Origin of the sequence: Clavibacter zhangzhiyongii (genome assembly GCF_014775655.1) — a bacterium.
Lineage (GTDB): Bacteria > Actinomycetota > Actinomycetes > Actinomycetales > Microbacteriaceae > Clavibacter > Clavibacter zhangzhiyongii.
On sequence record NZ_CP061274.1, the window covers coordinates 722,752 to 953,437 of the forward strand.

Sequence of the window (230,686 nt, forward strand, 5' to 3'; positions counted from 1 at the left end):
TCCCGCGCATCGACGCCGCCTACGAGCACCTGACGACGGGATCCGCCTCATGAGCCCCCACGACGCCCGCCCCGACGGCCCGGCCGCGCCCGCCGCGACCGCGCCCGAGCCCTTCCTCTCCGCGCGCGACCTCGTCAAGGAGTACGCGACCCGCAGCGGCCGCGGGCTCCGGCCGACCGTGCGGCGCTTCCGGGCGGTCGACGGCGTGAGCCTCGACGTGCCGACCGGGCAGACGCTCTCCATCGTGGGGGAGTCGGGATCCGGCAAATCGACGACCGCGCGCATCATCGCGCACCTGCTCGACCCCACCTCCGGCACGTTCGCGCTGCGGGGCGAGGACATGACGCACGCGAAGGGGGCGGCCCTCCGCGAGTTCCGGCGCCAGGTGCAGGTGGTGTTCCAGGATCCCGCGTCGTCGCTGAACCCGCGGCACACGGTGGAGCAGATCATCAGCGCGCCGCTGCGGTACCAGGGCATCACCACGCCGGGCGGCCACGGGCGGCTCGTGCGCGACCTGCTCGACCGCGTGGGGCTGAACCCGGACCACGCGCAGCGCTACCCGGCGCAGTTCTCGGGCGGGCAGTGCCAGCGCATCGGGATCGCGCGGGCGCTCGCCGTGGGGCCGGGCCTCATCGTGTGCGACGAGGCGGTCTCCGCGCTCGACGTGACGGTGCAGGCGCGAGTGATCGCGCTGCTGCGCGACCTCCAGCGCGAGCGCGGGCTCAGCTACGTCTTCATCGCGCACGACCTCGCCGTGGTGCGCCAGCTCTCCGACCGCGTGGCCGTGATGAGCTCCGGGGAGGTCGTGGAGGAGGGGACGCGCGACGACGTGTTCGAGCGGCCGCAGCACCCGTACACGCGGTCGCTGCTCGACGCCGTGCCGCGGATCGACCCCGAGTGGGACCGGCGGCGCTCCGCCGCGCGCGCGGCCGCGGGGCTCGCGCCCGGATCCCTCGGCACGGGCGCGGTCCGCACGTCGGACGGGTCAGCGGCATGATCGTGGGGACCGCGACCGCGACCGTGCCCGGCGTCCACGTCACCGACCACGAGATCCGCGTCCCGCTCGACTGGGCCGCGGCGCACGACGGCGAGCCGACCCCCACGATCACCGTCTTCGCCCGCGAGCTCGTCGCACCCGACCGCCGCGGCGACGACCTGCCCGCGCTCCTCTACCTCCAGGGCGGGCCGGGCGGGAGGTCGCCGCGCGTGATGGACGACGGCGGCTGGATCGGCCACGCCCTCCGCACCCACCGCGTCGTGCTCCTCGACCAGCGCGGCACCGGGCGGAGCACGCCGATCACGGCGCGCACGATGGCGCGGTTCGGCGACGACCACCCGGCCGCCGCCCGGCACCTGGCGCTGTTCCGGGCCGACTCGATCGTGCGGGACGCCGAGGCGCTCCGGCACCACCTCGAGGGCGGCCGGCGCTGGTCGACCCTCGGCCAGAGCTACGGCGGGTTCCTCACGCTCACCTACCTGTCGCTCGCGCCCGAGGCGCTCTCGGCCTGCTACGTGACGGGCGGCCTCGCGTCCCTCGACCCCGACGCGGACGAGGTCTACCGCCGCACCTACCCGCGGACGGCCGCGAAGAACGCCGGCCACCACGCGCGCTACCCGGGCGACGCGGCGATCCTGTCGCGCCTCGCCGACCGGCTCGCCGCGGGCGACGTGCGGCTGCCCGACGGCGACGTCCTCACGGTCGAGCGGCTGCAGACCGTCGGCATCGACCTCGGCATGGGGCCCGGGCGGGAGCGGATCCACGCCATGCTCGACGAGGCGCTCGACGACCGCGGCGAGCCGACCGACGTGCTCCTCGCCGAGCTGCAGCGCCTCACCTCGTACGCGGCGAACCCGCTGTTCGCGGTGATGCAGGAGAGCATCTACGCGTCCGGCACCCGGCCCGCCACCGCGTGGGCCGCCGAGCGGCTGCGCGCCGCGCACCCGGAGTTCGCGCCCGGCGCCCGGCCTCTGCTGCTCACGGGCGAGATGATGTACCCCTGGATGTTCGAGCAGATCCGGCTGCTGCGCCCGTTCCGCGGCGCGGTCGAGGAGACGGCGCGGCGCGACGACTGGCCGGAGCTGTACGACACCGCCCGCCTCGCCGCCAACGAGGTGCCGCTGGCGGCCGCGATCTACCACGACGACATGTTCGTGGACGCGGGCCTCCAGCAGGAGACGGCCGCGCGCGTCGGGAACGCCCGCGCGTGGATCACGAACGAGCACGAGCACGACGGCCTGGGGGCGCCCGGCGTCCTCGGCCGGCTGATGGACACGATCGCCCGCGATGGAGGAGGGATCCCCCGATGACCGACACGACCCACGACGCGACGCCCGCGGCCCCGGCCCCGGCGGCGGAGGCCCCGGCTGCCGCCGCCGCCGCCCGACGCCCGCCCCGCCTCGCCCAGGTGCCCGCGTTCCGCGACCTCATGGCCACGGGCTGGATCACGCCCGACCGCACGCCGTCGACCGTGCCCGGCGCCGTCGAGGCGGCCGCCGCGCACCGCGACCGGCTGAGCGCCGCGATGCCCGGCGTCACGATGGCCGTCGTCAGCGGGTACGCGCCCACGCGCAACGACGACTGCCGCTACGCCTTCCGCGCCGACAGCGACTTCGTCTGGCTCACGGGCGTGCAGATCGAGGGGGCCGTGCTCGTGATGCACGCGGTGCCCGGCGGGCACGACGCCGTCCTGCACGTGCCCGCCCCCGCGCACCCGGGCGACCCGCGCTTCTTCTCCGACGCCGACCACGGCGAGCTCTGGGTGGGCCCGGCGCCCGCGCACGCCGACTGGCAGCGGGCGCTCGGGATCCCGGTGCGCGACCCCGACCGGATCGCCCGCGACCTCGCCGGCGTGCGCGACGTGCGTCGCGCCGGCGCCGTCACGGGCGTCCCGTCCGCGCTCGCCGACGTGCCGCGCGACCCGGCGCTCGTGGCGGCGCTCGGCGGGCTGCGCGTGATCAAGGACGCGTGGGAGGTCGAGGAGCTGCGCCGCGCGGTCGACGACACGGTCGAGGGCTTCGCCGAGGTCGTGCGGGCGATCCCGCGGGCACGGGCCCACGGCGGCGAGCGCTGGCTGCAGGGCACCTTCGACCGGCACGCCCGCACGGTCGGCAACGGGCCCGGCTACGCCACCATCGTGGGCGGGGGCGCGCACGCGACGATCCTGCACTGGGTGCGCTGCGACGGCCCGCTCCGGGACGGCGAGCTCGTGCTGCTCGACATGGGCGTGGAGGCCCGGAGCCTGTACACGGCCGACGTCACCCGCACGATCCCCGTCGACGGCGCCTTCACGCCCGAGCAGCGCCTCGTGCACGACATCGTCGAGCGCAGCCACCGCGCGGGCCTCGACGCCGTCGCGCCCGGCCGGCCGCTCGTCGACTTCCACCACGCGTCCATGGAGGTGGTGGCCCAGGGGCTGCACGACCTCGGGATCCTGCCGGTCTCGGTCGACGAGGCCCTCTCGCCCGCCGGGCAGCACCACCGCCGCTGGCTCGTGTGCGGCATCGGCCACCACCTGGGCCTCGACGTGCACGACTGCTCGGGCGCCGGCACCGCCGGGTACGACCGCGCGGTCGAGCCGGGCATGGTGCTGACGGTGGAGCCCGGCCTCTACTTCCCGCCGGACGACGCGACCGTGCCCCCCGAGCTGAGGGGCATCGGCGTGCGGATCGAAGACGATATCGTGGTGACGCAGACGGGGTCCGACGTGCTGTCGGACGCGCTGCCGATCGATGCCCGGGGCCTGGAGTCCTGGATGCGGGAACAGCGGTCCCCGTCCTGACCCAGGAGGAGGACCGCGTGAGCCTCTCCGCTCTGCGACCCGCACCACCGCGCGCGAGCCTGCGCGAGCACGTGCACCAGGCCCTGTCCGCGGCCATCGTCTCCGGCGAGCTCGAGCCGGGCACGCTGATCACCGTCCCCACGCTCGCCGTGCGCTTCGACGTGTCGGCGACGCCGGTGCGCGAGGCCGTGCTCGAGCTCGAGAAGCGCGGCTTCGTCGAGACCGTCCGCAACAAGGGCTTCCGGGTCACCGCGGTGAGCGACGAGGAGCTCGGCCACCTCGTGCAGGTGCGCCAGCTCCTCGAGGCGCCCGCCATGGAGCGGCTCGCGGGCCGGCTCCCGGACGGCGCGCTGTCCGGCCTCGAGGCCCTCGCCGACCGGATCGAGCAGGGCGCGCGCGAGGGCGACCTCCGGGCGTACCTCGAGGCCGACCAGGAGTTCCACCTCTCGCTCACGCGCATGCTCGGCAACCCGGTGCTCACGGCGTCCATCGCCGACCTGCGCTCGCGCACGCGCCTCGTCGGCCTCGCGTCGATGAAGGAGAGCGCCATGCTCGACGCGTCGGCGGCCGAGCACCACGAGCTGCTGCGGGCGCTGGTCGCGGGCGACGGCGCCGCCGCGCACGAGCTCATGGTGCGGCACATCCGGCACGCCACCGGCTGGTGGGCGGGGCGCGGCGAGGGCGACGACGCGGCCGACGGGGTCGCGGATCCCGCCTCCCCGAGCGCCTGATCCGACCTCTCCGGCGCCCGTGCTTCCCCTCCGCCACGATGTGTGACATATTACTGTCATCACCGACCACCGCCGCCTGATCGAGGCGCTCCGACCCGTGAGACGAGGGACCGCATGACGCGTCACGTGGTGGTCGTCGGGGGCGGCATCGTCGGCGCCGCGTGCGCCCGCTCGCTGGCCCGGGCCGGGATCCGCGTCACCGTCGTCGAGCGGGCCGCCGTCGCGTCCGGCACGAGCGCGCAGGGCGAGGGCAACATCCTCGTCAGCGACAAGGGGCCGGGCGCCGAGCTGGAGCTCGCGCAGCTGGCCGCCCGCCGCTGGCCCGAGGTCGCCGCCGAGCTCGCGGACGAGCTGGGCGACGCGCTCCCGTCCATCGAGTACGAGCCCAAGGGCGGGCTCGTCGTCACGACCACCGACGAGGGCGCGGATCCGCTCCTCTCCTTCGCCGCCGGGCAGCGCGCCGCCGGGGTCGACGCGATCCCGGTCGACGTGCGCCGCGCGCTCGAGCTGGAGCCCTGGCTGAACCCCGGGATCACCGCCGCCGTGCACTACCCCGAGGACGCGCAGGTGCAGCCCGCCATCGCGACCGAGGCGCTCGCGGCGTCCGCCCGGCGCGCGGGGGCGGACGTCCGCACCGGCGTCGAGGTCATCGGCCCGCTCCTCGACGCGGACGGCGCGCTCCGCGGCGTGCGGACGAGCGCGGGCGACATCCCCGCCGACGACGTGCTCGTCGCCGCCGGTCCCTGGTCCGGCGAGGTGGCGCGCACCCTCGGGGTGGAGCTGCCGGTGCTGCCGCGGCGCGGGGTCGTGCTCGTCACCACGCGCATGCCGCACCGGATCCTGCACAAGGTCTACGACGGCGACTACGTGGGTGCGGTCGGATCCGGCGACGGCGCCCTGCAGACCTCGGGCGTCGTGGAGTCGACGCCGTCGGGGACCGTGCTCATCGGATCCAGCCGCGAGCGCGTGGGCTTCGACGCCTCGCTGCGCGTGGCCGTGCTCGAGGAGCTCGCCGCGAAGGCCGTGCGGCTGTTCCCCTTCCTCGCCGAGGCGAGCGCCATGCGCTCCTACGGCGGCTTCCGGCCGTACCTGCCCGACCACCTCCCGGTGATCGGCCCCGACCCGCGGCTGCCCGGCCTCTGGCACGCGAGCGGGCACGAGGGCGCCGGGATCGGGCTCTCCGTCGCGACCGCCGACCTCGTCGCCGCGCAGATGGGCGGGGCCGCGACCGCGCTCGACGTGCGGCCGTTCTCGGTCGCCCGGGCGTCGCTCGGGCTCCTCCTGCCGGGTGCCGCGGAGCCCGCCGACGCAGGACGGGTGCGGGCGTGACGCCGCGGCGCGTGGATGCGGCCCGCGACCCGATCCGCCCGGAGCCCGCGGAGGCCGTGCGCTTCACCGTGGACGGGGATCCCGTCGCGGGCGTCCGCGGCCAGACCATCGCCGGCGCGCTGCTCGCCTCCGGCACGCTCGCCTGGCGGACGACCGCGAGCGCCGGGCGCCCGCGCGGCGTCTTCTGCGGCATCGGCGTGTGCTTCGACTGCACCGTCACCGTCAACGGGCTGCCCGACGTGCGCGCCTGCCAGCGCCGCGCGGTCGAGGGCGACGTGGTGGAGACGGGGCCGGGGGCCACGGTGCCGGACGCCGCTGCCGCCGCCGACGCCGACCGCGCGCAGCCCGGCCACGACGGGAGCGCCTCGTGAGCGGCGCGGACCACGGGCGGCACGTCGTCGTCATCGGCGCCGGACCCGCGGGGCTGGCCGCCGCGGTCGCCGCCCGCGGGCGCGGGGCGCGGGTCACGCTGCTCGACGCGTCCGACGAGCTGGGCGGCCAGTACTGGCGGCACCTGCCGGCGTCGCGCCCGGCCGCGCGCGAGCGGATCCTCCACCACGGCTGGGACGCGTTCACCGCGCTCCGGGCCCGCCTCGCCGCGGACGAGGGCTGCGAGATCGTGACGGGCGCACAGGTGTGGGCGATCGAGCGGCCCGCGGACGGCGCGGACGGCGCGGCCGACGCCCCCGCCGCCGTCGTGCACGCGCTCGTCGGGCAGGTCGACGGATCCCGCCGGGAGCCCCTGTCCCTCCGCCCCGACGCGCTCGTGCTCGCGACCGGCGCGCACGACCGCACGCTGCCGTTCCCCGGCTGGGACCTGCCGGGCGTCTTCACCGCGGGCGCCGCCCAGGCCCTCGCGAAGGGCGAGCGCGTGGCGATCGGCGACCGCGTCGTCGTCGCGGGCGCCGGCCCCTTCCTCCTCCCCGTCGCCGTCTCGCTCGTGCAGGCCGGGGCGCGCGTCGTCGGGATCCACGAGGCCGCCCGCGTGCCGGCGCTCGCCCGCGGCTGGCTCCGACGTCCGGCGGGGCTCGCCCGCGCGCCGCACAAGGCCGCCGAGCTGGCGGGCTACGTGTCCGTGCTGGCGCGCGAGCGGATCGGCTACTCCACCGGCAGCGCGGTCGTCGCCGCGCATGGCGTCGACCGCGTCGAGGCCGTCACCGTGCAGCGCCTCGACGCGTCGTGGGCGCCGATCCCGGGCACCGAGCGGCGGATCCCCGTGGACGCCGTGTGCGTCGGCCACGGGTTCACGCCCCGGCTCGAGCTGCCGATCGCGGCGGGCTGCCGCATCGGGGCCGACCGGTTCGTCGAGGTCGACGCGGCGCAGGGCGCCGGGCCGCGCGGCGTCTTCGCCGCGGGCGAGATCACGGGCATCGGGGGAGTGGACCAGGCGCTCGCGGAGGGCGAGGTCGCGGGGCACTGCGCCGCGGGTGGATCCCCGGCGGACGCGGCCGTCGCGCCCGCCGTCCGCCGCCGGACCGTCGCGCACGACGTGGCCGGCCGCATCGAGGCCGCGCACGGCATCCGCCCCGGCTGGACCGGCTGGCTCCGCGACGACACGCTCGCGTGCCGCTGCGAGGAGGTGCCCGTCGGGCGGATCCGCGCCACCGCTCGCGCCGCGCGCTCCACCGACCTGCGCTCCATGAAGCTCGCCACGCGCGCCGGCCTCGGCATCTGCCAGGGCCGGGTCTGCGGACGCACCGTCGAGGAGCTGCTCGCGGGGGAGGCGCCGTCCGCCGGATGCGCGCACGTCGGGTCCGCGTCCGCGTCCGCCGCGCCCGCAGGCCCCGGCTCCGACCGCCGCCCCATCGCGTCGCCCGTGCGCCTCGGCGAGCTCGCCGCCGCCTACGACCTGCGCGACGCCGGACCCCCGTCCCTCGCCGCGGCCGCCCCCGGCGTCGACGACCCGCCGGGCGATCCCGCGCCCGTGCCCGTGCCCGTGCCGCGCACCGCGCCCCCGACCACCCCCGCACCGCCCCGCACCACCGACCGGAAGGACCTGCCATGACCGCACCCGCCCTGGACCTCGGAGGCGTCGTCGTCGCCACCACGCTGCCGTTCCGCGAGGACGCCTCCGCGCCCGCCGGCCTCGCCGTCGACTACGACGCGTACGCCGCGCACTGCGACTGGCTCATCTCGAACGGCTGCCGCGGCGTCGGACCGAACGGGTCCCTCGGCGAGTACTCCTCGCTCACCGACGAGGAGCGCCGCAAGGTCGTGCAGGTCGCGGTCGAGGCGGTCGGCGGGCGCGGGATCGTCGTGGCCGGCGTGCACGGCGTCGGCTGGCACCAGGCCAGGAAGTGGGCCGAGATCGCGGCCGAGGACGGCGCCGACGGCGTGCTCCTGCTGCCGCCCACCATCTACCGGGCGAGCGACGACGAGGTCGTCGAGCACTACGCGCGCGTCGACGAGGTGGGCCTGCCGATCATGGCCTACAACAACCCGTTCGACACGAAGGTCGACCTGACGCCGGACCTCCTCGTCCGCATCGACGCGCTCGAGAACGTCGTCGCCGTCAAGGAGTTCTCGGGCGACATCCGCCGGGTGCTGGAGATCCAGGACAAGACGGGCCTCGACGTCATCGCGGGCGCCGACGACCTGCTGCTCGAGTCGCTCGTGATGGGCGCCGTCGGCTGGTTCGCGGGCTACCCGAACGCGTTCCCGCGCGAGGCCGTCGAGCTGTACGGGCTCGCGACCACGGGCCGCATCGAGGAGGCGAAGGAGCTGTACCGCCACCTCGTCCCCGTGTTCCGATGGGACTCGCGCACCGAGTTCGTGCAGGCCATCAAGCTGTCGATCGACGTGGCCGGCGAGAGCACGGGCGGCCCGACGCGTCCGCCGCGCGCCCCGCTGCCCGCCGCCGTCGCCGAGCAGGTGACGCGCGACACGCGCCGCGCGCTCGACCACCTCGCCGGGCGGTGATCGACGGATGAGGTCCTCCCGCGTCTTCCACGCCGTCGACTCGCACACCGAGGGCATGCCGACCCGCGTCGTCACGAGCGGGTTCGGCGTGATCCCCGGCGCGACCATGAACGAGCGCCGCCTGCACCTGATCGAGCACCTCGACCACCTGCGGCTCCTGCTCATGACCGAGCCGCGCGGGCACGCGGCCATGAGCGGCGCGATCCTGCAGCCGCCCACGCGCGACGACTGCGACTGGGGCGTCCTCTACATCGAGGTGTCCGGCTGCCTGCCCATGTGCGGCCACGGCACCATCGGCGTCGCGACCGTGCTGGTGGAGACCGGGCTCGTGGAGGTGCAGGAGCCGGTCACGACCATCCGGCTCGACACCCCGGCCGGGCTCGTGATCGCGCGGGTCGACGTGGAGGACGGCCGCGCCGCGTCCGTGACGATCGAGAACGTGCCCTCCTACGTCGAGCGGCTCGACGCGGAGATCGAGGTGCCCGGCTACGGCACCGTGCCGTACAGCCTCGCGTTCGGCGGCAACTTCTACGCGGTCGTCGAGCTCGACGCGCTGGGGCTGCCGTTCGACCGGGAGCGGCAGCAGGAGATCCTCGCGGCCGGGCTCGCGATCATGGGGGCGGTCAACGAGCAGGCGCCGCCCGCGCACCCGGAGATCGCGGGCGTCGACCACTGCCACCACGTGGAGTTCCTCGCGCCCGGATCCGACGCCCGGCTCTCTCGGCACGCCATGGCCATCCACCCCGGCTGGTTCGACCGGTCGCCGTGCGGCACCGGCACGTCCGCGCGCATGGCGGAGCTGTGGGCGCGCGGCGAGCTGGCGGTCGGCGACGAGTTCGTCAACGAGTCCTTCATCGGCAGCCGCTTCACCGGGCGGATCCTCCGGGAGACGACCGTCGCCGGCCGGCCGGCGATCGTCCCCGCCATCACGGGCCGCGCCTGGATCACCGGCATGGGCCAGTACCTGCTCGACCCCACCGACCCGTTCCCGAGCGGCTTCCGGTTCTGAGCCGGCCGCCGCCACCGAAGAGGAGAGACATGACCCCGCAGGACACCGCCCCGACCGACCCGGCCGTCGCCGCCCGGGTGGACGCCGTCGCCTCGCGCGCCGCCGCGGCCGCCGCGCCGCTCGCCGCCCTCGCCCCGGCCGCGCGCGCCGACGCGCTCGAGGCGGTGGCCGACGCCCTGGAGGCGATCCGGCCCGAGCTGCTGCCCGTCGCCGAGCGGGAGACCGCGCTCGCCCCCGGCCGCCTCGCCGGCGAGCTGACGCGCACGACCGTGCAGCTGCGGATCCTCGCGGCGGCCGTGCGCGACGGCGGGCACCTCGACGTGCGCATCGACCTGGCGGATCCCGGCGCCGCCCCCGCGCCGCGGCCGGACATCCGGCGCCACCTGGTGCCCGTCGGGCCCGTGCTCAACTTCGCGGCGTCGAACTTCCCGTTCGCGTTCTCGGTCGCGGGCGGCGACACGGCGTCGGCCCTCGCGGTCGGCTGCCCGGTGGTCGTGAAGGCGCACCCGGGCCACCCCGAGCTGTCGCGCCGCGTGGCGGAGGCCGCGTCCGCCGCGCTCGTCGCCGCGGGCCTGCCCGAGGGGACGCTCCAGCTCGTCGAGGGCGAGGAGGCCGGGCTCGCGATGCTGCGCGACCCGCGGATCCGCGCCGCCACCTTCACGGGCTCCCTGCGCGCCGGCCGGTTCCTCGCCGACGTCGCCGCGGCCCGCCCCGACCCGATCCCGTTCTTCGGCGAGCTCGGCAGCGTGAACCCCGTCGTCATCACGGAGCGCGCGGCCGCCGAGCGGGGCGAGGCCATCGCGCGAGCCCTCGTGGCGAGCGCCGCCGGATCCGCCGGGCAGCTCTGCACCGCGCCCGGGATCGTGCTGCTCCCCGCCGGCCACGGCCTCGACGCTGTGCTCGCGGAGGAGGCCGGCGCCGTCGCCCCGCACGGGATGCTCAACGCCAAGATCGCGGAGGGCTACGCCGACGGACGCGCCGCCGCGATCGCGGTCGACGGCGTGCGCCTCGTCGCGGAGGGCCGCGCGGCCGCCGGCTCCGACGGATCCGTCACCCCCACGATCGCCGCCGTGCCCCTCGCGGCGTTCGAGGCCGCGGGCGACGCCCTCCGCCACGAGGTCTTCGGCCCGTTCGCGCTGCTCGTCGAGTACCCCGCGGGCACCGACCTCGCCGCGCTCGCCGCCCGCACCCTCACCGGCGAGCTGACCGCGAGCGTCCACCTCGGCGACGGCGAGGCCGACGGGGCGATCGCGGAGCTCGTCCGCGTGCTCGCCGCGCGCGCCGGCCGCGTGCTCGTCGACGCCTGGCCCACCGGCGTCTCCGTCACCGACGCCCAGCAGCACGGCGGGCCCTGGCCCGCCACCACGCTCGACCGCGGCACGAGCGTCGGCACCGCGTCGCTCGACCGGCTGCTGCGGGGCGTCGCGTTCCAGGGCGTGCCCGAGGCCCTGCTGCCCGAGCCGCTCCGCACCGCCAACCCGTGGGGCGTGCCGCAGCGGATCAGCGCGCGCGGCGCCCGGGCATAGGGCGCGCGCGGTCCGTCCGGCGGTCGCCGACGGCCCGCGCGACGATCCGCGACGCCCGCGGCTGAGGGTTCCCACAAGCCGCGGGTGCGCTCCGCGGGAGGGCGTTGGAGGCCCCGCCAGTGATATTCGGCGGGTGGAGGATCCGTCCGTAGCGTGGCCGGTGCCGGCAGGGACGCCGGCGCAGGCGAACTGGCGGAGGATCCATGGTCGACACGGCGGCACGACGCACCACCCGCGGCACGAGGGGACGAGGCCCCGTCGCGGGAGCGCTCCGGGGGACGCCCGTGCCGGTCGCGGACGCCGTCGACGCCGAGGTCGCGCAGGACCTCGACCGCACGGACGGCCGGGCCGACGCGACGGGGACGGGTCCCCGTGTCGACGTCGCGTCGCTCGGGCGGATCCTGCTCGGCCGCTGGGCCGACGTCCGCACCTCGTCGCGCGAGCTGACGAGCCGTCCCGAGCTCCACCGCGTCGAGGGGCTCGACATGCACCAGCACCGGGCGCGCGTGACCGAGCAGCTCCAGGTGCTCGTCGAGCACGGCGGCGTGCACCGCGCGTTCCCGCGGATCGTCGGCGGGCTCGAGGACCACGGCGGCAACATCGCCGGGTTCGAGGAGCTCGTGGCGGCGGATCCGTCGCTCCAGATCAAGGCCGGCGTGCAGTGGGGCCTGTTCGGCTCCGCGGTGATGCACCTCGGCACCGAGCGCCACCACCGCGAGTTCCTCCCCGGGATCATGTCGCTCGAGACGCCCGGCGCGTTCGCGATGACCGAGACGGGGCACGGCTCCGACGTCGCGAGCATCGGCACGACGGCCACCTACGACCCCGAGACCGGCGAGTTCGACCTGCACACCCCGTTCCGCGCCGCGTGGAAGGACTACCTCGGCAACGCGGCGGTCGACGGCCGCGCCGCCACGGTGTTCGCGCAGCTCGTGACCCGGGGCGTCAACCACGGCGTGCACTGCTTCTTCGTGCCGCTCCGCGACGAGACCGGTGCGTTCCTGCCCGGCGTCGGCGGCGAGGACGACGGCCTGAAGGGCGGGCTCAACGGCATCGACAACGGCCGGCTGCACTTCGACCACGTGCGCGTGCCGCGCGCGAACCTGCTCAACCGCTACGGCGACGTGGCCGAGGACGGCACCTACACGTCCGAGATCATGAGCCCCGGCCGCCGCTTCTTCACGATGCTCGGCACGCTCGTGCAGGGCCGCGTCTCGCTCGACGGGGCGGCGACGAGCGCCGCGAAGATCGCGCTGCAGATCGCCGTCACCTACGGCAACGAGCGCCGCCAGTTCGTGGCGGGCGGCACCGACGAGGAGGTGCTGCTCGACTACCAGCGGCACCAGCGCCGGCTGATCCCGCGCATCGCCACCACCTACGCCGCGTCGTTCGCGCACGAGGAGCTCCTCGGCCAGTTCGACTCGGTGTTCTCGGGCGCCACCGACACCGACGAGGACCGGCAGGACCTCGAGACCCTCGCCGCCGCGCTCAAGCCGCTCAGCACCTGGCACGCGCTCGACACCATCCAGGAGGCGCGCGAGGCGTGCGGCGGCCAGGGCTTCCTCGCCGAGAACCGCCTCGTGGGCCTCCGCGCCGACCTCGACGTCTACGCGACCTTCGAGGGCGACAACACCGTGCTCCTGCAGCTCGTCGCCAAGCGCCTGCTGACCGACGTCAACCGCCGGTTCGCGAAGGCCGACTTCGGGGTGCTGGCGCGCTACGTCGTCGAGCAGGCGACCGACCGGACGCTCCGCTCGACCGGCCTCCGCACGCTCGGGCAGGCGCTCGCGGACCGCGGATCCACCGCCCGCTCCGTGGGCCAGCTCCGCGACCCGGACACCCAGCGCGCGCTGCTCACCGGCCGCGTCGAGACGATGGTCGGCGAGATCGCGACCGCGCTCCGCGGCACGCGGAAGATGCCGGCGGGCGAGGCCGCGGCCCTGTTCAACCGGCACCAGCACGCGCTCATCGAGGCGGCCCGCGCGCACGCGCAGCTGCTGCAGTGGGAGGCGTTCACCGAGGCGCTCGACCCCGCGTCGGAGACCGGCCGGGCCATGGACGACGGCACCCGCCGCATCCTCACCTGGACCCGCGACCTCTTCGGCCTCCGCCTCATCGAGGAGGACCTCGCCTGGTTCCTGATCCACGGCCGCATCAGCGCGACGCGCGCCCGCGCCGTCACCGCGTACATCGACCGGCTCGTCGCGCGCCTGCGCCCGCACGCGCAGGACCTCGTGGACTCCTTCGGCTACACGCCGGCGCACGTCCGCGCGGCCGTCGCGTCCGGCGAGGAGCGCGACCGGCAGGACGAGGCGCGCGCGCACCGCGACGCGCGGATCGCCGACGGCACGGCGCCGCGAATGGAGAAGGGCGAGAAGAAGAGGTAGCGCGGGCCGTGCGCCGCCGCCGCGGCGCCGCGGATGGAGAAGGGCGAGAAGAAGAGGTAGCGCGGGCCGTGCGCCGCCGCCGCGGGCGCCGGACGACGCCCCCGTAGGCTCGGGGGATGCGCAGCCTCTTCCCCGAGATCGACCCGCACGACACCGGCATGCTCGACGTGGGGGACGGCCAGCTCCTCTACTGGGAGACCTCGGGGAACCCCGACGGCATCCCGGTCGTATTCCTGCACGGCGGCCCCGGTGGCGGCACGAGCCCCACCCACCGGCGCCTGTTCGACCCGGCGCGCTACCGCATCGTCCTCGTCGACCAGCGCGGCTGCGGTCGGAGCGCCCCGCACGTCTCCTCGCCCGACGCCGACCTCTCGGTCAACACCACGTGGCACCTCGTCGCCGACCTCGAGCGGCTGCGCGAGCACCTGGGCGTCGAGCGCTGGCTCGTGTTCGGCGGGTCCTGGGGCTCGACCCTCGCGCTGGCCTACGCCGAGACGCACCCGAGCCGCGTCACCGGCCTGATCCTCCGCGGCATCTTCACGCTGCGCGCGTCCGAGCTCGACTGGTTCTACGAGGGCCCGGCGGGCATGGTCTACCCGGACGGGTGGGAGGCCTTCACGGCGCCCGTGCCCGGCGTCGCGCGCGGCGGGATCATCGCGGCGTACGCGGCGCTGCTCGCGGATCCCGACCCCGCGGTGCACGGGCCGGCCGCGGTCGCGTGGTCCACGTGGGAGGCGTCGGGGATCACGCTGCTGCCGCGACCCGAGCTCGTCGCGCGCTTCGCCGAGCCGACCTACGCGCTCGCGTTCGCCCGCATCGAGAACCACTACTTCATGCACGGCGGGTGGATGGAGGACGGCCAGCTGATCCGCGACGCGCACCTGCTCCGCGGCATCCCCACCGAGATCGTGCAGGGCCGCTACGACATGTGCACGCCGCCCGCGACCGCGTGGGACCTGCACCGCGCGCTGCCGGAGGCGCGCTTCACGATGGTGCCGGACGCGGGGCACGCGTTCGACGAGCCCGGGATCCTCGACGCGCTCGTCGAGGCGACCGAGCGCGCGGCGGAGCGGCTGGGGGCCTGACGGCGGTCAGCGCGCGGTGAGCGCGACGGCCGGGTCCGGCGGATCCCGCTAGCGGCTGACCAGCGTCTGGGTCGCGTGGCCCGCGGGCTGCGGCAGCGTCGCGAGCGGGGACGCGGCCGCGCCGACGCCGCTGAGGACGTCGAGCGCGCGACGCAGCCGCGTGCTGGAGGTGTGCATCGTGTACGGGAAGTACACGACCTCCACGCCGACCGCGGCGAACTCGGCCTCGAGGCGCTCGCCCTTCGGGGTGCCGCGCCAGTCGTCGCCCTTGAAGAAGACGTCGAAGCGCACGTCGCGCCAGGTGTCGAGCTTGTCCGGCAGCGTCTCCGCGCGGGCCTCGTCGACGTAGCTGATGTGGCTCACGATCTCGAGGCGCTCGGCGAGCGGCACCACGGGCGTGATGCCCTTGTTGCGCTCGAGCATCTCGTCGGAGACGACCCCCGCGATGAGGAAGTCGCACCGGCTCTTGGCGTGCTTGAGGATGTTGAGGTGGCCGACGTGGAACAGGTCGAATGCTCCAGCGGCGTAGCCGATTCGGGTCATGGCTCGTCGTTCTTCCGGGTGGACCGCGTCCGGGCGCGGGTACGCCGTGGAGCGGGATCGGGTGCAGCCCGGTGCGGGTACGCCGGGCGGGATCCTCCTGCTCGGGCGACGCGGGTACGTCGGCCGCCTGGGTGGGGCGGCGTCGAGCGGCGGATCTGCTGAGGATCCTACGGTGCCGGACCCCGCCGACGGTAGGCGCGCACCCGAACGGGGGTGGCGCCTCCGCGGGACGAAGTCATGACGTGTCCTCCGTTCGGGGGACACGGAGCCCCCTTTCTGGGTTATCTTCGACGAACCCACCCGTACGGGGGGCATCGCGCCCCGCCTGCCCGAGGCCTGCCCGACGGAACCCACCCGAGCAAGGACCCGCCCGAATGACGCCCTCATCCCCGCCTGCCCGCTCTCGACATCTCGTCGCCCTCGCCGTCGCGATCGGCCTCGCCGTGCCCGCCGCCCTCGTCGTCCCGGAGGCCGCGCACGCGGCCGGCGGGCAGGGCCTGGTCGCCGGCGCCCCCGTCTTCACCGACTCCTTCACCCGCAGCACGAGCGGCGGATGGGGGTCCTCGTCCGGAGCCGCCCCGTACGCGCACGACGTGTCGTCCGCGTTCCGCGTCAACGGCGCGCGCGGCGTCATCGACCTCGGCCGCGCCGGCACCGCCGCCGCCGCGACCATCCCCGCCGCGGTCCCCGCGGACAGCGAGTCGACGGTGCGCATCACCATGCCGCGGGTGCCCGCCGCGGGCAACGGCGTCTCGGCCGGGCTGCAGCAGCGCGTCTCCGGGTCGTCGTACTACCAGTCGACCGTCCGGGTCGACAGCACCGGCACGGCCTTCCTGTCGATCATCCGCGTCACCGGGTCGACGGCCGCGCAGACCACCCTCGTGCCCGGCGCCGTGGTCGCCCGCGGCGTCCAGCCGGGCCAGGCCATCACGCTCCAGTCCCGCGTCTCCGGCACCGGCACGGTCTCCGTCGACGCCCGCGCGTGGCTCGACGGCCAGGCGACCCCGGCCTGGCAGGCGGCGACGGCCGACACGAGCGGCGCCCGCCTCACGTCGGGATCCGGCGCGCGCGTCTGGTCGTACCTCTCGGCCTCCTCCAGCGCCCAGGCCGTCTCGTTCGACGACTTCGCCGTGCGGCCGCTGACGGCGTCGACCGCGCCCGTGACGCCGACCCCCGCGCCGACGACGCCGGCCCCCGCACCGGCGCCCGCCCCCGCCCCCGCTCCGGCGCCCGCCCCCGCGACGGGGACGGGCGACGCCGAGCAGGCCGTCCCGATGGCCGACGCGCGTCCCGGGTCCGGCTCCGCGCCGGTCGGCTCGACGCGCTACGCCGTGCCGTCGAACGCGCTGTTCGTCGCGACGACCGGCTCCGACGGCGCGTCCGGCTCGCAGTCCGCGCCCTTCCGCACCATCCAGCGGGCCGTCGACGTGGCGGCCTCCGGGCGCACCGTCGTCGTCCGCGGCGGCACCTATCACGAGTCCGTCGTGATGCCGAAGGGCGAGGCGCTGACGCTGCAGTCGTACCCCGGCGAGAAGGTCTGGCTCGACGGCAGCCGGAAGCTCTCCGAATGGGTCGCGTCCGGATCCGGCTGGTACGCGCCGGGATGGAACCTGTCCTTCGACACCAGCCCCACCTACACGCGCGGCGCGCCCGACGGCACCTCGGCCAGCTGGTCGTTCGTCAACCCCGCCTTCCCGCTCGCGGCGCACCCCGACCAGGTCTGGTTCGGCGGCACCGCCCAGAAGCAGGTCGCGACCCGGGCGCAGGTCGTGCCGGGCACGTTCTTCGTCGACCGCGCGGCCGACCGCCTGTACGTCGGATCCGACCCGCGCTCGTCCAGCGTCCGCTCCAGCGACCTCATCAGCGCGCTCCAGGTGCGCGGCGACGGCAGCACCGTGCGGGGCATCGGCATCCGCCGCTACGCCCCCTCCGTCCCGGACCAGGGCGCGGTGCAGATCCACGGCACGCGCGTGGCGTTCGAGAACGTCGCCATCACGGACATCGCCACCATCGGCCTCTCGGTCATGGCGACCGACGCCCGGCTGACCGCGGTCACCTCGGCCCGCAACGGCATGCTCGGCATGCGCGCGGTCTACGCGGACCGCCTCGTCGCGACCCGTCTGCTCGTCGCCGACAACAACCTCGAGCGCTTCAACCGGGCCCCGGTGTCGGGCGGCTTCAAGATCGGCCGGTCGCGCGACATCCAGGTGCTCGACAGCGACTTCCAGCGCAACGCCGGCAACGGCCTGTGGTTCGACGAGTCCGTCTACGACATCACGCTCACGGGCAACGACGTCCTCGACAACACCGGCGCCGGCATCGTCCTCGAGCTCTCCGCCACGGCGACGGTGGCGGACAACGTCATCGCCCGCAGCGGCGAGGAGGGGCTCTGGATCGAGAACTCCGGGCACATCGGCGTCTGGAACAACACCTTCGCCGCCAACGACCGGGACATCGACATCTCGCAGGGCGACCGGATCGCGACGAACCTGTCGACCGCCGGCCACGACCCGCGCCAGAAGCTGCCGGACCCCACGGTGACCTGGGTCGTGACCGACATCACGATCTCGAACAACGTGCTCCAGGGCAGCACCGGCAACGCGCTGCTCGCCGTCGAGGACCACACGCACAAGCGCTCCGCCGCGCAGATGGGCATCCGCACGTCGGGCAACGTCTACCAGCGCGACCAGGCCGGCAGCCCCGGCTGGGCCGTCATCTGGAGCCGCGGCGTCGGCAACCCGGCCGTGTACGGGACGCTCGCCGCGTTCCGCGACGCGACGGGCAACGACCGCACGAGCGTCGAGGTGATCGGCCGGCGGGTCCTCGGGTCCGACCTGCGCATCACGGGCGAGATCGCGTCGCTGCAGTCGAGCATCGCCGTGGGCGTCCCGTCGCTCATCGGCTCGCTCACGGGCATCGTCACGGGCTCGCGGACGGTCGGGGCGACCGCCGGCTGACCCGCGCACCCCGACGACGGGCCGATCCCACCCGGGGTCGGCCCGTCGTCGCGTCCGCGGTCGTCCGTCCCCCGAAGGGGGAGGGGCCCGGAGGCCCGGCGAGCGCTTAGCATTGCCACCGTCACCACACGGTGTTCACCCGTCGTACCCGCGACGGTCACTCCCCGGACGAGGCCCACCCAGCCGCATCCGACACGGAGCCATGCACCCGACGAGGTCCACCCCGGCCGCGTCGCACCCCGCACCACCCACCTGTAACCCGAAACGCAGGCACACACCCGATGAACCCGTCATCGGCGCACGACCGTACCCGCGGTCCGCGCCTCCCCGCGCCCACCCGACCCCACGACACCCCGCGACCGCTCCGCGCGCTGCCCGGCACGCGATGAGCACCACGAGGAACCGCCCCGCGACCCGGGGCGAGCGCAGCCGCGTGCGCCCGGAGCGCCGCTCCGCGCACCGCCCGATCATCGGATCCGGCGTCGCGCCCGCCGTCCCCGTCGTCCCCTCGGGGCGCCGCTGGGCCCGCGACTACCGCACGCGGCTCATCGCGACCGACTGGGCGATCATCATCGTCACCGTCCTCGCCGCGCAGCTCACCCGCTTCGGCACGGGCGACGCGGCGGTCGACGCCGGCTCGGTGCAGCTGGACTACGGCATCGTCTCGGTGGTCGTCGTCGCCGCGTGGATCGCCGTCCTGGGCGCCTTCCGCACCCGCGACGCCCGCATCGTCGGGGTCGGCGTCGGCGAGTACAAGCGCGTCGTCAACGCCTCGGCCATCACGTTCGGCGCGCTCGCGATCGCGTTCCTCCTCCTGAAGGTCGACATCGCCCGCGGCTACGTCGTGCTCGCGTTCCCGCTCGGCGTCGTCGCGCTGCTCCTGGCCCGGTGGAGCTGGCGGCAGTGGCTCATCCGCCGCCGGATGCAGGGCGCGCACCTCTCCCGCGTCGTCGTGGTCGGCACCCGCGCGGACGTCGAGGACGTCGCCGAGCAGATCCTGCTGCGCCCCGCCTCCGGCTACACGGTCGTGGGCGTCGCGATCGACGAGCACCTCGACGGCCTCGAGGTCGCCGGGCGCACGATCCCCGTCGTCTCCGACCTGGGATCCGTCGCCGCGGCCGCCTCCCGCACCGCCGCCGACGCCGTCATCGTCGCCAGCCAGCCGCGCGCCGGCAGCAACGCCGTCCGCACGCTCGGCTGGGAGCTCGAGGGCTCGTCGATCGAGCTGGTGCTCGCGTCGCGGCTCACGGACGTCGCCGGCCCGCGGATCCACTTCCGCCCGGTCGAGGGCCTGCCGCTCATCCACGTCGAGATCCCGCAGTTCGAGGGCGGCAAGCACGTCATGAAGCGGGCCCTCGACATCGCGGTCGCCGGCCTCGCGCTGGTGGTCCTCTCGCCCGTGATGCTCCTCGTCGCGCTCGTGGTGCGCCTCGACAGCCCGGGCGGCGCCATCTTCCGCCAGGAGCGCGTCGGCAAGGCCGGCCAGGAGTTCCACATGCTCAAGTTCCGCTCGATGCGGGTCACCGCCGAGGCGGAGCTTGCGGCGCTGACGGCGGCCAACGAGGGATCCGGCCCGCTGTTCAAGATGCGGAAGGACCCGCGCGTCACCCGCGTGGGCGCCGTGCTCCGCCGCTACTCGCTCGACGAGCTGCCGCAGCTGTGGAACATCCTCGTCGGCGACATGAGCCTGGTGGGCCCGCGTCCGCCGCTGCGCCGCGAGGTGCAGGGCTACGAGAGCCACGTGCACCGCCGTCTGTTCATCAAGCCGGGCCTCACCGGCATGTGGCAGGTGAACGGCCGGAGCGACCTGAGCTGGGACGAGAGCGTCCGGCTCGACCTGTACTACGTCGAGAACTGGTCACTGACCGGCGACGTCATGATCATGTGGCGCACCTTCCGGGTGCTCACCCGACCCGTAGGGGCTTACTGAAATGTCTGTCATCGAACCGCGTCGTCTCCGCATCGCCATGGTCGGCACCCGAGGGGTCCCCGCCGCGTACGGCGGATTCGAGACCGCCATCGAGGAGATCGGGCAGCGCCTCGCCGCCCGCGGCCACGACGTCACCGTCTACTGCCGCTCCGCGAACCGCTCGCGTCCCCGCACCCACCTCGGCATGACGCTCGTGCACCTGCCGGCGCTCAAGACCAAGTCGATCGAGACGCTCAGCCACACCGCGCTGTCCGCGATCCACCTGGCCCTCGGCAAGCGCCAGGACGCGGCCTTCGTGTTCAACGCCGCCAACGCGCCGTTCGTCCCGCTCATCCGCTCGCGCGGCACGGCCACCGCCGTGCACGTGGACGGCCTCGAGTGGAAGCGCGGCAAGTGGGGCCGCATGGGCAAGAAGTACTACCGCGTCGCCGAGCAGATGGCCGTCAAGGACGCCGACGCGCTCATCTCCGACGCGCAGGGCATCGCCGACTACTACGACCACGAGTTCGGGATCCCCACGGAGCTCCTCACCTACGGCGCCAACATCCTGCGCGACCCCGCGTCGGACCGCCTGGCGGAGCTCGGCCTCGAGCCCGGCCAGTACCACCTCGTCGTCGCGCGCTTCGAGCCGGAGAACCACGTCGACGTCATCGTCGACGGCTACACCGCCTCGGGCGCGACCCTGCCGCTCGTCGTCGTCGGATCCGCGCCGTACTCGGCCGCGTACACCGACCGCATCGAGCAGGTCGCCACCGCCGACCCGCGCATCCAGCGCCTCGGCGGGGTGTGGGACCAGGAGCAGCTCGACCAGCTCTACGCCCACGCGCTCACCTACCTGCACGGCCACTCGGTCGGCGGCACCAACCCGTCGCTGCTACGCGCCATGGGCGCCGCGACCGCGACGCTCGCGAACGACAACGTCTTCAACCGCGACGTGCTCGGCGAGGACGGCCGCTTCTGGTCGGACGCCGCCGGCGTCGCCGCGCTCGTCGAGGGCGCGGAGGCCGCGGCCGACGAGGCCGTCGCGATCGGCCGCCGACTGCAGGAGCGCGCCGAGGAGACCTACGACTGGGACGCCATCGCCGACGGCTACGAGGAGCTCGCCGCCCGCCTGACGCGCGGCTACTCCACGCGCGGCATGAGCCGCGGCGTCCGCTCGGCCACCCGCTGGGAGCCGGAGCTGCGCGCCAGCGACGCCGGCCGCACCTCCTTCCTCCTCGAGGAGAGCCGATGACCGCCACCGCCGACCCGCGCGCGGAGTCGTACCTCGACGTCGTGCGCCGCCTGGCGTCCGCGCAGAAGAAGGCGGCCCGGGGCGCGCCCGCGTACTCGATCCGCGTCAACCGCCCGGCCGGCCGCCTCCTCGCCGCGTGGGCCTACCGCGCGGGGCTGACCCCGAACCAGGTCACCGCGATCAGCGCCGCCTTCACGTTCACGGGCATCGCGCTCGTGGCGCTCGTGGAGCCCGCCGCCTGGCTCGGCATCGCTGTGTGGCTGCTGCTCGCCGTGGGCTACGCGTTCGACTCGGCCGACGGCCAGGTCGCGCGCCTCCGCGGCGGCGGATCGCTGTCGGGCGAGTGGCTCGACCACGTCGTCGACTGCATCAAGATCTCGTCGCTGCACCTCGCGGTGCTCGTGTCGATGTACCGCTGGCCCGCCACGGACTCCGACGCGTGGCTGCTCGTGCCCGTCGTCTACGCGATCGTGGCCGCCGCGAGCTTCTTCGCGATGATCCTCAACGACCAGCTGAAGCGCGTCCACCAGGTCGCCGGCGGCCCCGCCCCCGAGGCCGGCCGCTCGACCCTGCTGCGCTCGCTGCTCGTGATCCCCACCGACTACGGCTTCCTCTGCATCGTGTTCGCGCTGCTCGGCGCGCCCGTCGTGTTCCTCGCGGTCTACGCGCTGATGATGCTCGCCAACGCCGGGCACCTCGCCCTCGCGTCGGTCAAGTGGTTCCGCGACATGGGCGCGCTCGACGCGCGCCGTGCCGAGGCCGCGTCCGTCGGATCCGCGCAGGTGCCCGCGTGACCGCGTACGCCGACACCGAGCGCGCGCTCGCGCAGGCCGAGGACGAGGGCGCGGACCTCCGCGGCCGCACGATCCTCGTCGCGCACCCGAGCGCGGAGCTCTACGGATCCGACCGGGTGCTCCTCGAGAGCGTCGCCGGCCTCGTCGCCGCGGGCGCCCGCACGGTGGTCACCCTGCCGGCGGACGGCCCGCTCGTCGACGCCCTCACCGGCGTCGGCGCAGTCGTGCACCACGCGCCCACGCCCGTGCTCCGGAAGGCGATGCTGCGCCCGCGCGGCTTCGCGGCCCTCGTCGGCCAGTCGGCCCGCGGCCTGTCCGCGGGCCTCGGCCTCGTGCGGCGCACGCGCCCGGACGCCGTCTACGTCAACACCGTCACGATCCCGCTCTGGATCCTCGTCGGCCGCCTCACCGGCCGCCCCGTCCTCTGCCACGTGCACGAGGCGGAGGGATCCGCGTCGCGCGCGGTCGGCACGGCGCTCGCCCTGCCGCTCGCCCTGGCGACGCGCGTGGTCGCGAACAGCCGCTACAGCGTCGAGGTCCTCGGCCGCGCCCTCCCGCGGGTCGCGCGCCGGGCCGTGGTCGTGCACAACGGCGTGCCCGGCCCCGCGGATCCCGCCCCCGCGCGCCCCGCGCTCGAGGGCGGGCTGCGGGTGCTCTACGTCGGCCGGCTCTCCGACCGCAAGGGCGTGGACGTCGCCGTCGAGGCGATCGTCGAGCTCCGCGACCGCGGCGTGCCGGCGACGCTCGACATCGTGGGCGCCGTGTTCCCCGGCTACGAGTGGTACGAGGAGCAGCTGCGCACGACGATCCGGGTCCTCGACCTCGAGGCGCTCGTGACCCTGCACGGCTTCCACGCCGAGGTGACCCCCTACCTCGCCGCCGCGGATGCGTGCGTCGTCCCCTCCCGGGTGGACGAGCCGTTCGGCAACACCGCCGTGGAGGCACTGCTCGCCGCACGGCCCGTGGTGGTCAGCGACACCTCCGGCCTCCGCGAGGCCGCGGGCGGGTACGAGTCGGCGCAGCTGGTGCCGCCCTCGGATCCGGCCGCCCTCGCGGACGCCCTCCATCTCGTCGCGACGGACTGGGACGCCTACCGCGCCCGCGCCGCCCGCGACCGCTTCCGCGCCGAGCACCGGCACGGACCCGAGCTCTACCGGCAGCGCATCGCGCGGTCGGTGGGCACGATGCTCAGCGCTGCGAAGCGCGTCGGCAGCCCCCGACCGGCCAGCTCCCGCTGACCACCGGCGCCCTCCCTCACCCGCACCACCCACCCCAAGCAAGGACGAAATGAGCATCCTCTCCTCCGCGGGACGTCGCCTGGCCGCGATGACCGCGGCCGCCGCGGTCATCCTGTCCGCGGTCGTGATCGCGCAGCCCGCGATGGCCGACTCCGCCCCCGTCGACCCGACGGATCCGCGGACGCCCGCCACCGTGACCGCCGATCCGCTGCCCACGACCCAGATCGACGGCGTCGCCTGGTCGCAGGTCGTCGTCGGCGACACCGTCTACGTCGCCGGCAAGTTCCAGAACGCGCGCCCCGCCGGCGCCGCGCCCGGGACGAACCTCACCCCGCGCAGCAACCTGCTCGCGTACGACGTCCGCACGGGCGCGCTCATCACCTCGTTCGCGCCGAAGCTGAACGCGCAGGCGCTCTCGGTGACGGCGTCGCCCGACGGCTCGCGCATCTACGTGGTCGGGGACTTCACCGACATCGACGGCCAGGGCTACTACCGCGCCGCGGCGTTCAGCACCGCGACCGGCAAGATCATCCCGACCTTCCGCCCGATCATGGGCAGCCAGACCCGCACGGTGAGCGCCTCGAACGACACCGTGTACCTCGGCGGCACGTTCCGCAGCGTCAACGGCGCCGCGCGGAACTACCTCGCCGCGGTGTCCGCCTCCACCGGCGCCACGCTGCCGTTCGTCGCCGACACCGACACCGTGGTCGATGCGCTCACGCTCACGAAGGACGCGTCCAAGCTGGTCGTCGGCGGCCGCTTCACGCAGCTGAGCGGCGTCCCCACCTACGGGCTCGGCGCGGTCGACCCGGCCTCGGGCGCCTCGCTCCCGTGGGCCGCGAACCAGCAGGTGCGCAACGCCGGCGTGGAGTCCTCGATCACGAGCCTCTACGCCACGGGCGACCGGGTGTACGGATCCGGCTACACGTTCGGCGACGGCGGCAACCTCGAGGGCGCGTTCTCGGCGGACCCGAACACCGGCGTCGTGAACTGGGTCGAGGACTGCCACGGCGACAGCTACTCCGTCTTCGCGACCGAGACCGTCGCGTACGTGGCGGGCCACCCGCACTACTGCGGCAACATCGGCGGCTTCCCGCAGACGGAGCCGTGGACCTTCCAGCACAGCATCGCCTTCAGCAAGCAGGCGACCGGCACGGCCACGGCCGACCCGTACGGCTACCACAACTGGGCCGGCACGCCGTCCCCGACGCTGCTCAACTGGTTCCCGAAGTACGTCACGGGCTCCTTCACGGGCCAGGGCCAGGCGGCCTGGAGCGTCAACGGCAACCAGGACTACATCGTCGTCGGCGGCGAGTTCCCGTACGTGAACACCACCGCGCAGCAGGGCCTCGTGCGCTACGCGACGGCCAAGGACGCGCCGAACAGGATCGGCCCGAACGGCAACGACCAGCTCGTGCCGAAGACGGTCTCGTACACGAAGGGCGAGGCGCGCGTCGCCTGGCAGGCCACGTTCGACCGCGACTCGACCCGCCTCACCTACAAGGTGATCCGCGACGGGAAGACGGCGACCCCCGTCTACCAGGTGACCCAGGACTCCACGTTCTGGCAGCGTCCCTCGATGGGCTTCGTCGACAAGGGCCTCGTGCCCGGCAGCTCGCACACCTACAAGGTCGTCGTCACCGACGGCAACGGCAACGCGGTCGACCGCAACAGCGCGCCCGTCGTGATCGCCGACCAGTCCGGCAGCGACGCCTACGCCACGAGCGTGAAGGACGACGGCGCGACCGCGTACTACCCGCTCGACGAGAGGGACGGCACCGCCGGACTCGACCACGTCGCGTTCGAGGACCTCCGGGTCGACGCCGCCACGCGCGGCGCCGCGGGCCCGATCGACGGATCCACCGCCACCACCTTCTCCGGCAAGGACGGGTCCTTCGCGGTCACGCCCCAGGCGGCGAAGTCGCCGAACACCTTCAGCGTGGAGTCGTGGGTCAAGACGACCTCGACCTCGGGCGGCAAGGTCGTCGGCTACGGCAACAACAGCACCGGCACCTCGGGCAACTACGACCGCATGGTCTACCTCGACAACGACGGCCGGATCTTCTTCGGCGTCTACACCGGGGCCACCCAGACGATCAGCTCGGCTCCCGGCTTCAACGACGGGAAGTGGCACCAGATCGTCGCGACCATGAGCGACGCGGGCATGAAGCTGTTCGTGGACGGCAAGGTCGTCGGCCAGCGCGCCGACGTCACGGCCGGCCAGGACTTCACCGGCTTCTGGCGCATCGGCGGCGACAACCTCGGCGGCTGGCCCAACCAGCCCGCGAGCTACTACCTGGCCGGCGACATCGCCCAGGTGTCGATCTACCCGACCGCCCTCACGCGCGCCGACGTCGTCGACCACCTGGTCGCCTCGGGCCGCACCTCGCCCATCCCGCCGGCGCCCTCGGACGCCTACGGCAAGGCGGTCTACGCCGCCGACCCGTCGTTCTTCTGGCGCCTCGACGACGCGCAGGGCGCGACGACCGTGAAGGACGCCGGCCAGAACGACGTCCCCGGCAACGTGGGACGCAACGTGTCCTTCGGCCAGGCGGGCGCCCTCGCGGGCACCGCCGGCACGTCGGCGTCGTTCGACGACAGCATCACGGTGAGCTCGCAGCGGGTCCAGAACCCGCAGCGGTACACCGTCGAGACGTGGTTCCAGACGACCACGAACCGCGGCGGGAAGCTGATCGGGTTCGGCGACAACGCGGATCCGTTCAACTTCTCCGGCAGCTACGACCGCCACGTCTACATGCAGGACGACGGACGCCTGCAGTTCGGGATCTGGACCGGCCAGACCAACCTGGCCACGTCGCCCAAGGCGTACAACGACGGCCAGTGGCACCACATGGCGGCCTCGCAGGGCGTCGACGGCCTGAAGCTCTACGTGGACGGCGAGCTCGTCGGCCAGAACGGGGCCACCCAGGCCCAGGGCTACGACGGCTACTGGCGCATCGGCGGGGACAACACCTGGGGCTCGGCGAGCGGCACCTTCCAGGGCCGCCTCGACGAGGTCGCGGTGTACCCCACGGCCCTCGCGGCCGACACGATCGCGACGCACCACGCGCTCGGGACCACGGGCCGGGTGCCGAACCAGGCCCCGAAGGCCGCGTTCACGCAGCAGGCCGACTTCCTGGCCGCGTCGTTCGACGCGACCGGATCCACGGACGCCGACGGCACGATCACGGGCTACGACTGGGACTTCGGCGACGACGTCCGGGCGTCCGGCGCGCAGCAGTCGCACACCTACGCCGCGGCCGGCACCTACACGGTGACGCTCACGGTGACGGACGACCGCGGCACGACGAACCGCACGCAGCAGGAGATCACCGTGAAGGCGGCGCCGGCGAACATCGCGCCGACGGCCGTGGTGACCGCCACCGCGACGGACCTCACGGCGAAGCTCGACGGATCCGCCTCCACGGACGCCGACGGCCAGGTCGCCTCCTACGCGTGGGACTTCGGCGACGGCAGCACGGGCACCGGCCCGACGCCGACGCACGCCTACGCCGCGGGCGGCGCCTACACGGTGACCCTCACGGTCACGGACGACAAGGGCCTCACGGGCTCCGCGTCCACGCAGGTGACGGTCGTGGCGCCCCCGGTCAACCGGGAGCCCACGGCGGTGATCGCGTCGACCACGACCGACCTGGTCGCGAACCTCGACGGCCGCGCCTCCTCCGACCCGGACGGCGCCATCGCGTCCTGGGCGTGGGAGTTCGGCGACGGGACGACCGGCACCGGCCCCTCCATCGCCCACCCCTACGCGAAGGCCGGCACGTACCAGGTCGCGCTGACGGTGACGGACGACGAGGGCGCGACGGGTCGCACGACCGCGAGCGTCACGGTCACCGCCCCGCCCGTGAACCAGGCGCCCGTCGCCGCGTTCACGTCCACCACGGCGGGCCTCGTCGCCTCGCTCGACGCCTCCACGTCGAGCGATCCCGACGGCACCGTGGCCTCCTGGTCCTGGGCCTTCGGCGACGGGACCACCGGCGCGGGCCGCACCACGACCCACGCCTACGCCCAGGCCGGCACCTACCCGGTGTCGCTCACGGTGACGGACGACAAGGGCCTCACGACGACGACCACCTCCCCGGTGACCGTCGAGGCCCCCGCGTCGAGCGTCCTCGCGCAGGACTCGTTCGGCCGCACGGTCGCGCAGGGCTGGGGCACGGCCGAGGTCGGCGGCGCCTGGCGCGTCACCGGCAGCACGAGCATCGTCAAGGTGCAGGACGGACAGGGCCAGGTCGCCTCGCCGAAGGGCGAGACGCGCACGATGAGCCTCGACGCGGTGTCCACCACGTCGTCGGACGTCAGCGCGACCTTCTCGCTCGACTCCGTCCCCACCGGCGGCGGCTCCTACACGCGGGTCACCTCGCGCCAGGTCGGCTCGTCGTTCTACCAGACGCAGGTCTGGGTCAAGGCGACCGGGCAGATCCAGCTGGTGCAGTCGGAGGGATCGTCGAACCCGGCGTCCTACGTGCTCCCCGGCACGACCTACAAGGCCGGCCAGCAGCTCCGCGTCCGCGTCCTGACGACCGGCACCTCGCCGACCACCGTCAAGGCCAAGGTGTGGGTCGCCGGCCAGGCCGAGCCCGCCGCATGGCAGACGAGCATCACCAGCTCGACCGCCGCGCTGCAGGCCGCCGGCTCCGTCGCGATCCAGACCTACCTCTCGGGGTCGGCGACGGCGCCCGTCACCACGCGGATCGACGACGTGGTCGTCGCCCGCGACGGCCAGGCGCCCGCCCCGGCGAACCAGGCCCCGACGGCGGCGTTCACGTCGACGGCGAAGGACCTGACGGCCTCGTTCGACGGATCCACGTCGACGGACGCCGACGGCACGGTCGCCTCCTACGCCTGGGCGTTCGGCGACGGCACGACGGGCACGGGCCGCACGGTCGACCACGCCTACGCGAAGGCCGGCACGTACGCGGTGTCGCTCACGGTGACGGACGACAAGGGCCTCGTCTCGGCGAAGAAGGACGGCACCGTGACGGTGACCGCTCCCGCGGCGGCGAACCAGGCCCCGGCGGCGGCGTTCACGTCCGCCGCGAAGGACCTGACGGCCTCGTTCGACGGATCCACGTCGACGGACGCCGACGGCACCGTCGCCTCGTACGCCTGGACCTTCGGGGACGGCGCCACGGGCACCGGTCGCACGGTCGACCACGCCTACGCCGCGGCCGGCACCTACCAGGTGTCGCTCACGGTGACGGACGACAAGGGCCTCGTCTCGGCGAAGAAGGACGGCACGGTCACGGTGACCGCGCCTGTCGGCACGCCGGCGAACCAGGCCCCGACGGCGGCGTTCACGTCGACGGCGAAGGACCTGACGGCCTCGTTCGACGGATCCACGTCGACGGACGCCGACGGCACGGTCGCCTCGTACGCCTGGGCGTTCGGCGACGGGACGACCGGCACCGGTCGCACGGTCGACCACGCCTACGCGAAGGCCGGCACGTACGCGGTGTCGGTCACGGTGACGGACGACAAGGGCCTCGTCTCGACGAAGAAGGACGGGTCGGTCACGGTGACCGCCCCGGTCGTCACGCCGCCGGCCGCGGGGATCCTCGCGCAGGACTCCTTCGCCCGCACCACCGCCAACGGCTGGGGCACGGCGGAGACCGGCGGCGCCTGGCGCATCACCGGCAACGCGTCGATCCTCAAGGTGCAGGACGGGCAGGCGCAGGTCACCAGCCCCGCCGGCGAGACCCGCACCGCGAGCCTCGACGCCGTCCGCGGCACCGCCTCGGACGCCCAGGTCAGCTTCTCGCTGGACCGGGTGCCCACGGGCGGCGGCGCGTACGTGCGGATCAACTCGCGCCAGGTCGGCACGGCCGTGTACCAGACGCAGGTCTGGGTGCGGTCGACCGGCCAGGTGATGATCGTGCAGTCGGAGAACGGGACCAATCTCAAGTCGGTCGTCGTCCCGAACCTCACGTACACGGCCGGGCAGCAGCTCCGCGTCCGCGTGCAGGTCACGGGCACGTCGCCCACCACGATGAACGCGAAGGTGTGGCCCGTCGGCCAGGCCGAGCCGACGGCGTGGCAGTCGACGACGACCGGGTCCCTGGCCGCCCTGCAGACCGCGGGCACGTTCGGGATCCAGACGTACCTGTCGAGCTCGGCGGCCGGCCCGGTCGCGTTCACGCTCGACGACCTGCTGGTCACGGACGGCACCGTCCGCTGATCCGGCCGGTAGCTCGCAGCGGGCGGGTCCTCCTCGGAGGGCCCGCCCGCACGGTCGTGCGGGCGACCGCACGACGGCACCACCGCACCACCGCATGACCCGGACGGGGGCCCTGGACGGGAGGCCCCGGCGGTCTGCACCGGGGATAATCGACGAGGGCGACGCGCCCGGGATGCACACGAGGGGACACGCGATGCCGCACGCGATGCCACGCCCGCACGCCCGCGTCCGCCCCCTCCGTCCCCGCCCCCGGTGCCGCGCATGACCGCGCTCCTCGCGGGCGACGGCGTCGAGCGGCTGCTCCTCGCCGGCGTCGCGCTCCTCGCCGGGATCCTCCTGCTGCTCCTGCTGCGTCGGACCCCGCGGCTCGCCGTGGCCCTCTGGCTCGCCGCCCTCTGCCTCGCGCCCATCTGGGCCGGCGTCTCCGTGGCCGGCTACTACCTGCCGCCGGCGACGCTGATGGCGCTCGTGGCCATCGTCGCCGCCCTGCCCGTGCCGGGCTTCCGCGTCTCGGCCCTCGACCTCGTCGTCGTCCTGACGGCGGCCGCCGGCGTCGCCGGGGTGCTGGTGGGAGGCGGCGCGGGCGTCGCCGTGCCGGCCCTCGTCACGTTCCTCACCTACGGCCTCGGCGGCTACCTCCTCGGCCGGCTCGTCGTGCACCGCGTGGGGACGGCGCACCTGCACGCGGCGGCCGCGGTCGCGTTCACGGTCGTCGCGGCGCTCGCGATCGTCGAGTTCGCGCTCACCTGGAACCCCTTCGTGCTGATCCCGGGCAGCGGCAGCCTCCGCGAGACGTGGGCGTCCCTGCAGATCCGCGGCGGCGTCGTCCGGGCCGAGGGCGCGTTCGGCCACTCCATCGCGCTCGGCTGCAGCCTCGCCGTCGCGATCCCGCTCACGCTCGCCGCGCGCTTCCCCCTCCCGGTGCGGCTCGCGATGACCACGGTGCTCCTCCTCGGCACGGTCGTCACCTTCAGCCGCGTCGGCATGCTCACGGCGCTCCTCGGCCTCGTGCTGTCGATCGTCTTCCTCCGCGACGCGATCGCGCTCCGCGTCCGCGTCGCCGTCTCCGTCGGGGTCGTCGCCGTGGTGGCGGCCGTCGCGCCCTTCGTGCAGACCGTCTTCGAGGACGCCGGCACGGAGGCCACCAACAGCTCCGACTACCGCGGCGACCTCTACACGCTCATCCCGGGCATGCGGTTCATCGGCCCCGCGACCTCCGCGCAGCGCCTCACGGACGGGCGCGTGTTCTACGGCGACTTCCGCTCCATCGACAGCCAGCTGATCCTCACGGGCCTCACCTCCGGCCTGCTGGTCGCCGGCGCCGCCCTCGCGGCCCTCGCGGTCGGCGTGGGGCTGGTGCTCCGGGGACGCGCGACCCCGGCCACCATCGCGCTCGTCGCGCAGATCCCGGCCTTCGCGTCCGTCGCGCTCATCACGCAGTACGCGACGCTCGTGTGGTTCCTCGCCGGGGTCGCGGCGACCAGCCAGATCCTCCGCCGCGAGGCCGTCCCCGCGCCGCCGCCCGACCCCGACCCCGACGGCGCCGCCGCGGACCCCGACGACCGCCCCGATCCCGCCCGCACCGCCGCCCTGCCGCCTCTACCCGAGAGAACCCCCTCACGATGACGCTCCACGAGTTCACCGCCCTGCTCCGCCGCCACTGGTACGTCGTGGTCGCCGCCACGCTCGCCGGGGGCGTGGTCGCGTTCGGGCTCTCGCAGCTCGCGACGCCCGTCTACACCGCGCAGTCCCGGCTCTACTTCTCGCTCAGCAGCGGATCCAGCGCGAGCGACCTCAACCAGGGCGCCACGTACACGCAGAGCCAGATGCTGTCGTTCGGCGAGCTGGCGGAGTCGCCCGCGGTGCTCGAGCCCGTGATCACGCGGCTCGGGCTCGACCGCACGGCGCAGGAGCTCGCGCGCGCCGTCACCGTGACGACGCCGCAGAACACCGTGGTCATGGAGATCAGCGTCACGGAGCCCTCGCCCGCGGACGCCGCGGAGATCGCCAACGCGGTCGCCCGGAGCCTCCGCGACACCGCCGAGGCGTACGCCCCGAAGGGCGCCGAGGGCTCGCCCACCGTCTCCGTCCGCGTGATCCAGGAGGCGCCCGAGCCCCTGTCCCCGTCGGCGCCGAACGGCCGCACGAACACGCTCGCCGGTCTCCTCCTCGGGCTGCTCGCGGGCCTCCTCGGGATCGCGCTGGTGCGCCTGCTCGACACGCGCGTCCGCTCCGCCGAGACCGTCGCGCACCTCACGAGGGCGCCGCTGCTCGGATCCCTGGAGCGCGAGCGCGGGGTCACCGGCCTCGCGATGGCGGTGCGCCCCCTGTCGACCGCGGCCGAGGGGTTCCGCCAGCTGAAGGCGAACCTCCGCTTCGTGCTCCTCGGCGACAGCTCGTCGAGCATCGTCGTGACCTCGTCGATCCCCGGCGAGGGCAAGTCCACGGTCGCGGCGAACCTCGCCCTGTCGCTCAGCGAGGGCGGGCGCCGCGTGCTCCTCGTCGACGCCGACCTCCGCCGCCCCGTGGTCGCGCAGTACCTCGGCCTCGAGGGCGACGCGGGCCTCACGACCGTGCTCGTCGGGCAGGCCCTGCTCGAGGACGTCGTGCAGCCGTGGGGCGACGGCACGCTGCACGTGCTCACGTCCGGCGAGATACCGCCGAACCCGAGCGAGCTGCTCGCGTCGGCGCGCATGGAGGAGCTCGTCACCGGGGCCCGGGCGACCTACGACGTCATCGTGATCGACACGGCCCCGCTCATCGCGGTCGCCGACGCCGCGTTCGTCGCGCGCATGACGGACGGCGCCATCGTCGTCGCCGACCAGACCCGCGTGCACCGCGGGCAGCTGTCGGAGGCGCTCGACGCGGTCGAGAAGTCCGGCGGATCCGTGCTCGGCGTCGTGCTCAACAAGGTGCGGCCCACGAAGGACAAGCGCGCGTACTACCGCGCGGCCGAGCCGGAGGCCACGGGCCGCGCCGCGCGCCGGGAGGCCCGGGCGTCGCGGGCGGGCACGCCGCGCGGCTGACCCGCGGGCGGGACGACGAGGGGCGCGGCCGGGGGTCCCGGGCCGCGCCCCTCGTCGTGCTGCCGGGCCGCGCCCGGACGCGTGCGCGCTACTGGAAGACGACCACCGGCGAGCCGGCGTCGCGCGCCACGACCACGCTGATCGCGTCGGCGGACGCGGCGGGGACGCTGAACACGTAGTCGCCGGTCGCGGAGGCGCCGGGCTCGAGCGTGCCGCGGATCACGGCGTCGGAGTCGGCGGGCGTCGCGGGCGTGCGGTCGGCGCCGTAGAAGACGTTGACCGTCACGGCGTCGACCGGGACGGCCTCGCCGGTGACGTTGACGAGCTCCAGCCGCACGTCGACGGCGTCGCCGCTCAGCTCGCCGACGCGGCCGCCGTCGGTGCTGGTCGGGGTGACCGACGCGATGCGCGCCTGGATGGAGCCGGGGAAGGTCGCGGTCTCGTCCATGCCGACGGTCGTCGAGACCTCCTGGCCGAGCGACGTGTCGCCCTCGGGCAGCGGGGCCGGGGCCTCGGTCGCGCCCGCGGTGGGGGCGACGTCGGACCAGTCCTTCGTGTCCGCGGCGGCCGCGGGGGAGTCGGAGCCGGACCCGTTCACGACGACCGTGCCGACGACGGCGGCGGTGACGAGGACGGACGCGGCGCCGATGACGGCGGCGGTGGTGCGGCGGCTGCGCGCGCGTCGCTCACGGCGGGGACGCAGGTCGGACGGGGTGCTCTCGGGTACGGGCATGGCCTTCTTCGCTCTTCGGGTACGGCGAAGACGAGCCCGACGACCAGGGCGGGTCGGCGGCGCGGTGCGGGCGGGCGATGGGTGGTCGCCTGACGCAGGATTCCGGGTCTTCTGCCCTCGCATCGTACGTCGGCGAGCGCGCCGCGACGAGCCCCCCGTCCAGGGGAGGGCGCGGGCCGGTCAGTCGCGGCGGGCGTACTCCTGGTAGGACCAGCCGAACGCGCCGGCGACCATGCCGGCGCCGCGCGCGAGCGTGCGCGTGCCCTTCGCGCGGTGGGCGAGGCTGCCGGTCGCCGTGCCCACGGCGATCCGCGCCGTGCCGCCGAGCGCGCGCACGAGGCCGCGGGCGGTGGCGTCGGCGCGGATCCGCGTGCGGGCGACGGGCGATCCGGACGCGAGCGCGACGGAGGTCAGGCTCCACGAGTTCCCGCTGCTGAAGGCGCGGAGCACGACCCAGCGGCGCGTGGTGCGGGCGCGCGGCACGACGTCCACCACGCCCGCCTCGGCGCACCAGGTGAGGATCCCGCCGGACGCGACGAGCTGCCGCGTGAAGAGGGTGTCCTCGCCGCCCTGCGTGCCGAGGTCCACGTTGAAGCGCAGCCCGGCGGCGCGCACCGCGCGGAGGTCGAGCAGGAGGTTGTTGGTCGCCGCGACCTCGAGGCGCGCGCCCGTCGCGGGACGGCGGCGCACGAAGAAGCCGCCCGCGCGCACCCACGCGTCGGGCTCGACCTCGTACTCGCTGCGGACGGGCCCGGCGACGCCCGCGCTGCGCGTGGCCGCGCGGGCGCGGACGAGGGCGGCGAGCCAGCCCGGATCCGGCCGCTCGTCGTCGTCGAGGAACACGAGCAGGTCGTCGCCGCGGGCCGCGTCGAGCGCGCGGTTGCGGGCGGCGGAGATGCCCGGCGTCGGCTCGTGCACGTACGCGAGGGGGACGGGGGACTCCGCGGCGGCGTCCTCCACGGCTTCGCCCGCGCCGCCCGCGGGGTCGTTGTCGACCACGACGATCCGCACGGCGCGGGGGAGCGCGGGGTCGTCCTCCGCGGCCTCCCGCAGCTCCGCGGCCTGCGCGGCCACGAGGGGGAGCACGGCCCGGATGTCGTCGGGCCGGCGGTAGGTGAGGATCGCGACGACGAGCGAGGACGCGGGCGCGGCCGCGGGACCGGAGGCGGCGGGGGCCGCGGTCGGCGCCGGCGACGGCACCGCGCGCCAGCCGCCCGAGAGGCGGTACCCGTCGAGGATCCCGCGCACGGCCGCCGAGACCGGCGCCACCGGGTGCGCGAACTGCCGCCGACCGCCCTGCAGCAGCACCTCGTACGCGACAACGGGCGTGAGCAGCCGCCAGCGCCGGAGCGCCGCGGCGTCGAGGTGGCGGGCCCCGTAGAGGAGCCGGTTGCGGACGTTGTGGTAGTAGTACGTGCCCGACTTGGCCTGGCCGGCGCTCGCGTGTCCGGCGCTCTGCGTGCCGCCCTCGGCGTGCACGGCCACGGCGTCCTCCACGACGCGCAGGGATCCGCCCGCCTCCACGACCTTGCGCGACAGGTCCACGTCCTCCCAGTACAGGAAGTAGTCGTCCGAGAAGCCGCCCACGCGGGCCCACAGCTCGTCGGTCACGAGGAGGCACGCGCCCGTGAGCCACGGCTCGACCGCGAGGCCGGGGTGCTGCGCGCGGCGGGCGGCGGAGCGGATGCGGCCGTCGGCGAGGTACAGGTCCGAGCCGCGGAACCACGTGCTGCCGTCCGGCCGGAGGATGAGCGGCGCCACGAGCGCGAGGGGGTCCGCCGCGATGGCGCCGCGGAGCACGGCCAGCTGGTCGGGCTCGATCGTCGCGTCGGGGTTGAGCAGCAGGAACTCGCGCGCGCCGAGGTCGCGGGCCGCCGCGACGCCGATGTTCATGCCCGACCCGAAGCCCGTGTTCGCGTCCGGGTAGACGCCGTGCACGCGCGTCGACGGGTGCACGGCGAGCTCGCGCACGCGCTCCCGCTCGGCGTCGGTGGTGCGGTTGTCGACGATCACGAGCAGCGCGTCGTCGAGGCGTTCGACGAGCGGCAGCACGTTCTCGCGCACGAGGTCGGCGGATCCGTAGTTGACGACCACGACGGCGAGGAGGGCGGGGCGGGGCATGGGGGTCCCATCGATCGGGTGCGCGCGGCGGGCGTCGCCGGGCGGGGCCCGCCATCGGGTGCGGGCGGGTGGTGGCATAGTCTATTTCCTCGACCGATGACCCCGTGGGCGCGCCCGACGACCCGCCGCCGGTCTCCCGCTGAGGAGCGCCATGACCGTCCCCTCCCGCCCGCCCGGCCGCGACCTCGTCGTCCTGCAGTCGTCCCCGGCGCCGCGTCCCACGACGAACCCGTACATCGTGATGCTCGGGCGCGCGCTCGCCGCGACCCCGGGCCTCAGCCCCCTGCACTTCAGCTGGCGCACCGCGCTCCTCGGCCGCTACGACGTGCTCCACGTGCACTGGCCCGAGATCCTCGTCGACGGGCGCAGCCCGCTGAAGAAGGCCGTGCGCCAGGCGCTCACGGTCGCGCTCCTCGCGCGCCTGACGCTGCGGCGGATCCCGATCGTCCGCACCGTGCACAACCTCGAGCGGCCGCAGGGCATCAGCCGCCGCGAGTCGCTCCTGCTCGCGCTCATGGAGCGGATGACGACGCTGCGCCTGCGCGTGAACCCCGTCACCGAGATCCCGGCGGACCAGCCGCACGCGACGATCCTGCACGGCCACTACCGCGACTGGTTCCGCGACGAGCGGCGCGAGGACCACGTGCCCGGCCGGCTCGGCTACGTGGGCCTCGTCCGCCGGTACAAGGGCGTCGAGCAGCTCGTCGCGGCGTTCCGCGGCGCGGGGGAGGCGGGCGCCGACCTGTCCCTGCGCATCGGCGGCAACCCGTCCACCGAGGAGCTGGCCGACACGGTCCGCGCGCTCGCCGCGGGCGACGACCGGATCCGCCTCGACCTCCGCTTCCTGTCCGACGCCGAGCTGGTGGAGGTCGTGACGTCGTCCGAGCTCGTCGTGCTGCCGTACCGGTTCATGCACAACTCCGGCGGCGCGCTCGCGGCCCTCTCGCTCGACCGGCCCGTGCTCGTGCCGGACAACGCCGTCAACCGCGCGCTCGAGGAGGAGGTCGGCCCGGGCTGGATCCACCGGTTCGACGGCGACCTGACCCCCGAGGAGCTCCTCCGCGCCACCGAGGCCGTCCGCACGGGCGCGCGGTCCGCGTCGCCCGACCTGTCCGGCCGCGACTGGGACCGGGCGGGGACCGCGCACGCGTCCGCGTACCGGCGCGCGCTCCGCATCCGCCGCGGGGTCGAGCGGGGCTGAGCCCCCACCCGTTCTGGGGCTGGATCCGCGCGCCCCCGCGGATACCATCGGACGGGGCCCGCATACCCGGCGGTCCCGCCACCCGACACCCGAGCCCGCGGTGATCCGGCCGTCACCCGCGGCCGACCCGATCGCCACCCCTCCTCGACCCGACGACGGAGCCACATGCCATCCGCCCTACCCGGCGACCCCTCCTCCGCGCCCGTCGGCGCCTCCGCGCCCGCCCCCGCGCCCGAGACGCCGCCCGCCGCCACCCAGGGCCTCGGCGCCCGCGCGGCCCGCGGCGCGATCGTCACCATCGGCGCGCAGCTCGTCCGCATCCTCATCCAGGTCGCATCCGTCGTCGTCCTCGCGCGCCTGCTCACGCCCACCGACTACGGCCTGCTGGCGATGGTGCTCGCGATCATCGGCGTGGGCGAGATCTTCCGCGACTTCGGCCTCTCCAACGCCGCGATCCAGGCCCGCGACCTCAGCCGCGGCCAGCGCGACAACCTCTGGTGGATCAACGCCGGCATCGGCCTCGTGCTCGCGGCCCTCGTCTTCTGCGCGGCCTGGCCGCTCGCCGCGGTCTTCGGCCACGACGAGCTGATCCCCATCGCCCACGCCCTGAGCCTCACGTTCGTCTTCAACGGCCTCGCCACGCAGTACCGCGCGAGCCTCACCCGCAGCCTCCGGTTCCGCGCGCTCGCGACCGCGGACGTCACCGCGCCCGCGGTCGCCCTCCTCGTCGCGGTCGGCGGGGCGCTCCTCGGCTGGGGCTACTGGGCGCTCGTCGCGCAGCAGCTGACGCAGACGCTCGTGCTCCTCGGCCTCGCGGTCGGCTTCGCCCGGTGGATCCCGCGCCTCCCGAGCCGTGGCGAGCCCATGGGCCCGCTCCTCCGCTTCGGCTGGAACATGGTCTCCAGCCAGATGGTCGGCTACGTCAGCAACAACATCGACACGTTCCTCGTCGGCCTCCGCTTCGGCGCCGGCTCCCTCGGCATCTACAACCGCGCGTTCCAGCTGCTGATGACGCCGCTCGCGCAGATCCGCAGCCCCCTCACCACGGTCGCGATCCCCGTGCTCTCCCGCCTGGCGGACGAGCAGCGCCGCTTCGCCGACTACGTCGCGCGCGGCCAGCTCGCCCTCGGCTACACGCTCGGCGCGGGCCTCGGCCTCGTCGCGGCGACGGCCGTGCCCATCACCGCCGTGTTCCTCGGCCCGCAGTGGGACAGCGTCGCCCCGATCCTCCGCCTGCTCGCCATCGCCGGGATCTTCGACACCCTCGCCTTCGTCGGCTACTGGGTCTACGTGTCCCGCGGCCTCACCGGCGACCTCTTCCGCTTCTCGCTGCTGAGCGCCGCGATCAAGGTCACCTGCATCCTCGTCGGGTCCGCCTTCGGCATAGTCGGCATCGCGGCCGGGTACGCGGCCGCCCCCGCCATCTGCTGGCCCATCTCGCTGTGGTGGCTGTCGCGCAAGGCACCGATCCCCACGCGCCGCCTGTACATGGGCGCGCTGCGGATCATCGGGGTCGTCGGCGCGGTGAGCGTCGCGACGGGCGCGCTCCTGGCCCTGGTCGACACCGGATCCGACGTGCTCCAGCTCCTCGCGGGCGTCGGCACGACCGCGGTGCTCTACGCGCTCGCCGTCGCGCTCGTGCCCGCGGTGCGCCGCGACGTGCGCGGCGTGCTCGACCTCGCGCGGGTCCTGCCGAAGGCGCGACGGGGGAGCGCCCCGGCGGCTCCGTCGGCTCCGGCGGCCGACGCCCCGGACGATGCGCCCGCCGACGGCGCTGCCGCCGACGGCGCTGCCGCCGACGGCGCTGCCGCCGACGATCCCGCGTCCGCGTCCGCCTCCGCGGAGGATCCCGCGCCGGCCGGCGGCGTGCCCGCCCGCTCCTGACCCGTCACCCGCGCGCGCCCGCACCCCGCTGCGCCGGGAGCGCGATCCGGAACGTCGTGCCCTCGCCGAGGACGGAGGAGACGGTGACCTCCCCGCCGTGCGCCTGCACGATCTCCCGCACGATCGCGAGGCCGAGGCCCGTGCCCGGCACCACCTCGCTCAGCGCGTTCGCCGCGCGGAAGAACCGGTCGAAGACCTGCGGGAGCGCGTCCGCGGGGATCCCCATGCCGGTGTCGGCGACCACGACCATCACCGCCGGGCGCCCCGTGGGACCGGTCGCCGCATGCAGCTCGACGGACACCGTGCCGCCGGCCGGCGTGAACTTCACGGCGTTCTCGATCACGTTGGTGAGGACCCGCTCCAGCTGCCCCGCGTCGCCCTCCACGGTCGCGGGGCCGGCGTCGCCCACGGCCAGGTCCACGCGGCGCGCGTCGGCGAACGGGCGGAGGGACTCCGCGGCCCGGCGGACCAGCGTCGCGACGTCGAGCGGCGCCATGGCCGGGCGCTCGCCCGCGTCCAGGCGCGTCATGGTCAGCATGTCGGCCACGAGCGACTGGAGCCGCCGGGCGTTCCGGTCGACGACCCGCAGCATGTCCTTGGCATCGTCGGGGACGTCGCCCCCCTCGCCGTCGAGGACCAGCTCCACGTAGCCCGAGATGGAGGTGAGCGGCGTGCGCATCTCGTGGCTGACGGTGCCGATGATGTCGCTCTTGGACCGGTCGAGCGCCTCCAGCCGTGCGACGACCCGCTCCTGGCCGTCGAGCATGCGCGTGAGCATGGCCTGGCGGAACATGACCGGCAGCGCCGACAGCGCGACGGCGCTCGCGGCGAGGACCAGCGCGAGCGGCGGCACGGGCGTCGTGGTCGCGACGAGGAGCACGCCGAGGCCGGCGAGCACGGCCATCGCGGGGACCGGCAGCAGGCGGGCGGTGGGCCGGTACGGCTCCGGGGCGTCCGCGGGCGCGCGGTCGACGCCCTCCACCCACAGGGCGAGGCACGCGATCCCGGCGGTCCAGGCGACGTCGAGCGGGGTCCCGTCGCCGTAGCCGCCCTCCCGGATCAGCAGCGCGTAGGCGATGTCCGCGCCCGTGATGGCGAGCAGCCCGAGCACGAGGAACTGCCAGCGGGGACCCATGCGCAGGACCGGGGAGGCGGCGATCCCCACGACCACGGCCACGAGGACGATGTCGAAGGCGGGGTAGAGGGCGTCGATGGCGCCGGCGACGACGGTGCGGCCGCTCGTCGCGTCGGAGAGGACCGGGTCGAGGATCACGGCGAGCACGGCCGCGGAGCCGAGCACGGCGAGGCCCGCGTCGAGGAAGACGGCCTTCGTGGTGCGACGCGAGCGGCGCCGCACGAGCACGACGAGGGCGAGGAGCATCAGCGGGTAGAAGAGGAGGTAGGCCACGTCCGCGGCGGAGGGCGAGGGCAGCATGCCGGACGCGTCCATGCCGATCACGTAGATCGTGTCGCCCGCCGCGTTCGCGGTCACCGCGGCGGCCGCGAGCACCACCTCCGCCCGACGGGAGCCGGTCCGCGCGGCGACGAGCCAGAACACGACGACGGGGATCCACTGGAGGGCGAGCGACAGCCCGACGTCGACGAGCACGATGCCGGGGTCGCCGGGCAGGAGCAGGGCCGCGAGGTAGACGATGTTCGCGATCACGACGACGCCGAGGAGGCCCCGGATCACGCGGTCCAGGCGGGGGCGCGCGACGGCGTCCCCCTCGACGGCACGCGCCATGATCTCCCCCGTACCCGACGTGCCGGTCGCGACCACCCGGTCGCACCGCCCGCACGCCTCCGCCGATCCTAGGAGTCAGGGGGCCTCCGGCGGCCGCCCGGACGGTGCGGGGACGAGACCGGCGCCGCCCGTCGCTCCCTGGGCCGGCGTCACGTCCGCCTCGGACGCGCCGACCGCGACCGCCGCCAGCGCCTCGCGCCCGGCGTGCGCCACCCGCACGTCGCCCGCGAAGGCCGTCACGCGCACGCGGCCCTCCGCGTCCGTGCGCAGGGTCGTGGGCGCGAGCCGCCACTCCTCGCGGATGAGCCGGCGGAGCGCCTCGTACGACGGCTTCGGCGTGCCGTCCGCGCGCACCAGGCCGCCGGGCGCGCCCAGCCACATGCCGTCGTCGGTGAGGCCCCAGTACGTGATCGCCTGCACCGCCGGGTGCCCGACGAGCGACCGGTAGTGCCGCTCGATCTCGTCGGCCTGCCGCTCCTCGCCCGCGGGTGTGGACGGCCAGCTCGTGACGCGGAAGTCGTTGAGGTCGGTGATCTCCGGCGGCATGAGGTCGCCCGAGAGCAGCGTCGTCTCGGTCATGTGGATCGGCAGCCCGAACCGCGCGAACCGGTCGACGATGCCGAGCACCTGCTCCTCCCCGCGGTAGCCCTGGTGCATGTGGGTCTGGAGCCCGATGGCGTCGACCTCGATGCCCGCGCCGAGCACCTCCTCGATGAGCTCCTCGTAGGCGGGGGACAGGTCGAAGTCGTTGAGCACGAGCGTGGCGGCCGGGTTCGCGGCCCGCGCCTCCTCGAAGGCCATGCGCACCATCGCCAGCCGCCCCCGCGCCGCGGTGAGCCGGGTGATCCCGTTGTCCTCGCGGTCGAACACGGGCATGATCACGGCCTCGTTGATGGCGTCCCACGTGTCGATGAGCCCCGCGAAGTCGCCCACGTCGCGCCGGATCCGCTCCCGCTGCACGCGCTCCACCTCGTCGAGCGGCAGGTCGAGCAGCCACGGCGCCGTGACCGTGTGCCAGACGAGCGGGTGCCCCTTCACGGCGATCCCGCGCTCGCGCAGCCAGCGCGCGGTCGTGAGCAGGCGCTCGGTGTCCGGCTCGCCGCGCACGGGCTCGAACCTGCCCCAGTAGAAGGGGAGCGTCGCGGTGTTGAACACGGCCGCCCACTGCTCGGCCAGCCGCTCCAGGCCCTCGAGCCGCGCGCCGCCGAAGGTCTCGATGCCGGCCTCCTCGGGATCCGTCTCGCCGTTCGCGAGCGGGATGAGGTCGAAGCCGATGTTGCCGAACGCGAAGTCCTGGCCGGCCTGCTCGACCACGACGTCCGCGTCGGCGAGCGGCCGGCCCCCGGGGTCGCGGACGGTGATCACCGCCTCGGCGCGGCGGGCGTCGGGGATCGCCGTCGGGCGGCGGGAGGCGGATGGCGTGGCGGGCATGGGTCCCTCTCGGGGTCGGCGCGTCGGCGCGTCGGTGCGGTCGTCCGGAACCTACGCGGGCCGCGGGACGGGCGTCCACCGCGGCCCGGATGTCCGCAAGCTTTCCCCCGCCGAGGCGGGTGGGGAGGGCGCGGCGCGGGCGTAGCGTGCACGCAGGGCGCGGATCCGACCGGCGCCCCCGCTTCGATGACGAGGACCCGATGACCCCAGGCGCCGCCACCCTGTCCGTGCTCTACCTCGGGGGGACGGGCACGATCAGCGCCGCCTGCGTCCGGGCCTCCGTCGCCGCGGGGATGGACGTGACCGTCGTCAACCGCGGCGCCGACTCGAAGGGCCGCGGGGTCCCCGCGGGCGTCACGAGCCTCGTCGCCGACGTCACGGATCCCGACGCCCTCCGCGCCGTGCTCGGTGACCGGTCCTTCGACGCGGTCGTCGACTTCCTCTGCTTCGACGCCGCGGGCGCCGACCGCCGCGTGGACGTGCTCCAGGGCCGCACCCGGCAGTTCGTCGCCATCAGCTCGGCGTCGATCTACCGCAAGCCCGCGCTCCAGACGCCCATCACCGAGTCGACGCTGCGCGCCAACCCGTTCCTCTCCTACGCGCGCGACAAGATCGCGATGGAGGACGCGTTCCTCCGCCACCACGCGCAGAGCGGCTTCCCGGTCGTCATCGTCCGCCCGTCGCACACGTACGACGAGGCCAGCCCGCCGCTCGCGGGCGACTGGACGGTCGTCGACCGCATCGCGCGCGGCGAGGAGGTCGTGGTCCCGGGCGACGGCACCTCGCTCTGGACGCTCACGCACGCCGACGACTTCGCGGTCGGGCTGGTGGGGATCCTCGGCGACGAGCGCGCGACCGGCGAGGCGCTGCACATCACGAGCGACGACGTCATGACGTGGGACCGGATCCACCACCTCGTCGCCGACGCCCTCGGGGTCGAGGCGCGGCTCGTGCACGTGCCCGCCGAGCAGTTCCCCGTGGTCGAGCCGGAGTGGGGCTGGTCGGAGCTCGTCGTCGGTGACCTGTCGCACAGCGCGGTCTTCGACACCACGAGGATCCGGCGGCTCGTGCCGGCGTTCCAGCCGCGGAACCCGTTCCACCTGGCCGTCCGCGGCATCGTCGCGTGGCGCGCCGCGCACCCGGAGCTCACCCGCCCGGACGCGGACACCGACCGCCGCATCGCCCGCCTGGTCGCGGCGAAGCACGCGGCCGACGCGGCGTACCGGGACGCGGCCGCGGGCTGATCCGCGGTCCGGGCGTCCGGGCGGGCGTCCGGGCGTCCGGGATGCCCGGGCGCCTCAGCGCGCCGCCGCCTCCCGCGGCGCCACGCGCCCGGTCCAGCCGACGCGGGCGCGCACGACGAGCGTCACGACCACCGCGAGCGCGGCCGCGACGAGCGCCGCGACGGCCGCCGGCGTCGACATCAGCTCGCCCGTCAGCCGCCCGACGGCGATCCAGGCGAGTCCCCACGCGATGGCCGCGGTGGGCGCGAGCCGTCCGCCGTCGCGCACGGCCAGCAGCGCGCCGAGCGCGCCGACCACCAGGAGCACCACGACGGCCGTGGCGTCGCGCCCCGCCTCGCCGGGTCGGACGCCCGCGGCGGTGAGGATCGCCGCGACGTTCGCGACCGTCGCCACGCTCACCCAGCCGAGGTAGAGGCCCATGGTCCCGTCGAGCACGACCGCCTCCACGGCGTTCCGCGGCCGCGTCGCGAGGAGCGCCAGGAAGGTCCACACGAGCGTCGCGAGCAGCGCCGCGATGACCACGCCGCTCAGCGCGAGGAGGCCGGCCTGCGCCGTGAGGATCCACGCGGCGTTGAGCACGAGGGTCACGGCCACGGGGTAGCCGACCCGGCGCTGGCGAGCGTCGGCGCGCTGGGCGGGGAGCGCCTGCCACACCGTGGCCGCCAGGAGGCCCAGGTAGACGACGCCCCAGATCGAGAAGGCGGGGCCGGCGGGCGCGACGGGCGTGAAGCTCGCGCTGAGCGCGCCGCTCGACGCCGTCTGGATGCTGCGGTCGCTGAACGCGCCCGAGCCGAAGGCGGAGCCGACGAGCGCGAAGGCCATGCTCGCGACGACGACGATCTGGCGGACGATGTCCTTCACGGTGCCCATGCGGCCTGCTCCTCTACGATGGATCATCAGCAGGCGGATAGTAAGTCTGCTGACGATCACTGTAGCAGGAGGGGCGACCATGGCCGGAGGGGCCCCGCAGGACGAGCTCGCCAGCTGGCCCACCGGCCGGCTGCTGTCGACGGCCGCGCGCGCCGTCGAGCACGCGTGGGCGGAGGCGCTCCAGACCCTCGGGGTCACGCACGCGGGCCTCATCGCGCTGCACCTGCTGCGCGACGGGCCGCTCAGCCAGATCCAGCTCGCCCGCTCCGCGCACGTCGAGACGCAGACCATGTCGCGCACGCTCGAGCGGCTGGAGCGCGAGGGCCTCGTCTCGCGCGCGCCGGATCCCCACGACCGCCGCCGTCACGTCGTCGCGCGCACGGAGGCCGGCGCGGAGGCCTGGGCCCGTGCGCAGACGCTCGAGCGCGACGTCGTCCCGGAGCTCACCCGCTCCGAGGAGATGCGCCGCGGCCTCATCGACGTGATCCGCGCGGCCGGCCGCCCGTCCGCTCCCGCCACCCCGGACGACGCTCCCGCCGCGACGCCCGCCGACGCCCCCGCTCCCGCGAACGCCCCCGCCCCCCGGAAGCGCACCCGATGACCCGCCCCGCGGACCCCGACCCGATCTCCGCCCACGCCCCCGACCTCCCCGGCCGCGCCGTCATCCGCCAGCTCTGGAGCGACCTCGCCTTCGTGCACTGGCGCGTGGATCCCGCCCTCGTCGCCCCGCTCCTCCCGCCGGGCACGCGCCCCGACGTGCACGACGGATCCAGCTGGGTCGGCCTCATCCCGTTCGTCCTGTCGCGCAGCGCCTTCCCGCCGCTGCCCGCCGTGCCGTGGGCCGGCACCTTCGCCGAGCTCAACGTGCGCCTCTACAGCGTCGGCGACGACGGCCGCCGCGGCGTGGTCTTCCGCTCGCTCGAGGCCGCCAAGCTCCTGCCCGTGATCGGCGCGCGCGTCGGCCTCGGCCTGCCCTACATGTGGGCGTCGATGACGCACGCGGAGCACGACGGCGTCGTCACCTACACGTCGCGCCGGCGCACCGGCACGCGGCCGACCTCCCGCCTCTCCGTGCGCCCGCTCGGCGAGGAGGTCGCGGGCGATCCGCTCGCCGACTTCCTCACCGCGCGCTGGGGCATGCACGTGGCCCGCGGCGGCGTCACGCGCTACTGGCCGAACACCCACGACGCGTGGACCCTGGAGCGCGCCGAGCTCGTGGACCTCGACGACGAGCTGGTGGCGGCCGCCGGCCTCCCGGGCATCGTCGGCCGCGCGCCGGACTCGGTGCTGTTCTCCCGCGGCGTCCGCACGGAGTTCGCCGGCCCGCTGCGGCCGCGCGCCTGACGCGCGGGCGCCGCGCTCGACCGGGCCCTCGACCTCGCCCTACCGCTCGGCGCGCGGCGTCCGCGTCGAGCGCGCCTCCCCGCCCGACAGCTCGTCGATGGTCAGCGCCGCGCTGACGAGCGCGAGGTGGCTAAGCCCCTGCGGCAGGTTGCCGAGGAACGAGTGGTCGTCGGCGTCGATCATCTCCGAGTAGATCCCGACGTCGTTGCCGAGCGCGACGAGCTGGTCCATGAGCTCGCGCGCCTCGTCCATCCGCCCGACGCACGCGTACGCGGCCGCCAGCCAGAACGCGCACGCCGTGAACGTGCCCTCCTCCTCGGGCATGCCCGTGTAGCGGTAGAGGAGCGGCCCGCGGCCGAGCTCGGAGCGGAGCGCGTCGAGCGTCCGCGACATGCGCTCGCCGCGGTCGAAGCCGGAGATCGAGTGCAGGAGGATGCTCGCGTCGAGCCGCTGGCTGCCCGGGTGCATCACGTAGGCGCCGCGGCCCTCGTCCCAGCACTCCTCCTCGACCCAGGCGCGGATCCGGTCGCGCTCGGCGCGCCAGCGGTCCGGCACCCCGGGGATCTGCCCGACCTCGGCCAGCTCGACGGCGCAGTCGAGCGCCTGCCAGCAGCCGAGCTTCGAGGTCGTGTAGTGCTGCTCGTCCTCGAGCTCCCACATGCCGGCGTCGCGCTTCTGCCACATGTCGCAGGCGCGGTCGGCGAAGCCCGCGAGGAGGCGGCCGGTGTCGGCGTCGAGCACGTTGCCGTCGCGGACGTACGTGCGCACCACGTCGAAGAGGTCGCCGAAGACGCCGAGCTGCAGCTGGGCCTGCGCGTCGTTGCCGTCGACGACGGGGCCGACGCCGCGCCAGCCCGGAACCTCCGGGTTCGAGCTGCCCTCGGGCACGGCGCCCTCGAGCGAGTAGAAGACGTGCAGGTCCGGGCCGTTGTCGCGGATCGTGCGGAGCATCCACGACACCGCCGCGTGCGTCTCCTCGCGGAGGCCGAACTTCACGAGCGCGTTCACCGTGTACGCGAGGTCGCGCACCCAGGCGAAGCGGTAGTCCCAGTTCTTGCCGCCGCCCATGCGCTCGGGCAGCGAGGTGGTGGCGGCCGCGGCGATGGAGCCGGTGGGCGCGTGCACGAGCAGCTTGAGCGCGAGCGCGCTGCGCTGCACGGCCTCGGCCCACTCGCCCTCGTAGCGGAACTCGGCGCTCCAGCCCTCCCAGTTGCGGATGGTGCGGTCGATGCCCTCGTCCACGATCTCCGGGTTCGGGATCCGCACGGGCTCGCGCTCCGTGCCCACCAGGGTGATGACGTGCCGCGACCCCTTCGTCGCGGTGAATGCGCCGGACACCGACTGCGTGCCGGGCTCCGCGGGACCGTGGTCGAGCCCGACGACCGCGAGCGTGACGCCGTCGACGCGGATCACCGGCCCGTTGTGGGTGGACTGCACCCACGGCGACGACGTGGCGAGCGCGGTGCCGGGCGCCACGAGCCAGCTCATCGCGACCTCGCCCGTGAGCCCCTCGATCCGCCGCCCGAGCTCCGACCACGGCAGCCGCCCCGCGACCCCGGTGATGAGCGCGTCGGTGACCCGGACGCTGCCGGAGGCCGTCGTGAAGGTCGTGGTCAGCACGTTGGTGCCGGGCACGTACGCCCGCGTGACCTCGAAGTCCTCGTCGGGCCGCAGGGTGATCCGTCCGCCGTGCGGCGCGTCGATCAGCGCCGCGAAGGCCGGCGGCGTGTGCAGGTCGGGCATCGGCAGCCAGTCGATGTCGCCGTCCTCGGCGATGAGCGCGACGGTGCGCCCGTCCCCGATGGCGGCGTAGCTGCGGAGCGCGATGTAGCCGTCGATGCGCTCGGGTGCGGGGCGGGAAGCGGGCTGTGCCATGGGACTCCTGTCGACGCCGGCAGGAGGATCACCGACCCCTCCAGTATCCCCGCGCCGCCTCCGCGGGAGCCGCGCGCGGGTCCCGGCGGACAGGACGGGCGACCGGGAGGAGCGACCCGACCCGTGGTCCCGGCAGGAGGGCCAATCCATTCTTCCCCGGGTACCGAATAGGGCTGATGTGCCCGGAGCCAACCCGAACGGTTCCGGTCGCCGCCCGCCGGACAGCGTCGTCCGCGCGGGATCCGGGCCCCGTGCCCCGCTCGGGGGGACGCGCGTCGGCGCCCCCGGCGATACGATCTCCTGACCCGAGCACCGCGCCGCACGCAGGAGCTACCCGACTCCTCGCCGGCGCATCAGAGAAGAGCCATGGCCCTCCCACCCATGAGGTCGCGCGCCCGCGCGCGCACGCACGCCGCCGTCCGCCCCGCCGCGGAACCCGCCGCCCCGGCAGCAGGCCGCCCCCGCTTCGAGTGGATCGACGCGGGCAAGGGCGCCTGCATGGTCCTCGTCGTCCTCCTGCACCTCTCCCTCATGTACGAGAACGAGGTGAACGAGGGCGCCGCCGCGCTGTGGTGGGACGTCAGCTCCGCGTTCGCGCCCCTGCGCATGCCCCTGTTCTTCTTCATCTCCGGCTTCCTCGCGACGCGCGCGGTCCAGCGGCCGCTCGGGATGACCCGCGGCCGGACCCTCGGCATCTACTCCGTCTACGCCCTCTGGACCCTGCTCTTCCTCGCGCGGCTGTTCGTGCCGCAGGCGCGCGGCGGCGGCGCGGCGCCGATGCCGGGCGAGCTCGCGCTCAGCCTCGTGCTGCCGACCTCCTACTGGTACCTGTGGGCGCTGCCCGTGTTCTTCCTCGTCGCCTGGGCCTGCACCCGGCTCCTCGGCGCGCACCGGGCGTGGGCGCTGATCCCGTTCGCGGTGCTCGCCGGCGCCGCCCCGCTCCTGAAGCCCCTCACGGCGGGCCTCCTCACGGAGCCGATGGACGCGGTCAAGCTCAGCTCCATCGCGGCGAACCTCGTGTGGTTCTACGCGGGCGTCGTCGGGCGCGACGCCTGGCTGTCGCTCATGCGCCGGGCGACGCCCTTCACGGCGGTCCTCGCGGTGGTCGCCTACGCGGCCGTCTTCGCCGCGCTCCGCGCCACCGGGAACGGCCTGATCCTGACCTTCGCCATCGCCGCCGTCGCGCTGGTCGCCAGCAACCAGGTGCTCGCCGTCGTCGGCATGGCGAACCCGCTGTCCCGGGCCCTGCGCTGGGTCGGACGGCAGACGCTGCCCGTGTACGTCTTCCACATCTTCCTGGTCTCCGCCCTGAGCGCCGCCCTGAAGCTGACGGGCCTCGTGCCCGTCCTCCAGCAGCACACGCAGGTGTGGGGCGCGATCCTGCCCATCGCGCTGCTGGTGCCCGTCGTGGTCGCGAGCCGGATCATCGGCGCCGCCGTCCTGGGCGGCCCGCTGCGCTGGACGCTCGAGGGCCCGCGCTGGCTCACGGCGAGCCGCACCCCCGTCCCCGCGGACGCGCGGCGCGACTGACCCGCGACGCGCGGACGCGCGAGCGCCGCCGGGCCAGGCTGGGTCCATGACGCGACTCGAGGCCGTCCGCGGCGACATCTCCCGGCAGGACGTCGACGCGATCGTCAACGCCGCGAACTCGTCGCTCCTCGGCGGCGGGGGAGTGGACGGCGCGATCCACCGCGCGGCCGGCCCCGAGCTCCTCGCCGCGTGCCGCCGGCTCCGCGCCGAGCAGCTGCCCGACGGCCTGCCCGCGGGCGACGCCGTCGCGACGCCCGGCTTCCGCCTGCCCGCGCGGCACGTGATCCACACGGTCGGCCCCGTCTGGTCGGCCTCCCACGACCGCACGCCCGTGCTCCGCAGCGCCTACCGCCGGTGCGTCGAGGTGGCGGCGGGCATCGGGATCCGCAGCATGGCGTTCCCCGCGGTCTCGGCCGGCGTCTACGGATGGCCGGTGGACGATGCGGCGCGGGTCGCGGTGGCCGCCGTGCGCGAGGCGCTCGCCGACGGCGCGGGCGACGGGATCGAGCTGGTGCGCTTCGTCCTGTACTCGGACCCGGTGCTCGCGGAGTTCGAGGCGGCGCTCGCCGCGGGCGCCTGACGCGGCACCCGGACGACGACGCGGGCGAGGGCACCGGCGACGGCCCGGCCCGGGAAGCAGGAAGCCGGCCCTGCCGTCGAGAACGGGGACCGGCTGTGGTGCCTGGACGCGGCGTCGATCCGCGGACCTTTCGATTTTCAGTCGAACGCTCTACCAACTGAGCTACCCAGGCGAGCGGGCGACTTCGAGAAGACGCCCACATCGGACAGAAGCCCTCTCGTGTGAGAGGGCTTCCCATCCGTGGCGACCCTGACGGGACTTGAACCCGCGACCTCCGCCGTGACAGGGCGGCACGCTAACCAGCTGCGCTACAGGGCCTTGCGTGTCGACTGCTGAATGGTGACCCCAACGGGATTCGAACCCGTGTTAGCGCCGTGAAAGGGCGCCGTCCTAGGCCGCTAAACGATGGGGCCGCTCGCCCTGGTCTCCCAGGCCTCGCAGCAACCGACACGTCAGCATAACCGCACTCCGGGCGAGGACTCAAATCGGCCGCGCGGGCGGATGCGCGAACCCCGCGGTGATGCGGATCGCGCGGCGTGTCGGCCCTCCCGCTCCGCTGCCGCGCGGGCTCCGCACGGGCTCCGCACGGCTGCGGAGCGGCCGACCTGCCGAGCCCCTGCGAGCTCCGCGACACGGGCCGCGCCCTGCCCCGTCGATCCCCGTCCGCCGGGTTAGCCTTCGCTCGACCCTCCTGGGGGACGGGGAACCCGCGCGGATCCCCGCGTCCGCGCGCTGTGCGCCGCGGATCCCCGTTGTTACTGTGAGAGCCGGCGACGGTGCGGCGGATGCGATCCGCCCTCCCCGACGGCCCCGCGGGGAGGCGAAGCCGGCCCGCCGCCGGGCGACACGATGATCGGGAGCACATGAACCACCACCTCGTCCGCAGCGCACGCCGCTCCGGCGCCCCGCGATCAGGACCCCGCACCCGGCGCGGGCTGCAGGCGATCGTGGCGGTGGTCGCGGTGCTCCTCACCGGGTCGATCGCCGCTCCCGCCCACGCCGAGACGTTCGCCTCCTGGGACGACGTCCAGAGGGCGCGCGGCGACGAGCAGGCGCAGCAGGAGCTCGTGAAGCGGATCGACGACGAGATCGCCTCCCTCCAGCAGCGCGTGACCGACGCGCAGGCCCTCGTGGTCCAGCGCGGCGACGAGCACGACAAGGCGCAGCAGGCGGCCGACGACAAGCACGAGGACACCGTCCAGCTCCAGCAGAAGGTGGACGACGCCGACGCGAAGGCCACGAGGTCGCAGGAGCAGGCGGCGGGCCTCGCCAAGCAGCTCATGCGCTCCGGCGGCCAGAACCTCTCCGGGACGCTCCTGCTCAGCGAGGGCGACGGCACCGACGACCTCCTCGACAAGCTCGGCACCATGAGCAAGGTCGCCGAGAAGAGCGACCAGATCTACGCGATCGCGCTCCAGGACCGCAACGCCGCGAAGTCCCTCAGCGACCAGGCGCAGGTCGCCCTCACCGAGCTCGACGCGCTGAAGGCCAAGGCCGAGCAGCTGCTCCAGGACGCGGCGCAGGCGCAGGCCGACCTCGAGCAGGCGCTCGAGGACCAGAACGTGCAGAAGGCCGACGCCGACGCGAAGCTCGCGGTGATGGCGGAGGACCGCGAGGCCACGGAGGACGACTACCAGGCCGGCGTCCGCAAGCGCCAGGCCGACGCCGACGCGCTCGCGGCCAGCCAGGGCGGCGCGGGCGGCGACGTCTCGCCCGGCGCGATCAGCGCCTCCGGCTACACGGCGCCCCTCCCCGGCGCGAACACGAGCGGCTACTTCGGTCCGCGCTTCCACCCCATCCAGCACCGCATGATCTTCCACGCCGGCGAGGACCTCGTCCGCGGCGCCACCTGCGGCGCGACCCAGTATGCGGCCCACTCCGGCACCGTCACGTTCGCGGGCTGGAACGGCGGCTACGGCAACTACGTCCGCATCGACCACGGCGGCGGCGTCTCCTCCGCGTACGGCCACATCATGAACGGCGGCACCCTGGTGCGGAACGGCCAGCAGGTCGTCGCGGGCCAGCCCATCGCCCGCACAGGCACCACCGGCGGCTCCACCGGCTGCCACCTCCACTTCGAGATCCGCATCAACGGGAACGCCGTCGACCCGGTGGCGTTCATGCACGGCCAGGGCGTCTCCATCACGAGCACGCATTGACATGAGGAACGACATGACCCACCTCCGCCCGACCACGGTCGTCATCTCCACGCTCGCCGTGGGCGTGATCGCGGTCTCCAGCGGCGTCGCCGCCCAGACGGCGTTCGCCGCCACCGACTACCCCTCCTGGGCCGACGTGCAGGCCGCGAAGGCGAACCAGGCCGACACGCAGGCCGCCATCGACCGCGTGACGGAGCTCGTCACCGGGCTCCAGGAGTCGGCCGACCAGGCCAACACGGCCGCGATGGTCGCGGGCGAGGGGTACGCCGAGGCGCAGGCCGCGCACGACGCGCAGGCCCAGAAGCTCGCGCGCCTGGAGAAGAAGGCGGAGGAGGCGCAGGCCACCGCCCTCACGAGCCGGATGCGCGCCGGGCTCCTCGCGAGCCACCTCGCGCGCGCCGGCGGCCAGGACATCACCGCGAGCCTGTTCACCTCCGACGGCGAGGACGCGGACGAGCTGCTGCGCTCGCTCGGCACCATGTCCAAGCTCTCCGAGAGCACGCAGACCGTGTACCAGCAGGCCCTCGCGGACCGCAACAGCGCGGCGTCGCTCAGCGACCAGGCGCAGGTCGCCAAGGACGAGCTCGGCCGTCTCGCGGACGAGGCGAAGGAGTCGCTCGCCGCCGCGGAGTCGGCCGCCGCGACGGCCGCGTCCGCCGTGGCCGAGCAGACGCGCAACAGCGAGCAGCTCATCGCGCAGCTGGCGCTCCTCAAGGACTCGACCGCCGAGGTCGAGGCGGCGTACATCCAGAGCATCACGCAGCCGCCCATCCCGGCGGCGCCCACGGGCGGCGGCTCGTCGAACGGCGGCGGCGGCGGTTCCTCGAACGGCGGGGGCTCGTCCTCCGGCGGCGGGTCCTCCAGCGGCGGCGGCGGATCCACGTCGGGCGGCGGATCCAGCGCCCCGGCCCAGCCCGCCCCGTCGCGCCCCCAGCCGGCGCCCGCGCAGCCCGCCCCGGCCCCCGCGCCGCAGCAGCCGCAGCCCTCGCGGCCCGCCCCGGCGCCGGCCCCCGCCCCGGCCCCGGCGCCCGCGCCCTCGGGCAACGCCGCGCAGGTCGCCATCGCGTTCGCCAAGGCCCAGCTCGGCGAGGCGTACGTCTTCGGCGGCGAGGGCAACGGCTGGGACTGCTCCGGGCTCGTGATGATGTCGTACCGCGCGGCCGGCATCAACGTGGGCGGCCACTCGGTCAGCTCGCAGTACAACCAGATGCAGGCGCAGGGCCGGCTCGTCCCGTTCTCGCAGCGGCAGGCGGGCGACATCGTCTTCTGGCGCAACGGCGGCGGCTTCTACCACAACGCCATCTCGCTGGGCGGCGACACCATCATCGCGGCGCCCAAGCCCGGCGACGTCGTGAAGATCCAGGGCCTCTGGGGCGGCAGCGACCTCATGCCCTACGTCGGCCGACCCGGCTGATCCGCCGAACACCCCGGACGCGACGACGCCCGCCTCACCGCATCGGATGCGGGGCGGGCGTCGTGGCGTCAGGGGGTGACGGGGATCAGGCGTCCTCGTCCGGCTCGCCGGCGTGGCCGTCGTGGCCGCCCTCGGCCTGCAGCTTCTCGAAGCCCGCCTGCACGATGCGCTCGGCCTCGGCCGCGTCGCCCCAGCCCTCGGTCTTGACCCACTTGCCGGGCTCGAGGTCCTTGTAGTGCTCGAAGAAGTGCTCGATCTCCTTGCGGGTCTGCTCGGGCACGTCCGTGAGGTCCTGGATGTGGGCCCAGCGCGGGTCCTTCGCGGGGACGCCGATGACCTTGGAGTCGATGCCGGCCTCGTCGCTCATGTTGAACACGCCCACGGGGCGGATGGAGACGCCCACGCCCGGGAAGACCGGGTACTCGAGCAGCACGAGCACGTCGACGGGGTCGCCGTCGAGGCCGAGCGTGTTCTCGAAGTAGCCGTAGTCGGTGGGGTAGACGAACGACGTGAAGAGCACGCGGTCGAGGTACACGCGGCCCGTCTCGTGGTCGACCTCGTACTTGTTGCGGGACCCCTTGGGGATTTCGACGACGACGTCGTAGCTGGCCATGCGCGTGCTCCTCGTGGTTCTGACGTGGGCGGGATGCTGCCATAACGTTAGTGGATGCCCTCCGAGCGCCCCCGTCTCACGCCCGCCGTCGCGGACCTCCGGCGGGCGGTGCGGGAGGCGCTCGCGACGCTCGACGCGTCCTCGTCCGGCCCCGTCCTCGTCGCGCTCTCGGGCGGCGCCGACTCGCTCGCGCTGGCCGCGGCCACGGCCTTCGAGGCGCCGCGGGCGGGCGTCGCGGCGGGCGCCGTCGTCGTCGACCACGGGCTGCAGGACGGATCCGCCGAGGTGGCCGCGCGCGCCGCCGACGCCGCGCGGGCCCTCGGCCTCGACCCCGTCGTCGTCACGCGCGTGCGGGTCGAGCCCGCCGCCCGGGGGCCCGAGGCGGCCGCCCGCGCGGCGCGCTACGCGGCCCTCGAGGACGCGCTCCTCCGGACGGGATCCCGCGCCCTGCTCCTCGCGCACACCCTCGACGACCAGGCCGAGACCGTGCTGCTCGGCCTCGCCCGCGGATCCGGCGCGACCAGCCTCCACGGCATGGCCCGCTCCGCGCCCGCGCAGACGGCCGGCGCCGTCCACCTCCGGCCGCTGCTCGGGATCCGCGCGGCCGTCACGCGCGCCGCCTGCGCCGACCAGGGCCTCGAGCCGTGGCAGGACCCGCACAACGCCGACCCCGCCTACGCCCGCGTCCGCGTGCGCCACGACGTGCTGCCCGTGCTCGAGCGCGAGCTCGGCCCCGGCATCGCGGAGGCCCTCGCCCGCACCGCCGACCAGCTCCGCGAGGACGACGACGCGCTCGAGCACTTCGCCGCCGAGATGGTGGAGGAGATCGCCGACCACGCCGAGGCCGGCATCTCGCTGGAGGTGGCCTCGCTCCGCGCCGCGCCGCCCGCGCTCCGGCACCGCCTGATCCGCCTCGCCGCCCGCGAGGAGTTCGCCGCGCACCTGTCCCGCACGCACGTGCTGGAGGTCGCGCGGCTCGTCACCGACTGGCGCGGGCAGGGACCGGTCGACCTGCCGGGCGTTAGGGTCGTACGGGAGGGCGGACTGCTCGTCCTCCGCGCCCGGACGACGGAAGAGTGACATGAGATCCACCGAGATCGCCCAGGACCTGACCGAGGTCCTCCACACCGAGGAGGAGATCCACGGCCGCATCGCCGAGATGTGCCGCGACATCGAGCGGGACTACGCGGGGGAGGAGCTCCTGCTCGTCGGCGTCCTCAAGGGCGCGGTGATGGTCATGGCCGACCTCGCGCGCGAGCTGGAGCTGCCGATCCACATGGACTGGATGGCCGTGAGCTCCTACGGCTCCGGCACCAAGTCGAGCGGCGTCGTCCGCATCCTCAAGGACCTCGACGCCGACCTCTCGGGTCGCCGCGTGCTCATCGTCGAGGACATCATCGACTCCGGCCTCACGCTCTCCTGGCTGCTGGCGAACCTCCGCTCCCGCGGCGCCGCCAGCGTCGAGGTGTGCGCCCTGCTGCGCAAGCCCGAGGCCGCGAAGATCGCGGTCGACGTCAAGTACGTGGGCTTCGAGATCCCGGACGACTTCGTCATCGGCTACGGCCTCGACTACGCGGAGCGCTACCGGAACCTGCGCGACGTGGCGATCCTCGCGCCGCACGTCTACAGCTGACGCGCCCCGCTCCTCGCACGCCGCTGACGGCCGCCGCACGTTCGGCTGGCGGCGAACACCACGGCGTCGCCCAGACTGCCGCTTGTATCCTCGGAACATCTCGTCGCCGTACGGCGCGGCACGGGCAGAAAGGTGTCGGGCCCGCGCCCCTACGCTCATGAACTTCAAGAAACTCCTCCGCAGCCCGATCCTCATCGTCGTCCTCGCCATCGTCGTGGTGACGGTGGGCTTCAGCCTCATCACGGGATCCGGCTACCGCACCATCACCACGCAGCACGGCCTCGAGCTGATCCAGGACGGCAAGGTCGCCTCCGCCAAGATCATCGACGGCGAGCAGCGGGTCGACCTCACGCTCGCGAGCCCCGACGGCGAGAACGGCACCATGGTGCAGTTCAACTACGTCGCGCAGCGCGGCGGCGAGATCGTCACCGCCATCACCGAGGCGAACCCCGCGAAGGGCTTCGACGACCAGGTGCCGCAGCCGAGCTGGCTCCTGTCGGCGTTCAGCATCCTGCTGCCGCTCCTGCTCATCGGCTTCTTCATCTGGATCATGTTCTCCGGCATGCAGGGCGGCGGGAACCGCGTCATGCAGTTCGGCAAGTCGAAGGCGAAGCTCGCCTCGAAGGACTCCCCGAAGGTCACGTTCGCCGACGTCGCCGGGTCGGACGAGGCCATCGAGGAGCTCGAGGAGATCAAGGACTTCCTCAAGGAGCCCGCGAAGTTCCAGGCCGTCGGCGCCCGCATCCCCAAGGGCGTGCTGCTGTACGGCCCTCCCGGCACCGGCAAGACCCTGCTCGCGCGCGCCGTCGCGGGTGAGGCGGGCGTGCCCTTCTACTCCATCAGCGGATCCGACTTCGTCGAGATGTTCGTGGGCGTCGGCGCGAGCCGCGTGCGCGACCTCTTCGAGCAGGCCAAGCAGAACGCGCCGGCCATCATCTTCGTCGACGAGATCGACGCGGTCGGCCGCCACCGCGGCGCCGGCGTCGGCGGCGGCAACGACGAGCGCGAGCAGACCCTCAACCAGCTCCTGGTGGAGATGGACGGCTTCGACGTCAAGACCAACGTCATCCTCATCGCGGCCACCAACCGGCCCGACGTGCTCGACCCGGCGCTCCTGCGCCCGGGCCGCTTCGACCGCCAGATCGGCGTCGACGCCCCCGACCTGCAGGGCCGCAAGCAGATCCTCGAGGTGCACGGGCGCGGGAAGCCGCTCGCCGCGGGCGTCGACCTCGAGGTCCTCGCGCGGAAGACCCCCGGCTTCACGGGCGCCGACCTCGCGAACGTCCTCAACGAGGCCGCGCTCCTCACGGCGCGCTCGGACGCGCAGCTCATCGACGACCGCGCGCTCGACGAGGCCGTCGACCGCGTCATGGCCGGGCCCCAGCGCCGCAGCCGCATCATGCGCGACCACGAGAAGCTCATCACCGCGTACCACGAGGGCGGCCACGCGCTCGCGGCGGCGGCGATGAACAACACGGATCCCGTCACCAAGGTCACGATCCTGCCGCGCGGCCGCGCCCTCGGCTACACGATGGTGCTGCCGCTGGAGGACAAGTACTCCGTCACGCGCAACGAGCTGCTCGACCAGCTGGCGTACGCCATGGGCGGCCGGGTCGCGGAGGAGATCGTCTTCCACGACCCCACCACGGGCGCCTCGAACGACATCGAGAAGGCCACGTCCACGGCCCGGCGCATGGTCACCGAGTACGGCATGAGCGCCAAGGTCGGATCCGTCAAGCTCGGCTCCAGCTCCGGCGAGCCGTTCCTCGGGCGCGAGCTCGGCGGCGGCCGCGACTACTCGGAGGACATGGCCCTCACGGTCGACGCCGAGGTGCGCGCGCTCCTCGACGGCGCGCACGACGAGGCGTGGCAGGTCATCAACGACAACCGCGACGTGCTCGACCACCTCGCCACCGAGCTCCTCGAGAAGGAGACGCTCGACCACGACCAGCTCGCGGCGATCTTCGCGGACGTCAAGAAGCTGCCGCCGCGCCCCCAGTGGCTCTCGAGCGACAAGCGCCCGCTGTCCGACCTGCCGCCCGTGGCGATGCCGCAGAAGGCGCCCATCGACCAGGGCGTCGTCGACGGCGCGGTCGACTCGGAGCCGCCGGCCGGCAAGCCGAAGCGCTCGCCCTTCCCGCGCCCCGCGACGGCCTGATCCGGTGGGCGTCGATCGGGCGCGCATCGAGGCGGCCGTCACCGAGCTGATCCACGCGATCGGCGAGGACCCGGGCCGGGAGGGCCTCGCGACCACCCCGGCGCGGGTAGCCGAGGCGTACGCGGAGTTCTTCGCGGGTGTCGGCGCGGACCCGCTCCGGCACCTGCGCGAGACCTTCCCGCTGCCGGAGACGGACGCGGCGCCGCAGCCCGTCATCGTCACCGGCATCGCGTTCCGCTCCATCTGCGAGCACCACCTGCTGCCGTTCACCGGTGTCGCCCACCTGGCCTACGTGCCGGGCGAGCGGATCGTCGGCCTCGGCCGCCTGCCGCGCGTGGTCGACGACCTCGCCTCGCGCCCGCAGATGCAGGAGCGGCTGGGCGAGCAGATCGCCGAGGCCCTCGAGGAGGGGCTCGGCGCGCGCGGCGTCGCCGTGATCCTCGACGCGACGCACGGCTGCGTCACCGCGCGCGGCACCCGTCAGGCCGGGAGCACGACCATCACGATCGCGGCGCGCGGCTCCCTCGCCGAGCCGTCGGCCCGCGCCGAGGTGCTCGCGCTGCTGCCCGCCGCCGCCGGTCGGGGCTGACCGTGGCCGCGACGGCGCGCCGGACGCTCGTGATGGGGATCCTCAACGCCACCCCCGACTCGTTCAGCGACGGCGGCCGCCACCTCGTGCTCGACGACGCGCTCGCGCACGCGCGCGGGATGGTCCGCGCGGGCGCCGACATCGTCGACGTGGGCGGCGAGTCCACCCGGCCGGGCGCCGCGCGCGTCGACGCCGACGAGGAGCTGGCGCGCGTGCTGCCGGTCGTCCGCGGCCTCGCGGCCGAGGGGATCCTCGTGAGCGTCGACACCATGCGCGCCGCGACCGCCGAGGCGTGCGTCCAGGCCGGCGCGCGGATCGTCAACGACGTGTCGGGCGGGCTCGCGGACGAGGCGATGGCGCGCGTGGTCGCCGACGCCGGCGTCGACTACGTCGCCATGCACTGGCGCGGCCACAGCGCCACCATGGCCGCCCGCGCGACGTACGCCGACGCGGTCGGCGAGGTGCGCGCCGAGCTGCGGGCGCGCATCGACGCGCTGCGCGAGGCCGGCATCGACCCCGCGCGCCTCGTGCTCGACCCGGGCCTCGGCTTCGCCAAGGACGCGGCGCACGACTGGCAGCTCCTCGGATCCCTCGACGCCGTCACGGACCTCGGCCACCGCGTGCTCGTGGGCGCCTCCCGCAAGCGCTTCCTCGGGCGGCTGCTGCCGGAGGGCGCCCCCGTCGCCGACCGCGACGTGCCGACCGCCGTCGTCAGCGCGCTGTCCGCGCGCGCCGGGGCATGGGCGGTGCGCGTGCACGACGTCGCGTCCACGCGCGCCGCGCTCGCGGTCGAGGAGGCCTGGGCGCGCGGCCGGGCCGAGGCGCAGGCCGCCGCCGCCGGTCTGTCAGAGTAGGAGCATGAGCGCCGTGAGCCAGGACCGTGTCGTCGTCTCCCCGCAGGCGGTGCTCGTGCGCATCGCGATCGCCGCGCTCATCGCGTCCGCGATCCTCGGCGTCGGCCTCACGTTCCCGACCGACCTGGCCGCCGGCGCGGGCGCGCTCGTCGTGGTCGCAAAGGTCGTCGCCGTGGTCGTGGGGCTCCTCGGATCGCTCGGCGCCGCCTACGCGTCCGTCGTGCTGCTGTCGCCCGTGCTGACCACCGCCGGCGCCGTGCTCTGGCCCACCGCCGTCGTGCTGCTCGGCACGGCCCTCGGCCTCGTGGCGGCGCTGCCCTTCTCCTCCGACGCGGTCGAGGGGGATCCCTCGCACGGCGTCCTCGGCGTCGTGGCCGCGTCGCTCGCCGTGCTCGGGATCGCCGCCGCCGTCGCCTGGGCCGTCGTCCAGCGCCGCGTCGCCCGCCTCGCCGCCACCGCCCGGCGCGTCACCGAGACCGGCCGCCGCACCGCCGCGATCGTCACCGCCGTGCAGCGCCTCGACGGATCCGGCGACGCCGTCCGCGCGCGCCTCACCGTGGCGTTCACCGACGCCGACGGCCGCGACCACCATGTGACGCGCACCGTCACCACCGCCGACGCGCTGCTCCCGGCCGTCGGCGGCAAGCTGCCGCTCTGGTACGACCCGGCCGACCCGGGCGACCTCCCCTCCATCGTCGTGGGCCGCTCATGGTGACGCCCCTGCCGGTCGACCGCATCCTCCTCACCGGCCTCCGCGTGCAGGCCCACCACGGCGTCCTCGCCCAGGAGCGCCGCGACGGCCAGCCGTTCGTCATCGACCTGGAGGTCGCGCTCGACCTGGCGCCCGCCGGCGGCAGCGACGAGCTCGGCCGCACCCTCCACTACGGCGAGCTGGCCGAGGAGGTCGCGGCGGCCGCCGAGCGGGATCCCGTCGACCTCATCGAGACCCTCGCCGAGCGCATCGCGGACGTCGTGCTCGCCCACCCCGTCGCCCGGTCGGTGCGCGTGACGGTGCACAAGCCGGACGCGCCCATCGCCGTGCCGTTCGACGACGTCGCCGTCGTGATCGAGCGCCGGTCGACCCTGCCCGCGCCGGGGGAGGCCGTGCGCGCGGTCGTGGCCGTGGGATCCAACCTCGGCGACCGGCGCGCGACCATCGCGAGCGCCGTCGCCCGCATCGACGACGTGCCCGGCCTCCGCGTCGTCCGCTCCTCCGAGCTCGTGGAGTCCGTCGCCGTGACGCCCGCGGGGGAGGACCCGACGAAGCCCGGCTACCTCAACGGCGTCGTGCTCGTCGACGCGCGCGTCGGCCCGCACGCGCTCCTCGACGCGCTGGCCGGCATCGAGCGCGACCTCGGCCGCGTGCGCGCCGAGCGCTGGGGCGACCGCATCATCGACCTCGACGTCGTCGCGTTCGGCGACGCGCGCATCCACGACGACCGCCTCACGCTCCCGCACCCGCGCGCGGCCGAGCGCGCCTTCGTCCTCGGGCCGTGGCTGCAGGCGGATCCCGACGCCGAGCTGCCGGGCCGCGGCCGCGTCGACGCGCTGCTCGCCGCGCTCGAGCGGCACGACCGGTCCGACCGGCCGGAGGCGACGCCGTGACCCGCACGCGCTCCACGACCCTCATCGCCCTCCTCATCGCGGGCGCGGCCGTCGGCTGGTTCCTCGAGAACGCGCTCGTCATGAGCGGCCGGGCGCTCCTCATCCCGCCGCTCACGCTCGGCGCGACCCTGCTCATCGTGGGGATCGTGCTGCTCGCGCTGGCCCGCCCCATCCGCCGGTCGACGCTCGGCCGCACGCCCGGCCGCATCGACCCGTTCCGCGCCACGCGCGTCGTGCTCCTCGCCAAGGCCTCGGCCCTCGCGGGCGCCCTGCTCGCGGGCGTCACCGGGGGAGTGCTGGCCTTCGTGCTGGCCCGTCCCGTGCTGCCCGGCGCGTCCTCCGTCGGCCTGGCGGTGGCCGGTACGGTGGGAGCCGTCGTCCTCCTCGTCGCCGGGCTGGTCGCCGAGCACTGGTGCACGGTCCCGCCCGACGACCCGGACGACCCGCGCCCCGGCGACCCGGCGCGCGAGCTCTCGTAGGATCCCGCGGCGCCACCGCTCGCGGGATCGGCAGCACCCACCGCAGCACCATCGGAGGAGCACCGTGACCGCGAACGTCGACCCGCACGGCGTCCAGTGGCGCCGCGTCTCCCCGCGCCTCGTCGGCGTCGAGCTGGTGGGCGGCGTGATCACCGCCCTCGTCCTCGGCGGCGTCGCGGCCTTCCTCCTCTCCGTCGACGCGCCCGGCTGGCTGCCGATCGTGCTCGGCGCCGCCGCGCTCGTCGAGCTCGCGGTGACCCTGGTGATCGTCCCGCGCCGCGTCCGCGCCATGGGCTACCAGCTGCGCGAGGACGACCTCGTGTTCCGCCGCGGCATCATGTGGACGCGCATCGTCGCCGTGCCGTACGGGCGGATGCAGCTCGTCGACATCACGCGCGGCCCCGTCGGCCGGGTCCTCGGCCTCGCGGACCTGAAGCTCGTGACCGCGGCGGCCTCGGCCGCCATCCAGATCCCGGGCCTCGCGAACGCCGACGCGGAGGAGCTCCGCGACCGGCTCGTGGCCCTCGCCGAGACGCGCCGGGCCGGGCTGTGACGGCGACGCCCGAGGGGCCCTCGGCGGGCGACCCGGTCGCCGCCGCGCCCGCCGTCCCCGCCGCCGAGGCGCGCATCGCGGAGGAGCTGACCGACGGCGGCTGGCACCGCCTCCACCCCGCCACGCCCCTGCTGCGCGGCGGCGTGGTGTTCCTCATCGCCATCGGCTTCCTCGTGTCGTCCCTGCGCGAGCAGATCGTCGAGCGCTTCGTCCCCGGCCAGGACGAGTCGGGCGGCGAGGGCGACCTCATCCCGTGGCTCGTCGAGTCGGGCGGCCTCCTCTGGGCGGTCCTCGGCCTCCTCGCCTTCACGCTGCTCGCGGTCGGCGTCTCCTACCTCTCGTGGCGGATGCACACGTTCCGCGTGACGGAGGAGACCGTCGAGGTGCGCAGCGGCATCCTCTCGCGCACGAACCGGCGCGCCCGGCTCGACCGGATCCAGGGCGTCAACATCACGCGCCCCCTCGTCGCGCGGCTCATCGGCGCGGCCAAGCTCGAGATCCAGGTGGCCGGCAACGACGCCAACCTGCCGCTGCACTACCTCCGCTCCCGCGACGCCGACGCGTTCCGGCTCCGCGTGCTGCGGCTCGCGTCGGGCGCGCGGGCGGAGGCGGCCGGATCCGCCCCCGCGGCCGCCCCCGGCGCTCCCGCCCGCGGGTTCGTCGGCTCCCGCGTCGACGACTTCCTCGCCCCCGAGCTCGACCCGGACGCCGCCCCGCCGCAGTCCGTCGTGCGCATCCCGATCCCGCGGCTGATCGGCGCCGTGCTGCTCTCCGGCCCCACCGTGGTGCTCGTGCTGTTCGTGGCCGTCGGGATCCCGCTCATCGTCCGCTTCGAGGCCTGGTACCTGCTCGTGCCGCTGCTGCCGACGCTCCTCGGATCCGCCGGCTTCTTCGTCCGGCGCATCACGCGCTCGCTCCGCTACAGCGTCGCCGGCACGCCCGACGGCGTGCGCGTCGGCTTCGGCCTGCTCTCCACGAGCAACGACACCATCCCGCCCGGCCGGATCCACGCGGTCGAGGTCGTGCAGCCGCTGCTCTGGCGGAAGGCCGGCTGGTGGGAGATCCGCATCACGCGCGCCTCGCACTCCTCGGCCCCCGGGGCCGCCGGCCAGCAGAACACGTCGATCCTCCCGGTGGGCGACCGCGGCGACGTCGACCGCGTGCTCGGCCTCGTCCTCCCGCACCTCGTGGGCGAGGACGCGCTCGCGCTCATCGGCACGGGCATGACGGGCCGCGGCGGCGCCGACGACGGCTTCACGACGTCGCCCCGACGCGCGTGGATCCTCAAGCCGTTCTCCTGGCGCCGCACCGGCTTCGCGGTCGACGACTCCGCCTTCCTCGTGCGCCGCGGCGTGATCTGGCGCCGCCTGGTCGTCGTGCCGCACGCGCGCACGCAGGGCGTCGACCTCACCCAGGGCCCCATCGACCGCCGGCTCGACCTCGTCTCCGTCCGCGCCGCCACCGTCGCCGGACCCGTCGACACCCGCCTCGGCGCCATCGACCGCGCCACGGGCGTCGAGCTGTCGGCCCGGCTGGTGCGCGCGGCGGTGGCGTCCGCGGGATCCGACACCTCCGACCGCTGGGGCGCGGAGGCCGCGAGCTGGCCGGCGCCGGGGTCCGCGGCAGCAGACCCGTCGTGGGCGCCGCCCGTCGCCGAGCCCGCCCTGCCCGTCGCCGAGACCGCGCCGCCCGCGGCAGAGCCGGCGCCGCCCGCGGCCGAGCCCGCGCCGCCCGCGGCCGAGCCCGCATCGCCCGCCCCGCGTCACCGATCCACCCCCGAGGACCCCGCATGACCGACCCGTCCCAGCGTTCCGGCCGCCTCGGCGTCGGCATCATCGGCGCGGGCCGCGTCGGCCCCGTCCTCGGCCTCGCGCTCGCGGGCGCCGGCCACGCCATCACGGGCATCTCCGCGCTGTCGGAGGCGAGCCTCGAGCGCGCCGAGACGATGCTCCCCGAGGTCCCCGTGCTCGACATCCCCGAGATCGTCGAGCGCAGCGAGCTCGTGATCCTCGCGGTCCCCGACGCCGAGCTGCCCGGCCTCGTCTCCGGGCTCGCGGCGCTCGGCGCGTGGCAGCCCGGCCAGCTGGTGATGCACACGTCGGCCGCGCACGGGATCCAGGTGCTCGCGCCCGCGTTCGCCGCCGGCATCATCCCGCTCGCCATCCACCCGGCGATGTCGTTCACCGGCACGAGCATGGACCTCAGCCGCATGCTCGACAGCTGGTTCGCCGTGACGGCCCCCGCGCCCGTGCTCCCCATCGCGCAGGTGCTCGTGGTGGAGATGGGCGGCGAGCCCGTGGTCGTGGAGGAGCGGGACCGCGCCGCGTACGCCGAGGCGATCGCCACCGCGACCGCGTTCTCCTCCGCGATCGTCGACCAGGCGACGGGCCTCCTCGCGGGCATCGGCGTGGAGGAGCCCGGCCGCGTGCTCGGCCCGCTCATCCGCTCGGCCGTCGACGACGCCCTCCGCCGCTCCTCCCCGGCCGGCGGCCAGCGCCTCACCACGGGCGACGTCCCGCGTCCGACGGACGACGGGCCCGACGCGGACTAACCTGTCCTGTCGCCCGTCCCCACCCGCAAGGAGCACCACGGCATGACGATCCCCGCGCCCACCGTCGTCACCGGCATCGCCGAGCTGCGCGCCCGCGTCCGCGAGCACCGCGCCGCCCGCGCCGCCGCCGGCGAGGAGGCCGTCGTCGTCCTCGTCCCCACCATGGGCGCGCTGCACGAGGGCCACCTCGCGCACGCCCGCCGCGCCCGCGAGCTGGGCTCCCTCGTCGTCGTGTCGATCTTCGTGAACCCGCTGCAGTTCGGCGCCGGCGAGGACCTCGACGCGTACCCGCGCACGCTCGACGCCGACGTCGAGGCGCTCGCCGCCACCGGCGTCGACCTCGTGTTCGCGCCCTCCGCGGCGGAGATGTACCCGGACGGCCCGGCGCGCATCCGCGTCACGGGGGGATCCGTCGCCCTCGCGCTCGAGGGCCGCTCCCGCCCCGGCCACTTCGACGGCATGCTCACCGTCGTCGCGAAGCTGCTCCACGTCTGCTCGCCCGACGTCGCCACGTTCGGCCGCAAGGACGCGCAGCAGCTCCACCTCGTGCGCCGCATGGTCCGCGACCTCGACCTGCCCGTCCGCATCGAGGAGCTGCCCACGGTGCGCGAGCCCGACGGCCTCGCCCTCTCCAGCCGCAACCGCTACCTCGACGACCGCGAGCGCCGCGCCGCCCGCGTCATCCCGGCCGCGCTCGAGGCGGCCCAGAGCGCCGGATCCCGCGGCATCGACGCCGTCATCGCCGCCGCGCAGTCCGTCGTGATGGGGGAGCCGGCCGTCGCGCTCGACTACTTCCAGGTGGTGGATCCCGCCACCTTCGAGTCCGTCGACGACGGCTTCACGGGCGTGGCGCTCGCCGTCATCGCGGCCCGCGTCGGCACCACGCGCCTCATCGACAACGAGACCGTCGTCATCGCCTGACCCGCGGCCCGCGTCGCCGCGCCCCTGCCGGGCGCGGGCGCGGACCCGCCCGCCGTCGCGCCCGTGCCCGCGCCCCCTCCGCACCTGCGAGAATCGACGGGAGGCCGTCCGGCCGAGACGCCCCTTCGACCCGCGAGGATCCGCCCGCACATGACCGACAGCCCGTCAACGCCCGCGACCACCCCGACGCCCGCCGCCGTGGAGGAGTCCGTCGAGGACATCGCCGAGCAGAAGGCCGTGCGCCTCGCCAAGCGCGCCCGCCTCGAGGCCGCTGGCGGTCCCGGCGGCGGCGCGTACCCCGTGCAGGTCCCGGTCACGACCACCATCCCCGCGGTCCGCGCGGAGTTCAGCCACCTCGAGCCCGGCCAGGAGACCGACCACGTCGTGGGGCTGGCGGGCCGCGTCGTCCACTTCCGCAACACCGGCAAGCTCTGCTTCGCCACGCTGCAGGCGGGCGACGGCACGCGCATCCAGGCCATGATCTCGCTCGCCGAGGTCGGCGAGGAGGCGCTCGCGGCCTGGAAGGAGCTCGTCGACCTGGGCGACCACGTCTTCGTCGCCGGCCGCGTCATCGCGAGCCGCAAGGGCGAGCTGTCGATCATGGCCACCGAGTGGCGCATCGCGTCGAAGGCCCTGCTGCCCCTGCCGAACCTGCACTCGGAGCTGTCCGACGAGACCCGCGTCCGCAGCCGCTACCTCGACCTCATCGTCCGAGACCAGGCGCGCAAGAACGTCCTCGACCGCGCGAAGGTCAACGCCTCCATGCGCGAGACCTTCCGCCAGCGCGGCTACGTCGAGGTCGAGACGCCCATGCTGCAGGTGATGCACGGGGGCGCCTCGGCTCGCCCCTTCGTCACGCACTCCAACGCCTTCGACACCGAGATGTACCTCCGCATCGCGCCCGAGCTCTACCTCAAGCGCGCGGTCGTCGGCGGCATCGACCGCGTCTTCGAGATCAACCGCAACTTCCGCAACGAGGGCGCCGACAGCACCCACAGCCCCGAGTTCGCGATGCTCGAGGCGTACGAGGCCTACGGCGACTACACCTCCATCGCCGAGCTCACGCAGACCCTCGTGCAGGACGCGGCGATGGCCGTGGCCGGCAGCCACGTCGTCACGTGGGCCGACGGCACCGAGTACGACCTCGGCGGCGAATGGGACCGCATCTCCATGTACGGCTCGCTGAGCGAGGCCGCCGGCGTCGAGGTCACGCCGGCCACCACGGTCGACGAGCTGCAGGCCATCGCCGACCGCGAGGGCGTCGTCGTGCCGCTGAGCACGCACGGCAAGCTCGTCGAGGAGCTATGGGAGCACTTCGTGAAGGGCGGCCTCGAGCGCCCCACCTTCGTGCTCGACTTCCCCGTGGAGACGTCGCCGCTCACGCGCGCGCACCGTTCCATCGAGGGCGTCGTCGAGAAGTGGGACCTCTACATCCGCGGCTTCGAGCTGGCCACCGGCTACTCCGAGCTCGTGGATCCCGTCGTGCAGCGCGAGCGCTTCGTCGACCAGGCCCGCCAGTCGGCGCGCGGCGACGACGAGGCCATGCCGCTCGACGAGGAGTTCCTCCGCGCGCTCGAGCACGGCATGCCGCCGTCGGGCGGCATGGGCATGGGGGTCGACCGGCTCCTCATGGCCATCACCGGCCTCGGCATCCGCGAGACCATCCTGTTCCCCCTAGTGAAGTAGGCACAGCAATGCCCCTCGGCCCCAACGGCACCGACCCCAAGAAGCCCACCACCGCGCGCTACGCCCTCTGGATCATCGTGGGCGGCATCGCCGTCGCGTTCATCGTGCAGGGCCTCGTCGGCATCCTCACGTAGATCGCGGCGTATCCTTCTCGCATGGATGCTTTCTGGGCGAGCGCGATCTGGTCGATCCTCCCCACCCTCGGCGTGGGGCTGATCTTCTGGTTCATCATGCGCGCCGTCATCCAGGCGGACAAGCACGAGCGGAAGGCCTACGCCGCCATCGAGGCGAAGGAGCGCGCCCGGATGGGCGTGCCCGCGCCCGACGCCGACCGCTAGGAGCGCATCGCGCGGGGTCCGCCCGCACCCGATCCGCCGCTCGACGCATCGCGTCACGCCCACGGCGAACAGGGGCATGCACTGCTCGAACCCGTCGTTACTCTCTACATATCGGCGCCGGCCCCCTGCCCCGGTGCCCAGGGAGATACAGATGTTCGAGAGATTCACCGACCGCGCTCGTCGCGTCGTCGTCCTGGCCCAAGAAGAGGCCAAGATGCTCAACCACAACTACATCGGGACCGAGCACATCCTGCTCGGCCTCATCCACGAGGGCGAAGGCGTGGCCGCCAAGGCCCTGGAGTCGCTCGGCATCTCCCTCGATGCCGTCCGCGAACAGGTCCAGGACATCATCGGCCAGGGCCAGCAGCAGCCCACGGGTCACATCCCGTTCACGCCGCGCGCGAAGAAGGTCCTGGAGCTGTCGCTCCGCGAGGCCCTCCAGCTCGGCCACAACTACATCGGCACCGAGCACATCCTGCTCGGCCTGATCCGCGAGGGCGAGGGCGTCGCCGCGCAGGTCCTCGTCAAGCTCGGCGCCGACCTCAACCGCGTGCGCCAGCAGGTCATCCAGCTCCTGTCCGGATACCAGGGCAAGGAGGCCGTCGCCGTCGGCGGCGAGCAGCAGCAGAGCCAGCAGGCGGGCTCCACGGTCCTCGACCAGTTCGGGCGCAACCTCACGCAGGCCGCGCGCGACGGCAAGCTCGACCCCGTCATCGGGCGCGAGAAGGAGATCGAGCGCGTGATGCAGATCCTGTCGCGCCGCTCCAAGAACAACCCCGTCCTCATCGGCGAGCCCGGCGTCGGCAAGACCGCCGTCGTCGAGGGCCTGGCGCAGGCCATCGTCAAGGGCGACGTCCCGGAGACGCTGAAGGACAAGCAGCTCTACACGCTCGACCTCGGCTCGCTCATCGCCGGGTCCCGCTACCGCGGCGACTTCGAGGAGCGCCTCAAGAAGGTCACCAAGGAGATCCGCACCCGCGGCGACATCATCACCTTCATCGACGAGATCCACACCCTCGTCGGCGCGGGTGCCGCCGAGGGCGCGATCGACGCGGCCAGCATCCTCAAGCCGCTCCTCGCGCGCGGCGAGCTGCAGACCATCGGCGCCACGACGCTCGACGAGTACCGCAAGCACTTCGAGAAGGACGCAGCCCTCGAGCGCCGCTTCCAGCCGATCCAGGTGCACGAGCCCTCGCTGCCCCACACGATCAACATCCTCAAGGGGCTGCGCGACAAGTACGAGGCGTTCCACAAGGTGTCCATCACCGACGGCGCCATCGTCTCGGCGGCGAACCTCGCCGACCGCTACATCGCCGACCGCTTCCTGCCCGACAAGGCCATCGACCTGATCGACGAGGCCGGCGCCCGCCTGCGCCTCTCGATCCTGTCGGCCCCGCCGGAGCTGCGCGAGTTCGACGAGCGCATCTCCACGGTCCGCGTGGCCAAGGAGACCGCCATCGAGGACCAGGACTTCGAGAAGGCCGCGAGCCTGCGCGACGAGGAGAAGAACCTCCTTGGCGAGCGCCTCCGCCTCGAGAAGCAGTGGCGCTCGGGCGACGTCCGCACCACCGCCGAGGTCGACGAGGGCCTGATCGCCGAGGTTCTGGCGCAGGCCACGGGCATCCCGGTGTTCAAGCTCACGGAGGAGGAGTCCTCGCGGCTCGTCTTCATGGAGAAGGCCCTGCACCAGCGCGTCATCGGCCAGGAGGAGGCCATCTCGGCCCTCTCGAAGACCATCCGACGCACCCGCGCCGGCCTCAAGGACCCGCGTCGTCCCTCGGGATCGTTCATCTTCGCCGGCCCCACGGGCGTCGGCAAGACGGAGCTCGCGAAGGCCCTGGCGGAGTTCCTCTTCGACGACGAGGACGCCCTCATCTCGCTCGACATGAGCGAGTACGGCGAGAAGCACACCGTGAGCCGCCTCTTCGGCGCCCCTCCCGGATTCGTCGGCTTCGAGGAGGGCGGCCAGCTCACCGAGAAGGTGCGCCGCAAGCCGTTCTCCGTGGTGCTCTTCGACGAGATCGAGAAGGCCCACCCGGACATCTTCAACTCGCTGCTCCAGATCCTGGAGGAGGGACGCCTGACGGATGGCCAGGGCCGCGTGGTCGACTTCAAGAACACGGTCATCATCATGACCACCAACCTCGGCACCAAGGACATCACGGGTGCCCCGGTCGGGTTCCAGGTCGAGAACAACGCCGCGAACTCCTACGAGCGCATGAAGGGCAAGGTCAGCGAGGAGCTGAAGAAGAACTTCAAGCCCGAGTTCCTCAACCGCGTGGACGACACCATCGTCTTCCCGCAGCTGTCGAAGCCCGAGCTGCTCCAGATCGTCGACCTGTTCGTGAAGCGCCTGTCGGACCGCATGATGGACCGCGACCTCACGATCACGCTCGAGACCGCCGCGAAGGAGCGCCTCATCGAGGTCGGCTTCGACCCGTCGCTCGGCGCCCGGCCCCTGCGCCGTGCGGTGCAGCACGAGGTGGAGGACCGCCTGTCGGAGAAGATCCTGCAGGGCGAGCTCAACGCGGGCGACCACGTGCACGTGGACTACGTGGACGGCGAGTTCACGTTCGTCACCACGCAGCGCGAGGGGCTCACGGTCGGCGCCGGCATCGGCACCGGATCCGGCACCCCCGACCTCGCGATCACCAGCGACTAGCACGACGCACCACCACGACGGCCCGTCGTCCCCGAGAGGGGGCGGCGGGCCGTCGCCGTGTCCCCGGGCTGCGGGTGTGCTCCATCCCGCTGTCGTCCCCCGCGGCCGCGGGCCAGGATGGACGGGGGCGGAACCGCCCCACGAAGGAGATGCTCGCTGATGAGAATTGCCGTCACCGGAGGCTCGGGGAAGCTCGGCCGCCACGTCGTCGCCGACCTGCGCGCCCATGGACACGAAGTCACCAACATCGACCAGGCGGGGGAGCGCGGATCCGGCTACGTCCGCGTCGACACCACCGACTACGGCCAGGTGGTCGACGCCCTGTTCGGCGTGCAGGACCTGCACGACGGGTTCGACGCCCTCGTGCACCTGGCCGCGATCCCGGCCCCCGCGATCCGGAGCGACGTGGAGACGTTCCACAACAACATGCTCACGAGCTTCAACGTCTTCCAGGCCGCGCGCCGGGCCGGCATCACGAAGGTCGTCTACGCCTCCAGCGAGACGGTGCTCGGCCTGCCGTTCGACGTGCCGCCGCCCTACATCCCCGTCGACGAGGAGTACCCGGCCCAGCCGAACAGCACCTACTCGCTCGTGAAGCACCTCGAGGAGCAGATGGCGATCGAGCTGTGCCGCTGGGATCCGGAGCTCCAGGTCACCGCGCTCCGCTTCTCCAACGTCATGGACGTCGAGGACTACGAGCGGTTCCCGGGCTACGACGACGACGCGCTCGCGCGCAAGTGGAACCTGTGGGGCTACATCGACGGCCGCGACGGCGCGCAGGCGGTCCGCAAGGCGCTCGAGCACGACGGGACCGGCTTCGACCGCTTCATCGTCGCGAACGCCGACACCGTGATGAGCCGCTCCTCCGCCGAGCTCGCCGCCGAGGTCTTCCCCGGCGTCGAGGTCCGGAAGGAGCTGGACGAGCACGAGACGCTGCTCTCCATCGACAAGGCCCGCCGGATCCTCGGCTACGAGCCCGAGCACACCTGGCGCGACCACGCGCCGGCCACCGCGGGCGACGACCCGGTCGCGGGACACCCGTCGTGAGGTACGTCCGCCTGGGCAGCACCGGCACGGAGGTATCGGCCATCGCCCTCGGCTGCATGAGCTACGGCGAGCCGACGCGCGGCAACCACGCGTGGACGCTCTCCGAGGAGGACTCGCTGCCGCTCATCCGGCGCGCGGTCGAGCTCGGGATCACGTTCTTCGACACCGCCAACGTGTACTCCGACGGGTCGAGCGAGGAGATCACCGGGCTCGCCCTGAAGGCGCACACGCGGCGCGAGGAGGTCGTGATCGCCACGAAGGTGCACGGCGCCATGGGGGAGGGGCCCAACTCGCGCGGGCTGTCGCGGAAGCACATCATGTGGCAGATCGACGAGAGCCTGCGCCGCCTCGGGACCGACTACGTGGACCTCTACCAGATCCACCGGTTCGACCCCGCGACGCCGCTCGAGGAGACCCTCGAGGCGCTCGACGACCTGGTGCGCGCCGGCAAGGTGCGCTACCTGGGCGCGTCGTCGATGGACGCGTGGCGGTTCTCGAAGGCGCTGCACCTGCAGCGCGAGCACGGCTGGGCGCGCTTCGTCACGATGCAGGACCACTACAACCTCGTGAACCGCGAGGAGGAGCGCGAGATGCTGCCCCTCTGCGCGGACGAGGGCGTGGGATCGCTGCCGTGGAGCCCGCTCGCCCGCGGCCGCCTCACCCGCGACTGGGACGCGACGACCGACCGCAGCGAGACGGACGAGTTCGGCAAGACGCTCTACGCCGCGCAGGAGGACTCCGACCGCCGGGTCGCCGCCGCCGTCGCCTCCGTCGCCGAGGCGCGCGGGGTGCCGCGCGCCCAGGTCGCGCTCGCGTGGGTGTCGCGGAACCCCGTCGTCACCGCGCCCATCGTGGGCGCCACGAAGGTGTCGCACATCGAGGACGCGGTCGCGTCGCTCGACCTCGAGCTCACGGACGACGAGGTCGCCCTGCTCGAGGAGCACTACGTGCCGCACGCGGTCGTCGGCTACTAGTCGCGCCGCCGGGGCCGCCCGCGCCCGCCGAGTTGCGCGGGCGGTCCCCGTCCCCTACTCTGAACGGAGCCACAGACCGCTGGTCGTCGGCGTGCCCCCGCGAGGGGATGCGCCGGACGAAGGTTCACTCATGTGAAGGCCCGCGCAGGTGATCGAAGCACGATGCAGCGCATGCCCCGAGGGCCTGCGCCACACTCCCGCTCCGGCCTCCTGTGCCGGAGCGTTTCTCATGTGCGGAGCCGGGGGCTGCCAGCACCTCGCACCGCTTCCGCGGTGTCGGGGAACCACGTGATAAGGAGTGCCATGGCGAACAAGGAAGCCTCGGTCGCCGAGCTCGCGGACAAGTTCCGCAGCTCGAACGCCGTTCTGCTCACCGAGTACCGCGGTCTCACCGTTGCCCAGCTCAAGCAGCTGCGGAAGACCATCAGTGCGGACGCGACCTACGCCGTGGTGAAGAACACGCTGACCAAGATCGCGGCGAACCAGGCGGGGATCTCGTCGTTCGACGACGAGCTCGTCGGCCCGTCCGCGATCGCCTTCGTGCACGGCGACACCGTCGCCGTCGCGAAGGCGCTGCGTGCCTTCACCAAGGCCAACCCTCTTCTCGTCGTGAAGGGCGGTTACTTCGACGGCAACCCCCTGACGGCGGACGAGGTGAACAAGCTCGCCGACCTCGAGTCGCGGGAGGTGCTGCTCGGCAAGCTGGCCGGCGCCTTCAAGGCCTCGCTCTTCGGCGCGGCGTACCTGTTCAACGCACCGCTCTCGCAGGCCGTCCGCACCGTCGAGGCGCTGCGCGAGAAGCAGGAATCGGCTCAGTAGCACCCCTCGGGTCCCATCCCCGGGGCGCGATGCACTGATCCAACGAGACACCACACCAACCCAAGGAGAATCATCATGGCAAAGCTCTCTAACGACGAGCTCATCGAGGCCTTCAAGGAGCTCACGCTCATCGAGCTCAGCGACTTCGTCAAGAAGTTCGAGGAGGTCTTCGAGGTCACCGCCGCGGCCCCCGTCGCCGCTGCCGCCGCCCCCGGCGCCGCTGCCCCCGCCGAGGAGGTCGAGGAGAAGACCGCGTTCGACGTCATCCTCGAGGCCGCCGGCGACAAGAAGATCCAGGTCATCAAGGAGGTGCGCGCCCTCACCAGCCTCGGCCTCGGTGAGGCGAAGGCCCTCGTCGACGGAGCCCCCAAGGCCGTCCTGGAGGGCGCCAACAAGGAGGCCGCCGACAAGGCGAAGGCCCAGCTCGAGGCCGCGGGCGCGACGGTCACCGTCAAGTAGCTCGCACCACCGCACAGCGCTCAGGGCGCCGATCCCCCCGGGGGTCGGCGCCCTGCGTCGTCCCCGGGGTCGTGCGGGAGGGCGAAGCGCAGCGGGTCAGTCGGATCCCGGCCGCAGGTCGTGCCCGAGCGCCCGCGCCCGGTCCACCGCCTCGGCGCGGGTGGAGGCGTCGAGCTTCCGGTAGGCGCTCCGCACGTGCGACTTCACGGTGTTGGGCGAGATGAACAGCCGGGCCGCGATGCCCGCCACGGTCAGCCCCTCCGCGAGGCACGCGACGATGGCGCGCTCGCGCTCGCTCAGCGGATCGACCGGGACGGCGTCCACCGGCACGCGGTCGGCGCGGATGCGCTCGAGCATCCGGCGCACGTCGGGCAGCTGGTCCCGTTCCAGCGCCCGGTCGAGCAGCTCCGTCGTGGCGGTGGCCGGGAACACCGCGAACGGCCGCAGGATCCCGGTGGTCGTCGCCTGCCGCGCCGCCCGGTCGAGCGCGTGGTCGCTGCGCGCGTGGTCGCCGAGCCCGCGGTGCGCCGCGGCGACCACCAGGAGGACGTCGACGAGGGTCCGCCCCGAGTGGCCGTCGCCGAGCGCCAGGCAGCCCGCGACCTCCGCGAGGGCACCCGCGTGGTCGTCGGCGAGCACGCGCAGCCGGCCCGCGACCATGGCGGGGCAGGTGGAGTGGTGCTCGGTGGGCGCGACCGTGCGGAGGAGGTCCCACGCGGCCGCCGTCTGGCCGAGGTGCGCGAGCAGGGACGCGCGCAGCACGTCGCGCATCACGGGCAGCGGCCCGTGCTCCTGCCAGGCCGTGCCGAGGTTGTGCAGGCGGCGGAGGTGGTCGAGCGCGTCGAGCCGGAGGCCGCGGATCGCGTCGACGGTCGCCTCGGCGTAGCAGCCGAGCAGCTCCCAGTCCGTGCCGGCGCAGGCCGGCCGGAGGTCGTCGAGGAGCGCGCGGGCCTCGTCGCGTCGGGTCGCGTCGACGGCGAGGAGCGCGGCCGCGATCTCGGCGGGCGCCCGGAAGCCGCTCCGCGCGAGCGCCGCCCCGGCCTCGTCGTCCGAGAGGAGCTCCCGCGCCTGCCGCACGAGGTCCTCCGCCTCCGCGACCTCGCCGAGGCAGTAGGCGACGTAGGCGAGCGCGCCCCGGCACTCGAGGCGGTCGGACCGCACCAGGTGGCGCTCGGACAGCGCCTCCGCCGTGCGCAGCTAGTCGCGCGCCGCCGTGAACGCCCCGAGGTGGGCGAGCACCAGCCCCTGCTGGAGCGCGGCGGACGCCTGCAGCGAGATGCGGGTGCCGAGGGGGATGCCGCGCTCCGTGTCGAGGATCCGCCGCGCCTCGGCGACGGACGCGCGCGCCTCCGCGAGCTGGCCCACCCGGCGGTCGCCCGCGGCGCGGTGCACGAGGACGGCGGCGCGGACGACCGGCGGGGGCGGCGGGTCGGCGGTGAGCAGCAGGTCGACGGCGGAGCGGTAGGGGAGCGACGCCCGGCGGTCGGCCTCGGAGGAGCCGCGGTGCGTCGCTGCCATGCCGGCGACGAGCCAGGCGTCGTCCTCCCATGCTCCGGGGGCGATGCGGTCGTAGAGGTCGCGGATCCGGCGCGGGTGCAGGTCGACGTGCTGCGGCCAGGACCCGGCGAGCGCGTGCGCGGCGGCGGCCGGATCCCCGCGCTCGAGCGCCTCGTCGACGGCGCGCTCCAGGACCTCGACGGGTTCGACGTCGGCCATGGCACCTCCTGCGGCCCGCGGCGCGCTTCCACCGGTGGTCCCACGTTAGGACGGTCGGACCGCGACGACCGCGGCGGGCACGATCGCTGTCCGCTCGCGGGACCCCCAGCTCGGGGCGACCGCGACCGCGACCGGCTCGACATATGCATAGCCTGGCTATACGATGGATCCATGACCTCGACCGAGCCCGACCTCCGCGCGCTCCTCGGCGACCTCGTCACGGCGGGCCACCGCCTCACGCGCCTCGCGGCGCACGAGGTCGGCGGCGCGAGCTCGCCCGCCATCTGGCGCACGCTCTCCGTGCTCGCGACCTGGCCGGGCGGCATGCGCCTCGGCGTCCTCGCCGAGCGCAGCCGCGTCTCGCAGCCCACGACCACCAAGATCGTGCGCTCGCTCGTCAGCCAGGGCTGGATCGCGCAGGTGACGGACCCGTCCGACGCCCGCGCGACCCTGCTCGAGATCACGACGGCCGGCCGCGCCGCGCTCGACGACTGGCGCGACCGCCTGGCGACCGCGCTCGTGCCGCGCTTCGCCGACCTGCCGGCCGACGACGTGGCCGTGCTCGCGCGCGCCGTCGAGGTCGTCATGGCGCGCATCGACGACGCACCTGCGTCGCCGCCGGCCCCAGCGCCGGCCTCCGCGCCTACCGGCGGCTGAGCCCCTCGGCGGCGCCGTCCGCACGACCATCCCCACCCGCACCGATCCCAGGAGGCGACACCGCACCCGTGTCCACCCAGCAGCACGCGTCGTTCCGCGACGTCTTCCACCAGCCCCGCTCCGTCTTCGCCGTCGCCTTCGCGTGCGTCATCGCGTTCATGGGCATCGGGCTCGTCGACCCGATCCTCCCCGCCATCGCCGAGAGCCTCGACGCCACCGCCACCGAGGCCGAGCTCCTGTTCACGAGCTACCTGCTCGTGACCGGCCTCGCGATGCTCGTCACCAGCTGGATCTCCAGCCGCATCGGCGCCAAGCGCACGCTCCTCATCGGCCTCGCGATCATCGTGGTCTTCGCGGCCGCGGCGGGCCTCTCGCAGGACGTGGAGTCCGTGATCGGCTTCCGTGCCGGCTGGGGCCTCGGCAACGCGCTCTTCATCTCCACGGCGCTCGCCACCATCGTGGGCTCCGCGTCCGGCGGCACGGCGTCGGCCATCATGCTCTACGAGGCCGCGCTCGGCCTCGGCATCGCGATCGGCCCGCTGCTCGGCGGCCTCCTCGGCAGCTGGAGCTGGCGCGGCCCGTTCTTCGGCACGGCGACCCTCATGGCGCTCGGCTTCATCGCGATCCTCGCCCTCCTCGGCAGGGACGACGCGCCCCGCGCGCCCATGCGCCTGTCGGCCCCGCTGCGGGCGCTCCGCACCCCGGCCCTCGCCGTCCTCGCGGCCGCCGCGCTCTTCTACAACATCGGGTTCTTCGTGCTGCTCGCCTACACGCCGTTCCCGCTGGGCTTCGACGCCATCGGCCTCGGCCTGACCTTCTTCGGCTGGGGCGTCGGCCTCGCGATCACGTCGGTGCTCGTCGCGCCGCTGCTCACCCGGCGCATGGCCCGCACGTCGGTCCTCCGGCTCGTGCTCCCGCTGCTCGCCGCCGACCTCGCCGCCGCGGGCCTCGTGGTCCGGTCGGCGACCGGGCTCGTGGTCTGCGTCATCGTCGGCGGGCTCCTGCTCGGCGTGCTCAACACCGTGCTGACCGAGTGCGTGATGGAGGCGACGGACCACCCGCGGAGCGTCGCGTCGTCCGCCTACTCGTCGGTGCGCTTCCTCGGCGGCGCCATCGCCCCGCCCGCGGCCACCGAGCTCGCGAACCTCTTCTCGGACGCGACGCCCTACTACGCGGCGGCCGGATCCGTGCTCGTCGCCCTCGTGATCGTCGTCGCCGGGCACCGCTGGCTCCGCCGCGTCGACGCCGGGCCGGTCGACGCGCTCGAGGAGGCGCAGGCGGTCACCGCCGGCGGCAGCTGACCCGGATCCCGCTCCCCGCGCCCCCGGTCCTGCCCGCCCTCACGGCGCGGGCGGGGCCGGGGGCGCCGTCGTGCTCGTCCGGGCGGCGAAGTCGACGGGCATCGTCACGGTGCGCTCCGCGGCCCCGCCCGGCGCGAGCCCTGCGAGCACCATCGCCACGGCCGCCGCGCCCTGCGCGCGCGGGTGCTGCTCGATCGTCGTCAGGCCGAACAGCGGCGCGAGCGCGTGCCCGTCGATCCCCGCCACGGACAGCTCGGCCGGAACGGCGATCCCCAGCTGCCGCGCCGCGAGGATCGTGCCGATGGCGATCTCGTCGCTGGCCGCGAACACCGCAGTCGGCCGGGTGCGCGGGTCGGCGAGCAGGAGCATCGCCGAGCGGAAGCCGCCGTCGATGGTGAAGTCGGCCGTGGCGAAGCGCGCCTCGAGGCCGCGCGGATCCGCGTCCATCGCCGCCCGGTACCCCGCCAGCCGCTTCGCGTGCACGAAGAACGCCATCTGCGCGTGCAGGTCCCCGCCGAGGTGCACGACGCGCGCGTGCCCGAGGCTCAGGAGGTGCTCGGTCGCGAGGCGCGCGGCGGCCTCGTCGTCGATGCTCAGCGTGCTCATGCCCTCGACCGGCCCGCCGACGCCCACCAGCGGCTTGTCGAGCGAGCGCAGCCGCACCACCTCGGACGCGGTGAGCGCGACGCTCACGGCGATGACGGCGTCGACCCGCTTCCGCACCAGGAAGTACTCGAAGACCTTGCGGCGCTGCTCCGGGTCGTCCGTGAGGCGGTAGAGCGTGAGGTCGTAGTCGGCCTCGATGAGCGCCTCCTCGATCCCCTCGAGCAGCTCCGCGAAGAACCACCGGTTGATGAACGGCAGCACGACGCCCACGTTCTTCGACTGGCCGGTCACGAGGCTCGACGCGTTCGAGGAGACCACGTACCCGATCTCGGCGGCCGCCTCGGCGACGCGCGCACGGGTGCCGGGGGAGACGTAGCCCCGCCCGCTCAGCGCGCGGGACGCGGTGGCCTTGGAGACCCCGGCCAGCCGGGCGACGTCGGCGATGGCGCTCATCGCCCTCCCTCCCTCGGGTCCCCGGGCGCGTCGTCGCGCCGATCACGCCGACTGGAAGCGGTTCCAGGATGCGCGGGGGTCGAGTCCGATGATGGCCCATCCCCGACGCGAGCGCACACGCGGCCGCCGGCAGGGAGACCGTTTCGTTATCGGATCCGCCTTGCCGTCCCCTGCGAGCTCCCCTACATTGACCTGTGGAACCGGTTCCCTACGGGGAGGAAACACCGGTCCGGGCGACGGCGCCTCACCCGCCGACGCGCGCACCACAGGACGGCGGGTCAGCCCCGCATCCACTCGATGAAGAGGAGACGCACATGGGCCACGCCCCATTCCGACGTCGCTTCGCGGCACCCCTCGCAGCGGTCGGCATCGCCGGCCTCGCGCTCACGGGATGCACGGGCGACATCGCGGCCGAGGACGCCGCGGACACCGACTGCACGCCGTACTCGTCGTACGGCACGTTCGACGGGGCCGAGGTCAGCATCGGCGGCACGATCCAGGACGACGAGGCCGACCGCCTCGTGGAGTCCTGGAAGGACTTCCAGACCTGCACGGGCATCACCGTCAACTACCAGGGCACCAAGGAGTTCGAGGCGCAGATCGCGGTCCTCGCCGAGGGCGACTCGGCTCCGGACATCGGCATCATCCCGCAGCCGGGCCTGTTCAACGTGCTCGCGTCGAAGGGCTACCTGCAGGCCGCGCCCGCCGCGGTCGAGGAGAACGTCGACACGGGCTGGTCCACCGACTGGAAGGGCTACGGCACCGTCGACGGCACCTTCTACGGCGCGCCGCTCATGGCGAGCGTCAAGGGCTACGTCTGGTACTCGCCGAGCGAGTTCGAGGAGAAGGGCTACGAGATCCCGAAGTCCACCTCCGAGCTCATGGACCTCACCGCGAAGATCGCGGCGGACTCCGGCGGCGACGCCGACAAGAAGCCGTGGTGCGTCGGCATCGGCTCCGGCGACGCCACCGGCTGGCCGGGCACCGACTGGATCGAGGACTACGTGCTCCGCGAGGCCGGACCGGAGACCTACGACAAGTGGGTGTCGCACGAGATCCCGTTCAACGACGCCGCGATCGCGAAGGCCTTCGACAGCGTCGGCGAGATCATCAAGGACCCGGACTACGTCAACGGCGGCCTGGGCGACGTCTCGTCGATCATCTCCACGGAGTTCGGCGACGCCGGCCTCCCGATCCTCGACGGCACGTGCTCGCTGCACCACCAGGCCTCGTTCTACGAGGGCTTCTGGAAGAAGGCCGACGGCACCGACGCGAAGGTCTCGCCCGACGGCGACGTCTACGCGTTCCTGCTGCCGCCCGCGAACGAGGGCGACGCGACGGCCGTGACCGGCGGCGGCGAGCTCGTCGGCGCGTTCAAGTCGAGCGACGAGATCACCGCGGTGCTCTCCTACCTCTCGAGCGACACCTGGGCGAACAACCGCGTGAAGCTGGGCGGCGTCATCAGCGCGAACAAGGGGCTCGACCCCGAGAACGCGTCGAGCGACATCCTCAAGCAGAGCATCACGATCCTGCAGGACCCGAACGCGACGTTCCGGTTCGACGGCTCGGACCTCATGCCCGGCGCGGTCGGCACCGACTCCTTCTGGAAGGGGATCGTCGGCTGGCTGAGCGGCGACTCGACCCAGAAGACGGTCGACGCCATCGAGTCGAGCTGGCCCGCGTCCTGATCGACCGCCGGCCCTGAGGGGTCGGCACCATCCAGCTGACCGCTGGACCCGACGGGGCCGCCGCGCACGTGCGGCGGCCCCGCTCCCGCATCCCCCGACCCGAAGGGCGAGACGTCCATGACGACCGCTGATCTGATCGGCAAGATCCTCCAGGTGGTGGCCGCGCTGGCCGTCTTCGCCGTGGTGATCGGGCTGATCCTCTTCCTCATCGACAAGGCGCCGAAGCGCGGCCGCGACTGGGTGCAGCTCGGCGCGTTCGTGCTCCCCGCGCTGATCCTCCTGGCCGTCGGCCTCGTCTACCCGGCCTTCCGCACGACGCTGCTGGCCTTCCGCGACAACAGCGGCGAGTGGGCGGGCCTCGACAACTTCGTCTGGATGTTCACCCAGCCGTCCGCGCTGCGGACGCTGCTCAACACCGTCATCTGGGTGGTCTTCGTGCCGCTGCTGTCGACGGCCATCGGCCTCGCCTACGCGGTCTTCATCGACAAGTCCCGCGGCGAGAAGTACTTCAAGGCCCTCGTGTTCATGCCGATGGCCATCTCCTTCGTCGGCGCCGGCATCATCTGGCGCTTCGTCTACGACTACAAGTCGGGGGACAACGAGCAGATCGGCCTCCTCAACCAGATCCTCGTCTGGCTCGGGCAGGAGCCCGTGCAGTGGCTGCAGACCTCGCCCATCAACACGGCGCTGCTCATCATCGTGATGATCTGGATCCAGACCGGCTTCGCCATGGTCGTGCTCTCCGCGAGCATCAAGGGCGTGCCCACCGAGCAGATCGAGGCCGCGCAGCTCGACGGGACGAACGCGTGGGAGCGGTTCGTGAACGTCACGCTGCCGGGCATCCGCGGATCGCTCGTCGTGGTCGTCACCACCATCTCGATCGCGACGCTCAAGGTGTTCGACATCGTCCGCACCATGACCGCCGGCAACTTCGAGACGAGCGTCATCGCCAACGAGATGTACACGCAGGCGTTCCGCGCCGGCGAGCAGGGCCGCGGCTCCGCGCTCGCGATCGTGCTGTTCCTCATGGTGCTGCCGATCGTCATCTACAACGTCCGCGTCATGAGCAAGCAGAGGGAGATCCGATGAGCGTCGCACCCGCCGACCTGCCCGTCGCCGACCGGGGGACCCGCCGCGGCGCCATCGAGCAGGCGGCCTCCGTCGGCGCGAAGAGCCGCCGCGTCAAGAACCGCCTCACCTCCCGGCGCGCCACGGTCGCGGCGCTCATCATCGCCGTGCTCTGGACCCTGCCGACGTTCGGCCTGTTCATCTCGTCGTTCCGCCCCGCCGGTCTGATCCAGACCACGGGCTGGTGGACGATCTTCCAGAACCCGGGCTTCACGCTCGACAACTACCAGGACGTGCTGCTGTCGACGTCCCAGTCGTCGCCGCAGCTGGGCTCGTACTTCGTCAACTCGCTCGCCATCGCGATCCCCGCGACGCTGTTCCCGCTCGTGATCGCGTCGATGGCCGCGTACGCCTTCGCGTGGATCAAGTTCAAGGGCTCGAACTTCCTGTTCGTGCTGATCTTCGCGCTGCAGATCGTGCCGCTGCAGATGGCGCTCATCCCGCTGCTGCAGATGTTCACGCGGACGCTCCGCCCGCTGCAGGAGGCCGTGCACGGCGTGATCCCGCTCATCCCCGAGCAGGGCTACCTGCCGGTGTGGGTGGCGCACACGATCTTCGCCCTGCCGCTCGCGATCTTCCTGCTGCACAACTTCATCTCGGAGATCCCGGGCGAGGTCATCGAGGCGGCCCGGGTCGACGGCGCCAGCCACGGCCAGGTGTTCTTCCGCATCGTGCTGCCGCTGGCGCTGCCGGCCATCGCGTCCTTCGCGATCTTCCAGTTCCTCTGGGTCTGGAACGACCTGCTGGTGGCGCTCATCTTCTCGGGCGGCACGGCCGACGTCGCGCCGCTCACGCAGCGCCTGGCGGAGCTCACGGGGACGCGCGGGCAGGACTGGCAGCGGCTCACAGCGGCGGCGTTCGTGTCGCTCATCGTCCCGCTCATCGTGTTCTTCAGCCTCCAGCGCTACTTCGTGCGCGGCCTCCTGGCGGGCTCCACGAAGGGCTGATCCGACCCGACGCCACCGGCCCGGTCGTCCGCTCGCGCGGGTGGCCGGGCCGTCGTCGTCCGCCCCGCGCCGGGTGGTCGGGGGAGATCCCCCACGGGCGTAAAATCGCCGGAATGACGAGGATGGGCGACATCGCCGCGGGCGGCGGGATGCGCGGGGGCGGCGGACGCCGCGGACGGGTGAGCGCGGCCGACGCGGAGGCGCAGCGGAAGGCCAACGCCGAGGCGCCGCGCGTCGAGAACCTGCTGGGCCGGATCGCGGAGCTGTTCCAGCCGCACCGCCGGGCGCTGATCCTCACGATCGTGCTCGTGCTGGTCGGCGCGGGCCTCACCGTGGTGCCGCCGCTGCTCACGCAGCAGGCGTTCGACCGTGGGCTCTTCCCGCCCACCGGCGGCCCCGACATCCCGGTGCTCGTCGAGCTCGTCGCGATCATGATCGCCATCTGGGTCGTGGGCGCGGGGCTCGGCGTCTGGCAGACCTACCTCACCGCCACCGTCGGCAACCGGGTCATGGGATCCATGCGCGTCGACCTCTTCCGCCACCTGCAGAGCATGGAGCTCGGCTTCTTCACGCGCACCAAGACGGGCGTGATCCAGTCCCGCCTCCAGAACGACGTCGGCGGCGTGGCGGCGGTCCTCACCAACACGGTCTCGAGCGTGCTCGGCAACACCGTGACGGTCATCGCGGCGCTCGTCGCGATGCTCGTGCTCAACTGGCAGCTGACCCTCGTCGCCGTCGTGCTCATGCCCGTGCTCGTGATCGCGCAGCGCCGCGTCGGCCAGGTGCGGGCGCGGATCGCGTCGAGGACGCAGGAGTCGCTCTCCGACATGACCGCCATCACGCAGGAGACGCTGTCGGTCTCCGGCATCCTGCTGTCGAAGAGCTTCAACCGGCAGGGCGCGGAGACCGCGCGCTACGAGGCCGAGAACCGCACGCAGATCCGGCTGCAGGTGAGCCAGCAGATGAGCGGGCAGTGGTTCTTCGCGCTCGTGCAGATATTCCTCTCCATCATCCCGGCCATCGTCTACGTGGTCGCGGGCTTCCTCATCACGGGCGGCGTCGAGGTGACGGCGGGCACGATCGTCGCCTTCACGACCGTGCAGGCCCGCCTCATGTGGCCGCTCATCGGCCTGATGCGCGTGGCCCTCGACCTGCAGACCTCCGGCGCCCTCTTCGCCCGCATCTTCGAGTACCTCGACCTCGAGCCCGCGATCCGCGACCGGCACGACGCGCGTCCCGTGCCGGACGGGCCCGCGCTCGGCCGCGTCGCGTTCGACGGCGTGCGCTTCTCCTACCCGGACACGCGGCCCGGCGAGCGGCCGACGCTCGACGGCATGTCGTTCGAGATCCAGCCGGGGCAGTTCGCGGCGTTCGTCGGCCCCTCGGGTGCGGGCAAGACCACCGTCTCCTACCTGATCCCGCGCTTCCACGACGTGACGGGCGGCCGCGTGCTGTTCGCCGGCGCCGACGTGCGGGAGCTCGAGCAGGAGTCGCTGCTGGAGAGCATCGGCATCGTGAGCCAGGAGACCTACCTCTTCCACGCGACCATCGGCGACAACCTCCGGTACGCCCGGCCGGACGCCACGCAGGAGCAGATCGAGCGGGCGGCGGAGGCGGCGAACATCCACCGCACCATCGAGTCCTTCCCCGACGGCTACGACACGCTCGTGGGGGAGCGCGGCTACCGGCTCTCCGGCGGCGAGAAGCAGCGCATCGCCATCGCGCGCGTGCTGCTCAAGGACCCGGCCGTGCTGATCCTCGACGAGGCCACGAGCGCGCTCGACGCCGTCTCCGAGCGCGTCGTGCAGCAGGCCCTCGACACGGCGTCGCGCGGGCGCACGACCATCGCCATCGCCCACCGGCTCTCGACCGTGGTCGACGCCGACGTGATCTTCGTCGTGGTGGCCGGCCGCATCGTGGAGCAGGGCACGCACGCCGAGCTGCTCGCCCGCCGCGGCGAGTACGCGCGCCTCTACAGCGACCAGCGCACCGAGGCGGCCTGAGCCCGGATCCGGGCGGGTCGGGTCAGGACCGCGCGTCCAGCAGCTGCTGCATGTAGAGGATCTCCTTGTCCTGCACCATGACCATGCCGGTGGCGAGGTCGGCGACGAGGGGGTTCCGCGACCGGTCGAGGAGGGCCTGCGCCATCTCCACGCCGCCGCGGTGGTGGGCGATCATGAGCGTGAGGTACTTCCGCTCCGCCTCGACGCCCGTCAGGCCCTGCAGCTCGTCGAGGTCGGCCTGCGACGCGAGGCCCGGCATGGTGGCGCCGGGCGTCATGTCCATGGCCGAGTGGTCGGCCTCGCCGTCGAGCGTCGGCAGCGTCATCCACGTCATGCGCGGCTGCGACGGCGCCTGGTCGAGGCCCCACGAGGTGAGGAAGGCGTACATCTGCCCGGCCTGCTGGGCCTGCGCCTGCGCGATGTCCTGCGCGATGAGCTTGACCTCGGGGTCGTCCGTGCGGTCGATGATCATGAGCGACATCTGCACGGCCTGCTCGTGGTGCACCTGCATGTCGCGGGAGAACCCCGCCTCGGCGCTGTTCGTGCTCGGGGTGAGCGCCGACACGGGCGCCGTGACGCGACCCACGAGGAGCCCGGCGACCACGAGCGCGACCGCGACGATGCCGGCGGCGAGGCCGATGCGGATCCGGCGGCCGCGGGCGCGCGACTCCTCGCCGTGCGCGACGAGGCCCTGGAGCTCCTCCTCGCGGATGTCGTCGTCCGGGACGTGGTCGACGACCACGTCGCCGTCCGGCCGGTCGACGGCGTCGGACCCGCGGTCGGCCACGATCAGCTGACCCGGCCCTCGCCCTCGAGGGCGCCGGTGCACGCGGCACCGGCCTCGGGGGCGTTCGGGCTCTTCCAGTACTTGGCCATGAAGTCCTTGATGCGCTGGTCGTCGACCGAGTCGACCTTGACCTGCGCGCCCCACGCCGACAGCGCGATGGGGGTGTCGAGGCCCTCGTACGGCGACATGGTGACGTAGCCGCCGAACGACTCCGCGTACTTCTGGAGGTCCGACAGGTCGTCGCCCGTGACCTTCGCGGCGTCGTAGGTGATCCACACGGCGCCGTGCTCGAGGTCGTGCACCGCGTTCTCGTTCGGCTGCGGCTGGTCGTAGACGCCGCAGTTCAGCCACATGGCGTTGTGCTCGCCGCCGGCCGGCGGGCTCATGCCGTCGTACTTCGCGGCGTAGTCGACGGTGCCCTGCACGTGCGTGCTGGGGAGCGAGTCCCACGTCTGCAGGCCCTGGATGGAGATGTCGTCCGGGTCCTGCTTCGGCGTGCCGCTCGAGACGACGACGCCGATGACGATCGCCACCACGGCGACGGCCGCCACGGATCCCGTGATGATGCCGATGAGCCGGTTGCGGCGCGCGCGGTCCTGCTGCTTCTTGAGGGCCGCCACCTTCTCGGCGCGGCGGGCCTCGCGCTGCTGCTTGACCGTGAGGTCCTTCTGGGCCTGCTTGGCGGTCGGCGGGACGGGCCGTCCGCTCGTGTCGCCGGAGGGCGTGGTGTCGTCGCGTCGCGCCACGGAGGGTCCTTCTCTGCTGGGGGAATGTGCGCCCAGGGTACCGGCTCGGGCTGGGCGGACCCTGCTCGGGTGCCGCCCGGACGCCCCGTAACACGGCGCGGGGGCGCGCCTAGACTGGATGAGCGGGGCCCGCCGGACCGCACACCTCATACCCGGGAGCACCACCACACGTGAAGTACGCCGACACGATCCTCGACCTCATCGGGAACACCCCGCTCGTGAAGCTCAACAAGGTGGTCGAGGGCATCTCGGCGACCGTCCTGGTGAAGGTCGAGTACCTCAACCCGGGCGGCAGCGCCAAGGACCGCATCGCCACGCGCATCATCGACGCGGCCGAGCGCGACGGGAAGCTCCAGCCCGGCGGCACGATCGTCGAGCCGACCTCGGGCAACACGGGCGTCGGCCTCGCGCTCGTCGCGCAGCAGCGCGGCTACCGCTGCGTGTTCGTGCTGCCCGACAAGGTCGGCGAGGACAAGCGCAACGTGCTCACGGCGTACGGCGCCGAGATCGTCGTCACGCCCACCTCGGTCGCGCCCGACCACCCCGACTCCTACTACTCGGTGAGCGACCGGCTCGCGCGCGAGATCCCCGGGGCCTTCAAGCCCGACCAGTACTCCAACCCCAACGGGCCGCTCAGCCACTACGAGACCACGGGTCCCGAGATCTGGCGCGACACCGAGGGCGAGATCACGCACTTCGTCGCGGGCGTCGGCACGGGCGGCACCATCAGCGGCGTCGGCCGGTACCTCAAGGAGGTGTCGGAGGGGCGCGTGCGCATCGTCGGCGCCGACCCCGAGGGCTCGGTCTACTCCGGCGGCACCGGCCGCCCGTACCTCGTCGAGGGCGTGGGCGAGGACTTCTGGCCGGCCGCGTACGACCCCGACGTCGTCGACGAGGTCATCGCGTCGAGCGACCAGGAGTCGTTCGACATGACCCTGCGGCTCGCCCGCGAGGAGGGCCTGCTCGTCGGCGGATCCAGCGGCATGGCCGTGGTCGCCGGGCTCAAGGCCGCGAAGCACCTCGGCCCCGACGACGTGATGGTGATCCTCCTGCCCGACGGCGGCCGCGGCTACCTCGGCAAGATCTTCAACGAGAGGTGGATGCAGTCGTACGGCTTCGCCCGCGTCAACGGCCAGCGCACGGTCGCCGACGTCATGAGCGCCAAGACCGGCAGCCTCCCCGACCTCGTGCACGCGCACCCGAGCGACACCATCCGCGACGCGATCCGCATCATGACCGAGTACGACGTCTCGCAGCTCCCCGTCCTCTCGGCCGAGCCGCCCGTCGTGATGGGCGAGGTCGCCGGCGCGGTCGACGAGCGCAGCCTCCTGGAGCTCGTCTTCAGCGGCCGCGCCCAGCTCACCGACCGGGTCGGCGCGTTCACGGGCGAGCCGTTCGGGCTCATCGGCGTGAACGAGACGGTCCCCGACGCGTGGAGCGCGCTCGGGACCGCCGACGCCCTCATGGTGAGCGACGGCGGCAAGCCCGTGGGCGTCCTCACGCGGCACGACCTCCTCACCTACCTCACCGACTGATCCGCCGGCCCCGGCCCGCATCCCGACCACAGAGACGAGCACCGTGAGCGACAAGCACGACTTCGACACCCGCGCGATCCACGCCGGCCAGGACCCGGATCCCACCACCGGGGCGGTCATCCCGCCGCTGTACCTCACGAGCACCTTCGTGCAGGACGGCATCGGCGGGCTCCGCGGCGGCTACGAGTACGCGCGGAGCGCCAACCCCACGCGCACGGGCCTGCAGGCGCTGCTCGCCTCGCTGGAGCAGGGGAAGCACGCGTTCTCGTTCGCGTCCGGCCTCGCCGCCGAGGACACGCTGCTGCGCGCCATCACCCGCCCGGGCGACCGCATCGTCCTGAGCGACGACGTGTACGGCGGCACCTACCGCCTGCTGACGCGCGTCCTCGGCGACTGGGGGATCGTCGTCGAGACGGTCGACATGAGCGACCTCGCCGCCGTCGAGCGCGTGCTCGGATCCGGACCCGCGAAGGTCCTCTGGGTCGAGACGCCGAGCAACCCGCTCATGAAGATCAGCGACATCCGCGCGCTCGCGGACCTCGGCCACGCCGCCGGAGCCACGGTCGTCGTCGACAACACCTTCGCCTCGCCGTACCTGCAGCAGCCGCTCACGCTCGGCGCCGACGTGGTCGTGCACTCGACCACCAAGTACCTCGGCGGCCACTCCGACGTGCTCGGCGGAGCGGTGATCCTCGACGACGACGCCATGGCGGAGAAGGTCGGCTTCCTGCAGTTCGCGATCGGCGCGGTCTCGGGTCCCATGGACGCCTGGCTCACCACCCGCGGCATCAAGACGCTCGCCGTGCGCGTCGAGCGCCACTCCGCCAACGCGGAGGAGATCGCCTCGTTCCTGCAGCAGCACCCCGACGTCACGGCCGTGCACTACCCGGGCCTCCCGGAGCACCCGGGCCACGACATCGCCAAGTCGCAGATGTCCGGCTTCGGCGGCATGATCTCGTTCCAGGTGCGCGGGGGAGCGAAGGCCGCCCGCCGCGTGGTCGAGGGCACCCGGGTGTTCCAGCTCGCGGAGTCGCTGGGCGGCGTCGAGTCGCTCATCAGCTACCCGTCCGAGATGACGCACGCGTCCGTCAAGGGCACGCCGCTCGAGGTGCCGGACGACCTGGTGCGCCTGTCGGTCGGCATCGAGGCCGTCGAGGACCTCGTGGTCGATCTGGAGCGCGCGCTCGGCAAGGCGCTCAAGCAGGGCAAGCACTAGCGGCGGACCGGTGCGGCGCGCCTCCGCGCCGCACCGTCCCGCGGGATCAGGGCAGCAGCAGCCGCACGGCCTCGTCGACGCTGACCCCGCGGTCGCGCGCGAGGGCGCTGAGGCGCGCCATGGCGTCGCGGTCGAGCGCGATGGTCAGGGTGGTGTCGCCGGGCTCCGGCGCGACCTCCTCGTCGAACGCGTCGAAGTCGAACAGGCCCGGCTGCGCGGGCGCGTCGGCCTCGAGGGCCTCCGCCTCGGCCACCACGGGATCCGCGGCGGCGTCGGCCTCGGCCTCGACGGCCGCCGTGCCCTCGGTCTCCCGGGCGGCGGATCCGCCCGCCTCGTGCCCCGCCCAGCCCGGCCCCTCGGGGATCGGGCGTCGCCCCTGGAACGCGGTCGCGACGGCGCGGGCCCGGTCGTCGGCGGCCTCGTTGAGCGGGTGGGCCGCATGTCCCTTGACCCACTCGAAGCGGTAGCGGCGGCCCTGGATCTCGGCGTCGATCTCCTTCAGCAGCTCCACGTTGAGCACCGGCTTGCCGTCGCCCTTGCGCCAGCCCTTGCGCTTCCAGCCGGGCATCCACTTCGTGACCGAGTTGATGACGTACTGGCTGTCGCAGAGCACGAGCAGGTCGTCGTCGAGGTGCGCGGTCGCGCGGAACAGCTCGAGCACCGCCTTCAGCTCGCCCTGGTTGTTCGTCGCGTGCGCCCATCCGCCCGCGCCCCAGTGCTCGTCGTCGACGTACCAGGCCCAGCCGGCGGGTCCGGGGTTGCCGAGCGCGGATCCGTCTGCCGCGGCGGTGATCGTCACAGGTGGTGCCTCTCGTCGGGTGGACGACCAGTCTGCCGCAGCCGCACGACCTCCCGTGCCCCCGCTCCCGGCCCCGCGGGCGGCCGCCCCTGGTCCCGTGTGACAGTCACATGTGACAATGTGACACCTGCGCCGCACGGCGCGGACGGGGCCGGGCCCCGCAGGGACGGGGTCGAGGATGACGACGGAGACGCCGCGCGGCAGGGCGCCGAGCATCCGCGACGTCGCGCGCCTGGCGGGCGTCTCGCACCAGACGGTGTCCCGCGTGCTCAACGACTCGCCCTCGCTCCGCGCCGAGACCCGCCAGCGCGTGCTCGACGTGATGGAGCAGGTGCAGTACCGGCCGAACCGCGCCGCCCGGGCGCTCGTGACGAGCCGCTCGCGCACCATCGGCGTCCTCACGTCGCAGAGCTCCCAGTACGGGCCCGCCTCCTCCATCGCGGCCATCGAGTCGGCCGCGCGCGAGGCCGGCTACCTCGTCACGACCACCAACCTCGCGTCCTCCGACGAGGCGGCGATCCAGGTCGCCCTCGGCCACCTCGTGGACCAGGCGGTGGAGGGCCTCGTGGTCGTGGCGCCGCAGGTGCGCGTGCGGGAGGTCATCGCGAGCATGTCGCTCGACGTCCCGTACGTCACGATGCAGAGCGACGGCCGGGAGGACGCGCACGACCTCTCGGTCGACCAGATCGCGGGCGCGCGCCTGGCCACCCGGCATCTGCTCGACCTCGGCCACCGGGACATCTACCACCTCGCCGGCCCCCAGGACTGGATCGAGGCGGAGGCGCGGATGCGCGGCTTCCTCGACGCGATGTCGGCCGCCGACGTCCCCACGACCGCGCCCATCCTCGGCGACTGGACCGCGGAGTTCGGCTTCTACGCGGGCCGCGAGATGCTGCGGCTCCGCGACTTCACGGCGATCTTCTCCAGCAACGACCAGATGGCACTCGGCCTCATCCACGCCGTCCGCGACGCCGGGCTCGACGTGCCGCGCGACGTGAGCATCGTCGGCTTCGACGACATCCCGGAGGCCGCGCACTTCTGGCCGCCGCTCACGACCGTGCGCCAGGACTTCGCCGAGGTCGGCCGCCGCTGCGTCGCGCTCCTGCTCGACGGGATGGGCGGCACGGGCGACAGGTACCGCGGCACCATCACGCCCGAGCTCGTCGTCCGCGCCTCCACGGGCGCGCCCTCGTACTGATCCGGCGGTGCGGCGGGTCCCTCCCCAGCCCGTTCGGCCCCACTTCGAGGGGAGGGGCCCTCTCGGGTTGACAGGTCGATCCCGCGCGTGTGTAGAGTGACATCCGCCGATGTGACCGTTCACATCCCACGCGGTCTTCCCGGACCGCGGTGCATCAGACGAAGGAGTCGATCCGTGCCCAGCGCCCCCGCGAGCAGCGAAGCCCCCGCCGAGAAGGCCGGGTCGCCGGCAGAGCAGTACGTCATCGGCGTCGACTACGGCACCCTCTCCGGCCGCGCCGTCGTCGTGCGCGTCTCGGATGGCGTCGAGCTCGGCTCCGGCGTCCTCGACTACCCGCACGCGGTGATGGACGACACGCTCGCCGCCACCGGTGCGCAGCTCCCGCCCGAGTGGGCCCTCCAGGTCCCGAGCGACTACGTGGACGTGCTCAAGCAGGCCGTGCCCGCCGCCATCCGCGAGGCCGGCATCGACCCCGCGCAGGTCATCGGCATCGGCACCGACTTCACCGCGTGCACGATGGTCCCCACGCTCGCCGACGGCACCCCGCTCAACGAGGTCGAGGGGTACGCCGACCGCCCGCACGCGTACGTCAAGCTCTGGAAGCACCACGCCGCGCAGTCGCACGCCGACCGCATCAACGCGCTGGCCGAGGAGCGCGGCGAGGAGTGGCTGGCCCGCTACGGCGGCCTCATCTCCAGCGAGTGGGAGTTCGCCAAGGGCCTCCAGCTCCTCGAGGAGGACCCCGAGCTCTACGGCCTCATGGACCACTGGGTCGAGGCGGCCGACTGGATCGTCTGGCAGCTCACCGGCAGCTACGTCCGCAACGCCTGCACGGCCGGCTACAAGGGCATCCTCCAGGACGGCGAGTACCCGACGGCCGAGTTCCTCGGCGCCCTGAACCCCGACTTCGCCTCCTTCGCCGAGGACAAGGTCGCGCACGAGATCGGCCAGCTCGGATCCGCCGCCGGCACGCTCTCCGCCGAGGCCGCCGCCTGGACGGGCCTGCCCGAGGGCATCGCCGTGGCGGTCGGCAACGTCGACGCGCACGTCACCGCCCCCGTCGCCCGCGCCGTCGAGCCCGGCCAGATGGTCGCGATCATGGGCACGAGCACCTGCCACGTCATGAACAGCGACGTGCTCACCGAGGTCCCCGGCATGTGCGGCGTCGTCGACGGCGGCATCGTCTCCGGCCTCTACGGCTACGAGGCCGGCCAGTCCGGCGTCGGCGACATCTTCGCCTGGTACGTCAAGAACCAGGTGCCCGCGCGCTACGCCGAGGAGGCGGCGGCCGCCGGCAAGAGCGTCCACCAGCACCTCACCGACCTCGCGGCCGACCAGCCCGTCGGCGGACACGGCCTGGTCGCGCTCGACTGGCACTCGGGCAACCGCTCGGTGCTCGTCGACCACGAGCTCTCCGGCCTCGTCATCGGCACCACGCTCACCACGCGCACCGAGGAGGTCTACCGGGCGCTGCTCGAGGCCACCGCGTTCGGCACGCGCAAGATCGTCGAGACGTTCAACGCGTCGGGTGTGCCCGTCACCGAGTTCATCGTCGCGGGCGGCCTGCTGAAGAACGCGTTCCTCATGCAGGCGTACAGCGACATCCTGCGCCTCCCCATCTCGGTCATCACGAGCGAGCAGGGCCCGGCCCTCGGCTCCGCCATCCACGCGGCCGTCGCCGCCGGCGCCTACCCCGACGTGCGCGTCGCGGGCGACGCGATGGGCAAGGTCGAGCGCGGCCGCTACCAGCCGGACGAGACCCGCGCCCTCGCCTACGACCGCCTCTACGAGGAGTACTCGACGCTGCACGACCACTTCGGTCGCGGCGCCAACGACGTCATGAAGCGGCTCAAGTCGCTGAAGAGGGAGGCACGCGCGTGAGCACCTACGCACCCGAGATCGAGGTCGCGGTCGCCCGCGTCCGCTCCGAGGTCTCCCGCCTGCACGGCGAGCTCGTGCGCTACGGCCTCGTGGTCTGGACCGGCGGCAACGTCTCCGGCCGCGTCCCCGGCGCCGACCTCTTCGTCATCAAGCCGTCCGGCGTGAGCTACGACGACCTGAGCCCCGAGAACATGATCCTCTGCGACCTCGACGGCAACGTGATCCCGGACACCCCCGGCTCGCGCAACGCCCCCTCGAGCGACACGGCGGCGCACGCCTACGTGTACCGCAACATGCCCGAGGTGGGCGGCGTGGTCCACACGCACTCCACCTACGCGGTCGCCTGGGCGGCCCGACGCGAGCCCATCCCGTGCGTCATCACCGCGATGGCCGACGAGTTCGGCGGCGAGATCCCCGTCGGCCCGTTCGCCATCATCGGCGACGACTCGATCGGCCGCGGCATCGTCGAGACCCTCACGGGGCACCGCTCGCGCGCCGTGCTCATGGCCGGCCACGGCCCCTTCACCATCGGCAAGGACGCGAAGGACGCCGTGAAGGCGGCCGTCATGGTCGAGGACGTGGCGCGCACCGTGCACATCTCCCGCCAGCTCGGCGAGCCCGCGCCCCTCCCCGTCGAGGCCGTCGACTCCCTGTTCGACCGCTACCAGAACGTCTACGGACAAGCACCCCAAGGAGCCCTGAAGTGACCCGCATCACCACGTCCCTCGACCACTACGAGGTCTGGTTCCTCACCGGCAGCCAGAACCTCTACGGCGAGGAGACGCTGCAGCAGGTCGCCGAGCAGTCGCAGGAGATCGCCCGGCAGCTGGAGGAGGCGTCGGACGTGCCCGTGCGCGTCGTGTGGAAGCCCGTCCTCAAGGACTCCGACAGCATCCGCCGCATGGCCCTCGAGGCCAACGCGAGCGACCGCACCATCGGCCTCATCGCGTGGATGCACACGTTCAGCCCCGCGAAGATGTGGATCCAGGGCCTCGACGCCCTGCAGAAGCCCTTCCTCCACCTGCACACCCAGGCCAACGTCGCGCTCCCGTGGAGCACCATCGACATGGACTTCATGAACCTGAACCAGGCCGCGCACGGCGACCGCGAGTTCGGCTACATCCAGTCGCGCCTCGGCGTCACCCGCAAGACCGTAGTCGGCCACGTGAGCACGGAGGCCGTCCGCCAGGGCATCGCCACGTGGATGCGCGCCGCCGCCGGCTGGGCCGCCGTGCACGAGCTGAAGGTCGCCCGCTTCGGCGACAACATGCGCAACGTCGCGGTCACCGAGGGCGACAAGACCGAGGCCGAGCTCAAGTTCGGCGTCAGCGTCAACACCTGGGGCGTCAACGACCTCGTCGAGCGCGTGGACGCGGCGACCGACGCCGAGATCGACGCGCTGGTCGACGAGTACGAGCGCCTCTACGACATCGCCCCGGAGCTGCAGCGCGGCGCCGAGCGCCACGAGTCGCTCCGCTACGGCGCGGCCATCGAGGTCGGGCTCCGCTCGTTCCTGGAGGAGGGCGGCTTCGGCGCCTTCACCACGAGCTTCGAGGACCTCGGCGGCCTCCGCCAGCTCCCCGGCCTCGCCGTCCAGCGGCTCATGGCCGAGGGCTACGGCTTCGGCGCCGAGGGCGACTGGAAGACGGCGGTGCTCATCCGCGCGGCCAAGGTCATGGGCGCGGGCCTCCCCGGGGGCGCGAGCCTCATGGAGGACTACACGTACCACCTCGTCCCCGGCGAGGAGAAGATCCTGGGCGCGCACATGCTCGAGATCTGCCCCACCCTCACCACGAGCCGGCCGAGCCTCGAGATCCACCCGCTCGGCATCGGGGGCCGCGAGGACCCCGTGCGCCTCGTCTTCGACACCGACCCCGGCCCCGCGGTCGTCGTCGCCATGTCGGACATGCGCGACCGCTTCCGCATCGTCGCGAACGTCGTGGAGGTCGTGCCGCTCGACGAGCCGCTCCCGAACCTGCCCGTCGCCCGTGCCGTGTGGAAGCCCGCGCCGGATCTCGCGACGAGCGCCGCGGCCTGGCTCACGGCCGGCGCCGCCCACCACACGGTCATGAGCACGCAGGTCGGCGTCGAGGTCTTCGAGGACTTCGCCGAGATCGCGCGCACCGAGCTCCTCGTCATCGACGAGGACACGACCCTCAAGGGTTTCACCAAGGAAGTCCGCTGGAACCAGGCGTACCACCGCCTGGCCCAGGGCCTGTAACACCCACACCAGGGGAGCGGGCCGGCGCAGATGCCGGCACCGCGACTCACAGCAGCAGTACGAAAGGAACACGACCGTGAAGATGAAGAAGGTCCTCGTCGGCATCGCCGCCACGAGCATCGCCGTCTCGCTCGCCGCCTGCTCCAGCGGCAGCGGAGGCCGCGGCGGCAGCGCCGGCGGCGCTGAGGACAACAAGGGCGCCCTCGTCGGCGTCGCCATGCCCACCAAGACGAGCGAGCGCTGGGTCGACGACGGCAACAACGTCAACGACCAGCTCACCAAGCTCGGCTACAAGGTCGACCTGCAGTACGCGAACGACAAGGTGCAGGACCAGATCTCGCAGATCGAGACCATGCTCAACAAGGGCGCCAAGGCGCTCATCGTCGCGTCGATCGACGGCACCGCGCTGACCCAGGTCCTCAAGACCGCGGCCGACGACGGCGTCAAGGTCATCGCGTACGACCGCCTGATCAACGGCACCGAGGACGTCGACTTCTACACGACGTTCGACAACCAGCAGGTCGGCGTGCTCCAGGGCAACTCCCTCCTGCAGGGCCTCGGCCTCGTCGACGCCGACGGCAAGAAGACGGACAGCACCGAGAAGAAGACCATCGAGGTCTTCGCGGGCAGCCCCGACGACAACAACGCGCAGTTCTTCTACGACGGCGCGATGAGCGTCCTGAAGCCCTTCCTCGACTCCGGCCAGATCACCATCGGCTCGGGCCAGCAGGACTTCAGCCAGGTCGCGATCCAGCAGTGGAAGCAGGAGGGCGCCCAGGCCCGCATGGAGAACCTGCTCTCGGGCTCGTACCCGGGCGGCGCCAAGCCGGACGGCATCCTGTCGCCCTACGACGGCCTGTCGCGCGGCATCATCCAGGCCCTGACCTCGGCCGGCGTCGCCACCGACGCCATGCCGATCATCACCGGCCAGGACGGCGAGAAGGCGTCCGACAAGCTGATCCTCGACGGCGTCCAGTACTCGACGATCTTCAAGGACACGCGCCTGCTCGGCAAGGAGGCCGTCACGATGGTCGACGACCTGCTCACCGGCGGCACCCCGGACGCGCCCGACTCCTACAACAACAAGGTCAAGGACGTCCCGACCAAGCAGTTCGCCCCCGTGACCGTGACGAAGGACAACCTCGTCGAGGTCATCGTGGACAGCGGCTACTACACGCAGGACGAGATCGACAAGGGCGAGTAGCCCTCCGCGCCGCTCCGGCGGCGCACCCCGCCGGTCGACGTCCGCGTCGACCGGCCACCCACCGGGTCGGGCCGGCCGTGCACCACGGCCGGCCCGTCTCCGGGCGGCGTCCACCGCCGCCCGCGCACCACCGCCGGGAACCCGGCACCACCATCCACACAAGTGAGGCAGGCCATGGCCAACCACATTCTCGAGATGCGCGGCATCACCAAGACGTTCCCCGGCGTCAAGGCGCTGCAGGACGTCACTCTCGAGGTCACGCGCGGCACGTGCCACGCGATCTGCGGCGAGAACGGCGCGGGCAAGTCGACCCTGATGAAGGTCCTCTCGGGCGTCTACCCGGCCGGCTCCTACGACGGCGACATCGTCCTCGAGGACCAGGTCGTCAAGTTCTCCAGCATCCGCGACAGCGAGAAGTCGGGCGTGGTGATCATCCACCAGGAGCTCGCGCTCAGTCCCTACCTCTCCATCGCGGAGAACATCTTCCTCGGCAACGAGATCTCCAAGGGCGGCTTCATCGACTGGAACGCCACCAACGTGGAGGCCGCGAAGCTCCTCGCCCGCGTCGGGCTGAGCGACAACCCGGCCACCAAGATCGCCGACATCGGCGTGGGCAAGCAGCAGCTCGTGGAGATCGCGAAGGCCCTCTCCAAGGAGGTGAAGCTCCTCATCCTCGACGAGCCCACCGCGGCGCTCAACGACGAGGACTCGGCCCACCTGCTCGACCTGATCAAGCACCTGAAGGGCCAGGGCATCACGAGCATCATCATCAGCCACAAGCTGAACGAGATCAAGGCGATCGCCGACGCCGTGACGATCATCCGCGACGGCAAGACCATCGAGACCCTCGACCTCGGGCGCGACGCCATCAGCGAGGAGCGCATCATCAAGGGCATGGTCGGCCGCGACCTCCAGAGCCGCTACCCCGACCGCACCCCGGACATCGGCGAGGAGGTGCTCCGCATCGAGGACTGGACGGTCCACCACCCGCAGGAGCACTCCCGCGTCATCGTCGACCACGCGAACCTCAACGTCCGCGCGGGCGAGGTCGTCGGCATCGCCGGCCTCATGGGCGCGGGTCGCACCGAGCTCGCGATGAGCGTCTTCGGCCGCTCCTACGGCGCCAACATCTCCGGCAAGCTCTACAAGCGCGGCAAGGAGATCACGGCCCGCACGGTGGGCGAGGCCATCAGGAACGGCCTCGCGTACGCCACCGAGGACCGCAAGCACTACGGCCTCAACCTCATCGACGACATCAAGCGCAACGTCTCCGGCGCCGCGCTCGACAAGCTGGCGAAGGCCGGCTGGGTCGACGCCAACCAGGAGTACGTGGTGGCCGACGGCTACCGGAAGTCGATGAACATCAAGGCCCCGAGCGTGGGCGCCATCACCGGGAAGCTCTCCGGCGGCAACCAGCAGAAGGTCGTCCTCTCCAAGTGGATGTTCTCCGACCCGGACGTGCTGATCCTCGACGAGCCCACCCGCGGCATCGACGTCGGCGCCAAGTACGAGATCTACACGATCATCAACGCGCTCGCCGCGCAGGGGAAGGCCGTGATCGTGATCTCCAGCGAGCTGCCCGAGCTGCTCGGCATCTGCGACCGCATCTACGCGCTCTCCGCCGGCCGGATCACGGGACAGCTCCCGATCTCCGAGGCGACCCCCGAGAGCCTCATGACCTACATGACCAAGGAAAAGGAATAGTCACCATGTCCAGTCTCAGCAGTGTGGCGGGTTTCCTCGTCAGTCGCCTCAGGCAGATCGGCATCTTCATCGCGCTGATCCTGATCGTGGTGCTGTTCCAGATCCTCACCGACGGGACGCTCCTGGAGCCCCGCAACGTCACGAGCATCGTCGTCCAGAACGCGTACATCCTGATCCTCGCGATCGGCATGGTGATGATCATCATCGCCGGCCACATCGACCTGTCGGTCGGGTCCGTCGTCGCCCTCGTCGGCGCCGTCTCCGGCGTGTTCGCGGTGAACTGGGGCTGGCCCTGGTGGGCGTCCATCATCGCGAGCCTCGTCATCGGCGGCCTCATCGGCGCCTGGCAGGGCTTCTGGGTGGCGTACGTCGGGATCCCCGCGTTCATCGTGACCCTGGCCGGCATGCTCACCTTCCGCGGCCTCGCGCAGATCGTCCTGGAGAACCGCCCCATCACGCCGTTCCCGGACGAGTACGTGGCCGTCGGCGCGGGCTTCCTGCCGGACCCCACGGACCGGCAGGCCATCCTCGAGCCGATCACCGTGGCGCTCGGCGTCATCGCCGCCCTCTTCCTCGTCCTGTCCGCGGTGCGCGAGCGTCGCGCCCGGGTCAAGCTGAACCTCGAGGACGAGCCGTTCTCGTGGTTCATCACCAAGCTCGCGACCATCGCGCTGCTCGTGCTCGGCATCACGTACCTGCTCGCGAGCTACAACGGCACGCCGATCGTCCTCGTGATCCTCGCGGTCCTGGTGCTCGTCTACACCGCGGTGATGGGGCGCAGCATCTTCGGTCGCCACATCTACGCCCGAGGCGGCAACCTCAACGCGGCGCAGCTGTCCGGCATCAACACGAAGCGCGTGGACTTCCTGCTCTTCGTGAACATGGGCTTCCTGGCTGCACTCGCCGGCATCGCCTTCACCGCCCGCAGCAACTCGGCCCTCCCCGGCGCCGGCAACGGCTTCGAGCTCGACGCGATCGCCGCGGTGTTCATCGGCGGCGCGGCCGTCACGGGCGGCATCGGCACGGTCACCGGCGCGATGGTCGGTGGTCTGATCATGGGCGTGCTCAACAACGGCATGTCGCTGCTCGGCCTCGGCACGGAGTACCAGCAGCTCATCAAGGGCCTCGTGCTCCTGCTGGCCGTCGCGTTCGACGTGTTCAACAAGAGCCGCGGATCCAAGTCCGCGACCTGATCCACCCGCACCACCCGCGCTGACGCGCACGAGGGGCCCGGCATCCGCGAGGATGCCGGGCCCGTCCGCGTTCCCGCGGCGGCGTGGATGCATCGTCACGCCGGCCACCGGCCGCGCCCCGGACGTCTCACGCCGCGCGTGAGGAGCCGTGCGGACCCCGGGCGCCGACCCCGCGGACGACGGAGGGCCCGGCATCCACGTGGATGCCGGGCCCTCCGGTCGTGCGGGGGAGCGCTAGGAGCGCGCGCCCATCAGGTGCTCGAGCGCCAGCTGGTTGAGGCGGACGAAGCCGAAGCCCTTGCCGTCGAAGTACTCGTCGGCGGCGAAGTCCTCGTAGGAGGAGCGGTCGGCGAGGATGTCGTCGTAGGACTCGCCCTCGTTCAGCGTCGGGGTGTCGATCTCGGCGACCTTGGCGGCGGCGAGCGCCTCCTGGACCTCGGGGTCGGCGCGGAACGCCTGCGCGCGCTCCTTGAGGAGCAGGTACATGCGCATGTTCGCGGCGGCCGAGTCCCACACGCCCGTGATGTCCTCGGTGCGGCTGGGCTTGTAGTCGAAGTGACGGGGGCCGTCGTACGAGCGGCCGCCGCCCACGCCGCCGTTCTCCAGCAGGTCGACGAGCGAGAACGCGTTCTGCAGGTCGCCGTGGCCGAAGACGAGGTCCTGGTCGTACTTGATGCCGCGCTGGCCGTTGAGGTCGATGTGGAAGAGCTTGCCCTGGTACAGCGCCTGCATGATGCCGGCGGTGAAGTTGAGGCCCGCCATCTGCTCGTGGCCGACCTCGGGGTTCACGCCGACGAGCTCGGGGCGCTCGAGGGTCTCGATGAAGGCGAGCGCGTGGCCGAGCGTCGGCAGCAGGATGTCGCCGCGGGGCTCGTTGGGCTTCGGCTCGATCGCGAAGCGGATGTCGTAGCCCTTGTCGGTGACGTAGTCGCCGAGCAGGTTGACGGCCTCGCGGTAGCGCTCGAGCGCGCCGCGGACGTCCTTGGCGGAGTCGTACTCGGCGCCCTCGCGGCCGCCCCACATGACGAAGGTCTTCGCGCCGAGCTCGGCGGCGAGGTCGATGTTGCGGAGGACCTTCCGGATCGCGAACCGGCGGACGGCGCGGTCGTTGGAGGTGAAGCCGCCGTCCTTGAAGACGGGCGCGGAGAAGAGGTTCGTGGTGACCATCGGCACCTCGATGCCGGTGTCGCTGAGCGCGCCCTTGAGGCGGTCGATCTGCTTCTGGCGCTCAGCGTCGGTGGATCCGAACGCGAACAGGTCGTCGTCGTGGAAGGTGAGGCCGTAGGCGCCCAGCTCCGAGATGCGCTCGACGCCCTCGACCACGTCGAGGTCGGAGCGGGTCGGGCCGCCGAAGGGGTCGGCCCCGGTGTATCCGATGGTCCAGAGTCCGAACGAGAACTTGTCCTCGCGGGTGGGGGTGAGCGCCATGGTGTCTCCTGTCAGCGTCGTCGGTGATTTGTTGCTAGCTACAACCTAATCGGCGGGCGTCCTGCGCGCAACGCCGACACGGCCGCGGGGGCGGTCGGCTGGACGCACGCGCCGCGGCCCGGGCAGGATGGCGGGAGGCCGCGGCCGACCGGGCGCGCGAGCGCGGGTCGCGCGGACGCCCACCCCGACGGAGAGGTCCCCGCACGCCATGACCGACGCATCGCCCGACGCCCGCGCCGACGACCGGGGGACCGGCCTCGACTTCCCGCCCGGCTTCCTCTTCGGATCCGCCACCGCCGCCTACCAGGTCGAGGGCGCCGTCGCCGAGGGCGGGCGCGGTCCCTCCATCTGGGACGTCTTCAGCCGCACGCCCGGCAAGGTCCTCGGCGGCGACACGGGCGACGTGGCCGACGACCACTACCACCGGCTCGAGTCCGACCTCGACCTGATGCAGGAGCTGGGCCTCGAGGCGTACCGGTTCTCGATCGCGTGGCCGCGGATCCAGCCGACGGGCCGCGGCCCCGCGAACCCGGAGGGGCTCGCGTTCTACGGGCGGCTCGTGGACGGCCTCGTGGCGCGCGGGATCACGCCCATCGCGACGCTGTACCACTGGGACCTGCCGCAGGCGCTCGAGGACGAGGGCGGCTGGACGAACCGCGACACCGCGTACGCCTTCGCCGACTACGCGCGGATCATGGGCGAGGCCCTCGGCGACCGCATCGGCACCTGGACGACGCTCAACGAGCCGTGGTGCTCGGCGTACCTCGGCTACGCGGCGGGCGTGCACGCTCCCGGCCGCACGGACGCCGAGGACTCGTTCCGCGCGGTCCACCACCTCAACCTCGCGCACGGCCTGGCCGTGGCCGCGCTCAAGGAGGTCGTGCCGGCCGACGCGCTGTTCTCCATCACGCTGAACCTGCACGTGATCCGCGGGGAGGGCGACACGGGCGCCGAGGCCGTGCGCCGCGTCGACGGCGTGGGCAACCGCGTCTTCCTCGACCCGCTGCTGCACGGTGAGTACCCCGAGGACGTGCTCGCGGACACCGCCGGGATCACCGACTGGTCGTTCGTGCTGCCGGGCGACACGGAGCTCATCCGCCAGCCGCTCGACCTGCTCGGCGTCAACTACTACAACACCAGCCGGGTGCGCATGCGCGACGGCGCGTCCGCGGCGGGCGGCACGTCCATCCACGGCGACGTGGCCGCGTCGCCCTTCCCCGGCACCGACGACGTCGACTTCCTCGAGCAGCCGGGCCCCTACACGGCGATGGGCTGGAACATCGAGCCGCAGGGCCTCGAGGACCTGCTCGTGTCGCTGCACGAGGAGTTCCCGGGCCTGCCGCTCATGGTCACGGAGAACGGCGCCGCGTTCGACGACGAGGTCACGGTGGAGGGCGGCGTGCGCGCCGTGCACGACCCGGAGCGCATCGACTACCTCACCCGCCACTTCGCGGCCGCGCACCGCGCCATGGCCCGCGGCGTCGACCTCCGCGGCTACCAGGTGTGGTCGCTGCTCGACAACTTCGAGTGGGCGTACGGGTACTCCAAGCGGTTCGGGATCGTGCACGTCGACTACGCCACGCAGGAGCGGACGCCGAAGGACAGCGCGCTCTGGTACGCGCGGCTCATCGCCGACCGGCGGATCCCCGCGCCCGAGGACCGTCCCGAGCGCGACGTGCGCCCCGGGGCGTGAGCGGGCCCCTGCCCGGCACGGACGAGCGCGTCGAGCTCGCCGCCGGCGTCGTGATGCGGCCGGCGCGGATCACCGACGCGGCCGCGCTCGCGGAGGCGTACCGCGCCAACCGGGAGCACCTCCGCCCCTTCGAGCCGGCGCGCACGGACGCGTTCTTCACGTCCGCCGGGCAGCGCGCGCAGCTCGCGGGGCGGGTCGCCGAGCGGGCGGCCGGATCCGGGCTGCCGTACCTCGTCGTCGAGGGCGACCGGGTCATCGGCCGCTGCGACCTGTTCGCGGTGAAGCGCGGCGCCGCGCAGAGCGCGAGCCTCGGCTACTGGATCGACCGCGAGCGGCAGGGCCGGGGGCTGGCGACGGCGGCGGCCGCGCACGCCGTCCGCATCGCGCGCGCGGCCGGGCTGCACCGGCTGGAGGCGTCGACGCTCGTCGGCAACGGGGGATCCGAGGCGGTGCTCACCCGCGCCGGCTTCGCGGCGATCGGGGTCGCCCCGGCGTACCTCCGGATCGACGGCACGTGGCGCGACCACACGCTGTGGCAGCGCGTGGTCGACGGGGCGCGCTGACGCGACCGCCGGTCGCCACGGCGGACGGCGGACGTCAGGCGTCGAGCAGCAGGTCCGTCATGCTCCGCAGGCGCGCCTGGGCGCTCGAGTCGGCGCCGCTGCGGGTGACGACCTCGTCGTGCACCGTGTCGGCGACGCGCAGGAGGTCGGGCAGGATCCCGCGTCCGCGCTCGGTGAGCGCGATGAGCAGGCGGCGCTCGTCGGCCTGGTCCCGCTGGCGCGTGATGTAGCCGAGGAGCTCGAGGCGCTTGAACAGCGGCGAGAGCGTGCCCGGCGTGAGCTGCACGGCGTCGCTCAGGTCGCCCGCGCGGCGCGGGTCGCGCTCGTGCAGGGCGAGCATGACGAGGTACTGCGGATGCGTGAGGTGGTAGGGCTTCAACAACGGCCGGTAGAGGGAGATCACTGCCCGGGACGCGGCGGCGAGCAGCAGTCCCATGTCGCGGTCGAGCAGCGCTCCGTCGTGGTCCGTCATGTGTCCTCCTGGCCGTGCGCGGGACCTCGTCCCCGACGGCCTGATCCCTTCGGACGCTACTCCCGCATCGGAGCGGCGGCGCGGGATGGCGCGTCACGCACAGCGGGCACGGAGGGTCGGGGTCAGTCGGTGCCGGGAGGCATCCAGCCCTGCTCCATCTGGTGCCGCCGGACGAGCTCCACGGCCCGGTCGGCATCGACCGGCACGGCACCCCAGAGGATCCCCGACCCGTCGAGCCAGCCCAGCGCGAGCATGGCGTCGGCGAGGTCCTCGACGAACATGGCGACCGTCGTGCCCTGCGAGCGGATGAGGTCGCCGTGCAGGCTCCAGCCGAAGTACGCGGACAGGTAGCGCGCCTGCTCGGAGTCGCTGCGCTGGAGGTGGCGGTTCAGCCGCTCCGTGGACTGGCCCGAGGCCTGCACCTCGTCCTGGAGCTCCTCCTGGAGCTCGTCGCCGTGCTCGTCCGGCATGCGTCCTCGTTCCTCCGTGTCAGGGCGCCGTCGGCGGGCGCCGCAGGCAGACCACTCCGACATTACGGACAGCCCCCGACATCCGCATCCGCATCGGCGTCCCCGCAGTGTCCGGGACGCGGGTGATCACGCTCGGCGGAGCTCCCAGTCGCCCACGCGGAGCCGACCGAGCGCCTGCACGGCGGCCTGCACGGCGGCCGACCCGGATCCGCCGGGCGCGGTGACCACGTGCACCGCGCGCTCGCCGACGTCGGCCACCCTCCGCCGCACGACGCCGCGGGGGAGGGGCGCGGAGGCCAGCGCGAGGGAGGGGAGCAGCGCCACGCCGAGCCCCGCGTGCACCATGCCGACGGCCGCCGCCGCGTTGTCGGTCTCGAAGGACGTGCGGGGCGCGAAGCCGCTGCGGGCGCACGCGCTCACCAGGTGCCGGCGGCAGCGGACGCAGCCCGCGATCCACCGATCGTCCGCGAGGTCGCGCAGCGCGAGCGGGCCGCGGTGGCGGAGCGCGCGGTCCTCCGGGAGCACCGCCCACAGCGTCTCCCGCCAGAGCGGCCGCGCCTCGAGGCCGTCGAGGGCGCGGGCGGCGGGATCGTCGGGGTCGTCCGGGTAGGAGAAGGTCACCGCGACGTCGGCCTCGCGCGCACGGACGGCCGCCACCGCCTCGGGCGGCTCGGCCTCCAGGTAGCCGAAGGACAGGCCCGGGTGCGCGGACGCGAGCCCGCCGAGGAGGCGCGGCACGACGGTGGACGACGCGGAGGGGAACGCCGCGAGCCGCACGGAGCCCGCGCGGAGGCCGCGCAGGTCGTCGAGCTCGTCGGCGGCCGCGTCGATCGCGTGCACGACCGTCTCCGCGTGCCGGGCGAGCACGCGGCCGGCCTCGGTGAGCACCACGCCGCGGCCCGCGCGCGCCGTGACGGGCGCGCCGATGCGGGATTCCAAGCGGCGGAGCGTCTGCGAGAGGGCGGGCTGGCTCACGCCGAGCGAGGCCGCGGCGGCGGTGATCGACCCGCGGACGGCGAGGGCGTGCACGGCGGCGAGCGCGGCCGAGTCGAGGTCGCGGGCCGTGCCCCGTGCATCCGTCATGTGCGGAGCATAACGTGCGCTTATGCGTCACATGCCGGCCGCGGGCTTGATCGACGGAGGCGGGCTCGACACGCTGGGGGCATGACCGCGACCGACGCCCCCGCCCCGCTGCCCGCGGACCACCGCGACCTGTTCGAGGCCGGCCCCGGCTACCTCTCCGCCTGCACCATGGGCCTGCCGACGCGCGAGACGGTGGCGCGCCTGCGGGACGACCTGACGACGTGGTCGGCCGGCGGATCCACGGCCCACGGCTACGGCGGGATCGTCGAGGGGGTGCGCGCGTCGTACGCGGGGCTCGTCGGCGTGCCCGTCGGATCCGTCGCCATCGGCTCGCAGACCGCCTCCTTCGTGAGCGTGCTCGCCGCCGCCGTGCCCGCGGGCGCCGAGGTGCTGTGCGTCGCGGGCGACTTCAGCTCGCTCACCTACCCCTTCGTCGTGGCGGAGGCGCGGGGCGTCGTCGTGCGGCACGTGCCGCTGGAGGAGCTCGCCGCGGAGATCGGGCCGCGCACGCACCTCGTGGCGTTCTCGCTCGTCCAGTCGGCGGACGGCCGGGTGGCGGACGTCGCGGCCGTCCGGGAGGCCGCACGGATCCACGGGGCCTTCACCCTCTGCGACACCACGCAGGCCGCGGGCGCGATGCCCGTGGACGCGAGCCTGTTCGACGCCACCGCCTGCCACGCCTACAAGTGGCTCTGCGCGCCCCGGGGCGCCGCGTTCCTCACGCTGTCCGACCGCTACCGCGCGACCCTCGTGCCCGTGCAGGCCAACTGGTACGCCGGCGCCGACGTGTGGGCCTCCTGCTACGGCCCCGCGATGGCGCTCGCCGAGGATGCCCGCGCCTTCGACCTGTCGCCCGCGTTCGGCGCGTGGGTGGGCGCGGCGCCCGCGATCGCGCTCTTCGCCCGGCTCGACCTCGACGCCGTGCACCGCCGGAACGCGGAGCTCGGCGACCTCGTGAGCCGGGGCCTCGGCATCGAGCCGCGCGGGCAGGCGATCGTCACCTGGCCGGACGCCGACGGCACCGACCTCGCCGCGCTCGGGGCGGCCGGGATCGTCGCGTCGGGCCGCGCCGGCCGCGCCCGCATCGCGTTCCACCTCTGGAACGACGAGGACGACGTCGAGCGCGTCGTGGCGGCGCTGCGGCGCTGACGGATCCGCGGAACGCAATTCTTCGAGCTGGGAATACGCCGGGCGCGCACCAGTTGGACATCGAGTCGGTCCACGCCGGCCGCCCCCGTCCCGCGGCGCCCCGCGCCCCCGCGAATCCCGAAGGAACGCTCCGTGTCGTCTGCCGTCCTCCACCCCGGCGACGCGCTCTCCCGCCGGGAGCGCATCGTCTACATCATCGTGCTGGGTGCCCTCGTCGGCCTCGGGCCCTTCACGATCGACCTCTACCTGCCGGCCTTCCCGGTGCTCAAGGACGAGTTCGGCGTCTCGGACGCGGCGATCCAGCTCACCCTCACCGGCACGACCATCGGCTTCGCGCTCGGCCAGCTCGTGGTGGGGCCGTGGAGCGACCGGGTGGGCCGGCGGCTCCCGCTCATCGTCGCCTCGACCGGCCACATCCTCGCGTCGCTCGGCGCCGCGCTCTCGACGGACGTCTCGATGCTGCTCGTCTTCCGCGTGCTCCAGGGCGCGGGCGCGGCGGCCGGCGCGGTCGTCGCGATGGCCATGGTGCGCGACCTCTTCGGCGGCCGTCCGCTGGTGCGGATGCTGTCCCGGCTCGCGCTCGTGACCGGCCTCGCGCCGATCCTCGCGCCCGTGATCGGCTCGCAGCTGCTCCGGATCGTCGACTGGCGCGGCGTCTTCTACGCGCTCGCCGCGTACGGCATCGCCGTCGTCATCGCCGTGGTCTTCCTCATCGTCGAGACCCTGCCCCGCGAGGACGTCGTCGTCGAGGAGAAGGGCGCGCTCCTGCGCCGCTACCGCAACGTGCTCAGGGACCGCGTGTTCGTCGGCGTCGCGATCATCGGCGGCATGCAGTTCGCCGGGCTCTTCTCCTACCTCTCGAGCTCGTCGTTCCTGTTCCAGGACGTGTACGGGTTCGACGCGCAGCAGTTCGGGATCCTGTTCGGCGTCAACTCGCTCGGCATCGTGATCGGCAACCAGGTGGCCGCGCGCCTGACCCGGTACGTCGGCCCGCAGTGGATCCTCGCGGGCGTCGTCGTCGTGCAGTTCGTCTCGAGCGCCCTCATCGTGCTGCTCGGCACGTTCACCGACGCCGGGCTCCTCGGCACGCTGATCCCGCTGTTCTTCTTCATCCTCGCCTGCGGCTTCGGCTTCCCCTGCGTGCAGGTGCTCGGCCTCGTCAACCACGGGCACGAGGCGGGCACGGCGGCGTCGCTGCTCGGTGCCGTGAACTTCGGCCTCGCCGGCGCGATCTCGCCCATCGTGGGCGTGCTCGGCATCACCTCGGGCGTGCCCATGGCGTCCGTGATGGGCGCGTGCGCGGTCGTCTCCATCCTCGCGATGTGGCTCATCGTCCAGCCGCGGACGGTGCCGGCGCTCTCCAACTGACGCCCGCGGATCCCGGCGGACGGCTGGGTAGGGTGAGGCCATGAGCCCCGCCCGCGACCCGGCCCGCCTCCGGGGGGTCGACGCCGCGCGCGGGCTCGCGGTCCTCGGGATGATGGCGGCGCACGTCGCCGTGCCGCGCGTCCTCGCGCTGGACGACCCGGCGTCGTGGCTCGCCATCACGGACGGGCGCTCGTCCATCCTGTTCGCGACGCTCGCCGGCGTGTCCATCGCCCTGATGTCGGGGCGCGACCGGCCGGTGGAGGGGAGCGACCTCGCGCGGGCGCGGCTGCGGATCCTCGTGCGCGCCGCGTGCCTGTTCCTCGTCGGCGGGCTCCTCGCCTCCCTCGAGACGTACGTCGCGGTGATCCTCGAGGTCTATGCCGTGCTCTTCGTGCTCGTGCTGCCGCTGCTGCGCTGGCGCGCGTCCCGCCTGCTCGCGCTCGCCGCGGTCGCCGCCGTCGTGCTGCCGGTCGCGACCACCGCGCTCACCATCCACTTCGACGCGTCGCTCATGCGGCCGGATCCGCTCGTGATCCTCGTCGTCACCGGCCACTACCCGGCGCTCACCTGGGTGGTGTTCGCCGTCGCGGGCCTCGGGATCGGGCGGCTCGCGCTCGGGTCGGCGCGCGTGCAGCTGCTGCTCGTCACCGTGGGCGCGGGCCTCGCGGTGCTCGCGTACGGCGGCTCCGCGCTCGTGGTGCAGGCCGTGAAGGCGCCGCCGCCCGGGTGGGAGTACATCCTCTCCACGACGCCGCACGAGGGGTCGCCGTTCGAGGTCGTGGGATCCGGCGGGTTCGCGATCGCCGTCCTCGGCCTGTGCCTGCGCGTCGCCGCGCTCCTGCCCGCGGTGCTCGTGCCGCTCGAGGCGGTGGGGCAGCTCGCGCTCACGGTGTACGTGGTGCACATCGTCGTGATCGACCTCGTCGCGCCCGAGGGCGAGCTCATCGCGGACGACGGGGCGTACCTCGCGTTCGCGCTCGTGACGGTCGTGCTGTGCCTGCTCTGGACGCGGATCCTCGGGCGCGGGCCGCTCGAGCGCGCGCTGACCGCGATCGCGGGACGGACCGCAGGGCCGTCGCCGCGGGACGCCGCTACGCGCGAGCGCGCGGGCGTCCGCTAGAGCGGGCGGGCGGATCCCGGGCGGGCGTCGCGCGCCACGCCGCCCAGCCGCAGCATCGCGGCCACGCGGGTCGCGCGCGTGGGCTCGTCGACGTCCCATGCCGCCGAGAGCGCGCACCACGCCTCGGCCCAGGCGAGGACGGCGTCGAGGTCGGCGCCGGTCTCCTCGGCGATGACGCGCGCGCGGCGGGCGAGGCGCCCGGGGCGGAGGGCGTTCGTCGGCGTCGGGTTGGCGAGGACGTTCGCCGTGTCGAAGGCCGGATGACCGACGAGGCCCTTGGGGTCGATCGCGCGCCAGTCGTCCTCGCCGTCGAAGCGCAGGACGTTGCCGTGGTGGACGTCCCCGTGCAGGACCGCGACCGGCCCCGGCGTCGCGAGGAGCTCGCGGGCGACGGCGGCCCCGCGGGCGAGGCCGCGGGGGAGAGGGCGGTCGGGATCCACGAGCGCCCGGAACCACGTGCCGAGCGGGACGGCCTCGGCCGTCACACGCGCGTCGACCGGGACGCGGTGCAGCCGTGACGCCGAGCGGGCGAGGATCCGCGTGGCCGCGTCATCGCGTGCGTCCGCGTCCGGGACCTCCGCCGCCGCCTCGCGGGCCAGGATCCCCGGATCGTCCGCGCGCGCGAGGAGCAGGGCGCCGTCCGCGTCCGAGGCGAGCACGGGTGCGGCGCCGCGCCCGTCCCACGCGGCCATCAGTCGTCCGCCGCGCCGCTCCTCCTCCACGAGCGGGACCTTGAGGACCAGGCGCGCGCCGTCCCGCCGGACCGGCGCGAGCGCGCTGCTGGCCGTGCGCCGAGGCGGGCCGTCCGGCTGCAGCCCCCAGCGCCCCAGGTACGGCGCGAGCGCACCGTCGGCCGCCGCGCTCAGAGCCGCACCGCCAGCGGCACGCCCGAGAGCGCCATGATGCCGATGATCGCGCCGATCACGCCGACCCCGAGGAGCACGATCACCGCGGCGAGCGACAGGAGCGAGCGCTCGTACCAGGGCAGAACGCCGGGGCGCGCGTCGCGGAGCTGCGCCATCGTCACCATGCGCGTCTGCTCGGTGAGGGGACGGTCGAGGTCCTCGGCGAGGGACCGCATGGTCCACAGGTCGTAGACGTGGCCGCTCAGCCGGAGGAGCAGCCGGCCGTCGGCGTCGAGGACGAAGAGGCGCGGCTGCGTGTCGAGCGTGAGGCCCTGGTACACGTGCACCACCAGGAGCGCGTGCACGGCGCTCCCCGGCACGCGGCGGTGCCGGCCGAGGAAGCGCGACTCGACGTCGCCGGTGGCGGTGGAGATCCGCACGTACGAGGTCAGGTAGAGGACGGCCAGCACGAGGCCGACCAGCACGACCGCGCCCATGCCGAGGAGCACGGCCGCGGCGTTGCCCGTGGGGACGGCGAGCACGAGCAGGGCGGCCCCGAGCGGGACGACGAGGGCCAGGGTCGCGAGCGCGAGCTGGTGCAGGAGGGCCGGGCGGGGGCGGATGAGGGTGGTCGCGCCGTCGTCCCCGTGGTCGTGGTGCACGTCGCCTCCGGTCGTCGTCCGACGCCGTCCACGCGCCCTGCGTCGTCCTGCCTCGCCTCACGGCGCACGGCGTCCGCGGGTACGGGTCGGACGATCGTCCCAGCCTAGGCGCGTGCGGCCGGAGGACGGGTGGGCGCGATGGGGGACACCGGGCCGATGGTCGGGGTACAGCCGGCGGGCCTCGCGCGCGGGCGATGGCGGTGCCGAGACCGCGCGGCCCGCCCCGCACGACGAGAGCCCCGCCGGACCGCTGGTCCGTCGGGGCTCTCGTGCATCTGGCGGAGGATAGGGGATTCGAACCCCTGAGGGCTTTCACCCAACACGCTTTCCAAGCGTGCGCCATAGGCCACTAGGCGAATCCTCCAGGACGCATGCCGCAGGCGTCAGGAACGCGGCGGCACCCGTCGATACTACCTGCCCGCGAGCAGGCTCGATGCACCCGGGGTCTCCAGGAGCCCCGCGAGGGCCCGGCGGGAGGGCGCGCCGAGCTTCGCGCGCGCCTGGTAGAGGTGCGACTCGACCGTGCGGACCGACAGGAACAGGCGCCCCGCGATCTCCCGGTTGCTCAGCCCCTGCGCCGCCAGCACGCCGATCTCCAGCTCCCGCCGGGTCAGCATGCTCACGTCGAGGACGGGGGCCACGGGGGCGGCGGCGGCCGCGGGCGCGCCCCGGTCGATGCGCCCCTGGATCCGCGCCAGGGCCGCGCGCGCCTGGCCGAGACCGGGCGCGGTGTCGTCGTCGGCCCGCATGCGCACCAGTTCCTCGCACGCGGTGCGGGCCTGCTGGGGGAGCCCCGCCTCCTCGAGCGTCCGCACGCCCTGCTCGACGAGCGCGGAGTCGCCGGTGCGGGATCCCTCGACCACCTCGGCCATGCCGTGCAGCGCGGGGACGTCGGTGCGCTCGCGCACCAGGCGGGCGCCGGCGACGAGGCGCGGGTCGGTGGATCCGAGCGTCCAGGCCCGGAAGAGCATCCCGGCCCGGAGCGCGTGCGCGTCGCCGCTGAGCTCGCCCAGGTCGAGGAGCAGGTCCGCCGCCTCGTCCGGCCGGCCGCGCGACGCGAGGATCTCCACCCGCACGCCCTCCGCGAGCATGCGCTGGTAGGGGTAGCGCGGGTCGGCGCGGTGCGCGAGCTCCGCCGCGATCCGCTCGGCCTCGTCGGTGCGGCCGCGGAGCGCGAGCACGCGGGCGCGCTGCATCCCCACCCAGAGCCGCCACGTGCCGATGTCCGGGCCGATGAGGCGGTCGTCGGCGAGGGCGAGCTCGGCCTCCGCGCGGTCGAGCCGGCCGAGGTCGAGGGCGACGCCGCCCGCGATGGCGCCGAGCACGGGGATGAACCACTGCGCGTCCTGCGCGACGGCCGACTCCACCCACGCGTCCAGCTCCCGCTCCAGGTCGGGCAGGTCGAGGCGGCAGAGGCGGCGGGCGAAGGCGCTGGCCGAGAGCATCTCCAGGCGCGCCTCCTCCAGCAGGAGGTCGTCGTAGGTGCCGCGGCGGTCGGCGCGCCCCGCGACGAGGCCGAGGCCGGCGTCGATGGCGTCGCCGAGCTCCGCGCCGCGCCCCAGGTGGCCGAGCGCGAGGACGACCGAGCGCTGCGCCCGGAGGCGCACGAGCGCGCTGGTCGACAGGGACGTCGCCTCGCGTGCCGCCACGAGGGCGTCCTCCCACTCCATCTGCCCGAGGGACATGGCCGACCCGATGACCGCGGCCTGCGCGCGCGTCTCCGCGTCCCCGTCGGATGCCGTGAGGGCCTCGTCCAGGAGCCGGCGGACGCGGTCGGTCCCGGGCAGGGCGGCGTGGGCGGAGAGCACCTGCCGCTGGAGGACCTCGACGCGCTCGGCGGACGTCGCGATCCGGTCCCCGAGGGCGTCCAGCACCTCCACCGCGCGGCCGGGGTTGCCCAGCACCGTGAGCGCGCGTGCCGTCTCGCAGGCGGCGTACGCGGCGGATCCGCCGTCGGCGGCGACCTCCGCGAAGGCGAGGGCGTCGTGGGTCATGCCCACGTCGTTCGCGAGGCGCGCGGCCACGAGGTGCACGGCGGCGAGCGTGTCGGCGCCGAAGCGCTCGACGGCGTCGCGGCGGTCCTCCTCGCCGAGCGTGCGGGCGATGAGGAGGCTCTCCTTGGGGCTGAGCGGCACGCCGAGCGCGGCCTCCTGCAGCAGCGACCGCACCACGCGGCGGGTGAGGGCGTCGACGGCGTCGGGATCCGTGCGGGCGAGCGCGGCCTCCGCCTCGAGCAGGTCGGCGCGGAGCACAGCGTCGCCCTGCCCCTGCGCGCGCACGAGCCCGCGGGCGCCGAGCACCCGCAGGATCGTCTCGCCGAAGAGGCGCGCGGCCCGCTGGTACGGCACGCCGTCGAGCCGGGCCAGCAGGACGAGCGTGCTGCGCTCGTCGTCGGCGAGCATCGACACGCGCGAGGAGACGAGCTCGAGGATCCGGGCGCGCGGCGCGTGCGCGCTGGGGAAGGCGTAGCCGCTGCTCGCGCGTCCCGTCACGTCCGTCTCGAGCGCCTCGAAGGTCAGCTCGCGCACGAGGAACGGTCGGCCGGCGCTCCGGCGCTGGATGTGCACGCGCGTCGCCTGGTCGAGCGCCACCGAGCCGGCGATGGAGTCGATCATCTCGTCGACCTCGGCCGGGCCGAGCGGGGAGAGGTCGAGCCGCTCCGCGTATCCGGTGCGCCAGAGCCCGAGGATCTCGTGGGCGGCCTGCGCGTGGCGCGCGGTCGCCTCGCCGCCCTCCGCGGCGTCGCGCGTGCGGGGCTGCCGCGCCTCGCTCCCGCTGTCGTCGATGGTGACGAGCAGGGTGCAGCGCTCGCCGGTGCGGGCGTCGACGAGGGCGGCGCGGAGGTCGTGCGGCATGAGGTGCGCGTCGTCGATGACGACGACCGGCCGCGAGGCGGGCAGCGGGCGCGGGACGCGGATCCCCGGGCCGTCGCCGAGGACGCGGCGGAGGACGTCGGCGAGGTCCGGGGTGGACGCGTGGGCGCGGATCACGCTGACGCCGCCGCGGGTGAGGGCGTCGGCGACGCGGCCGGCGACGTGGCTGCGGCCGGAGCCGACGCTCCCCGTGACGACGGCGCTGGTGCCGGCGGAGAGCCAGCGCTCGAGGGTCTCCAGGTCGCGGGCGCGGCCCCCGCGTCCGGGCAGGGCCGAGGCCGGCCGTGTGCTCGCCCGGCTGTAGGTGCGCGTCATCTGCTTCATGTGACCCCCGGTCGCGGAAAGCGGAGGACCGCGCGGCATCCCCCGAGGCTGCGCGGACCGTGTGCCTCCCATCTTGCGCGGTTCCCGGCGGTCGGACCAGCCGCACCGGCTGTTACTTATCCAGCAGGCCGTGGAAATAAGTAGTCCGCACTGTGGGGGACACGGCGCGCGGCTCCTAGCGTGGTCTCCACGTCCGGGCATGGGGATGCTCCGGACGGTGCGCTCCGGCGCACGATGCGCTCGACGCGCGGGACGACGGCTTCGGGTGCCGTCGACCGCAGACGTCGGCGCGGCACGACCCGGGTGCCCAGCAGCCCCGGAAGCGGATGACGGCCCCTCTCCGGGGAGGAGGGGGCCGTCATCCGATGGGGCGCCGCGCGCCCGGTGGTGCGGGAGGCGCTAGTAGCGCAGCCCCGCGATGGCCTCGGCGACGGGCTCCTCGCCCGAGATCGCCTCGAACTGGACGCGGACGCCCGTGCCGTCGATGAGCGCGGTCGCGACGATCTCGGCCACGTCGGCGCGGGGGATGGTGCCGCGTCCGGTGGAGGTGCCGACCTGGATCCGGCCGGTGCCCGGGTCGTCGGTGAGGCCGCCGGGACGCACGATGGTCCAGTCGAGGTCGCGGGCCCGGAGGTCGGCGTCCGCCTCGGACTTCGCGCGCTGGTAGATCTCGTAGGTGTCGTCGCTGTCGGGGTCGAAGCCGTCGACGGCCATGGCCGAGATCATCACGTAGCGGGTGACGCCGGCGCGCTGGGCCGCGTCCGCCAGCAGGATCGCGCCGTCGCGGTCGATGGTGAGCTTGCGCTCGGGGCCCGAGTCGGGCCCGCCGCCTGCCGCGAAGACCACGGCGTCGGCGCCCTGGAGCGCCTCGGCCACCTGGCCCGCGTCGCTCTTCTCGAGGTCGAGCACGAGGGCCTCGGCCCCGGCGTCGGCGAGGTCGGACGCGTGGTCCGGGTTGCGGACGATGCCGACGGGCTGGTGGCCCGCGTCGGCGAGGCGTCGTTCGAGCAGTCGGGCGATCTGGCCGTGTCCTCCGGCGATGACTATGCGCATGGGATCCACGGTACGCGCGGTTCGTGACCGGCTCCTGGGCGAGGCGGCACCGACCGGTGCGCCTCCCGCGTCGGGTACACTCGGTGTCGGCTCCTCGCGTGGTGCCATCCAGGTGAACTCCCCCAGGGCGGAGACGCAGCAAGGGCAGCCGGGCTCTGGCAGGTGCGCGAGGGGTCTTCTCTTTTTAACCGGCCGTCGTGACCGGCCGTCGCCGTGCGCCGCCGCGGTCGCCGCCGTCCAGCCGGGACCCGGCCGCCTGGCAGGCGACGCCCATAGGCTTGCCGCATGGCTCGGAGCATCTACATCACGTCCGCCGAAGGGCACTCGGGCAAGTCGACGGTCGCGCTGGGGGTGCTCGACACCCTCACCCACCAGATCCAGCGCGTGGGCGTGTTCCGGCCCATCGCCCGCTCCATCGTCGAGCGCGACTACGTGCTCGAGGCGCTGCTCTCGCACGACGGCGTGGACCTCGACTACGACGAGTGCGTGGGCGTCACCTACGACGACGTGCACGCGGATCCCGAGGCCGCCCTCTCCCGCATCGTCGAGCGCTACAAGGCCGTCGAGGCGAAGTGCGACGCGGTCGTCATCGTCGGCAGCGACTACACCGACGTCGGCAGCCCCACCGAGCTGTCCTTCAACGCGCGCATCGCCGCGAACCTCGGCGCGCCCGTGCTCCTCGTGCTCACGGGCCGGCGCACCGACGAGTCGGGCGGCCGCAGCCCCGACGAGATGCGCCAGATCGCCGACCTCGCGATCCCCGAGCTCGTCACCGCGCACGCGGGCCTCCTCGGCGTCGTCGTGAACCGGGCCGACCCCGACGCCCTCGAGGCGATCACGGCCGCCATCCCCGCCGCGGTGCCCGCCTCCCTCCAGGCGCGGAGCACGCACGTGCCCGTGTGGGCGATCCCGGAGGACGCGTTCCTCGTGGCCCCGACCGTGGCCGAGCTGCTCGCGGCCGTCGACGGCGAGCTCGTCAAGGGCGACCCGGCCCTCCTCAGCCGCGAGGCGCTCGGCGTCGTCGTCTCCGCCATGTCGATGGAGAACGTGCTCGCGCGCCTCACCGAGGGCGCCATCGTCGTGATCCCCGGCGACCGCAGCGAGGTCCTGCTCGGCGTGCTCACGGCGCACGCCTCGGAGACCTTCCCCACCGTCGCGGGGATCGTGCTGAACGGCGGGTTCGCGCTGTCGCCCACCATCGAGACGCTCGTCTCCGGCCTCGACCAGACCCTGCCCATCATCTCCACGGAGCTCGGCACCTACGAGACCGCGAAGCGCATCACGCAGACGCGCGGCCGGCTCTCGCCCGAGTCGTCCCGGAAGATGGACACGGCGCTCGCCGCGTTCGAGCAGCACGTCGACACGTCGCGGCTGCTGGAGCTGCTCGACGTCAGCCGCTCCGAGGTCGTCACGCCGCTCATGTTCGAGTACGGCCTCATCGAGCGGGCCAGGAAGGCCGGCAAGCGCATCGTGCTGCCCGAGGGCACCGACGACCGCGTGCTGCGGGCGGCCGGCACGATCCTCAGCCGCGGCATCGCCGACGTCACGATCCTCGGCGAGGAGATCGAGGTGCGCTCCCGTGCCATCGGCCTCGGCATCGACATCGGCCGCGCGACGGTGCTGAGCCCCTTCGACGCGGTGCTCCGCGAGCGGTTCGCCGAGGAGTACGTGCGGCTGCGGGCCCACAAGGGCATGGTGCTCGACATCGCGCGCGAGACCGTCACCGACGTCTCCTACTTCGGCACGATGATGGTGCAGCTCGGCCTCGCCGACGGCATGGTGTCGGGCGCCGCGCACACGACGGCGCACACCATCCGGCCGGGCTTCGAGATCATCAAGACCACGGCCGGCGTCTCCGTCGTCTCGTCCGTGTTCCTCATGGCCCTCGCCGACCGCGTGCTCGTCTACGGCGACTGCGCCGTGAACCCCGATCCCACGGCCGACCAGCTCGCCGACATCGCCATCTCGTCCGCCGCGACGGCTGCCCAGTTCGGCATCGAGCCGCGCATCGCGATGCTGTCGTACTCGACGGGGGAGTCGGGCGCGGGCGCCGACGTCGAGAAGGTGCGCCAGGCGACCGCCCGCGTGCGGGAGCTGCGGCCGGACCTCGCGGTCGAGGGCCCCATCCAGTACGACGCAGCGGCCGACGCGGCCGTCGCGGCCACGAAGATGCCGGGATCCGCGGTCGCCGGGCGCGCGACGGTGTTCATCTTCCCCGACCTCAACACCGGCAACAACACGTACAAGGCCGTGCAGCGCTCGGCCGGCGCGGTCGCCATCGGACCCGTGCTGCAGGGGCTCCGCAAGCCCATCAACGACCTGTCCCGCGGCGCGCTCGTGCAGGACATCGTGAACACCGTCGCCATCACCGCCATCCAGGCCGAGGGGATCGAGGCGGGCTGAGCCCGTCGCGTCCGTCCTCGTCCGTCCGCTCGCCGTCCGTCCCGTCCGCCGCACCCGTCAGGAGCCCGCCCGTGCCCGTCGTCCTCGTCGTCAACTCCGGATCGTCGTCCTTCAAGTACCAGCTCGTCGAGATGGAGACCGAGACCGTGCTCGCCTCCGGGCTCGTGGAGCGCATCGGGGAGGCGACCGGATCCACGCGCCACACGGCGGGCGGCGACTCGTCGGTCCGCGAGCTGCCCATCGCCGACCACACGGCCGGGTTCCAGGCGATGCTCGACGCGTTCGCCGAGCACGGGCCCTCGCTCGAGGAGGGGCCGCCCGTCGCGGTCGGCCACCGCGTGGTGCACGGCGGTGACGTCTTCGTGGAGCCCACCGTGGTCACCGACCGGGTGAAGGCCGACATCGACGACCTCTCCGCGCTCGCGCCGCTGCACAACCCCGGCGCGCTGCAGGGGATCGAGGCGGCGCAGACCGCGTTCCCGGACGTGCCGCACGTGGCCGTCTTCGACACCGCGTTCCACCAGACGCTGCCGGCCGAGGCGTACACGTACGCGATCGACCGGGAGCTGGCGGCCGCGCACCGCATCCGCCGCTACGGCTTCCACGGCACGAGCCACAAGTACGTGTCCGAGGCCGCCGCGCGGCTGCTCGGGAAGCCGCTCGAGGAGACGCGGATCATCGTGCTGCACCTCGGCAACGGGGCGTCGGCCGCGGCCGTGCAGGGCGGGCGCTCCATCGACACGTCCATGGGCCTCACGCCGCTCGAGGGCCTCGTGATGGGGACCCGCTCGGGCGACATCGACCCGGCGATCCTCTTCCACCTCGCCCGGCACACCGACCTCGGGCTCGACGAGCTCGAGACGCTGCTCAACCGTCGGAGCGGGCTCCTCGGCCTCACCGGGCTGGGTGACATGCGCGACGTGCAGCGCGCCGCGGCCGACGGCGACGAGGCCGCGCAGACGGCGCTCGGCGTGTACCGGCACCGCATCCGCCACTACGTCGGCGCGTACGCGGCGCAGCTCGGCGGCGTCGACGCGGTCGTGTTCACCGCGGGCGTGGGCGAGAACAACCCGCTCGTGCGCCGCCGGTCGCTCGCCGGGCTCGAGTTCATGGGCATCGGCATCGACGACGACCGCAACGAGCTCATCAGCTCCGAGGCGCGATTCGTGAGCCCCGAGGGGTCGCCCGTCGCCGTGCTCGTGATCCCCACCGACGAGGAGCTCGAGATCGCGCGCCAGTCGCTCGCGGCCACCGGGAGCTGAGCCGGACCATCCGCTCGAGAGGCCCGCGATCCACGCCGGATCGCGGGCCTCTCCTCGTCGTGCCCGAGACGCCCGCCCGCCCTCGCGCCACGGGGATGACCACTGGGCCCGCTACCTAGACGGCATCCGCACCGGACCAGTGGCGCGCAGTGTTGTCGGCCCCGCGACCGGATGCGAGCCTCAGACGACCGTGCGAGTGGTGGGGGCCGCCCCGCGGGATGCACGGCCGCGCCCACGATCGCGGCCGGCCACGCAATCGAGGGGAACGCACATGGCTCTACACATGCCCAGGCGCAGAGGCAGCCTGGCGACCGCGACGGCCTTCGGGCTCGCCGCGGCGATCGTCGCGTTCGGGGGCACCGCGCCCGCGAACGCCGCACCGGGGGACACGGCGGAGGCCGAGGGCCGACTGCTCACGCTGTCCGGCACCCCCGACCTGTCGGACCTGGTGGCGCTGTCCGGCGCCTACACCGGGTTCGCGCCGGGCGAGCCCGACCCGCAGCTGGACCGCAGCGCCATCGACGCCAGCGTGCTCGGCGGCGTGCTGGACGCGCAGATCGCGGCCGGCGTCCAGCTGGGCGACATCCTCACCCTCGACCGGGCGGTCGCGGCCGGCGCGGTCGACCAGTTCGCCTCGGCGGGCAGCGCGGGCGCCACCGGATCCGCGGGCCTGCTCGACGGCGACGGCGGAATCGTGGTGAACGACGGCACGGGCGACGAGGTCACGCTCGACCTGACGCCGCTCCTGGCGACCGCGGGCGCGAGCGGGGAGATCTCCGACCTCTCGCTCCAGCTCGGGGTCCTCTCGGCGACCGCCACCGACCCCGGCACCGGTCCTGTCGTCTCCGACTACCGGATCGCATCCGCGGACGCTGACATCAGCAGCCCGCTCGTCGGCGACGTCGCGACCGGCGTCGAAGCCGCGGTAGCCGCCCTCGCATCCGACATCGACGCGCAGATCGCGCTCGGCGCCGACGTCGACGGCCTCCTCACCGGCGTCATCGACGGACTCCTCGCGGGCGTCATCTCGGTCGGCACGCCCACCGGTGACATCCGCCTCACCGTGAACACGACCCAGGCGGTGAACGCGGTCCTCACGCAGCCCCTGACCAGCGGCGGTGTCACCATCGACCTCGCCGCCGGCACGGTCACGGTCGACATCGACGAGCTCGTCGCGCTCAACGACCTCCCCGCGAACACGCAGATCCTCGACGCGGACGTCATCGCCGGCCTGGTGCAGGAGATCCTGACGGACGCCCTGCCCGCCGTGGTCCTGGAAGCCGTCCTCGACTCCACCCGCGTCCTCGTCACCGTGGACGCCGGGGTGTCGCTCCTCCCGATCGTCGGGAGCGGCGTCCCCCTCGGGGCGGTGTCCGTCGACATCGACACGACGCTCGCGAACCTGCTCAACCCCACGGGTCCCGGGAACTCGGCGCCTCAGCTCGTCATCGGCACCACGGTGGCCGGGCTCGACGTCGACGACCTGGCCCAGCCTCTCGTCGACGGCCTCCTCCCCTCCCTCCGCACCTCGATCGGCGACGTCCTCACGCTCTCCGACGTCACCGCGCTCACCACGCCCCTGATCGGATCGCTGGATCCCGTCTTCGACGTGCTCGGGGACGTCGTGCAGCTGACCGCCAACGTGCAGGACGGCTCCGGGTTCGTCGACCCGGCCGGAGCTGCCCCCGGCACCGACACCTTCACGGTCACGGCCCTCCGCGTCGCTCTCCTGCCCGGCACCGGCCCGACCCTCGACCTCGCGTCGGCCACGGTCCGCGCGGTCGCGATCCCCACGGCCACGCCGGTGCTGATCACGTCCCCCACCCCGGGCCAGGTCATCGACCTCGCGGCCGGGCAGTCGACGGTCGTCGTGCCGATCGTCGGGACGGCCGACCCGGACGGCTCGGTCACGCTGACGCTGGACGGCCAGACCGTCGGACCCGTCGAGATCGGACCGGACGGCCGGTTCACGCTGACGCCCGGCGCGCTCCCCGCGGGCACCTACACGGCGACGGTCACGCAGACCGTCCCCGGTGAGCTCGCCGGAGCACCTGCCACGGTGACCTTCACGATCGCCCCCGCGGCGACCGACATCACCATCACGACGCCGACGCCCGGTCAGATCTTCCTGACCACGCCGGCGGACCCGACCGTCGACGTGCCGGTGGAAGGCGCGGCGGACACCGAGGCCACGGTCACCGTGACCATCGACGGACAGGACCCCCGGACCGACGTCGTCGGCGCGGACGGCCGCTACGCCGTCTCCTTCGCCGACCTGCCGGTCGGCACGTACACCGCGACCGCGACCCAGTCGATCGACGGCATCGTCCGCGGCACCGAGACGGTCACCTTCACGGTGGGCGCCCCGGCGGAGGCGATCACGATCGACTCGCCGACCGACGGACAGGAGATCCCGAGCAGCGGGACCGGGCCGAACCCGACCGCTGACGTCCCCGTGACCGGAACCGCGGACCCCCGCGCCTCCGTGACGGTGACGGTCCCGGGTCGTGCGTCGCAGACCGACGCGACCGTCACGGACGGCCGCTTCGACGTCCTGTTCCCGAACCTCCCCGTGGGCCTCTACACCGCCACGGCGACGCAGACGATCGGCGGTGTCGTGGTCGGCACGGACCAGGTCGCCTTCGAGGTGGGCGCGCCCGCAGAGGACGTGGTCATCGACACGCCGGACGACGGACAGACGTTCACGATCCCGGCGGGCGGCACCACGACCGACGTGATCGTGAACGGCAGCGCCGACCCCCGCGCCACGGTGGTCATCTCGCTCCCGGGACGCGATGACGTGACGCAGGTCGTCGGCGAGGACGGTCGCTTTGAGACCACCTTCACCGGCCTCCCGGCCACGTCGTACGAGGTGACCGTCACGCAGTCCATCGACGGCGCACCCGCCGGCTCGGACACCGCGGCCTTCACCGTCGAGATCGCCGGGATCGAGCAGGTCGTCATCGAGACGCCGGAGGACGGGGACTTCATCCCGCTGCCCGCCGGCGACACGACGATCGTCGTCCCCTTCACGGGCACGGCCGACCCGGCCGCGACGGTGACCTTGACCGTCGGCGGCACCACGACGGGCCCGGTGGAGGTGGACGACGACGGCGGCTTCACCCTGACGCCGCCCGCCCTGCCGGCCGGTGCCTACACGGGCACCGTCACCCAGACCATCGGCGGTCAGCCTGTGGGATCCGAGACGGTGACCTTCACGATCGGCGTGCCGGTGACCATCACGGAGCCGACCGTCGGTCAGGTCTACACGCTGCCCACCGGCGAGACCGGGGTCGACGTGGTCGTCTCCGGCCGGGCCGACCCGATCGGCACCGTCACGGTGACGATCACCGGTCGCACCCCGGTCGAGGTCGAGGTCGGTGATGACGGCACGTACAGCACCACCTTCACGGGCGTGCCGGAGGGGTCCTTCACGGCCACCGTCACCCAGGAGATCGGTGGAGCTGCCGCTGGGTCGGCCGGCCCGGTGCAGTTCACCGTGACCGCCGGCACCGCTGACGCGGGCGCCGACGGCACCGCCGGTACGGACGCGGCTGGTACGGACGCGGCCGGGACTGACGCGGCTGGTACGGATGCTGCTGGAACTGACGCGGCTGGTACGGACGCGGCTGGTACGGACGCTGCTGGGACCGACGCGGCTGGAACGGACGCGGCTGGAACGGACGCTGCTGGGACGGACGCTGCTGGGACGGACGCTGCTGGGACCGACGCTGCCGGGACCGATGCTGCTGGAACCGATGCTGCCGGAACCGATGCTGCCGGTACGGATGCGGCTGGTACGGACGCTGCCGGAACGGACGCGGCTGGAACCGACGCTGCCGGGACCGACGCTGCTGGTACGGACGCTGCCGGTACGGACGCGGCTGGTACGGATGCGGCTGGAACCGACGCTGCCGGAACGGATGCAGCTGGAACCGACGCTGCGGGTACGGACGCTGCTGGTACGGACGCGGCTGGTACGGACGCTGCCGGGACGGACGCCGCTGGAACCGACGCGGCTGGTACGGATGCTGCCGGGACTGACGCTGCCGGGACGGACGCGGCCGGAACTGACGCGGCTGGTACGGATGCGGCTGGTACGGATGCGGCTGGAACCGACGCTGCCGGGACGGACGCTGCCGGGACGGACGCGGCTGGTACGGACGCGGCTGGTACGGACGCGGCTGGTACGGACGCGGCTGGTACGGACGCGGCTGGAACCGACGCTGCCGGAACCGACGCGGCTGGGACTGACGCTGCCGGGACGGATGCGGCTGGGACCGACGCTGCCGGTACGGACGCGGCTGGGACTGACGCGGCTGGTACGGATGCGGCTGGTACGGATGCGGCTGGTACGGATGCGGCTGGTACGGATGCGGCTGGTACGGATGCGGCTGGTACGGACGCGGCTGGTACGGATGCGGCTGGTACGGACGCGGCTGGTACGGACGCGGCTGGTACGGACGCGGCTGGAACCGACGCTGCCGGAACCGACGCGGCTGGTACGGACGCGGCTGGTACGGATGCGGCTGGTACGGACGCTGCCGGGACGGACGCGGCTGGTACGGACGCTGCCGGGACGGACGCGGCTGGAACCGACGCTGCCGGAACCGACGCGGCTGGCACTGACGCGGCTGGAACCGACGCTGCCGGAAACGACGCTGCCGGGACGGACGCTGCTGGTACGGACGCGGCTGGAACCGATGCGGCTGGAACCGATGCGGCTGGTACGGACGCTGCCGGGACGGACGCGGCTGGCACTGATGCGGCTGGTACCGACGCTGCCGGGACGGACGCCGCTGGTACCGACGCTGCCGGAACGGACGCGGCTGGCACTGACGCGGCCGGTACCGACGCCGCCGGCGTCGACGCGACGGACGCCGCCGGCGCCGACGCGTCCGACGCCACCGACGGATCCACCGACGGCGCCGACACCCCCACCCGGGCTGTCGTCCGCTTCACGGAGATCGTCCGAGGGAACGGCTCGATGCAGATGGTCGACGCCGTCGGCTTCATCCCCGGTGAGACGATCAACGCGACGGTGTTCTCCACGCCGAAGCCGCTCGCGCCGATGGTCGCGGACGCCGAGGGACGCGCGACGTTCGTCTTCGAGATCGGTCCGGACTTCGAGCTCGGCGACCACACGGTCGACGTGATCGGGGTCGACTCCGGCATGGCGGACGAGATGATCACGCGGTTCCGGGTCGTGGGATCCACCGTCCCTGCGGGCCAGCCCGGCACGCCGATCAGCGGCGGCTACGGCGGCGGCATCCTCCCGATCACGGGCGGCGACGGTGACGGGATGCTGCTGCTCGGCGGCATCGCGCTCCTGATGATGCTGACCGGCGCCGGTGCCCTGCACCGCGGCCGCAGCCGTCGGGTGTGATGCCCCGGCACTGAGCAGAGAGGGGCGGGCGGCCCGGCAGACGATGCCGGGCCGCCCGTCCCGCTCGCACGATCCGCACGACCGCACGACCGCACGACCCGCACGACCCGAGACCCACCCGACGCACGAAGGGGACGGCGCAGATGACCGACACGAAGCACGAGCACGGGGCCGAGGCGGATCTCGACGAGACCGCCGCGCCCATCGCCGGTTCCCCTTCGCAGGCGGATGCCGCGGACGAGCATCCCGACGAGCACCAGACCGTCGGCCCGCACGATGCGCCGACGGCCCCCGCCTCCACGCCCCCCGGCCTCACCCGCGGCGCCCGCATCGGGTCGGCGGTGGCCGCCGCCGCCGTCGCGATCTACGTGGCCACCTCGATCCTCATGGTCGTGCCGCAGGGCGACGCGACCCGTGCCCTCACGGCCGCCGCACGTCCGTACTTCAGCCAGCAGTGGAACGTGTTCGCCCCGTCCATCCAGAAGACCAACCGCCACCTCGAGATGCAGGCGCAGTGGCGCGACGCGTCCGGCACCCTGGTCAAGAGCGACTGGGCCGACATCACCGGCGTCGAGTACGCCGCAGGGGAGGGGACGCTGCAGGGATCCCGCACGGTGAAGCAGAGCGCCAACCTGCTCAAGACGTACACCGAGCGGTTCCAGGCGCTCACGCCCGAGCAGAGGACCATCGTGCAGGACACTTTCATCCGCCGGGCGGACACCGACTCCGGCTTCGCCGCGAAGTCGGACACGTCCCTCATCGATCAGCTCACCGCGCTGGACGAGGGGAGCCAGGGGCGCGTCATCCGGCTGCTCCGCGCGGACTACGTGATGAAGGAGTTCACGACCTACTGGGCGACCGCCTGGTTCGGCCGCGACATCGAGCGCGTGCGCTGGCGGGTCGTGACCGACAGGCCCAACGACTTCGCGCACCGGGACGACGCCACGCAGCAGTTCACGCAGAACGTGCTCCCGTTCGGATGGCGGGAGGCGGACGACGTCGTCGATCCGCAGGCGCTCAGCGTCTACCAGGGAGTGATGGAGAGGTACGGGCGATGAGCGCGCATCGGCACGAGTCCGCGCGGTCTGCGGCCGCAACCACCTCCGCGGAGCCGTCGAGCTCGGCCGCCTCCACGACGAAGCCGACGAAGCGGACGAAGGCGCCCGAGGCGAAGGCTCCGGCCGCGGGATCCTGGACCGGTCGCCGCGCTCCCCGCACCGCGTCGTCGCGGCCACGCGGCCGCGGCGCGGGCCGGCTCTCCGGCGCCCGCGCCGCCCGCCTCCGCCAGATGCTCCAGGACCGCGAGCTCCTGACGGCCCTGAAGCACCCGCGCGACTGGCCGCGCGGCATCGCGACGTGGATGACGGAGCGCGAGCACGCCACCTACAGCTTCGCGGCCTTCCGCATCACGATCGGCGCCGTGATCCTCATGGTGCTCGTGACGTGCTTCAGCGACCGCCACTACCTCTGGGGCGTGGGCGCCCGCTTCATCGACCCCGAGTCCACGCGCCGCGGATGGCTGCCTGCGTTCACCGGCCTCTTCTCCAAGACCGACGCGACGCTCTTCGACCTGACGTACCTCCTGCTCGTGGTCCTGGCCGCCCTGTTCACGCTCGGCTGGCGGACGCGCGTCGTGACCCCGTTCCTCCTCCTGCTCTGGGTCGGCCTGTCCACCAACAGCACGCTGCTCACCAACGGGGGCGACACCGTGCTGCGGCTCACGCTGTTCTTCGCGCTCTTCGCCGACCTGTCGCGGCACTTCTCGCTGGACGCCCTGCGGCGACGGCGGGCGCCGGTCGCGGCGGCGGGCGGGACGCCGGTCGGGCTCGCGCAGGTCGCCCGCGCGCAGGTCGACCGCATCCCGCGACCGGTCCCCGTGCTCCTGCACAACACGGCGCTGGTGCTCTGCGCGTACCAGATCATGCTCGTGTACGTGAACTCGGCCATCCTCAAGCTGCAGGGTGCGGAGTGGCGCGACGGGACCGCGACGTACTACTCGCTCCTCCTCGAGGGCTACCGCCCCTGGCCGTGGATCAACGACCTCCTCGTGCAGTCGAGCCTCGGCATCGTGGTCGCGAGCTTCGTCGCCGTGGCCTTCCAGGGCCTCTTCCCGCTCCTCATCCTGTGGCGTCCCACGCGGATCGTCGCGCTCATCGCCATCACCGGGATGCACCTGATGATCGGGCTGCTGCTCGGACTCTGGCCGTTCTCCCTCGCGATGATCGCGCTCGACTTCCTCTTCATCCGCGACGCCACCTGGCGCGAGGGGCTGGCGCTCCTCGGGCGGTGGAGCGCGGGCGCATCCGACCGGCTCGGGGCGGCGCACGCGCGCCGCTCCTCCCCGACGCCGGCAGCGGGGGTGCCGTCCGAGGTATGACGCCCCGGACGGCCGGACGGTCGGAGGTGCCCGGTATCCTCAGGTCCGTGGTCACCGCCCTGTATCGCCGTTACCGGCCAGAGAACTTCGCCGAGCTCATCGGCCAGATGCAGGTGACGGACCCGCTGCGCACGGCCCTCCGCACCAACCGCGTCAACCACGCGTACCTGTTCAGCGGCCCGCGCGGCTGCGGCAAGACCACGTCCGCGCGCATCCTCGCGCGCTGCCTCAACTGCGCCGAGGGCCCCACCGACACCCCGTGCGGCGTCTGCCCCAGCTGCGTCGAGCTCAGCCGCGACGGCAGCGGGTCGCTCGACGTCGTCGAGATCGACGCGGCCAGCCACAACGGCGTCGACGACGCGCGCGACATCCGCGAGCGCGCGGTCTTCGCGCCGGCGCGCGACCGCTACAAGATCTTCATCCTCGACGAGGCGCACATGGTCACGCCGCAGGGCTTCAACGCGCTGCTGAAGATCGTGGAGGAGCCCCCGGAGCACGTGAAGTTCATCTTCGCCACCACCGAGCCCGACAAGGTCATCGGCACCATCCGCTCGCGCACGCACCACTACCCGTTCCGCCTCGTGCCGCCCGCGCAGATGCTCGACTACGTGGAGCACCTGTCGCGCGAGGAGAGCGTGCAGGTCGCGCCCGGCGTGCTCCCGCTCGTCGTGCGCGCGGGCGGCGGCTCCGTGCGCGACACCCTCTCCCTGCTCGACCAGCTCATCGCCGGCTCGGAGGACGAGAGCGTCGAGTACGAGCGCGCGGTCGCGCTGCTCGGCTACACGCACGCCGCCCTGCTCGACGAGGTCATCGACGCGGTCGCCCGGCACGACGCCGCGGCGGCGTTCGCGGGCGTCGACCGCGTCATCCAGACCGGCCAGGATCCGCGCCGGTTCGTGGAGGACCTCCTCGAGCGCCTGCGCGACCTCATCATCGTGGGCGCCACCTCGGTCGAGGGCGCGGCCGCCGTGCTGCGCGGCACCCCGGAGGACGAGCTCGAGCGGATGCGTGCGCAGGCCATGGCGTTCGGCGCCGTCGAGCTGTCCCGCGCGGCCGACGTGGTCAACGCCGCGCTCACCGAGATGACCGGCGCCACCTCGCCGCGCCTGCACCTCGAGCTCCTCGTCGCCCGCGTGCTCGTCCCCGCGAGCGACGACACGCACCGCGGCGCCCTCGCCCGTGTCGAGCGCCTCGAGCGCCGCGTCGGCGTGGCCGACGGGGGAGCGGATCCTGCACCCGCCGCGTCGTCCGCCGCCCCGACGGTGCCCGCGCCCGCGGCTCCCGCTCCCGTCGCGACGCCCGATCCGGCGCCCGCCGCGCCCGCACCCGCGTCCGCACCCGCTCCCGACACGGCCCCGACGCCGTCGGGGTCCGGCGATGCGGTGGAGGCGAACCCGGCGCCCGCGCCCGCCGCGACCCCGGCGCCCGTCGGCCCGGTCACGTTCGAGCAGCTCCGCGACTCCTGGCCGTCGGTCGTCGAGGCCGTCGAGAAGGCGAAGCGGAGCGCCTGGCTCGTCGCCGTCACGGCCACGCCGCGCGCCCTCGCCGGCGACGTGCTCACGCTCGGGTTCATCAGCGCCAACGACGCCGAGAAGTTCAAGGAGCGCGGCGCCCCCGGCCAGGGGGTCAGCGACATCCTCCGCACCGCGATCCTCGACGTGCTCGGCCTCCGCGTGAAGTTCATCGCGCGCGTCGAGCCGCACGGCGGCACCGCGGCACCGGCCACCGGCGGATCCGCGCCCACGGCCCCCGCCTCGTCCCCGTCGGACGCCTCCCGTGCCCCGGCCTCGCGGCCGGCCGCGGGCGGCTCCCGCACCGGCGGCGACGGCGCCGCCCCCGCCCCGCGGTCCGCGCCGCCCGCCGTACGGGCGTCCGCGGCCGCCGCACCTGCGGCTGCGCCTCCCGCGAAGGCACCCGCGAAGGCCCCTCCGGCGGGTGGCGGATGGGCCACCGTCGCCATCCCCACCTCCGACCCCGGCGCGTCGGAGGCCCCCGCGGATCGCCGCGCGCCCGCCTCCCGGCCGGAGCGGGCGGCGCCCCCCGCGGCGACCGCCCCCGCCGCATCGCCCACGCCGCCGCGCGCGTCCGCCGCTCCGAGCGCACCGGCCCGCGGATCCGCCGTCGTCCCGGACGCGCACGTCCCCGACTTCGAGGAGCCCGAGCCCGACGAGTTCGGCCCCGCCGAGCCCGGCTGGGCCACGGGCGGGTCGTCGCCCGACGCGGCTCCGCCCGTCGCGCGCTCCGTCCCCGCCCAGCGGTCGGCGCCGGCGACGAGCCGCCCCGCGTCGTCGGCCGCACCAGCCGCGCCTGCCGCCGCGCCCGCCGCGAAGGCGCCCCCGGCAGCCGCCGCCCCGCAGCGCTACGGCGAGTCCGTCGTCCGCGAGATCCTGCAGGCGAGCTTCATCGAGGAGAAGCCCGTCGAGCGCAAGGCCCGCCCCACCATCCGCCCCACAGGTCAGGACTAGCGCCGCATGTACGAGGGAATCGTCCAGGAGCTCATCGACGAGCTCGGCCGCCTGCCGGGCATCGGCCCGAAGTCCGCCCAGCGCATCGCGTTCCACATCCTCCAGACGGAGACCTTCGACGTCTCGCGCCTCGCCGAGGTGCTCACGGTCGTCCGCGACAAGGTGCGGTTCTGCGCCATCTGCGGCAACGTCAGCGAGGAGGAGACCTGCGGCATCTGCCGGGATCCCCGCCGCAGCCCCGCCACCATCTGCGTGGTCGAGGAGGCCAAGGACGTCGTCGCCATCGAGCGCACGCGCGAGTTCCGCGGGCTCTACCATGTCCTCGGCGGGGCCATCAGCCCCATCGACGGCATCGGACCGGACGACCTCCGCATCCGCCAGCTCATGCAGCGCCTCGCCGACGCCACGGTCACCGAGGTCATCATCGCCACGGACCCGAACCTGGAGGGCGAGGCGACCGCCACCTACCTCTCGCGGCTGCTCTCCACCTTCGACATCCGCGTCACGCGCCTCGCCTCCGGCCTCCCCGTCGGCGGCGACCTCGAGTACGCCGACGAGGTCACCCTCGGCCGCGCCTTCGAGGGCCGGCGCCTCGTGGGGGAGTGAGCGGCGCGGCCGCACCCGGCGTCATGCGCCGGATCCCCGAGCACCCCCGCCGTACAATCGTGAACCGGGCCGCCCGCGCCCACCCGAACCCCAGGAGTCGCCCGTGAGCCTCATCGTGCAGAAGTTCGGCGGATCGTCGGTGGCCGATGCCGAGAGCATCAAGCGCGTCGCGAAGCGCATCGTCGCCACGCGCAAGGCCGGCAACGACGTGGTCGTCGCCGTCTCCGCCATGGGCGACTCGACGGACGAGCTGCTCGACCTGGCGCACGAGGTCACGCCCATCCCCGCCCCGCGCGAGCTCGACATGCTCCTCACCGCGGGCGAGCGCATCTCCATGGCGCTGCTCGCGATGGCCATCAAGAGCATGGGCTACGACGCGCGCTCCTTCACGGGCAGCCAGGCCGGCATGATCACCGACGCGCAGCACGGCGCCGCCCGCATCGTCGACGTCACCCCGGGCCGCGTCCGCGACGCGCTCGGCGAGGGCGCCATCGCCATCGTCGCCGGCTTCCAGGGCTTCAACCGCGGCACGGGCGACATCACCACGCTCGGCCGCGGCGGATCCGACACCACGGCGGTCGCCCTCGCCGCGGCCCTCGGCGCCGACGTCTGCGAGATCTACACCGACGTCGACGGCATCTTCACGGCCGACCCCCGCGTCGTGCCGCTCGCCCGCAAGATCGACCGGATCACGAGCGAGGAGATGCTCGAGCTCGCGGCGTCCGGCGCCAAGGTCCTCTACATCCGCGCCGTCGAGTACGCCCGCCGGCACGGCGTCCTGCTGCACGTCCGCTCCTCGTTCACGCACAACGAGGGCACCATCGTCTACAACCCCACGGATGGAGTGAATGTGGAAGAGCCCGTCATCGTCGGCGTCGCCGCCGACCTCAGCGAGGCCAAGGTCACGGTGGTCGGCGTGCCCGACGTGCCGGGCAAGGCCGCGCAGATCTTCACCATCGTCGCCAAGACCGGCGCGAACATCGACATGATCGTGCAGAACGTGTCGGCCGCCGCCACGAGCCTCACGGACATCTCCTTCACCCTGCCGAAGTCGGACGCGCAGCGCGTGCTCACGGTCCTGGCAGCCGAGAAGGACGAGGTGGGCTTCACGGGCCTCCAGCACGACGACCAGATCGGCAAGCTCGCGCTCGTCGGCGCCGGCATGCGCACCAACGCGGGCGTCTCGGCGCAGCTGTTCACCGCGCTGTCCGACGCCGGCATCAACATCGAGATGATCTCCACCAGCGAGATCCGCATCTCGGTCGTCACGCGCGCCGACACCATCGACGAGGCCGTCCGCGTCGTCCACCACGCCTTCGGGCTCGACGCGGACGACGTCGCCGTCGTCCACGCCGGCACCGGCCGCTGACCCGTACCCGCACGCTCGACCCGCACGCCCGCGCACCGCAGGAGGAGACACCCGTGACCGACACCGCCCCCGCCGGATCCGCCGCCCCCGCCCCGGAGAACCCCGGCCTCCGTGTCGGCGTCGTCGGCGCCACCGGCCAGGTCGGCGCCGTCATGCGCCGCCTCCTCGAGGAGCGCGCGTTCCCGATCGCGGAGATCCGCTTCTTCGCCTCGGCGCGCTCCGCCGGCACCGCGCTGCCGTTCGCCGGCCGCGACGTCGTCGTGGAGGACGCCGCGACGGCCGATCCCACGGGCCTCGACATCGCGCTCTTCTCCGCGGGCGCCACCACGTCCCGCGCGCAGGCGCCGCGCTTCGCGGAGGCGGGCGTGCTCGTCATCGACAACTCCAGCGCCTGGCGCATGGACCCCGAGGTCCCGCTCGTCGTCTCGGAGGTCAACCCGGAGGCGATCGCCGACGCGCGCCGCGGCATCATCGCGAACCCCAACTGCACCACCATGGCCGCGATGCCCGTCCTCAAGGTCCTGCACGAGGAGGCCGGCCTCACCCGCCTCGTCGTGAGCACCTACCAGGCGGTCTCCGGATCCGGCCTCGTCGGCGCCGAGGAGCTCGCGGGCCAGGCCGAGGCCGCCGTCGCCGCAGGGCCCGAGGCGCTGCGCCGCCTCGTCCACGACGGCCGCGCGGTCGAGCTGCCCGAGCCCGCCGTGTACCAGCGGCCCATCGCCTTCGACGTCATCCCGCTCGCCGGCAGCATCGTCGACGACGGCCTCTTCGAGACCGACGAGGAGAAGAAGCTCCGCAACGAGAGCCGCAAGATCCTGGGTCTGCCCGACCTCCTGGTGAGCGGCACGTGCGTGCGCGTCCCCGTCTTCACCGGCCACTCCCTCTCCGTCAACGCCGAGTTCGCGTCGCCGCTGAGCGTCGCGCGCGCCACCGAGCTCCTGTCGACGGCACCCGGCGTCGAGCTGTCCGACATCCCCACGCCGCTCCAGGCCGCCGGCACCGACCCCAGCTACGTGGGCCGGATCCGCGCCGACGAGGGCGCTCCCGAGGGCCGCGGCCTCGCCCTCTTCATCAGCAACGACAACCTCCGCAAGGGCGCCGCGCTCAACGCCGTGCAGATCGCCGAGGTCGTCGCGGCCCGCCGCTGACCCCCGCGGGCCGGCGCTCGTGAGGGTGCCCGTACCACGGTCGGCCGCTCCGGGAGGGGCTCCGGAGGGCGGGCGTACACTGATCCGGTGAGTGAATCAGCGGAACCGGTAGACGTCGTCCTCGTCGGCGGCGGGATCATGAGCGCGACGCTCGGGACCCTCATCAAGCAGCTCGAGCCCGACTGGACCATCCAGATCTTCGAGCGCCTCGGCGAGGTCGCGATGGAGTCGAGCAACCCGTGGAACAACGCGGGCACGGGCCACGCGGCCCTGTGCGAGCTCAACTACACGCCGGAGAAGGACGGGAAGATCGAGATCGGGTCCGCGACCCGCATCAACGAGCAGTTCCAGCTGTCCCGCCAGTTCTGGGCGCACCTCGTCACCGCGGGCGCCGTGCCGGAGCCCAAGGAGTTCATCAACCCCACCCCGCACATGACCTTCGTGCGCGGTCAGGAGAACGCCGACTACCTGCGCCGCCGCTACGACGCGCTCCGCGCGCACCCCCTCTTCGCCGACATGGAGTACTCGGAGGACCCCGCGGTCATCCACTCCTGGGCCCCGCTCCTCGTCCTGCAGCGCGACAAGTCCGAGGTCATCGCGGCCACCCGCTTCGAGGGCGGCACGGACGTCGACTTCGGCTCCCTCACGAACAAGCTCGTCGACTACCTCACCGAGCACGGCGCGGCCCTCCACCTCAACCACGACGTCCGCCGCATCTCGAAGAACGCGGACGGCACCTGGCACCTCGACGTCCGCAAGGAGGTCGGCCGCTCCACGGTGCGCGTCGACGCCAAGTTCGTCTTCATCGGCGCGGGCGGCGGCGCCCTGCACCTGCTGCAGAAGGCCGGCATCCCCGAGATCCGCGGCTTCGGGGGCTTCCCCATCAGCGGCGAGTTCCTCCGCACCGACGACCCCACCATCGTCGCCCAGCACCAGGCGAAGGTCTACGGCAAGGCCGCCGTGGGATCCCCGCCCATGTCGGTCCCGCACCTCGACACCCGCGTGGTCGACGGCCAGGCGTCGCTGCTCTTCGGCCCCTACGCCGGCTTCAGCCCGCGCTTCCTCAAGAAGGGCTCGCTCCTCGACCTCTTCACGTCGATCCGCCCGCACAACATCGTCCCCATGCTCGCGGTCGCGAAGGACAACCTGAGCCTCATCAAGTACCTCGTGAGCCAGCTCCTCGCCTCCAAGGAGACGAAGTTCGACGCGCTGCGGGAGTTCATGCCCACGGCCGACCCGAAGGACTGGTACCCGATCACGGCGGGTCAGCGCGTGCAGGTCATGAAGAAGGACGCGAAGAAGGGCGGCGTGCTGCAGTTCGGCACCGAGGTCGTCGCCGCGGCCGACGGCAGCATCGCGGGGCTCCTCGGCGCGTCGCCGGGCGCGTCCACGGCCGTGCCGATCATGCTCGACGTGCTCGAGCGCTGCTTCCCGGAGCGCATGGACGGCTGGCGCAAGCCCCTCACGCGCATGATCCCGAACTACGGCACGCTCGTCGCGTCGGACCCCCGGAAGACGCCGAGGATCGTCGCGGAGACCGCGGAGGTCCTCGAGCTCCAGCACTGACGGACGGACGGGCGGGCGCACGGCGTCCGCCCGTTCCGCATCCGCCGTGCCGCCGTTCGCGCTCGATTCGAAAGTGTGTTCGAATGAGCGCATGAGATGGAGCGCACAGAAGCTGTCGGACGCGAGCGCCGACGCGCTCCCCGGGCTGGCCCGCCTGAGCAACCTCGTGCAGAGCGTGCGCACGCCGGAGTTCCAGGGCGTGACGTTCCACGAGGTGCTCGCGAAGTCCGCGCTCAACCGCGTGCCGGGGGAGTCGAAGGTCATGCCGTATGGCTGGACCATCAACCCCTACCGGGGCTGCACGCATGCGTGCGTCTACTGCTTCGCGCGCCCGACGCACGAGTACCTCGACCTCGACGGCGGCCGCGACTTCGACGACCAGATCGTCGTCAAGGTCAACGTCGCGGAGGTCCTCACCCGGGAGCTCGCGAAGCCCACCTGGACGCACGACGCGGTCGCCCTCGGCACCAACACGGATCCCTACCAGCGCGCGGAGGGCCGCTACGCGCTCATGCCCGGCATCATCGCCGCGCTCGCCTCCTCCGGCACGCCCCTGTCCATCCTCACGAAGGGCACGCTCCTCCGGCGCGACCTGCCGCTCCTCGCCGAGGCGTCGGCGAGTGTGCCGGTCGACCTGGCGATGAGCATCGCGGTGCTCGACGACGACCTGCAGCAGTCGGTCGAGCCGGGCACCCCCACCACGGCGGCGCGCCTCGCGACCGTCACGGCCATCCGCGAGGCCGGCCTCGACTGCACCGTCTTCATGATGCCGATCCTGCCGATGCTCACCGACTCCGTGGAGCACCTCGACCACGCGCTCACGCGCATCCGGGAGGCGGGCGGCACGCGCGTCCTGTACTCGGCGCTCTACCTCAAGCCCGGGGTGAAGGAGTGGTACCTCGAGTGGCTCGAGCGCGAGCGCCCCGACCTCGTGGGCCGCTACGCGGACCTCTACGCGCGCGGGGCCTACGCGCCCGAGGCGTACCGGGCGTGGCTGAAGGCGCGCATGGATCCGCTGGTCCGGCGCCACGGGCTCGGCGGCGGCCGGGTCGACCCGCGCACCGGCGGCGTCCTCTCGCGCGCCGACCTGCCCGGCGTCCAGGGCGGCGGAGGGCGTCCGCGCCCGGGGTGGAGCCAGGAGGGCGCCGACAGCCGCGCGGTCACCTCCCGCGGACGCCGCAGCTGGACCCAGGCGCCCGCCCCCGGGCCGCTCGTCGCCGCGGCGCTGCCGCCGTCGCGCGACACCCAGGCCACGCTCTTCTGACGCGGGATGCCCGGTGTCCGCCCACGACACGCGGGATCGGCGCGACCCCGGCGCTGGCTACAGTTCTCCCATGACCACCCTGCGCGAGCCCGGGGCGGGCACGCGCGGCGCCACCGGTCGCCAGGTCGCGGAGCCCGTCCGCGTCGGCGTGCTCATGGGGAACGAGTCGGCGCTCGACGAGGTCTGTGCGATCCTCCGGCACCGCGCCCCCGAGGTCGAGGTCGTCGTGAGCACCACCGGCTGGCTGCAGCTGGTCCGGTCGCCCCGCTTCCCGACCGACGTCGCGGTCATCGACTACGACCTCGCCGACGCCGTGAGCCTCGAGGGGCGGGTGCGCTCCTGCCGGGCGGCCGGCGTCGCGGTCGTCGTGCTGTCGCGGTCGGGCAGCGACGAGGTCAGGCGCCGCGTGCTGGATGCCGGAGCGGCGGCGCTCCTGACCGGGCCGGTGCCGGCCGGGGACATCGTCAGCGCGGTGCGCGCGGTGGTCGCGAGCGCGCGCGACAGCCGGCAGCGCGCGACATCGGCGGCCGACCGCGCGGCGGACGAGGCCGCCGCCGAGGCCGCCCTCGCCTTCACGAGCCCCCGGCTCAGCCAGGGTGAGGAGCAGGCCCTGCGCCTCTACGTCACCGGCCGCTCGACGCTGGCCGTGGCGCAGGCGATGAACGTCCAGTACGAGACGGCGAAGACCTACCTCCGCCGGGTCCGCGCGAAGTACCGCCTGGTCGGGCGGGAGGCCGGGCGACGGGCCGACCTGATCGAGCGGGCCGTCGAGGACGGCTACGTTCGGTAGATGGCCAAGCTCTACTTCCGATTCGGCGCGATGAACAGCGGCAAGAGCACGTCGATGCTCCAGGCCGCCTACAACTACGAGGAGCGCGGGCAGCACGTGCTGCTCACGAAGCCCGTCATCGACACGAAGGGCGACCGCGACATCGTCTCCCGCCTCGGCGTCCGCCGACCCGTCGACTTCCTGCTCGAGCCGGACGCCGACGTCTGGCAGGAGTTCGGGATCCACCGCGACCGCGTGCTGCAGGACATGGGCGGCCCGACCGCCTGCCTGCTGGTCGACGAGGCGCAGTTCCTCCGCGAGTCCCAGGTCGACGACCTGCTGCGGATCGCGATCCTGCAGGACGTCCCCGTCATCGCCTACGGGATCCGCACCGACTTCCAGACCGTGGCGTTCCCGGGCAGCAGGCGCCTGCTGGAGATCGCGCACAGCCTCGAGGAGATGAAGACCATCTGCCGCTGCGGTCGCAAGGCCGTGTTCAACGCGCGCCAGGTCGGCGACCGCTTCATCTTCGACGGCGCGCAGGTCGCCATCGACGGCGCCGACGTCACCTACATGTCGCTCTGCGGCGCGTGCTACCTCGCCGAGAGCGGGGGAGCGCTCAGCAGCGGGCGGCCCGTCGAGCCGAGCGCGTCGGTCTTCGGCTATCCCGCGGGACCGGACGCCGACTTCGCCTGAGCCGGCATCGGGCTGGCCGGGGCGCGCTCAATCGCGCAGGAAGCGGAGCCCGTAGGCGGTGAACGCCCCGGTGATCAGCAGGATGGCGAGGGGCAGCAGGGCAGCGCAGACGTCGAGCATGGGTGTCCGGATCTTCTCTTCGGGTGAGCGTACGGGCGGGGGCAGGTGGGTGGCCTGGCCTCCGTCCACGCTAGCCGGTACCCGCGGCGACGACCGTGCCCCACTTGCTGGGGCGCGGTCCCCGCATGGCCGCTCGCGGCGCGAGGGGACCGGAGGGGGCTCCCGGCTGTGGGAGCATGGGCACGGACGCCGCTGGGGGGCGTGCCATCGACGAGGGGGAGTCGCCTGTTGGAACTGCGTGAGTACATCCGGATCCTGCGACGCTCGTGGGTGCTGATCCTGCTCGTCCTGCTGCTCGGGGTGGGGGCCGCCGCCGGCTACTCGCTGGTGCAGACGCCCGAGTACCGGGCCTCGGCCAAGGTGTTCGTCTCGACGCAGTCGGCCGGCACCGTGCAGGACCTGAGCCAGGGCAGCAGCTTCACCCAGCAGGCCGTGAAGAGCTACGCGGACGTCGTGTCGACGCCCGTCGTGCTCGAGCCGGTCATCGCGCGGCTGGGCCTCGACGCGACCGCGGACTCGCTCGCCCCGCGGGTGACGGCCACCGCCGCCGTCGACACGGTGATCATCGAGATCGCGGTGCAGGACGAGCAGGCCGAGTCGGCCGCCGCCATCGCCAACGCCGTGGCGGGGAGCTTCACCGACGTCGTCGCCGAGCTGACGCCGGTCGACTCCAACGGGCAGCCGCAGGTCAAGATCACCACGCTGAAGGAGGCCCGCATCCCGGGCGCCCCGGTCTCGCCCCGCGTGCCGCTGAACCTCGCGCTGGGCGGCCTCGTGGGCCTCGCCCTCGGCATCGCCGTCTCGGTGCTCCGCTCCACGCTCGACACGCGCATCCGCGGGGAGCGCGACCTGCGGCTCGTCACGCACGCGCCCATCCTCGGCGGCATCGCCTACGACCCGAAGGCCAAGGAGCGCCCGCTCATCGTCCAGTCGGACCCGCGCAGCCCGCGCGCCGAGTCCTTCCGGAGCCTCCGCACCAACCTGCAGTTCCTCGACTTCGGCGGCCGCGCGCGCAGCTTCGTGATCACGAGCGCCGTCGAGTCCGAGGGCAAGTCCACGACGAGCGCCAACCTCGCCATCGCCCTCAGCGACGCGGGTGCCCGGGTCGCCGTCATCGACGCCGACCTCCGTCGCCCGAAGCTCGCGTCGTACCTCGGGCTCGAGGGCGCCGTGGGCCTCACCGACGTGCTCATCGGGCGCGCGCAGCTGAAGGACGTGCTGCAGCCCTGGGGCAACCGCAACATGTTCGTGCTCCCGGCCGGCCAGATCCCGCCGAACCCCAGCGAGCTGCTCGGCTCGCGCACCATGGTCACGCTCCTCAAGGAGCTCGAGGCCGAGTTCGACACCGTGCTCATCGATGCGCCGCCGCTGCTCCCCGTGACCGACAGCGCCGTGCTCTCCAAGAGCGCCGGCGGGGCCATCCTCGTGGTCTCCTCCGGCCGCGCCCACCGCGGTCAGGTCCACGCGGCGATCGAGTCGCTGAACAGCGTCGGCGCCGAGGTGCTCGGCGTCGTGCTGACGATGCTGCCCACCAAGGGCCCGGACGCCTACGGGTACGGCCAGTACGGCTACTCGTACGTCCGCCCCGAGGGCGCGGACGCCGCCAGCCCCGCCACGTCCTGACCCGGTGGCCGCCCGTGTCGTGCCGTCCCGCCGCGCGCGGGGCTGTACCATCCGGGTGACACCACCGCTCGACCCCGCATCCCCCGCTGCGCGGACCGCGGACCCGTGCTCCGTCGCCGGAGCGGGTCGCGGCCCGTCCTCGGGGCGCGGACCGCATCCGGCCGCCCGCGAGGGAGCGCCGACCGCGTGCCGCACGATGCCCGCCATACCGGGAGACACCATGTCGGCTCACGCCGAGGCGCGACCGCGCCGCTCCGGAGGACGCCCCTCCGGCCCCCGCGCCCCTCGGACCGCGGGTGCCGCGCGTGGCTAGGACAGCTCCCGGCGGCCGGAAGCCCATGGCCGTCACCGGCCGCGCCAAGCGCCGCCGTCCCGCGCTCGGCCGCCTGCTCCCCGGCGTGGGGGTGACCGCCGTGGTCGCGTTCCTCGTCATCGACCTGATCCTCGTGTCGGCCGCCGTCACCCGCACCGACGCCGGTCCCGCGGACGCGGGCTCCGCCGCTCCCGCCCCGTCCGCCAGCGCGGACGCGGCGCCCTCCGCGGATCCGACGCCGACGCCCGAGCCCAGCGCCACGACGCCCGCGACGACCGTCGCGGCGCCGACCGTCCTCCTCGCGGCGGGCGACGGCGAGGTCGCGTGGCGCACCACGGCCGGCTCCTGCACGGGCGAGCCCGCCCGCATCCAGACCACCATCGACCGGGGCCGCACCTGGGACACCCGCACGACGGGCGCCTTCGACGCCCGGCGCGTCCTCGCGCTCCAGGTGGAGAGCCCCGACGTGGGCAGCATCGTCGCCGACGTCACCGCCGCGTGCTCGCGCACCACCCTGCAGAGCTTCACCGGTGGCGAGTTCTGGCGCGACGCCCCGGCGCGGACCGCCACCACCGCGTTCGTCGACCCGGCCCAGCCCGGCACCGTGCGCCTCGTCCAGGGCGAGCAGGACGCGCCGTGCGACGACGCCGTGCAGGTCGTCGACAGCGGCCAGGCGGCCGCCGTGCTCTGCGGATCCGGAGAGCTGCACGTGCGCTCGGGCAGCGGTGACTTCCGCCGCATCGACGCCCCCGGCGTGCTCGCGCTGGCGCTCGGGAGCGACGGGATCCTCACGGCCGGCACCGCCGGCTCGTGCGCGGGCACCGCCGTCGGCCTCATCGTGCCCGCGTCCGGCGCCGTCAGCACGCTCGGCTGCGCGTCCGCCGCCCCCACCAGCGGGGCCGTGGCCATCTCGGCCGCCGGCCGCGACGTCTGGCTCCTCACGGGCGACGCCGTCAGCGTCTCCACCGACGGCGGGGCCACCTGGTGACCTCCCCGAGCCGCGTCGCCTCGTCGCGGCGGCGGCCCTGGACGCGGCGCCGCGTCCTCGTGGTCGCGGGCGCCGCCCTCGCCGTGCTGCTGGTGCTCTGGATCGCGTGGATCGCCGCCCGCGCCCTGCTCGCGCGGGGCGAGCTGGAGCAGGCGGTCCCGCTCGCGTCGACCGTGCAGCGCGACCTCCTCGCGGGCGACTCCGCGGGGGCCGCGTCCGGCGTCGCACAGCTCCGCGACCACTCCTCGCGCGCCGTGTCCCTGACGGGCGACCCCGTCTGGGCCGTCACCGAGCACGTGCCCCTCGTGGGCCCGAACCTCCGGGCGTTCCGCGAGGTGTCCGGCATCGTCGACCGCATCGGCGGGGACGCGCTGCAGCCCGTCGTCGGCATCGCGGGCACCCTCGACGTCGGCAGCCTGACCCCGAAGGACGGGCGCCTCGACCTCGACCCCATCGTCGCCGCCCAGGAACCCGTCCGCCAGGCCGACGACGCGCTCGTCACGGCCCTCGACGACGTGACCGCGATCGACACCGGCGCGACGATCCGACCTGTCGCCGACGCGGTCTCGCGTCTCCGCGAGACGGTCGGGAAGGCGGCGGACACCCTCGCGGTCGTCCGCCACGTCACCGACCTCGCGCCGGCCATGCTCGGTGCGGACGGCGACCGCAGCTACCTCCTCATGTTCCAGAACAACGCCGAGGTGCGCTCCACGGGCGGGATCCCGGGCGCCCTCGCGCTGGTCCGCACGGGCGACGGCGCGTTCTCGCTCGCCTCGCAGGACTCCGCGCGCGCCTTCCCCCGGCTCGCCCAGCCGGCGCTGCCCCTGGATCCGCAGACCGCCGGTCTCTACGGCACCATCACCGGGCGCTACATGCAGGACGTCACCCTGACGCCCGAGTTCCCGCAGGCCGCACCGCTCGCCGCGGAGATGTGGCGGTTGAAGCACGGCGACCAGGTGGACGGCGTCATCAGCATCGATCCCGTCGCGCTCTCGTACCTGCTCGAGGCGACGGGCCCCATCACCCTCCCCACGGGAGACGTGCTCCGCTCCGACGACGCCGTCGACCTGCTCCTCCACGACGTCTACCTCCGCTACACGAACCCCGACGTGCAGGACGCCGTCTTCGCGAGCGTCGCGGACTCCGTCTTCGCGAAGGTGTCCTCGGGCGACGTGGATCCCGCGGCCCTGGTGCGCGCGCTCGGCCGCGCCGCCGAGGAGCGCCGGATCCTCATCTGGAGCTCCCGCGCGGACGAGCAGGCCACGCTCGCCGGCACCACCTTCGAGGGCTCGCTGCCGACCACCAACGACGAGTCGACCGTCTTCGGGGTGTTCCTGAACGACTCCACCGGCGCGAAGATGGACTACTTCCTGTCCCTGGCGACCACGCAGGGCATGGCCATGTGCCGCGACGACGGGCGACCCGACTACCGTACCGAGGTCACGCTGACCTCGGACGCGCCGGCCGACGCCGCCTCCCTCCCGCTCACCATCACCGGCGGCGGGGTCTACGGCGTGGCCCCGGGCGACATCAAGACGCGCGTCGCGGTCTACGGACCCCCGGGGACGGTGCCGCTCCGCGTCCTCGTCGACGGCCAGGAGACGCAGTTCCAGCCCGAGGTGGTGGGCGGCCGCGCGGTCGCGCAGGTCGAGGTGACGCTGACGCCCGGCCAGCAGGTCCGCATCACGGTGGACACGCTGGGGGACAAAAAGACCGACACGCCGCTCACGATCGTCACGACCCCGGTCATTAACACGATCGCAACACAATTCCGCTCGCTGTCCTGCGACGCATCCCAGTAGTCTTCCCCGTGGGGGAATGATCGACGGCGGACCCGAGTCCGTCTTGTGACCCCTGTGCACCAGAGAAACTCTTACAGGGGGAACCACATGCTCAAGAAGATCATCGCCGGAGCGGCCATCGCTCTCGCCGCGACGTTCACCGTCTCCACCGCCGCCACGGCTGCGCCCTACACGCCCGAGGGCGGCGTCACGGTCAGCGACCCGACCGTCGCGCCCGGCCAGAGCACGGTCCTGTCCTTCGCGGACGGCTCCTTCGCTCCCGTCGTCCCCGTCACCATCACCATCACCGGTGAGGACGCGGCCAACGCCACGCTGGCCTCCTTCCGCACGGCCCCCATGGCCGTGACGTCCAACTCCATCACCAAGAACTCGACCAGCGCCGGCGGCCTCCGCGTCACCGTCACGCTGCCCGCCGGTTCCGCCTCGGGCTCCTACGCCCTGACCGGCACCGACACGCAGGGCAACACCGTCTCCACGACCATCTCGGTCGTCGCGGCTGCCGGCAACGGCACCTCGACCGGTGGCGCGAACGCCGGTGGCAACGCCGCCGACGGCTCGGCGCTCCCCGTCACGGGTGGCCAGATCCCCGTCGTCCTCATCTGGACCGGCGGCGGCCTGCTGCTGCTCGGCGCCGCGCTCGTGGGCGTCCTCGCCACGGTCCGTCGCCAGCGCGCGTCGGTCTGATCCGCATCACGACCCGCGTCGCCTGACTCCCTCCGGAGCGGTGCGACGGAAGGCCCCGAGGCAACCGCCTCGGGGCCTTCCGCCGTCTCCGGGTGCCCGGCGCCGAGCCCGCCCGGCGTGACCCCAATCCGGGGTCCATCGGGCTCCGGGGCCTTCGCGGGGGTGCGAGACGCCGATAGCATCGCCGACGTGGGTTTACCCGACCCGCTGTCCGCCCTTGGCGCCGACCCGAAATCGCGCGCCGCGGACACCACCGCCCCGAGGCGATACCCGTCGTGCCCCCGCACGTCCGTCTCGGGCGTATCAGCGAAGGCACACCCGAGATGCTCTCCAAGACCCTGGCGGGCGCGTTCGTCGCGCTCGCGATCGCCGTTTCCGCTCCTCTCGCCGCCCAGGCGGAGAACTACGTCCCCAAGGACTCGCTCCTCGCGTGCGGCGGCATGTCCGCCACGCCCGCGGCCGTCGCGCCCGGCGGGTCCGTCACCGTCACCGGCGCCGCCGGCTCGTTCCAGGCGGGCGAGTCCGTCGCCCTCCGCCTCTCCGCCACCGCCGGCGCGGCCCCCGTCGCCGGCGACCCGGCCGCCACGGTGACCGCAGCCGCCGACGGATCGCTCACGGGCACGCTCGTCGTCCCGACGACCGCCACCGGCACCTGGCGCGCGAACGAGACCGCCGCGTCCGGCGACCACTGGTGCGGCGTCGTCTCCGTGGTCCCCGCCAGCACGCGCACCGCCGCGGAGAGCGGGACGCTCCCCATCACGGGCGGCACGCTGCCGACCGGCCTCGCGATCACCGGCGGCGGCCTGCTCCTCGCCGGCGCCGCGGCTGCGGGCATCGCGACGGCCCGCCGTCGCCGCGCCTCCTGACGCCCGGCACCGCATGACCCGCGACGCGGGCGGATCCGATCACGACCGGAGCCGCCCGCGTCGCCGCGTCCGGGCCGCGGACAGCCCGCAGACCGCCACGCCGACGAGCGCGCCCAGCCCGTTGGCGGCGACGTCGGTGACGGACGCCACGCGTCCCGGCAGGAACGCCGCCTGCACGAGCTCGACCGAGCCGGAGAGCACGGTGCCCGTGAGCACGACGGCCCACCACCGTCCGAGGCCCAGCGCCAGGATGCCCAGCATCCCGAGCGGCACGAAGAGCACCACGTTGGCGGCCTCCTCGATCATCGAGTACCGGAACCACGGGGTGCCGTGGTACTGGAGGAAGAGCACCCCGCGCATGAGGTGGGGGTAGACGCCCCGGTCGACGCTGTCGGGCGTGAGCGTGACGAGCGCGATGAGCGCGACGTACGCCGCCAGCAGTCCCGCCGCCCGCGTGCGTCGCCGCCGACGCGTCTCCCGGTCCTGCCGCTCGCCCCAGGGGGAGCGCGTGGCGGGTGCGCCGCCGTCCGCCGCGCCGCGCGGGGGAGAGGGGGCGACGGGGTCCATGTGGCCCGCAGCCTAGCAACGCCCCGCGCGCGCGGGAATGCGCCGCGGATCCGCCCGGTTCCCCCCGGCGTGACCCACCTCGACCGCGTCTCCCTGGATGTCCTGGACCTCGCCCCGCGCCCCTTCGGCGGAACCAACGCGGACGCCGTCGCCGGCAGCGTCCGGCTCGCGCAGGAGGCGGAGGCGGCCGGCTACTCCCGGTTCTGGGTCGCGGAGCACCACGGCATGCCCGGCATCGCGAGCTCGGCGCCCGCCGTCCTCCTCGCGGGGATCGCCGCGCGCACCTCCACCATCCGCGTGGGCAGCGGCGGGGTGATGCTGCCGAACCACACGCCGCTCGTCGTCGCCGAGCAGTTCGGCACCCTGCGCGCGCTCTACGGCGACCGGGTCGACCTCGGCATCGGCCGCGCCCCCGGCACCGACGGCGCGACGGCCCTGGCCCTCCGCCGCAGCGAGGCGGGCCTCGGCGCGGACGACTTCCCGCAGCAGCTCGTCGACCTCATGGGCTTCTTCTCCGGCGACATGGCGGACGACAACCCGCTCCGCGGCATCACGGCCGTGCCCGGGCTCGGCGACGCGCCGCAGATGTGGCTCCTCGGATCGAGCGGCTACTCCGCGCAGGTCGCCGCCGCCCTCGGCATCCGCTTCGCCTTCGCGCACCACTTCGCGGGCGACCGCACCGAGCAGGCCCTCGAGATGTACCGCGACAGGTTCCGCCCGAGCGCGGACCTCGCCGCGCCCCACAGCGCCATCGCCGTGAGCGTCATCGTCGACGAGGACCCCGAGGTGGTCGACCGCGAGTCCCTCGCCGGCAGCCTCACCTTCCTCCGCATGCGCCAGGGCGGTCGACCCCAGCCGGTGGATCCCGCGGAGGCCGCCGCCCACGAGTTCAGCGACCTCGAGCGCGAGATCATCGGGGCCAGGAACCGACGCCAGGCCATCGGCTCACCGGAGGCCGTGCGGATCGGCCTCGAGCGGCTCCTCGCGAGCACGCGCGCCGACGAGCTCATCGTCGCGCCGTCGTCCACGAGCCTCGAGCACCGCATCCGGACCCTCCGCACGGTGCGCGACCTGGCCTCCGCCGAGGCCCGCGCGGCCTGATCGGTAGTGCACTCATCACATTTCGGCCACGGGGAGCTGGGACCATACCTGAGGCGGACGCGAGGCCCCGGAGCGCGGGTTAGATTCGTAGCATGAGGAAAACTGACCTGACCATCTCGACCCGGTTGGGCGCGTTCCTCGGACTCGTCGGCATGAGCACCATCGCCGGCGTCCTCGTGGCCGCCATGGTGACCCCCGCCATCGCCGTCTCCGGCATCGCGGCCAACAGCACCATCGGCGTGTTCGAGGACATCCCCGACAACCTGCAGATCGACAACCTGGCGCAGAAGACCGTCCTGTTCGCCAAGCAGGGCGACCAGCAGGTGCCCTTCGCCGAGTTCTTCTCGCAGGACCGCGAGGAGGTCCCGTGGGAGGCCGTCTCGCAGTACGCGAAGGACGCCGCCATCGCGACCGAGGACCCCCGCTACTACGAGCACGGCGGCGTCGACGTCCTCTCGGCCGCCCGTGCCCTCGCGCAGAACGTCCTCAACAAGGAGGTCCAGTCCGGCGCCTCCACCATCACCATGCAGTACGTCCGCAACGTCCTGGTCCAGAAGGCCCAGAACATGGTCGACTCCTCCGACGAGGAGACGCAGGCCGCGGGCCGGAAGGCCTTCACCGAGGCGACCCAGCCCGACATGCCCCGCAAGCTCAAGGAGATGCGGATGGCGATCGGGGTGGAGAAGAAGTACTCCAAGAACGAGATCCTCCTCGCGTACCTCAACATCGCGAACTTCGGCAGCCGCGTGTACGGCATCGAGTCGGCGGCCCGCTACTACTTCAACGTCTCGGCGGCCGACCTCAACCTCGAGCAGGCCGCGAGCCTCATCGCGACCGTCAACGCCCCCGAGATCTACAAGATCGACAACACCGACAACCTCGAGCGCAACAAGGGCCGGCGCGATCTGCTGCTGAGCAACATGCTCAAGGAGCAGAAGATCACGCAGGAGCAGTACGACGCGGCCGCGGCCGCGCCGGTCGCGCCGACCATCACGCCCTCCACGAGCGGCTGCATCCAGGCGAACCCGATCTCGGCCGCGTACTTCTGCGACTACGTGAAGAACGAGATCCTCACCAACGAGGAGTTCGGCGAGACGGCCGCCGACCGGGACGCGCTGCTCAAGCGCGGCGGCATGCAGGTCTACACGACGCTCGACCTCGACATCCAGGCGAACGCCGCCGAGCAGATGCGCAAGCAGGTGCCGACGACGGCGCGCTTCACGAAGATCGGCGGATCCGTCGTCTCGCGCGAGGTGAAGACCGGCCGCGTCATCGCGATGGCGCAGAACACCGACTACGGCGTCGCGCAGGACCAGGCGGGCGTGACCGAGATCAACTACTCGGCGGACAAGGCGCACGGCGGCTCCGCCGGGTTCCAGGTCGGGTCGACGTACAAGATCTTCACGCTGGTCGACTGGCTGAAGAGCGGCAAGTCGATCTACCAGACGGTGAACGCGTCGAAGACCCAGTGGAACCAGTCGGAGTTCCGCGCCTGCGGCGAGCGGATCGGATCCGACTCGTACAAGGTGACCAACGACCGCAACACCGGGGCGACCGCGAACCAGACGGTCCTGCAGGCGACCGTGGCCTCCGTGAACTCGGCCTTCATCGCCATGGCCAGCCAGCTCGACATCTGCGAGATCAACCAGACGGCCAAGGACATGGGCGTCTACAACGCGGACCAGCGCGAGCTCCAGGCCTTCCCGCCGGACGTGGTCGGCTCGGGCGGCAACAACGTCGCCCCGCTCCAGATGGCCACCGCCTTCTCCTCCGTCGCGAACCAGGGCACCACCTGCCCGCCCATCGCGATCGACAAGGTCGTGCTCCCGGACGACTCCGAGCTCGTCACGCCGAAGAGCCAGTGCGCCCAGGCCATGAGCCCCGAGGTCGCGAACACGGCCGCCTTCACGCTCAAGGCGGTCATGGGCGGCACGGGCGCGGCGTCGAACCCCCGCGACGGCACCGAGATCATGGGCAAGACCGGCACGACCGACGCGTCGAAGGACACGTGGTTCGTCGGATCCTCGACCGAGGTCACCACCGCGGTCTGGGTAGGCAACGTGGAGGGCTTCGCGTCCATGCGCCGCAACAGCCTCAACGGCGCCGCCGCGGACAGCGCGCGTCACCGCATCTTCAAGCCGCTGCAGACCTTCATCGACGACCGCTACCCGGCGGAGGGGTTCCCCGCGCCGAGCAGCTCGCTGACGAAGCGGCCCTACGTGCCGCCGGCACCGAAGCCCACGCAGTCCGCGGCGCCCACGGCACCCCAGGCCCCCGCGGCTCCCGCCGCTCCCGCCCAGCCGGCACCGCCCGCTCCTCCCGCCGACGACACGGAGGACTGAACCCGCGCTCGATGGGGAGCGCGCGCCGACGGCCGTCACCTGACAGGTGGCGGCCGTCGTGCCGTCCGCCGCACCGAGCTCCACGACGGCGCCCTCGTAGACTGGACGACCGCCGCACCACCGACCCGGGGAGGCCATCATGACCGGGACCCCGACGTCCGCGCCCGCGCCCGCACGCGTGCGCACGCTCCTGCCCGGCATCGAGGGACTCCGCGGCCTCGCGGCCGTCGCCGTGCTGCTGTACCACGTGCAGCGCCAGCTCGCCCGGCCCACGACCGACGTCCCGCTCGTGGGGGAGGTGGCGTTCTTCAGCCACGGCGTTACGCTCTTCTTCGTCCTCAGCGGCTTCCTGCTGTTCCTGCCGTTCGCACGCGGCCTCGTCGACGGCGGGACGATGCCGCGGCTCTCGCGCTACGCCGCCAACCGCGCGCTGCGGGTCTTCCCGGGCTACGTCGTCGTGCTGCTGATCGTGAGCCTCGTCCTGCGCGTCGCGATCCTGCCGCGGGAGACGCGCGACGCCGGCATCTCCGTGGGCGCCCTCGGGCCCGTCGACACCGTCGTGAACGCGCTGCTCCTCCAGGGGTACGCCCCGCGGACCCTGCGCAGCGGCATCGAGGTCGCGTGGACCCTGTCGGTGGAGGTGTCCTTCTACGTGGTCCTGCCCGTCGTGGCGCTCCTCGCGGCGCGGCTCCTCCGCGGGCGGCCGACGTGGATCCGCGCGCTCGCACCCGCCGCGGCCCTGCTGCTCGTCGGCGTGGCCGGCAAGGTCTGGTCGATGGTCGCGCAGGCGCCGCTGAGCCACCGCGGGCGCCTCGCGAGCGAGTGGGGCGTCACGTGGGAGGCGGTGGCGAACCGCAGCATCCTGGTGCACGCCGACCTGTTCGCCTACGGCATGGCGGCGGCCGTGATCCTGCTCACCCTCTCCGCCGACGAGGGCCTGCGCGACCGCGTGGCGGCCTGGCGCATCCCGGCGGGCATCGTGGCCGCCGGCCTCATCGTCGTCGCCTCCGAGGCGCCCGTGGGGGCGTTCGAGGAGAGCATCGTGGCGGCCGCCTGCGCGACGCTCCTGCTCCTCGTGGCCCTGCCGCGCCGGGGCGGTTCCCTCGGCCCCGTGACGCGCTTCCTCGAGCTCCGGTGGATCGCCTGGCTCGGCACGATCTCGTTCAGCGTCTACCTCTGGCACCTGCCGGTGATCCGCTTCCTCCGCCGCGCGGGCCTCGTGCTGCCGGACACGCTCGCGGGCTTCGCCCTCAACACCCTCGTGGTCGGCGCGGTCACGCTCGTGCTCTCGGCGGCGACGTACTACGCGATCGAGCGGCCGGCGCTGCGGCTGAAGCCCGGCTCGCGGTAGGCGCCCGGCGCATGGACGAGGGCGCGGGCGCCGAGGACGACGAAGGGCCGCTCCCGGGGGAGCGGCCCTGTCGCGTTCTGCCTGTCGTGCTGTGCCTCCTGAGGAGGTGGTGTGTCGGGGTAACAGGATTTGAACCTGCGACCTCTTCGTCCCGAACGAAGCGCGCTACCAAACTGCGCCACACCCCGATGGCCCGAGGGCCGGGCTCTACGATACCCGATGTTCCGGGCTCCCGAGTACGCCCGGACGGTCAGACCGCCGTGAGCGTGAGCAGCGTCGCCTCGGGGTAGCAGGCGAAGCGCACCGGCGCGTAGATCGAGGTGCCGAGACCCGCGCTCACGTGCAGGTGCGCAGCCCGGTCGGCGTGCGGCCAGACGCTGAGGCCCTTCACCTGGCGACGCGGGATGTCGCAGTTGGTGACGAGGGCGCCGTAGCCCGGCACGCACACCTGACCGCCGTGCGTGTGGCCCGCGAAGACCATGCGGGCGCCGTTGGTCACGAACGAGTCGAGCACCCGGCGGTATGGCGCGTGGGCGACGCCCACGGACACGACAGGCGCATCCGACGCCGCCTGGTACGCGTCGTCGTCCTCACGCAGCGCGTCGAGCGCGCCGGGGAGGGCGTCGAGGCGGTCGAAGTCGCGGTGCGGGTCGTCGACGCCGAAGAACTCGAGCAGCGTGCCGTTCACCTCGATCGCGCCGGCGGCGTTGTTGAGGTCGAGCCAGCCGAGCGAGGCGTACAGGCGCTCGAGCCGGGGGAGGTCGAGGTCCGCCGGGCGCTGCGTGGCGTGCGTGTCGGCCGTGAAGTACTTGAACGGGTTCTTCATCATCGGGCCGTAGTAGTCGTTCGAGCCGTGCACGAAGACCCCGGGGATCCCGCGGAACGCCTCGAGCGTCTCCTCGACGGCGACGATGCCCTGCTCGTGCCCCGTGTTGTCGCCGGTGTCGACGACGAGGTCGGGCTCGAGCGCGGCCAGCTCGCGCACCCAGCGCTGCTTCTTGTGCTGCCACGGCGCCATGTGCATGTCCGAGAGGTGGAGCACGCGGATGGGGTCGGCTCCCACGGGGAGCACGGGCACCGTGACCTCACGGAGCGTGAAGCGACGGCGCTCGTAGAAGGAGGCGTAGGCGAAGACCGCGGCACCGACGGCCGCGAGACCGCCGGCGGTGCGGGCGACCGTGCCGATCACGCCCATCAGCTGCGCCCGATGTAGAGCGTCACGGCGCCGTTGGCCGGCTGGCCCGCGGCCGGATCCGTGCGGGTCGCCTTGCCGATCTGCGAGTTGTCCGGCACCGACTCCTGAGCCATGGTCACGTCGAAGCCGGCCGCGCGCAGCGTCTGGCGGGCGCTCCCCATGTCCTGCCCGCGGACGTCCGGCACGGTGCCGGCGGCGCCCTGCTGCTGCGGGGCCGCCGCGGGGCCGCTGCTCGTGAACACGGTCACGGTGGATCCGCGGGCCGCGTTGGCGCCGGCGCCCGGATCGGAGCCCGCGACCTGGCCGGCCGGCACGGAGGAGGCGCGCTCGCCGCCCTGCGCGAAGGACAGGCCGGCGCCCTCGATGGCGGACTGCGCGTCCGCGGGCGACATCCCCGAGACGTCCGGCACCTGCACCGTCGGGGTGCGGGTGAGGTCCGCTGCCGGGCCGGGGAACGCGGAACCCTTGTAGACCGAGTTGACGGCCTGCATGAACGGCTTCCACACGGCGAAGCGCGCGGTGGACATGAGCTGGCCGTTGGGCAGCTTCGTGTTGCGCTGGGTGATGCCCTGGCCCGAGGAGCTGCCGACCCAGATGGCCGTCGTGACCTCGGTGCTGGAGCCCACGAACCAGGTGTCCTTCGCCTTGTCGGTGGTGCCCGTCTTGCCGATGAGCGGGGTGCCGTCGTTCGTGTTGGCGGCCGCGCCCGTGGCGCCCATGACGCCGGCGAGCGCGTAGGCCGCGGTGTGCGCGACGTCGGGGCTGACGGCCTCGCGGCAGTTGGCCGACGGCGGCGTGATCTCGGTCGCGTCCGGCAGGACGACCTTGTCGATGAGGATCGAGTCGCACGTGGTGCCGTTGTTGGCGACCGTCGCGTAGGCCTGCGCCATGGAGAGCGGGGCGATGTTGTTGCCGCCCGAGCCGATGATGTCCGACACGTAGTTGGAGAGCGGCTTGTCCGGCACGGCCTGGTGGATGCCGACGTCCTTCGCGGTCTGGCCGATGCCGCACATGTCGAGCTCGCTGGCCATGGCCATGAACGCCGTGTTGGTGGAGTTCGCGGTGCCGGACATCACGGTGCGGTTCGGGCCCGGGGCCGCGCCGTCGTTGGTGACCTTGAGGACGTCGGAGCCGAGGTTGCCGCCGGTGCAGGAGTCCTGGAAGTCGCGTCCGCTCCACGTGCCGTTGGACGAGCGCACGACCTCGTTGACGGAGTGCCCCTCCTTCAGCCACTCGAGCAGCGTGACGAGCTTGTACGTCGATCCCACCTGGAACCCGCCCGAGCCGCCCTTGTTCTGGTCGGTGTTGTAGTTGACGCTCGTGACGCCGCGCTGGTCGCTGTTGCCGTAGTCGGTGTTCTGCACCATGGCGATCACGCGGCCGGTCTTCGCCTCGACGCTCGTCATGGCGGATCCCACGTTGATGCTGTTCATCGTGGTGGGGATCTGCTTGCGCATGTCGTCCGTGGCCTTGGCCTGCAGGTCGAGGTTGAGCGTCGTGTAGATCTTGTAGCCGTTGCGGTTGAGGTTGCGACGGGCCTCGTCGGGGTTGGCGCCGAACTCCTTCGAGTTCTCGACCGTGTACTTGACGGCGTCGCAGAAGTACGCGGCGCTGGCCGGCTGGGCCGCGTTGCAGCCGCTGACCGACGGGGTGATGACCGGCGTCACGGGTGTGGCGATCGCCTCGTCGCGCTGCGCCTGCGTGATGCTGTGGTGCTTCAGCATGTTGTCGATGAGGATGTCGCGCCGCGCCTGGTTCGCCTTGACGTTCTCGGGCTTGTCGATGCGGAGGGCGGTCGGGTAGTTGACCGTGGCGACGAGGCTCGCGGCCTGGGCGATGCTGAGGTCCTTGGCGTCGACGCCGTAGTAGTACCTCGCGGCCGACTGGATGCCGTAGACGTTGCCGCCGTAGGTGGCGATGTTGAGGTAGCCGAGCAGGATGTCGTTCTTGGAGAACTTCTTCTCCAGGCCGATGGCGAGTCGCATCTCCTTGAGCTTGCGGGCGGTCGACTCCTTCGTCGCCTCCGCGTAGGCCTTCTTGCCCGCGTCCGGATCCGTCTCGGCCAGCGCCTCCGCCTTCTGCACGAGCACGTTCTTCACGTACTGCATGGTGATGGTGCTGGCGCCCGACTCGACGCCGCCGCCGATGACGTTCTGCGCGAGCGCCCGGAAGGTGGACTGCACGTCCACGCCGGCGTGCTCGTAGAAGCGGGGGTCCTCGGTGTCGACGGCCGCCGCCTTGGCGTTGTCGGACACCTCGTCCCAGCTGACCTCCTGGCGGTTCTGCGCGTAGAACTCCGCGAACTTGACGGGCTGGCCGCCCTGCGTCGCGTACAGCTCGGTCTTCTGCGCGAGGTTGTCGATCTGCAGGTAGTCCGGGAGGTCGTCGAAGATGCCGATGGTGTCGTTGGCCGCGAGGCTCGTGACGGCGATGGCGGGGGTGACCATCGCGGCGACCAGCACGCCGGCGACGACGCTCATGCCGAGGACGCCCGTGAGCGCGGCGGCGACGCGGCCGGGCGTGTTCTTGGAAGCAGACATAGACTCCAGAGTACGGGAAGGGTGTATGGGAACCCGTGAGACCTGTGCGCCGGCCGCCCGCGCCCGTCCCGTCATGCATCCAGACCCGACCGGCAAGGAGCCGAGATGACCGCAACGCCCGGGCAGTGGGAGTACCTCACCACGCCGCTGATGATCCACAACACGGCCGCCATCCTCAACACCTGGGGGTCCCAGGGCTGGGAGCTCGTCCAGGTCGTCACCGGCCCCGAGGGCGGCCTCGTGGCCTACATGAAGCGCCCGCTCGCCGGCGAGCACGGCGCCTGATGGACGTGATCTCCGAGCGCCTCGCGGAGCTCGGCATCGAGCTGCCCGCCGTCGCGGCGCCCGTCGCCGCCTACGTCCCGGCCGTCGTGCACGGGGGGATCGTCTACACCAGCGGCCAGCTGCCCTTCGTCGACGGCGCGCTCGCCGCGACGGGCAAGGTCGGCGCCGAGGTGTCGGCCGAGGACGCGAAGGCGCTCGCCCGCACGTGCGCGCTGAACGGGCTCGCGGCAGCGGCGGATGCGGCCGGCGGCGTAGACCGCATCGCCCGCGTCCTCAAGGTCACGGGCTTCGTCGCGTCGGCCGAGGGCTTCACCGGCCAGCCCGGGGTGGTCAACGGCGCCTCCGAGGTGCTCGGCGAGATCCTCGGCGACGCCGGCATCCACGCGCGCTCGGCCGTGGGCGTCGCGGAGCTGCCGCTCGGCTCGCCCGTCGAGGTCGAGCTCGTGGTGGCGCTCGTCGACTGACGCGCGCCGCCGCGCCGGACACGAGGAGGGCCGGGTGCACGCACCCGGCCCTCCTCGTCTCCGCCGACCCGGCCCGTCAGCCCGCGCTCATGCGCTCGGTGATGACCTGCATCACCTGCGTGTCCGCGAGCGTGGTGGTGTCGCCCACCGCCCGGCCCTCCGCGACGTCGCGCAGCAGGCGGCGCATGATCTTGCCCGAGCGCGTCTTGGGCAGCTCCTGCACGACGAAGACGCGGCGCGGCTTGGCGATGGCGCCGATCTGGTCGGCCACGTGCTTCCGCAGGACCTCGTTCGGGTCCTCGTCGCCCAGGGCGCTGGCCTCCGCCGTGCGGAGGATCACGAACGCCACGACGGCCTGTCCGGTCGCCTCGTCGGACGCGCCGACCACCGCGGCCTCGGCCACGTACGGGTGGCCGACGAGCGAGGACTCGATCTCCGCCGTCGACAGGCGGTGGCCGGAGACGTTCATCACGTCGTCCACGCGCCCGAGGAGCCAGATGTCGCCGTCCTCGTCGAGTCGGGCGCCGTCACCCGCGAAGTAGCGGTCGCCGAAGCGGTCCCAGTAGGTCTCGCGGTAGCGCTCCGGGTCGCCCCAGATGCCGCGCAGCATGCCGGGCCACGGCTCGGTGACGACGAGCAGTCCGCTCTCGCCGCGCGCCACGGGCTCGCCGGCGTCGTCGACGACCGCCACGGAGATGCCGGGGATCGGCGTCTGCGCGGATCCGGGCTTCGTCGCCGTGATGCCGGGCAGGGCGGAGATCATGATGCCGCCGGTCTCCGTCTGCCACCACGTGTCGACCACGGGCACGTCGCCGCCGCCGATCACGTCGCGGTACCAGCGCCAGGCCTCCGGGTTGATGGGCTCGCCGACGGAGCCGAGCAGGCGGATGGAGGAGAGGTCGCGCGCGTCCGGGATCCCGCGTCCCGTCTTCATGAAGGAGCGGATCGCGGTGGGCGCCGCGTAGAGGATGGTCACGCCGTGCTTCTCCACGATGTCCCACCAGCGGCCGGGCCCCGGGGTGTCGGGCGTGCCCTCGTAGATCACCTGCGTGGCGCCGTTCGCGAGCGGGCCGTAGACGACGTAGCTGTGCCCGGTGATCCAGCCGACGTCGGCGGTGCACCAGTAGACGTCGGTCTCCGGGTGCAGGTCGAAGACGTTGCGGTGCGTGTACGCGACCTGCGTGAGGTAGCCGCCCGAGGTGTGCAGGATGCCCTTCGGCTTCCCGGTCGTGCCGCTCGTGTAGAGGATGAAGAGGGGGTGCTCGGCCTCGAACGCCTCCGCCTCGTGCTCGGCGTCCGCGGTCGCGACGCGCTCGTGCCACCAGAGGTCGCGGGCGTCGTCCCAGCCGACCTCGTTCCCGCCGCGGCGGACGACGAGGACGTGCTCCACGGATCCGGCCGATCCGACGAGCGCCGCGTCCACCGCGGGCTTCAGCGGGAAGACCTTGCCCTTCCGCCAGCCGCCGTCCGCGGTGATGACGACCTTGGCGGACGCGTCGTCGATGCGGGCGCGCAGGCTCTCGGCGCTGAACCCGCCGAACACGACGGAGTGCACGGCGCCGATGCGAGCGACCGCGAGCATCGCGACGACGGCCTCGGGGATCATCGGCAGGTAGATCGCGACGCGGTCGCCGGCCACCACGCCGAGGTCGGCGAGGGCGTTCGCGGCGCGCTTGACCTCCGCGGTGAGCTCGGCGTAGGTGAGGTCGCGGGTGTCGCCCGGCTCGCCCTCCCAGTGCAGGGCGACCCGGTCGCCGTGGCCCGCGAGCACATGCCGGTCGAGGCAGTTGTGCGCGACGTTGAGGCGGCCCTCGGGGAACCACCGGGCGACGGGGGCGTCCGACCAGTCGAGGACCGTCTCGAAGGGGGTCTCCCAGGACACCAGCTCGCGGGCGCGGTCCGCCCAGAAGCCGAGGCGGTCGGTGGCGGCCGACACGGCCAGCGACTCGTCGGCGACGCGTGCGGCGCGGAAGGCGTCCGACGGCGGGTGGACGGCTCCCGGCGCATGCGCCTCGGGCGGTGCGGAGAGGGTCGCGACCCCCTCCTCGTCCTGGCCGCGCGGGGCGGTCCTCGGGGTTCCGGGGTCGGTCGATTCGGGGTTCTGGGACATCGTCATCCTCTCCGCGACCCACGTTAGCGGGTGGCCGCCACGGGCCGTCGGCCGGCCCGGCGCGCGTCCCGCTCGCGCCCCGGCCGGGAGTCCGGTGGGTGATCGGCCAGAACTCGCACAACCCTCCCGTCGCGGGAGGCGCGCGGCGTATGCTCGTGCGTGTCGGGCCAAGTCCGACGTGTGGCGACCTGTGGATTCCCCCGATCCGTCGTCACGTGGCGGCGCCCGTTCCCCCGATGGGCGCCGCCCCTCTCCTCTTGGCGCGTTCCTCCCCACTGCATCCCGTCATCGACCCGTCCCCACGTGGGCCCGCGCACGCTCCGCGGGGGACCGGCCCGCCTAGCCTCCGCGCATGGACGACTGGCAGGGGAGACGGGGGCGCGGCGCGCCCGCACCGGCGGCAGGACGGCTCGACGTGCGCGTGCCCGCATCGGATGCGGGCGGCACGAGGCCGTCGACGGGGCGGGCGGCGTTCGTGCCACGGGCGCGCGTCCCGGCGCGGGAGGTCCCGGGCGGATCCTCCCCGGCGCACGGCCCGCATCCGCCGGGTGGGGCCGTGGCGCTCCGCACGATGCCCGGCGGGTCGGCACCCGAAGGAGCGCCGGCGGCGCCGCGCCATGCGCCCGCGGCGCTCGGGGTGCTCGCCGAGCTGGTGCGGGATCCCGAGGCCACCGACGTCTTCGTCAACGGCGACGGCGAGGTCTGGGTCGACCGCGGATCCGGGGCCCGTCCGCGACCGGACATCGACCTCGGCGGGGAGCCCGCGGTCCGGGCGCTCGCCGTCCGGCTCGCCGCGGAGGGCGGGCGTCACCTCGACGAGGCGGCGCCGTGCGTCGACGTGCGGCTGGGAGACGGCATGCGGATCCACGCGGTGCTGCCGCCCGTCTCGACCCGGGGCACCCTGCTGTCCATCCGGCTGCCGTCGCGCATGCGGCCCACGCTCGAGGCGCTCGACGCCGCCGGAGCGTTCCCTCCCGGGTGCCGTGCCCTCCTGGAGGAGGCGGTGCGCCGGCGCACGAACCTCCTCATCACGGGGGCGGGCGGCAGCGGCAAGACCACGCTGCTGGGAGCGCTGCTCGCCCGGGCGGATCCGGGCGAGCGCATCGTGCTCGTCGAGGACGTCGCGGAGCTGCGGGTGCGCCACGCGCACGTGGTCTCGCTCGAGGCCCGGCAGGCCAACATCGAGGGATCCGGCGAGCTGGCGCTGCCGAGGCTGGTGCGGGAGGCGCTGCGGATGCGGCCCGATCGGCTCGTGGTCGGGGAGTGCCGGGGCAGCGAGATCCGCGAGCTCCTCGGGGCGCTGAACACGGGTCACGACGGGGGAGCGGGGACGCTGCACGCCAACGGCGTCGGCGACGTGCCCGCGCGGCTCGAGGCGCTGGGCGCCCTCGCCGGCATGGACGCCGTGACCATGGCGCGGCAGGCGGTCAGCGCGATCGGGCTGGTGGTGCACCTCGCGCGGACGCCGCAGGGGCGGCGCGTGACGGCGGCGGGCCGGCTGAGCACGGGCGACGACGGACGTCTCCGCGTCCTGCCCGTGCGCTGGGCCGCGGGGTCGCATCCGCCGGATCGGCCCGCGGTCGAGGCCGCCGGGACCGGGACGACCCGGGGACGAGCGTGAGCGGGGGAGCGCTCGCGCGGATCCGGAGGTCGGCCCGACGGGACGAGGCGGTCGTCGAGGAGGCGGAGCAGGTGGCGGCGCTCGTGCGCCGGATGGCCGTGCTGCTGTCCGCCGGGCTCCATCCCGAGCGGGCGTGGCAGCAGCTCGCCCCGCCCGGCGGACGGGCCCGCCGAGGCGAGGATGCCGTGACGTCCGTCGTGCGCCGGGTCGCGAACGGATCCGGCACGGCTCCGCTCGCCGCGCGCGTCGCCTCCGCCGCGGGGGAGGGCTCCGCGGCGGGGTCCTGGCGCGCGTTCGCCGCGGGGCTCGAGGTCGCGGAACGGACGGGCGCACCGCTGGCCGCCGCCCTGGTGCGCCTCGCCGACACGCTCGTGGAGGTCGCCCGCGTCCGTCGCGACGCGGGCACCGCGCTCGCGGGGCCGGTCGCGACGGGGCGTACGGTGCTCCTGCTGCCCGGCGCCGGCCTCCTCCTGGCGGCCGGCCTCGGGTTCGATCCGGTGCGGATCCTCCTGACGACCGTCCCGGGAGCGGCGTGCCTCGCCGCCGGCGCCTCGCTCGTGGCCGGCGCCTGGCGCTGGAACCGGCGCCTCGTGCGACAGTCCCTGCCCGAGCGGTCCGCGCCCGGGCTGGTGCTCGACCTGGTGGCGACCGCGATGGCGGGCGGCGCCGCGGTGCCCCGGGCGACCGCGATCGTGCGGCGCGCCTGCGAGCACGCCGGCTTGCCGGTGGGGCGCGAGCTCGACGCGGCGGCGTCCGTGGTGGAGGTGGCCGCGCGGACGGGCGCCCCGGTCGCCGGGCTCCTGCGCAGCGAGGCGGATCGCGCGCGCCGGGACGCCGTGACATGGGCCGAGCGGGCGGCGGCGCGTCTCGCGGCGCGCCTGATGCTGCCGCTCGGGGTCTGCGTCCTGCCCGCCTTCCTGGCGCTCGCGGTGGTGCCGATGCTCATGGCGGTCGTGTCCTCAACACTCGGGCATCCGTGACGGCCTCCACCGGATCTGACGCCCGGGCGGCGCGCGGGGCGGGGCGCGGGCATGGTGACCTCTCCGCCGACGGTCGGCGGGGACGGGGCGGGACATCCGCCGGAGGAGAGGTCGAGGACATGGACGTATTCGAGGGGAGCACGCGCAGCGTGGTCGAGCGGGATGCGGGATCGATCGAGGAGCGGGGCCGGGCGGCATCCGGCGCGACGGGTGCCGGGACGACGGCGGTCACGACGGCGACCGGGGCACGCGCGGTATGGCCGCTGGCGGCGACGTCCTCGGCGGCGGCGGCGACGGTCGGAGGCGGCGGACCCCGTCCCGGCAGCGGCGATGACGCGCGGATCGGGCGGTGCGCGCGGCTCGCGCTGGCGGGATGCGCCCGCGTCGCGTGCGCGGGCCGTCGGGTCCACCGCGGAGCGACCGCCGACGGGGGTGCGGCCACCGCGGAGTACGCCATCGCGACCATGGCGGCGGTCGCGTTCGCCGGGCTGCTGGTGGTCATCCTGCAGAGCGACGAGGTGCGGGGCATGCTCCTCGACCTCGTGCGACGCGCGCTCACCTACGACCGGTGATCCGGATCCCCTCCGCTCCCGTCCGGGCCGCCGGCCCGCCGGGCGTCGACGCAGGCGGTGATCGCGGTGCGGCGGCTGCCGAGCTGGCGGTCGTGCTGCCGGCCGTCGTGCTGGTGCTCGGGTTCTGCCTCGGCGCCGTCCAGACGGTCGGGCAGCAGGTGATGCTGACGTCGGCCGCGGAGGAGGCCGCCCGGAGCCTCGGGCGCGGGGAGGACGCGGGCACGGCGAGCGGGCGGATCGCGGGCGCCGCGGGCGACGCGACCATGGCCGTCGACCGGTCGGGGCATGCCGTCTGCGTCCGTCTCACGGCGCCCAGCCGCTTCGGACCCGCGGGCGCCGCGGGCATCACGGTCTCAGCTCGGGGCTGCGCGTGGCAGGAGGATCAGGATGCGCCGTGACGAGGACGTCGGCTCGGGCACGGTGGTGGCGATCGGCGTGCTCGGTGCCGTCACGTCCCTCGCGCTCGCCGCGGTCGTCGCCTCGTCGGCGCTCGTCGAGCGGGCGGCCGCGGCGGGGGCGGCGGACTCCGCGGCCCTGGCCGCAGCCGATGCGGCCGCCGGGTTCGCGGTCGGATCACCGTGCGCGGCCGCCGACGAGATCGCCGTCGCCGCCGGCGCGACGCTGACGGAGTGCGACGTGACGGGGACGACGGCGGCGGTGCGGGTGACGCGCCACGGCGGGGTGCTGGACCTCCCGGTGACGGCCCGGGCGCGCGCGGGGCAGCCCCCGGATCCGCCGCCCGGGTGACGCCGCGGCGCACCTCGTGCGCGCGTCCACCGTCGTCACGGTGGCGGCGCATCCCATGCACGGGATGCGGCTCGGGAGCCGCTCCCGGGAGGCCGCACGGGCGCCGCCTGGATTAGGTGGCCGGTCGGTGCGCGTGTGTATGGTGTGCCTTGTCGGGGACCCCGCCGCACGTCGCCCCGGAGCGCATCGGGCGGGCGCGCATCCTGGACACCGGGCCGCACGGCGGTCCCCATGAACGCATATATAAGGAGTCACGTGCCCGGCACGAAGAAGTTGGTCATCGTCGAGTCGCCGGCCAAGGCCAAGACGATCGCCCAGTACCTGGGCAGCGGATACGAGGTGCAGGCCTCGGTCGGCCACATCCGCGATCTCATCGAGCCGAAGAACCTGCCCCCCGAGCTCAAGAAGGGCACGCTCGGCAAGTTCTCCGTCGACGTCGAGAACGGCTTCGAGCCGTACTACGTCGTCAGCGACCAGAAGAAGAAGACGGTCGCCGACCTGAAGCGCGCGCTCAAGGACGCCGACGAGCTCTTCCTCGCGACGGATGAGGACCGCGAGGGTGAGGCCATCGCCTGGCACCTGCTGCAGGTGCTGAAGCCGAAGGTCCCGGTCAAGCGCATGGTGTTCCACGAGATCACCAAGGAGGCCATCGAGCGGGCGCGGGACAGCACGCGCGACATCGACACGGCCCTCGTCGACGCGCAGGAGACCCGGCGCATCCTCGACCGCCTCTACGGCTACGAGGTGTCGCCGGTCCTCTGGCGCAAGGTCGGCCCGGGACTCTCCGCGGGCCGCGTTCAGTCCGCCGCCACGCGCCTCGTCGTCGACCGGGAGCGCGAGCGGCTCGCCTTCGTCACCGCGTCGTACTGGGACCTCACGGCATCGCTGTCGCCGCTCGAGCAGGAGCTGCCGTTCGACGCGCGGCTCGTGCGCATCGACGGGGCGCGCATCGCCACCGGTCGGGACTTCGACGACAAGGGCGCGCTGAAGAACGACTCCCGGCCGCTCGACGCGTCCACCGCGGAGGCCCTCGCCGAGGCGCTGCGCGACCCGTCCGTGCCCCTGCGGGTGCAGAGCGTCGAGTCGAAGCCGTACACGCGTCGGCCCGCCGCGCCCTTCACCACGTCGACCCTGCAGCAGGAGGCGGCGCGCAAGCTCCGCTTCTCCGCGCGCCAGACGATGAGCGTCGCTCAGTCGCTCTACGAGAACGGCTACATCACCTACATGCGCACCGACTCGCCGTCGCTGTCGCAGCAGGCGATCAACGCGGCGCGCAAGCAGGCAGCCGAGCTCTACGGCCCGGAGACGGTGCCCGACAAGCCCCGCCTCTACGCGGGCAAGAGCAAGAACGCGCAGGAGGCCCACGAGGCCGTCCGCCCGGCGGGCGAGACCTTCCGCACCCCGCAGCAGCTCGCCTCCACCCTGCGCGGGAACGACCACAAGCTCTACGACCTGATCTGGAAGCGCACCATCGCGTCGCAGATGGCGGACGCCAAGGGATCGACCGCGTCGGTCGTCATCGCCGCGGGCCCCACCTCCGCGGGCGAGGTCGCCGAGTTCGCCGCCTCCGGCACGGTCATCACCTTCCGCGGCTTCCTGGCCGCGTACGAGGAGGGCCGCGACGAGGAGCGCCACGGCGCGGCCGAGCCGCGCGAGGCCAAGCTGCCCGACCTCAAGAAGGGCCAGGACCTCCGCCTCGTCGACGTCGACGCCAAGGGCCACGAGACCAGCCCGCCGCCCCGCTACACGGAGGCGAGCCTGGTGAAGACGCTGGAGGAGCTCGGCATCGGGCGTCCCTCCACGTACGCCGCCATCATCTCGACCATCGTCGACCGCGGCTACGTGACGCCGCGCGGCACGGCGCTGGTGCCCAACTGGATCGCCTTCTCGGTGGTCCGGCTCCTCGAGGAGTTCTTCACGGAGCTGGTGCAGTACGACTTCACCGCGGGCATGGAGAACGACCTCGACCGCATCGCGGACGGCTCCGCCGAGCGGGTCGACTGGCTGAAGGGCTTCTACTACGGGAACGACGCCCACAAGGGCCTGCGTCCCACCATCGACAACCTCGGCGAGATCGACGCCAAGGAGATCAACTCGCTGCGCATCGCGGACGACATCACGCTGCGGATCGGCAAGTACGGCCCGTACCTGGAGGTGCACGAGGAGGGCGCCGAGCCCGACGCGACGCCCCGCCGCGTCAACCTCCCGGAGGACCTCGCGCCCGACGAGCTGACGTCCGCCAAGGCGCGCGAGCTCATCGACGCGCCCGTGGTCACGGACCGGGTCATCGGCATCAACCCGGACAACGGGAAGCAGATCGTCGCGAAGGACGGCAGGTACGGGCCTTACGTGACGGAGCTGGACCCCGAGCCCGAGGAGGCTCCCGCGGCTCCCGCCGACGGCGTCGACCCGGCGACGGGCGAGGTGCTCGAGGCAGCTGCCGCGACGACCACGGCGGCGCCGGCCAAGAAGGCGCCTGCCAAGAAGCCCGCCGCCAAGAAGGCGGCCGCGGTCAAGCCGCGCACGGCGTCCATCTTCAAGTCGATGGACCTCGCGACGGTCGACCTCGAGACGGCTCTCCGCCTGCTCGACCTCCCGCGCGTCGTCGGCGACGACCCGGAGACGGCCACGCCCATCACGGCGCAGAACGGCAAGTACGGCCCCTACCTCAAGAAGGGCACCGACTCGCGGTCGCTCACGAGCGAGGAGCAGATCTTCGAGATCGACCTCGCGGGTGCCCTCGAGGTGTTCGCGCAGCCGAAGTACGGGGCGCGTCGACCCTCGAGCGCGCTGAAGGAGTTGGACGCCGACCCGGTGAGCGGCAAGGGCATCAAGGTCAAGGACGGGCGCTTCGGCCCCTACGTGACCGACGGGGAGACGAACGCGACGATCCCGAAGAGCGAGTCCGTCGAGGACATCGACTTCGACCGGGCCGTCGAGCTGCTCGCGGACAAGCGCGCCAAGGGGCCCGCGAAGCCGAAGGCGAAGGCCCCGGCCAAGGCGAAGGCGAAGGCGCCCGCCAAGGCGAAGGCCCCGGCGAAGCCGCGGGCTGCTGCGGCGAAGGCGACCACCGCGAAGGCGACCACCGCGAAGGCGAGCACCGCGACCACGGCTGCTCGCTCGGCGGCCGCCACCAAGGCGGCCGCGACGCGTGCCGCGAACAAGGCCGCTGCCGCGGCGAAGGCGTCCGACGCGACGTGACCGGCGTCTTCATCACCCTGGAGGGCGGCGACGGCGTGGGCAAGTCCACGCAGTCGGCGCTCCTCCGGGGATGGCTGGAGGAGCGCGGCCGCGAGGTAGTGGTGACCCGGGAGCCCGGGGGCAGCGACCTCGGCGCGGAGATCCGCGAGATCGTGCTGCATCGTCGGGGGCACATCGCCCCGCGCGCCGAGGCCCTGCTCTACGCGGCCGACCGCGCGCACCACATCGAGACGGTCGTCCGGCCGGCTCTGGATCGCGACGCCGTCGTGCTGCAGGACCGGTACCTCGACTCGTCCGTCGCCTACCAGGGCGCGGGGCGGGTGCTGGACGCGGGCGAGATCCGCGAGCTGTCGCTCTGGGCCGCCGAGGGGCTCCTGCCGGACCTCACCGTGCTGCTCGACCTCGACCAGGCCGCCGCGCGCGTGCGGCTGGACGCCGCCCGGACGCGCTTCGACCGGCTCGAGGCGGAGCGCGGCGAGTTCCACGAGCGGGTGCGGCAGGCGTTCCTCGCGCTCGCCGAGGCCGAGCCGGACCGCTTCCTCGTGGTCGACGCCGGGCGCCCGCGCGAGGAGATCGCCGATGTGATCCGCATGCGGGCGGCGCAGCTCCTCGGGGCGGGGGCGCGCGCGTGAGCGACGACGTCGGCGCGGGGATCGCCGCCGCGACGAGCCCGGCCAGGCGCGCCATCTGGGACGAGCTCACCGGGCAGTCCGAGGCCGTCGCCCTGCTCGCGGCCGCCAGCAGCCCGCGCGCCACCGCGCGCGACGCGAGCGGCACCGCGCTCGCGCACTCCTGGCTCATCACCGGGCCGCCCGGGTCCGGCCGCTCCAACCTCGCCTACGCCTTCGCGACGGCGCTGCTGAGCGACGGCACGCCGGAGGGCGACGCCGCGACCGCGCGCCAGGTCGCCGCCCGCAGCCACCCCGACCTCGGCGTTCTCGCCACGGAGCGCGTCATCATCGCGATCGACGAGGTGCGCGCGCTCGTGACGTCGTCGCAGTACTCGCCGTCGGTCGGCCGCTACCGCGTCATGGTCGTCGAGGACGCCGACCGCATGACCGAGCGCACCTCCAACCTGCTGCTCAAGGCCCTCGAGGAGCCGCCGGAGCGCACCATCTGGATCCTCTGCGCGCCCAGCGAGGCCGACCTCATCCCCACCATCCGCTCGCGCGTGCGCAGCGTGCGCCTGCGGATCCCGTCGGTCGAGGACGTGGCCGCCCTCATCCAGCGCCGCGACGGCGTCGACGCGGCGACCGCCACCCGCGCCGCCCGCGAGGCGCAGAGCCACATCGGCATGGCCCACCGGCTCGCGACGGACGCCGAGGCGCGCGAGCGCCGGAGCCGGACCCTCGAGCTCGCGCTCGGCATCCGCACGGTCGGCGACGCCGTGCGCGCCGCCGCCGCGATGCTCGAGCTCGCCGGCCAGGACGCCAAGGCGTTCACGGTCCAGCGGGACGCCGACGAGCGCGAGCGCGCGCTGCGGTCGCTCGGGGTGCAGGAGGGCGGATCCATCCCGCCGCAGCTGCGCTCGCAGATCCGGCAGCTTGAGGAGGACCAGAAACGGCGCTCCACCCGGAGCCTCCGCGACGGCATCGACCGGATCCTCGTCGACCTCATGTCCCTGCACCGCGACGTGCTCCTGCACCAGCTCGGCGCCGACCTCCCGCAGGTCAACGCGGCCATCGCGCCGCGGATCGCGGAGGCGGCCGCGGCCGGATCCGCCGCCGCGTCGCTCGCGGTCCTCGACGCGGTCGGCGTGGCCCGCCGCCGCATCGACGGCAACGTCTCACCGGCCCTCGCACTGGAGGCGATGCTCGTGTCGATCACCCGCACCCGATCGGCGGGCGCATGACGCGCCCGGTCCGCGGCCGGAGGACCAGCCGCCGTCGCGTCGGAGCGCTCGGCGCCGCGCTGCTCGCCGCCGCCGTCGCGCTCACCGGCTGCGTCCCGTTCCCGACGCCGGCGCCGCGCAGCGCCACCTCGAGCCCGGCCGCGGAGGAGGTGGCGCCCGACCTCGCCCGCTACTACGAGCAGGTGCTCGGCTGGTCGCCCTGCGAGGACGGCGCCCAGTGCGCCACCGCGACCGCGCCGCTCGACTGGTCCGCGCCGGATCCGGCCACCGACATCCAGCTCGCGCTCGTGCGGCACACGGCGCGCGGGTCCGGCGGCCCGCAGGGGTCGCTGTTCGTGAACCCCGGCGGTCCCGGGGCATCCGGCGTCGACTTCGTGAAGGCCAGCGTCGACGCCGCCGTGTCGCGCGACCTGCAGGACGCGTACGACATCGTCGGCTGGGATCCCCGCGGGGTCGGCGCCTCGACGGCCGTCGACTGCGTCGACGACGCCCAGCTCGACTCCTTCCTCTACGGCCAGACCGAGGCGGCTCCCGGCACGCCCGAGCACGACCAGGAGCTACTCCGGGCCTCGAAGTCGTTCGCGGACTCGTGCGCGGCGCGCTCCGGCCCGCTGCTGCAGTTCATCGACACGCAGAGCACCGTGCACGACCTCGACATGCTCCGCGCCCTCGTCGGCGACCCGGAGCTGAACTACCTGGGCTACTCGTACGGCACGAGCATCGGCGCGCACTACGCGCAGGACTTCCCTGACCACGTGGGTCGCATGGTGCTCGACGGCGCCCTCGACCCGTCCTCCAGCTCCTTCGATGTCGTGCGCGCCCAGACCGCCGGCTTCCGCACGTCCTTCGAGGCGTACATGGCGGCGTGCCTCGCGGGGCGCGACTGCCCGTTCCGAGGATCCGTCGACGACGGGGTCGGGATGGTCGCGACCCTCCTCGAGCGCCTGGACGCGAGCCCCCTCCGCGCCCGCGACGGCCGCGAGCTCGACGGCCAGGTCATGCACAGCGCGATCGACGCGGCGCTCTACAGCGAGCAGCAGTGGCCCGCGCTCACCACGGCGTTCGCGGAGGCCCTGCGGGGCGAGTCCCAGACGGCGTTCGCGCTGGCGGACTCCTACTTCGGACGCAGTCCCGACGGCACGTACCAGGGCAACTACTACGAGGCCTTCCTCGCGATCCAGTGCGTCGACTACCCGGTGGAGCGGGACCCGCAGGTCCTGACCCGCGAGGCGGCCGAGCTGCGGGAGGCGGGAGGCCCCCTCTCCGACGACGACACGACGCTCGACGGCGAGGTCGACCCGCTGTGCGGGAACTGGCCCTACTCCGCGCGCGACGTGCCCGCACCGGTGTCCGCCGAGGGGGCGGCGCCGATCGTCGTGGTCGGCACCACCGGCGATCCGGCCACGCCGTACACGTGGGCCGAATCGCTCGCGGAGCAGCTCTCCTCGGGCGTCCTGCTCACCTACGACGGGGAGGGGCACATCGCCTACGACGAGCGGGACCCGTGCGTGGTCGGCGCCGTCGACGGGTACCTGCTCCGCGGGGATCCGCCGGCGTCCGGCACCACCTGCGGCTGACGCCGGGCTGGCGCCGGGCCGGCGCCGGGCTGGTGACCGACCGGCCGGCCGGCCGGCCGGCCGGCCGGCCGGCCGGTCGGACGGGCCGTGTGCCGGAGCATCCCCCGGCATCCGGTATGCTCTCTAATCGTGCCCGGTGCGAACCGGGCCGGGCCGCCTTAGCTCAGTCGGTAGAGCATCTCACTCGTAATGAGAAGGTCGTCAGTTCGATTCTGACAGGCGGCTCCACGCACCACCCGCTCCTCGTCGCTCCGTCCTCCCCGTCCGGAGGGCGATGACGTGCGCCCTCCCCAGCGGCCCTCCGCGTCCGTCGTCCCGGGGCCGTCGGGTGCCGGGATCCCTCCCGGCGTCGGCGTCTAACATGGCCCCATGCGATCCGAAGCCGACGAGCCCGACGGCGCGCGCGCGGATCGCCGCCGGCCGCGTGCAACCGCGTCCACCGGGCGCCGCGACCGCCGACGGGCCCGCGCCCTCACGGCCGGCGTGGCCGTCGTCGCCCTCCTCGCGGCGGGTGCCGTCGGTGCCGGCGCCCTGGCGGGCCGCACGGGCAGCGCCTCCGCGAGCGTCGCCGCCGCCGTCGCGGATCCCACCCCGACGCCGAGCCCCACCCCCACGGCGGCCCCGCCGCGTCCCGCGCCGGCCGACCGGGGCACGGCACGCGATCTCCGCATGTGCTCCATCGCCTCGCTCGCGACCGACCCGCGCCTGGCCGCCTTCGAGGGCCAGGTCCGCGACGCCGCCACCGGCCGCGTGCTGTTCGACCGCGCCGGCAGCACGCCCGAGCGCACGGCCAGCGTCATGAAGGTCATCACCTCGGCCGCGGCGCTGTCGGCCCTCGGGCCCGACCACCGCATCGCCACCACCGTCGTCCGCGGGGCCGAGCCCGGCACGGTGGTGCTCGTCGGCGGCGGCGACCCGACCCTGTCGCGCCTCACCTCCGGGAGCTCCGTCTACCCGGGCGCACCCCGCCTCAGCGACCTCGCGCAGCAGGTGCGCACGGCGTGGGCGGCGGATCCGGCCACCGCGGGCACGCCCATCACGCGCATCGTCCTCGACACGTCGCTGTTCTCCGGCGAGACGTGGGCGCCGTCGTGGGCGGCGACCGAGCGGAAGGCGGGGTACTCGAGCTTCATGACGCCCCTCCAGCTCGACGCCGACCGCGCGGATCCCGGCGCCGTCGTGTCCGCACGCAGCGAGGATCCGCTGGCGCGCGTCGGCAGCACGTTCCGCTCGATGCTGGGCGGCTCTGCCGAGGTGACGCAGGGCACAGCCCCTGGCGGCGCCGCGGTGCTGGGCAAGGTGGAGTCGCAGCCGGTGTCGTCGCTCGTCCAGACCGCGCTCATCAACTCGGACAACGTGCTGGCCGAGTCGCTCGCGCGGCTCGTGAGCATCAAGGTCGGCGCGGGGAACACGCAGCAGTCGCTCGCCGCGGGCATCCCGAAGGCGCTCCAGGCGTACGGCCTCGACACGTCGGCCCTCACGATCGTCGACGGCCAGGGCCTCAGCCCCGACAACCGGGTGCCCCCGTCGCTGCTCGCGCAGCTCATGATCCAGGTCGACCAGCGGCAGCAGGCCCTCGGGTACCTGCACGACGGCCTCCCCGTCGCCGGGCGCACGGGGACGCTCGCCGGGCGCTTCACCGGCGACAGCGCGGTCGCGCGCGGCCACGTCGTCGCCAAGACCGGCTGGATCGACACGGGCTACACGCTCGCGGGCATCATCGACGCGGCGGACGGCGCGAAGCTCACCTTCGCGTTCTACGCCATCGGGAACGTGACGGGGGACGCCAAGATCGCCCTCGACGCGCTCGCCGCCGGGGCCTACCGCTGCGGCGCGGACCTGGGGGACGAGTGACGCGGCGCCCGGTCCCGGGCGGCGGATCCACGGCACCGGGCACCGCCCGGGGAAGGAGCGGCGCATGAGCCGTGCCCTGTTCATCATCGACGTGCAGAACGACTTCACGGAGGGCGGCGCGCTCGGCGTCGCGGGCGGCGGCGACGTCGCGCGCGGGATCACCCGGCTCCTCGCCGCGGAGCCCTACCGCTACGACCACGTGCTCGCCTCGCGCGACTGGCACGAGCCCACGGGCGACAACGGCGGGCACTTCGCCGCAGCCGGCGTCACGCCCGACTTCTCGACCACGTGGCCGCCGCACTGCGTGCAGGGCACGCCGGGCGCCGAGTACCACCCCGACCTCGACGTGACCGCGGTCGACTTCCACCTCCGCAAGGGCCAGGGCGCGCCCGCCTACTCGATCTTCGAGGGCACCACCGAGGACGGCGTGCCGCTGTCCGACCTGCTGGTGCTCCACGGGATCGCCGACGTCGACGTGGTGGGCATCGCGACCGACTACTGCGTGCTCGCCTCGGCGCTCGACGCCGTGCACCAGGGCCTGCGCGTGCGCGTGCTCGCCGACCTCGTCGCGGGCGTCGCGCCGGCGACGAGCACGGCGGCGCTCGACCGCCTGCGGGACGCGGGCGCGGAGATCGTCGAGGGCCCCGCGGTCTGACGGGCCCCGCGCGGTTCCATCGGGGGACGACCCCCACGGCATCGCCCGCGTCCGGTCGGGACCGGCACGACCAGCAGCACGAGCACCAGCAGCACCACAGCAGAAGCGAGGACCCCATGAGCGCATCCACCGAGACCGACCTCCTGTCGGGCACCCCCACCACCCTGCTCATCGGCGGGGAGCGCGTCGACGCCGACGGCGGCGCGACGTTCGAGGTCCGGGATCCGTCGACCGACGAGGTGATCGCACGCGTCGCCGACGCGCGGCCGGCGGACGGCATGCGGGCCCTGGACGCGGCCGTCGACGCCGCCGCGGACTGGGCGGCGACCGCGCCGCGGGTGCGGGGCGAGATCCTCCGTCGGGCCTTCGACCTGCTCCAGGAGCGCAAGGACGAGTTCGCGCTCCTCATGACGCTCGAGATGGGCAAGCCGCTCGCCGAGTCGCTGGGCGAGGTCACGTACGGCGGGGAGTTCCTCCGCTGGTTCTCCGAGGAGGCCGTGCGGATCACCGGCCGCTACGGCGTGAACCCCGAGGGCACCGGCCGCATGATCGTGTCGCAGCACCCCGTAGGCCCGGTCCTCCTCATCACCCCGTGGAACTTCCCGCTCGCGATGGCGACCCGCAAGGTCGCGCCGGCGCTCGCCGCGGGCTGCACCGTGGTCATCAAGCCGGCCGACCTCACGCCGCTCACCACCCTGCGCTTCGCCGAGCTGCTCGCCGAGGCGGGGCTGCCCGCGGGCGTGCTCAACGTGATCCCCACCACCGACGCCGCGGGCGTCACCGGCCCGCTCATCGCCGACCCGCGGCTGCGCAAGCTGAGCTTCACCGGGTCCACGCCCGTCGGCCGCCGGCTCGGGGCGCAGGCGGCCGAGAACGTCCTCCGCGTCTCGCTCGAGCTCGGCGGCAACGCGCCCTTCGTCGTGTTCGCGGACGCGGACCTCGACCGCGCGGTCGACGGCGCGATGGCGGCCAAGTTCCGCAACGTCGGGCAGGCGTGCACGGCCGCGAACCGCTTCATCGTGCAGGCCTCGATCGCCGACGCGTTCGCCGGCCGGCTGCAGGAGCGCATCGACGCGATGCGCATCGGCCGCGGCACCGAGGAGGGCGTCGCCGTCGGCCCGCTCATCGACGGGCGGGCGGTCGACAAGGCCGACCGGCTCGTGCGCGACGCGGTCGAGCGCGGAGCCGACGTGCGCGCGGGCGGCGAGCCCCGCGGCGGCGCCGGCCACTTCTACCCGCCGACGCTGCTCACGGGCGTGGTGGAGGGCAGCGACATCCTGCGCGAGGAGATCTTCGGCCCTGTCGTCGCGATCGTGCCGTTCGACGACGAGGACGACGCCGTGCGCCTCGCCAACGACACCGAGTACGGCCTCGTCTCCTACGTCTTCACGCGGGACCTGGCGCGCGGCCAGCGGATGATCGAGCGCCTCGAGACGGGCATGACCGGCCTCAACATGGGCGTCATCTCCAACGCGGCGGCGCCGTTCGGCGGCGTGAAGCAGTCCGGGCTCGGCCGCGAGGGCGGGCTCGAGGGCATCCACGAGTACCTGAACACGAAGTACACGCTCACGCCCGACCCGTTCGCCGCCTAGTGGCGCACGTCGTCCCGGTCGAGGACCTCGCGGATCCGCGGCTCGCCGACTACAGCCACCGCACCGACGTGGCGCTCCGCAAGGCCGAGGGCGCGGGCCACGGGATCTACCTGGCCGAGTCGGCGCTCGTGCTCGAGCGGGCGCTGCGGGCCGGGCACGCGCCGCGGTCCGTCCTCGCGCTCGGCGGCACCGTGGAGGAGGCGCTCGCGCTCGTCGGCGACCGGGACGTGCCCGTGTTCACCGGCCCGGGGGAGCTGCTCGCGGAGCTCACTGGGTACGTGCTGCACCGGGGTGTGGTCGCGTCGCTCGACCGGCCGCCGCTGCCGTCGGTCGCGTCGCTCCTCCGGGACGCGCGGCGGGTGGTCGTGCTCGAGGACGTCGTGGATCCCACGAACGTCGGCGCGATCTTCCGCTCGGTCGGCGCCATCGGGGCCGACGCGGTGCTCGTCACGCCGCGCTGCACCGATCCGTTCTACCGCCGCGCCATCCGCGTGAGCATGGGCACCGTGCTGCAGGTGCCGTGGACGCGCACGGGGGAGTGGCCGGAGACGCGCCAGGCCCTCGCGGACGCCGGCTTCCACGTGGCGGCGCTCGCGCTCACGTCCGACGCCGTGTCCCTCCGCGACTTCCCGGCGTCCGCGCACGACCGCCTGGCCATCGTGCTCGGCTCCGAGGGGCCCGGGCTCTCGGAGGAGGCGATCCGGTCCGCGGACACGGTCGTGCGGATCCCCATGGCGCACGGGATCGACTCGCTCAACGTGGCCGCGGCCAGCGCGGTCGCGCTCTACGCCCTCACGGCGCCGGCGGCCAGCGCCTAGCCTGGCGTCAGCCCCCAGGAGGTCCCATGCCCGCACGACCCGCACGCCGCCGCCCCACGCGCCTCGCCGTCGTCTACCTCGTGCTCGCGGCCGCCGGCCTCGTGCTCACCTGGTCGGCGAACATCCGCGTCATGACGGAAGGGCGCGACTTCCTCGCCGACCTCGGCGCCGGCGGCCCGGCGGTCTCATCGCTCTCCTGGGACCTGCTGATCGCGGCGGTCGCGAGCGTCACCTTCATCATCGCGGAGGGGCGGCGGCTCCGGATGCGGCGGGTGTGGGTCTACGTGCTGCTCACGCCGCTCGTGGCGTTCGCCGTCGCGCTGCCGCTGTTCCTCGCGGCGCGGGAGATGCACCTGGCCGCGGCGGGGCGCGCGGAGACGACGCAGCGCGCCTGATCGGCGCCGCGCGCCTGAGCGCCGCCGCGTGACGCGAGCGGCGCCGGCGGCCCCGCCGACTACACCAGCAGCTGGTGCTTGGCCAGGTCGCGGTACAGCGGCGTCGAGACGACGAGCTCCGCATGCGTGCCCGTCCCGACCACGCGGCCCTTCTCGACGACGACGATGAGGTCGCTGTCGACGACGGTCGAGAGGCGGTGCGCGATCACGATGAGGGTGCGGTGCTCGGCGACCGCGTCGATCGCCTTGCGGAGGAGCTGCTCGTTGAGGCCGTCGAGGCTGGAGGTCGACTCGTCGAGCAGCAGGATCGGCGGCGCGGAGAGCAGCGTTCGGGCGATGGCGAGGCGCTGGCGCTCGCCGCCGGAGAGCATGATCCCGTCCTCGCCGACGGGCGCGTCGAGGCCGAGCTCGTTGCGCGCGAGCACCTCGGTGAGGTTCACGGCGTGCAGCACCTGGATGCAGTCCTCGTCGGACGCGTCGAACGCGGTGAGGGTGAGGTTCTCGCGGAGCGTGCCGGCGAGGACGGGGGCGTCCTGCTCGACGTAGCCGATCTGGCGGCGGAGGTCCTCACGGTCGAGCGTGCGGATGTCCCGCCCGCCGACGCGCACGACGCCGGAGGTCGGGTCGTAGAAGCGCTCGATGAGGGCGAGGATCGTGCTCTTGCCGGCGCCCGAGGGACCGACGAGCGCGATGCGGGTGCCCCGCTCGGCGCGGAAGCTGACGCCCTGGAGGACGCCGCCGCCCGTGCGGTCGGCGCCGGGGGCCTCGTCGGCGACGGGGGTCGGGTCCACGGCCCCGGCGTCCTCGCCCGCCGCCTCCGCCAGCGCCGCCGCCGGGTACGCGAACCGCACGTCCACGAGCTCCACCGCGGGCGCGTCCGTGAAGTCGGTCGCGGCGGGCGCGTCGTCGCGGATCCGGCCGGCGAGGTCGGCGTCGCCGTCGGTCTCGCCGGGCAGCTTGACGATCTCCTGGATCCGGCCGAGCGCGCCGAGCGCCTGGTTGACCGCGGTCACGGCGCCGAAGGCCTGGCCGAGCGGCATGATCATGAGGAACAGGAACAGGATGAACGCGACGAGGTCGCCCACCGCGATGGCGCCGGACGCGACGCGGAACCCGCCCACGCCGACCACCACGAGGAACGACGCCTGCAGGGCGATGCCCGCGATCGGCACGACCACGGCCGACGCCTTCGCGACCTTGATGCCCATCTCCCACGCGCCCTCGGCGTCCTGCTCGATGGTGCGGATCTCGCGGTCGGTGGCGTTGCTGGCGCGGACGGTGCGGATCGCGCCGATGGCCCGCTCGACGCTCGCGGCCAGGTCGCCGACCTTCCGCTGCGCGCGCTGGCTGGCGATGCGGATCCGCCCGGAGAGCCCCACGACGGCCACGACCGAGACGGCCACGACCAGCACGGTGAGGCCGAGGAGCACGGGGTCGATGATGAACATCGCGATGATGGCGCCGAGGAACGTGACCGCGCCGCCGATCGCCTCGACGAGGCCCTGCGTGAGCACGGCGCGGAGGAGCGTGGTGTCGGAGCCGACGCGGGAGACGAGGTCGCCCGTGCGGCGCGTGTCGAACTCGGAGATGGGCAGGCGGAGGATCCGGCGCACGAGGGTGCGGCGCGACGAGAGGACGATGCCCTCGCCCATCCGCTGCAGCAGGTAGTGCTGGTAGCCGGAGAGGACGCCCGAGACCACGACGAGGCCCACCAGCGCCCACACGAGCGCTCCGAGCGCGCCGCCCTCCTGCACGACGCCCACCACGCGCTGCACGAGCAGCGGCTGGCCGAGGCTCGCGGCCGCCCCCAGCACGCTGAGCACCACGACGAAGGCCATGAGCCCGCGCTGCTCGAGGATGTACGGCAGCAGCTCCGAGAAGCGCGCGCGGGGCCCGTCGTCGGCGGAGTCGCGGCGCGCGAACGGGTTGCGGGAGCGCGGGGCGGCAGCCGGGTCGGCGACGGAGGCGGCGGCGGTCGCGGCGGCGGTCGCGGCGGCTCCCGGAGCGGCGCCCTCGGCCTGACCGGCGGGGGACTCGGGGCGGGCGGTGCTCATGCGTGGTCTCCCGGGTGGTGGGGCGTGGTGGTGCGGCGCGCGGCGGGGCGGAGCGAGCCGGGGTCCGGGGCGAGGACGCCCGGCGGACCGGCCGCATCGCAGCGCCACCAGGACTCTACGCGCCGCCCGCCGCGCATCCGCTCGGAGGAGGGGAGACCCCGGCGGAGGCGCATCGCCGTGCGGCCGCGGCGCGCCGACGCGCACGGCCCCGCATTCCCGCCCATGGTGGAAAAGCGCTCCGCTCCCTAGGCTGGCTGATCGTGCCCACCCCCGTCATCACCGCCGACCGCCTCGTGAAGAAGTACGGCGACCACGTCGCCGTCGACGGCCTCTCCTTCGAGGTCGCGCCCGGGGAGTCCTTCGGGCTGCTCGGCCCGAACGGCGCCGGCAAGTCCACGACCATGCGCATGATCGGCGCGGTCTCCTCGCGCACGGGCGGCTCCCTCGACATCCTCGGGCTCGACCCCGACACGCACGGCCCGGAGATCCGCTCGCAGCTGGGCGTCGTGCCGCAGGCCGACAACCTCGATCTCGAGCTCAAGGCGCGCGACAACCTCATCGTGTACGGCCGCTACTTCGGCCTGCCGCGCAAGCAGGTCGCGGCGCGCGCCGACGAGCTGCTCGAGTTCGCGCAGCTGAGCGACCGGGCGGGCGCCAAGGTCGACGACCTCTCGGGCGGCATGAAGCGGCGCCTCACGATCGCGCGCGCCCTCATCAGCGACCCGCGGATCCTGCTGCTCGACGAGCCGACGACGGGCCTCGACCCGCAGGCCCGCCACATCCTCTGGGACCGCCTCTTCCGCCTCAAGGAGCAGGGCACGACGCTCGTGCTCACCACGCACTACATGGACGAGGCCGAGCAGCTGTGCGACCGGATCGTCGTGGTCGACGAGGGCCGCATCATGGCGGAGGGCTCGCCCGCGTCCCTCATCCGAGACCACTCGAGCCGCGAGGTGCTCGAGGTGCGCTTCGGCTCCGACCGCAACGAGTCCGCGTCACGCGAGATCGCCGGGTACGGCGACCGCGTGGAGGTGCTGCCCGACCGCGTGCTCGTCTACGCGTCCGACGGCGAGGCCGTGCTCAGCCGGATCCTCGAGCAGGGCCTGAAGCCGATCACGACGCTGGTGCGCCGCTCGAGCCTCGAGGACGTCTTCCTCCGCCTCACGGGACGGAGCCTGGTCGAGTGAGCGTCGTCGACCGCAGCGCGGCCGCCGGGGGAGCGGCCGCTGACGGGCCCCGCGACGGCGCCGACGCCCGCGCCCGGGCCCTCGCCGGCGGTGTCCGCCCGCGCCGCTTCGGCGGCTGGTACGCCGCCGAGCACCGGCTCCTCGGGATCCGCGCCTACCTCGGCACCGCGCTCGCCACCGGCCTCGCGAGCCCCTACGTCTACCTCTACGCGCTCGGCGTCGGGCTCGCCACGGTCGTCGACCAGGGCACGGGCGCGAAGCAGGCCCTCGGCGTGAGCTTCCTGGTCTTCGTGGCGCCCGCGCTCCTCGCCACCAGCGCCATGACGGTCGCGAGCGAGGAGTTCAGCTACCCGATCTTCGGGGGGTTCAAGTGGAACCCCGTGTTCCAGGCGATGAACGCGTCGCCGCTCACGCCGGCGCAGATCGTCGACGGCCAGGTCATCGGCGTCGCGATCCGCATGGCGCCCACCTGCATCGCCTACTTCGGCTTCATGCTCCTGTTCGGCGCGGTGCCGCTCGGCACGGGCTTCCTCGCGATCGGCGCCGCCGTGCTCACGGGCATGGCGATCGGCGTGATGCTCATGGCCTACGTCGCCACCCTCACGCAGGACACCGGCCAGATCGCGATGGTGATGCGCTTCGTCATCACCCCGCTCTCGCTGTTCTCGGGCACGTTCTTCCCGCTCACGCAGTTCCCCGTCTGGCTGCAGTGGATCGGCTGGATCTCGCCGCTCTGGCACGGCACCGAGCTCGGTCGGGTCGCCACCTACGGCATGGAGGAGCCGCTCTGGCTCACCGTCGCGCACGTCGCGTACCTGCTGCTGTGGCTCGCGGCGGGCTGGACGCTGGCCCGCCGCGTCGCGACGAGGAGGCTGCGCGCATGACCGGATCCACGATGCCCGCGGACGCCCCCGCGCCGGCCACCCGCCGGAGCCGCGGCGGCCCCCGCGCGCTCTACGCCGGCAACGCCCGCTCGGTGCTCTCCCGCGGCCTCCTCGCCACCCGCAGCACCAACTGGACCGTCGTCCTCTCCGGCTTCTTCGAGCCCGTCTTCTACCTGCTCGCGATGGGGATCGGCCTCGGCTCGCTCGTCGGCGACGTGACCACGAGCACCGGCCAGCCCGTGCCGTACGCCGCGTACATCGCGCCCGCGCTCCTCGCGGTCTCGGCGATGAACGGCGCCGTCTACGACTCGACCTGGAACGTCTTCTTCAAGATGAACCACTCGAAGCTGTACCAGGGCATGCTCGCCACCTCGCTCGGGCCGCTCGACGTGGCCTTCGGCGAGATCTCGCTGGCGCTGCTGCGCGGCGTCGTCTACTCGTCGGGCTTCCTCGTCGTGATGCAGGTGCTCGGCCTCAACCTGTCGTGGTGGGCGATCCTCGCGCTGCCGTCCGTGGTGCTCGTCGCGCTGGCGTTCGCGAGCTTCGGCATGGCCGTGACCAGCTACATGAAGACGTTCCAGCAGATGGACTGGATCAACTTCATCCTGCTGCCCATGTTCCTGTTCTCCGCGACCTTCTACCCGCTGTCGGTGTACCCGGCGTGGATCCAGACGGTCATCCAGGCGCTCCCGCTCTGGCACGCGGTGGAGCTCGTGCGCGGGTTCACGACGGGCGCGCTCTCGATCGCGGTCGTCGGCCACGTGCTCTACTTCGCGGTGATGACGGCCATCGGCCTGGTCTTCACGACGCGGCGGCTGCGGGTCCTCTTCCTCGACTGACGAGGCCCGCGACGAGCGCGAGGCCGGCGCCGCCCATGACGACGGCGGCCGTCGCGACCGCGACCGGGTAGGCGGCGGGCTGCGCGGCCGGGGCGAGGAGCGCGAGCGCCTGCGCCGTCACGACCGTGGCGACCAGCGACGAGCCCGCCTGCACCGTCGCGGCGAGCGACGAGACCCGGCCCATCGTCCCGACGGGCGCCTCCGCCTGCAGGATGGGGCCCTGCGCGACGAGGAACACCGAGAAGACGAGGCCCGCGAGCCCCATGAGGACCGCCGCGGGCAGGAACGCGCGGACGGTCGAGTACGCCGCGTAGGTGGCGCCGAGGGCGACGAGCGCGGCGGGCAGCGCGCGCTCGGGGCGGAGGCGGGCGACCAGCGGGGGCGCGGTGAGGGATCCGACCAGGCCGCCGACCGCGAACATCGCCGTCACCGCGCCGTACTCCGCCGCCGTGAGGCCCATCGTCGTGAGCGCGAGGAGGGCGAGGGTCGCGTTGTTGACGCCGAGGGTGACGCCGTACGCGGCGAGGCCGGCCACGAGGATCCGCAGGCGCGGGGAGGTCCGCACGACGCGGATCCCGGCGGCGAGCTCCGCGCGGAGGCGGGCGCCCGCGGAGGCGACCGTCCCGTGCGCGTCCGCGCCCGCCGGCGCGACCTGCGCCGTCGTCGCCCCGCGCTCGCGCACCGCGAGCACCAGCGCCGCGGACGCGAGGAACGACACCGCGTCCATCACGAGCGCGGGCACCGGCCCGAGGCCCGCGTAGACGGCCGGCCCGATCATGGCCGACAGGATCCCCACCCCCGTGCTCGCGAGGAGCGACCGTCCCGCGGCGTCCGCGCGCCGGTCGGCGGGGACGACCACCTGCACGAGGGCGGCCCGCGCCGGGTCGAAGAGCTGCGAGGCGCAGGCGATGAGCAGCTGCGTGCCGATCACGGCGCCGATGACGACGGGCGCGGGCCCCGTCACGGCGATCACGAGGAGCGGCATGAGCAGGCCGGCGCGCGCGAGGTCGGCGGCGACCATCACCCGGCGTGCGGGCCACCGGTCGACGAGCACCCCGGCGAACGGCGCGAGCACGAGGCGCGGCAGGCTGGTCGCGCCGATGACCGCGCCGATGTAGAGCGGCAGCGCCGGGTCGCCGGGGGCGAGCCCCGTCGCGAGCCAGACCGTGACGGTCGCCGCGAGCACGTACTCGCCGAACGACGAGAGCGCCTGCGCGACCCAGACGAGCGCGAACGAGCGGGAGATGAGCAGGGGGCGTCGCGGGCCGCGCACGCGGGGTCCGGGGTCGGGCACGGGCGTCCTCCGATCGGTCCGCTCCCCACGGTATCGGGCGTGCGCGCGGACCCGCGGGCGGTCCCGGGCGGGCGGATCCGGTCGGTACCCTGGCCGAGAGCGCCACCCGGGCGCGGCCGGCCGCGTGCCGGGGGAGGCAGGTGCCCATGGGCCGCGTCGTGGTGCTCGGATCGCTCAACGTCGACCAGGTGGTGCGCGTCGCGCGGCACCCGCAGCCGGGGGAGACCCTGATGGGATCCGATCCCGAGCGGCTCTGGGGCGGCAAGGGCGCGAACCAGGCCGTCGCCGCGGCGGACGCGGGCGGCGAGGTCGCGATGGTGGGGGCCGTGGGCGACGACGCCGACGGATCCGCGTACCGCGCCCGCCTCGTGGCCCGTGGCATCGACGTCTCCGGGCTCGCCACGGTCGCGGGCGCCACCACGGGCCTCGCGGTCATCGCCGTGGACGCCGACGGCGAGAACACGATCATCGTCGCGCCCGGCGCGAACGGGCGCGTCACCGACGCCCACCTGGATCCGCTCGACGCGCTCGCCGCGGGCGACGTCCTGCTCGCCTCGCTCGAGCTGCCCCTCGACGCCGTCGCGGCGGGCGTCCGCCGCGCGCACGCCGCCGGCGCCCGCGTCGTGCTCAACCTCGCCCCCTTCGCCGAGCTGCCCGCCGATGTGCTCGCGCTCGCCGACCCCGTCGTCGTCAACGAGCACGAGGCCGGCCTGCTGCGCGAGTCCGGGATCCCGGCGCCCGGCTCGCTGCTCGTCACCCTCGGCTCCGAGGGCGCGATGTGGGGCGACGTCGAGGTCCCCGCGTCGAAGGTCTCCCGCGTCGTCGACACGACGGGCGCGGGTGACGCGTTCTGCGGCGCGCTGGCGTCGGCGCTCGCCGCGGGCGCCGATCGCGAGGCCGCCCTGGTCGTGGCCGCCGACGCGGCCGCGGTCGTCGTGCAGCGGCAGGGCGCGCAGCCGGCGGACGACTGATCCCCGTGGCCGACGCGGCGGACGGCCCGGGCGGCCCGGGCCGCGACACCGCGGCCGTCGTCGCGTTCCTCCGCGCGCTCGCGACGCCGCCGTGGCCGCGCGACGCCGCCGAGGCCGAGCGGATGCTCGCGGGCCGGGGCGTGCACCCGACGGGCGAGGTCGACGCGTGGTGCCCGGCCTCCGCGCGGCACGTCCTGTCCGGAGGTCCCGACGCGGTCGCCCACCTGTCGTACGCCACGCACGCGGGCGAGGTCACGAGCGTCGGCTTCATCCTCGCGCGGCACGGCGGCCCGCACGACCCCGCCGTGCGGCGCGACCACGACGACCTCGTCACGGCCCTCACCGCCGCGTTCGGCGCGTCCCGGCGGCCGTTCGACGACCAGCCGAGCCCCCTCCTGTGGGACGTCGGCGAGCTGGAGGCGGGCGTCCAGCTGTTCGACCGCGTCGACAGCAGCGTCATGGCGTGGGTGGATCACCGCGACCGTGCCGCGCGGCAGGAGCGCGCCGCGGGGGAGCCGGGCGGGGCGGAGCCGGCCTAGCCGAGCCGGTCGCGGGATCCATGCGGATCCCGGTCCCGCGACAGCGGGTGCGCCCGGTCGAGGCGCGGGCCGAGGAGGAGCAGGTACGCCGCGTTCGCCAGCAGGTAGCCGCCCGCCCAGTACGCGGGCACGATCGCGATCGCCGGATTCGGCAGCGCATCGGCGGCGATCGCGAGCACGACCGCGAGCGTGACGATCACGCCGAGCCCTGCGTAGAGGGAGCGGGCGCCGTCGCGCACGGCGTCGCGGCGCTCCTGCTGGCGGGCCGTCTCGTCCGCGTCGTGCCGGGGAGGGGCGAGGTCGGCCGCGCGCGTCGTCGGATCCTCTGCTGCCGGATGCGCCGCCGCCGCCGGCGCGCGCAGCTCCCCGACGTCCACCCCGAGCGCCCGCGCGATCAGCGCCTGCGTCTCGAGGCTCGCGTCGTTCCCCGCCTCGATGCGCTGCACCGTGCGCACCGTGATCCCGCTCGCCTCCGCGAGCCGCTCCTGCGTGTACCCGTGCTCGCGCCGCAGCCGCTGCACCCGTGTCCCGTCCATGCCCCCACCCTGTCGGCTCCAGGGCGGGAGCACCACGACGACGACCCGACGAGCGCACGACATCGGCCCGACACGGCGACGCGGGGCCCGGCCGTTCGTTGCGTGTCGCCGACATCCGCGCACGGCTCGCCGATTTGCAACAGGCGGACCGCGCATCCGCTGCGCGATCGGATCGTTAGCCCTCAAACGGATCGTGTGCGCGTAGCGTCCGGAGGACACCGGGACGGACACCTCCGACCCGGAGCCCACGCCACGGAAGGCACCCCATGAGCACCTCGGACACCCCGCGCGACACCCCGCGCGACGACCGCGACACCGCCGCCGTCCCGGCGGGCGAGACCACGTCGCTCCGGCACGACGTCGTCGCGCGCGAGAAGGAGCGCTTCGGCGGCATCAAGTTCGGCTCCGCGTTCTTCGGCTGGCTCGCCGCGACCGGCACGGCCGTGATCCTCACGGCGCTCGTCGCCGCGACCGGCGCCGCCGTCGGCCTCGGCGCGAACGGCGGCGACGCCGGCCAGGCGGCCGCGGACGCGCAGCAGAGCGCGGACACCATCGGCTGGGCCGGCGGCATCGCCCTCCTCGTCGTGATCCTCATCGCGTACTACTGCGGCGGCTACGTCGCGGGCCGCATGGCGCGCTTCGACGGCGCCAAGCAGGGCCTCGCCGTCTGGCTCTGGGCGATCCTCATCGCGATCGTCGTGGCCGTGCTCACCGCCGTCGCGGGATCGCAGTTCGACGTGCTCCGGAACCTGAACGGGTTCCCGCGCATCCCCGTCTCCGAGGGCGACCTCACGATCGCGGGCATCATCACCGCGATCGTCGTCGCCGTCGTCGCGCTCGTCGGCGCGATCCTCGGCGGCCTCGCCGGCATGCGCTTCCACCGACGCGTCGACCGCGCCGGCCTCGGCCGCTGAGCCGACCCCCGACCCGGCGGGCCACCACCCGCCGCCCGCGCCATCCGGCGCACCCGACAGAAGGCACGACCGCCGTCCCCCGGCGGACACCACCACAGGAAGAGAGAGCATCGTGATCGACTCCCACGACATCGGCAGCATCGTCGGCGCCCCCGTGCACGACACCGACGGCGACAAGATCGGCACCGTCGGCCAGGTCTACGTCGACCCGGACACCGACCAGCCCCTCTGGGCGACCGTCAAGACGGGCCTCTTCGGCACGTCCGAGTCCTTCGTCCCGCTCCAGGAGGCCACCTGGGACCGCGAGTCGCTCGTGGTCGGCTACGACAAGGCGAAGGTCAAGGACGCGCCGCGCGTCGAGTCCGACGGCGCCCTCAGCGAGGAGGAGGAGGACAGCCTCTACTCCTACTACGGCATCGGATCCGGATCCGCGTCGACCACCACGACCGGCGCCGGCACGTCGGGCCTCGACGACCAGGACGACCGCGCGGGCGTCCTCGGTGACCGCGGCGTCGACGCCGACCGCGACCGCGACCGCGACGGCATCGTCGGGCACGACACCTCCGGCCCGACGACCGACGACGCCATGACGCGCTCCGAGGAGCAGCTGCACGTCGGCACCGAGCGCCGCGAGACGGGCCGTGCGCGCCTGCGCAAGCACGTCGTCACCGAGGAGCAGACCGTCACGGTCCCCGTCAGCCACGAGGAGGTGCGGCTCGAGCGCGAGCCCATCACGGACGCGAACGTCGGATCGGCGACCGCGGGCCCCGACCTCAGCGACGAGGAGCACGAGGTGATCCTCACCGAGGAGCGCCCCGTGGTCGAGAAGGAGACGGTCCCGGTCGAGCGCGTGAAGCTCGGCACCGAGACCGTCACCGACGAGGAGCGCGTCACCGAGGACGTCCGCCACGAGGAGATCGACGTGGACGGCGACGCGGACGGCACCGTCCGCCGCTGACCCGCAGCACCACCCGCACCACCGCATCACCCGGCGCCCGGCGCGACCTCCAGGTCGCGCCGGGCGCTTCGGCGTGCCCGGAGCCGCCGCGTCCGCCCCCGCCGCTTGCCCCCGCCCGGATGCGCGTGTGATACTCGACGCGCTGCGCTACTTATGCGCATAAGTACCATCCGGCTCGCGACGCGGGCGCTTCGTTCAAGGAGGAACACGTGAAGACATCCATGCGTCTCGGCGCGGTCGCGACCGTGCTGGCGGCCACCGTCGCGCTGACCGGCTGCGGCCGGTCGTCCGACGAGGGAGCAGGCCCCGCCGCCGCGACCACCCTCGGCTCCGGGCCCGCGACCGGCAAGGTCACCATGTGGGCGATGGGCGCCGAGGGCGAGGCCCTGCCCGCGTTCCTGAAGGCCTTCGAGGAGCAGAACCCCGACGTCGAGGTCGACGTCACGGCCATCCCGTGGGACGCCGCGCACAACAAGATCCAGACCGCCATCGCGGGCGGCACCACGCCCGACATCGCGATGATGGGCTCCACGTGGATGGCGGACTTCGCCGACGCGTTCAGCACCGTCCCCACCGACCTCGACGCCAGCGGGTCGTTCCCCGGCGCCCTCGCGACGAACACCGTGGAGGACCGCGCCGCCGGCATCCCGTGGTACGTCGACACCCGTGTGCTCTACTACCGCACCGACCTCGCGGCGAAGGCCGGCTGGACGAGCGCGCCCACGACCTGGGACGAGCTCAAGCAGATGGCGTCCGACATGCGGACGAAGGCCGGCGCCGAGCACGGCATCCGCCTGCCCGCGGGCAACGACGCCTTCCAGGGCACGCTGTGGATGCCGTGGTCGAACGGCGCCGAGATCGCCGACGGCGCGAAGTGGACCCTCGACACCCCGGAGATGCGCGAGGCCTACGAGTACTACGGCAGCTTCTTCGCGGACGGCATCGCCGACCCGGACGTCGACGTCTCCTCCGGCGCGCAGGAGTCCTCGTTCGTCGACGGATCGACGCCCATGCTCATCGAGGGCCCGTTCGAGATCGGCCAGCTGAAGACCGTCGGCGGCGAGGGCTTCGCGTCGAAGTTCACCACCGCGGTGCTGCCGGCGAAGGAGTCGTCGACGTCGTTCAGCGGCGGCGCGAACCTCGTGGTGTTCGACCAGGCGGAGAACCAGGACGCCGCCTGGAAGCTCGCCCGGTGGCTGAACGAGCCGGCCACGCAGGCCGCCTGGTACGCGGCCACGGGTGATCTGCCCGCGTCCCAGGCCGCCTGGCAGGACCCCGCGCTGCAGGGCGACCCCACCCTCGCGGCCTTCGGCGAGCAGCTGAAGACGGCGAAGTCGGTGCCCGTGAGCACGAACTGGGTCAAGGTCGGATCCGCCGCCGACTCGGCGCTCGAGCAGATCCGCCGCGGCACCTCGAGCGTGCCCGATGCGCTCCGGAAGCTGCAGTCGGACGCCGACTCCATCGGCTCGGCGGAGTAGCCGTTGGCCGTCACCGCAGAGGGCGCGGCCGGGATCCGTCCCGGCCGCACCCGGTCCCCGCTCGTCGCACGCCAGCGGCGCCGGCAGGCCCTCATCGCCTGGGGCTTCTGCCTCCCGTTCGTGGCCGTGTTCGCGGTCTTCATGCTCGTGCCGCTCGTCAGCTCGTTCGCGATGTCGTTCACCGACTTCCGGGCGACCGACATCCGCTCGCCGTTCGCGGTCGACTTCGTCGGCCTCGACCAGTACGCGAAGCTCTTCACGGACGCCACGTTCCTCCGCTCCATCGGCGTCACGGCCTTCTTCGTGGTCGTCGGGATCCCCGTGACGATGGTGACCGCCCTCGCGCTGGCGCTCGCGCTCAACTCGGGCCGCGGGCGCATCGTCTCGTTCTTCCGGGTCGGCTTCTACGCGCCGGTCGTGACGAGCATCGTCGCGGTGTCGGTCGTGTGGCGCTACATCCTCCAGCCGGACGGCCTGCTGAACACCGCGCTCGCGGGCATCGGGATCGACGGCCCCAACTGGCTGAGCGACACCACGTGGGCGCTGCCCTCGCTCGTCGTCATGGCGGTGTGGCGGAACGTCGGCACGCTGATGATCATCTTCCTGGCCGGCCTGCAGGCCGTGCCCGAGGAGGTCCAGGAGGCGGCCGTGATGGACGGCGCGAGCCCCTGGCGCCGCCTGATCTCGGTGACGCTGCCGCTGCTGCGCCCGACGCTGCTGCTCGGATCCGTGCTCATCTCGGTCGGCTTCCTGCAGTTCTTCGAGGAGGCGTTCGTGATGACCCGCGGCGGCCCCCTCGACTCCACGCTGTCCGTCGCGTACTACACGTACCGGCAGTTCGGCTTCGGCGAGTACGGCCTCGCCTCCGCGGCGAGCTACGTCCTCTTCCTCGCCATCGCCCTGCTGAGCCTGCTGCAGTTCCGGCTGCTGCGGTCGAAGGACTGAAAGGCACGCGCATGACCACAACCGCATCCGCCCCCGCCGCCCCGGCCGTCGTCGCCGACGCCGCGGGCGGCACCCCGCCCCGCCGTCGGCGCACCGATCGCGGGCGTCGCGCCCGCGCGATCGTCTACCTCGTCCTCGCCGGCGCGCTCTGCGTCTGGCTCGTGCCGTTCGTCTGGATGGCGCTCGGCTCCGTGAAGACCCAGGGCGAGATCCTGCAGCGCCCGCCGACGTGGTGGCCCGAGGATCCCGTCGCCGACAACTTCGCGCAGTGGTTCGGGCCGCTCGACTTCGGCACCTTCTTCTCCAACAGCCTCGTGGTCGCGCTCGTCACGGTGCTCGGCAACCTCGTGTTCTGCTCGATGGTCGGCTACGCGCTCGCGAAGATGGACTTCCCGGGCAAGCGGCTGCTGTTCCTCACCGTGATGCTGACGCTCATGGTGCCCGGCGTCGTCACGTTCGTGCCGCTGTTCGTCATGGTCTCGGGGCTCGGCCTCGTGAACACGTACGCGGCGCTCATCCTCCCGTTCATCACGGCGCCGATCGGGGTGTTCCTCATGCGGCAGTTCATGCTCGGGATCCCCGAGGCGCTCATCGAGGCCGCCCGGCTCGACGGCGCGGGCGAGTTCCGCATCTTCTCCCGCATCGTGATGCCGCTGTGCGGGCCGCCGCTCGCGACGCTCGGCATCCTCACGTTCCTCGCCTCGTGGAACAACTTCCTCTGGCCGCTCGTCGCGGCGCAGACCGAGGGCATGTACACGCTGCCGATCGCGCTGTCGCTGTACTCGACCGGGCAGAACGCGACCGACTACGGCCTGCTGCTCGCCGGATCCGTGCTGGTGATCGCGCCGATCCTCGCCCTGTTCGTGTTCCTGCAGCGCTACTTCATCCAGGGCGTCGCGACCGCCGGCCTCAAGTGACCCCCGCCCGCCTCCGACCGATGGAGACCCCCATGCCCCGCGCCCCGCGCCCCCTGCTCACCGCCCCCGACGGCACCCGGTTCCGCAACCTCGACGGCGACGGGGTGATGGCGCCCTACGAGGATCCGCGGCGCAGCCCCGAGGAGCGCACCGCCGACCTGGTCGGCCGCCTCAGCCTCGCCGAGAAGGCCGGCCTCATGTTCCAGACCGTGATCGAGGTCGGCGAGGACGGCGAGCTGAAGGAGGAGCCGGGCGCGATCTCCAAGTCCGGCACCACCGAGGTCGTGGTGGGCAAGGGCATGAACCACTTCAACGTGCACGAGATCCGCACGGCCCGGCAGGCCGCGCGCTGGAGCAACCGGCTGCAGGAGCTCGCGGAGTCCACGCCGCACGGGATCCCCGTCACCGTGAGCACGGATCCGCGGCATGCCTTCGTGGAGAACGCGGGCGTCGCCTTCTCGGCCGGCCCGTTCTCGCAGTGGCCGGAGGCGCTCGGCCTCGCGGCGCTCGACGACGTCGACGCGATCCGCGCCTTCGCCGACACCGCGCGGCAGGAGTACGTGGCCGTGGGGATCCGTGCGGCGCTGCACCCGCAGATCGACCTCGCCACGGAGCCGCGCTGGGGTCGGCAGGCGCAGACGCTCGGGCACGACGCCGATCGCGTCGCCGAGTTCACGGCCGCGTACCTCGAGGGGTTCCAGGGCGACGAGCTCGGGTCCACGAGCGTCGCCTGCACCACCAAGCACTTCCCGGGCGGCGGCCCCCAGAAGGACGGCGAGGACGCGCACTTCCCGTACGGCCGCGAGCAGGTGTACCCGGGCGGCATGTTCGAGTACCACCTGCGGCCGTTCCGGGAGGCGATCGCCCGCGGCACCGCCGCGATGATGCCGTACTACGGCATGCCCGAGGGCCTCGTGCGCGACGGCGTCGAGATCGAGCCGGTCGGCTTCGGCTTCAACCGCCAGGTCATCACGGGGCTCCTCCGCGAGGAGCTCGGCTACGACGGCGTCGTGGTCACCGACTGGGAGCTGGTGAACGACAACCACGTCGGCGACCAGGTGCTGCCGGCGCGCGCGTGGGGCGTCGAGGAGCTGACGCCGCACGAGCGGATGCAGCGGATCATCGAGGCCGGCTGCGACCAGTTCGGCGGCGAGGAGTGCGTCGACGTCCTGCTCGACCTCGTGGCCGACGGTCGGGTGACGGAGGCGCGCCTCGACGAGTCGGTGCGCCGCCTGCTGCTCGTGAAGTTCCGGCTGGGGCTCTTCGACGACCCGTACGTCGACGAGGACGCGGCGGAGCGGATCGTCGGCCGCGCCGACTTCCTGGAGCTGGGGTCGCGCGCGCAGGCCGCGTCCGTCACCGTGCTCCAGAACCGCGTGGTCGACGGCCGGCCGACCCTGCCGCTCCCGGTCGACGGGCCCCGGCTGCGCGTCCACGTCGAGGGGCTCCGGCCGGAGGCGCTCGAGGGCTGGGCGGATCCCGCCGCGCGCCCCGAGGACGCCGACCTCGCGATCGTGCGGCTCGGCGCCCCGTTCGAGCCGCGCTCCGACCTCTTCCTCGAGGCGTGGTTCCACCAGGGCTCGCTCGAGTTCCCGCCCGGTCTCGTGCACCGGCTGCGGCGGATCGCGGACCGCTGCCCGCTCGTGGTGGTCGTCGCGCTCGACCGCCCGGCGATCATGACGCCGCTCCTGCCGTTCGCCTCCGCCCTCGCGGTGGACTACGGCAGCTCGGACCGGGCGGTGCTCGACGCGCTCTCGGGGCGGATCGCGCCCGTGGGACGGCTGCCCGTGGAGATCCCGCGCTCGATGGACGCGGTGCGCGCGTCGCGGACGGACGTGCCGTCGGACACGGAGGAGCCCGTCTTCCCGCTGCACCACGGCCTCCGGATCCTCTGAGCGGCCCCGCGTCCGACCCGCGGTCGCGGTCGGCGGCGCCCGCCTCGCCTACGCTTCCAGGAGAGAGGACGGTCGCATGAGCCCCCGACGCCCCACGGTCTACGACGTCGCCGAACGCGCGAAGGTCTCGATCGCGACCGTGTCGTTCGCGTTCAGCCGACCCGACCAGATCAGCCGCGCGACCCGGGAGCGCGTGCTCGAGACGGCGCGCGAGCTGGGCTACATGCCGAGCGCGTCCGCCCGCGGCCTCGCCCGCGGGCGCACGGGCGCGCTCGGCCTGCACTCGTTCGACCTCCTCATCGACCGGCCGCTGCAGCGCGAGCCGGCCGAGCCCGCGCCGGCCGACGACGCGGCGGCCGCGCGCGTGCCGTACGCGCCCGGCCGCACGTTCATCCCCTGGGACGAGGCGGGCGAGATCGCGGCGGACCCGCGCGCGTTCCCCCTCTACGTCGACGAGGTGCGGCGCGGCTTCGAGCTCGAGTGCCGCGCCCACGACCGGCCCGTGATGCTCAGCCGCGGCAGCGACACCGCCACGGCGGTCGCGGAGTCCGCCGGCCGCGTCGACGGCCTGGCCATCTTCCCCGGCCCGTCGGCGGCCGCGTCGCTGAAGCGGGTGTCGCTGCGGATGCCGATCGTCCTGTTCAGCTACCCGCCGGCCGACGACGGCCACCACCGCGTCACGTCCGACAACGCCGGGGGAGCGCGGGAGCTGGTGCGTCACCTCGTCGTCGAGCACGGGATCACCGACCTGGGGTTCGTGGGCGCCACTACCGTCGGCGACTACCGGGAGCGGTTCGAGGGGTACCTCGCCGCGCTGGCGGAGCTCGGGGTCGCCGCGCCCGACGAGGTCCTCGACGACACGGTGCTCGGCGAGGGATCCGGCTTCGGCGGCGTCATGGCCGCCCTCCGCGCCGGACGCCTCCCGCGCGCGCTCGTCTGCGCGAGCGACCAGCTGGCCCTCGCGCTCGTCGACCTGCTGCGCACCGAGGGCGTGGCCGTACCGGGCGACGTGGTCGTCACGGGCTTCGACGGGATCCTCGCGGGCCTCCTCTCGACGCCGCGGCTCACGACCGTGCGGCAGCCGATGGAGGCGATGGGGCGCACGGCGGCCCGCATCCTCATCGACACGACGAGCGTCCCGCAGCCGGCCGATCCCGTCACGCTCCGGCTCGGCACGAAGCTCGTCGTGCGCGAGAGCTGCGGCTGCCGGAGCTGACCGGCCCCGCCCCGGCGCGGCGTCCGCCCGGAGGCGGGCGGACGCCGCGTCCGTCAGCGCGCGGCGACGGGGACCCGGGGCGTGGGGGCGGAGGTGAGCGACACCGCGGCGTAGCCGCTCTTCGTGCCCGTCACGGTCACGGTGATCCGCGCGCCGCGGTCCCGCTCGGTCACCGTGTACGCGGGCCCGTCCGCGCCGGGGATCGCGCGGCCGTCGCGGTTCCACCGGTACGCGAGGTCGACGGCCTGCGGCTGCCACAGCCCCGTGCGGACCCGGAGCACCGCGCCCGCCTTCGCGACACCGACGACGGCCGGCGCGGGGGTGGACGTGAACGTCCGATCCGTGGCGGGCGCCGCCGCCGTCGTCGCCTCGACCCGCGTGTCGTAGCCGAAGATCCCGGCGCCGTAGTGGAGGTCGAAGGCCAGGGTCCTGCCGTACCCGGCGAACACCGTGACCGAGCCGGCCGCCTCGGCGGGCGCGAACGGCTCGCGGCCGGTGATGACGATCGTCGTGCCCCGCTCGAGGGGCCAGCCGTTGAGGGCCTCGCGGATGTCGTACGAGAAGGTGATGTACGGGCCCGAGACGGTCGCCGTGGGCGTGCTCGGGAGGGGCAGGCCGTAGGCCCGCTGCGTCTGCGGGTCGCTCGCGGCGCTGACGACGCGCACGCCGTCGAGCACGCCGACGGCGCGCCACCGGATGACGTGGTCGCCGGCGGGCAGGGGCACGTCGCCCTCGATGGACCACGAGTCGGACTGCGCGTCGACGGGCGTCCAGGCGTCGGATGCGTCGAGCTGGTACTCGAAGTGCCGCTGGCGGACGTCGAGGCCGCGGTCGTCGAAGGTGGCGAGGACGCGGACGGCGGCCTGCTCCGTCGCGAACACGAAGTCGTACGCGACGACCGGCGCCCTGTCGGAGATGCCGGTGGCGCGTGCGGCGACGCGGGCGGTGGCGGCGCTCGTGCGGGAGGTGGTCGCGTAGCCCGGCCGGGTGGCGGTGACGGTGGCCGTGATCCGCTTCCCGAGGTCCGCGGGACGCAGCACGAGCGACCCGCCGGTGGCGCTGGGGATGAGCACGTCGTCGGCCCACCAGCGGAAGGAGAGGTCGGGAGCGGGATCCCACGAGCCGGGCTGGAGCTCCAGCGTCGCGCCCACCGCGGCGGTCCCCGCGATGACGGGGACGGGCGCGGCGGCGAACGGGACGGACGCCGCGGTCGCGGCCTCCGCGGGACCCGCGGGTCCGGTCACTGCGGCCCCTCCGAGGGCCAGCGCCAGGGCCAGCGCCAGGCCCGGCCATCCGCGTCGCGTCGTCGTCATGCTCGTCCCCGTGTCCTCGCGGTCCGTCCCGCGTCGGGGGGAGCCTCGCACCGGGGCGCCGTCGCGGCCAGCCCCGCGAACGGGGCGCGCGTCCCCGGATCAGCGGCGCAGGGAACGCCGGCGCACGGCCTCCACCACGAGGCCCACGAGCAGGAGCGCGGCAGAGCCGACGACCGCCCTCGCGTCCGCCCGCATCACACGGGCTGCAGCGCGCGGTGGGCGCCCGCGGGCAGCTCCACGCGCACGGCGTCGTCGGGACGGACCTCGCCGCCGGTGATCACGACGCCCATCACGCCCGACTTCCGCACGACGTTCCCGTCGGCGTCCCGGTCGAGCACCGCCTTCATCGCGCCCGTGCCGAGCCCGTCGATCTGGATGCAGGGGTTCCGCAGGCCCGTGATCTCCACCACGGCCTCGTCGCCCAGGTGCAGCCGGGTGCCCTCCGGCAGGTCGAGGAGCGCGACGCCCGCCGTGGTCACGTTCTCGCCGAGGTCGCCGGGTCCGACCGCGAAGCCCTTGCCCGCGAGCTCCTCGTGCAGCTCCGCGTGGACGAGGTGCACCTGGCGGAGGTTCGGGGCGTCGGGATCGCGTCGCTTCCGCGACAGGTGCTGCACGGTGGTGCCGAGGTGCGCGTCGCCCTCGACGCCGAGGCCGGCGAGGAGGTTGATGGACGATCGGACGGGCTTGGAGAAGCGGTGGGCGTCGTCGCGCGCGACCGCGACGACCCGGGGCGAGGCGGAGGGCTGCATGCCAGCGACGATAGCGGGGCGGAGCCCGGGCGGCGACCCCCGGACGGGCCGCGGCGCGACCTGCCGCGCGCGCCGGCCGGGCGCTAGGTTCGGGGGATCGACGGCGACGGGGGATCGGATGCGCACGACGGCCATGAGCGGATCACGGAGGACGACGCTCGTGGCGGGCGTCGCGTCCGCGGGGGCGCTGCTGCTGCAGCCGTCGCTGCTGGGCGGGTTCCGGATCCAGCCGACGCCCGACATGGACTCGACCGTCGTGCTGCAGGGACCCGTGGTCGACGCGCTCGCGCTGCTCCTCGCCGTGGTCGCCGCGGTCGTGCTCGCGCGCGGCGTGCGCGGCGAGCCGGGGCTCCTCCGGGCGTCGCGCGTCGCGGGGATCGCGGTGCTGGTGCACGCGGCGGTGGTGGTGGCGGCGGCCGTGGTGAGCGGGGTGATCAGCTCCGTCGTCGACGTCTCGTCGTCCGATGCCGCGGTCGCGCCGCCGGGCGTCGTCGCGCTGTCGGAGGGGGTGGACGCGATCCGCGTGCTCGCCCTCGTGCTGCTCGCCGTGGTCGTGGCCCGCGGGCGCCTGCTCGAGCCGCTCGCCCGGGTGTCGCTCCTGGTGCTCGGCGGCGCCGTCGGCCTCTCCTGGCTGCTGGGCACGGTCGCCGGGAGGATCCTCCCGGCGGCCGACGGGATCAGCCCCCTGCTCCTGCTGCTGCTCGCCCTGCAGCCCGTGGTGCTCCCGGCGTCGGCCGCCGTCGCGCTCGGCCTGCTGGTGCACGGGCGATCCGCCGCGATGCGGGAGCGGGCGGACGCGGTCCGCCGCGCCTGGTGAGCGCGGCGGACCGGTCGGCCATCGTCAGCTGACGACGTCGGCGGTGGCCGCCTCCGCCGTCGGCGCACCCTCGCCGTGCTCGCGCAGCAGGACGAGCGCGACGAGGGAGAGGGCGGAGGCGACGCTGAGGTACACGCCCACGAGCCAGACGCTGCCGCCCGCGAGCCCCCACAGCCAGGTGGCGATGAACGGCGCGACCGCCCCGCCGATGATGCCCGCGAGGCTGAACGCGAGCGAGGCGCCGGTGTAGCGGACGTCGGCCGCGAACATGGCCGGCAGCAGGGATCCGACCGCGCCGTACGCGAGCCCGATGAGCACGAAGCCCAGCACGATGAACATGAGCGTGCCGGGCAGGCCCGCGGCGAGGAGCGGCTCCATCAGGAGGCCGAACGCGACCATGCCGACGGCGCTGCGGAGGACGACGGGTCGGGCGCCCATCCGGCCCGCGAGCGCGCCCGACACCATGATGGCGGCCGCGAAGAACACGACGCCGACCAGCAGCATGAGCAGGAAGTCGGTGCGCGCGTAGCCGAGGCCGGCGTGGAACGAGGCCGCGTCGAACGGCTTGCCCGCGGCCGTGGCGGCGGCCTGCGCGTCCTCCGCCGTGCGCGGCGCGGTGGCGTAGGAGACCGCGAACGTGGTCATCAGGTAGAAGAGCGTGAAGGTCGCCAGCAGCGCGAACGCGCCGAGGACGAGGCCGCGCCAGCCCGTGCGGATCGTGCGGCCGAGCGGGAGGCGGGAGGTCGCGCCGCGGTCGAGCACGGCCTGGAACTCGGGCGCCTCGACGAGCTTCACGCGGACGTACAGGCCCACGACCACGAGGACCGCGCTCGCGAGGAACGGCACGCGCCAGCCCCACGCCTGCAGGTCGGCGGGGGAGAGGGTGAGCGAGAGGACGAGGAACAGGCCGTTGGCGAGGAGGAACCCGACGGGCGCCCCGAGCTGCGGGAACGTGCCGTAGAGGGCGCGCTTGCCGGCGGGCGCGTTCTCCGTCGCGAGCAGCGCGGCGCCGCCCCACTCGCCGCCGAGGCCGAGGCCCTGCACGAAGCGCAGCAGCGCGAGGGCGGCGGGGGCCGCGATCTCCCAGCCGGGCGTGCGCCCGCTCGGCAGGCAGCCGATGAGCACCGTCGCGCCGCCCATCGTGAGGAGGGAGGCGACGAGCGTGCCGGTGCGGCCGAACCGGTCGCCGAAGTGGCCGAACAGGACGGAGCCGACGGGTCGGGCGAAGAACGCGACGCCGAACACGGCGAGGGACTCCAGCAGCGCGACCGTCGGGTCGGCCGCGGAGAAGAACAGCGCGGGGAACACGAGCACCGCGGCGGTGGCGTAGACGTAGAAGTCGAAGAACTCGATGGACGTGCCCACGAGGCTCGCGACGAGGACGCGCGAGCGCGGGTTCGCGGGAGCGGGGGAGGGCGGGCTGGTGGTCGCGTGCGCAGCGGACATGGCGGTGGCTTCCGTCGGTGGGGGCGGGGAGACGCCACGGATCGTGGCACGCCGACGGTACCGACGCTCCCCGCCCCTCGGGGCCAGCCGTTCACATGACGTGGGTCAACTGACGTTCCCCGCGTAGTCCGCGTCGCGCGTCTCGCGGCTGATGATCAGCGCGACGAGCGTGATGGCCGCCATCGCGCTGAGGTACACGCCGACCAGCAGCACGTTCCCGTCGAGCAGCTGCCAGAGCGCCACGGCGATGAACGGCGCGACGGCGGCGCCGAGGATGCTGGCGACGTTGTAGCTGATGGCGGATCCCGTGTAGCGCACGTTGGTCGGGAACAGCTCCGGCAGCACCGCGCCCATGGGGCCGAAGGTGAGGCCCATCAGGGTGAAGCCGATGATCAGCAGCGCCATGGCGCCGACGAACCCGCCCGAGAACAGGGGCACGAACAGCAGGCCGAAGACGAGGATCCCGAGGGTCGTCGCGATGAGCATCTTGCGGCGGCCGTACTTCTCGGCGAGGGGCCCGGAGACCATCGTGAAGATGCCGAAGAACACGACGCCCACGATGAGCATCAGCAGGAAGTCGTTCCGCGCGTAGCCGAGGCCCGCGGCGAACGTGTCCGGGTTGAAGGGCTTGCCGGCGGCGGTCGCAGCGGCCTCGGCGGTGGCGGCGTCGCGCGCCGTGGTGCCGTAGGTGAGCGTGAACGTCGTCATCAGGTAGAAGAGCGTGTAGGTCGCCAGCATGATGAAGGTTCCGAGGATCAGCGGGCGCCAGCTCGAGACGAACACGCGCGCGACGGGCAGCTTCGCCACCTCGCCGGAGTCGACGACCTTCTGGAAGGCGGGCGTCTCGATGAGCTTGAGGCGGACGTAGAGGCCGACGATCACGAGCACGGCGCTCGCGAGGAACGGCACGCGCCAGCCCCACGACTGGAACTGCTCGGGGGTGAGGCCGAGGCTCAGCGCGAGGAACACGCCGTTGGCGACGATGAAGCCGATGGGCGCGCCGAGCTGCGGGAACGTGCCGTAGATCGCGCGCTTGCCGGCGGGCGCGTTCTCGGTGGCCAGCAGGGCCGCGCCGCTCCACTCGCCGCCGAGGCCGAGGCCCTGGCCGAAGCGCATGATCACGAGGAGCGCGGGGGCCGCGACCTCCCAGCCGGGCGTGAGCGCGGTCGGCAGGCAGCCGATCAGGACGGTCGCGATGCCCATGGTGAGCAGCGACGCGACGAGCGTGCCCTTGCGCCCGATGCGGTCGCCGAAGTGGCCGAAGAGGATGGATCCGATGGGCCGGGCGATGAACGCGACGCCGAAGACCGCGAAGGACGCGAGCTGCGCGACGGTCGGGTCGTCGTTGGCGAAGAAGAGGGCGGGGAAGACGAGCACGGCCGCCGTCGCGTAGACGTAGAAGTCGTAGAACTCGATCGACGTGCCGATGAGGCTCGCGATGATGACGCGGGAGCGCGAGTTCCCGGCGGGCGGGGTGGCGGCGGTGGGGGCGGCGGCGCGGGCCGCAGGGGTCGTGGACATGCGTGGGACGGCTTTCGGCTGGTGCGGCGTGAGCGGCAGGGGCGCGCGGAGGGGCGGGCGCCGGTCGGGCGCGGGCGCCGGGTGCGGCGGAGACGTGGGGGCCACTCGTGATGGCCGTCCCCGAGCCTACGCCTCGCGGGGAGTCGGCTGGGAATCCGGGGGCGGAGGTTGCGGGGGCGGCCGTTCGTCAGGAGCCCGCCGGGGTGCGGGTCGGCGTCGACGTCGGCGGGGCGTCCGCGGCGCGGGCCGCGGTCGGCGAGCGCGGCAGGAGCCGGGGCAGGCCGACGGCGGCGGCCACGGGGAGCGCGGCGAGGATCCCCCAGGCGAGCGCCGGCGCCGCGTCGAGCAGGGCGCCGACCGCGCTCCCGCCCACGAGCACGGCCACCCCGCCGCAGCTCGCGAGCAGACCGTAGTAGGAGGCGGTGGGGCGGCCGGCCGCGAAGGCGGGGACGAGCTCCATGGTCACGGGGCCGACGAGCATGTGCGCGAGGGTCAGGCACACGAGGAGGACCGCGACGGGCGCGAGCGCGGAGCCGGCGGGCGGCGGCACGACGGCGGCGAGGGCGACGGCCGCGAAGCCGGTCGCGCTCGTGCCGAAGCCCAGCGCAAGCGCGCGCGCCGGCCCGATGCGGCGCGCGAGGAGCGCGACCGGCCACTGCAGCGCGATCGTGAGGAGCGAGACCGCGAGGAAGGCGGATCCGACCGCGGAGGCCCCGGCGCCCGCCCGGCCGAGCTCGAGCGGCAGGCCGAGGTAGAGCTGGTTGTAGGCGAGCAGGTCGACCGCGAAGAGGGCCGCGTAGGCGAGGAAGCGGCGGTCGCGCACGGCGGCCCACGGGTCGCGGGCGACGGGGGCATCGGAGTCGGCCGCGAGGGGCGCGACGGAGTCGGCGGCGTCGACCGCCGCGCCCGAGGCCGCGGCGCGGACCGCGCTCGCGGGGATCACGCACCAGAGGGCGACCCCGACCGCCGTGAAGAGCCCGGCGGCCGACAGGGCGGTCGTCGCGAATCCGTGCCCGAGGAGCGCCGCGCCCACGAGCGGACCGGTGGCGGCGCCGACCTCGCCCACCAGCACGAGCGCCGCGAACAGCGACGGGCGACCCGGGCGTCGCGTCTCCCGGGCCCGCAGGTCCGCCGCGGCGACGAGGCTCTGCAGCGCGGGGCTGAAGAGCGCGCCGCCGAGGCCCGTGAGGATCGCGCCGAGGAGGAACCCCGGCAGGTCGGCGGCCAGCGCGAGGCCGAGGTAGCCGGCGACCCGCACGGCGCAGCCGGCCGTGATGAGGAGGCGCGGGCCGTACCGGTCCGCGAGCATGCCGCCGAGGAGGAAGAGGCCCTGCTGGCTGAAGGTGCGGGCGCCGAGCACCACGCCGATCGCGAGGGCGCCGAGGCCGAGGTCGTCGCGCATCACGGTGGCGAGGAACGGCACGACGGCGTAGAAGCCGACGTTGAAGACCAGCTGGCTGCCGAGGAGCACCGCGGGGCGAGGACGGGCTCCGGCGGGCATGCGGCGTCCGACCTCCTCGCGGCGACGGACGATCCGGCGCACCGCCCGACCCTAGTGACAGCCGTTCTCAGGAGCGAATCCGCGCCGAGCGGGTCGCCGGTGCCGGCGTTCCGTAGGGTCGGGGGAGGCGCGCGCAGGATCCGGCCCCCGGACCCGCCGTCGTGCCGAGACGAGGAGTCCCGTGGAGCCCGAGGTGCGCAGGACGCTGATGGACTCGCTCGCGAAGGCCCTCGGCGTGGCCGCGCTGATCGCGTTCGGCACCGGGTACTGGTACCTCGCCCTCCCCGCCGCGGCGCTCGCCGTCCTGTGCGTGCTGCGACTGCGGCGATGGGCGCAGCAGGAGGTCGAGGAGCGCGCCCGCCTCGCCGAGTCGCCCACCGAGGAGGAGCAGGAGGCCGCTCCCCGGTGGGACGCGGACGGCGGCATCTCGCTCGGTCCGCGGACCGACGAGGACCGGCCGGACGCCCCGCGCTGACTCCGCGGGTGGCGCCCGGCCGCGCGGATCACGCCCCGCGGATGCCCTGCAGCAGCAGCGCCGTCGTCACCGCGGCCTCGGCCGCCTCGGCGCCCTTGTCCTCCTTCGAGCCCGGGAGCCCGGCGCGGTCGATGCCCTGCTGCTCGTCGTCGAGCGTGAGCAGCCCGAAGCCGATCGGCTTGCCCGTGAGGAGCGACGCCTGCGTGAGGCCCGACGTCGCGGCGTCGGACACGTACTCGAAGTGCGGGGTGCCGCCGCGGATGATGACGCCGAGCGCGACGACCGCGTCGGCCCCCGCGTCGAGCGCCGCCCGCGCGACCACGGGCAGCTCGAAGCTGCCGGGCACGCGGATCACCGTGGTGGTCACGCCCGCCGCGTCGAGCACGCGCTGCGCGCCCGCGAGGAGGCCCGCGCTGATCTCCTCGTGCCAGCGTCCGGCGACGATCGTGACGCGCAGCCCCGATCCGTCGAGCGCGGTGGGGTCGATCTCGGGTGCTCCGTGTCCGCTCATGCGGTCTCCTCCTCAGGGGTGGTGGTGGTGGCGGCGGTCGCCGTGGTGGTGCGCAGCCCGTCGGGCGCCTCGGCGTCCGGGTAGGCGTCCGTCCCGATGGGCATGTCGGTGTCGAGCACCAGTCGGTGCCCCATCCGGTCGCGCTTCGTCTCGAGGTAGCCCGCGTTCGACGCGTTGACGCCGACGACGAGCGGCACGCGCTCGGTCACCCGCACGCCGTGCGCCTCGAGCTGCCGCACCTTCTCGGGGTTGTTCGTGAGCAGGCGGACGTCCTCGACGCCCATCTCCTGCAGGATCGCCGACGCCGCGCCGTAGTCGCGCGCATCCGCCGGGAGCCCCAGGGCCACGTTCGCGTCGAGCGTGTCGAGCCCGTCCTCCTGCAGCCGGTAGGCGCGCAGCTTGTTGACGAGCCCGATGCCGCGGCCCTCGTGACCGCGCAGGTAGACGACGACGCCGCCCGTGCGCTGGATCTCGTCGAGCGCGGCGTCGAGCTGCGGCCCGCACTCGCACTTGAGGGAGCCGAGGGCCTCGCCCGTCAGGCACTCCGAGTGCACGCGCACGAGCGTGCCGTGCGCCTGCGGGTCGCCCGCGACGATCGCGACGTGGTCGGCGCCCGTGGTGCGGTCGCGGTAGGCGCGCAGCCGCACCGTGCCGTGGGTCGTGGGCACGGTGGTCTCGACCTCGAAGATCACGCGCGACGCCTCGGGGATCTCGACGGCGGGCTCCAGCGGCCGGTCGCAGTGGAACTCCTCCAGGTGCGCGACGAGCGCCTCGATCGTGACGACCAGCACGCCCTCGCGCTCGCCGAGGGCGAGGAGGCCGGGCAGGCGCATCATCTCGCCGTCGTCCTGCACGATCTCGCTGATCGCGCCGACGGGCGTGAGGCCTGCGAGCGTGAGCAGGTCGACCGCCGCCTCGGTGTGGCCGTCGCGCTCGCGCACGCCGCCCTCCACCGCGCGCAGCGGCAGGATGTGGCCGGGCCGGTGCAGGCTCGACGGCACGCTGCGGAGGTCGGCGAGGACGCGCAGGGTGTGCGCCCGGTCGGACGCGCTGATGCCCGTGGAGAGCCGGTCGGCCGCGTCCACCGAGACCGTGTAGGCGGTGCCGCGCGGATCCCGGTTGTCGGCCACCATGAGCGGCAGCTCCAGCCGGTCGGCGATCTCGTTCGTCATGGGGGCGCAGATGAAGCCCGAGGAGTGCTTCACGAGCCAGGCGATCCACTCGGGCGAGGCGGACTCGGCGGCGAGCAGCACGTCGCCCTCGTTCTCGCGGCCCTCGTCGTCCACGACGATCACGGGGCGGCCGGCGCGCAGCTCCTGCAGCGCCGCGGGGATGTCGGCGAGGCTCACGAGCGGACCCCCTCGGCGTCGGCCGCGTCGCGGCGCGCGTCGAGCGCGAGCATCCGCTGCACGTGGCGCGCGAGCACGTCGGTCTCGAGGTTGACCTCGTCGCCCGGCTCGAGCGCGCCGAGCGTCGTGGCGGTGAGCGTCTCGGGGATGAGCGACACCTCGAACCACGCGTCGGCGTCCGGGGTGTCGGTGGGGCTGACCGCGCTCACGGTGAGGCTCACGCCCTGCACCGTGATGGATCCGCGGTCGACGACGAGCGGCGCGAGGTCCGCGGGCAGCGAGAAGCGGAGGATCCGCCACGCCTCGCCCGGCGTGGTCGCCAGCAGGCGCCCGGTGCCGTCGACGTGGCCCTGCACGATGTGGCCGCCGAGCCGGTCGCCGACGCGCGCCGCGCGCTCCAGGTTGACGGGGTCGCCGACGGCGAGGCGCCCGAGCGAGCTCATCACGAGCGTCTGCCGCATGACGTCGGCGGTGAAGCCCTCGGGCGTCTGCCCGACGACCGTGAGGCACACGCCGTCGACGCTGATGGAGTCGCCGTGCCGGGCGTCGGACACCGCGAGCGGCGCCTCCACCGTGATCCGGGCGGAGTCGCCCTCGGCGTCGAGCGCGAGGACGCGTCCGCGCTCCTCGATGATCCCTGTGAACATCACTGGCCTTCCGTGGTGGGTCGCGCGGTCACGAGGAGGTCGTCCCCGAGCCGCGTCGTGCTGATGAGGGTGAGTCGGTGGGCGGCCGGCATGCTCGGCACGCCGAGGTCGCCGGTCGCGGTGCGGGGGCCGCCGAGGAGGACGGGCGCGAGGTACGCGACCACCTCGTCCACGAGCCCGGCGGCGAGGAGCGCGGAGACGACCGTGGGGCCGCCCTCCACGAAGACGTGGCGGATCCCGCGGCGGCCGAGCTCCGCGAGCGCCTCGGCCGGGTCGTGTCCGGGGAGGCGGATGAGGCGGCGCGGGTGGCGGCGCACGGCCGCGTCGTCCGGGATCGCGCGGTCGCCGAGCACGACGGGCGCGGGCTGGTGCGGGTACGGGATCCCGTCGGGCCGGCGGGCGGTGAGCGCGGGGTCGTCGGCGAGCACGGTGCCGGTGCCCACGAGGATCGCGTCGGCCTCCGCGCGGCGGCGGTGCACGTCGTGGCGCGCGGCGGGCCCGGTGATCCAGCGGCTCGTGCCGTCCGCGGCGGCGATGCGCCCGTCGAGGCTGGAGGCCCACTTGGCCGTGACGAAGGGGCGACCGAGGCGGGCGGATCCGAGCCAGACCCGCAGGAACGCCCCGGCCTCCTCCGCGAGCACGCCGGCGACCACCTCGACGCCCGCGGCGCGGAGCCGGTCGGCCCCGCCGGAGGACTGGTCGCCCGGGTCGGCGACCGCGTAGGCGACGCGCGCGACGCCGGCCTCGACCAGCGCGGCCGCGCAGGGACCGGTTCGGCCCGTGTGGTTGCAGGGCTCGAGCGTGACGACCGCGGTGGCTCCGCGCGCCCCGCCCGCGGGCAGCTGCCGGAGCGCGTCGACCTCGGCGTGCGCGGATCCGGCCCCGCGGTGGCGGCCCTCCGCGATGACGCGGCCGCGGGCGTCGAGGATCACGCACCCGACGCGCGGGTTCGCGCCCCAGGCGGGTCCCTCGGCGGCGAGCTCGAGGCCGCGGCGCATGGCGCGCGCGAGGGCGTCGCCGTCGCCGTCCGCGTGCGCGAGCGCGCTCGCGGGGGCTGCCGTCGGGTCGTCGTGCATGGTGTCCTCGTCCGTGGACGGACTCCGGGCGCGGTCGACGGACCTCGACGCCGGCAGGGTCGCTGGCGCCGCGTGCGCCTCCCATCCGGACTTTAACCGTCGGTCCCGGAATCCCACCGGATCGGCGGACGAGGCTCCCGGGGACCCGGTCGCGCATCGTCCGTTCGCGGACTGTCACCGCCGGCTCGGATTTCCACCGACCCCGGAGCACGTGTATCCCTCGAGATTAGCCCACGCGGCTGGGAGCACCGCGGCGCATGACGCGATGCGACGCCGAGCGGATGCGCGGAGCCGACGTGCGGCCCGGCCTCAGGAGCCGATCAGCGCGTCCACGGCCTCGGCGAGCTGGCCGAGCGCGGTGATGCGCGCGATGCCCGCGCGCTCGGCCCGCTCCCGGTCCTCGGCCGGCACGTCCGGCCAGCCGCGCTCCGGGTCGCCCGCGGGGTCGCGCGCCGGATCCGCCGAGCCCGCGTCGGGATCGAGCCAGATGCCGCCCGCGAGGCCCGCGTCGGCCGCGCCGAGCGCGTCGGTGCGGAGCCGGTCGCCCACCATGACCGCGTCGGCCGGGTCGACGCCCGCCTCCCGGCAGGCGAGAAGGAAGATCCGCGGGTCGGGCTTCGTGAACGCGAGGTCGCCCGAGCAGACGACGGGGTCGAGCCGCGCGGTGAGTCCCGCGGCGGCGATCTTCGGCTCCTGCTGGCTGCGCTCGCCGTTGGTCACCACGCCGAAGCGCACGCCCGGGTGACGGCGCTCGATCTCGTCGAGCGCCTCGTGCGCGCCCGGCAGCGTGCGCCACGACTCCTCGTAGCCGCGCAGGTAGCCGGCGAACCACGCGTCGGTCGCGGCGTCGTCGTCGAGGGCCGCGGCGTCCGCGGCTCCCCAGGCGGCGAGGAACCCGCGCGCCCGCGCCCGCCGCTGCCCCTGGTAGTCGAGCTCGCCCGCGAGGTACCGGTGGTAGTGCTGCTCCTCGAGCGCGACCCACAGCGCGACGGCCCGCTCGACCTCGGCGGCGTCGGACCCGTCGAGGAACCCGCGCGCGGCGAGGTGCGCGGTGATCCCGTCGGCCACGGCGCCGCGGTGGTCGACCAGCGTGTCGTCGAGGTCGAGCAGGACCAGCCGGAGGGTCATCGGCCGGCGCGCCGCACGAGTCCGACGGCGTCGTGCACGCGGGCGAGCATGGCGTCGGCCCGCTCCTCGGCGCGCGCGGCGTTGCCGGCGAGCACGCGGTCGAGCTCGGCCGGGTCGTCGAGGAGCTCGAGCGTCCGCGCGCGGATCGGCTCGAAGACGCCCGTGACGACCTCGGCCACGTCCTTCTTGAGGTCGCCGTAGCCGCGGCCCGCGTAGCGCTCCTCGAGCGCTTCCACGGCCGTGCCCTCGAAGGCCGACAGGATCGTCAGCAGGTTCGAGACGCCCGGCTTCGCGCCGCGGTCGAAGCGGATCTCGCGCTCCGTGTCGGTGACGGCCGAGCGGATCTTCTTGGCCGTCCTCGCCGGCTCGTCCAGCAGCCACACCACGCCCGCGTCGCTCGCCGCCGACTTGCTCATCTTCGACGTGGGGTCCTGCAGGTCGTAGATGCGGGCGGTGTCCTTCTGGATCATCGGCTCGGGGATCCGGAACACGTCGCCGAACCGCCCGTTGAAGCGCTTGGCGAGGTCGCGGGTGAGCTCCACGTGCTGCTTCTGGTCGTCGCCGACGGGCACGACCTCGGTGCCGTAGAGCAGGATGTCGGCGGCCATCAGCGTCGGGTACGCGAACAGGCCGAGCGTCGTCGCGTCGGCGCCCTGCTTCTGCGACTTGTCCTTGAACTGGGTCATGCGGCTGGCCTCACCGAACCCCGTGAGCGTGTTGAGGATCCACGCCAGCTCCGTGTGCGCCGACACGTGCGACTGCACGAACAGCGTCGAGACGGCGGGGTCGATGCCGGCGGCGATGTACTGCGCGGCGGTGCGCCGGGTGCTCGCGCGGAGCGCCGCGGGATCCTGCGGGACGGTGATGGCGTGCAGGTCGACGACGCAGAACACGGCGTCGTGCGTCGTCTGCATCTCCTTCCACTGCAGGAGCGCGCCGATGTAGTTGCCGATCTGCAGCGAGTCGGCGGACGGCTGCATGCCGGAGAAGAGGACGGGACGTGCGGTCATGGCGATGCCTTCGTGTGCGGAGCGCGGGCGCTCGGGGTGCGCCGGTCGGGCGCGGAGGGAGGGGGGCGGATCAGATCGCGTAGTCGACGACGACGGGCGTGTGGTCCGACCATCGCTGGTCGTACGCCTCGGCGCGGTCGACCGCGTACCCGACGACCTTCTCGGCGAGGGCCGGGGTCGCGAGCTGGTAGTCGATGCGCCAGCCGGTGTCGTTGTCGAAGGCCTTGCCGCGCCAGCTCCACCACGTGTACGGGCCGTCGACCTCGCCGGCCTGCTGGCGGCCGACGTCGACCCAGCCGAGGCCGGGCCCGGTGGATCCGTCGACGCCCGTGACGTCCTCGCCGGCCGGGCCGGTGATGCGGTCGAGGTAGGCGCGCTCGCGCGGCAGGAAGCCGGCGCGCTTCACGTTGCCCTTCCAGTTGCGGATGTCGAGCTCGCGGTGGCCGACGTTGAGGTCGCCCACGACGACGGCGAGCTCGGAGTGCGCGGCGATCTCGGGCAGGCGCCGCTCCATCCCGTCGAGGAAGCGCCACTTCTCGTCCTGCTTGGCGGTGCCGACCTCGCCGGAGTGCACGTAGGCGCTCACGACCGTGACGAGCATGCCGTCCAGGTCGTAGTCGGCCTCGAGCCAGCGGCCCGCGCTGTCGAAGTCCTCCTCGCCGATGGCGACGCGGTGGATCTCCGCGCGGCGGCGGCTCGCGATGGCGACGCCCGCGCGGCCCTTGGCGGTCGCGGCGTCGTGCAGCACGTTCCACTCGGGGCCGAGGAGGCCCTCGATGTCGCTCGTCTCGGCGCGGACCTCCTGGATCGCGAGGATGTCGACGTCGCGCGTGGCGAGCCAGTCGCCCATGCCCTTGCGGAACGCGGCCCGGATGCCGTTCGTGTTGATGGACGCGACGCGGAGGTTCGAGGGCATGGAGACGATCCTAACGGCGGTGCTCGCCGCGCAGCCGGAGCAGGACGCGGGTCAGCCCGCGCGACTGCGCGTACCGCTCGCGGGCCCGGGCGCGCTCCTCCTCCTCGAGGATCCGGCGGGCCTCGTCGAGCCGCTCGAGCCTCTCCCGCTCGAGCTGCTCGGGCGTGAGGTCGCGGGCGTCGATGCCGCGGTCGGCCATGCCGACGGCGATCCACGAGGCGCAGATCAGGATGACCTGGCAGATGAGGTTGAACCAGATCAGCAGTCCGATGATCACGGCGAACGACGCGAGCAGCGGGTTGCGGCTCGCCCCGCCGAGCAGCGCCGTGCCGAGCACCTTGAGCACGCCCATGGCGACGCCGCCGAGGAGCGCGCCCTGCAGGAGCTGAGGCCGCGGGATCCTCACGCCCGAGAGGATCCGGTACGCCCCCGCCAGCACCGCCGTGTCGAGCGCCAGCACGAGCGCGAGGCCCACGGTGCGGCCGACGACGATCGCGAGGAGCGAGTCCTCGCCCACCTGCAGCAGCCGGAACGCGACGCCGAGGAGCCCCGTGCTCACGACCGAGAGGCCGGCCGACAGCAGCATCGCCAGGGCGAAGCAGAGCGCGAGCCCGAGGTCCTTCACCTTGAGCAGCAGGAAGAACGTGGCGGGCGGCGGCAGCTCGAAGATGCGGCGCACCGAGTCGCGCGTGGATGCGAGCCAGCCGAGCGCGGTCACGAGCAGGCCGACGGACCCGATGATCCCGGTCGCCCGCACGGCGTCCGACGCGAGCAGCGCCTGCGGGTCCTCGATCGCCCCGCCCGGCCCGAACAGCCCGGGCACCGCGCCCTGGATCAGCGACAGCAGCGAGTCGAGGAGCGCCGGGTTGCCGGCGAGCACGGATCCGGCCACCGAGAAGCCGACCGCGAGGGCCGCGAACACCGCGAAGACGGCCTGGTACGACATGCCGGCCGCGAGGATCGGCCCGCCCGCCGCCCCGTAGGCGAGGAACACGCGCACGGGCTTCAGCGCCATGACCCGGGCGATGAGCGCGGGGATGCCCGCGGGCGCCGGATCGTCGGCGGTCGTCGCGCCGGTCGCGGGGGAGCCGGGTGCGGGGCGGTCGGGGCGCCCGCGGCCGTCGGGGGCGGTCATCCCCCGAGGATACGGGCCGCCGGGCCCCTGCTAGCGTGGACGGGCCGTTCCGGCAGCCCGGCCGGAGCGCCATCCCGCGCACGGCGTCCGTGCGCGCGGCCGCACCCGAGCGAGGAGTCCCCGTGCGCATCACCGGTATCGGAGTCGGACACGGAGTGGCCACAGGGCCCGTGATGCGGATGCCCGACCCGCTTCCCGAGCCCACGACGGAGCCCTTCGCGGGCGACGCCGACGCCGAGGTCGCCCGCGTCGCCGACGCCCTCGCCGCCACCGCCGACGACCTCGCCGAGCGCGGCGCCCGGGCGGGCGGCGACGCGAAGGACGTGCTCGACGCGCAGTCCCTCATGGCGCGCGACCCCGCGCTCCTCGACTCGGTCGGCCGGCTCGTCGGCCAGGGCCGCTCGGGCGAGCGCGCCGTCTTCGAGGCGTTCGCCACCTTCCAGGAGCTGCTCACGGGCATGGGCGGCTACATGGCCGAGCGGGCGGCGGATCTCGCGGACGTCGCTCAGCGCGTCATCGCCCGGCTCCGCGGCGTGGCCGCGCCCGGCATCCCCACGGCCGACGCGCCGTTCGTCCTCGTCGCGCGCGACCTCGCCCCGGCCGACACCGCTCTCCTCGAGCTCGACCGCGTGCTCGCGCTCGTCACCACCGACGGCGGCCCCACCAGCCACACCGCGATCCTCGCCCGCAGCCGCTCCATCCCCGCCATCGTCGGCGCGACGGCCGCGGCCGACCTGGCCGACGGCGACGAGGTCGTGGTCGACGCGGCGGCCGGCGTCGTGGTCGTCCACCCCGACGACGCCGAGCGCGACGACGCCCTGGGCCGGATCCGCGCCCGCGAGGAGGCGCTCGCCGCCCCGATCACCGACGGCGCGCTGGCCGACGGCACGCCCGTCCCGCTCCTCGCCAACCTCGGGTCACCGGCCGAGGCCGCCCGCGCCGTCGAGCTCGGCGCCGAGGGCGTCGGCCTCTTCCGCACCGAGTTCCTGTTCCTCGACGCCGCCGAGGCGCCGTCCGTCGCCGAGCAGACGGCGCAGTACACCGCGCTCCTCGAGGCGTTCCCCGGCCGCAAGGTCGTCGTCCGCGCTCTCGACGCCGGCGCGGACAAGCCGCTCGCGTTCCTCACCGACGCCCATGAGGAGAACCCCGCCCTCGGCCTCCGCGGCCTCCGCGCGCTGCGGGCGGCTCCCCAGATCCTGCGCGACCAGCTCACGGCCCTCGCGGCGGCCGACGCCGCCACCGACGCCGACCTCTGGGTGATGGCGCCGATGGTCGCCGACGCCGAGGAGTCGGCGTTCTTCGTCGACCTCGGCCGCGAGCTCGGCCTCCGCACCGTCGGGGTCATGGCCGAGGTGCCCTCCCTCGCCCTCCTCGCCGACCAGGTCGTCGAGGTCGCCGACTTCGTGAGCGTCGGCACCAACGACCTCACGCAGTACACGATGGCGGCCGACCGGATGCTCGGCTCGGTCGCCTCCTACCAGGACCCGTGGCATCCGGCCGTCCTCCGCCTCGTGCGCGCGCTCGGCGACGCGGGACGCGGATCCGGCACCCCCGTCGGCATCTGCGGCGAGGCCGCGGCCGACCCGCTCCTCGCCGTCGTCCTCGTGGGCCTCGGCGCGACGAGCCTCTCGATGACGCCGGCCGCCCTCGCGGACGTCCGCCTCGAGCTCGGCCGCCGCACCCTGGACGACGCCCGTGCGGCCGCGGAGGCCGTCCTCACCGCGCGCTCCGCCGCAGGGGCGCGCGCCGCCGCCGAGCGGATCCTCGCCGACCGCTGACGCACGGGCCCGCGCCCCGCGCGGACCCGGACACGACGACGGCCCCGCCGCTCCGAGGAGCTGCGGGGCCGTGCGTCTGCGGGGGAGCGGTGTCGCTACGCCTTGCCGCGCATGATCGCCTGCTTGACCTCGGCGATCGCCTGCGTCACCTGGATGCCGCGCGGGCACGCCTCGGAGCAGTTGAAGGTCGTGCGGCAGCGCCACACGCCCTCCTTGTCGTTGAGGATGTCGAGGCGCACGTTCGACTCGTCGCGCGAGTCGAAGATGAAGCGGTGCGCGTTGACGATGGCGGCCGGGCCGAAGTACTGGCCGTCCGTCCAGAAGACGGGGCACGACGACGTGCACGCGGCGCAGAGGATGCACTTGGTGGTGTCGTCGAAGCGGGCGCGCTCGGCCGCGGACTGGATCCGCTCCTTGCCCTTCTCCGGCTTCGTGTTCGAGATGAGGAACGGCTGCACGTCGCGGAACGACTCGAAGAACGGCTCCATGTCGACGACCAGGTCCTTCTCCAGCGGCAGGCCCTTGATGGCCTCCACGTAGATGGGCTGGTCGATGTCGAGGTCCTTGATGAGCGTCTTGCACGCCAGGCGGTTGCGGCCGTTGATGCGCATCGCGTCGGATCCGCACACGCCGTGCGCGCAGGAGCGGCGGAAGGTCAGCGACCCGTCCTGCTCCCACTTGATCTTGTGCAGCGCGTCGAGGATCCGGTCGGTCGGGTACACCTCGACGTCGAAGTCCTCCCACCTCGGCTCGGCGTCCTGGCCGGGGAGGTAGCGGCGGATGATGAGGGTCACCGTGAAGGTGGGGATGGCGGACGCCTCTCCCGCGGGGGGTGCGTCCAGGGTTGCGGTGCTCACGGGTGCGTTCCTATTCCGTAGGTGGTGCGGTGACGTGCGGCGGCGCTGACCTCGTGGGTCAGTACTTCCGCTCCATCGGCTGGTAGTTCGTGATGACCACGGGCTTGGTGCTCAGCTTGATGTGGTCGCCGGCGTCGGTGCTGTGCGCGTCGCCGGTGAGGTACGCCATGGTGTGGACCATGTAGTTCTCGTCGTCCCGCTTGGGGTAGTCCTCGCGGAAGTGGCCGCCGCGGCTCTCCTTGCGGTACATCGCCGAGTAGACGACGACCTCCGCGAGGTCGAGAAGGAAGCCGAGCTCGATGGCCTCGAGCAGGTCCGTGTTGAACCGCTGGCCCTTGTCCTGCACCTGGATGTTCGTGTACCGCTCGCGCAGGTCGGCGATCACCTTGGTGACCTCGATCAGCGTGTCCTCGGTGCGGAACACCTGGGCGTTGCGGTCCATCGACTCCTGCAGCTCGCGGCGGAGCGTCGAGATCCGCTCGGTGCCGTTCGAGTTGCGGGCGCCCTCGACGAGGCCCTTCACGAAGTCGGCGGCGTCCGCGGGCAGCGGCGTGAAGTCGACGCCCTTCACGTACTCGGCCGCGTAGTTGCCCGCGCGCTTGCCGAACACGTTGATGTCGAGGAGCGAGTTGGTGCCGAGGCGGTTGGATCCGTGGACCGACACGCACGCGCACTCGCCGGCGGCGTACAGGCCGGGCACGACGGTCGTGTTGTCGGAGAGGACCTCGGCCTTGATGTTCGTGGGGATGCCGCCCATCGCGTAGTGCGCGGTCGGCAGCACGGGCACGGGCTCCGTGTAGGGCTCGACGCCGAGGTACGTGCGCGCGAACTCCGTGATGTCGGGGAGCTTCGCGTCGATGACCGCGGGCTCGAGGTGCGTGATGTCGAGGTAGACGTAGTCCTTGTTCGGGCCCGCTCCCCGTCCCTCGCGGATCTCGGTGGCCATGCAGCGCGCGACGATGTCGCGGGGCGCGAGGTCCTTGATCGTCGGGGCGTACCGCTCCATGAAGCGCTCGCCCTCGCTGTTGCGGAGGATCGCGCCCTCGCCGCGGGCCGCCTCCGACAGGAGGATGCCGAGGCCGGCGAGCCCGGTCGGGTGGAACTGGAAGAACTCCATGTCCTCCAGCGGCAGGCCCTTGCGCCAGATGATCCCGACGCCGTCGCCCGTGAGGGTGTGCGCGTTCGAGGTCGTCTTGTAGATCTTGCCGAAGCCGCCGGTGGCGAAGATGACGGCCTTCGACTGGAAGACGTGGATCTCGCCGGTCGACAGCTCGAGGGCCACGACGCCCGCGGGCTGCTCCTTGCCGTCGACCTCGGCCATGACGAGGTCGAGCACGTAGAACTCGTTGAAGAAGTTGATGCCGAACTTGACGCAGTTCTGGTACAGCGTCTGCAGGATCATGTGGCCCGTGCGGTCGGCCGCGTAGCAGGAGCGGCGGACGGGGCTCTTGCCGTGGTCGGCCGTGTGACCGCCGAAGCGGCGCTGGTCGATCTTGCCGTCGGGCGTGCGGTTGAAGGGCAGGCCCATGTTCTCGAGGTCGATGACCGCGTCGATGGCCTCCTTGGCGAGGATCTCCGCCGCGTCCTGGTCGACGAGGTAGTCGCCGCCCTTGACGGTGTCGAAGGTGTGCCACTCCCAGCTGTCCTCCTCGACGTTCGCGAGCGCCGCGGCCATGCCGCCCTGCGCCGCGCCCGTGTGGGAGCGGGTGGGGTACAGCTTCGAGATGACGGCCGTGTTCGCCTGCGGTCCCGCCTCGATCGCGGCGCGCATGCCGGCGCCGCCCGCACCCACGATCACGATGTCGAACTGGTGGTAGTGGACGCCGTCCACGATGGTGCTCGCGGAGGGCTGGGGACCGGGGGTGGCGGTGTCGGTGGTCACAGGGCTCTTTCTCGAGGCGGAAGGGGGAGCGACTAGAGGTCGCCGCAGAAGGCGGGGAGGAGGTCCGCGGGCTGGCCGGCGGGGCACGGGTCGAACGTGAAGACCACGAGGGTGCCGAGCACGAGGAGGACCACGGTGGACGCGACGAGCGCGCCCTTCAGGATCTTCCGGGTGCGGGGCGACGCCGCGTAGTCGTTCACGAGCGTGCGCATGCCGTTGGCGCCGTGGATGACCGCGAGCCAGAGCAGCGCGATGTCCCACACCTTCCAGAACGGGTCGGACAGCTTGCCGCCGACGAACGCGAAGTCGATGGCCTTGATGCCCTCGCCGTTGATGAGGTTGACGTAGAGGTGGCCGAAGATGAGCACGACGAGCACGACGCCCGAGGCGCGCATGTACATCCAGCCCCACTTCTCCCAGTTCACGCCGCCCTGGGGGCGGGGCTGCCTGGCCTGGCGGGGACGCTCGACGCTCACCTGCTGTGCGATGTCGCTCATGGTCAGATCCATCCCGCTTCGCTGAACACGTTCATGAGGTGGCGCGGCACGAAGCCGGCCATGAGCACCACCCACAGGCCGATGACCACGTAGAACATGAGGCGCTGGTGCTTGGCGCCGAAGCGCCAGAAGTCGATGAGGATGATCCGCAGCCCGTTGAGCGCGTGGAACCCGATGGCTCCGACGAGCGCGACCTCGCCGATGCCCATGACCGGGTTCTTGTACGTGCCGATGACCGCGTTGTAGGCCTCGGGGCTCACGCGGATGAGGCTCGTGTCGAGCACGTGCACGAGGAGGAAGAAGAAGATGGACACGCCGGTGATGCGGTGCAGCACCCAGGACCACATGCCCTCGCGGCCCCGGTACAGCGTCCCGGCGGGGACCTTCGGTGCGCGCGAGCTCTGCGGCTCCCGGGTTCCTGTCGTCTTGATGGACACGGAACGACCCTCCCTGATGCTGGTGCCCCGTGGGCGGAGCGCCTCCGCGCTGACGTTGCGCGAGGTCACCAGTCTACGGCCGCCCTCCGCGCGGCTGCCCGTTAGGGCACCCTAAGGGGCCGGGCGTCCGCGCGTCCCGGTCAGGCGCCGACGGGCACCGGGCCGGCGCCCGCGGGATCCGCCGTCTGCAGCGCCGAGCGACGGGCCGAGACGGCACGGCCGTAGTGCCCGATGAGCTCGTCGCCGATGGTCGCCCAGGAGCGGCCGAGGACCGCGCGGCGCCCGGCCTCGCCCATGCGGAGGCGCATCGGCTCGCTCGCGACGAGCTGGTCCACGAGGCGGCGGAGGTCGGCGTCGCGCGGCGACGCGGGGTCGAAGAGGAAGCCGTCGGTGCCGTGGTCGACGAGGTCGATCGGGCCGCCCGCGTGCGGGGCGACCACGGGCAGCCCGGACGCGTGCGCCTCCTGCACCGTCTGGCCGAACGTCTCCTCCGTGCCGGTGTGCACGAAGACGTCCATCGCGGCGTAGGCGGCGGCGAGCTCGCGACCGCCGACGCGGCCGAGCCACGTCACGGGCATCCCCGCGAGCGCGCGCCGGGCCGATGCCTGGCTCGGGCCGTCGCCCGCGATGAGGAAGCGCACGCCGCGGATCCCCCGGAGCGCCTGCAGCCGCTCGAGCTGCTTCTCGGGGGCGATGCGGCCGACGTACCCGACGACGGTCTCGCCGCCGGGCGCGACGCGGTGGCGGAGCGCGACCGCGTCCTCCATGGCGCGGTTGCGGGGGTGGTAGCGGTCGAGGTCGACGCCGCGGCCCCAGCGGGCCACGCGCTCGACGCCCGCCGCGGCGAGGTCGGCCGCCGCGGCGCTCGAGGGCGCGAGGGTCAGGTCGGCGCCCTGGTGGATCCAGCGCACGAGCCGCCAGACGTAGGGCGCGGTCGCGGCGAGGCGGTTGCGGCGGGCGTACCCGGCGACGTCCGTCTGGAACACGGCCACCGACGGGGTGTCGATGCGCGTCGCGGCCGCGATGGCCTGCGCGCCGAGGAAGAGGGGGGACGCGGCGTGCAGCACGTCCGGCGCGAAGTCGGTGAGGAGGCGCAGCACGTGCGGGCTCGGGATCCCGACGGGGAACTGCCGGTAGGCGATGGCCGGGACGCCGTGCACGCGGAAGCCCGCGAACTCGGCGGGGGCGCCCGCGTCCGGGGCGATGACGAGGACCTCGTGCCCGCGGTCCCGCAGGTGCTCGAGCACCCGGCAGACGCTGGTGGTGACGCCGTTGACGGTGGGCAGGAAGCTCTCGCTGACGACGGCTACGCGCATGCCCACGACGCTAGGCACCCGCGCCGTCGCGGCTCCCGCGACGCCGTGAACGCCCCGTTGCGGGAGCGTGAACTCGGCGCCTCCGGGCGGCTCCCAGCCAGCCGATAGGGTGAGGGGCATGGCCGAGAAGACGAGCGCGATCTCCCGTTTCTACAGCGTGATCCCCGCGGGAGGCGTGGGCTCCCGTCTCTGGCCGCTCTCGCGTGCCGACGCCCCGAAGTTCCTCCACGACCTCACGGGATCCGGCCGCACGCTCCTGCGCGACACGTGGGAGCGGCTCGCGCCCCTCTCCGGCGAGGAGCGGATCATGGTCGTCACCGGCCGCGCGCACCGCGCCGCCGTCGAGGCGCAGCTGCCCGAGCTCGCCGACCCGAACGTCGTCCTCGAGAGCGAGGGCCGCGACAGCACGGCGGCCATCGCGCTCGCCGCCGCGATCCTCGAGCGCCGCGAGCCGGGCGTCATCATCGGCTCGTTCGCGGCCGACCACGTGATCTCCGACCCCGACCTCTTCCGCGACACGGTCCGCGAGGCCGTCATCGCCGCGGACGCCGGGTACATCACCACCATCGGCATCACGCCGACCGAGCCCGCCACCGGCTTCGGCTACATCCACACGGGCAAGGCGCTGAGCATCGAGGACGCCCCGCACGCGCTCGAGGTCGCCTCCTTCGTGGAGAAGCCGAGCATCGGCGTCGCACGCGGCTACGTGAAGGGCGGCACGCACCTCTGGAACGCCGGCATGTTCATCGCCCGGGCCGACCGCCTGCTCGAGGAGCTCGGCCGCACGGAGCCGGAGCTGCTGAAGGGCGTGCTCGAGCTCGCCGAGGCGTGGGACACCGCCGAGCGCGGCGTGGTCGTCGACCGCGTCTGGCCGAACCTCAAGAAGATCGCCATCGACTACTCGGTCGCCGAGCCCGCCGCCGCACGCGGGGCCCTTGCCGTCATCCCCGGCCGCTTCACGTGGGACGACGTGGGCGACTTCGCCTCCGTCGCCAAGATGCACTCGAGCGGCCGCAAGTCCGACCTCGTCATCCTGGGCGAGGACGCGCGCGTGCTCTCGGACGCCTCGAGCGGCATCGTCGTCGCCAACAGCAAGCGCGTCATCAGCCTCATCGGTGTGCGCGACATCGTCGTCGTCGACACCCCGGACGCCCTCCTCGTGACCACCAAGGAGAACGCGCAGCGCGTGAAGAGCGTGGTGGACGCGCTCAAGCTCAGCGGCGGGACGGACGTCCTGTAACGAAGGGGCAACGATCCCCCGCGGGGGTTTCCGCGGGTGGAGAGCGCCCGGAGCCGCGCCGTTAGATTCCGGGGATGCCCCGCACCCCGCGCGTCCTCCGCATCGCCTCCCTGCCCTTCGCCCTCCTCGCCGCCGCGTCCCTCGCGGGATGCGGCGCGGCCCCCGAGCCCGGCGCCACCGGCTCGGCCGACGCGGGCGAGTACTGCGCCCGCATGGTCACGAACTCCGGCGGCCTCCAGGACCGCTCCTTCAACCAGTCGAGCTGGGAGGGGCTGCAGCGCGCCGAGCAGGAGCTGGGGATCCAGGCCGACGTCCTCGTCTCCACCTCGGAGACCGACCTCGCGCCGAACGTCGAGCAGGCGGTCGGGACGGGCTGCGGCTTCGTCCTCACGGTGGGCTACGAGCTGGCCGAGGCCACCTCGGCGGCGGCGGCCGAGAACCCGGACGTGCACTTCTCGATCGTCGACGAGGTCGTCGACGCCCCCAACGTCAAGCCGCTCGTCTTCGACACGGCGCAGGCCTCCTACCTCGCGGGCTACCTCGCGGCGGGCGTGAGCGAGACGGGCAAGGTCGGCACGTTCGGCGGCGGCAACCAGCCGCCCGTCACCCTCTTCATGGACGGCTTCGTCGACGGCGTCGCCGCGTACAACCAGGCGCACGGCACGCAGGTCGTGGCGCTCGGCTGGGACGCGGCCGCGCAGGACGGCACCTTCACGGGCGACTTCGAGGACGTCGCGAAGGGGCAGACCACCACGCAGAACCTGCTCGACCAGGGCGCCGACGTGATCATGCCCGTCGCCGGCCAGGTGGGGGAGGGCGCGGCGTCGGCCATCCTCTCCCACGGCAGCGGCAAGCTGATCTGGGTCGACAACGACGGCTACGACACCCTCCCCGCCGAGTACCGCCCGCTCCTGCTGACGAGCGTGCTGAAGGACACCGGGCAGGCGGTCGTCGACATCGTGGGCGACGACGAGCAGGGCACCTTCTCCTCCGAGCCGTACGTCGGCACGCTCGCCAACGGCGGCGTCGGCCTCGCCCCGTACCACGACCTGGCCGCCGCGGTGCCCGCCGAGCTGCAGGCGGAGCTCGACGCGCTGGAGGCGCGGATCGTCTCCGGCGAGGTCGAGGTGCGCTCGGTCTCGACCCCCTAGCAGGGCCCGCGTTTCCGCGGTGTTTCGCCCCCGTCGCGGATCGATAACGCTTGTTCCCCGGACCCCGATCGGGGTCCGGGGAGCATTCCCGCGCATGGGTAACATGAACGCACATCGCCCGGCGGACCCGGGCTGCATCTGGAGGCCACAGTGACCATCACCACCCGAAAGGCCGCCCTGGGCGGTCTCGCCGCCGTCGGCATCACCGCGATCCTCGCGGGCTGCGGCGCCGCCCCCGAGTCGACCGCGGGAGGTGCGGGCGGCGACGTGAAGAGCGACCTGCTCACCTGCATGGTCTCCGACTCCGGCGGATTCGACGACAAGTCGTTCAACCAGCTCGGCTTCGAGGGCCTGAACAAGGCCGTCGACACCCTCGGCCTCCCGGCCCCCAAGCCCGTCGAGTCGGCGTCCGAGACCGACTTCGCGCCGAACCTCACCAACCTGGCCGACCAGGGCTGCGGCCTCATCGTCACCGTCGGGTTCCTCCTCAAGGAGGCCACCGAGGAGGCGGCGAAGGCGAACCCCGACATCGAGTACGCGATCATCGACGACGCGCAGATCAGCGCCGACAACGTCAAGCCCATCACCTTCAACACCAGCGAGGCCGCGTTCCTCGCGGGCTACTCGGCGGCGGCCTACTCGAAGACCGGCACGGTCGGCACCTTCGGCGGCCTGCAGATCCCGACCGTCACGATCTTCATGGACGGCTTCGTCGACGGCGTGGAGTACTACAACGAGCAGAAGGGCAAGGACGTCAAGGCCATCGGCTGGGACGTCGCGAGCCAGAGCGGGTCGTTCACCGGTGAGTTCGTCGCCAACCAGACGGCCAAGACCGCCGCGCAGACGCTGATCGACCAGGGCGCGGACGTCATCATGCCCGTCGGCGGCCCGATCTTCCTCAGCGCCGGCGAGGCCATCCGCGACTCGAGCGACAAGAAGGTCGTCATGGTGGGCGTCGACTCGGACGCGTACGAGACCGCGCCCGACCTCAAGGACCTCTTCCTCACCTCGGTGCTCAAGGGCATCGACGCGGGCGTCGAGGACGTCGTGACGAACGCCGCCAAGGACGAGTTCGACGCGACCCCGTACGTCGGCACCCTGGAGAACGGCGGCGTGGACATCGCCCCGTTCCACGACTACGAGTCCGAGGTCCCGTCCGACCTGTCGGGCGAGCTCGACGCGATCAAGGCCGGCATCATCGACGGCTCGATCACCGTCGAGTCGCCGTCGTCGCTGACGAAGTAGCATCGAACGCACCGCGGGGGGATCGGCAGTCGCCGGTCCCCCCGCCGCGTGCTCACCACACCCACCGAACAGATTGATCCGATGAAGCTCGAACTGCGGGGAATCACCAAGCGCTTCGGCGCGCTGGTGGCCAACGACCACATCGACCTCGTCGTCCACCCGGGCGAGATCCACTGCCTGCTGGGCGAGAACGGCGCGGGCAAGTCCACGCTGATGAACGTGCTCTACGGCCTGTACCAGGCCGAGGAGGGCGAGATCCTGCTCGACGACCGGGTGGCGCGGTTCGCCGGCCCCGGCGACGCGATGGCCGCCGGCATCGGCATGGTGCACCAGCACTTCATGCTCATCCCCGTCTTCACGGTCGCGGAGAACGTCATGCTCGGCCACGAGGAGACGAAGCTCGGCGGCCGCCTCGACCTCGCAGGAGCCCGCGCGAAGGTGCGCGAGATCTCCGCCCGGTTCGGCTTCGACGTGGATCCGGACGCGCTCGTCGCGGACCTCCCCGTCGGCGTGCAGCAGCGGGTCGAGATCATCAAGGCCCTGTCGCGCGACGCGGAGGTGCTCGTGTTCGACGAGCCGACCGCCGTGCTCACGCCGCAGGAGACCGACGAGCTCATGGTGATCATGAAGCAGCTGCGGGACGCGGGCACGGGCATCGTCTTCATCACCCACAAGCTGCGCGAGGTCCGCGAGGTCGCGGACCGCATCACGGTCATCCGGCTCGGCAAGGTGGTCGGCGAGGCCGAGCCCACGGCCAGCAACGCCGAGCTCGCCTCGCTCATGGTCGGCCGGAGCGTGTCGCTCACGGTCGCCAAGGAGCCGGCGACGCCCGGCGACGCGGCCCTCGTGGTGCGCGACCTCACGGTGGTCGACGCGGCCGGCCAGGTGGTCGTCGACGGCGTGAGCTTCGAGGTGCACGCGGGGGAGATCCTCGCCATCGCGGGCGTCCAGGGCAACGGCCAGACCGAGCTCACCGAGGCGATCCTCGGGCTGCAGCCGCGCGTCACCGGCACGATCGACCTCGACGGCACGCGCCTCACCGGCCGCTCCGTCCGCCGGGTGCTCGACGCGGGCGTCGGCTTCGTGCCCGAGGACCGCAACGAGGACGGGCTCGTCGCCGAGTTCACCATCGCCGAGAACCTCATGCTCGACCGGTCCGACAGCCCGCCGTTCGTCGTGGCCGGATCCCTCAAGCTCGGCTACCTCGACGAGTTCGCGCGCGACCGCGTGCGCGAGTTCGACATCCGCACGCAGGGCATCGAGACGCATGTCGGCCGCCTCTCCGGCGGCAACGCGCAGAAGGTCGTGCTCGCGCGCGAGCTCAGCCGCGACCTCCGCCTGTTCGTCGCGGCGCAGCCCACCCGCGGCCTCGACGTCGGGTCCATCGAGTTCGTGCACACCCGCGTCGTCGAGACGCGCGACCGGGGCCTGCCCGTCATCGTCGTCTCCACGGAGCTCGACGAGGTCGCGGCGCTGGCCGACCGCATCGCGGTCATGTACCGCGGCGGCATCGTCGGCATCGTGCCGGGCGACACCCCGCGCGACGTGCTCGGCCTGATGATGGCCGGCGAGGTCCCCGCATCCGCCACCCCCACCCCGACCGCCGGAGGGCGCCCCGCATGACCGACGACACCCGACGTCCCGAGGGCCACGGCCCCGAGGACCCGTCCGCGGGGCAGCTGCCCGCCTCCGGTCGCGAGGCCGGATCCGTGGGCGACCCGACGCGATCCGAGGCGCCCGCGGGCGTGCCCGCCGTCTCGACCGGAGCGCCCGCCGACGGCCCCGGACCCGAGGCCGAGGGCTCGCGCGCGGGTCAGGTCCTCCGCGAGATCGCGAGCGGCAGCGCACTGCTGTCCGTGCTCGCGGTCGTGCTGTCGCTCGTCGTGGGCGCGCTGCTCATCGCGGTCACCGACGAGGAGACGCAGAAGGCGGCGGGCTACTTCTTCAGCCGCCCGCTCGACACGCTCCGCGCGGGCTGGGACGCCGCGTCCGGCGCGTACTCCGCGCTCTTCCAGGGCTCCATCTACAACTTCCGCCGCCCGGGCTTCGAGAACGGCATCAAGCCGCTCACCGAGACCCTGACCTTCGCGACCCCGCTCATCGCGGCCGGCCTCGGCGTCGCGCTCGCGTTCCGCGTCGGCCTGTTCAACATCGGCGCGCGCGGCCAGATGCTCATCGCCGCGGCGTGCGCGGGCTGGGTCGGCTTCAGCTTCGACATGCCGCCCGTCATCCACCTGGTGCTGGCGGTCGGCGCGGGCATCCTCGGCGGCGCGCTCTGGGGCGGGATCGTCGGCCTCCTCAAGGCTCGCACCGGCGCGCACGAGGTGATCGTCACGATCATGCTCAACTACGTCGCGTTCTACCTCCTCTCCTACCTCTTGCGGACGCCGGGCCTGCTGCAGGCACCCGGGTCCAACAACCCGAAGACGCCGGCCATGCTCGACACGGCCGTCTTCCCGGCGATCCTCGGCGACCGGTACTCGCTGCACGCGGGCTTTCTCGTGGTCGTCGTCGCGACGGTCGTGGTCTGGTACCTGCTGAACCGCTCCGGCCTCGGCTTCCGCTTCCGCGCGGTCGGCGAGAACCCGAGCGCGGCCCGGGTCGCGGGCATCGACGTCAAGAACTCCTACCTCTACGCCATGCTCATCTCCGGCGGGCTCGCGGGCCTCGCGGGGGCGAGCCAGGTGCTCGGCACCGTCACCACGGGCTTCAGCTCGGGGATCGACGCGGGCATCGGCTTCGACGCCATCACGGTGGCGCTGCTCGGCCGCAGCCGGCCGTGGGGCGTCTTCGTCGCGGGGATCCTGTTCGGCGCCTTCAAGGCCGGCGGCTTCTCGATGCAGGCGGCCGAGGGCGTGCCCATCGACATCGTCGTGGTCGTCCAGTCGCTCATCGTCCTGTTCATCGCGGCGCCGCCGCTCGTCCGGGCGGTCTTCCGACTGCCCGCACCGGGCCAGGCGCGTCGCACCACCCGGCCCCGGAAGGCGGCGCTCAGCTCGTGACCGCGACCACCCCCACCCCGGCGCCGTCCGCGGCGCCCCACGGCCCCGCGGCCGTCGCCCTCGAGCGCGTCGTCACGACGAGCTGGAAGGCGCCCGTCGCCTTCGGCGTCTTCACGGCGATCTCGCTCGTCCTCTTCGTGCTCCTCGGCCGCGAGGGGTCGAGCACGTTCGGCCTCTCCACCGGGACCGACCTCATCCAGCTGGCGCCGCTCGTGCTGCCGACCGCCGCGACGGGGATCGTCGTCACGGTCGCGCTGGCCGCGATGACGGTCGTCTCGGCCGTGCTGGTGCGGCGTGCCGCGAAGGTGCCGCTGTGGTTCACGGCCGCGTTCGCGATCCTGTTCCTCGTCGCGTTCCTCACCTGGGCATCGGCGGGCCAGACCATCCCGGTGCCCGGCCTCCTCGTCGGCACCGTGAGCCTGTCGGTGCCGCTCATCTTCGGCGCGCTCGGCGGCGTGCTCTCCGAGCGCGTCGGCGTCGTCAACGTCGCCATCGAGGGGCAGCTGCTCGCGGGCGCCTTCGTGTCGGCCGTGGTCGCGTCCGTCACCGGCCAGCCGCTCATCGGGCTCGCGTCCGCGATGGTCGCCGGCATGCTGGTGTCGTTCGTGCTCGCGGCGTTCGCCATCAAGTACCTGGTCGACCAGGTCATCGTCGGCGTGGTGCTCAACGTGCTCGTCACGGGCCTCACGAGCTTCCTGTTCTCGCAGGTGCTCACGGCCGACGCGGCGACGCTCAACTCCCCGCCGCGCTTCGACCGCATCGACATCCCGATCCTGGGGCAGATCCCGATCATCGGGCCCGTGCTGTTCCGGCAGACCATCATCGTGTACGTCATGTACGTGGCGGTGTTCCTCGTCTGGTACTGCCTCTTCCACACCCGCTGGGGCCTGCGCCTCCGCGCGGTCGGCGAGCACCCGCAGGCCGCCGACACCGTGGGCATCAAGGTCGCGCGCACCCGGTTCTGGAACGTGTCCCTCGCGGGCGCGATCGCGGGCCTCGGCGGGGCGTTCTTCACGCTCGGCTCGGTCGGCGCGTTCAACAAGGAGATGACGGCGGGTGCCGGCTTCATCGCGCTGGCCGCGGTCATCTTCGGCCGGTGGGATCCGCTGCGCGCGACGCTCGCGGCCCTCCTGTTCGGCTTCGCGAGCAACCTGCAGAACGTCCTCGGCGTCATCGGGTCGCCCGTGCCGAGCGAGTTCATGCTGATGCTGCCGTACGTCGTGACCATCGCCGCGGTGGCCGGACTGGTGGGGCAGGTGCGCGGCCCCGCCGCCGCCGGCAAGCCCTACGTGAAGTCGTGAGCGCCGAGGAGCCCGTCCAGTCGGGCGGCATCGACTGGGGATCCCTCCGCGAGGCGGCGCACGAGGCCATGCAGCGCGCGTACGTCCCGTACTCCCGCTTCCCCGTGGGCGTCGCGGCCATCGCGACCGACGGACGGGTGATCACCGGCTGCAACGTCGAGAACGCCTCCTACGGCCTGACGCTGTGCGCCGAGTGCGCGCTCGTCTCCGTCCTGCACCTCACGGGCGGCGGCCAGCTCGTCGCCTTCACGTGCGTGGACGGCGACGGCAACATCCTCATGCCGTGCGGGCGCTGCCGCCAGCTGCTGTTCGAGCACGCGGTGCCGGGCATGCTGCTGGAGACCGTGTCGGGCATCCGCACGATCGACGAGATCCTGCCCGACGCCTTCGGGCCGAGCACGCTCGACGCGTACGGGGACCGCTCGTGAGCGCCGCGTTCGACGTCGTCGACCTGATCCGCACGAAGCGCGACGGCGGCCGGCTCTCCACGGCGGAGATCGACTGGCTCGTGGCGGCGTACACCGACCGCTACGTGGCCGACGAGCAGATGGCCGCGCTCGCGATGGCGATCCTGCTGCGCGGCATGGACCGCACGGAGATCCGCGACCTCACCCTCGCGATGATCGCGAGCGGCGAGACGCTCGACTTCTCGGGGTTGGGCAAGCCCACGGTCGACAAGCACTCCACGGGCGGCGTGGGCGACAAGATCACGCTCCCGCTGATGCCGCTCGTCGCCTCATACGGCGTCGCCGTGCCGCAGCTCTCGGGCCGCGGCCTCGGCCACACGGGCGGCACGCTCGACAAGCTCGAGTCGATCCCCGGCTGGCGCGCCGACCTCTCCACCGAGGAGATGGTGCAGCAGATGAAGGACCACGGCGGCGTGGTCTGCGCGGCCGGCAGCGGCCTCGCGCCGGCGGACAAGCGCCTCTACGCGCTGCGCGACACCACGGGCACGGTCGAGGCGATCCCGCTCATCGCCTCCAGCATCATGAGCAAGAAGATCGCGGAGGGCACGGGCGCGCTCGTGCTCGACGTGAAGTTCGGCGGCGGCGCCTTCATGACGGACATCGACCGGTCGCGCGAGCTCGCGCGCACCATGGTCGAGCTCGGCACCGACGCGGGGGTGCGGACGACCGCGCTCCTGACCGACATGGACGTGCCGCTCGGCCTCGCCATCGGCAACGCCAACGAGGTGCGCGAGTCCGTCGAGGTGCTCGCGGGCGGCGGCCCCGCCGACGTCGTGGAGCTGACCCTGGCGCTCGCCCGGGAGATGCTCGCCGCGGTCGGGATGCCGGACGCCGACGTCGAGGACGCCCTCCGCGACGGCCGCGCCATGGACTCGTGGCGCGCCACCGTGCGCGCGCAGGGCGGGGATCCGGACGCGGCCATGCCCGTGGCCCGCGAGACGCACGTGGTCACCGCCGAGCGCGACGGCGTCCTCGTGCAGCAGGACGCGCTCCCGTTCGGCGTCGCCGCCTGGCGCCTCGGCGCCGGTCGCGCGCGCCAGGGCGACGCCGTGCAGCACGCCGCGGGCGTCGACCTGCACGCGAAGCCGGGGGACCGCGTCCGGCGCGGCGACCCGCTGTTCACGCTGTCCGCCGACGAGCCGGAGCGCTTCGCCCGCGCTCTGGAGTCGCTCGAGGGCGCCTACCGGGTCGGCGACCCGGAGGAGCTCGTCCCGCGCGGCCCGCTCGTGCGGGAGCGCATCACGGCCGAGGGCTGATCCGCGCGGCCGGCCGTCGTCCTCCGGGGCGACGGCCGGCGCGCGTGGGCGTGCCGTGCGGTGCCGTGCCGTTCAGCCGATGCGCTCGAGCGCGTCGACCACCACGTCCCAGAACCCGGCGTGGTCGAGGTCGACCGCGACCTGCGTGCTGCAGTCCGCGGGCGCCGGGCGGCGGAGGTCCGCCACCGTCATGCCGGTCGTGTGCGTGCCCGTCAGCTCCACCGAGATCGGCGCGCGCCGCACCGAGACGAGGCGCGGGTCGATCACGCGGGCGACGGCGCACGGGTCGTGGACGGGCGGGCTCGGGAAGTCCTGGCGGTCGTGGTACGCCCGGCCGTACGACTCCATCGAGTCGACGACGAAGCGCGCGGCCGGCGTGCCGAGGGCGGCGATGCGCGCGAGGACCTCGGGCGTGGCGGTGGCCTGGTAGGTGAGGTCGAGGCCGACCATGGTCACGGGCCAGGCCTCGCCGAACACGATGTGGGCGGCCTCGGGATCCACCGCCACGTTGAACTCGGCCACGGCCGTGCTGTTGCCGGCGTGGTACCCGCCGCCCATGAGCACGACCTCCTTCACGCGCTCGACGATGCGCGGCTCGCGGCGCACGGCCAGCGCGATGTTGGTGAGGGCGCCGAGCGGCACCAGCGTGATCTCGCCGGGCGCGTGCGCCATGACGGTCTCGATGATGAGGTCCACGGCGTGCCGCGGGTCGAGCTGCACCGTGGGCTCCGGCAGCTCGGGCCCGTCGAGGCCCGTCTCGCCGTGGATCTCCGGCGCCGTCATCACGGGCCGGACGAGCGGACGGGCGCAGCCGGCGGCGACGGGCACGCCGTGGATCCCCGCGACGGTCGCGACCGCGAGCGCGTTCCGCGTGACCTTGTCGAGCGTCTGGTTGCCGGCGACCGTCGTGATGCCGACGAGCTCCACCTCGGGGCTGCCGTGCGCCAGCATCAGCGCGAGGGCGTCGTCGTGCCCGGGGTCGCAGTCGATCAGGATCTTGACGGGCACGTGGGACCTCCGGGGGCTCAGGGCCGCGCGACGCGTCGCCCACCGATGATGAGTGCGCTCACGACCTCGTCGCGGGCCTCGTCGAGGCTAGTAGATTCGTCCCATGACACTCGCTCCCGAGGACTCCACGCTGCCCGGCGGGGGGTCGTTCCGCGACCTGCCCAAGGTCTCCCTCCACGACCACCTCGACGGCGGCCTCCGCCCCTCGACCATCGTCGAGATCGCCGACGAGATCGGCCTCGACCTGCCCGCGCGGGACGCCGACGCCCTCGGCGCCTGGTTCCGCGACAGCGCCGACTCCGGCTCGCTCGTCGACTACCTCAAGACCTTCGACGTCACCATCGCCGTCATGCAGACCGAGGAGCACCTCGCGCGCGTCGCCCGGGAGTTCGTCGAGGACCTCGCGGAGGACGGCGTCGTCTACGGCGAGATCCGCTGGGCGCCCGAGCAGCACCTCACGACGGGCCTGTCGCTCGACCAGGTCGTCGAGGCCGTGCAGGCCGGCGTCGAGGAGGGCGTGCGCGGCGTCGAGGAGGCGGGCGGATCCATCCGCGTCGGCCAGCTCGTCAGCGCCATGCGCCACCTCGACCGCGGCACGGAGATCGCCGAGCTCGCTGTCCGCCACCGCGACCGCGGCGTCGTCGGCTTCGACATCGCCGGCCCCGAGGCCGGCTTCCCGCCCTCCCGCATGCAGGGCGCGTTCGACCTGCTCGCGCGCGAGTGGATGCCGCGCACCGTGCACGCGGGCGAGGCCGACGGCCTCGAGTCCATCCGCGGCGCGCTGCTCGACGGCCGGGCGCTCCGCCTCGGCCACGGCGTCCGCATCGCCGAGGACATCGAGATCGACAGCGAGGAGGGCGAGGACGTCTTCGTCACGCTCGGCACGCTCGCCCAGTGGATCAAGGACCGCGGCGTGCCGCTGGAGCTCAGCCCCTCGTCGAACCTGCAGACCGGCGCCATCGAGGCATGGGGCGACACCCTGCGCGACCACCCCTTCGACCTGCTCTACCAGCTCGGCTTCACCGTGACGGTGAACACCGACAACCGCCTCATGAGCGGCACCAGCATCAGCCGGGAGCTCGCGCTCCTCACGGACGCGTTCGCCTACGACCTCGACGACCACGAGGCCTTCCAGCTCAACGCGGCCGCGGCGGCCTTCCTCCCGTTGGAGGAGCGCGAGGCGCTCGCCGACATCATCTCCGACGGGTTCGCCCGCCTCTAGCGGGATCCGCCCCCGTCCGTCCGTCCGCCCGCATCGACTGAGAGGTCGCGCCCCGTGCTCCCACCGCTCCCGGACGACGCCGTCACGCTCGGCGCCGAGGCCGCCGACTGGCGCGCGGCGGTGCGCCTCGCGGGCGACGCCCTGGTCCGCACGGGAGCGGCCACGGCCGACTACGCGGAGGCGATGATCCGGGTGGTCGAGGAGTTCGGCGCCTACGTCGTCATCGCGCCGGGCCTCGCGCTCGCGCACGCGCGGCCGGGGCCCGAGACGCTCGCGGACGGTCTCGCTGTCGTCACGCTGCGGGAGCCCGTCGCCTTCGGGCACGCCCACAACGACCCGGTCGACGTCATCGTCGGCCTCGCGGTCACCACGGTCGACCGGCACGTCTCGTCGGTCGCCGACCTGGCGAACGCCTTCAACGACGCCACCGCCATCCCGCGGCTGCGCGCCGCCACCACCGTCGACGAGGTCCGGCGCATCATGGCCGGCGAGGAGAGCGCATGAAGGTCGTCGCGATCTGCGGTGTCGGCATCGGCACGTCCGGCATCCTGAAGGTCAACGCCGAGCGGGCGCTCGCGCGCCTCGGCATCGACGCGGACGTCACGGCGGCCGACCTCGCGAGCGTCGCGTCGCTCGGCGAGGACGCGCAGGTCATCCTCACGTCGCCCGAGCTGGTCGACCGCATCGGCGCGACCTACGCCGACGTCGTCGTGATCGAGAACTACTTCGACCTCGAGGAGATCTCGGCCAAGCTCGACGCCGCGCTGGGCTGAGTCGGCGGATCCTCAGGCCGCGCACGCAGATCCGCCCGGGCGCCGCCGCGCAGCACGATCGCCGCCGCCGCGACGACGACGGCCGCGGCGAGCAGCGCGCCCGCCGTCGCGATCGTCGAGGACGGCGCCGTCACCGGCTCGCCGCGGAGCGCCTGCGCGGTCACGAGCGCGACGACGCCGGCGTATCCGACCGCGGCGACCGCCGTGAGCCGCACGCGCACCCGGTCGGGCGCGAACGCGGGGACCCGCCGCCCGGCCCACGCGATGAGGAGCGCCGCGACCGGCAGCAGCTGCAGCGCGTGCATGCCGACGAAGTGCGGGATCCGCAGGTCGCCCGCCGTCGTGCTCCAGCCGAGCACCGGCAGCCCGGGCCCGCCGTCGGCCGCGCCCACGGCGTGCGCACCCGCGACGCCGTGGAAGTCCGCGAGCTGGGCGGCGGTCGGCGAGGTCATGAGGTACGCGAGGCCCATGCCGACGAGGGCGATGACGGCGCCCGCGCGGATCCCGAGGGTCAGCGCCGGATCGGGCAGCCGCAGCCGGAGCACCGCGAGGCTCGTGACGAAGGCGCAGACGTACAGCACGGTGATGGAGACGGCCATCACGCCCCAGAGCGCCGTGGCGAGCGGCGTCGCGACCTGGAAGTGGCTCGCGGTGCCGGCGGCCGCGGCGCCGACGATCACGCCCTGCTCGACGAGGAGCGCGACGGCCACGACCGTCCCGAGCCGGTGCGCGGTGCGCCGGAAGCGGGGGAGGCGCGCGATGAGCCAGGCCCAGGAGACGGCGTAGACGAGGATCGACACGGAGAACTTGGCGGGCTTGTCCCACACGGGCGCGCCCGTCACGATGCGGTCGTCGACGAGGCGGCCGACGAGGCAGACCGCCGCCACGACGACCATGAGCGCGGCCACGGTCATGAGCGGCCGGTGCCAGGCGAACGCGCGGCGGATCACGACGCGCCGCCCGTCGGGCCGGCGACCGGCATCGAGACGGTCGCCTGCGCGATGCGCCGGAACCCCGCGGCCAGGTGGTCGCCGAGCACCGTGCCCACGACCATCAGCTCGGCCATCGCGGTGCGGTCGTGCCGGCCGCGCACCGCCCCGAGGTCGGCGTCCGCCTGGATCCCCGCCGCCTCCGCGTAGCGCGCGAGGTAGGCGTCCTCCATGCGGTGGCCGGACCGCTCGAACGCGTCCACGGCCCGCGCGGCCTGGGCGCGTCCCGCGTGGCCCTCGAGGACGCACCAGCCGGCGTCCCGGGTGACGGCGTCGACGCGGGCGAGCGCGTCGGCGGGCGGCGGATCCGTCGGCGGCGGCCCCGGCGTGAGCGCGTCCTGCGCCACCGCGAACACGTCCTGCACCTGCCGCTCGTCGTCGTCGAGCACGCCCAGCACCTCGCGCGCCCGGGCGACCGGCAGCCGCCCGACGTCGATGAGCGCGCGGACCAGGCGGACCCGGCGCACGTGCTCGTCGTCGTACTCGGTGCGGTTGTCGCTCACGCGCGCGCCGGCGGGGACGAGGCCCTCGCGCACGTAGTACTTGACGGTGGCGGGTGCGACGCCGGTGGCGTCGGCGAGCTCGGTGATGCGCATGCCGCGAGGCTAGCGCACTGATAGCGTCACTACCAGTAGGGGAGCGGCGGATCCGCGGGGCGGCGCCCCGCGGATCCGGCCGGTCAGACCTCGAGCAGCTGCGGGACGGCCTGCGCGAGGTCGGCGATGATCGCCCGCGCCGCCTCCCGCCGCTCGGCGACGGTCCCCTCGGTGCTCTGCGCGTCGAGGTAGACCTTGACCTTCGGCTCGGTGCCGCTCGGTCGCACGATGAGCCGCGCGCCGTCGCCCAGGTGGAAGCGGAGCACGTCGCTCGGCGGCAGGTCGCCGAAGCCGTCGGCGAGGTCGTCCATCCGCTCGACCCGGCGCGAGCCGATCGTCGCGGGCGGCGACTGGCGGAGCTTCGCCATGATGCGCGGGATGACGGCGAGGTCGGTGACGCGCACCGAGATCTGGTCGCTCGCGAAGGAGCCGAACCGCTCGGCGAACTCGCGGTCGTAGTCGTCGATGGTCTGACCGCGCGACTTCAGCAGCATCACGCCGTGCAGCACCGCGACGGCGGCCGAGATGCCGTCCTTGTCGCTCGTGATCCACGGCGCCACGAGGTAGCCGAGCGCCTCCTCGTAGCCGTAGATGAGGTCGGGCGCCCGCGAGATCCACTTGAAGCCCGTGAGCGTCTCGCGGTAGCCGAAGCCGAGCTCGCGCGCGACGACCTCGAGCGCGGGCGAGGAGACCAGGCTCGACGCGAAGGTGCCCGTGTTGCCGTCCGCCGCGTAGCGCTCGGCGATGCCGAGCCCGAGGAGCATGCCGACCTCGTTGCCCGACAGGCGGCGCCAGGCGCCGTGCTCGTCGGCGATGGCGACCGCGAGGCGGTCGGCGTCGGGGTCGTTGGCGATGATCAGCTCCGCGTCGGCCCGCACGGCCGCCTGGAACGCGAGGTCGAGGGCGCCGGGCTCCTCCGGGTTGGGGAACGCCACCGTCGGGAAGTCGGGGTCGGGATGCGCCTGCGCCTCCACGAGCACCGGCGCGTCCACGCCGACGGCCGCGAAGACACGCGCCGCGGTCTCCCACCCGACGCCGTGCAGCGGCGTGTACACCCAGGTGAGCGGCGCGAGCGGGGCCGCGAAGAGGTCCGCGGTCTCCCGCACGTAGGAGTCGATGACGGACTCGGGCGCGGTCTCGTAGTCGTCGGCGACGGGCAGCTGCTGCACCGTCCGCTCGCCCGCCGCCTTGTGGATGAAGGCGGCGATGTCGCGGTCGGCGGGGCTGACGATCTGCGACCCGTGGTCCTCGTCGCCGAGGTAGACCTTGTAGCCGTTGTCGCGGGCGGGGTTGTGCGAGGCCGTGACCATGACGCCGGCGCTCACGGAGAGGTGCTTCACGGCGTACGCGAGCACGGGCGTGGGCAGCGCGCGGGGGAGGAGCACGGTGCGGACGCCGGCGCCCGCCATGATCCGCGCGGTGTCCTCCGCGAAGACGCGCGAGTTGTGCCGCCCGTCGTAGCCGATGACGATGCTCGGCCGCGGGCTGCGGCTGCGCAGGTAGTCGGCGAACCCGGCGGCGGCCTGCGCGACGAGCACGCGGTTCATGCGGTTGGGTCCCGCGCCCAGCTCGCCGCGGAGCCCGGCCGTGCCGAACTGGAGGCGGGTCTGGAACCGGTCGCGGAGGTCGGCGGACGCCTGCTCGCGCTCGGCCGCGGAGGCGTCGGGCGCGGATCCGTCGACGCGCGCGAGCAGCGCGTCCACCTCGGCGCGCGTGACGGGATCCGGGTCCTGGGCCTGCCAGGCGCGCGCGGCGGCGACGAGGGCCGCGGTCTCCTCGCGGCTCACAGGGCGCCCACGATGCGCGCGAGCATCCCGCCGATGCGGCCCTCGGCGGCGCGGCCGGCCTCGATGACCTCCTCGTGGCTGAGCGGCGTCTCCTGGATCCCCGCGGCGAGGTTCGTGATGAGCGACATGCCGAGCACCTCCATGCCCGCCTCGCGCGCCGCGATGGCCTCGAGCGCGGTGGACATGCCGACGATGTGGCCGCCGATGGCCTCCGCCATGCGCACCTCGGCCGGCGTCTCGTAGTGCGGCCCGCGGAACTGGCAGTAGACGCCCTCGTCGAGGTCGGGCTCGACCTCGTGCGCGATCGCGCGGAGGCGCGCGGAGTACAGGTCGGTGAGGTCGACGAACGTCGCGCCCTCCAGCGGCGAGTCGGCGGTGAGGTTGATGTGGTCGCTGATGAGCACGGGCGTGCCGGGCGTCCAGTGGCGCTTGATGCCGCCCGCGCCGTTGGTGAGGATCATCGTGGTGGCGCCGGTCGCGGCCGCGGTGCGCACGCTGTGCACGACGCGGCGGACCCCGTGGCCCTCGTAGTAGTGGGTGCGCGCGCCGATGACGAGGGCGCGGCGGCCGGACGGCAGCAGCACGCTGCGCAGCGAGCCGACGTGGCCCTCCAGCGCGGGCTTCGAGAAGCCGACGACCTCGGTGGCCGGGATGGTCGCGGTGGTCTCGCCGATGAGGTCCGCCGCGCGGCCCCATCCGCTGCCGAGGGTGAGGGCGACGTCGTGGCGCTCGACGCCCGTGAGCTCGGCGATCTGCCGGGCCGCCTGCCGCGCGATCTCCTGGGGGTCCGCGTCGGGCGACTCGAGGGGGTTGCTGTAGGTCATGCCCCGATCCTAAATGCGCGCACGGCCGGGGCCCGGGCGCCCACGGCGGCCGGGTTCGCGCGAGGGCCCGGGCCTGCGGGATGATGTCCGCATGGGATACGAGTTCGAGGCCACGCAGCGCATCGCCGTCCTCGGAGGGGGCCCGGGCGGGTACGAGGCCGCCATCGCCGGAGCGCAGCTCGGCGCCGAGGTCACGCTCGTCGAGCGCGTGGGCGTGGGCGGCTCCGCGGTGATGACCGACGTGGTCCCCTCGAAGACCCTCATCGCCACCGCGGAGGCCACCAACGCGCTCGGCGAGGCGGCCGACCTCGGCGTCCAGTTCTTCTCCCGCGGCGAGCAGAGCCGCCGGCCGGTGCGTCCCGAGGTCGCCGTCAACCTGCAGGCCGTCAACGACCGGCTGCTGCGCCTCGCGCGCCAGCAGTCCGAGGACATGAAGTCGAGCCTCATCCGCGCGGGCGTCCGCATCGTGCAGGGCGAGGGCCGGCTGGACGGGCCGAACCGCATCATCGTCTCCACGGGCCGCGGGGGCGGCGGCACCGACTTCGACGAGATCGACGCCGACACCACGGTCATCTCCACGGGCGCGAGCCCCCGCATCCTCGAGACCGCGAAGCCCGACGGCGAGCGGATCCTCACCTGGACGCAGCTCTACACGATGGACTCCGTGCCCGAGCACCTCATCGTCGTCGGATCCGGCGTCACGGGCGCCGAGTTCGCGTCGGCCTACACGGCGCTCGGCGCGAAGGTCACGCTCATCTCCTCCCGCGACCAGGTGCTGCCCGGCGAGGACGCCGACGCCGCCCGCGTCATCGAGGACGTCTTCACGCGCAACGGCATGACCGTGCTGTCGAAGTCGCGCGCCGAGTCGGTCGTCCGCCAGGGCGACGGCGTGGTCGCGACCCTCAGCGACGGCCGCGTCGTCGAGGGCAGCCACTGCCTCATGGCGGTCGGATCCGTGCCGAACACCGCGGGGATCGGCCTGGAGGAGGCGGGCGTCCAGCTCAGCGACTCCGGCCACATCCGCGTCAACCGCGTCGCGCGCACCTCCGTGCCGAGCGTCTACGCGGCCGGCGACTGCACCACGTTCCTGCCGCTCGCGTCGGTCGCGTCGATGCAGGGCCGCACGGCCGTCTACCACGCGATGGGCGACGCGGTGAACCCCACCGAGCTCCGCAACGTGACCTCGAACATCTTCACCCAGCCGGAGATCGCCACGGTCGGCTGGTCGCAGAAGCAGATCGAGGAGGGCCTCGCGCAGGGCGACATCTACAAGCTGCCGCTCGCCTCGAACCCCCGCGCCAAGATGCAGAACGTGAAGGACGGCTTCGTGAAGCTGTTCGCGCGCACCGGCTCCGGCACCGTCATCGGCGGCGTCATCGTGGCGCCCAAGGCGAGCGAGCTGATCTTCCCGCTCGCGCTCGCGGTGGAGCACCGGCTCACGGTCGACGACGTCGCGCGCGCGTTCACGGTCTACCCGTCGCTGTCGGGGAGCATCTCCGACGCGGCGCGCGCGATGCACATCGTGCTCTGACCGGCGGCCCGCCCCACGCGAAGACGGCCGGCCCCCGAGGGGACCGGCCGTCGTCGCGTGCGGGGCGGGATCTAGACGATGTCGAGCAGGCGGTGCCCCGACGGGACGGTCTGGCCGACCTCGGCCGCGAGCCCGGTGACGGCGCCGTCGCGGTGGGCCGTGAGGGGCTGCTCCATCTTCATCGCCTCGAGGACCACGAGGAGGTCGCCCTTGACGACCTGCTGGCCCTCCTCGACGGCGAGCTTCACGACGGTGGCCTGCATGGGGGAGGTGACGGATCCGCCGCCGGAGGTGTCGACCGCGCCCGCCTGCTTGCGCCGCGCGGGAGCGGCTGCGCCGCGGCGGGTCGACGATCCGCCGCCCGCGGGGGCGAGGTCCTCGGGGAGGCTCACCTCGATGCGCTTGCCGCCGACCTCGACCACGACGGTGTGCCGCGCGGGCGCCTCCGCTGCGGCGTCCAGCGCACCCGACCAGGGCTCGATGGTGTTGTCGAACTCGGTCTCGATCCAGCGCGTGTAGACGGAGAAGGGCGCGCCGTCGGCGGGCGCGAAGGCGGGGTCGCGCACGATCGCGCGGTGGAAGGGCAGCACGGTCGGCAGGCCCTGCACCTCGAACTCGTCGAGCGCCCGACGCGAGCGCTCGAGGGCGTCCTCGCGGCTGGATCCCGTGACGATGAGCTTCGCGAGCAGCGAGTCGAACGCGCCCGAGACCTCGTCGCCCGCGCGGACGCCGGAGTCGACGCGCACGCCGGGGCCGCCGGGCGCCTGGAACACGTGGACGGGACCGGGGGCGGGGAAGAAGCCGCGGCCCGGGTCCTCGCCGTTGATGCGGAACTCGAACGAGTGGCCGCGCGGCGCCGGGTCGTCGTAGTCGATGAGGCCGCCCGCGGCGATGCGGAACTGCTCGCGCACGAGGTCGATGCCCGTGACCTCCTCGGAGACGGGGTGCTCGACCTGGAGGCGGGTGTTCACCTCGAGGAAGGAGATGGTGCCGTCCTGCGCGACGAGGAACTCGCACGTGCCGGCGCCGACGTAGCCGACCTCGCGGAGGATCGCCTTGGACGCCGCGTAGAGCTGCGCGTTCTGCTCGTCGGTGAGGAACGGCGCGGGCGCCTCCTCGACGAGCTTCTGGTGGCGGCGCTGGAGCGAGCAGTCGCGGGTGGAGATCACGACGACGTTGCCGGCGGAGTCCGCGAGGCACTGGGTCTCGACGTGGCGCGGGCGGTCGAGGTACTTCTCGACGAAGCACTCGCCGCGGCCGAACGCCGCGACGGCCTCGCGGGTGGCGGACTCGAACAGCTCCGGCACCTCCTCGCGGGTGCGGGCGACCTTGAGGCCGCGGCCGCCGCCGCCGAACGCCGCCTTGATCGCGACGGGGAGCCCGTGCACGTCCACGAAGTCGAGGACCTCGGCGGCACCCGAGACGGGGTTGAGCGTGCCCGGTGCGAGCGGCGCGCCCACGCGCTCGGCCACGTGCCGTGCGGTGACCTTGTCGCCGAGCTGCTCGATGGCGCTCGGCGAGGGGCCGATCCAGATGAGGCCGGCGTCGATGACCTGCTGGGCGAAGTCCGCGTTCTCGGCGAGGAAGCCGTAGCCCGGGTGCACCGCGTCCGCGCCGGAGCGGCGGGCGATCGAGAGGATCTTCGCGATGACGAGGTACGTGTCCGCGCTGGTCTGCCCGTCGAGGGCGTAGGCCTCGTCGGCGAGCGTGACGTGCAGCGCGTCGCGGTCCTGGTCGGCGTAGACCGCGACCGAGCCGATCCCCGCATCCCTCGCCGCCCGGATGATGCGGACGGCGATCTCGCCCCGGTTGGCGATGAGGACCTTGTTCACACGCGTCATGGGACCCCAGCCTAGGGTCTGGGATGCGCGCGGCTTCGGAGGGTCGGCACAAACATGCGGAGCCGCGGGGTAGGCGCGCCCACAACCGGACCGCCCGTCGGCGCCCCTGGCATGATCGACCCATGAGCGCATCCGGCACCGCCGACGACGACGCGCGGGCCGCCGCGGACGACCTCGCCGAGCTCCTCCGGGCCACGGTCGCGGAGCTGCAGGCCCGCCGCGCGCCGGACGAGGCGCTCGCCGAGGTGCGCGCGAAGCGCTCGTTCGGGCCCATCAAGCGGCAGCCCGCGATGGTGCCGGTCGGCCGGGCCTGGCGGCTCGGCGTGCTGCTCCTCTCCGCCGACGGATCCCTCCGCCGCACCGGCAGCATCACGCGGGCGGTCGAGCCCACGCGCTCGCAGGGCCTCGACTCGGGCGTCGAGGCGCGCAAGGAGGCCAGGCGCCAGGCCGTGCGGGCGTTCGCGGAGGGCGACGCCGTCGACTACGACTGGGAGCCGATCGCGCTGGACGCCGAGTCGCTCGGCCGCGGCTCCGGGCCGCTGTCGCTCCGCGGCCGCGAGCTGCGCGTGCAGTGGGGGCCCGCCGCGCACGAGACGCGGGCGCTCGCGGCGTACCTCGCCGACCGCATCGAGGTCCTCGGGATGGGCTGAGGCCCGCCCGTCCCGATCTCCGCTCAGACCAGGCGCGCCTCGACCGCGCCCTGCCGGTTCCACAGGTCGGTCCACTCCGTGTCCAGCTCGCGCACGAGCCCGCGGAGGGTGGGGAGCGACAAGCCGACGACCGTGCTCGGGTCGCCCTGGATCCGCTCGATGAAGGCCGCCCCGAGGCTGTCGATGGTGAAGGACCCGGCGACGAGGAGCGGCTCGCCCGTGGCGACGTAGGCGTCGATCTCGGCGTCGGTGATGTCGGCGCGGAAGCGCACGTCGGCGACCGCGGCACGGCCGATGCCGCGCACGATGCGGCCGTCGGCCACCTCGATCAGCCAGTGGCCGGAGTGCAGGCGGCCCTCGCGGCCCCGCTGCGCGCGCCAGCGCTCGGTCGCCCGCGCGACCGTGTGCGGCTTGCCGTGCACCACGCCGTCGATCTCGAAGGCCGAGTCGCCACCGAGCACGAGGCCCGTGATCGGCGCGCCGGCGACGAGCTGCCCCACGACCGCCTCGGCCTTGGCGCGCGCGAGCAGCTGCACCATGTCCGCGGGTGCCAGCGGCCCCTGGCGCGCCTCCGCGGCGGCGACCGCGGCGGGCTCGTCGACGGCGGACGGGAGCACGACGGGCTCGATGCCCGCGGATCGCAGGAGGGCCAGGCGGGCGGGGGACGTGGAGGCGAGGTGCAGGCGCGTGGTCACGCGGCCATGGTGGCACGCGTGTCCGCGGATCCCCGCGTCCCCCGGCCGCCCCCGCGTGTGTCAGGGTTGCGGGATGGGTGAGCAGGTGGGCCGCGAGGTCGAGGTGGACGTGACCAACATCGCGCACGGGGGAGTCTCCGTGGCGCGGCACGACGGCCGGGTGATCTTCGTCTCGGACGCGATCCCCGGCGAGCGGGTGCGCGCCCGCATCACGGAGGACTCGAAGAAGTCCTTCTGGCGCGCCGACACGGTCGAGGTGCTCGACGCGTCCCCGCACCGCCGCCCGCACGTCTGGGCCGAGGCCTCCGTCGACCGCGCGCCCGAGGACCGGGTCGGCGGCGCCGAGCTCGGCCACATCGCCCTCGCCCACCAGCGCGAGCTCAAGCGGCAGGTCGTCGTCGACTCCCTGTCCCGCATGGCGCGCGTCGACCGCGACGTCGAGGTCCAGGCCCTCCCCGGCGACGACGAGGCGGACGGCCTCGGCTGGCGCACGCGCGTCAGCCTGCACGTCGGCGACGACGGCCTGGTCGGCCCCTACTCCTCGCGCTCCCACCGGGTGATCCCCGTGGAGTCGCTCCCGCTCGCGACGGCGGGCGTCAACGGCGCCGCGCCCTTCGGCCAGCGCTTCCCCGGCGTCGAGGGGATCGACCTCGTCGCCCCCGCCGACGGCCACGTGCGCATGCTCCTCATCGACGGCAAGCCGCAGCGCCGCGACACCATCACCGAGCGCGTGCGCGACCGCGAGTTCCGGCTCGAGGCGGGCGGCTTCTGGCAGGTGCACCGCCGCGCGGCCGAGACCCTCTACGACGCCGTGCAGTCCTCCATCGACGAGGCGCTGTTCGACCCCCGCGCCGCGAACCTCGACCTCTACGGCGGGGTGGGCCTCCTGGCCGCCGCCGTGGGCGACCGCTTCGGCGACACCGTGCGGATCACGAGCGTGGAGAGCGACGAGGTCGCCACCGAGTTCGCGGGCGACAACCTCGCCGAGTGGGTGGGCGCCGCGTCGCTCACCGCGCGCGTCGACCGCTACCTCCAGCAGCTCGCCCGCGAGGCGAGCCCGGCCGAGCGCCGCCGCCTCCAGGGCGCCACCGTCGTGCTCGACCCGCCGCGCGCGGGCGCCAAGAAGCCCGTTGTCGACGCGCTCGCCGAGCTGCACCCGGCGCAGGTCGTCTACGTCGCCTGCGACCCGGTGGCGCTCGCCCGCGACGTCGCGCTGTTCGCGGAGCGCGGCTACGAGCTCCGCTCGGTGCGCTCCTTCGACCTCTTCCCGCACACCCACCACGTCGAGAGCGTGGCGGTGCTGGTGCCCGCCGCCTCCTGACCGGGCGATCCGCCGGGGCACGTGCCCCGGAGGAGGGGCGCCCCCGGCCGCGGGGGCCGCTCGGGCGCGCGTTACAGTGGGCGAGGGGACCGTCGGACGACGACGGCGGCACGCGACGAGGGGGATCCGGATGACCGAGACGACGCAGGGATCCGAACCGGCGGACGAGGCCCGCCCGCGCGTCCGCGTCGCGGTGGTCGACGACCACGAGTCGGTGCGCCTCGGCCTCAAGGCCGCGTGCCTCGACGCCGGGTACGAGTTCATCCTCGCGGCGGCCGACGCCCGCGAGCTCGTCGAGGGCCTGGTCGGCCGCGAGTGCGACGTGGTCGTGCTCGACCTGTCGCTGGGCGACGGCTCGTCCGTCACCGACAACGTGAAGGCCGCGCAGGGCACGGGCGCCGCGGTGCTCGTGCACAGCATCGCGGACCGC

The 230,686-nt window shown here is 73.8% G+C and carries 191 protein-coding genes, 6 tRNA genes, 1 other RNA gene and 1 riboswitch (2 of these 199 running past the window's edge); of the genes, 139 read left to right on the forward strand and 59 right to left on the reverse strand.

What is annotated here, in order from left to right; all coding sequences use genetic code 11:
* The 13 genes from H9X71_RS03625 to pip form a co-directional block, all read left to right on the forward strand.
* Positions 1-53 carry the final stretch of an ABC transporter ATP-binding protein gene (locus tag H9X71_RS03625; protein WP_191148370.1) on the forward strand. The gene continues 814 nt to the left of window position 1, outside the view, so only the last 53 of its 867 coding nucleotides appear in the window; the start codon falls outside the window, past its left edge; it ends in the stop codon at positions 51-53.
* Positions 50-997, forward strand: coding sequence for an ATP-binding cassette domain-containing protein (locus H9X71_RS03630; protein ID WP_191148371.1), 948 nt, complete (start codon positions 50-52; stop codon positions 995-997). The genes H9X71_RS03625 and H9X71_RS03630 overlap by 4 nt, the downstream gene beginning before the upstream one ends.
* Positions 994-2,307 carry an alpha/beta fold hydrolase gene (locus H9X71_RS03635; protein ID WP_191148372.1) on the forward strand — a complete coding sequence of 438 codons (1,314 nt, stop codon included), beginning with the start codon at positions 994-996 and terminating at the stop codon, positions 2,305-2,307. Before H9X71_RS03630 ends, H9X71_RS03635 begins: the two co-directional genes overlap by 4 nt.
* A complete protein-coding gene (locus H9X71_RS03640; RefSeq protein WP_191148373.1) occupies positions 2,304-3,779 on the forward strand; it encodes an aminopeptidase P family protein in 1,476 nt (491 codons plus the stop codon). The genes H9X71_RS03635 and H9X71_RS03640 overlap by 4 nt, the downstream gene beginning before the upstream one ends.
* Before the next feature lie 17 nt (positions 3,780-3,796).
* Positions 3,797-4,510: a GntR family transcriptional regulator gene (locus tag H9X71_RS03645; RefSeq protein WP_191148374.1), complete on the forward strand. Its 714-nt coding sequence runs from the start codon at positions 3,797-3,799 to the stop codon at positions 4,508-4,510.
* 114 nt (positions 4,511-4,624) lie between these two features.
* Positions 4,625-5,839, forward strand: a complete 1,215-nt coding sequence (locus tag H9X71_RS03650) for an NAD(P)/FAD-dependent oxidoreductase (protein ID WP_191148375.1) — start codon at positions 4,625-4,627, stop codon at positions 5,837-5,839.
* Positions 5,836-6,210, forward strand: coding sequence for a (2Fe-2S)-binding protein (locus tag H9X71_RS03655; RefSeq protein ID WP_191148376.1), 375 nt, complete (start codon positions 5,836-5,838; stop codon positions 6,208-6,210). Before H9X71_RS03650 ends, H9X71_RS03655 begins: the two co-directional genes overlap by 4 nt.
* On the forward strand, positions 6,207-7,844 hold the full coding sequence (locus H9X71_RS03660; RefSeq protein WP_191148377.1) for an NAD(P)/FAD-dependent oxidoreductase: 1,638 nt from the start codon (positions 6,207-6,209) through the stop codon (positions 7,842-7,844). Before H9X71_RS03655 ends, H9X71_RS03660 begins: the two co-directional genes overlap by 4 nt.
* Positions 7,841-8,758, forward strand: a complete 918-nt coding sequence (locus H9X71_RS03665; protein WP_191148378.1) for a dihydrodipicolinate synthase family protein — start codon at positions 7,841-7,843, stop codon at positions 8,756-8,758. Before H9X71_RS03660 ends, H9X71_RS03665 begins: the two co-directional genes overlap by 4 nt.
* 7 nt (positions 8,759-8,765) lie before the next feature.
* Positions 8,766-9,767 (forward strand): proline racemase family protein, encoded by a 1,002-nt coding sequence (locus tag H9X71_RS03670; RefSeq protein WP_191148379.1) that lies wholly within the window; start codon positions 8,766-8,768, stop codon positions 9,765-9,767.
* A 29-nt stretch (positions 9,768-9,796) separates the two neighbouring features.
* On the forward strand, positions 9,797-11,293 hold the full coding sequence (locus H9X71_RS03675; RefSeq protein WP_191148380.1) for an aldehyde dehydrogenase (NADP(+)): 1,497 nt from the start codon (positions 9,797-9,799) through the stop codon (positions 11,291-11,293).
* A gap of 203 nt (positions 11,294-11,496) precedes the next feature.
* Entirely contained in the window at positions 11,497-13,680 is a 2,184-nt protein-coding gene (locus tag H9X71_RS03680) for an acyl-CoA dehydrogenase family protein (RefSeq protein WP_191148381.1), read from the forward strand.
* A 116-nt stretch (positions 13,681-13,796) separates the two neighbouring features.
* The gene (gene pip, locus H9X71_RS03685) at positions 13,797-14,765 is read left to right on the forward strand and encodes a prolyl aminopeptidase (protein WP_191148382.1); all 969 of its coding nucleotides are present in this window, start codon (positions 13,797-13,799) and stop codon (positions 14,763-14,765) included.
* Positions 14,766-14,813: 48 nt separating this feature from the next.
* Here the strand turns inward: pip and H9X71_RS03690 are convergent, their stop codons facing one another.
* Positions 14,814-15,308 carry an FAD synthase family protein gene (locus H9X71_RS03690; protein WP_191148383.1) on the reverse strand — a complete coding sequence of 165 codons (495 nt, stop codon included), beginning with the start codon at positions 15,306-15,308 and terminating at the stop codon, positions 14,814-14,816.
* Positions 15,309-15,682: 374 nt separating this feature from the next.
* Here H9X71_RS03690 and H9X71_RS03695 point away from each other — a divergent pair, with 374 nt between their 5' ends.
* The 8 genes from H9X71_RS03695 to H9X71_RS03730 all read left to right on the forward strand — a co-directional run bounded on the left by H9X71_RS03695 (position 15,683) and on the right by H9X71_RS03730 (position 32,686).
* Positions 15,683-18,265 carry a right-handed parallel beta-helix repeat-containing protein gene (locus tag H9X71_RS03695; RefSeq protein WP_191148384.1) on the forward strand — a complete coding sequence of 861 codons (2,583 nt, stop codon included), beginning with the start codon at positions 15,683-15,685 and terminating at the stop codon, positions 18,263-18,265.
* A gap of 385 nt (positions 18,266-18,650) precedes the next feature.
* Complete coding sequence (locus H9X71_RS03700; RefSeq protein ID WP_191148385.1) at positions 18,651-20,195, forward strand: sugar transferase; 1,545 nt, start codon at positions 18,651-18,653, stop codon at positions 20,193-20,195.
* A gap of 1 nt (position 20,196) precedes the next feature.
* Positions 20,197-21,429 (forward strand): DUF1972 domain-containing protein, encoded by a 1,233-nt coding sequence (locus H9X71_RS03705; protein ID WP_191148386.1) that lies wholly within the window; start codon positions 20,197-20,199, stop codon positions 21,427-21,429.
* Complete coding sequence (locus H9X71_RS03710; protein ID WP_191148387.1) at positions 21,426-22,223, forward strand: CDP-alcohol phosphatidyltransferase family protein; 798 nt, start codon at positions 21,426-21,428, stop codon at positions 22,221-22,223. The genes H9X71_RS03705 and H9X71_RS03710 overlap by 4 nt, the downstream gene beginning before the upstream one ends.
* Entirely contained in the window at positions 22,220-23,461 is a 1,242-nt protein-coding gene (locus H9X71_RS03715) for a glycosyltransferase family 4 protein (RefSeq protein ID WP_191148388.1), read from the forward strand. Before H9X71_RS03710 ends, H9X71_RS03715 begins: the two co-directional genes overlap by 4 nt.
* A gap of 49 nt (positions 23,462-23,510) precedes the next feature.
* Positions 23,511-29,660 (forward strand): PKD domain-containing protein, encoded by a 6,150-nt coding sequence (locus tag H9X71_RS03720; RefSeq protein WP_191148389.1) that lies wholly within the window; start codon positions 23,511-23,513, stop codon positions 29,658-29,660.
* Between the two features lie 261 nt (positions 29,661-29,921).
* Complete coding sequence (locus H9X71_RS03725; protein ID WP_191148390.1) at positions 29,922-31,286, forward strand: hypothetical protein; 1,365 nt, start codon at positions 29,922-29,924, stop codon at positions 31,284-31,286.
* Complete coding sequence (locus tag H9X71_RS03730) at positions 31,283-32,686, forward strand: tyrosine-protein kinase domain-containing protein (RefSeq protein WP_191148391.1); 1,404 nt, start codon at positions 31,283-31,285, stop codon at positions 32,684-32,686. The genes H9X71_RS03725 and H9X71_RS03730 overlap by 4 nt, the downstream gene beginning before the upstream one ends.
* Positions 32,687-32,774: 88 nt before the next feature.
* Here the strand turns inward: H9X71_RS03730 and H9X71_RS03735 are convergent, their stop codons facing one another.
* The gene (locus H9X71_RS03735; protein WP_191148392.1) at positions 32,775-33,419 is read right to left on the reverse strand and encodes a hypothetical protein; all 645 of its coding nucleotides are present in this window, start codon (positions 33,417-33,419) and stop codon (positions 32,775-32,777) included.
* A gap of 180 nt (positions 33,420-33,599) precedes the next feature.
* Positions 33,600-35,540, reverse strand: a complete 1,941-nt coding sequence (locus tag H9X71_RS03740) for a glycosyltransferase (protein ID WP_191148393.1) — start codon at positions 35,538-35,540, stop codon at positions 33,600-33,602.
* Positions 35,541-35,691: 151 nt separating this feature from the next.
* Between H9X71_RS03740 and H9X71_RS03745 the strand changes: the two genes are divergently transcribed.
* Both H9X71_RS03745 and H9X71_RS03750 read left to right on the forward strand, forming a co-directional pair.
* Positions 35,692-36,741: a glycosyltransferase family protein gene (locus tag H9X71_RS03745; RefSeq protein ID WP_191148394.1), complete on the forward strand. Its 1,050-nt coding sequence runs from the start codon at positions 35,692-35,694 to the stop codon at positions 36,739-36,741.
* A gap of 165 nt (positions 36,742-36,906) precedes the next feature.
* Positions 36,907-38,625, forward strand: coding sequence for a lipopolysaccharide biosynthesis protein (locus H9X71_RS03750; protein ID WP_244961756.1), 1,719 nt, complete (start codon positions 36,907-36,909; stop codon positions 38,623-38,625).
* 4 nt (positions 38,626-38,629) lie between these two features.
* On the opposite strand, the gene H9X71_RS03755 is transcribed toward H9X71_RS03750, so the two are convergent.
* A complete protein-coding gene (locus H9X71_RS03755) occupies positions 38,630-40,369 on the reverse strand; it encodes a sensor histidine kinase (RefSeq protein WP_191148395.1) in 1,740 nt (579 codons plus the stop codon).
* 75 nt (positions 40,370-40,444) lie between these two features.
* On the reverse strand, positions 40,445-41,800 hold the full coding sequence (locus H9X71_RS03760) for an endo-1,4-beta-xylanase (protein ID WP_244961758.1): 1,356 nt from the start codon (positions 41,798-41,800) through the stop codon (positions 40,445-40,447).
* A 200-nt stretch (positions 41,801-42,000) separates the two neighbouring features.
* Between H9X71_RS03760 and H9X71_RS03765 the strand changes: the two genes are divergently transcribed.
* Positions 42,001-43,044: an NAD-dependent epimerase/dehydratase family protein gene (locus H9X71_RS03765; protein WP_191148396.1), complete on the forward strand. Its 1,044-nt coding sequence runs from the start codon at positions 42,001-42,003 to the stop codon at positions 43,042-43,044.
* Positions 43,045-43,098: 54 nt separating this feature from the next.
* On the opposite strand, the gene H9X71_RS03770 is transcribed toward H9X71_RS03765, so the two are convergent.
* Positions 43,099-43,914 carry a TspO/MBR family protein gene (locus H9X71_RS03770; RefSeq protein WP_191148397.1) on the reverse strand — a complete coding sequence of 272 codons (816 nt, stop codon included), beginning with the start codon at positions 43,912-43,914 and terminating at the stop codon, positions 43,099-43,101.
* Between the two features lie 79 nt (positions 43,915-43,993).
* Here H9X71_RS03770 and H9X71_RS03775 point away from each other — a divergent pair, with 79 nt between their 5' ends.
* Positions 43,994-44,515: a MarR family winged helix-turn-helix transcriptional regulator gene (locus tag H9X71_RS03775; protein WP_191148398.1), complete on the forward strand. Its 522-nt coding sequence runs from the start codon at positions 43,994-43,996 to the stop codon at positions 44,513-44,515.
* A complete protein-coding gene (locus H9X71_RS03780; protein WP_191148399.1) occupies positions 44,512-45,258 on the forward strand; it encodes a YqjF family protein in 747 nt (248 codons plus the stop codon). Before H9X71_RS03775 ends, H9X71_RS03780 begins: the two co-directional genes overlap by 4 nt.
* A 39-nt stretch (positions 45,259-45,297) precedes the next feature.
* On the opposite strand, the gene H9X71_RS03785 is transcribed toward H9X71_RS03780, so the two are convergent.
* Positions 45,298-47,133: a glycoside hydrolase family 15 protein gene (locus H9X71_RS03785; RefSeq protein ID WP_191148400.1), complete on the reverse strand. Its 1,836-nt coding sequence runs from the start codon at positions 47,131-47,133 to the stop codon at positions 45,298-45,300.
* A 366-nt stretch (positions 47,134-47,499) separates the two neighbouring features.
* On the opposite strand from H9X71_RS03785, the gene H9X71_RS03790 reads away from it, so the two are divergent.
* Entirely contained in the window at positions 47,500-48,663 is a 1,164-nt protein-coding gene (locus H9X71_RS03790) for an acyltransferase family protein (protein ID WP_191148401.1), read from the forward strand.
* Positions 48,664-48,709: 46 nt separating this feature from the next.
* Complete coding sequence (locus tag H9X71_RS03795) at positions 48,710-49,243, forward strand: O-acetyl-ADP-ribose deacetylase (protein WP_191148402.1); 534 nt, start codon at positions 48,710-48,712, stop codon at positions 49,241-49,243.
* 96 nt (positions 49,244-49,339) lie between these two features.
* On the opposite strand, the gene H9X71_RS03800 is transcribed toward H9X71_RS03795, so the two are convergent.
* The 3 genes from H9X71_RS03800 to H9X71_RS03810 form a co-directional block, all read right to left on the reverse strand.
* A tRNA-Phe gene (locus H9X71_RS03800) sits at positions 49,340-49,415 on the reverse strand.
* Between the two features lie 69 nt (positions 49,416-49,484).
* Positions 49,485-49,561 (reverse strand) — tRNA-Asp (locus tag H9X71_RS03805).
* Positions 49,562-49,580: 19 nt separating this feature from the next.
* A tRNA-Glu gene (locus tag H9X71_RS03810) sits at positions 49,581-49,656 on the reverse strand.
* 450 nt (positions 49,657-50,106) lie between these two features.
* Between H9X71_RS03810 and H9X71_RS03815 the strand changes: the two genes are divergently transcribed.
* A complete protein-coding gene (locus H9X71_RS03815; protein WP_191148403.1) occupies positions 50,107-51,402 on the forward strand; it encodes a peptidoglycan DD-metalloendopeptidase family protein in 1,296 nt (431 codons plus the stop codon).
* A 13-nt stretch (positions 51,403-51,415) separates the two neighbouring features.
* Entirely contained in the window at positions 51,416-52,816 is a 1,401-nt protein-coding gene (locus tag H9X71_RS03820; RefSeq protein WP_191148404.1) for a C40 family peptidase, read from the forward strand.
* 85 nt (positions 52,817-52,901) lie between these two features.
* On the opposite strand, the gene H9X71_RS03825 is transcribed toward H9X71_RS03820, so the two are convergent.
* Positions 52,902-53,429 (reverse strand): inorganic diphosphatase, encoded by a 528-nt coding sequence (locus H9X71_RS03825; RefSeq protein ID WP_191148405.1) that lies wholly within the window; start codon positions 53,427-53,429, stop codon positions 52,902-52,904.
* Positions 53,430-53,483: 54 nt separating this feature from the next.
* Here H9X71_RS03825 and tilS point away from each other — a divergent pair, with 54 nt between their 5' ends.
* From tilS to rplL, 20 genes are all read left to right on the forward strand, one after another.
* Positions 53,484-54,509 (forward strand): tRNA lysidine(34) synthetase TilS, encoded by a 1,026-nt coding sequence (gene tilS, locus H9X71_RS03830; RefSeq protein WP_191148406.1) that lies wholly within the window; start codon positions 53,484-53,486, stop codon positions 54,507-54,509.
* 1 nt (position 54,510) lies between these two features.
* The gene (hpt, locus tag H9X71_RS03835; RefSeq protein ID WP_191148407.1) at positions 54,511-55,062 is read left to right on the forward strand and encodes a hypoxanthine phosphoribosyltransferase; all 552 of its coding nucleotides are present in this window, start codon (positions 54,511-54,513) and stop codon (positions 55,060-55,062) included.
* 157 nt (positions 55,063-55,219) lie between these two features.
* Complete coding sequence (gene ftsH, locus H9X71_RS03840) at positions 55,220-57,220, forward strand: ATP-dependent zinc metalloprotease FtsH (RefSeq protein WP_191148408.1); 2,001 nt, start codon at positions 55,220-55,222, stop codon at positions 57,218-57,220.
* A 4-nt stretch (positions 57,221-57,224) separates the two neighbouring features.
* Entirely contained in the window at positions 57,225-57,809 is a 585-nt protein-coding gene (gene folE, locus H9X71_RS03845) for a GTP cyclohydrolase I (protein ID WP_191148409.1), read from the forward strand.
* Positions 57,810-57,841: 32 nt separating this feature from the next.
* Entirely contained in the window at positions 57,842-58,663 is an 822-nt protein-coding gene (gene folP, locus H9X71_RS03850) for a dihydropteroate synthase (protein ID WP_191149069.1), read from the forward strand.
* A gap of 4 nt (positions 58,664-58,667) precedes the next feature.
* Positions 58,668-59,378 (forward strand): DUF3592 domain-containing protein, encoded by a 711-nt coding sequence (locus H9X71_RS03855; RefSeq protein ID WP_191148410.1) that lies wholly within the window; start codon positions 58,668-58,670, stop codon positions 59,376-59,378.
* Positions 59,372-60,268 (forward strand): 2-amino-4-hydroxy-6-hydroxymethyldihydropteridine diphosphokinase, encoded by an 897-nt coding sequence (folK, locus tag H9X71_RS03860; protein ID WP_191148411.1) that lies wholly within the window; start codon positions 59,372-59,374, stop codon positions 60,266-60,268. The genes H9X71_RS03855 and folK overlap by 7 nt, the downstream gene beginning before the upstream one ends.
* A complete protein-coding gene (locus tag H9X71_RS03865) occupies positions 60,265-60,747 on the forward strand; it encodes a DUF3180 domain-containing protein (protein ID WP_191148412.1) in 483 nt (160 codons plus the stop codon). The genes folK and H9X71_RS03865 overlap by 4 nt, the downstream gene beginning before the upstream one ends.
* Before the next feature lie 64 nt (positions 60,748-60,811).
* Positions 60,812-61,300 carry a PH domain-containing protein gene (locus tag H9X71_RS03870; protein WP_191148413.1) on the forward strand — a complete coding sequence of 163 codons (489 nt, stop codon included), beginning with the start codon at positions 60,812-60,814 and terminating at the stop codon, positions 61,298-61,300.
* On the forward strand, positions 61,297-63,093 hold the full coding sequence (locus H9X71_RS03875; protein WP_191148414.1) for a PH domain-containing protein: 1,797 nt from the start codon (positions 61,297-61,299) through the stop codon (positions 63,091-63,093). The genes H9X71_RS03870 and H9X71_RS03875 overlap by 4 nt, the downstream gene beginning before the upstream one ends.
* Positions 63,090-63,851 (forward strand): Rossmann-like and DUF2520 domain-containing protein, encoded by a 762-nt coding sequence (locus H9X71_RS03880; RefSeq protein ID WP_191148415.1) that lies wholly within the window; start codon positions 63,090-63,092, stop codon positions 63,849-63,851. Before H9X71_RS03875 ends, H9X71_RS03880 begins: the two co-directional genes overlap by 4 nt.
* Before the next feature lie 42 nt (positions 63,852-63,893).
* Positions 63,894-64,772 (forward strand): pantoate--beta-alanine ligase, encoded by an 879-nt coding sequence (gene panC, locus H9X71_RS03885; RefSeq protein WP_191148416.1) that lies wholly within the window; start codon positions 63,894-63,896, stop codon positions 64,770-64,772.
* Positions 64,773-64,922: 150 nt separating this feature from the next.
* Positions 64,923-66,458: a lysine--tRNA ligase gene (gene lysS / locus H9X71_RS03890; RefSeq protein ID WP_191148417.1), complete on the forward strand. Its 1,536-nt coding sequence runs from the start codon at positions 64,923-64,925 to the stop codon at positions 66,456-66,458.
* Positions 66,459-66,466: 8 nt separating this feature from the next.
* On the forward strand, positions 66,467-66,592 hold the full coding sequence (locus tag H9X71_RS15020; RefSeq protein WP_268904803.1) for a hypothetical protein: 126 nt from the start codon (positions 66,467-66,469) through the stop codon (positions 66,590-66,592).
* Positions 66,593-66,613: 21 nt separating this feature from the next.
* Positions 66,614-66,796, forward strand: a complete 183-nt coding sequence (locus H9X71_RS03895) for a hypothetical protein (RefSeq protein ID WP_191148418.1) — start codon at positions 66,614-66,616, stop codon at positions 66,794-66,796.
* A gap of 151 nt (positions 66,797-66,947) precedes the next feature.
* Entirely contained in the window at positions 66,948-69,458 is a 2,511-nt protein-coding gene (locus tag H9X71_RS03900) for an ATP-dependent Clp protease ATP-binding subunit (protein ID WP_191148419.1), read from the forward strand.
* A 159-nt stretch (positions 69,459-69,617) separates the two neighbouring features.
* Complete coding sequence (locus tag H9X71_RS03905) at positions 69,618-70,505, forward strand: NAD-dependent epimerase/dehydratase family protein (RefSeq protein WP_191148420.1); 888 nt, start codon at positions 69,618-69,620, stop codon at positions 70,503-70,505.
* Complete coding sequence (locus H9X71_RS03910; RefSeq protein ID WP_191148421.1) at positions 70,502-71,479, forward strand: aldo/keto reductase; 978 nt, start codon at positions 70,502-70,504, stop codon at positions 71,477-71,479. Before H9X71_RS03905 ends, H9X71_RS03910 begins: the two co-directional genes overlap by 4 nt.
* Before the next feature lie 303 nt (positions 71,480-71,782).
* Positions 71,783-72,298, forward strand: a complete 516-nt coding sequence (rplJ, locus tag H9X71_RS03915) for a 50S ribosomal protein L10 (protein ID WP_191148422.1) — start codon at positions 71,783-71,785, stop codon at positions 72,296-72,298.
* Positions 72,299-72,373: 75 nt separating this feature from the next.
* On the forward strand, positions 72,374-72,757 hold the full coding sequence (rplL, locus tag H9X71_RS03920; protein ID WP_012037546.1) for a 50S ribosomal protein L7/L12: 384 nt from the start codon (positions 72,374-72,376) through the stop codon (positions 72,755-72,757).
* Between the two features lie 96 nt (positions 72,758-72,853).
* Here the strand turns inward: rplL and H9X71_RS03925 are convergent, their stop codons facing one another.
* Both H9X71_RS03925 and H9X71_RS14855 read right to left on the reverse strand, forming a co-directional pair.
* The gene (locus H9X71_RS03925) at positions 72,854-73,918 is read right to left on the reverse strand and encodes a helix-turn-helix transcriptional regulator (RefSeq protein WP_244961759.1); all 1,065 of its coding nucleotides are present in this window, start codon (positions 73,916-73,918) and stop codon (positions 72,854-72,856) included.
* Between the two features lie 36 nt (positions 73,919-73,954).
* Positions 73,955-74,473, reverse strand: coding sequence for a hypothetical protein (locus H9X71_RS14855; RefSeq protein WP_244961760.1), 519 nt, complete (start codon positions 74,471-74,473; stop codon positions 73,955-73,957).
* 171 nt (positions 74,474-74,644) lie between these two features.
* Between H9X71_RS14855 and H9X71_RS03930 the strand changes: the two genes are divergently transcribed.
* A complete protein-coding gene (locus H9X71_RS03930; RefSeq protein ID WP_191148423.1) occupies positions 74,645-75,130 on the forward strand; it encodes a MarR family winged helix-turn-helix transcriptional regulator in 486 nt (161 codons plus the stop codon).
* A gap of 68 nt (positions 75,131-75,198) precedes the next feature.
* Positions 75,199-76,431, forward strand: coding sequence for an MFS transporter (locus tag H9X71_RS03935; RefSeq protein WP_191148424.1), 1,233 nt, complete (start codon positions 75,199-75,201; stop codon positions 76,429-76,431).
* A gap of 39 nt (positions 76,432-76,470) precedes the next feature.
* Here H9X71_RS03935 and H9X71_RS03940 read toward each other — a convergent pair whose 3' ends face one another.
* Complete coding sequence (locus H9X71_RS03940; protein WP_191148425.1) at positions 76,471-77,490, reverse strand: LacI family DNA-binding transcriptional regulator; 1,020 nt, start codon at positions 77,488-77,490, stop codon at positions 76,471-76,473.
* Between the two features lie 314 nt (positions 77,491-77,804).
* Between H9X71_RS03940 and H9X71_RS03945 the strand changes: the two genes are divergently transcribed.
* From H9X71_RS03945 to H9X71_RS03960, 4 genes are all read left to right on the forward strand, one after another.
* Entirely contained in the window at positions 77,805-79,178 is a 1,374-nt protein-coding gene (locus H9X71_RS03945; RefSeq protein WP_191148426.1) for an ABC transporter substrate-binding protein, read from the forward strand.
* 117 nt (positions 79,179-79,295) lie between these two features.
* Positions 79,296-80,267 carry a carbohydrate ABC transporter permease gene (locus tag H9X71_RS03950; RefSeq protein ID WP_191148427.1) on the forward strand — a complete coding sequence of 324 codons (972 nt, stop codon included), beginning with the start codon at positions 79,296-79,298 and terminating at the stop codon, positions 80,265-80,267.
* Entirely contained in the window at positions 80,264-81,253 is a 990-nt protein-coding gene (locus H9X71_RS03955) for a carbohydrate ABC transporter permease (protein WP_191148428.1), read from the forward strand. The genes H9X71_RS03950 and H9X71_RS03955 overlap by 4 nt, the downstream gene beginning before the upstream one ends.
* Before the next feature lie 122 nt (positions 81,254-81,375).
* A complete protein-coding gene (locus tag H9X71_RS03960; protein ID WP_191149070.1) occupies positions 81,376-83,256 on the forward strand; it encodes an ABC transporter ATP-binding protein in 1,881 nt (626 codons plus the stop codon).
* Positions 83,257-83,278: 22 nt separating this feature from the next.
* On the opposite strand, the gene H9X71_RS03965 is transcribed toward H9X71_RS03960, so the two are convergent.
* Positions 83,279-84,043 carry a DUF305 domain-containing protein gene (locus H9X71_RS03965; RefSeq protein WP_191148429.1) on the reverse strand — a complete coding sequence of 255 codons (765 nt, stop codon included), beginning with the start codon at positions 84,041-84,043 and terminating at the stop codon, positions 83,279-83,281.
* Positions 84,044-84,045: 2 nt separating this feature from the next.
* Positions 84,046-84,789 (reverse strand): thioredoxin-like domain-containing protein, encoded by a 744-nt coding sequence (locus H9X71_RS03970; protein ID WP_191148430.1) that lies wholly within the window; start codon positions 84,787-84,789, stop codon positions 84,046-84,048.
* A 170-nt stretch (positions 84,790-84,959) separates the two neighbouring features.
* On the opposite strand from H9X71_RS03970, the gene H9X71_RS03975 reads away from it, so the two are divergent.
* Positions 84,960-86,324 carry a cystathionine beta-synthase gene (locus H9X71_RS03975; protein ID WP_191148431.1) on the forward strand — a complete coding sequence of 455 codons (1,365 nt, stop codon included), beginning with the start codon at positions 84,960-84,962 and terminating at the stop codon, positions 86,322-86,324.
* Between the two features lie 43 nt (positions 86,325-86,367).
* Positions 86,368-87,540, forward strand: coding sequence for a cystathionine gamma-synthase (locus H9X71_RS03980; protein WP_191148432.1), 1,173 nt, complete (start codon positions 86,368-86,370; stop codon positions 87,538-87,540).
* Positions 87,541-87,586: 46 nt separating this feature from the next.
* On the opposite strand, the gene H9X71_RS15025 is transcribed toward H9X71_RS03980, so the two are convergent.
* A complete protein-coding gene (locus H9X71_RS15025) occupies positions 87,587-88,339 on the reverse strand; it encodes an RNase H family protein (RefSeq protein ID WP_191148433.1) in 753 nt (250 codons plus the stop codon).
* Between the two features lie 178 nt (positions 88,340-88,517).
* Here H9X71_RS15025 and H9X71_RS03990 point away from each other — a divergent pair, with 178 nt between their 5' ends.
* From H9X71_RS03990 to mmsB, 7 genes are all read left to right on the forward strand, one after another.
* A complete protein-coding gene (locus tag H9X71_RS03990; RefSeq protein ID WP_191148434.1) occupies positions 88,518-89,537 on the forward strand; it encodes a LacI family DNA-binding transcriptional regulator in 1,020 nt (339 codons plus the stop codon).
* Positions 89,538-89,711: 174 nt separating this feature from the next.
* Entirely contained in the window at positions 89,712-91,418 is a 1,707-nt protein-coding gene (araB, locus tag H9X71_RS03995) for a ribulokinase (RefSeq protein ID WP_191148435.1), read from the forward strand.
* Positions 91,415-92,125 carry an L-ribulose-5-phosphate 4-epimerase gene (locus H9X71_RS04000; protein ID WP_191148436.1) on the forward strand — a complete coding sequence of 237 codons (711 nt, stop codon included), beginning with the start codon at positions 91,415-91,417 and terminating at the stop codon, positions 92,123-92,125. The genes araB and H9X71_RS04000 overlap by 4 nt, the downstream gene beginning before the upstream one ends.
* Positions 92,122-93,639, forward strand: coding sequence for an L-arabinose isomerase (araA, locus tag H9X71_RS04005; protein ID WP_191148437.1), 1,518 nt, complete (start codon positions 92,122-92,124; stop codon positions 93,637-93,639). The genes H9X71_RS04000 and araA overlap by 4 nt, the downstream gene beginning before the upstream one ends.
* A gap of 76 nt (positions 93,640-93,715) precedes the next feature.
* On the forward strand, positions 93,716-94,843 hold the full coding sequence (locus tag H9X71_RS04010; protein WP_191148438.1) for a substrate-binding domain-containing protein: 1,128 nt from the start codon (positions 93,716-93,718) through the stop codon (positions 94,841-94,843).
* Positions 94,844-95,017: 174 nt separating this feature from the next.
* Complete coding sequence (gene mmsA / locus H9X71_RS04015) at positions 95,018-96,547, forward strand: multiple monosaccharide ABC transporter ATP-binding protein (RefSeq protein ID WP_191148439.1); 1,530 nt, start codon at positions 95,018-95,020, stop codon at positions 96,545-96,547.
* 5 nt (positions 96,548-96,552) lie between these two features.
* Positions 96,553-97,740, forward strand: a complete 1,188-nt coding sequence (gene mmsB, locus H9X71_RS04020) for a multiple monosaccharide ABC transporter permease (RefSeq protein ID WP_191148440.1) — start codon at positions 96,553-96,555, stop codon at positions 97,738-97,740.
* A 234-nt stretch (positions 97,741-97,974) separates the two neighbouring features.
* On the opposite strand, the gene xylA is transcribed toward mmsB, so the two are convergent.
* Entirely contained in the window at positions 97,975-99,168 is a 1,194-nt protein-coding gene (xylA, locus tag H9X71_RS04025; RefSeq protein ID WP_191148441.1) for a xylose isomerase, read from the reverse strand.
* Between the two features lie 208 nt (positions 99,169-99,376).
* On the opposite strand from xylA, the gene H9X71_RS04030 reads away from it, so the two are divergent.
* Positions 99,377-100,861, forward strand: a complete 1,485-nt coding sequence (locus tag H9X71_RS04030; protein ID WP_191148442.1) for a GH1 family beta-glucosidase — start codon at positions 99,377-99,379, stop codon at positions 100,859-100,861.
* Positions 100,858-101,424: a GNAT family N-acetyltransferase gene (locus H9X71_RS04035; protein WP_191148443.1), complete on the forward strand. Its 567-nt coding sequence runs from the start codon at positions 100,858-100,860 to the stop codon at positions 101,422-101,424. Before H9X71_RS04030 ends, H9X71_RS04035 begins: the two co-directional genes overlap by 4 nt.
* Positions 101,425-101,458: 34 nt before the next feature.
* Here the strand turns inward: H9X71_RS04035 and H9X71_RS04040 are convergent, their stop codons facing one another.
* The 3 genes from H9X71_RS04040 to H9X71_RS04050 form a co-directional block, all read right to left on the reverse strand.
* Positions 101,459-101,896 carry a MarR family winged helix-turn-helix transcriptional regulator gene (locus H9X71_RS04040; RefSeq protein WP_191148444.1) on the reverse strand — a complete coding sequence of 146 codons (438 nt, stop codon included), beginning with the start codon at positions 101,894-101,896 and terminating at the stop codon, positions 101,459-101,461.
* Positions 101,897-102,018: 122 nt separating this feature from the next.
* On the reverse strand, positions 102,019-102,366 hold the full coding sequence (locus H9X71_RS04045; RefSeq protein ID WP_191148445.1) for a hypothetical protein: 348 nt from the start codon (positions 102,364-102,366) through the stop codon (positions 102,019-102,021).
* Between the two features lie 126 nt (positions 102,367-102,492).
* On the reverse strand, positions 102,493-103,449 hold the full coding sequence (locus H9X71_RS04050) for a LysR substrate-binding domain-containing protein (RefSeq protein WP_191148446.1): 957 nt from the start codon (positions 103,447-103,449) through the stop codon (positions 102,493-102,495).
* Positions 103,450-103,530: 81 nt separating this feature from the next.
* Here H9X71_RS04050 and H9X71_RS04055 point away from each other — a divergent pair, with 81 nt between their 5' ends.
* The 3 genes from H9X71_RS04055 to H9X71_RS04065 all read left to right on the forward strand — a co-directional run bounded on the left by H9X71_RS04055 (position 103,531) and on the right by H9X71_RS04065 (position 107,086).
* The gene (locus H9X71_RS04055; protein WP_191148447.1) at positions 103,531-104,598 is read left to right on the forward strand and encodes an aminotransferase class V-fold PLP-dependent enzyme; all 1,068 of its coding nucleotides are present in this window, start codon (positions 103,531-103,533) and stop codon (positions 104,596-104,598) included.
* Positions 104,599-104,730: 132 nt separating this feature from the next.
* Positions 104,731-105,966 carry a multidrug effflux MFS transporter gene (locus H9X71_RS04060; RefSeq protein WP_191148448.1) on the forward strand — a complete coding sequence of 412 codons (1,236 nt, stop codon included), beginning with the start codon at positions 104,731-104,733 and terminating at the stop codon, positions 105,964-105,966.
* Between the two features lie 40 nt (positions 105,967-106,006).
* A complete protein-coding gene (locus H9X71_RS04065; RefSeq protein WP_191148449.1) occupies positions 106,007-107,086 on the forward strand; it encodes a heparan-alpha-glucosaminide N-acetyltransferase domain-containing protein in 1,080 nt (359 codons plus the stop codon).
* Here H9X71_RS04065 and H9X71_RS04070 read toward each other — a convergent pair.
* The 5 genes from H9X71_RS04070 to H9X71_RS04090 all read right to left on the reverse strand — a co-directional run bounded on the left by H9X71_RS04070 (position 107,083) and on the right by H9X71_RS04090 (position 112,843).
* Positions 107,083-107,952 (reverse strand): aminoglycoside phosphotransferase family protein, encoded by an 870-nt coding sequence (locus H9X71_RS04070; protein WP_191149071.1) that lies wholly within the window; start codon positions 107,950-107,952, stop codon positions 107,083-107,085. The two genes, H9X71_RS04065 and H9X71_RS04070, sit on opposite strands and share 4 nt — an antisense overlap.
* Entirely contained in the window at positions 107,949-108,593 is a 645-nt protein-coding gene (locus H9X71_RS04075; protein WP_191148450.1) for a hypothetical protein, read from the reverse strand. The genes H9X71_RS04070 and H9X71_RS04075 overlap by 4 nt, the downstream gene beginning before the upstream one ends.
* Before the next feature lie 276 nt (positions 108,594-108,869).
* Positions 108,870-108,957: transfer RNA gene (locus H9X71_RS04080), tRNA-Ser, on the reverse strand.
* A 46-nt stretch (positions 108,958-109,003) separates the two neighbouring features.
* Positions 109,004-111,790 carry a LuxR C-terminal-related transcriptional regulator gene (locus tag H9X71_RS04085; protein WP_191148451.1) on the reverse strand — a complete coding sequence of 929 codons (2,787 nt, stop codon included), beginning with the start codon at positions 111,788-111,790 and terminating at the stop codon, positions 109,004-109,006.
* A gap of 399 nt (positions 111,791-112,189) precedes the next feature.
* Positions 112,190-112,843 (reverse strand): SDR family oxidoreductase, encoded by a 654-nt coding sequence (locus tag H9X71_RS04090; RefSeq protein WP_191148452.1) that lies wholly within the window; start codon positions 112,841-112,843, stop codon positions 112,190-112,192.
* An 85-nt stretch (positions 112,844-112,928) separates the two neighbouring features.
* Between H9X71_RS04090 and ffs the strand changes: the two genes are divergently transcribed.
* From ffs to H9X71_RS04185, 19 genes are all read left to right on the forward strand, one after another.
* Positions 112,929-113,025: signal recognition particle sRNA small type (gene ffs / locus H9X71_RS04095), an RNA gene on the forward strand.
* 103 nt (positions 113,026-113,128) lie between these two features.
* Positions 113,129-115,246, forward strand: coding sequence for a phosphate acetyltransferase (gene pta / locus H9X71_RS04100; protein WP_191148453.1), 2,118 nt, complete (start codon positions 113,129-113,131; stop codon positions 115,244-115,246).
* Positions 115,247-115,317: 71 nt separating this feature from the next.
* Positions 115,318-116,508, forward strand: coding sequence for an acetate/propionate family kinase (locus H9X71_RS04105; RefSeq protein WP_191148454.1), 1,191 nt, complete (start codon positions 115,318-115,320; stop codon positions 116,506-116,508).
* Positions 116,509-116,791: 283 nt separating this feature from the next.
* Positions 116,792-121,894, forward strand: coding sequence for a beta strand repeat-containing protein (locus H9X71_RS04110; RefSeq protein WP_244961762.1), 5,103 nt, complete (start codon positions 116,792-116,794; stop codon positions 121,892-121,894).
* A gap of 143 nt (positions 121,895-122,037) precedes the next feature.
* On the forward strand, positions 122,038-122,952 hold the full coding sequence (locus H9X71_RS04115) for a DUF5819 family protein (protein WP_191148456.1): 915 nt from the start codon (positions 122,038-122,040) through the stop codon (positions 122,950-122,952).
* Complete coding sequence (locus H9X71_RS04120; protein ID WP_244961764.1) at positions 122,949-124,271, forward strand: HTTM domain-containing protein; 1,323 nt, start codon at positions 122,949-122,951, stop codon at positions 124,269-124,271. The genes H9X71_RS04115 and H9X71_RS04120 overlap by 4 nt, the downstream gene beginning before the upstream one ends.
* 47 nt (positions 124,272-124,318) lie before the next feature.
* Positions 124,319-126,736 (forward strand): DNA polymerase III subunit gamma and tau, encoded by a 2,418-nt coding sequence (locus H9X71_RS04125; RefSeq protein WP_280527980.1) that lies wholly within the window; start codon positions 124,319-124,321, stop codon positions 126,734-126,736.
* A gap of 6 nt (positions 126,737-126,742) precedes the next feature.
* On the forward strand, positions 126,743-127,342 hold the full coding sequence (recR, locus tag H9X71_RS04130) for a recombination mediator RecR (RefSeq protein ID WP_012297640.1): 600 nt from the start codon (positions 126,743-126,745) through the stop codon (positions 127,340-127,342).
* Between the two features lie 103 nt (positions 127,343-127,445).
* Positions 127,446-128,711 (forward strand): aspartate kinase, encoded by a 1,266-nt coding sequence (locus H9X71_RS04135; protein WP_191148458.1) that lies wholly within the window; start codon positions 127,446-127,448, stop codon positions 128,709-128,711.
* A gap of 53 nt (positions 128,712-128,764) precedes the next feature.
* Positions 128,765-129,859, forward strand: a complete 1,095-nt coding sequence (locus H9X71_RS04140) for an aspartate-semialdehyde dehydrogenase (protein ID WP_191148459.1) — start codon at positions 128,765-128,767, stop codon at positions 129,857-129,859.
* Between the two features lie 87 nt (positions 129,860-129,946).
* Positions 129,947-131,425: a malate:quinone oxidoreductase gene (locus H9X71_RS04145; protein ID WP_191148460.1), complete on the forward strand. Its 1,479-nt coding sequence runs from the start codon at positions 129,947-129,949 to the stop codon at positions 131,423-131,425.
* 91 nt (positions 131,426-131,516) lie between these two features.
* Positions 131,517-132,689 carry an Rv2578c family radical SAM protein gene (locus H9X71_RS04150; RefSeq protein ID WP_191148461.1) on the forward strand — a complete coding sequence of 391 codons (1,173 nt, stop codon included), beginning with the start codon at positions 131,517-131,519 and terminating at the stop codon, positions 132,687-132,689.
* A 70-nt stretch (positions 132,690-132,759) separates the two neighbouring features.
* The gene (locus H9X71_RS04155) at positions 132,760-133,479 is read left to right on the forward strand and encodes a response regulator transcription factor (RefSeq protein WP_191148462.1); all 720 of its coding nucleotides are present in this window, start codon (positions 132,760-132,762) and stop codon (positions 133,477-133,479) included.
* Positions 133,480-134,154, forward strand: a complete 675-nt coding sequence (locus tag H9X71_RS04160; protein ID WP_191148463.1) for a thymidine kinase — start codon at positions 133,480-133,482, stop codon at positions 134,152-134,154. It abuts the gene before it with no gap.
* Positions 134,155-134,502: 348 nt separating this feature from the next.
* Positions 134,503-135,897 carry a tyrosine-protein kinase domain-containing protein gene (locus H9X71_RS04165; protein WP_191148464.1) on the forward strand — a complete coding sequence of 465 codons (1,395 nt, stop codon included), beginning with the start codon at positions 134,503-134,505 and terminating at the stop codon, positions 135,895-135,897.
* Positions 135,898-136,202: 305 nt separating this feature from the next.
* A complete protein-coding gene (locus tag H9X71_RS04170; protein ID WP_244961766.1) occupies positions 136,203-137,198 on the forward strand; it encodes a hypothetical protein in 996 nt (331 codons plus the stop codon).
* A complete protein-coding gene (locus H9X71_RS04175) occupies positions 137,195-139,000 on the forward strand; it encodes a DUF4012 domain-containing protein (protein WP_244961768.1) in 1,806 nt (601 codons plus the stop codon). Before H9X71_RS04170 ends, H9X71_RS04175 begins: the two co-directional genes overlap by 4 nt.
* Before the next feature lie 87 nt (positions 139,001-139,087).
* The gene (locus H9X71_RS04180) at positions 139,088-139,684 is read left to right on the forward strand and encodes a sortase (protein WP_191148465.1); all 597 of its coding nucleotides are present in this window, start codon (positions 139,088-139,090) and stop codon (positions 139,682-139,684) included.
* Between the two features lie 323 nt (positions 139,685-140,007).
* Positions 140,008-140,550, forward strand: coding sequence for a RodZ family helix-turn-helix domain-containing protein (locus H9X71_RS04185; RefSeq protein WP_244961770.1), 543 nt, complete (start codon positions 140,008-140,010; stop codon positions 140,548-140,550).
* A gap of 39 nt (positions 140,551-140,589) precedes the next feature.
* On the opposite strand, the gene H9X71_RS04190 is transcribed toward H9X71_RS04185, so the two are convergent.
* The gene (locus H9X71_RS04190) at positions 140,590-141,117 is read right to left on the reverse strand and encodes a VanZ family protein (protein ID WP_191148467.1); all 528 of its coding nucleotides are present in this window, start codon (positions 141,115-141,117) and stop codon (positions 140,590-140,592) included.
* Positions 141,118-141,186: 69 nt separating this feature from the next.
* Between H9X71_RS04190 and H9X71_RS04195 the strand changes: the two genes are divergently transcribed.
* The 3 genes from H9X71_RS04195 (at position 141,187) to H9X71_RS04205 (ending at position 145,911) form a co-directional block, all read left to right on the forward strand.
* Positions 141,187-142,218 carry an LLM class flavin-dependent oxidoreductase gene (locus H9X71_RS04195; RefSeq protein WP_191148468.1) on the forward strand — a complete coding sequence of 344 codons (1,032 nt, stop codon included), beginning with the start codon at positions 141,187-141,189 and terminating at the stop codon, positions 142,216-142,218.
* Between the two features lie 92 nt (positions 142,219-142,310).
* The gene (locus H9X71_RS04200; protein ID WP_191148469.1) at positions 142,311-144,560 is read left to right on the forward strand and encodes a transglycosylase domain-containing protein; all 2,250 of its coding nucleotides are present in this window, start codon (positions 142,311-142,313) and stop codon (positions 144,558-144,560) included.
* Between the two features lie 139 nt (positions 144,561-144,699).
* Complete coding sequence (locus H9X71_RS04205) at positions 144,700-145,911, forward strand: acyltransferase family protein (protein WP_191148470.1); 1,212 nt, start codon at positions 144,700-144,702, stop codon at positions 145,909-145,911.
* 114 nt (positions 145,912-146,025) lie between these two features.
* On the opposite strand, the gene H9X71_RS04210 is transcribed toward H9X71_RS04205, so the two are convergent.
* The 3 genes from H9X71_RS04210 to H9X71_RS04220 form a co-directional block, all read right to left on the reverse strand.
* A tRNA-Pro gene (locus H9X71_RS04210) sits at positions 146,026-146,099 on the reverse strand.
* 62 nt (positions 146,100-146,161) lie between these two features.
* Positions 146,162-147,106 carry a metallophosphoesterase gene (locus tag H9X71_RS04215; protein WP_191148471.1) on the reverse strand — a complete coding sequence of 315 codons (945 nt, stop codon included), beginning with the start codon at positions 147,104-147,106 and terminating at the stop codon, positions 146,162-146,164.
* Complete coding sequence (locus H9X71_RS04220) at positions 147,106-149,646, reverse strand: transglycosylase domain-containing protein (RefSeq protein WP_191148472.1); 2,541 nt, start codon at positions 149,644-149,646, stop codon at positions 147,106-147,108. The genes H9X71_RS04215 and H9X71_RS04220 overlap by 1 nt, the downstream gene beginning before the upstream one ends.
* Positions 149,647-149,751: 105 nt before the next feature.
* Between H9X71_RS04220 and sp36 the strand changes: the two genes are divergently transcribed.
* Positions 149,752-149,931, forward strand: coding sequence for a Sp36 family protein (gene sp36 / locus H9X71_RS04225; RefSeq protein WP_191148473.1), 180 nt, complete (start codon positions 149,752-149,754; stop codon positions 149,929-149,931).
* A complete protein-coding gene (locus H9X71_RS04230; RefSeq protein ID WP_191148474.1) occupies positions 149,931-150,395 on the forward strand; it encodes a RidA family protein in 465 nt (154 codons plus the stop codon). The genes sp36 and H9X71_RS04230 overlap by 1 nt, the downstream gene beginning before the upstream one ends.
* A gap of 76 nt (positions 150,396-150,471) precedes the next feature.
* Here the strand turns inward: H9X71_RS04230 and acs are convergent, their stop codons facing one another.
* On the reverse strand, positions 150,472-152,505 hold the full coding sequence (gene acs, locus H9X71_RS04235; protein WP_425321408.1) for an acetate--CoA ligase: 2,034 nt from the start codon (positions 152,503-152,505) through the stop codon (positions 150,472-150,474).
* Between the two features lie 571 nt (positions 152,506-153,076).
* On the opposite strand from acs, the gene H9X71_RS04240 reads away from it, so the two are divergent.
* From H9X71_RS04240 to H9X71_RS04310, 15 genes are all read left to right on the forward strand, one after another.
* Positions 153,077-154,126, forward strand: a complete 1,050-nt coding sequence (locus H9X71_RS04240; RefSeq protein WP_342355639.1) for a TadA family conjugal transfer-associated ATPase — start codon at positions 153,077-153,079, stop codon at positions 154,124-154,126.
* On the forward strand, positions 154,123-155,106 hold the full coding sequence (locus tag H9X71_RS04245) for a type II secretion system F family protein (protein ID WP_244961774.1): 984 nt from the start codon (positions 154,123-154,125) through the stop codon (positions 155,104-155,106). The genes H9X71_RS04240 and H9X71_RS04245 overlap by 4 nt, the downstream gene beginning before the upstream one ends.
* 119 nt (positions 155,107-155,225) lie before the next feature.
* Positions 155,226-155,678 carry a DUF4244 domain-containing protein gene (locus H9X71_RS14865; protein WP_244961776.1) on the forward strand — a complete coding sequence of 151 codons (453 nt, stop codon included), beginning with the start codon at positions 155,226-155,228 and terminating at the stop codon, positions 155,676-155,678.
* The gene (locus H9X71_RS04255; protein WP_244961777.1) at positions 155,675-156,076 is read left to right on the forward strand and encodes a TadE family type IV pilus minor pilin; all 402 of its coding nucleotides are present in this window, start codon (positions 155,675-155,677) and stop codon (positions 156,074-156,076) included. The genes H9X71_RS14865 and H9X71_RS04255 overlap by 4 nt, the downstream gene beginning before the upstream one ends.
* On the forward strand, positions 156,066-156,425 hold the full coding sequence (locus H9X71_RS04260; protein WP_191148477.1) for an Rv3654c family TadE-like protein: 360 nt from the start codon (positions 156,066-156,068) through the stop codon (positions 156,423-156,425). Before H9X71_RS04255 ends, H9X71_RS04260 begins: the two co-directional genes overlap by 11 nt.
* Before the next feature lie 255 nt (positions 156,426-156,680).
* The gene (topA, locus tag H9X71_RS04265; protein WP_191148478.1) at positions 156,681-159,626 is read left to right on the forward strand and encodes a type I DNA topoisomerase; all 2,946 of its coding nucleotides are present in this window, start codon (positions 156,681-156,683) and stop codon (positions 159,624-159,626) included.
* Positions 159,623-160,258: a dTMP kinase gene (gene tmk, locus H9X71_RS04270; RefSeq protein ID WP_191148479.1), complete on the forward strand. Its 636-nt coding sequence runs from the start codon at positions 159,623-159,625 to the stop codon at positions 160,256-160,258. The genes topA and tmk overlap by 4 nt, the downstream gene beginning before the upstream one ends.
* On the forward strand, positions 160,255-161,478 hold the full coding sequence (locus H9X71_RS04275; RefSeq protein ID WP_244961779.1) for a DNA polymerase III subunit delta': 1,224 nt from the start codon (positions 160,255-160,257) through the stop codon (positions 161,476-161,478). Before tmk ends, H9X71_RS04275 begins: the two co-directional genes overlap by 4 nt.
* On the forward strand, positions 161,475-163,055 hold the full coding sequence (locus H9X71_RS04280) for an alpha/beta hydrolase (RefSeq protein ID WP_191148480.1): 1,581 nt from the start codon (positions 161,475-161,477) through the stop codon (positions 163,053-163,055). Before H9X71_RS04275 ends, H9X71_RS04280 begins: the two co-directional genes overlap by 4 nt.
* A 152-nt stretch (positions 163,056-163,207) precedes the next feature.
* A tRNA-Thr gene (locus tag H9X71_RS04285) sits at positions 163,208-163,283 on the forward strand.
* Positions 163,284-163,424: 141 nt separating this feature from the next.
* Positions 163,425-164,909, forward strand: a complete 1,485-nt coding sequence (dacB, locus tag H9X71_RS04290) for a D-alanyl-D-alanine carboxypeptidase/D-alanyl-D-alanine endopeptidase (protein WP_244961780.1) — start codon at positions 163,425-163,427, stop codon at positions 164,907-164,909.
* A gap of 64 nt (positions 164,910-164,973) precedes the next feature.
* Complete coding sequence (locus H9X71_RS04295) at positions 164,974-165,564, forward strand: isochorismatase family protein (protein ID WP_191148481.1); 591 nt, start codon at positions 164,974-164,976, stop codon at positions 165,562-165,564.
* A 116-nt stretch (positions 165,565-165,680) separates the two neighbouring features.
* On the forward strand, positions 165,681-167,156 hold the full coding sequence (locus H9X71_RS04300; RefSeq protein WP_191148482.1) for an NAD-dependent succinate-semialdehyde dehydrogenase: 1,476 nt from the start codon (positions 165,681-165,683) through the stop codon (positions 167,154-167,156).
* Entirely contained in the window at positions 167,156-167,974 is an 819-nt protein-coding gene (locus H9X71_RS04305; RefSeq protein WP_191148483.1) for a TrmH family RNA methyltransferase, read from the forward strand. The genes H9X71_RS04300 and H9X71_RS04305 overlap by 1 nt, the downstream gene beginning before the upstream one ends.
* 26 nt (positions 167,975-168,000) lie before the next feature.
* A complete protein-coding gene (locus H9X71_RS04310; RefSeq protein WP_191148484.1) occupies positions 168,001-168,369 on the forward strand; it encodes a DUF2834 domain-containing protein in 369 nt (122 codons plus the stop codon).
* 59 nt (positions 168,370-168,428) lie between these two features.
* Here the strand turns inward: H9X71_RS04310 and H9X71_RS04315 are convergent, their stop codons facing one another.
* The gene (locus tag H9X71_RS04315) at positions 168,429-170,423 is read right to left on the reverse strand and encodes an ABC transporter ATP-binding protein (protein ID WP_244961782.1); all 1,995 of its coding nucleotides are present in this window, start codon (positions 170,421-170,423) and stop codon (positions 168,429-168,431) included.
* A 260-nt stretch (positions 170,424-170,683) separates the two neighbouring features.
* On the opposite strand from H9X71_RS04315, the gene H9X71_RS04320 reads away from it, so the two are divergent.
* From H9X71_RS04320 to H9X71_RS04330, 3 genes are read left to right on the forward strand one after another with little or no spacing between them, the layout of a single operon-like run.
* Positions 170,684-171,610: an ABC transporter ATP-binding protein gene (locus tag H9X71_RS04320; protein ID WP_045529116.1), complete on the forward strand. Its 927-nt coding sequence runs from the start codon at positions 170,684-170,686 to the stop codon at positions 171,608-171,610.
* On the forward strand, positions 171,607-172,494 hold the full coding sequence (locus H9X71_RS04325; protein ID WP_191148485.1) for an ABC transporter permease: 888 nt from the start codon (positions 171,607-171,609) through the stop codon (positions 172,492-172,494). The genes H9X71_RS04320 and H9X71_RS04325 overlap by 4 nt, the downstream gene beginning before the upstream one ends.
* Positions 172,491-173,333 (forward strand): ABC transporter permease, encoded by an 843-nt coding sequence (locus H9X71_RS04330; protein WP_191148486.1) that lies wholly within the window; start codon positions 172,491-172,493, stop codon positions 173,331-173,333. Before H9X71_RS04325 ends, H9X71_RS04330 begins: the two co-directional genes overlap by 4 nt.
* On the opposite strand, the gene H9X71_RS04335 is transcribed toward H9X71_RS04330, so the two are convergent.
* Entirely contained in the window at positions 173,296-174,627 is a 1,332-nt protein-coding gene (locus tag H9X71_RS04335) for an MFS transporter (RefSeq protein WP_191148487.1), read from the reverse strand. The two genes, H9X71_RS04330 and H9X71_RS04335, sit on opposite strands and share 38 nt — an antisense overlap.
* A 146-nt stretch (positions 174,628-174,773) precedes the next feature.
* Between H9X71_RS04335 and H9X71_RS04340 the strand changes: the two genes are divergently transcribed.
* Entirely contained in the window at positions 174,774-175,598 is an 825-nt protein-coding gene (locus H9X71_RS04340; protein WP_191148488.1) for a ribokinase, read from the forward strand.
* 5 nt (positions 175,599-175,603) lie between these two features.
* Positions 175,604-176,137, forward strand: a complete 534-nt coding sequence (locus H9X71_RS04345) for a hypothetical protein (RefSeq protein ID WP_191148489.1) — start codon at positions 175,604-175,606, stop codon at positions 176,135-176,137.
* Here H9X71_RS04345 and H9X71_RS04350 read toward each other — a convergent pair.
* The gene (locus H9X71_RS04350) at positions 176,134-176,673 is read right to left on the reverse strand and encodes a helix-turn-helix transcriptional regulator (RefSeq protein ID WP_191148490.1); all 540 of its coding nucleotides are present in this window, start codon (positions 176,671-176,673) and stop codon (positions 176,134-176,136) included. The genes H9X71_RS04345 and H9X71_RS04350 overlap by 4 nt on opposite strands.
* A gap of 266 nt (positions 176,674-176,939) precedes the next feature.
* On the opposite strand from H9X71_RS04350, the gene H9X71_RS04355 reads away from it, so the two are divergent.
* The 7 genes from H9X71_RS04355 to H9X71_RS04385 all read left to right on the forward strand — a co-directional run bounded on the left by H9X71_RS04355 (position 176,940) and on the right by H9X71_RS04385 (position 184,996).
* On the forward strand, positions 176,940-177,587 hold the full coding sequence (locus H9X71_RS04355) for a hypothetical protein (protein WP_244961785.1): 648 nt from the start codon (positions 176,940-176,942) through the stop codon (positions 177,585-177,587).
* Positions 177,588-177,699: 112 nt separating this feature from the next.
* Positions 177,700-178,545 carry a DUF2382 domain-containing protein gene (locus tag H9X71_RS04360; RefSeq protein WP_191148491.1) on the forward strand — a complete coding sequence of 282 codons (846 nt, stop codon included), beginning with the start codon at positions 177,700-177,702 and terminating at the stop codon, positions 178,543-178,545.
* A gap of 209 nt (positions 178,546-178,754) precedes the next feature.
* Complete coding sequence (locus tag H9X71_RS04365; RefSeq protein WP_204568951.1) at positions 178,755-180,023, forward strand: extracellular solute-binding protein; 1,269 nt, start codon at positions 178,755-178,757, stop codon at positions 180,021-180,023.
* A 3-nt stretch (positions 180,024-180,026) separates the two neighbouring features.
* Positions 180,027-180,968: a carbohydrate ABC transporter permease gene (locus H9X71_RS04370; protein WP_204568950.1), complete on the forward strand. Its 942-nt coding sequence runs from the start codon at positions 180,027-180,029 to the stop codon at positions 180,966-180,968.
* 11 nt (positions 180,969-180,979) lie between these two features.
* Positions 180,980-181,885, forward strand: a complete 906-nt coding sequence (locus H9X71_RS04375; RefSeq protein ID WP_191148492.1) for a carbohydrate ABC transporter permease — start codon at positions 180,980-180,982, stop codon at positions 181,883-181,885.
* A gap of 32 nt (positions 181,886-181,917) precedes the next feature.
* Positions 181,918-183,780 carry a glycoside hydrolase family 3 protein gene (locus H9X71_RS04380; RefSeq protein WP_191148493.1) on the forward strand — a complete coding sequence of 621 codons (1,863 nt, stop codon included), beginning with the start codon at positions 181,918-181,920 and terminating at the stop codon, positions 183,778-183,780.
* Positions 183,781-183,856: 76 nt separating this feature from the next.
* On the forward strand, positions 183,857-184,996 hold the full coding sequence (locus H9X71_RS04385) for a LacI family DNA-binding transcriptional regulator (RefSeq protein ID WP_191148494.1): 1,140 nt from the start codon (positions 183,857-183,859) through the stop codon (positions 184,994-184,996).
* Between the two features lie 53 nt (positions 184,997-185,049).
* Here H9X71_RS04385 and H9X71_RS04390 read toward each other — a convergent pair whose 3' ends face one another.
* On the reverse strand, positions 185,050-186,240 hold the full coding sequence (locus tag H9X71_RS04390) for a hypothetical protein (protein WP_191148495.1): 1,191 nt from the start codon (positions 186,238-186,240) through the stop codon (positions 185,050-185,052).
* Positions 186,241-186,503: 263 nt separating this feature from the next.
* Complete coding sequence (locus H9X71_RS04395; RefSeq protein ID WP_191148496.1) at positions 186,504-187,058, reverse strand: MOSC domain-containing protein; 555 nt, start codon at positions 187,056-187,058, stop codon at positions 186,504-186,506.
* Positions 187,059-187,191: 133 nt separating this feature from the next.
* Here H9X71_RS04395 and H9X71_RS04400 point away from each other — a divergent pair, with 133 nt between their 5' ends.
* Positions 187,192-187,875 (forward strand): hypothetical protein, encoded by a 684-nt coding sequence (locus H9X71_RS04400; protein ID WP_244961786.1) that lies wholly within the window; start codon positions 187,192-187,194, stop codon positions 187,873-187,875.
* Between the two features lie 24 nt (positions 187,876-187,899).
* Here H9X71_RS04400 and H9X71_RS04405 read toward each other — a convergent pair whose 3' ends face one another.
* The 3 genes from H9X71_RS04405 to H9X71_RS04415 form a co-directional block, all read right to left on the reverse strand.
* Positions 187,900-189,321, reverse strand: coding sequence for an MFS transporter (locus tag H9X71_RS04405; RefSeq protein ID WP_191148498.1), 1,422 nt, complete (start codon positions 189,319-189,321; stop codon positions 187,900-187,902).
* 105 nt (positions 189,322-189,426) lie between these two features.
* Complete coding sequence (locus H9X71_RS04410) at positions 189,427-190,842, reverse strand: MFS transporter (RefSeq protein ID WP_191148499.1); 1,416 nt, start codon at positions 190,840-190,842, stop codon at positions 189,427-189,429.
* Positions 190,843-191,029: 187 nt separating this feature from the next.
* A complete protein-coding gene (locus H9X71_RS04415) occupies positions 191,030-192,385 on the reverse strand; it encodes an MFS transporter (protein ID WP_244961788.1) in 1,356 nt (451 codons plus the stop codon).
* Positions 192,386-192,524: 139 nt separating this feature from the next.
* On the opposite strand from H9X71_RS04415, the gene H9X71_RS04420 reads away from it, so the two are divergent.
* Positions 192,525-192,818: a hypothetical protein gene (locus tag H9X71_RS04420; RefSeq protein WP_191148500.1), complete on the forward strand. Its 294-nt coding sequence runs from the start codon at positions 192,525-192,527 to the stop codon at positions 192,816-192,818.
* 28 nt (positions 192,819-192,846) lie between these two features.
* Here H9X71_RS04420 and ribH read toward each other — a convergent pair whose 3' ends face one another.
* From ribH to H9X71_RS04460, 8 genes are all read right to left on the reverse strand, one after another.
* Positions 192,847-193,329: a 6,7-dimethyl-8-ribityllumazine synthase gene (ribH, locus tag H9X71_RS04425; RefSeq protein WP_191148501.1), complete on the reverse strand. Its 483-nt coding sequence runs from the start codon at positions 193,327-193,329 to the stop codon at positions 192,847-192,849.
* A complete protein-coding gene (gene ribA / locus H9X71_RS04430) occupies positions 193,326-194,678 on the reverse strand; it encodes a GTP cyclohydrolase II (protein WP_191148502.1) in 1,353 nt (450 codons plus the stop codon). Before ribA ends, ribH begins: the two co-directional genes overlap by 4 nt.
* A complete protein-coding gene (locus tag H9X71_RS04435; protein WP_191148503.1) occupies positions 194,675-195,325 on the reverse strand; it encodes a riboflavin synthase in 651 nt (216 codons plus the stop codon). Before H9X71_RS04435 ends, ribA begins: the two co-directional genes overlap by 4 nt.
* Entirely contained in the window at positions 195,325-196,401 is a 1,077-nt protein-coding gene (ribD, locus tag H9X71_RS04440; RefSeq protein ID WP_191148504.1) for a bifunctional diaminohydroxyphosphoribosylaminopyrimidine deaminase/5-amino-6-(5-phosphoribosylamino)uracil reductase RibD, read from the reverse strand. Before ribD ends, H9X71_RS04435 begins: the two co-directional genes overlap by 1 nt.
* Before the next feature lie 69 nt (positions 196,402-196,470).
* Positions 196,471-196,615, reverse strand: a riboswitch (FMN riboswitch).
* Positions 196,616-196,710: 95 nt separating this feature from the next.
* Positions 196,711-197,529, reverse strand: coding sequence for an HAD family hydrolase (locus H9X71_RS04445; RefSeq protein WP_191148505.1), 819 nt, complete (start codon positions 197,527-197,529; stop codon positions 196,711-196,713).
* On the reverse strand, positions 197,526-198,539 hold the full coding sequence (gene trpS / locus H9X71_RS04450) for a tryptophan--tRNA ligase (RefSeq protein ID WP_191148506.1): 1,014 nt from the start codon (positions 198,537-198,539) through the stop codon (positions 197,526-197,528). Before trpS ends, H9X71_RS04445 begins: the two co-directional genes overlap by 4 nt.
* A 70-nt stretch (positions 198,540-198,609) precedes the next feature.
* On the reverse strand, positions 198,610-199,455 hold the full coding sequence (locus tag H9X71_RS04455) for an exodeoxyribonuclease III (RefSeq protein WP_191148507.1): 846 nt from the start codon (positions 199,453-199,455) through the stop codon (positions 198,610-198,612).
* Between the two features lie 10 nt (positions 199,456-199,465).
* A complete protein-coding gene (locus tag H9X71_RS04460) occupies positions 199,466-200,590 on the reverse strand; it encodes a YihY/virulence factor BrkB family protein (RefSeq protein WP_191148508.1) in 1,125 nt (374 codons plus the stop codon).
* 122 nt (positions 200,591-200,712) lie between these two features.
* Between H9X71_RS04460 and ptsP the strand changes: the two genes are divergently transcribed.
* Complete coding sequence (gene ptsP, locus H9X71_RS04465; RefSeq protein WP_191148509.1) at positions 200,713-202,368, forward strand: phosphoenolpyruvate--protein phosphotransferase; 1,656 nt, start codon at positions 200,713-200,715, stop codon at positions 202,366-202,368.
* Positions 202,369-202,463: 95 nt separating this feature from the next.
* Here ptsP and H9X71_RS04470 read toward each other — a convergent pair whose 3' ends face one another.
* From H9X71_RS04470 to H9X71_RS04490, 5 genes are all read right to left on the reverse strand, one after another.
* On the reverse strand, positions 202,464-203,225 hold the full coding sequence (locus H9X71_RS04470) for a succinate dehydrogenase iron-sulfur subunit (protein ID WP_086513865.1): 762 nt from the start codon (positions 203,223-203,225) through the stop codon (positions 202,464-202,466).
* A 58-nt stretch (positions 203,226-203,283) separates the two neighbouring features.
* Entirely contained in the window at positions 203,284-205,107 is a 1,824-nt protein-coding gene (sdhA, locus tag H9X71_RS04475; protein ID WP_191148510.1) for a succinate dehydrogenase flavoprotein subunit, read from the reverse strand.
* 32 nt (positions 205,108-205,139) lie between these two features.
* Positions 205,140-205,604: a succinate dehydrogenase hydrophobic membrane anchor subunit gene (locus tag H9X71_RS04480; protein ID WP_191148511.1), complete on the reverse strand. Its 465-nt coding sequence runs from the start codon at positions 205,602-205,604 to the stop codon at positions 205,140-205,142.
* A 2-nt stretch (positions 205,605-205,606) separates the two neighbouring features.
* Positions 205,607-206,041: a succinate dehydrogenase, cytochrome b556 subunit gene (gene sdhC / locus H9X71_RS04485; RefSeq protein WP_191148512.1), complete on the reverse strand. Its 435-nt coding sequence runs from the start codon at positions 206,039-206,041 to the stop codon at positions 205,607-205,609.
* 140 nt (positions 206,042-206,181) lie between these two features.
* On the reverse strand, positions 206,182-207,357 hold the full coding sequence (locus H9X71_RS04490; protein ID WP_191148513.1) for a glycosyltransferase family 4 protein: 1,176 nt from the start codon (positions 207,355-207,357) through the stop codon (positions 206,182-206,184).
* 118 nt (positions 207,358-207,475) lie between these two features.
* On the opposite strand from H9X71_RS04490, the gene H9X71_RS04495 reads away from it, so the two are divergent.
* From H9X71_RS04495 to H9X71_RS04530, 8 genes are all read left to right on the forward strand, one after another.
* A complete protein-coding gene (locus H9X71_RS04495; RefSeq protein ID WP_191148514.1) occupies positions 207,476-208,597 on the forward strand; it encodes a mannose-1-phosphate guanylyltransferase in 1,122 nt (373 codons plus the stop codon).
* Between the two features lie 74 nt (positions 208,598-208,671).
* Positions 208,672-209,748 (forward strand): BMP family lipoprotein, encoded by a 1,077-nt coding sequence (locus H9X71_RS04500; RefSeq protein WP_191148515.1) that lies wholly within the window; start codon positions 208,672-208,674, stop codon positions 209,746-209,748.
* Between the two features lie 150 nt (positions 209,749-209,898).
* Positions 209,899-210,993 carry a BMP family lipoprotein gene (locus H9X71_RS04505; protein ID WP_191148516.1) on the forward strand — a complete coding sequence of 365 codons (1,095 nt, stop codon included), beginning with the start codon at positions 209,899-209,901 and terminating at the stop codon, positions 210,991-210,993.
* An 81-nt stretch (positions 210,994-211,074) separates the two neighbouring features.
* Positions 211,075-212,616, forward strand: coding sequence for an ABC transporter ATP-binding protein (locus H9X71_RS04510; protein ID WP_191148517.1), 1,542 nt, complete (start codon positions 211,075-211,077; stop codon positions 212,614-212,616).
* Complete coding sequence (locus tag H9X71_RS04515; protein ID WP_191148518.1) at positions 212,613-213,995, forward strand: ABC transporter permease; 1,383 nt, start codon at positions 212,613-212,615, stop codon at positions 213,993-213,995. The genes H9X71_RS04510 and H9X71_RS04515 overlap by 4 nt, the downstream gene beginning before the upstream one ends.
* A complete protein-coding gene (locus H9X71_RS04520; RefSeq protein WP_191148519.1) occupies positions 213,992-215,296 on the forward strand; it encodes an ABC transporter permease in 1,305 nt (434 codons plus the stop codon). Before H9X71_RS04515 ends, H9X71_RS04520 begins: the two co-directional genes overlap by 4 nt.
* Positions 215,293-215,724 (forward strand): cytidine deaminase, encoded by a 432-nt coding sequence (locus H9X71_RS04525; RefSeq protein ID WP_191148520.1) that lies wholly within the window; start codon positions 215,293-215,295, stop codon positions 215,722-215,724. Before H9X71_RS04520 ends, H9X71_RS04525 begins: the two co-directional genes overlap by 4 nt.
* Complete coding sequence (locus H9X71_RS04530; protein ID WP_191148521.1) at positions 215,721-217,019, forward strand: thymidine phosphorylase; 1,299 nt, start codon at positions 215,721-215,723, stop codon at positions 217,017-217,019. Before H9X71_RS04525 ends, H9X71_RS04530 begins: the two co-directional genes overlap by 4 nt.
* A 72-nt stretch (positions 217,020-217,091) precedes the next feature.
* On the opposite strand, the gene uriH is transcribed toward H9X71_RS04530, so the two are convergent.
* Positions 217,092-218,027, reverse strand: a complete 936-nt coding sequence (uriH, locus tag H9X71_RS04535; protein WP_191148522.1) for a uridine-preferring nucleoside hydrolase UriH — start codon at positions 218,025-218,027, stop codon at positions 217,092-217,094.
* A 103-nt stretch (positions 218,028-218,130) separates the two neighbouring features.
* Here uriH and H9X71_RS04540 point away from each other — a divergent pair, with 103 nt between their 5' ends.
* Genes H9X71_RS04540 through H9X71_RS04550 form a run of 3 tightly spaced genes read left to right on the forward strand, consistent with a single transcriptional unit; the run spans position 218,131 to position 220,022 of the window.
* Positions 218,131-219,249, forward strand: coding sequence for an adenosine deaminase (locus tag H9X71_RS04540; RefSeq protein WP_191148523.1), 1,119 nt, complete (start codon positions 218,131-218,133; stop codon positions 219,247-219,249).
* A 54-nt stretch (positions 219,250-219,303) separates the two neighbouring features.
* Positions 219,304-219,753 (forward strand): PTS sugar transporter subunit IIA, encoded by a 450-nt coding sequence (locus H9X71_RS04545; protein WP_191148524.1) that lies wholly within the window; start codon positions 219,304-219,306, stop codon positions 219,751-219,753.
* Positions 219,750-220,022, forward strand: a complete 273-nt coding sequence (locus H9X71_RS04550) for a PTS sugar transporter subunit IIB (protein ID WP_191148525.1) — start codon at positions 219,750-219,752, stop codon at positions 220,020-220,022. Before H9X71_RS04545 ends, H9X71_RS04550 begins: the two co-directional genes overlap by 4 nt.
* On the opposite strand, the gene H9X71_RS04555 is transcribed toward H9X71_RS04550, so the two are convergent.
* The 4 genes from H9X71_RS04555 to H9X71_RS04570 form a co-directional block, all read right to left on the reverse strand.
* Entirely contained in the window at positions 219,971-220,972 is a 1,002-nt protein-coding gene (locus tag H9X71_RS04555) for a hypothetical protein (protein ID WP_191148526.1), read from the reverse strand. The genes H9X71_RS04550 and H9X71_RS04555 overlap by 52 nt on opposite strands.
* A complete protein-coding gene (locus H9X71_RS04560; protein WP_191148527.1) occupies positions 220,969-221,607 on the reverse strand; it encodes a MerR family transcriptional regulator in 639 nt (212 codons plus the stop codon). The genes H9X71_RS04555 and H9X71_RS04560 overlap by 4 nt, the downstream gene beginning before the upstream one ends.
* 83 nt (positions 221,608-221,690) lie before the next feature.
* Complete coding sequence (locus H9X71_RS04565) at positions 221,691-223,394, reverse strand: phospho-sugar mutase (protein WP_191148528.1); 1,704 nt, start codon at positions 223,392-223,394, stop codon at positions 221,691-221,693.
* Entirely contained in the window at positions 223,391-224,218 is an 828-nt protein-coding gene (locus tag H9X71_RS04570; RefSeq protein ID WP_191148529.1) for a purine-nucleoside phosphorylase, read from the reverse strand. Before H9X71_RS04570 ends, H9X71_RS04565 begins: the two co-directional genes overlap by 4 nt.
* Positions 224,219-224,309: 91 nt before the next feature.
* Between H9X71_RS04570 and H9X71_RS04575 the strand changes: the two genes are divergently transcribed.
* Positions 224,310-225,749: an NAD(P)H-quinone dehydrogenase gene (locus H9X71_RS04575; RefSeq protein WP_191148530.1), complete on the forward strand. Its 1,440-nt coding sequence runs from the start codon at positions 224,310-224,312 to the stop codon at positions 225,747-225,749.
* Positions 225,750-225,820: 71 nt separating this feature from the next.
* Here the strand turns inward: H9X71_RS04575 and H9X71_RS04580 are convergent, their stop codons facing one another.
* Positions 225,821-227,590, reverse strand: a complete 1,770-nt coding sequence (locus tag H9X71_RS04580; RefSeq protein ID WP_191148531.1) for an acetyl/propionyl/methylcrotonyl-CoA carboxylase subunit alpha — start codon at positions 227,588-227,590, stop codon at positions 225,821-225,823.
* A 122-nt stretch (positions 227,591-227,712) separates the two neighbouring features.
* Between H9X71_RS04580 and H9X71_RS04585 the strand changes: the two genes are divergently transcribed.
* The gene (locus H9X71_RS04585) at positions 227,713-228,240 is read left to right on the forward strand and encodes a hypothetical protein (protein WP_191148532.1); all 528 of its coding nucleotides are present in this window, start codon (positions 227,713-227,715) and stop codon (positions 228,238-228,240) included.
* A gap of 23 nt (positions 228,241-228,263) precedes the next feature.
* On the opposite strand, the gene H9X71_RS04590 is transcribed toward H9X71_RS04585, so the two are convergent.
* A complete protein-coding gene (locus H9X71_RS04590; RefSeq protein ID WP_191148533.1) occupies positions 228,264-228,935 on the reverse strand; it encodes a Maf family protein in 672 nt (223 codons plus the stop codon).
* 73 nt (positions 228,936-229,008) lie between these two features.
* On the opposite strand from H9X71_RS04590, the gene H9X71_RS04595 reads away from it, so the two are divergent.
* Positions 229,009-230,256 carry a class I SAM-dependent RNA methyltransferase gene (locus tag H9X71_RS04595; protein WP_191148534.1) on the forward strand — a complete coding sequence of 416 codons (1,248 nt, stop codon included), beginning with the start codon at positions 229,009-229,011 and terminating at the stop codon, positions 230,254-230,256.
* Positions 230,257-230,386: 130 nt separating this feature from the next.
* A protein-coding gene (locus tag H9X71_RS04600; RefSeq protein ID WP_191148535.1) for a response regulator transcription factor crosses the window boundary here: on the forward strand, positions 230,387-230,686 show its beginning. It continues 405 nt past the right edge of the window; only the first 300 of its 705 coding nucleotides appear in the window; its start codon is at positions 230,387-230,389; the stop codon falls past the right edge of the window.

Coding starts and splice junctions, on each gene's coding strand:
- H9X71_RS03630 (WP_191148371.1), top strand. CDS start 50: ATGAGCCCCCACGACGCCCGCCCCGACGGCCCGGCCGCGCCCGCCGCG.
- H9X71_RS03635 (WP_191148372.1), top strand. CDS start 994: ATGATCGTGGGGACCGCGACCGCGACCGTGCCCGGCGTCCACGTCACC.
- H9X71_RS03640 (WP_191148373.1), top strand. CDS start 2,304: ATGACCGACACGACCCACGACGCGACGCCCGCGGCCCCGGCCCCGGCG.
- H9X71_RS03650 (WP_191148375.1), top strand. CDS start 4,625: ATGACGCGTCACGTGGTGGTCGTCGGGGGCGGCATCGTCGGCGCCGCG.
- H9X71_RS03665 (WP_191148378.1), top strand. CDS start 7,841: ATGACCGCACCCGCCCTGGACCTCGGAGGCGTCGTCGTCGCCACCACG.
- H9X71_RS03670 (WP_191148379.1), top strand. CDS start 8,766: ATGAGGTCCTCCCGCGTCTTCCACGCCGTCGACTCGCACACCGAGGGC.
- H9X71_RS03675 (WP_191148380.1), top strand. CDS start 9,797: ATGACCCCGCAGGACACCGCCCCGACCGACCCGGCCGTCGCCGCCCGG.
- H9X71_RS03680 (WP_191148381.1), top strand. CDS start 11,497: ATGGTCGACACGGCGGCACGACGCACCACCCGCGGCACGAGGGGACGA.
- pip (WP_191148382.1), top strand. CDS start 13,797: ATGCGCAGCCTCTTCCCCGAGATCGACCCGCACGACACCGGCATGCTC.
- H9X71_RS03690 (WP_191148383.1), bottom strand. CDS start 15,308: ATGACCCGAATCGGCTACGCCGCTGGAGCATTCGACCTGTTCCACGTC.
- H9X71_RS03695 (WP_191148384.1), top strand. CDS start 15,683: ATGACGCCCTCATCCCCGCCTGCCCGCTCTCGACATCTCGTCGCCCTC.
- H9X71_RS03700 (WP_191148385.1), top strand. CDS start 18,651: ATGAGCACCACGAGGAACCGCCCCGCGACCCGGGGCGAGCGCAGCCGC.
- H9X71_RS03705 (WP_191148386.1), top strand. CDS start 20,197: ATGTCTGTCATCGAACCGCGTCGTCTCCGCATCGCCATGGTCGGCACC.
- H9X71_RS03710 (WP_191148387.1), top strand. CDS start 21,426: ATGACCGCCACCGCCGACCCGCGCGCGGAGTCGTACCTCGACGTCGTG.
- H9X71_RS03720 (WP_191148389.1), top strand. CDS start 23,511: ATGAGCATCCTCTCCTCCGCGGGACGTCGCCTGGCCGCGATGACCGCG.
- H9X71_RS03725 (WP_191148390.1), top strand. CDS start 29,922: ATGACCGCGCTCCTCGCGGGCGACGGCGTCGAGCGGCTGCTCCTCGCC.
- H9X71_RS03730 (WP_191148391.1), top strand. CDS start 31,283: ATGACGCTCCACGAGTTCACCGCCCTGCTCCGCCGCCACTGGTACGTC.
- H9X71_RS03735 (WP_191148392.1), bottom strand. CDS start 33,419: ATGCCCGTACCCGAGAGCACCCCGTCCGACCTGCGTCCCCGCCGTGAG.
- H9X71_RS03740 (WP_191148393.1), bottom strand. CDS start 35,540: ATGCCCCGCCCCGCCCTCCTCGCCGTCGTGGTCGTCAACTACGGATCC.
- H9X71_RS03745 (WP_191148394.1), top strand. CDS start 35,692: ATGACCGTCCCCTCCCGCCCGCCCGGCCGCGACCTCGTCGTCCTGCAG.
- H9X71_RS03750 (WP_244961756.1), top strand. CDS start 36,907: ATGCCATCCGCCCTACCCGGCGACCCCTCCTCCGCGCCCGTCGGCGCC.
- H9X71_RS03755 (WP_191148395.1), bottom strand. CDS start 40,369: ATGGCGCGTGCCGTCGAGGGGGACGCCGTCGCGCGCCCCCGCCTGGAC.
- H9X71_RS03760 (WP_244961758.1), bottom strand. CDS start 41,800: ATGCCCGCCACGCCATCCGCCTCCCGCCGCCCGACGGCGATCCCCGAC.
- H9X71_RS03765 (WP_191148396.1), top strand. CDS start 42,001: ATGACCCCAGGCGCCGCCACCCTGTCCGTGCTCTACCTCGGGGGGACG.
- H9X71_RS03770 (WP_191148397.1), bottom strand. CDS start 43,914: ATGGGCACCGTGAAGGACATCGTCCGCCAGATCGTCGTCGTCGCGAGC.
- H9X71_RS03775 (WP_191148398.1), top strand. CDS start 43,994: ATGGCCGGAGGGGCCCCGCAGGACGAGCTCGCCAGCTGGCCCACCGGC.
- H9X71_RS03780 (WP_191148399.1), top strand. CDS start 44,512: ATGACCCGCCCCGCGGACCCCGACCCGATCTCCGCCCACGCCCCCGAC.
- H9X71_RS03785 (WP_191148400.1), bottom strand. CDS start 47,133: ATGGCACAGCCCGCTTCCCGCCCCGCACCCGAGCGCATCGACGGCTAC.
- H9X71_RS03790 (WP_191148401.1), top strand. CDS start 47,500: ATGGCCCTCCCACCCATGAGGTCGCGCGCCCGCGCGCGCACGCACGCC.
- H9X71_RS03795 (WP_191148402.1), top strand. CDS start 48,710: ATGACGCGACTCGAGGCCGTCCGCGGCGACATCTCCCGGCAGGACGTC.
- H9X71_RS03815 (WP_191148403.1), top strand. CDS start 50,107: ATGAACCACCACCTCGTCCGCAGCGCACGCCGCTCCGGCGCCCCGCGA.
- H9X71_RS03820 (WP_191148404.1), top strand. CDS start 51,416: ATGACCCACCTCCGCCCGACCACGGTCGTCATCTCCACGCTCGCCGTG.
- H9X71_RS03825 (WP_191148405.1), bottom strand. CDS start 53,429: ATGGCCAGCTACGACGTCGTCGTCGAAATCCCCAAGGGGTCCCGCAAC.
- tilS (WP_191148406.1), top strand. CDS start 53,484: ATGCCCTCCGAGCGCCCCCGTCTCACGCCCGCCGTCGCGGACCTCCGG.
- hpt (WP_191148407.1), top strand. CDS start 54,511: ATGAGATCCACCGAGATCGCCCAGGACCTGACCGAGGTCCTCCACACC.
- ftsH (WP_191148408.1), top strand. CDS start 55,220: ATGAACTTCAAGAAACTCCTCCGCAGCCCGATCCTCATCGTCGTCCTC.
- folP (WP_191149069.1), top strand. CDS start 57,842: ATGGGGATCCTCAACGCCACCCCCGACTCGTTCAGCGACGGCGGCCGC.
- H9X71_RS03855 (WP_191148410.1), top strand. CDS start 58,668: ATGAGCGCCGTGAGCCAGGACCGTGTCGTCGTCTCCCCGCAGGCGGTG.
- folK (WP_191148411.1), top strand. CDS start 59,372: ATGGTGACGCCCCTGCCGGTCGACCGCATCCTCCTCACCGGCCTCCGC.
- H9X71_RS03880 (WP_191148415.1), top strand. CDS start 63,090: ATGACCGACCCGTCCCAGCGTTCCGGCCGCCTCGGCGTCGGCATCATC.
- panC (WP_191148416.1), top strand. CDS start 63,894: ATGACGATCCCCGCGCCCACCGTCGTCACCGGCATCGCCGAGCTGCGC.
- lysS (WP_191148417.1), top strand. CDS start 64,923: ATGACCGACAGCCCGTCAACGCCCGCGACCACCCCGACGCCCGCCGCC.
- H9X71_RS15020 (WP_268904803.1), top strand. CDS start 66,467: ATGCCCCTCGGCCCCAACGGCACCGACCCCAAGAAGCCCACCACCGCG.
- H9X71_RS03895 (WP_191148418.1), top strand. CDS start 66,614: ATGGATGCTTTCTGGGCGAGCGCGATCTGGTCGATCCTCCCCACCCTC.
- H9X71_RS03900 (WP_191148419.1), top strand. CDS start 66,948: ATGTTCGAGAGATTCACCGACCGCGCTCGTCGCGTCGTCGTCCTGGCC.
- H9X71_RS03905 (WP_191148420.1), top strand. CDS start 69,618: ATGAGAATTGCCGTCACCGGAGGCTCGGGGAAGCTCGGCCGCCACGTC.
- rplJ (WP_191148422.1), top strand. CDS start 71,783: ATGGCGAACAAGGAAGCCTCGGTCGCCGAGCTCGCGGACAAGTTCCGC.
- rplL (WP_012037546.1), top strand. CDS start 72,374: ATGGCAAAGCTCTCTAACGACGAGCTCATCGAGGCCTTCAAGGAGCTC.
- H9X71_RS14855 (WP_244961760.1), bottom strand. CDS start 74,473: ATGGCCGACGTCGAACCCGTCGAGGTCCTGGAGCGCGCCGTCGACGAG.
- H9X71_RS03930 (WP_191148423.1), top strand. CDS start 74,645: ATGACCTCGACCGAGCCCGACCTCCGCGCGCTCCTCGGCGACCTCGTC.
- H9X71_RS03940 (WP_191148425.1), bottom strand. CDS start 77,490: ATGAGCGCCATCGCCGACGTCGCCCGGCTGGCCGGGGTCTCCAAGGCC.
- H9X71_RS03945 (WP_191148426.1), top strand. CDS start 77,805: ATGGGCCACGCCCCATTCCGACGTCGCTTCGCGGCACCCCTCGCAGCG.
- H9X71_RS03950 (WP_191148427.1), top strand. CDS start 79,296: ATGACGACCGCTGATCTGATCGGCAAGATCCTCCAGGTGGTGGCCGCG.
- H9X71_RS03955 (WP_191148428.1), top strand. CDS start 80,264: ATGAGCGTCGCACCCGCCGACCTGCCCGTCGCCGACCGGGGGACCCGC.
- H9X71_RS03960 (WP_191149070.1), top strand. CDS start 81,376: ATGGGCGACATCGCCGCGGGCGGCGGGATGCGCGGGGGCGGCGGACGC.
- H9X71_RS03990 (WP_191148434.1), top strand. CDS start 88,518: ATGACGACGGAGACGCCGCGCGGCAGGGCGCCGAGCATCCGCGACGTC.
- mmsA (WP_191148439.1), top strand. CDS start 95,018: ATGGCCAACCACATTCTCGAGATGCGCGGCATCACCAAGACGTTCCCC.
- mmsB (WP_191148440.1), top strand. CDS start 96,553: ATGTCCAGTCTCAGCAGTGTGGCGGGTTTCCTCGTCAGTCGCCTCAGG.
- xylA (WP_191148441.1), bottom strand. CDS start 99,168: ATGGCGCTCACCCCCACCCGCGAGGACAAGTTCTCGTTCGGACTCTGG.
- H9X71_RS04030 (WP_191148442.1), top strand. CDS start 99,377: ATGACCGACGCATCGCCCGACGCCCGCGCCGACGACCGGGGGACCGGC.
- H9X71_RS04040 (WP_191148444.1), bottom strand. CDS start 101,896: ATGACGGACCACGACGGAGCGCTGCTCGACCGCGACATGGGACTGCTG.
- H9X71_RS04045 (WP_191148445.1), bottom strand. CDS start 102,366: ATGCCGGACGAGCACGGCGACGAGCTCCAGGAGGAGCTCCAGGACGAG.
- H9X71_RS04050 (WP_191148446.1), bottom strand. CDS start 103,449: ATGACGGATGCACGGGGCACGGCCCGCGACCTCGACTCGGCCGCGCTC.
- H9X71_RS04055 (WP_191148447.1), top strand. CDS start 103,531: ATGACCGCGACCGACGCCCCCGCCCCGCTGCCCGCGGACCACCGCGAC.
- H9X71_RS04065 (WP_191148449.1), top strand. CDS start 106,007: ATGAGCCCCGCCCGCGACCCGGCCCGCCTCCGGGGGGTCGACGCCGCG.
- H9X71_RS04085 (WP_191148451.1), bottom strand. CDS start 111,790: ATGAAGCAGATGACGCGCACCTACAGCCGGGCGAGCACACGGCCGGCC.
- H9X71_RS04090 (WP_191148452.1), bottom strand. CDS start 112,843: ATGCGCATAGTCATCGCCGGAGGACACGGCCAGATCGCCCGACTGCTC.
- pta (WP_191148453.1), top strand. CDS start 113,129: ATGGCTCGGAGCATCTACATCACGTCCGCCGAAGGGCACTCGGGCAAG.
- H9X71_RS04110 (WP_244961762.1), top strand. CDS start 116,792: ATGCCCAGGCGCAGAGGCAGCCTGGCGACCGCGACGGCCTTCGGGCTC.
- H9X71_RS04115 (WP_191148456.1), top strand. CDS start 122,038: ATGACCGACACGAAGCACGAGCACGGGGCCGAGGCGGATCTCGACGAG.
- H9X71_RS04120 (WP_244961764.1), top strand. CDS start 122,949: ATGAGCGCGCATCGGCACGAGTCCGCGCGGTCTGCGGCCGCAACCACC.
- recR (WP_012297640.1), top strand. CDS start 126,743: ATGTACGAGGGAATCGTCCAGGAGCTCATCGACGAGCTCGGCCGCCTG.
- H9X71_RS04150 (WP_191148461.1), top strand. CDS start 131,517: ATGAGATGGAGCGCACAGAAGCTGTCGGACGCGAGCGCCGACGCGCTC.
- H9X71_RS04155 (WP_191148462.1), top strand. CDS start 132,760: ATGACCACCCTGCGCGAGCCCGGGGCGGGCACGCGCGGCGCCACCGGT.
- H9X71_RS04160 (WP_191148463.1), top strand. CDS start 133,480: ATGGCCAAGCTCTACTTCCGATTCGGCGCGATGAACAGCGGCAAGAGC.
- H9X71_RS04180 (WP_191148465.1), top strand. CDS start 139,088: ATGCTCAAGAAGATCATCGCCGGAGCGGCCATCGCTCTCGCCGCGACG.
- H9X71_RS04185 (WP_244961770.1), top strand. CDS start 140,008: ATGCTCTCCAAGACCCTGGCGGGCGCGTTCGTCGCGCTCGCGATCGCC.
- H9X71_RS04190 (WP_191148467.1), bottom strand. CDS start 141,117: ATGGACCCCGTCGCCCCCTCTCCCCCGCGCGGCGCGGCGGACGGCGGC.
- H9X71_RS04200 (WP_191148469.1), top strand. CDS start 142,311: ATGAGGAAAACTGACCTGACCATCTCGACCCGGTTGGGCGCGTTCCTC.
- H9X71_RS04205 (WP_191148470.1), top strand. CDS start 144,700: ATGACCGGGACCCCGACGTCCGCGCCCGCGCCCGCACGCGTGCGCACG.
- H9X71_RS04215 (WP_191148471.1), bottom strand. CDS start 147,106: ATGGGCGTGATCGGCACGGTCGCCCGCACCGCCGGCGGTCTCGCGGCC.
- H9X71_RS04220 (WP_191148472.1), bottom strand. CDS start 149,646: ATGTCTGCTTCCAAGAACACGCCCGGCCGCGTCGCCGCCGCGCTCACG.
- sp36 (WP_191148473.1), top strand. CDS start 149,752: ATGACCGCAACGCCCGGGCAGTGGGAGTACCTCACCACGCCGCTGATG.
- H9X71_RS04230 (WP_191148474.1), top strand. CDS start 149,931: ATGGACGTGATCTCCGAGCGCCTCGCGGAGCTCGGCATCGAGCTGCCC.
- acs (WP_425321408.1), bottom strand. CDS start 152,505: ATGTCCCAGAACCCCGAATCGACCGACCCCGGAACCCCGAGGACCGCC.
- H9X71_RS04240 (WP_342355639.1), top strand. CDS start 153,077: ATGCCCGGCGGGTCGGCACCCGAAGGAGCGCCGGCGGCGCCGCGCCAT.
- H9X71_RS14865 (WP_244961776.1), top strand. CDS start 155,226: ATGGACGTATTCGAGGGGAGCACGCGCAGCGTGGTCGAGCGGGATGCG.
- H9X71_RS04260 (WP_191148477.1), top strand. CDS start 156,066: ATGCGCCGTGACGAGGACGTCGGCTCGGGCACGGTGGTGGCGATCGGC.
- H9X71_RS04280 (WP_191148480.1), top strand. CDS start 161,475: ATGACGCGCCCGGTCCGCGGCCGGAGGACCAGCCGCCGTCGCGTCGGA.
- dacB (WP_244961780.1), top strand. CDS start 163,425: ATGCGATCCGAAGCCGACGAGCCCGACGGCGCGCGCGCGGATCGCCGC.
- H9X71_RS04295 (WP_191148481.1), top strand. CDS start 164,974: ATGAGCCGTGCCCTGTTCATCATCGACGTGCAGAACGACTTCACGGAG.
- H9X71_RS04300 (WP_191148482.1), top strand. CDS start 165,681: ATGAGCGCATCCACCGAGACCGACCTCCTGTCGGGCACCCCCACCACC.
- H9X71_RS04310 (WP_191148484.1), top strand. CDS start 168,001: ATGCCCGCACGACCCGCACGCCGCCGCCCCACGCGCCTCGCCGTCGTC.
- H9X71_RS04315 (WP_244961782.1), bottom strand. CDS start 170,423: ATGAGCACCGCCCGCCCCGAGTCCCCCGCCGGTCAGGCCGAGGGCGCC.
- H9X71_RS04330 (WP_191148486.1), top strand. CDS start 172,491: ATGACCGGATCCACGATGCCCGCGGACGCCCCCGCGCCGGCCACCCGC.
- H9X71_RS04340 (WP_191148488.1), top strand. CDS start 174,774: ATGGGCCGCGTCGTGGTGCTCGGATCGCTCAACGTCGACCAGGTGGTG.
- H9X71_RS04350 (WP_191148490.1), bottom strand. CDS start 176,673: ATGGACGGGACACGGGTGCAGCGGCTGCGGCGCGAGCACGGGTACACG.
- H9X71_RS04355 (WP_244961785.1), top strand. CDS start 176,940: ATGAGCACCTCGGACACCCCGCGCGACACCCCGCGCGACGACCGCGAC.
- H9X71_RS04375 (WP_191148492.1), top strand. CDS start 180,980: ATGACCACAACCGCATCCGCCCCCGCCGCCCCGGCCGTCGTCGCCGAC.
- H9X71_RS04380 (WP_191148493.1), top strand. CDS start 181,918: ATGCCCCGCGCCCCGCGCCCCCTGCTCACCGCCCCCGACGGCACCCGG.
- H9X71_RS04385 (WP_191148494.1), top strand. CDS start 183,857: ATGAGCCCCCGACGCCCCACGGTCTACGACGTCGCCGAACGCGCGAAG.
- H9X71_RS04395 (WP_191148496.1), bottom strand. CDS start 187,058: ATGCAGCCCTCCGCCTCGCCCCGGGTCGTCGCGGTCGCGCGCGACGAC.
- H9X71_RS04400 (WP_244961786.1), top strand. CDS start 187,192: ATGAGCGGATCACGGAGGACGACGCTCGTGGCGGGCGTCGCGTCCGCG.
- H9X71_RS04405 (WP_191148498.1), bottom strand. CDS start 189,321: ATGTCCGCTGCGCACGCGACCACCAGCCCGCCCTCCCCCGCTCCCGCG.
- H9X71_RS04410 (WP_191148499.1), bottom strand. CDS start 190,842: ATGTCCACGACCCCTGCGGCCCGCGCCGCCGCCCCCACCGCCGCCACC.
- ribH (WP_191148501.1), bottom strand. CDS start 193,329: ATGAGCGGACACGGAGCACCCGAGATCGACCCCACCGCGCTCGACGGA.
- H9X71_RS04435 (WP_191148503.1), bottom strand. CDS start 195,325: ATGTTCACAGGGATCATCGAGGAGCGCGGACGCGTCCTCGCGCTCGAC.
- ribD (WP_191148504.1), bottom strand. CDS start 196,401: ATGCACGACGACCCGACGGCAGCCCCCGCGAGCGCGCTCGCGCACGCG.
- H9X71_RS04445 (WP_191148505.1), bottom strand. CDS start 197,529: ATGACCCTCCGGCTGGTCCTGCTCGACCTCGACGACACGCTGGTCGAC.
- trpS (WP_191148506.1), bottom strand. CDS start 198,539: ATGACCGCACGTCCCGTCCTCTTCTCCGGCATGCAGCCGTCCGCCGAC.
- H9X71_RS04455 (WP_191148507.1), bottom strand. CDS start 199,455: ATGCCCTCGAACCTCCGCGTCGCGTCCATCAACACGAACGGCATCCGG.
- H9X71_RS04460 (WP_191148508.1), bottom strand. CDS start 200,590: ATGACCGCCCCCGACGGCCGCGGGCGCCCCGACCGCCCCGCACCCGGC.
- H9X71_RS04480 (WP_191148511.1), bottom strand. CDS start 205,604: ATGAGCGACATCGCACAGCAGGTGAGCGTCGAGCGTCCCCGCCAGGCC.
- H9X71_RS04490 (WP_191148513.1), bottom strand. CDS start 207,357: ATGCGCGTAGCCGTCGTCAGCGAGAGCTTCCTGCCCACCGTCAACGGC.
- H9X71_RS04495 (WP_191148514.1), top strand. CDS start 207,476: ATGGCCGAGAAGACGAGCGCGATCTCCCGTTTCTACAGCGTGATCCCC.
- H9X71_RS04500 (WP_191148515.1), top strand. CDS start 208,672: ATGCCCCGCACCCCGCGCGTCCTCCGCATCGCCTCCCTGCCCTTCGCC.
- H9X71_RS04510 (WP_191148517.1), top strand. CDS start 211,075: ATGAAGCTCGAACTGCGGGGAATCACCAAGCGCTTCGGCGCGCTGGTG.
- H9X71_RS04515 (WP_191148518.1), top strand. CDS start 212,613: ATGACCGACGACACCCGACGTCCCGAGGGCCACGGCCCCGAGGACCCG.
- H9X71_RS04540 (WP_191148523.1), top strand. CDS start 218,131: ATGACACTCGCTCCCGAGGACTCCACGCTGCCCGGCGGGGGGTCGTTC.
- H9X71_RS04550 (WP_191148525.1), top strand. CDS start 219,750: ATGAAGGTCGTCGCGATCTGCGGTGTCGGCATCGGCACGTCCGGCATC.
- H9X71_RS04560 (WP_191148527.1), bottom strand. CDS start 221,607: ATGCGCATCACCGAGCTCGCCGACGCCACCGGCGTCGCACCCGCCACC.
- H9X71_RS04570 (WP_191148529.1), bottom strand. CDS start 224,218: ATGACCTACAGCAACCCCCTCGAGTCGCCCGACGCGGACCCCCAGGAG.
- H9X71_RS04575 (WP_191148530.1), top strand. CDS start 224,310: ATGGGATACGAGTTCGAGGCCACGCAGCGCATCGCCGTCCTCGGAGGG.
- H9X71_RS04580 (WP_191148531.1), bottom strand. CDS start 227,590: ATGACGCGTGTGAACAAGGTCCTCATCGCCAACCGGGGCGAGATCGCC.
- H9X71_RS04585 (WP_191148532.1), top strand. CDS start 227,713: ATGAGCGCATCCGGCACCGCCGACGACGACGCGCGGGCCGCCGCGGAC.
- H9X71_RS04595 (WP_191148534.1), top strand. CDS start 229,009: ATGGGTGAGCAGGTGGGCCGCGAGGTCGAGGTGGACGTGACCAACATC.